Consider the following 171,311-nt stretch of genomic DNA (forward strand, 5'->3'; position numbering starts at 1 on the left):
ACCCGATGGGTTGGGCGCCTTTGATAATGGCGATGGTACATTCACGGTTTTGATGAACCATGAATTTGGAAATACAGCCGGCGTGGTAAGAGCGCACGGTTCAAAAGGCGCTTTTGTGTCGAAATGGATCGTAAAAAAATCGGACCTGTCGGTAGTAAGCGGTAGCGACCTCATGAAAACCGTGAAATTATGGAACGGTACATCGTATACTACTTATAATACGGCCAGTCCCATGCCCGCCGGGTTCGCCCGTTTTTGCTCGGCCGATCTGCCTGCTGTATCTGCTTTTTACAATGCAGCTACAGGTAAAGGCACTACCGAGCGCATTTTCATGAATGGGGAAGAAAATGGCAACGAAGGCCGGGCTATGGCGCATATTGTTACCGGCCCCAATGGCGGTACTTCTTATGAATTGCCTTATCTGGGAAAATTTTCTATGGAAAATTCAGTGGCCAATCCGGCAACGGGCGACAAAACCGTAGTGGCGGGTATGGACGATGCCACACCCGGTCAGGTTTATTTTTATATAGGAACCAAAACAACAACCGGAACAGAAATTGAAAAGGCTGGTTTAACCAATGGTAACCTGTATGCACCGGCGGTAAGCGGTATGTTGATAGAAACAAGCGCCGGCACACCTGCAGCCGGTACGCCTTTTACTATGATCAATCTGGGCGATGTTCATAATATGAGCGGAACCAATTTGAATACCGCCAGCAACAATGCAGGTGTAACCCAGTTCCTGCGTCCTGAAGATGGCGCCTGGGACCCATTGCATCCCGAAGATTTTTATTTTGCTACTACGAATGCATTTGGCAGCCCCAGCCGTTTATGGAAATTGCATTTCAGCAATATCAATGATCTTACACAGGGTGGTACTGTTGCTGCGGTGCTCGATGGCACTGAAGGACAACAAATGTTCGACAATATCACCATTGATCATTGGGGACATATTCTGTTGGTAGAAGATGTAGGTAACAATGCCCACCTGGGTAAAACCTGGCAATATACCATTGCCACCGACAAGCTGGAAATGATCGGTACACACGATGCTACCCGTTTTCTTAGCGGTGGTGCTAACTTCCTTACACAGGATGAAGAAGCTTCAGGTATCCTCGATGTACAGGAAATTTTAGGTGCCGGCATGTTCCTGCTGGTTGATCAGGCGCACTACGGCATTACCGGCGAAGCGGTGGAAGGCGGTCAGTTCCTCGCTTTATTTAACCCCGACACCTATGCAGCCTGCTCAAATTATACCGGTACTATTTCGGTAAACCCCTCGCCTGCTGTGGAAGGCCAAACGCCCAATACCATTTTCCTGGGTTATGGGCCGCAAAGCCTGCAATTAACGGCTTCAGTAGCTGCCGGCTTCCCTCCTTATACCTATTGGTGGTCAACCGGTGCTACCAGCAATATGATCAGTGTTAGTCCGGATACAACTACCACTTATACCGTAATTATTAAGAATGCCTTTGGCTGTGCCGATACGGTTAAACAAACTGTTTATGTAAAAGACATCCGCGATGGTCAAAAGAACAAAGTGTTCATTTGCCATAACGGACATACACAATCCGTTTCCGTAAATGCAGTTCCGGCCCATCTTGGACACAAAGATCTGTTAGGCGCCTGCCCCGATAATGCCCGCGTGAGCACAGTGAACAACGAACAACCCATTACTGCGGCCCTGTATCCCAACCCAACGCATACTAATGCAACTATTGCTTTGGAGTTGTTCCATGATGAAAAAGTGTCGATCACTGTTGTGAATATCGATGGCAAAGTGGTGTTGAAACAAATGGATAAGAATTTAAGGGCCGGCAAACAACAGATCAGTCTTTCTGTAGGCAGCCTGAAAGATGGCACTTACTTCGTACTGGTATCGCATGGCGCTACTACTTCGAGACTAAAAATGGTAGTTCTTCACTAGACGACGAACCGACAAAGTAAGAAAATTAAGAAGTAAGAAGTAAGAAGTAGGAAGTATGACGTAATTTCTGATTTTGAGATTTGGTGATTTGGGGATTTGCGCTGTCCTTGAATTTTTCGCCAATCTATAAATCTCTAAATCCAGCAATCTCAAAATTCCTACTTCCTGCTTCATTTCCGGAAGCCATGTCCTCACCGGTTAGAACGGAATTTTCAAAACTGTGCGATAAGGGCCGGGTGCTGTACGATCTCATTTGCGCCGGCTGTCATACTATTAAAAAAGGAAGGGGCCAGATCATCTCTGATTTTACGCCCGAACAATTAAAAAGATATGAATTACGGGTATCGAACGCCCGGCATAAAGCCAACATGCCCGATGAAAAAGTAACGGCGGAAGACTCAGTCTTATATCAACCTTTTTATTATATAAAAAGAAAAATTAATTCGGCTACCCATCATCTAAGTATTATAACTTATAAGTAAAAATTAAGCGAACGATTGTTTGCTTTTGACGGGATTATTGTTTAATCTTGCGTCGCCAAACCTTATTCTCCCCCAATAAGTTCGTGTAATTCTTCTGTAAGCAACGCTCTGTAGCCGAGAGATGCTCTCTTTCGGGTATCATTTTTTTATCCCTTGACCGGCCATTTTAAAATGTATACAAATGCACATCACGAACGATCTTCTTGCAAAGTTAAATAACAATGAACCGGCTGCGCATGCTGAATTATTCAAAGCAACCTATGCCGATCTGACTGTATTTGTCTTCCGCATGATCGAGAATGAAGATGAGTCGGAGGATATTGCCATTTCCGCTATTACAAGGCTGTTAGGAAAAAAGCTCACTTTTAGTGCAGTGGAGCAATTAAAAGCCTACCTCTATATTTCCGTCAGGAATGGTGCGCTCAATTATTTAAGGGCCGCGCAAAAAGAAGATCCTTTCCGCAAAAAATTACAGGAAGAGTTACCGCTTTCAGAAGAACCGGCAGTCAATAAAAAATATGAGATGGCCCATATGCGCCGGTTAATTGAGGCCGGACTAGGTAAGTTGGAAAAGCAATGTGCCGCCGTTATAAGACTTACCATGGAGAATAAGCAACCCGATGAAATAGCTAAAGCGTTGAATATTAGTCCGAACCAGGTATATACGCAAAAATCAAAAGGCATTGCCCGGTTAAAGGAATTTATTGAAGAAAACGGTGGAAAATACACTATACCTGTCCTGATCATCCTGTTAGCCCTGCTGTGCAAATTTTATTTTGGCTAACAATTAAAAAAATGTTCCCCTATTTCTTAATGTTTGAAAGGTGTTGGTTGTTATATAATAGTAAAGAAGAAAACACAGCTGGTTCAGGGGGTAGCTGTAAAATAAATAAACCTTATTACACACCTTACAATTGAACACCATGAACACAATACCTGGCAATATTACCCAAGTGGCATTTGGGAAAAGCGATGAGGCGCCCCTGACGAGCGTTGAGCAGGATATTTGTGATGAGTGGACGTCGGGCAAAGCAACGGAATATATGAAGGTAGAAGCAGAAGATCCCCGGCTTTTGGAATACGTTGGCATGTATGGGAAGCTGGAGGCAAAGCAGGACGAAATATGGGAAAGCATTCAGGCCACTTACGCCCTCACAATGCCCCAGGAAGTTCCCGTTATTCAACTGCAACCGGAAAGAAAGACCGGCAAACGTACCTGGATGCTCGCTGCAGCAGTATTGACAGGAAGTCTCATTGGCGTTTATGCCCTTTACCAGGTTATCAATAACAATAAGAACACACCGGACAACAATACTGTAACTGTTGAACAAAAGCCAATTGAACCAGGCAAAGGATGGGCAATACTTACGCTGGATGATAATAAACAAATAGACCTTGATACGCTTCCGGCCGGTATCGTCGCCTACCAGGACAATATGGAGATCAGCAAGCAAAAAGACAACCAGCTGATCTATAAAGTGGCTGACAACAATAAAACAGGTACCAAAATTGTGAATAATAAGCTCACCACCCCGTATGGTGGCGAATATAAGGTTACGTTAGCCGATGGCTCGAAAGTATGGTTAAATGCGGGTTCGTCTTTGCGCTACCCCACTGCATTCAATGGCAATGACCGTACGGTTGAAATTTCAGGAGAAGGATATTTTGAAGTGGCTGAAGATAAAACAAAACCCTTCCGGGTATTTACCCATGGTACCGAAGTAAAGGTATTAGGCACCAAATTCAATGTAAAAGCATACGATTCAGACAACCAGGTAACCACTACTCTGGTGAACGGATCAGTTGCAATTCAACATGGCAGTACGCTTAGGAACATAAAACCCAATCAGCAGGCAGTTGTAGCAGGCGATAGCATCAAAGTAAAGACCAAAAGCAAGGAAGAGATGGAGCAGGTGCTTGCCTGGAAACATGGATTCATTAACCTGGAAGGCGAATCGGTTCAATCTATTCTGCAGCAAATAAACCGCTGGTATAACGTTGAAACGCGAATAGAGCCGGGTACCCCTGAAACCACATTAATGGGTAACATTGAAAGAACCACGCCATTACCAAAAGTGCTGGAGTTGCTGAATACGAACGTAAGCGTACTGTTCACTTTGCAAGGCCATACTGTGGTGGCCAAAGAAAAAAAGAGTAATTAACCTTGATATACATGTTTAAACGTAGGCTGTACTTTACAAAGAGAAATACCATTAGATTCCATTAAACCTCCTTTGATCAATGCACCGATGGCTGAGTAGCGTAAAAAGCTACTCAGCATTGCTCTTAAAACCACACATAGCAACAGATTCCCACCCAATGGCTGTAAACGGCAGCCAATAGCAAAATTATTTCCAAACCTTATCGCCCGCCTTAATCTGGAAGCAATTCCGGTTTATGGCGGGCTTTGTTGATTACTTCATATGGAAAAAAATTACTTGTATGTGTACACGTATGCCCATTACTACTTACCGGCCATTTCGGAAAAAAGAAACTGTTAAAAACAATCATTTTTATAACTTCATTACTGATATCTAACCCAACCAGGTATCAGTTACACCTGCACGATCGGGTTATATGATTTTATTTATTGCGTATTTCCCTGATAGTGATGGCGGTAACCCTGATTTTTTAACAGAATACGAATACCAGAAATAAGTTACCTAAATGAAAAAGGTCCTTGGTTGTTTGGTTATGGTATGTAGTATCAGTATGGCGAAAGCCCAGGATGGGGATCCGGGCCAACAGGGACAGGCGCATTCATTGGAAAAAGTGATAAAGATCCTGAAATCGAAGGGCGTGATCAAAGATGCGGTGTATGATAAAAAGGTCATTAAGAATGCCGTACAGGTACGTGTACCTTTACACCCGGTAACCGATAGCTTACTGCAACAAATATTTGATGAGCAGCCATTTCTCAAATACAAAATTATTGTCAATACACTGGCTATTTACCCAAAGAGCGAAGCCGAAATAGCAGCAAGCCGGTCTCATTTTCAATTCAATATTCAGGGTGTTGTAAAGAACGATTCGGCCAGGCCACTGCCTGGTGCTTCGGTACAGTTGCGTTCGGGCAAAGGTGAACCTACCGATAGCCGCGGTGAATTCAGCCTCACCTGGAGTGCTGGTGACACACTCGATATTACTTACGTTAACTATAAACCGGTGGCCATTCCCTGGCACAGCAGCCATAAGCCTGTCGTAGTTCAAATGGAGCTACAGGACCCCAATATGGAAGTGGCTGTCGTTAAAGGTTATTCTTCAAAAGATAAAGGAAGCTCAGCCGGTGTTTCACAGGTACGGGTGGCCAGCATTCCCAATGGAGATGTGCTGAAGATCATCCAGGAAAATATTTCGGGTATTCTGGCCCCGCCATCAGGCGGTGTGCCCGGCGCCACCCATCGATTCCTGTTCAGGGGCCCCACTTCGTTAGGTCCTGTATCGGAATTGAATTACCGGCCATCGAGCGCGCCCCTGTTCGTGGTGAATGGTATTCCCTGGGCGCCCTCGCTGCGGCCAGTGAATCAACTGAGCACCATGGTGGGCGAACCACAGGCGCCGGGGATAGCCGCTTCGGGTTTCGATCCCTTCTATACCATCAATCCGCTCGACATTGAAACCATCACCGTATTGAAAGATGCGGAAGCCACAGCTATTTATGGGGCGCGTGGCGCTAATGGCGTTATATTGATAACTACGAAAAAAGGAACTTCGAAAGAACCGCAGTTGACCATTTCGGCATCATATGGAGGTGGCGAGGCCTTACCTACCATGGAACTGATGAACACCTCGCAATACCTGGCCATGCGCCGGGAGGCATTCAGTAATGATAACAGCATTCCAACAAAAGCTAACGCGCCCGACCTCCTGGTATGGGACAGCACCCGGTATTTTGATGCCACTAAATTTTTGTTGGGCAGTATGGCCCACAACATGAATGAGCATTTTTCTTTTTCACAGGGCGATTCGTTATTCCAGTTTTTATTGAATGGCGGCTTCAGCAGCCAAACGGCCACCCTGCCATCGAACATCTATGGCAAACGATGGTCGCTGTTAAGTGACTTTAGCTACCGGTCGAAGAACCATAAACTAAAAACGGGATTATCGGCCTACTATTCCGTGGCCGAAAATAAGTGGCTGATCGAAAACGTTATGTATGCTACCCTGCTGGCGCCCAATGTACCTGACCTCTATGATAGCGCCGGAAATTTATATTGGGGCGGTAAAGACGCTTCTTTCCGGAATCCCCTGAGCTATTTCATGAAGAACGATTTCATAACAACCGGCAATACTTCGTTGCAAGCGTTTTTGCAATATAAACTCTTTCGCAAGTTGCGTTTTGAAGCGGCGGTAGGCTATCAGCAGATCCATGTGAGGGAGGAAAACAGGATACCGGCCAGTGCACTTGACCCGGAATTTTCACCAACAGGTGAATATAGCCAGGCCAGTAACAAGTTCACCACCTGGATGATTGAACCGGGTTTACATTATACCGATTCCATTTTGCAACAGGTACAGGTGCAGGCGGTACTGGGCGCCTTCTGGTCATCGCAATTGAACGACCGGTGGTCGAATACATATTCCGGGTACACCAATGATGAATTGCTGGGTATTCCTGAAGCGGCTAAAGAATCAAAATATACATCAGACAAATCAAAGTACTTATTCCTATCAACCTTTGGCCGGGTTAAATTCAATTACAGGAACAAGTATTTTCTAAGTTTAACCGTTCGCCGTGACGGTTCTTCCCGTTTTGGCCCTGCCGACCGGTATGCTAATTTTGGCGCTATTGGCGCCAGCTACATTTTCTGGGAAAAGAATACCAATGGCCACAACAGCTATGCGAAGTTCAGGACCAGTTATGGCAGCACCGGTAACGACCAGATCGGTGATTATGCCTATTTAAATACCTGGAATACCGCTTCGCGTCCCTATCAGGGTTTGTATGGAATTTATCCCGCCGGTTTGGCCAATCCTTACTATCAATGGGAAGTTACCCGAAAACTGGAGGCCGGGATTGAATTTCGCCTTAACGATAATTTCAGCACCACCATAACCGGGTACCGCAACCGCAGCAGGAACCAGATTATTAACTATGTATTACCGGCACAGACAGGGTTTGGTGCGATAACTAAAAATTTTCCGGCCATTATTGAAAATACTGGTGTTGAAATAGATGCTGCTTTCAGCAAGAGTTGGGGCAATTTTAGCTGGTGCAGTAAATTGACCGGGGCTGTACCGCAGAATAAACTGGTGCGGTTCGACGACCTGGAAAGCTCAAGCTATAATAAAAAGCTGATGGTTGGCCAACCGCTAAATATCGTGATCGTTCACCATTTTACCGGCGTTGATGCCAATACCGGATTATTCACGGTTGCCGATTCAACGGAGAAAATTGCCAGTAAATTAGATCCCGTATTTTTTGGCGGCCTTCGCAACAGTTTCCGGTATAAACAGGTTGATTTAAGCATCTATTTTGAATTCCGCCAGCAGAATGCGCCCCATTTTTTATCAGACATTTATAATCCCAGTACCCAAAACACGTTACCGCCGGGCCAGGCAAATCTGGATTTTTACAGCAACCAACCGGCTGAACTGGAAAACCGCTGGCGCAAACAAGGCGATGAAGCGGCCTGGCAAAAGGTAAGCACACTTTCGGGCGGTCCTGTAAAAAATGCCATTAGCAATTGGGTAAATTCGGATGCGCGGTTGGTAAATGCATCGTATGTGCGGTTGAAACAGGTGCAACTGGGTTATACATTTGCCGATCAATTTTGCAGAAAAATACATCTTAAAAGAACAAGTGTATATGTAAGTGCAGAGAACCTGTTTACGATCACGCCATATAAAGGCGCTGATCCGGAATTACAAACACCATTCAGTTTGCCTTTACAAAGGAGCATGATAGTAGGCTTTCAAGTAACCTTATAAAAAGTAGCGTATGCATTGGTTCAGGATAATGTACAAATGGGCGGTTGCCATTCCATTTGTTACAGTATTGCCCCTGATCATGGGTTGTAATAAATTACTGGATGCCGGCACGCCCGACGGCAAGGTAGTAACCTCAGAAGTATATAAAAGCGATTCGCTGGCGCAGGCTGCGGTGATCGGTATTTATTTTAAAATGATGGAAAGTTTTGGTCCATTCAATGGATATATGAGCCGGTATCCCGGGCTTTCCTGCGATGATTTGGCTGCTGGCAACACGGTGGTAGCCACGGATCAGCCTTTTTTATCGAATACACTTCCTTCATCGAATAAGGAAGTTAGGTATATATGGGCTAATACTTATTTGTATATCTATCAATGTAATGATTTAATAGAAGGGCTTACCGGCAAAAATTCCATTACTCCAGCTTTGCATGACCAGTTGTTGGGCGAAGCCTATTTTTTGCGGGCCTTCAGTTATTTTTACCTGGTGAACCTTTATGGCGAGGTGCCGCTGGTTTTATCTACCGATTATACTAAAAGCGCCAACATGCCCAGGACAGCAGTAACTGACGTGTATAATCAAATAGTTGATGACCTCCAAAACGCCCAAAATTTATTAAAAGTTGCCTATGTAACCACCCCGGAATTCCCCAACGCACGGGTGCGGGTAAACAGGCTGGCAGTAAGAGCCCTGCAGGCAAGGATTTATTTATACCTGGGACAATGGGCCAATGCAGCGGCTGCCGCATCGGAAGTGATTCAGTCGGGCGTATATCAACTGGAAACCGATCTGTTGCAAACCTTCCGGTATAACAGTATGGAAACCATTTTACAGTTTATGCCCGTGTTGGAAACTTACAATACGGCTGAGGGCGGCTGGTTTGTACCTATTAATCCTAATGGACGACCAGCGCTTACGCTTTCAGATTCTTTATTAAAGTATATAGAACCGGGCGATAAACGGAAGACAAATTGGGTAAGAACCGTGACGGTTAGCAGCAAACAATACAACTCACCGTTTAAATATAAATTGAACACAGCTACTCCGCGGGAAGAATACAATATGGTGCTGCGGTTGGCAGAACAATATTGTATTCGTGCGGAGGCCCGGGCTATGCTTGATCAACTGCCAGATGCGGTCAATGATTTGAACACGATCCGGAAAAGAGCGGGGTTACCGGATCTGACCAATATAACCACACAAACCCAGGCAATGGCTGCGGTAGAACAGGAACGGCGCATGGAGCTCTTTGCTGAATGGGGACATCGCTGGTTCGACCTGAAACGCTGGCCGGCACGTTCAGCAACGCATCCCAATGACAAAAGGATTGATGAGATCATGAGCGCCTATCGACCTACTTACTGGAAAACCACGGCGGCTTTTTGGCCAATACCGAGTGATGAGATAACCCGTAATCCTGCATTAGTGCAAAATGAAGGATACAACTAAAGTGTCACCTATTACTGTGGCAGGTCACTGTAAATGGTAGCAAAATATAAAGGGGCGGAATAGCCGTATTCAAATTCGAGAAGCCCTCCATAATTGTAATTTGAAAATGAATAACCAGTGAAAACGCTACGCAGTCTATTCATTTCATACCAAATGTCGCAATAAGAACCGACCGGGTTAGTGAGGTCAATGTCAGTAAACCAAAGGTAGCTGGCGGTCAGCGCATAGGACTGACTAAATGGTTGAACAAATGCGTTTACATTAGATCTAGCTTTAATAGCATCGGCTTTAACAGTGGCAGAAAACGTGCATGCCAGTACGAAAATTAAGACCATCTTTTTCATAACTGATTCGGTTTTTATGGTGTTAAAAATAATAGACATAGTCCATAAAAAATAAACAAAGGCCTTCCGAACGGCATTGTGTGAACGCAGCTCAGGGTGTTGTTCCATTAAAAACAATTCTAATAAAAGGGCAACAGAATGCCTTTCGGGTTAGCAATAAACAGCCGGGGAGCCTTACGACAACGCGGTTTTACATAAACAGGAAATTGTATAAAAATGGGAAGTGCGGTATTTGCTACAAACTATCAGTATACAGGATTTAAACGTCAGGCCAACACACCATATTCAAGTAGCGAATAATTAACCCCCATACAGATAAAACGGATCCCCTTATTATATTAAACAACGCACTAATAAACTTGACAAAAGAAATTTGAAATTAGTGTTCCCACATGAAAAGAAGCTGTTACATAAAACATCCTGACTAATAGTTCATAATACATAAAGCTGTAAGGCATTCTTTTCTTTATCATATGTTAGTGTTATGTGTTTACACTTGTGATTGATTTTTTATATTTGAAATTTATAATAACTACCATGCAGCATATAATTCTTTTACATGGCGCGCTGGGCAGCAAAGATCAAATGAAACCACTGGCCGTGGAATTGGAGAATAAATTCCAGGTGCATTCATTTAATTTCAGTGGTCATGGCGGAAGGCCATTTGCTGATACCGCATTTTCCATACCATTATTTGCTGAACAGATCGCTCAATATATGCACGAGACAGGAATTGCGCAAGCGTATATTTTCGGCTATAGCATGGGTGGATATGCGGCCATGTATTTGGCCAAACACCATCCCGAAAAAGTAAATAAACTAATAACACTGGCCACCAAATTCCATTGGGATGAAAAAACGGCTGCGCAGGAAGTGAAAATGCTTAATGGAAAAACCATTCAGGAAAAAGTGCCGGCATTCGCCGCGCAATTGCAGCAACGCCATGCACCGAACGACTGGCTCAGCTTACTTCACAAAACCAGTGAACTATTGATTGATCTGGGCAAACAAAATGCATTGCAGCTGGAAGATTATACCACCATTACCACGCCCAGCCTGTTGCTCCTCGGCGATCGCGATAAAATGGTGACCCTCGATGAAACCATCGCGGTTTACAAACAATTACCCAAAGCACAATTGGGTGTTATACCTGGCACGCCGCATGCGTTGGAGCAGGCGAATGTGGCGTTATTGGCGCAGCTGATTAAAGGTTTTATAAATGAAAAAGCCTGATGTGTACTTGCACAATTTCGTTTGCCCAACAAAAAAGCCTCCACCGGCAACCGGCGAAGGCTAAAAAATCAAAAAATCTATAGATCCCGAAATCAGGAAATCAACTATCTCACGCCACTACCCTGCTCTCCTTGGGCACATGGATCTTTAACGTACAGCCCTGGCCCTTGGAGGAGATCACTTCCAGCTTGCCATCGAACAGCTCAATACGGCTAAGGATATTGCTTAGCCCCACGCCTTTCCTTCGCTCCCGGGGATCAAACCCCTGCCCATCGTCTTTTATGTTGAGGTCAATGCAATTGTTCTCACCCGATAGCTCAATAGATACATTGTGTGCCTGGGCGTGTTTTATTATATTATTGAACTGCTCCTGAACAATGCGATACAGGGCCAGCTGTTGTTGTGAACTTACACCGCGCAGCTGATCTTTTTCATAGCTGAAGTTGATGGCGAATGGATTCACCAGCCTGATATTTTCGATGAGGTCCTGTACCGAATCAATAAGTCCGTTCTTATCCATGACCGGCGGCACCAGTGATTTGGAGATCTTCCTGATCTCATTGATAGCAAGTTGCAGGTTTTTGATGCTGCGTTCGGCCAGCTCTTCCTGCATATCTTTTTCGTGCAGGGAGGCTTCAATATAGGCCTTTGTAACGGCCAGTATCTGGTTGATGTTATCGTGCAGTTCGCGCCCGATCTCGGCCCGTTCGCGCTCCTGGCTTTCAATAGAGGCCCGTACCAGCTTGCGTTGGTGTTCTACCCGCTCCCGCGCTATCTGCTCAGAGTATTTTGCCAGTTGTTGTTCTGCTTTCACTTTTTCGGTAATGTCCTGGCAGGTGCCAATAAAACTTATTCCGCCATCATTCCGGCGTTGTGAGCCACGGCCTTCGATAAATTTTTCTATCCCTGCCCGGCTGATGATGCGGAACTGCGTAGGCTCAGTAACCCCGGTTGTAAGTGCCTGCTGCTGCGCTTTCATAACATGGGAAATATCTTCAGGATGAACGAATTCAAGGAATATATCATACGACAAAGGCGTATTGCTGTCAATATCCAGTATGCGGTACAGTTCTTCCGAGCCCGCAATCAGCTCGCCTTTCTCCCCTATTTCCCAGCTGCCCATTTTGGAAATGCGTTGCGCTTCTGCCAGCTGACGCTCGCTGTTATTCCGGTTCCGTTCTGCCAAATCCTTCTCGCGCCGTTCCCCCGCTTCTTTTATTGCTCTTTTTATCTTAGGGATCACCGTAAACAATTTATCCTTTAAGGCATAATCGGTTACCCCGTTCTTGATGAGCTCCACGGCATTTTCTTCCCCAATAGTACCCGACACAATAATGAATGGCACATCAGGACAAACCTGTTGCTTAATATTAAATGCAGCCACGCCATTAAAGCCTGGTAGTGAATAGTCGGACAAAATAACCTCGGGGTAAAAATCAGTTAATGCATCGCTGAACTGTTCTTTTGTTGCAACGATCTTTGGAACAAAATCCAGTGCGCCTTTCTTTAATTCATACAACAACAATTCAAGGTCGTTTTCATCATGCTCGAGGATCAGCAATTTTATACTTTTCTCAGTTGCCATAACTTACATTTGACAGGTTTGATTTAATATTAACCAGTAAAGGCCCATGGTACTAATAGCCTTTACATAACCTTCGAAATCCACAGGTTTTACAATGTAGCTGTTCACCCCCAGCATATAGCTTTCACGGATATCTTTCTCTTCTTTTGAAGAAGTAAGCAATACCACAGGGATCATACAGGTACGGTTATCTGATTTCAGCTTTTTAAGCACCTCCAGGCCGTCGACCTTGGGCATCTTCAGGTCAAGGATAATAAGCCTGGGCTGGTTTGCTGCATTGCGGCCGGTATAGGTTCCGGTACAATTCAAATAATGCAACAGCTCTTCGCCGTCTTTTAAATGAACAAGGCTATTGGCAAGGCCTTGTTTTGAAAGAGCCCGGATGGTTAGCTCTGCTTCATCAGCGTTATCTTCACAAAGAACTATATCGACTTTACCATTGTTTAGATGTTCGCTCATATAGGAGGTTTATTTATTTTGGGTAATGAAAAATAAAAGGCAGCGCCTTCTCCGGGCTTTGCTTCGGCCCACACCTTTCCCCCATGTTTCACAATGATCCGCTGTACAATAGCCAGTCCCACGCCGGTTCCTTCAAATTCTTCATTACTGTGCAATCGTTGAAATACTCCAAATAATTTATGCGCATATTGCATGTCAAACCCGGCCCCGTTATCTTTTACGTAATAGATAATTTCATCTTCTTTTTCTTCAGCGCCTATTTCAATTTCAGGAGCCTCTTTTTTAGCGGAATATTTTATGGCATTGGAGATAAGGTTCATGTAAACCTGCGACAGCAAGGCAGGATCGCCCTGGGTATTGTGCAGGGCTTGCACGGTTATTTTTGTTTTGTGGGGCGTACTGTTTTTCAATTCTGTGATTATTGGTTCAACCAGTTTATTGAACTCAACCGGCACCCGGGTAATTTCCTTGCGGCCCATGCGCGAAAAGGCCAGCAGGTCGTCGATGAGCATCCCCATTTTCTGGGCGTTCTTGCTGATCACATTCAGCATGCGTTTGGCTTCGTCGTTGAATGCATGGGCATGATCTTCCTGTATCATTTGCGCATAGCCGTTTATGCTGCGTAAAGGCGCCCGCAGATCGTGCGACACAGAATAGGAAAATGCCTCCAGTTCTTTATTGGTGAGTTGCAACTGGGCCAAGTTCCTTTCGAGGTTCCTGTTGAGCTCCTTTATTTCAAAATCGGCTTTTTTCTGCCGGGTTATATCGCGGCCAATGGCAAACCACAGGTTTTGCTTATGCACTACGTTCCAGCTGAAAAACCGGGGCTCATTGTTTTTTGTATACATCAGGGCTTCGAATAAGAACTCAGGCTGATAAACGGCGGCCAGTTGTTTCACTCTGGCCTGTCCTTCTTCTGACAAATAATTCAACAACGAAGAACCTTTCATTTCCTGTACCGTATACCCCAACAGGGTATGAACCGCATCATTCACTTCTTCGAACAAAAAACTGCTGCCATGAATGATGCAAATAAGGTCGGCCGAATTATTGATGAGCAGGGCATAATTTTCCAGCGCCTGGTTCTTCTCCATCAGTTCCCGTTGCTGCCGGTGCAACTGCAGCAATACCGATACTTTCGCTTCGGTAATTTCCGGATTAAGTGGTTTATACAGGTAATCGATGGCGCCTTCTTCAAACCCCTTCATTACAAATTTGTGGTCTTTCAATTCGGCGGTCACAAAAATGATGGGCGTTTCGCTGGTGCGTTTGTTCGATTTCAGGATCTGCGCCACTTCAAACCCATCCATGCCGGGCATTTGTACATCGAGCAGAATGAGATCAATTTCCTGGTGCAGGGCAATTTTTAACGCCTCATTGCCATTGGTGACACTGATGAGGTTACGGCCCGGCTGGCGCAGGATCTCTTCCAGCACATAAATGTTGTTGATCTTGTCGTCTACAATCAAAATATGGTCTTCAGCCTGTTTTTCCATCATTTTTGTTTTCAGGGTGAAGTAAAAAATCGCCTATGGCATCAGGATCTAAAATATGCTGCACATAACCGGTATTGATGGCTGCCCGCGGCATCTCAGGATAATCGGCTGTTTCGGGTTGCTGGGCAATGGTGGCGCCCCCCAGCAGACTGATCTTTTTTATGCCACTCGCGCCATCGCTATTGGCGCCGGTTAAAATAATGCCCAGCAATCGCTGTTTAAATACTTCGGCCGCCGTTTCAAACAACACATCGATGGATGGGCGCGCATAATTCACAGGCGCATCAAAACTTAATGAAAAGGTTCCATTGCTTTCTATCAGCAAATGATAATCGGGCGGCGCAAAATATACAATGCCCGGTTGTATCGGTTCTTTTTCATCGGCCTGTTTAATGCGGATGTCGCATTTTTGCTGCAGTACTTCTTCCAACAGTGCCCGTTCATCTTTCGACCGGTGCTGAACGACGATCACCGGTACAGGATAATCAGCCGGCAGCTGTTGCAGAATATGCATTAAAGCATATAATCCACCAGCAGAAGTACCAATTACAATTGCATCGTACGCATTATTTATCTGCATGATCCGTTACCCGCCTATTTAACTTTCATAAATATTTTTTCCTTTTTATCTATTTCTTCAAAAGATCTCTGTTTTTCGGCAAACAACAGGGATTCTTTATTTCCTAACCCCAGAAAGCCGAACGGGCACAAACTTTCATAGAATAAAGTGATCACTTTGCTTTGCAGGCTCTGGTTGAAATAAATAAGCACATTGCGGCAAAGGATCAGCTGAAACTCATTGAACGATTTATCCATAGCCAGGTTATGCACCGAAAAAACAATATTCTGCCGCAACGATTTATCCCAGAGCACCGAATTATATTTCGCTTTATAGTAATCGGAAAATGAATTTTTGCCCCCTGCTTTCAAATAGTTCTCGGTATAATTCTTCATGCTTTGGATAGAACAAATTCCTTCCTTTGCTTTTTGCAACGCATCCTGGTTAATGTCGGTGGCATAGATCACGGTTCTGTCGAGCAGGCCTTCTTCCCTGAACAGGATGGCCAGGGAATACACTTCTTCGCCTGTAGAACATCCTGCTATCCATACTTTAATGAACGGGTATGTGGCCAGCCGGTTCACCACATTCTTTCGCAGGCTTTTGTAAAAGAGCGGATCACGGAACATTTCGGTCACATTCACCGTGATCTCCTGTATAAAGTGTTCAAAGGCCGTTTCATCTTTCAGCACCATTATGCCCAGGTCTTTTAAACTGCCCACCTTATTGCTTTCCATAAATGCCCGTATTCTGCGTACCACAGAAGCTTCTGCATACTCAGTAAAATCGTAACCATATACAAACCTGACAGATTCAAGGAACTGCCGGAACTCTTCATTGACAATCATCGCTTGTATTTTATTTATAGAGCCATACCCGCATCAGCGACAGCAATTGCTCTATATTCACCGGTTTCGAAACATAATCGCTCATGCCTGCTTCCAGGCATTTTTCCCGGTCGCCTTTCATGGCCTTTGCTGTAAGCGCAATAATGGGCAGCTTGCTAAAGCCTTCCATTTTCCGGATGTTCATGGTGGCTTCGAACCCGTCCATTTCAGGCATCATGATATCCATCAATACAATTTCGACATCGGGATGCTGGTTTAACATTTCAAGACACACCTTACCGTTCTCAGCTACAAAACATTTCATCCCCTCTTCTTCCAGTACATTGGTAAGGGAGTAAATGTTACGCATATCATCATCTACGATCAGCACTTTTTTATTCTTCAGCACTTCTTCGGTACGGTGCAGCTTGCGAATGATCTGCTGTTTTTCTTTTGGCAGGTTCGATTCAACCCGGTGCAGGAACAGGGCGGTTTCATCGAGTAGCCGTTCTTTGGAATTGGAGGTCTTTAGCACAACCGTATCGGCCAGTTTCTCCAGTTGCTTTGCCTCGTCCTTGTTCATGTCACGGCCGGTATATACGATGATCGGGATCTTGTTCAGTTCTTCGCTTTCCTTTATTTTTTCCATCAATTCAAAACCTGTCATATCGGGCAACCCCAGATCAATGATGATGCAATCGAATTTTTCATCCTCCAGCATTTTATAAGCTTCCTGACCGGTATACGCCGCAAAGGATTTGATGTCACCGTTACCAATAAGCTCGCGAATGGCTTTATTCTGTTGCGGGTTATCTTCCACCACCAGTAATTTCTTTAGCTTGCGGTTTACAAAATCCTCAATGCGGTCAAAGGCGCCCTTTACTGCATCGTGCGTAAGTGGTTTGCGCAGAAAATCAAACGCGCCCAGTTCCATCCCTTCCTTCCGAAGGTCGTACCCCGACATGATCTGTACGGGTATATGCCGCAATTCAGGGTCGTTCTTCAGTAACCGCAATACTTCAGCGCCATCGAGCACCGGCAGCTTCATATCGAGTATAATGGCATCGGGCCGGTAATACCGCGCCAGGCTTAAGCCGGTGTTACCCTGGTGGGCAATAATACCTTTATATCCCTTTTCACGCGCTATATCGAGTAACAATTTCGCAAACACTACATCGTCTTCAATGATCAGGATGGTTTTATCGTTATCCCGCAAATGATAGCGGTCGTCTTCGGCTTCCTTGTGCGGCACGGGTATATGCGCCGGGATCACCGGCAACTCTTTCCTGATCTCCGGCTTCCGGATTTCCACAGTTTTTTCGCCTTTGGTAACATGAGCTGCATCGAATTGCAACGGCAGGTAAAGGGTAAAGGTGCTGCCCTTTCCTTCTGCACTAACCAGGTGTATTTCACCGCCTAATGCACCGGCCAGCTCCCGGCTGATAGACAATCCCAAACCGGTTCCGCCAAATTTTCGCTTGGTTGAACCGTCGGCCTGCTGGAACGCTTCAAAAATGATACCCTGCTTGCTTTGGGGTATGCCAATACCCGAATCGGCCACTGAGAAAACGGCCACTTCGGAAAGGCCGCGCAGGTTGGCATTCCGCAGCGTAGGATCGGGCGGTTGCACATCCATGATCACCTCTATTTTTCCATCGCGATCGGTAAACTTGAATGCATTGGAAAGCAGGTTGCGCAATATTTGTTCAAGCCGTTGCCTGTCGGTATGTAATGGGGAGCGGAAATGTTCTTCATAACAGGTGATCCTGAAATCGATGTTCTTATTCTTTGCAAATTCAGCAAACAATTGTTTCAGGCTTTTGGTGATCTCACTAACCGGTACTTCCTCAATTTCGATCTCAATTTTGCCCGCCTCCACTTTCGACAGGTCGAGTATTTCATTGATGAGGTTCAACAGGTCGGTACCGGAGTTGTGAATATTCGAAGCAAACTCAATATCTTTCTGGGTAAGCGCGTTGCTTTTATTTTCGGTCAGTAGTTGCGACAAAATTAAAATACTGTTGAGCGGGGTGCGCAGTTCATGCGACATATTGGCCAGGAATTCCGATTTATATTTACTGGTGGTTTCCAGTTCCCGCGCCTTGTTTTCCACATCTATTTTGGCCAGCTCCAGCTTTTCTTTTTGTTCTTCGAGCAGGTTGGCTTTTTCTTCCAGCTCTTCATTGGTTTGCTGCAACTCTTCCTGCTGGGCCCGTAATTCGGCTTGTGATTTCTCCAGCATCTGGGTCTTTTCGCTCAGCTCTTCGTTTGTTTGTTTCAGTTCTTCCTGTTGTGCTTCCAGCTCTTCGGTGAGGCGTTGGGCTTCTTCGAGCAACTCCTGTTGTTTGTTCCTTGCCTGCGACGAATTAAAGGCGATGCCGATGCTTTCTGAAACTATTTTCAGGAACTGGAGGTCCAGGTCGGATATGTCGCGCATGGTGCCTATTTCTATAACCCCTTTCACATAGTTGTCGTACAGGAATGGGTATACCAGGATATTCCTTGGCGTTGCCTGTCCCAGCCCGGAGCTCACCTTCACATAATCTTCAGGTACATTGGCAAAAACAATGGGCTTTTTTTCCAGGGCCGACTGTCCTACCAGCCCTTCTCCCAGCTTTATTATATTTGTATTTCCTTTACGGTGAGAAAAGGCATAACTGCCAGACAGCATGAGTTGATTGTTTTCGACCAGGTAAATAGCGCCTACCTGGGCGTTGAGGTACGCTGTGAGCATGCTGATTATCTGCAGGGCCAGGTCCCCTACAACCTTTTCGCCCCGCAAAATATTATTCAGTTGACTGGCTCCCGTTAACATCCAGGTGCGGACCTCATTATCATTCGACAGTTTTTGCAGGTTCTGTTTCATGTTTTCCAGGGCCTTGCTCAGGAGATCGGCGTCACTGCGAATTCTTATTACGGGCGAATAATCACCCTGGCCAATGGCCTCTGCTATTTGCGCGTATTCCTTTGACACCAGTACCATTTGGTTAAAGGAGGCTACCAGGTTACCAATTTCGTCTTTGGAAGCCACCGGGACAATAAAATCGGTTTCGCCCCTACTAATGCGGTCGGCTGCGTTCCTGATCACCGACAGGGAACTTACAATAGAGCGGATGATCAATAACAACATGAGCAGGATGACCACGATCACGACAGTTACAATTACAATGCCTCTGATCAATGACCCGGAAATGGCAGCCAGTTTTTCTTCAGCCAGCTGCCGGGTTTCGCGGGTTGACAGGTCTTCCTGTTCTTTTAGCCCATTCAGGAAAGAAGAGATATTAACGTGCCAGGTATCCACCGGAATGGTTGCCACTGCGGCCGGGTTATGATATACCGTATCTATCAATGCTTTTGCCATTACAATGGCGGGGTCTTTCATCCGTAAACTGAAAGCGGCTGCCTGTTCAGGGCTTGCATTTTTATAATACCGGTCGAGTTTCAATTCATACTTGCCTTTAAGACTGGCAAACTCGGCGAATTCGTTTTTACGGAATTCTTTATGTAGAATAGCAATGTGCAGGCGCATACGCAGCTGGGACAGAAAACCTATTCCGTTCAGCAGGTAAAAATGTGATTCTGACATGTTCCTGATCTCCGGGTCCTGGGCATTGCGATAGTTCGCATTCACTTCGTCTAACAGGTGGGTGTTTATGGAAGCATATTCCCCGGCCATCGTATCAACGTCTATAGCTACCTGATTAACGGCATTACGGATATCGGCGATATTACCGAGAATACTTAATTTCTTTTCTTTTTTCTGTTCTTTCAGCAGTTGACCGAACAAGGCAATGGCCTTGTCTGTCTGCATCCGCTGGTTAAGCATGTCAAATTTTTCATCCCTGCCGCCACTGCTTACATAACTTATTGAATGACTGCGTTCCTCCTGCAGGCTATAGATAATGTCGCCTATCTTTTCAATTTCCATCACATAGTTATGGACACGGCGAATGTTCTGCTGTTTATCTATTTTATCCATTACATCGATGGCCAGAAAATACAATAAGGCTGCTAAGGGGATGAGGGAGACGAGTAATAGTTTGTTCCTGATTGACAGATTCTGAATAAATTTCATAGCAATATGCGATTAGGCAGCATTACGCCTGTAATTGCTGCGGGGTATAAAAATTGCTACGACAGAACCTTACCTGTTGTATTTATATGCCGGTATTATCCTAAAAATATCAGCATAAGCCAACTATCTAATCAGGAATCTTACAAACCGGGTTTACTAATCAGAATCAAATAAATGTAGCGATATGAGCCCTGTAACCTGTTGGGTTGATTGAAATTACAAAATTTATGTGAACTTAATCAATTAATAATTAGTTGATTTTGGTCAAGAGTAGCAGTAAATGGCCAATGGTGAATGGCCTCAATAAATTTCAGCTTTGCTATTGGTCTCGCACATCCGAAAATATTCACCATTCACCATAAAAAAGGCACCCCGCGTGGTGCGGGATGCCTCTCTATATTCCACAAATCCTAAATCCTACAATTCAAATATCAGTTTAATTGTTTCGCCTTTTTTCATAATAACGAGCAAGTTATCATCGCTCGTATATAAAGTTTTATTATTTTGATTTATTTGCACCTTTTTGGCCGCCACCGGCTTTTTTATAACAAATTTATTGGCGGTTGTAGCGGTGATGGTGGCTTCCTGTACCTGATTTGCCTTCCGAATGCCGGTGTGTCATGGCGCCAAGGCGGCCGTTCCCCAATGGAAGCGCTGCCTCCCATTGAGTGGCTGGTGAATTATACCAAAGTTGTAATGGATGTTGTTGAGCCAGTGAGGTAGCGGCGGGCAGGAACCATAAAAGCAATAATGGCAAAGCTCTGTACATGAAAAAAAATTTGGCACGGAAGGTAAGGAATGTAATGTCTGGAAACAAAACCGCCCCCGTATGTACCAGACGGTTGCAACCAGGCGGTTTGTTTTCAGAACAATGTGACCCTTAGTTTTTGAACCTCCAAAATGGACTTACCCGTATACTTAGTTTTGGGAGATGGTTAATTCCTTTTATTCAAATGGCGAAGCCAACTCCTTGTTTATTTTCTCATTTTATACCCGGTGCTATTCCGGGAAATACGACAATTACGTTTGTTGTTTTTACGAATATTCCCGAATACATCCGGAACAATCCGTTTTTGTTAGCGGCGTGAAATTAATAGGAGAAATCAATATCTATGGTACCGGATTGTCTAATTGAGGGTATCAAAATGTTAAGGGCAGGTCATATAATGTATAATTAAAAGGGGGGATTTGTCAATTACCCCCCTTTTTGGCGTTTGCCTGCCAGGCAGATGGTAATTTTCCGTATTCGGCTTTGAAGTATTTGGAGAAGTATTTGGGGTTATTGAACCCGGTTGCGTACGCAACTTCTGCAACCGACATCCTTGATTTTTCGAGTAACTGCGCAGCACGTTGCAGTCGAACCTGTCGTATAAATTCTATGGGTGTTTTACCGGTAAGTACAAACAAGCGTTTGTAAACAGCAGCCCGGCTTAATAAAAGAGCGCGGCTTAATTCTTCTACCGAAAATTCGGCATTGGAAATATTCTTTTCAACGATGGCCAATGCATCCTGTACAAATTTTTCATCGGGCGAAGCTATTTGAACATCGGTTGTTTTCACCGCCACCTGCCGGGTAAAGGTTTGCTTAAAGGATTGCTGCTGGCGCAACAGGTTCCTTATTTTGCTGACCAGTATATCAAAATTGAAGGGTTTGGTCATATAATCGGCGGCCCCGGTTTCAATACCATGTAACTGCTGCTCTTCACTGGTAAGTGCTGTTAATAAAACCACCGGAATGTGGCGGGTGCGCTGGTCCTGTTTTATTTTCTTACACAACTCAATGCCGTTCATTACCGGCATATTGATATCGCTTACGATAATATCAGGGTGTGCCGACAATGTTTTCTGCCAGCCTTCCCTGCCATTCACCGCTTCAACTATATTGAAGCATTCGCGCAGGTTCTCTTTCAGATAGAATAAAAAATCTTCATTGTCTTCAACCAGCAAAACCGTGTACTCTTTTTTTCCGGCAGGCTTTACGGCATCTGCGCATATTTCATTTGCTGTGCTCCCTTCTTCTTCCGCTATCACAGGCGGTACCAGGGTTGTTGCGATCTCTTTTACCGGCAGCAACACCGTAAAGGTGGATCCTTTTAATTCATCACTTTCTACAATGATGGTTCCGCCAAGCAGGTTTACAAATTCCCTGGTGATGGCCAGCCCTATACCACTCCCCTGGTTTACCAGGGTGCCCGGCACATCGTGTTGAAAGAAACGTTCGAATATTTTTTCATGCTGACTGGCCGGAATACCAATGCCGGTATCTTTTATTTTTATTTCAAGCAAGGTTTCTTCCTCGTTGCGGGTTGCATTTACTGTTACGCTAACCGAACCATTTGCCGGGGTGAACTTAAAAGCATTGGACAGCAGGTTGAAGATGATGCGTTCCAGTTTGTCGTGATCGAAAGGGGTTGACAAACTTTTCAACGCTGCAGTATAAGAAAACCGGATCTGTTTTTTTTCTGCTATATCGGTGAAAGAGCCGGCAGTTTCTTCAATGAACTGTATAACGTCGCCCTCGGTGGCATGCAGCTTTAACTCATGCACTTCCATCTTACGGAAATCGAGCAGTTGGTTAACCAGGTTCATCAGGCGCCGGGCGTTGCGATGGATCAACTGGTATTGCGACCGTTGCGCCGGTTCTTCCGTTGTTCTTATCATTCTTTCCAATGGGGTCAATATCAGCGACAGCGGGGTGCGGAACTCATGGCTTACATTGGTAAAGAAACGGATCTTCATCATATCCAGCTCGCGTATTCGACTGGCTTCCCTTCTTTCCTGTTCCAGTGCAAACCGCATTTTTGCCCGCTGTATAACCATGCGGCGCGCAAAGTATAAAATGGCCAGTGCAATCAAAACGTATATCACATACGCCAACGGTGTTAACCAGAATGGCGGCAATACAATTATGTCAACAGCAATGCCCTTGTCATTCCATTCACCCCGGTCGTTTGACGCTTTTACAAAGAAGGTATACCGGCCCGGATCAAGATTGGTGTAGGTAACTTTTCGCGAACTGCCATCGGTATACAACCAGTTCTTATTAAATCCCTGCAGGCGATAGGCGTATTTATTTTTCTGGGTATTGATAAAACCCAATGCGGCAAATTCTATGGAGAAAATATCTTCATCGTAACGCAAGGTTATCTTATCTGTTTCGGTAATCGATCGTTGCAGAATAACCTGATCATTGACCTTATCGCCGGCTTCAATATTCTTGTTAAACACCTGTAAACCGGTTAGTACAACTTGTGCCATAATGGTATTCACCTTCAGGTTGGCCGGGTTGAACAGGTTAAAACCATTGGCGCCGCCAAACAGCAGTTCACCCTGCCGCGTTTTCAGTGCGGCATTTTCGTTGAATTCTTTACCCTGCAAACCATCGGGCCGGTCGTAATTGACGCAATTGATGCTGATGCCGGCGGCAAAGGTTCCGGAATACCTGATGCGGCTGATGCCATTGGGCGTACTGATCCACAGTTCATGCGCATTATCTTCAATAATATTCAGAATGGCATTATCGGGCAACCCATCTTCCTTTCTGAAAACCTGGAATTTATTGGTTTGTGGATTGTATACATTCAAGCCATCGCGGGTGCCTACCCAGGTAAATCCCCGGCTGTCATTATAGATGCTGATGATATTCTCATTACTGAGTTTTGTATCGCGGCTGAGCAATTGCGTAAAGACGCCGGTGTTCTTGTTGCGCACATCGATGCCATAAGAAGTACCCACCCATAAATTGCCCTGTTTGTCTTCTGTTATGGTAGATATATACCCAATATGCACCGAGTTAGGCGCCATGGGTTTAAAATGAATGAACCGGTTGTTGGCCCGGTCATATTTTTCGAGACCCGATTCAAGGGTACCGATCCAGAGATCGTTGTTGTGGTCTTCATAAATTTCCCAAACGCGGTCGTCACTCAGGCTGGTGCTGTCTTTCACCGTATGACGATGATGGGTAAATGTGCGGCCATCATAACTATCGAGACCGCCGAAATAAGTGCCGATCCATAATGTGTTATTGTGATCGATGAACAAACTTACAATGACGTCGTTGGTGAGGCTGTTATCGCTGACCGGGTTGTGTTTGAATTGCTTAAATGTTTTATTGATGCGGTCAAAATAGATCAGTCCGCCCCCATTGGTGCCGATCCAGATATTGCCATGTGCATCTTCCACAAACCTGTTTACATCATTGTAGGGCAAACTGGCCTTATCGGTTGGTTCGTGGCGGTACAGGGGAAACCGGATGATGCCTTCATGATAATAATTGATGCCCTGCTTAAAGGTTCCCACCCAAATAATGCCCTTGTCGTCCTTATACAATCCCGTAAGACTGTTTTGCGCCAGGCTGTTGTTATCGCCCGGTTCGTTCAACAGCACCTGCACCTTCAGCGTGTTTTTATCGAGGATATTGAGCCCGCCATGATCGGTAGCGATCCACAGCAATCCTTTTTTATCCTGCACCATGCTCACAATGATATTGCTGCTGAGAATGTGCATTCCTTCACTATTGGCGAACTGCTGCAATGTTTGCTGCCGGGGATCCAGGCGGTAAACACCATTGATGATACCGTTGCCATACACCCACAGCTCGTTTTGCGCATCGATGAACAGGTGGTAGTAAAATTTGTTGACGCCCTGTTTTTGTTGCAGCATGGGGGTGCGGGCAATCGATTTTTTTGTGGTGGCATTGAGCTGTTCCAACAACCCATTGCAATAAACCACCCAGATGTTATTACTGGCGTCTGTTTTAACATCGGCAATGACATTCATTTCGCGGTTATCGAATTGCATTACCGGCAACACTGCTTTGTTCTCCTCAAAATAATAAATGCCCAGATCGCGGTAAACAAATAAAAACCCTTTGCCGCAGGGAACAATATCGTTGAGCCCATAGCCGGGCAGGCCCAGTTTCTGCAAATACCTGTCGACCCGCTGGTCGAACTTTTCAATGGATGGATCATAGGCATTGAAACCGGTGCGGGTTTCGATCCATAATTTATTATAAGGACCACTTACGATTTTCGAAATATAATCATCACTGATAGTGGTGCTATCTTTAATATCATGGCGGTAGGTTTTAAAGGTGTAACCATCGAAACGATTCAATCCGCTCATGGTGCCAAACCACATAAAACCTTTTTTGCTTTTAAAAATGCAATTGATCTGGTTATTGGAAAGTCCCTGGTTAAAGTCGAGATGGGCGAAATGGTAAGTGGTTGGCTGCTGCCCTAACAGCAGGCCGCAGAATACGATACAAACAGGCAGCGCAATCAGTTTCCTGAAAAAAGGTTTTAAATAGGGCAGCATAGAAAGGGCAATGATAATAAAAGTAGCCCGGCATTAAAAACTTTTCATGAGGTAATGTTATCAACAAGGGTAATTGGCCGGCAGCAGGGCATTCATCTTGTGCAAAATCGTTTCCAGGTTTAACAAATTGGGTTTTTACAATTGTGGGGATATTGCTATTATTGGCCCCAAAATACTGCCATGAAGAAAACCTTGTTCTTATTAATGGTAATTTTCACCTTTCTAGCCTGTAATTCGGGGGAGGAAGCGGAAGAGACCGCCGAACCGGCCCGAACTGTTACTCCGGCCATCAAATACAAGGAAAAAGATTACTTTCTGCACGACACTTCCCTGTTTACTGAAGGATTGGTAGTGCATGACGGGCAATTATACGAAAGCACCGGCTCGCCCTACGCGCAACGCAAATCGCTGATCGGCATAAACGACCTGAAAACAGGCAATTTTATTCAAAAAGTAGCGCTAAGCGATAAAAACCTGTTCGGGGAAGGCATAGTCTTTTTAAAAGACAAGCTGTACCAGCTTACTTATAAGAATCACGTGGGGTTTATTTACGATGCCAGCACCTTTAAGCAAACCGGTCAGTTTGCTATTCCCAAGGAAGGTTGGGGTTTAACCACGGATGGCGCCCAGGTTATTATGAGTGACGGAACCGACACGTTGAGCTTTCTGCGACCCGGTGACCTGAAGTTGGTAAAAAAATTAGCGATAACAGAGAACGGCCACCGGCGCGACAGCCTGAATGAGCTGGAATATATTAAAGGGTATATCTATGCGAATATCTGGGTAACGAACTACATCGTCAGGATCGATCCGGCCAATGGAAAAGTGGTTGGTAAATTAGACCTGAGTCCGCTCGCGTTCAAAGCCTCGTTAACAAGAGATGGCGGCGATGTACTGAATGGTATTGCCTATGATGCGGCAACAGATTTGGTATATGTAACCGGCAAATTATGGCCGCATGTGCATCAAATTCAAATTACACCTTAGTAATTTAACTCGGCTGGAATATTTACTTTATCGCCGAGGAATTTTGGTTTTGTGCCGAACCAATAGTCGACAAAGACCTTTACGCGGGCCAGTTTTTCGCGCAGCTGCACACGGAAGCCATAGCTGGCACTTACATCAGTTGCGTTGAAAGCAACGGCGCTAATGCCTTCTTTTTTGGCCATATACAGTGCACGTTCGTTATGGAATTGCTGGGAAATGATGGTCACCGAATCCTGGCTGAAGATCTCTTTTAATCGTACAATGGAATCAAAAGTCCTGAAGCCGGCGTAATCGAGAAAAATAACCGAAGAATCAATGCCGGCGGCCATGAGGTCGGCACGCATGTCTTCCGGTTCGCTGTATTCCTTGCGGCTGTTATCGCCACTGATGATGAGGTATTTAATTTTTCCTTCCTTTAACAGCCGGGTAGCTGCTTCAATGCGGTAATCGTAATACAGGTTGGCATAGCCCGAGTTAAGCCGTTTGGAAGTGCCCAGCAACAGGCCCACTTTGTTATAAGGGATGGTTTTAACATCGGTATAGAGCTTATCCTTTGCCGTGCTGCGGATAATATAGTTGCAAAGAAAAACGGTTATTAAACAAACAGGGATCAGGGCCAGCAGGCTATAGAGGACAATACGTTTCTTACGCATACGAGGTTTCGGGCATTATTTATAAAGCGCCAGAATAAGCGTCAAAATACCAATTACCGCGCACAAAGGCGAATAAAACCGGGTATCATTTTTTGCAAATCTTGTTTTTGTGATTTTTTTAAAGAATCCCACGTATTTGAGATCGCCGGTATATCACACTTTAAACTCCGGCACGGGGCAATATTTTTTTATTACCTGATGTATTTCTTCCAGCCTGAAGGGCTTTGAAATATAATCGTTCATGCCCGAGGCCAGGCACCGTTCCTTATCTTCCTGCATGGCATCTGCCGTTAAAGCCACGATGGGCACCTTTCTGTGATGGGCAGGCAACTTACGGATGAGCTCGGTGGCCATAAAACCATCCATCACCGGCATATTCACATCCATAAATATCAGGGAAGGATCGTGTTCCAATAACTGGTCAACAGCTTCACTGCCATTATCGGCAGTAACCACTTCTATCCCCATTTTCCGCAACACTTCTGTGATCAGCAACAGGTTCACCGGTTCATCCTCCACTACAAGCACCTTTGTAACGCCTTCAAATTGCTCAATAGCGGGTATTGTTTCTTTGTATTCGTTTTTAATGGCCTTATTAAAGATGCCAGATAAAATATTGTTCAGCTCGTGCAGTTTAACCGGTTTGGAAAGGAACTTATTGATACCGATATTTTCTGCTTCATGCTGGAACAGGTTTTTTTCGAGCGACGACAGCATCAGGATAAAAGGTTCGGTTCGGCCTTGCAGCAATTTCTTTATTTCCTTTGCCAGGGTAATGCCATCCATTACCGGCATCTGGTGGTCGGTTATTATGAGGTCGAACGGGGCATTATTTTGTATTGAGCGGGTGATCAATAGCAACGCTTCCGGCCCACTGGTGCATATTTTACAGGGAATATGCAGGTATTCGAAGATGCCCCGCATGAGCTTACAGTTAGTTTCATTGTCATCGATCACCAGCACTTCGCGCAGCAAAGGTTTTGACTCAAACGTGACCGGCGGCGCTACATTCACGACCTGCAGGGAAAGGTTGAACGAAAATGAGCTGCCCCTGCCCGGTTCGCTTTCCACCATCAATCGCCCACCCATTAATTCAACCAGGCTTTTTGAAATGGTAAGTCCCAACCCGGTTCCCCCGTATTTGCGGGTAGTTGAATTATCAACCTGCGTAAAGCTTTCAAAGATATCATTGAGCTTGTTTTGAGGAATACCGATACCTGTATCTTTTACCTGGATGTTGACATCAATAAAACCGGCCTCATTTTTTTCATATCGTACCCCCGACTCTATTTTCACAAACACTTCGCCATTTGCGGTAAATTTTACCGCATTGCCCATTAAATTGGTCAATACCTGTTTTATGCGAATGGGGTCGCCGATCAATTGCGAAGGCAATGCCGGGTCAATTGCGCAAACCAGCTCAAGGCCTTTTTCTTCGGCTTTTATAGAGATGAGGTCTACAGTATCTTCCACGAGTTCAGCAAGATTAAATGGCACTTCATCGATCAACAATTTTCCGGCTTCTATTTTGGAGAAATCAAGGATATCGTTGATGATGTTCAGCAGGCTGTAGGCCGATTTGCTTACGTTTTTCAGGTAATCGCGTTGAGCTTTTTGTAATTCGGTAGTGAGCACCAGATCGGTAAAGCCAATGATGCCGTTCATGGGGGTACGCAATTCATGGCTCATATTGGCCATAAATTCACTTTTGGCCTTGCTGGCAGCTTCGGCATTGTCTTTGGCCACAATCAGTTGCTGTTCCATTTGAAGGCGTTCAATGGCAGCACTCAGGGTTACAGCAAAAGATTTAAGAATGGAGAATTCGGTTTCCGTCCACACCCGTTCATAGCTGTTGCTTAAGGCAACAAAACCCCAGAAATGGCCCATGATAAATATGGGGAAGGCCGCAACCGATTTGATATTCCTTTTCTCGAATACAAACCGCAATGAATCATCTTCCACCTCACTGGTAAGCCGGGCAAACACTTCATCGCTACTGAGTGCCTTAATAGCATTGGGCATCACCTTTGTGTTGTAATAAACGGGCGATTTAAAATCTACCTCATCGGTTGCCTGCAACCAGCGCATATAGGAGTCGGCATACAACTGGCCATCATAGTCTTCATACCGCATGGTATAAATATTGATGCCATCGGCATTAATGCCCCGGCCCAATGAACGCATGGTATTTCCAATGGCCCTGTCCAGATCATTATTACTGATAAGCTCATGGGTTGCCTCGGCCACAGCCTGCAGCAACTGATCTTTTGTATGCAGGTGACCGGTGGCATCCTGTAATTCCCTGTCGCTTTTTTTAAGGTTATTGCGCATGGCAATAAGCGCTTTACCAAGGGTATCTTCCTTGCTTAGGGGATGGAATGGCATTTCGAAATTTCGTTTGCCTATTTCATGGGCAAACATGCTGGTGACCTGCAATTTTCTTGATAAATTGTTCACCGCCACCACCATCTCCCCTATTTCGTCGCGGGTAGTATGGTGTTCGAGCATGCTGGTAACTCCCCGGCCCAGGTCATTTATCATATGCCTGATGCGGGTAATGGGTTCAATGATCTTTTTGGAAAAATAAACCGATAACAAAAAGCCGATTATCAAAAATGCTACAGATAACACAATAATGAATACCCTAAGTTTGAACTGTCGTTGTCCCAGCCTGTTCCTTTCGGCTGCCATGAATTGATTGCCCAGCTTAAGTATATTATCGAGGGAAGAAACTATAGCAGCAGTTTGTGGAAGCACTTCATCTTCCACCTTCCGTTCTGCTTCCAGCTTTGTTACGGGATCATCATAATCTTCAAACTTTTGCAGCGAGTGCATGATCTCTTTTTCCACAGCAAGCAATTGCTCAAAATGGGTATATACCTGCTGCAGGCTGTCGGTAATACTTTTTTGAGCCCAGTCATCAGTATATGCGGTAAGCTTATCCTTTAAAGCATAATATTCCTTTTCGTGTATCTTTTTCAATTGTTCTTTATCTTCCTGGTTCCCCCGCAGGAACACCCAGTTGGTCGTGTACATTTTTGATTCAAGCAGCATGGTATTCAATTCATCGATCGCCTGCATGGAAGGCAAAACCACATTGGAGGTCCTTTCGGTAATTCTATGGTTCTTCAACAGGGTAAAAATGGTAATAGCTGCATTTATTAAAAACACGCTTCCTAAAAGGGAGAAGCTGAAAGCTATTCTTTTTTTGATACTGAATTTCATACTGCATCCTTTCATTTTACTGCAACTGATAACTTACACCGCCCATTAACATAAATGGCACTTTATCGGTATAGAAGAACTCGCGCGTTGTTTGGTTCAGCAGGTTTTTCCCGGCACAAAACACGGATCTCATGTTTTTTTAACTCCTTTAGTTTACAACAATTCCCAGGTTCAATAATTCAGATGCAATGTCGAGGCTCCGGCGTTCAATATTTGTTTTATTGATCTCCAGTTTAAGACGATCATCGATTATGATAAAGTTGATACAGGAACCTTTACGCGTTAAGCCTTCTGACTCAGTAACAAGTAGTGTTGACGTACCAGCAGTTGCGGCGGCTATACGTTTAACGCTTCCACTTTCATCTTCACCAATAAATAATATGTGGCAATTGTAGGCTGCAGCTTTGGGGGCGAATTTCTTAATAACAAATGGCTGCCCGGCTGCAGTTTTATTGGAGGTAAATATCTTAAGTTCATCAAATAAAGGAGTATCCCCCACTACACCGATCACAAAATCGCCTGTTTTTCTATCATCGGGCCAGTTGATATATTTGGTGAAGCGGTAAATAATATTGGCATGAACCGCATAGACATTCTGCGCCCAGGCCTGAAAAAGGGTGAACACCAGTACAGGAAGTAACAGCAGGGTTTTTAACCGCCAATTGAATACCCGTTTTAAGCTGTTTTTGCGACGGAAAAGGTAATTGCATTCATCACTGTTGTTCATAGTAATTGGATTCGCCGGTTTAATAGGATATTAATAACTGCCGGTTTTTAAAGCCGGGCTGCATTGGATTAATTTTAAAAACGTGTTGCAATAACGCTTAATAACATGTAAGTAATTGAACAGGAATTAACATACTTGAGATTATAAATAAAGACCATATAAGTGTTTAAAGTTAAACCCTTAGACGAAAGATGGAATAAATCGATGTTACCGATTGGATATTATTTGCCGGGGACCAGCCATTCCTGCATTTAAATTCGTATTATAGCGGAAAACACTTATTCGCAGGTAAATAACTTAAATTGTATGAAGTCGCAGCTCATCCTTCTGTTAATAATGCTATTAATTGTAAAAACCACCACGCAAGCCCAACAGGGGATGTGGAAGCCATTCAAGCTCGTTATTATTCAACCCGATACTGCCATAATAGATAAATCTTATTATAGCGCCTCGGATAGTTTAGTGATTAAACAGCAAAAACAATATTACCTGTTAGTAAAAAATCTGGAAGACCAGGTAAATTGTACCGGCTGTCCCGATAGTGCAGCTATAGAAGCATCGAAAAAGGATCTCCAATTGTTACGATCATATGAAAGCGAAATACAGCGATTTAAATACTATCATGTGTTGTCGAATTACTCAATCGCTGTTTATAAATTTTATTTTAATGAGTACGAGCCAAAATCAACTTTTGTTGAATTGCCCAATCAAAAAACGGATTCAGTAAGTTTGAAAATGCTGGCAGACACTTCAAAAGCTGATTACATTGTTTTTTATAGTAACATTCATTCGGGCGGCAAGCCCGGCATGCCGGTTTTAAAGCTAACTACCTGTTTGTATTCAACGAAGGACAATAAGGTTATCCTTAAAAAGGAAACCGAAGGTGGACCTACGAGCAATGGTGATATGTGGACGTGCAGCGGCGAACTCGAATGCTTATTTATTAATGGGGTAAGATCATCAACAGACCTGGTAACCGGCATTTTAACAAAGCGGCAAAGAAGGCAAAAATGATTGTTCCCCATTGACAGCTTAAACACAACAAACCGTGAAAATAATAACAACGTTCAGTCTCGCCACTCTCCTATTGTTCACAACAGCATTTTATACCCGCATTGCCAAAGAAAAGAAGGAAGATGAACTATTTATAACATACAAGGTTGATGTTAAAAAAAGCGACCTGAGGCTTTATTGGAAGAATGACAAAAATGAACCATTCAAAAGCATTGAAAACCTGAAGACCTGGGTTGAAAGCCAGCAAAAAACATTGGTGTTTGCCATGAATGGCGGCATGTACATGCAGGATAACAGTCCGCTGGGATTATTTATTGAAAATAAAAAGCAGCTCACTCCCTTAAACACCCGCAGCGGCGCCGGTAACTTTTATATGCAACCAAACGGCGTATTTTATATTACGACGGCCAATGTTCCGGCGATCTGTAAAACAGAAGATTTTGTAAATAAAGGCAATGTAAAATATGCGACACAATCGGGCACAGCGGCGCCGGTAACTTTTATATGCAACCAAACGGCGTGTTTTATATTACGACGGCCAATGTTCCGGCGATCTGTAAAACAGAAGATTTTGTAAATAAAGGCAATGTAAAATATGCGACACAATCGGGCCCGTTGCTGGTCATAAACGGAACAATAAACCCCGCATTTAAAGAAGGCTCAACGAATGTGAACATCCGGAACGGAGTGGGCATATTGCCCAATAATGAAGTGGTTTTTGCCATGTCGAAAGGCGAGGTTAACTTCTTTGATTTTGCCGGTTATTTCAAAAAAATGGGCTGCCGGTATGCGTTATATCTAGATGGGTTTGTATCGCGCACTTATTTGCCTGAAAAAGACTGGACGCAAACAGATGGCAATTTTGGGGTAATTATTGGGGTAACGGAGGTGAAAGGGAAAAAGTGAGCATGAATGATAGAACCGATCTGTTAAGAAATTAGCTTTGCAAATAAATTTAATTATACGAATGGCAACAGATAAAGTAACAATCCTTTACCGGCCGGTTGGCTTCAAAGAACTGGAATTAATTGAACAGTCGGGCTGGAAAAAATTTCCACCAAGACTGCCTGAACAACCCATTTTTTATCCGGTAATGAATGAAGAATATGCCATTCAAATTTCCAGGGACTGGAATGTACCAGCATACGGTGCAGGCTATGTTACAAAGTTTGCGGTGAACACAGACTATGTAAGCAAGTTTGAGGTCCAGAATGTTGGTGGCGAAATACATAATGAATTGTGGGTACCGGCAGAGGAGTTGGAAGAGTTTAACAGCAATATTGTTGGGCTGATTGAGGTGACGAAGGAGTTTAAATAATACCTGATCTGGGCTTAATATCTTGTACTGATCAATGTTAGGACAGTAGTTGTTCACTAAGCAGCATTTTGATTTAACTATATGACTTCCGTGACTTCAGATCGTTTTTAAAAAACAGCGTAATGAAGCGTCCACGACACATATTCCAGAAACATCTTGTGCAGATAACTATAAAACTTTAGAAGTTTGGAGCTTAAGTTACTTAGGAAATGACTTACCAGGCTTTGGATGCCGCATTTTGAAGTAACTATGCCGCATTTTGATTCAACTTTTTGTCCTCCAGGCTCACATTGGAGCATCCCTACCCAGGGTTTAGTCATACCTGAATGGATTTGCATCATACCTGGCTAAGTTTAAACAATATCTGCCAAACTTATCGCCAAATGTTATGCTGGGACGGCGTATTCTTTGCTACTGATATCACAAAGTTGCTTACTGACGTTCCATAATGAAATCTGGATACAATATAATGAGTGCTGGATACACTATAGTGATATCGGGATATTATATTGTTAGTACTGAAAATTGTATAACTACTTTTGGATGGTCCAAAATAACCAACTTACGAGACAGGTTACGAATCATAAATAAAGTTCAGAAAAATGTAAAAGTTCTAATCGTAGTGCCTTCTCACCTCATCAAAACCACTACCAACGCCACCAGCGCCGGCAAGCCCTGAATAACGAATATCTTTTTACTCGCAGTAACAGCGCCATAAATACCGGCTACGATCACGCAGGCTAAAAAGAAGATCGCTACGTTCGTGCTCCAGGTTTTTTCAGTAATAAAGAATGACCAAATGAGTCCGGCCGACAGGAAACCGTTATACAATCCCTGATTGGCAGCCAGCACCCTGGTGGGCGTGAATAGCTCTGGCTTTAATGTTTTAAAGACCTTTTTGCCCTTCGTTTCCCAGGCAAACATTTCGAGATACAAAATATACAGGTGCTCAAGGGCAACCAGGCCCACCAAAATGTTAGCCAATATTTCCATATTTAGAAGCTTTCGTCTACCAGTTCTTTGTTGATCACGGCGCCTGCAAAACCGCCTGATCCTATAGCCAGGGATACCGACCGCATCTGCACCGTATTATCCCCTGCCGCAAACACACCGGGAACAGTGGTCTTGTACATATTGTCAACTGTAATATATCCCTGCTCGTTCAATGCACAACCCAGTTTCACAGGTATATCGCAATGCTGCTCAAATGGCAGCTTCGAATATACGGCTTTCAACGACATGGTTGATCCATCTTTGAACAGCACCTGGTTTAAATACCCATTTGTGTGTTCGAATGCGGTGATCTCTGTTTCAATAACAGGTATATTATGTTGCCGCAGCTTTTCGGTTTGTTCCGGCGTCAGGGTCGATTTGCCGTTGGTGAACAGGGTCAGGTCCTTCGTCCAGTTATTGATCAGTTTACAGAATTCATAACCGATATCTCCATTGGAAATAATCCCGGTCTTTTCATGGCGCACTTCGTAGCCATGGCAATACGGACAATGAATTGCCGTAATGCCCCAACATGCTGCAAATCCTTCAATCGGCGGCATTTTGTCTTTTATACCGGTAGCAAATAATAGCTTCCGGGCCGTGAAGGTGTCGCCGGCTGCTGTTTTTATATCGAAACCCTTCTCATTTTTGGATGCAGAAACAGCAATTCCCTGCAGAAAAGTTACGGTATCATATTTCAACACCTGTTCTTTTGCCTGCATTGCGATCGCTTTTGGTGTATTGCCGTCGTGAGTTATGAAATTATGGGAATGCGGCGTTTGCCGGTTACAGGGTTCTCCCCCATCAATGATCAGCACTTTTCGTAAACTCCTGCCTAATGCCATTGCGCCGGACAAACCTGCGTAACTGCCACCAATAATGATTACATCGTAGTTTTTTTCGCCTGTCATATTGAATTGTTTTTCGTCTGAAGTGTGGGACAAATGTAAGGAAAGTTTTTGCATTTGCAACATCGCTGCAATTTGTTGGGGCAACTAATTTTCAAGCACTCAGACCTGGGGCGGTACCCTGTACCAGGGCGCGCCCTTCCTTCATAAAAGTGCTTTTGGTTGCACCGGTGGCGTTGCAACCAATCACGATGCTGTTCATCCGAACAATTGCAATTATTCATCATATTTCGCATACCCATGTTGTTACCGATACCGTAAATCAATTTCCTGATTGCGTAAGCGTTTTTTACAGCCAGCCCTTTTCTTTGCACCACGATTTCATTCTCCTTCCACATTGACAAATAAAATTTAATACCGGCGAAACCCGGTAGCTGTTATAACCTTTTCCAACTAATTACCTGTTTATCGTACCTGCGCTGTTACGGAAGGAGAACCAAATACAGTGTAGCGTATGCCTAAACAGGTTCTTTTTATTTTATAAAGCGGTTCTCCCCTGCCACAACCCGTTCACTTTATTTTAAACGACCATACGATAGATAGCAATTGGGATTTATTAAATGAAAAACAATGAAGATCATGCTCCGTTTTTCCCTTTTATTAATTTTTATTTCCGGTTTGAACTCAGCCCTGCTGGCACAGCAACATGGCACGCTGCAGGGAAAAGTGATTACCGCCGATGGTAAACCGGCTGAAAGTATTACGGTAGGAATTGCCAATAAAAGAATGGCCACCGCCACCAACCAACAGGGAGAATACAAACTGGCAGGTATAAAACCCGGCAGCTATACGATACAGGTAACCGCTGTTGGACTGAAAACAGTTGACAAAACCGTTACCCTGAATGACGGTGAAATACTGGTGACCGATTTTATATTGACCGAAAACCACGCAACCCTACAGGAAGTGGTGATCGCGGCCGCCAAAAACAAACCGCTGACCGATGGATACGAGACTGTGGCCAAAATGCCATTGGGCCGCCTGGAAAATCCACAGGTATATACTTCTATTTCCAAAGACATCATCAAAGAACAGCTCATTACCGATTTCGGAAATGTACTAAAGAATACACCAGGTTTATATAAAATACAGGGCAACCGTGGTATCAATTCCGATGGCGCCTCCTATTATTCACTTCGTGGTTTCCGTACTGAAGCTTCTATGATCGATGGCGTTCCGGCTCAAACAAACGGCGAAATGGATCCCGCAAACGTAGAAAAGATTGAAGTGCTTAAGGGGCCCTCCACTACATTATACGGCGGTTCGGTTACCTCTTTGGGTGGTTTGATCAATATTGTCACTAAGAAACCCATCGATACTTTCGGCGGTGAAATTTTGTACAGCACCGGCAGCTATAATTTGAACCGGGTAACGGCTGATATTTATGGGAAGGCCAATAAAGAAGGCAATGTTTTGTTCCGGCTGAACGCTGCTTACCAGAACCAGCAAAGCTGGCAGGATGCAGGGTTCAGAAAATCACTGTTCTTTGCACCGGCTGTTGAGATCCGCGCCAGCAATAACTTCAGGATTAACCTGAACGGGGAATTCTATAATGCAGAAATGACCAGTCCTTCGGTAGTTTTTTTGAACCGCACCCGCCTGTTTGTTGCACATACGCCTGATGAGTTAGGGTTTAACTGGAACCGGTCGTACACTACCAACGACCTTACCATGAAAACGCCTACGGTCAACATGCGCGCGATAGCAACCTATAAAATAAATAACGACTGGACCTCCCAAACCATTCTCAGCAACAACTCACGGAAGTCTGATGGTTATTATCAATATGAGTTCATCCGTAAAAACACCGACGACACCCTGGAACGCAACATTACCCTCCAAAACACCATCAGCACCACCCTCGACATTCAGCAGAACTTTACCGGCCGTTTTTCCACCGGCCGGGTAAAACACCGCCTGCTGGTTGGACTGGATTATGTTCGCACAAAAGTGAACAACGACAATTCTCCTTATATTGTTTTTGACTATATAAATGGTACTGATATCCTGGACAGGAATTATGGAAAAATTTCCCGTTATGCAGTTGATCAGAAAATTGCAGCTTCCATAGATGCCGGTACAAAGAACCACACCTATACCGACATGGTCAGCGCTTATGTTTCGGAAGTGGTGAACATCACCGATGAACTGATCGCCATGGTAAGCCTGCGGGTTGATGGTTTCGACAGCAAAGGCACCCGCAACCATTATGCCGATACCATTCTGGCCAATACCAACTATAATCAAACGACATTCTCGCACAAATACGGTCTGGTATACCAACTGGTAAAGAACAAGGTATCATTGTTTGCCAATTATATGAATGGTTTTATTTACCTGGCGCCTGTTACCCAGCCAACAACACCCATCGGCATTGCTTCAGGTGTAATGAAACCGCAACATGCCGGTCAGTTTGAAGGCGGCGTAAAACTCGATCTGTTGAACAATAAGCTCAATATCACCGCCAGCTATTATGACATTAAGGCAACCAACATGACCCGGGTAGAGCCCACTGTTATCCAAACCAAAACCTATAACATCACCGTTCAGGACGGCACCCAATTCAGTAAAGGATTTGAATTGGAAGTACAGGGCAGTCCGATTGATGGATTAAACATTTTGGCCGGTTACAGTTATAACGACAGCAAATTAACAAAGGCAACTGCCGCCCTCGATGGAAGACGGCCTGCATTTGCGGGTCCCCGCAACCTGGCCAATGCCTGGATCAGTTATACACTATTAAATGGTAAAGCAAAAGGATTGGGTGCTGGCATTGGTGGTAATTATGTCGATAAACACCTTACCGCCAATTCATCCGCTACCGGCGTATTCACCCTGCCTTCTTACACCTTATTAAATGGAACTATATTCTATGATGCCCGCTGGTATCGCCTCGGTGTTAAGGTCGACAATGCCACCAACGAATTATATTTTGTAGGTCAGGGCGTGTTAAGCGCGCAAATGCCGCGCAGCTTCACTGCCAATGTCACTATAAAATTCTAGCGTTTTTTATTCCATGTGATAACACATCAGAGAGCAACGTTCCATTTGCAACGGTCCCGGTTACACCAGGACCGTTTTTTTGTACCACATCATTACTGTATATAGCACATGCATTTGTTACGCCAATGTAATTTTTGGCATTGTGATAAAACTTTTCCTGTTCTCGTAACTATTCAATTGATTTAGTATTTAAATTGCGTACGCGTTTTACTTCTCCTTCCAATCACTAGCAAATGATTGCATACGCATTCATTTGAAAATAATCCGGTTTTATAGAATTCAGTTTCGTTATAGCATTGGCTCTGCCAATTCTATAACCGGCCATGGTTTTGCCAGTTTTAATTTTCACTGTTAAAATTTACTGTAGCAACTAAACGCTTTTCAGCGTGCAGGATACTTATGCTGTGAAATAGCCATCGCAGCGTACAGGGATGTTATTGCCCATAGGGAAACGAAGCAGGAGGCATGAAGTAAGAGGTACGAAATACAGGTCCTTCCTACTTCTTACCTCTTATTTCTGAAACATTATAAACAAGAATAAACATTCAACCATTAGACACAAATTAATAAACATGGAAATCATTGCCATTCCAACACCGGCGCCCCCCGACTTGTCGGGGCAGGGTATTACAGGTCCAGGCGTGTTGCCACCGCCTATGAGTCCAGTGATCATTGAAGTTTCACAAAAAGAAAGAACGGCCATTTCAAGCGTGGCTAATATGCTAATCAAAGCGTTTGGTCATTATGAAAACCCCGATTACATTTCTTCTTTACACCTGAACGCGTTCCAGCTATTGCCCGAACGCATTGCGATCATCCTAAGCCGTTTTGGCACTGATTTCTCAGGCAGTCAGTATGGCGCCCTGGTTTTCAGAGGCCTTACCGATGTAGATCATGATGCACTTGGCCCTACCCCGCCCTCCTGGAAAGAAACCGATTATAGCAGGCTGATAAAATATGGATTCATCTGTTCTTTACTGCATGGCGGTATTCCTTCAAAACCTGTTCAATATTATGCCCAGCGCAAAGGCGGCGGGCTGCTGCATGCCGTTATACCCGACGAGAAAATGAACTTTACACAAACCGGTTCCGGTTCGCGCACCGATCTGTTTGTGCATACCGAGGATGCCTTTTTATTTAACCAGGCCGATTTTCTGAGCTTCCTTTTCCTGCGTAATGAAGAACAGGTGCCTTCTACCCTGTATTCCATCCGTTCGCATGGCGATACCAATGAAATGATGGCGGAATTGTTCAGCCCTATTTACAAATGCCCCAAAGACGCCAACTACACCAGTGAAGAAAATGCGGGTGATGAAGTGACCACTTCTATATTATATGGCAACCGCAAGCGGCCCTTTATTCGCTTTGATGCGGCTGAACAGATCTATAATGAAAAGGCCAATCAAACACCTGAAGCCATGAATAATCTCATTCGTTTTTGGGAGGACGCCCGTCAACTCATTTACAACGATTTCATTCCCGACTCGGGCGATCTCATTTTTGTAAACAACCATTTGTGCGCGCATGGCCGCAACTCCTTTATTGCCGGTTATCGTAACGAGAACGGACAACTGGTGAAATGCGAACGCCGCCTCATGCTACGGATGATGAGCAAGACCAGTCTCATCAACATCAGCCCGGTTACGCATACCGATGATCCTTATTTCATCATGGAAGAACATTACGGCAAATTGTTTCCCAACGAATCTTTAAAATAGTAACCGCATCATCAATGGAAAAACAAACCCTGATCTCCATATACGCCACAGAGCTGCCCGAAAATGAAACAGACGATACCTCCTGCAACGATATTTTTTATGAAGACACCGAAACCGATTACCGCCTGGCCATCAGGGCGGCGGCAGAACAGGTCTCGGGCTTTTTAAAGAACAATAAAAAACCGTTCAGCGGTATAAAACCGGCTATGCTGCTGGCTGAATTTGAAAACGTCAATCTCGAAAACCCACTGCCCGACTACAAAAGCCTGTTTGAGGAAGTGAATGCGCTGTACATAAAACATGCTACTGCCTTTCATTTACCACAGTACATTGCGCATTTGAATTGTCCCGTGGTGATACCGGCGCTGGCGGCTGAAGTGATCATCAGCGCCATTAACTCATCGCAGGACACTTACGACCAAAGCGCGGGCGGTACATTTATTGAACGCCGCCTTATTGACTGGACGGGCCAACAGATCGGCTACAACAACCAGTGCGATGGGGTATTTACCGGTGGTGGTTCGCAAAGCAATATGATGGGCTTGTTACTGGCCCGGGATTATTATGCATTGACCTGGCTGAACCATAATATTAAATTACAGGGGCATCCTGCCAATGCAAACCGGTTCAGGATATTTGTGTCGGAAAAGGCGCATTTCAGCAACCAGAAAAATGCCTCGCTCATGGGCCTTGGCGAGCAGGCGATTATAAGGGTTGGAACCGATGAACGCTTCCGGATGGATGCCGCTCAGCTACAACAAGCCATTGTGCAGGAAATAGAACAGGGCAATATTCCCATTGCGATCGTAGCTACTGCGGGTACTACCGACTTTGGCAATATCGATCCGCTAACCGATATCTCGCGCATTGCCAAACAATTCAATATGTGGGTGCATGTAGATGCCGCTTATGGTTGTGGTTTGTTATTGTCTGAAAAATACCGGCACCTGTTGAACGGTATCGAGCAGGCAGATTCGGTAACGGTAGATTATCACAAATCGTTCTTTCAACCCATCAGCAGCAGTGCATTCCTGGTAAAGAATAAATTCCATCTCAACATCATTAAGCACCATGCAGACTACCTGAACCCCAAAGAGCAGGATTACGATGAGCTGCCGGCGCAGATCAATAAATCGATCACCCAAAGCACGCGCCGCTTTGATGCGCTGAAACTCTGGTTTACCCTGCGTTTAATGGGTAAACAAAAACTAGGGCGGTATACCGACAAGATCATCGACACCACCGAACAGGCGGCCTGCCTGCTCGACAACTCGCATCAATTCGAGCTATTGAGCCATTCAGATCTGGGCGTGCTGGTTTTCCGGTACATACCCCAACGTACCACGGGCATTGATATAGACGCCATGAACCTTTACATAAAACAAACAATGTTCTTCAACGGCGAAGTACTGGTGGCCAGCACAAAGGTGAACGGGCAATTCTTCCTAAAGTTCACCATCCTGAACCCGCTCACTGCCATTCAACATATTCAAAACATTTTAACCATTATAAAGAAGCATGGAAAAGATTATGAGCAACGCTGCCACACAACGGCAAACAGCTGAGCAAATCAATTACACCGCGCTCATCAACAGCTTTTGCCGCGAGTTCAGCAACTGGAGCCGGTATGCAGGCATTCCAAAATACGATGAGGTACTGGCCCATTGGTTTCAGCATACAGGCCATGCCTTACATCTCCGCATCGATTTTTCAACGATCGGTTCAGAAGTATATATTCCGGTTCAATATTATTCAGAAACCGGGATCCATAGTTTTTATTTTCCGGTAGCCGAAAAAGAGCTGGCCACAAATTGCATGAGCGAGATCGGGGCGTGCCGTTTTCTGGAGCTGGTGACCCAATATGCAAAGACCGCCTATGCAGATGCGGAAGCAACACGCACTGCATTTTTGATGCAGAACAGTATGGAGAACCTGACCATTTTCCTGGATACATTCGAAACCGGTCAACCCGATATTTTTAACCCACGGCAAAGTTTTATAGAAGCGGAACAATCCCTGTTATTAGGCCATCCCCTGCATCCGCTTACCAAAACAAGAGAGGGATTTACTACCGATGACCTGTTGCGGTATTCACCTGAAACACAGGCCCGTTTTCCGCTGTATTATTTCTTAATACACCCGGAGCATGTGCAGGAAAAAAGTACGGAAACTACCCTGCCCAGTGAATTACTTAAACAGGAATTGCTAAGCGCAGCATTAACACCAACAGTAAAAAACCTGCTCAGGGAATATTATGATTACAAAGTGGTGCCCACACATCCCTGGGAAGCGCAATATTTATTGCAACAACCCGCGGTTCAGGAAATGATGGCAAAAGGGATATTACACAGCCTTGGTGAAGCAGGTTTATTATATGCGGCCACCTCTTCGGTGCGCACCGTCTATAACGAACAAAGCGACTTTATGTACAAATTGTCGCTGCATGTAAAGATCACCAACTCTTATCGCGTAAATTACCCGCATGAACTGTACCGTGGCCATGACGCCGCCCGATTAATGAAAACCAGCTGGGGCCAGGCATTGCAGCAGCAGTATCCCGGTGTGGAATTCATTACTGATCCGGCTTATATCATTGTCACCTGGAATGGCGCCGTTATTGACGGATTCACCACCAGCATTCGCCGGAATGTTTTTAAAGGCACTAACGCAAAAAAGAATGTATCGCTGGTAGCTGCTTTGTGCCAGGACGGTATCGCCGGTAATACGCCGCGCCTGGTGAACATCATTCGCGAGGCAGCGATATTGCGTAACCATTCTGTCAAAGAAACGGCGCTCGACTGGTTCGCTCAATACCTGCAGATTTGCGTAAAACCGCTGATCGGTATTTTTAATGATTTTGGATTGGGCAGCGAATACCATCAACAGAATATTTTACTGGAAATGAATGAACACCTGTTCCCGGCCAAAATATACTTCCGCGATAACCAGGGTTTCTTTTTCCGTGAAGGAAAAATAGCTATGCTACAGCAGGCCATTCCTGATTTCGGGAAAGAAAGCCGTTCATTTATTCCCGAAGAACGCATGTACCGGTATTGGGACCACTACCTTATCAGCAATAACCTGTTTGGCGTAATAAATGCCCTGGGCAAAAATCAACTGGCCGACGAGCGCACGTTGTTGCGCATGCTTTATGAACTATTATTATCACTACGGGATGCAGACACAACCGGTTTGGTAAATCATTTTTTAACCAGCCCCAAACTGAACAACAAGGGCAACCTGCTTACCAGCATCAACAACATGGATGAAGCCAGCGCGCCACGTACCAATCCGGCCGTGTACCGCACCTGGTACAATCCCCTGCACAAATATTTCTTTAGTGATACCCTTATCAATCCCACGTCAAAAGAGATCTTCTACAGCCGGTATTTCCCAAAGGAAGAGGTGACCATCAGCTTGCGGCCCATCGATCTCGATCGCGATCTGGAAATGCTGCACGAATGGTTCCATCGCGAACATGCTATCAGGATCTGGAAGATGAACTGGCCCATTAGTGAGCTGGAGACTTATTACCGCACTTTGTTAGCCGGCGACCTGTTGTATGCCTATATAGGCGAAGCCAATGGCGAACCGGGTTTCTATTTTGAAGTGTATTGGGCCATCCGCGACCAGGTAGGCGAATACTATGATGTATTACCCACTGACTATGGTACGCATCAATACATAGCCCCGGTTGACCCTAAAAAGAAATACGTGTCCCCTTCTACCCAATGTATGGTTGATTATGTATTTGCGCAACCACAGGTAGGCAAAATGGTGGGTGAAGGATCGGTTGATTCGCTGGCCTCCCTTATGAACAAACTGCATGTAGGATTCAGGGTAGAAAAGGTGATAGAAATGCCCCACAAAAAGGCCAACCTGAATTTTTGTTACCGCGAATGGTACTGGGCCAAATTTCCACAGAACAAAAACATTACCATCAGCCCACTGGCTGAGCAATCACTCGCAAAAGAAATTTAAATGAACGCACAACAAACATATTCACTCATAGGCATCGGTATTGGGCCTTTCAATCTCGGTTTGGCGGCGCTGATAGAACCGGTTGCCAATACAAACTCGCTGTTCTTCGACCAGTCAGAATCGTTTGACTGGCATCCCGGACTCCTATTGCCAAACGCAACGCTGCAGGTGCCGTTTATGGCCGACCTGGTTACACTGGCCGACCCCACCAATAAATACAGTTTCCTGAATTACTGTAAACAAACCGGCCGGATCTATCCGTTTTACATCAGGGAGAACTTTAACATCCTGCGCAAGGAGTATAATTGTTATTGTCAATGGGTGGCCACCCAATTGAGCAATTGCCGCTTTGGTTATGAAGTAACGGGCATTGCTTATAATAATAATTTGTACGAAGTAACTGTACGGCGCACAAAAACAGGGAAAACGGAAACTTATTATGCCGAAAGGCTGGCATTGGGTACCGGCACCCAGCCTTACATTCCGGCCTTCATCGATCGCAATCAGTTACCGGGCGTTATTCATACTTCGCAATACCTGTTGCATAAAAACCAATTGCTCAACAGTGGTTCTGTGGCCCTGATAGGGTCAGGACAAAGCGCCGCTGAAATATTCCAGGACCTGTTACCGGCTACCCAACAGGGTTTGCAATTGAATTGGTTCACGCGCTCGCCCCGCTTCTACCCCATGGAATATTCAAAGCTTACGCTGGAACTGACATCGCCCGAGTATGTAGATTACTTCTACAACCTGTCCGAAGAAAGAAGGAAGAAATTACTGTCGAAACAAAATGCGTTGTACAAAGGCATCAATTACGACCTTATCAACGACATCTTTGACCAGTTGTATGAAATGAGCGTTGATGCTATTTCCCTGCCGGTAAATATCCGTTCAAACATGCGCCTTGAAAATATCTCGCCCACCAACACAGCCGGTTTGTATGAACTTTCTTTCACAGAGACCGAACAACAGGAAGCGTATCAATGTGCCGCCAATTATGTGGTGCTGGCAACCGGTTATAAATACAAAGAACCGGCTTTTCTGCAAGGCATCGCGGCCCGTATTAACCGGCAGCCCGATGGCTTATATGAGGTGCAGCGCGATTACACCATCGATGTAAATGGAGAGGAGATCTTTGTGCAAAATGCCGAGCTGCACACCCATGGTTTTGTAACGCCCGACCTGGGAATGGGCGCTTACCGCAATGCACATATCATTAATAAAGTTACCGGCCGCGAAGTGTATCCTATCGAAAAGCGGATTGCCTTCCAAACGTTTGGCACTGAAAAGGCAGACCCGTCGACTACGCTCAGGGCCACGGTACCAGCATACAGTAACACCATTCAAGCATAAATAATGAATAGTAAACCATTGGCGGGAACAGCACCGCTCGAAATAGCCATCTGGCAAAAAGTGAACAAACGCCTGCTGGCGAAAAGCATCACCGAGCTCATGCATGAACAGGTGGCGCAACCGGCGATAATTTCTGAAGAGGAAGATGGCAACACCCATTTTCTGTTATCAACCAACCAGCCGGACCTTTATTATACTTTTTCCGGCTATAAACGCCAGCTCGACCACTGGCATATTGCAGCTGACAGTATTCAACGGCACGAAAACAATCAGGTCATTGCAGCTACAGACACGCCCCGGTTCTTTATTGATATGCAGGATATATTTGGTATTAAGCCATTTACCATGGCGCATTACATAGAAGAGCTGTTGCATACCCTGTATGCAGATGCGTTTATACATGCCAGCCGCCGCCTCACCGCTGCGCAGCTTACCGAGGCCGGTTACCAGGCGGTTGAGCAGCAGATGGACGGCCATCCCTGGGTGATCGTAAACAAAAGCCGGCTGGGTTTTAATTATGAAGAGTATGCACAATATGCACCGGAAGCCGGTGAACCCATTCAGTTGTGCTGGATAGCCGCGCATAAAAGCCGCGCTACCTTCCGTAGCCTGGAGCATATACAGGAACAGTCGTTCCTTGAACAGGAACTGGGCCCCGAAACCATTGCATCATTTAAAGAGATCCTGAACGGACATGGTGTAAATGACAGTGAATATACTTTTATTCCGGTTCATCCCTGGCAATGGAATAACAAGCTACTGATGCAATATGCTACCGATATTGCCAACAAGTTGCTGATACCACTGGGAACCGGCGCCGACCATTATTTGCCCCAGCAAAGCATTCGCACTTTTTATAATCGCAGCCAGCCGCAAAAGCATTATGTAAAGACCGCCATTTCCATTTTAAGCACCGGCAATATCCGCGGGCTTTCGCCCAAACAAATGGCCATTGCGCCTCGCGTAACCCGCTGGGTGATGGATCTGCTGCAACACGATGCCTATTTGCAAAGCCTTGGGCTGGTGTTGTTGGGCGAAGTGGCTACGGTAAGCTATGTACATCCCTATTACCACGCTATTGTTGAGCCGCCATATCAATACCGCGAATTCCTTGGCGTATTATGGCGCGAAAGTGCGGCCCCATATTTACAACCAGGCGAGCGCATCATCACCATGGCTTCCCTGCTATACGTTGATGATGCGGGCAACTCCTTTGTTGGCGAACTGGCAAAACGTTCGGGTTTATCGATGGAAGCCTGGCTGCAGACTTACCTGGGCGCCTATTTAAATCCCTTGCTACAGATCTATTACCAACATGCTCTTTGTGTAACGCCGCATGGCGAGAACATTATCCTGGTGTTAAAAGACGATGTGCCCGTGCGCATCATCATCAAGGATTTTGTAGATGACATTGTGCTTACAGAAGAAGCCAAAGAAAAGCTGCCGAAGGAACTGGCAGAAGGCATGATCGCTTCTTCCAATAAAGACAATGTGCCGTTGTTTATTCTGCTGGGCGTTTTTGACGCATTTTTCCGGTACCTGGGCAATGTGCTGCACACCTATGCGGGGTACAACGAAAATGCCTTCTGGCAACAGGTATATGAGGTGATCCTCGAATACCAGGCAGCCCATCCGGCCCTGGCGCACAAATTCGAAAAATATAACCTGTTCGTTCCCGAGTTCAAACGGTTCTACATTAACAGCATGCGGTTACTGGGCAATGGGTATGAAGAGAAGACCAGCTTTGCCATTCCCCGTAAAGGCGGCACATTACAAAATCCGCTGGCTGCCATCAGACAGCAGGCGTTAAGCTTGTAACAATAAGGTTGGAATTATGAAATTATACAAACAAAAAATAAAAGCGGCAACTGCCTACAGCGTGTATTGCATCGACCTGTTAAAGCTGGCGATTGGCGGAAAGGAAAAACATTTCACTTCGGGCAGTATTAACCGGGCTATTGTTTTACTGGCAGTGCCCATGGTGTTGGAGCTGGTGATGGAATCGTTGTTCGTATGCGCCAACCTGTTCTTTGTAAGCCGGCTGGGCGCCCATGCCATCTCTATTGCCGGCACTACCGAATCGGTGATCAGTTTTGCCTATTCTGTTTCAATAGGATTAAGCGTTTCGGCCTCCGCCATCATTTCAAGAAGGATTGGGGAGAAAAAACCAAGAACAGCGGGTCTTACAGCTATGCAGGTGATCTATACGGCACTGGCCATTTCACTGGTGATAAGCATTGTTTCAGCCCTGTTCTACCGCCCAATATTGCAGTGGATGGGCCTTACAACGCAGCTTATTGATGAAGGCGCTTTGTTTAGCCGGATCCTGTTTGGCAGCACCCTGTTCATCATCCTGCGCATTGCGATCAATGGCATCTTCCGCGGATCGGGCGATGCAGCACTGGCCATGAGAACGCTTTGGTTGTCGAACGGCATCAATATCATGCTGTGCCCACTATTGATCTTTGGCTGGGGACCGCTGCCTGCATTGGGATTAACGGGTGCTGCGCTGGCTACCGCAATTGCGCGCATAGCTGGTGTCGGTTATCAGGCATGGTATCTGTTGCGGGGCAAAACGATCATCACTATTGGCAGGGCGCAATTAGTATTGGTTCCAACCATAATTAAAAAAATTGTAAAACAGGCCACGGGCGGCACGCTGCAATATATGATCCCGGCCTCCAGCTGGATGTTTATGATAAAGATCGTCGCCTATTTTGGACCCAATGCGCTGGCCGGTTATATCGTTGCGCAACGGGTGGCGTCCGTAGCCACCATGCCCGCCTGGGGCATCGGCAATGCGGCCGGGGTATTAACCGGGCAAAACCTTGGCGCCCGGCAACCGGAACGCGCCGTGCAAACGGTATGGAAAGCCGGCTCGGTAAATATGTGCTTCCTTACAGGGGTTGCCATATGCTGGTTGTTTGCCGCAAGGCCTGTTGTCAGCCTGTTCAGTGATATCCGGGAAGTGATCAGCTACAGCATGCTGTACATTCAGTTTATTTCCTTGGCCTATATCCTGCTGGGGTATACGATGGTGATCTCGCGTTCACTGAATGCCGCCGGTGACATAAAGCAGGTTTCGCTGCTGTACATCCTGATGTTTTACATTACGCAATTGCCGTTGGCCTGGCTGTTGGGTATTACGCTCAACTGGGGTCCAAAAGGCATTTTCATCGCTATTCTTGTTTCAGAACTGGTGCTGGCCATTGCCTGCATAACTGTTTTCAGAAAAGGAAAATGGAAACAGATAAAAGTATAAGGGTTACCAGTTACAGGTTCCCGGTTCCCGGGTAAAAAAAAAGGAAATCTCGAAAATTATCAGAATGATCGAAATTCAAGACCTGGTAACAGGAAACCGGCAACCGGTAACAACAAAATTCGGATTACAATAAACAAGATTCACAAATCAAAAAATATTATTAACAACAAATGAATAACATGCATTCACAACAAAATTTACAGGAAGTGATCGCCAAAGCATTTGGCATTACCCCAAACGACATAACCGACGAACTGGAATACCAGAGCATACCCGAATGGGATTCGGTATCGCACCTGGTACTGGTAACCGAACTGGAATCGGCCTATAGTATCACTATTGAAATGGAAGATGTGCTCACCATGGGCAGCGTGGCCAAAATAAAGGAACTGCTGAAAAAATACAACGTCGAAACCATGGCATGATCCTGAGCGTAGCCGAAGGGCGACACGCAGTTGAACTAATTACATCCATTAACCATGATCAAATGTTATTATACGATCTTATTCAAAAGAACCGAGAACTGAAATTTATTGACGCACAAACAGGAAACACGGTCCCCATACAAGCCTTTCACCAATCCCTGCGAATCGACAACCGGCAGGGACTGGTTTTTCTTTATAACGACAACCTTATAGGGTCGGTTGAAGTGTTGCTGAACTTCCTGAACAGCCGGTTCACCCTGGTGCTGTTAAGCGCACAGTTGCATCCATCGTTCAAACAAGACCTGGAAGAGCTGTATACGCCTTATTACATTTATGATGCCAGCCGTGCAGCCATCGATGCATACAACACGGCAACAGTTTCTGCCACCATTAAACTATTCAGAAGAGAAAAGCCCGTGGAATACCTTATTCATTCGAACATCAAAATGCTGCTGAGCACTTCGGGCACCACCGGTTCGCCCAAATTTGTGAAGCTGTCAGATGAGCACCTGGTACAGAATGCTTTGTCGATCCTTGATTACATGCCCATCAAAAACGATGATGTAGTGCCCTTGAATGTGCCCATCGTCTTTGTGTATGGCTTATCCATTTTCACCACCAATTGCATGGCAGCCGGCACCATCGTATGTACTGATAAAGACATTTTGCAACCCGCCTTCTGGACCGACTTCACCCAATACCATTGCAGCACTATCGGCGGCGTACCTTATGTGTATGAAATGCTGCACCGCATCGGCTTCTTTAAAAAAGAACACCCTTCCCTGCGGTACATGACCCAAACGGGCGGTATCCTTAACCAGGCATTGCGCAATGAAATTGTAAAGTATAGCGCTGCTTACAACAAACAGTTTTTTGCGCAGTACGGACAAACAGAAGCGGCAGGCCGTATGGCTTACCTGCCCCAGGAAGACCTGCTAACAAAAGCTGCCTCCATTGGCAAACCCATTAAAAATGGCCGCTTTGAAATTGATGCCGAAACCAGTGAGCTCATCTATTATGGCCCCAATGTATTTGGCGGTTATGCCAACAGCACGGCCAACCTGAGCACCTGGCATGCCACTGATACATTGTATACCGGTGATGTAGCCCAGCAGGATGAGGATGGGTATTATTATATAACAGGAAGAATCAAACGCATCATCAAACTGTTCGGCACCCGGCTGAACCTCGATGAAGTGGAGTTGATATTAAAGAATGCACTGGGTGGACAAACCGTTGTATGCACCGGCATAAATGACAAATACCTGCTGGTATCGCATGTGAACGATCAGCTGCAGGAAGATGCCGTAAAACAGGTACTTAAGGAAAAGCTGAACATCCATCCGGCTTCGGTGCAGGTAAAATACATTCCTTCCATGCCGCTTACGCCGAATGGAAAAATTGACTATTCAACCATTATGCAAACAGCTTAATGGTATTTTTTGAAGAAGGCATAAACAATTTAATAAAAAAACGGCAATAAAAGAGGAAGATTAATATCTTTTCCCATAAATATCAGTTATGCGTTAGTGTTGTGTATAATAAACAATGCCATTTTTTGAAATGCAATTTATATGGCCAGCCATGATCTATAGGGCTGGCCATTTATATTATCACTTATACGACAATTCATTAAGCCTTAAAAAGGTGCAAAACGACATTCTTTGTTTTGTGCAGCAATTAGTTGAAGTCGATTGTCTCCCTAGTATCTACTCCCCTTTCCTTTCGTACTTTTTGGAACCTCAGCCATGGAAAAACAGCCTGTTAGCTCAGAATTAGTCTAATCCATCCCTTTATCAAGACGCGGACAAAAGTGACAGCCATCATCTTTTTTGATCAGTACCCCCTATTTATTGACCATAACAAAAACTACCAGCATGCAAAACCTGAAACGATTGCAGTTATTATGCTGCCTGCTCGCTCCCCTATGGGTGTTTTCACAAATAAGCGTGTCGGGTACTGTGGTTGACAGTAAGAGCAACCCGGTGCCATTCGCTTCTGTAAAGGAGAAAAACTCCAATACGGGAACCAGTACAGATGCCAATGGAAAATTCAGCCTTATGCTGCCTGCTAAAGGCGGTGTTCTGGAAATTACTTACATAGGGTTTAAATCCCAATTAATCCCTGTAACCAGTAACCTAAACGACCTGGTTGTAAAAATGCAGGAAGACGTGGGCCACCTCGAAGAAGTGGTAGTAACCGGTTTGGCAACTTCTACCAAAAGGGCCAACGCAGCCCATGCGGTAGGCACCATTTCGGCCAAGCAATTGGTTGGCACCACACCCCAGGCTACGGTAGATGCTGCCTTGTACGGCAAGTTTCCCGGCGCCATTGTTTCGTCAAACTCCGGTGCACCCGGCGGTGGCATTTCCGTAAAACTGCGGGGAATAACGTCCCTGGTTGGGAATTCGCAACCGCTGTTTATAGTAGATGGCGTTTATTACGACAACTCATCCATTCAGGGCGGACTGAATTTTATTTCCAAAGCGGCCGGTCAGGGAAATACGAATTTTCAGGATAATCCCTCGAACCGGGTAGCCGACCTTGACCCTGAAGATATAGAGCGCATTGAAATACTGAAAGGTGCCTCCACTGCCGCTATTTATGGCGCCAGAGCGGCTGCCGGCGTGGTGATCATCACTACCAAAAAAGGAAAGTCGGGAAAGCCGAAAATTGAAGTAGGCCAATCCATTGGCTGGCAAATGCAATTGCGTAAGCTGGGCCAACGTACATGGGACACCACAAAAGTACGGGCTGCTTACGGTGCTAACGGCATTACCGTATACAACGCCAATGGCGGAAAGACCTACAATTACGAGGATGAACTATATGGCAATAAGGGTTTAATGACCAATACGCGGCTAAGTATAAGCGGCGGAAACGACAAAACCACCTATTTTGCCGGTGTTACTTACCTCGATAATGAAGGCATTGTAAAACATACCGGCTATCGCAAAACCTCTTTCCGGCTCAATCTCGATCAAAACCTTACCAAATTCCTTGATGTTTCCCTAAACGCCAATTACGTTGAATCAAGCGCCAACCGGGGCTTTTTCAATAATGACAATACCAGTACCACACTGGGCGTATCATTCGTTTCTACGCCATCCTGGGTTAACCTGTACCCCGATGCAAACGGGAACTATCCCAACAACCCGTTGGCGCCATCCAATTTCATTCAAACCCGCGACCTCATCACAAACAATGAATCGGTAAACCGCATCTTACTGGGCGGAAGGGCCACGTGGAAAGTATATAAATCAAGAATGCACGATGTTAAAGTCATCGTTCTGGGTGGTATCGATTATTACACGCTCAAAACAACAGCTATCTTTCCGGCAAAGCTTCAATTCCAGAAAGATGGCAATGGCACCAATGGCGCCCTGATATATGGAACCACCCTTAACCATAATGAAAATTATTCTGCTTTGGGCGTGTATGAATTCAGACCTGGTAACAACCTCACGTTTACCACACAGGCTGGTCTCAATGCCTTTAATGTAGACCTTAACACGGTCGTAAATACGGCTACACAACTGATAGGAACACAAACCAATATTGACCAGGCCGGCGCCATACAGGTTGAACAGAACAAGAATATCTCAAAAGACCGCGGCTTTTTTGTTCAGGAAGAATTCAACTATAATGACATTGCCATTGCTACCCTGGGGGTAAGAGGCGATAAATCGAGCCGTAACGGCGATGCGGATAAACTTTATTATTATCCCAAGGCCTCGCTGGCGTTTAATATTCTACCACTCACTTCCTGGAAGGTTATGAGCCTGCTGAAATTGCGCGCCGCTTATGGCGAATCGGGCAATTTTGCGCCTTTTGGCGCCATCTATACCTCGCTGGTGCCCATCAATTTTAATGGAACAACCGGATCGCTAGTTGATGTTACGCGCGGTGCAGCCGACCTGAAGCCGGAGCGGCAAAAAGAACTGGAACTGGGTTTTGATGCCGGTGTGTTGAATAACCGTGTTGGCCTTGAATTTACCTGGTATAAAAAAGATGTGGATGACCTGATCTTAAAAGTGCAAACTACCAGTTCATCGGGTTTTACCACTGCCTGGAAAAATGTGGCTGCCATTCAAAATAAAGGGGTTGAAATTGGCCTGAACGCCGTTCCGGTCATCACTAAAGAATGGCGTTGGAATGTGCAGGCGAACTGGTGGAAGAACAAAGCAGAAGTTACCCGGCTCGATGTACCGGCCTTTAATGTAGGCGCCTTTGGTTCTACCCTTGGTACCTACCGGATAGAAAAAGGTAAAAGTCCAACCCAGATAGTGGGCATTGGCGATGCAAGCACTGATAAAGTTGACCCCACCACCAAACTGGCTGTATTTGGTAATGGCGAACCCGATTTCAATTTTTCTTTTTCAAACAATGTTACCTGGAAGAATTTTGAATTATCGGTATTGATGCATTGGAAGAAAGGTGGCGACAATGTTAACCTTTCTACTTTGCTCAGTGATATTTTTGGCACTTCACCCGATTATGATAAAAAAACGTTAGACCCAACCGGTCAAAAAACAGATGGCGACTACCGGCTTTCTATTCTGGGGGTTACTGCAAGGCCATGGATACAGGATGCTACTTATTTCAGGGTGCGGGAAATAGGGTTAGCCTATACATTGCCCACGGAGTGGTTCAAAGATGTTGCAAAGGTAAAACTTGGTTTTTCGGGCCGGAACCTGATCAATGCATTTAAATACAAAAGTTACGATCCGGAAGTATCCAACTTTGGGATAGACGCTATTTCGAGCAATGTTGAAGTAACGCCCTTCCCTTCGGCCAAGAGTTATCATTTTAATGTAACAGTTACCTTTTAATCAGTCAACGCTTAAAAAATTTCATTTATGAACAATCAAAATAAACAATACCGGTTTGTTACCCTGGCGGTTTTGTTCATCATAGCCCTGGGCTGGTCGTCGTGCAAGGTAGATCCCATACTTGACCCTAATAATCCCAGCACAAGCGGCATTACGCAAAATGCGTCTTTAGGCGAGTTACAAAATCTGGTGGTTGGAACCGAAGCCGGTATGCGGAATAATTTGAACACCTACTTCGATGCGGTCAGCGTGATTGGGCGGGAAATTTACCGGTTCTCTACTTCCGATCCCCGCTTCACCAGTGACCTGTTAGGCAAAGGAAGTGCGGTACTCGACAATAATACATTTTATACCACCAATCCGTTCGGCGGCCGGTATCGCGATGTAAAAAATACAAACATTCTTATTGCAGCACTACAAAACACAAAGGCATCCCTCAGCGATCCGCAGCGAAAAGCGGCAATTGCCTATGCAAAGACGGTACAGGCTTACGAGTTGCTGATGGTCTTTAATCAACAATATGAAAATGGGATCAGGGTCGATGTATCTGATCCCGATAAATTAGGCCCTTTCCTTTCAAAAGATGAATCATTGAACGCCATTCAGAATTTATTGAATGATGCCAATCTTGATCTGAAGGGCAGTACGGTTGATCTTCCATTTACCACTACCCTGTACAACAGCAAAAAAGCCAGTGATTTTTCAAAATTCAACCGGGCGCTGGCAGCACGGGTAGCGGTGTATCGTAAAGACTGGGCCCTGGCCAATACTGCGCTTTCAGAATCGTTTTTCGATTTGAATGGCAGTCTTACCGATGGCTCTTATTATTTGTATTCAACCGGCGGTGGCGATCTTTTGAATCCATTGTTCTTTCCGCTCAATTCACCAGCTGCCGAAGACCGCGTGGTGCAACCTTCGTTTATCACTGATGCAGAAGCCGGTGATACCCGGTTAAGCAAGGCGCCGAAAAGAACAACCACGGCAGCGCAGGATGGCCTTTCCAGCGATTATGATTTCTGGGTATACAAAAGCAATGTGGCTTCTATTCCCATTATCCGGAATGAAGAATTGATACTGTTGTATGCAGAAGCGCAGGCCCAGGTAAACAATACGTCGAACGCAGTAACTGCAATTAATAAAATTCGCAATGCAGCTTCATTAAGCAATTATAGCGGCGCTACCGATCTCAACAGCCTTATTAATGAGATCCTGAAACAACGGCGTTATTCTTTGTTTGGCGAAGGGCACCGGTGGATTGATATGCGGCGGTACAACCGGTTGAACCAATTGCCCATTGACAGAACGGGCGATGATGTTTGGCAACAGTTTCCACGGCCACAAACTGAACTATAGGAACGACCACTTACTATCAGCCCCGATATTTATCGGGGTTTTTTGTGTATATGCGAAGTTGTTAACCCGAAACCAAAAAAAGAGTCCCGTTAGAAAACGGGACTCGCTATAACGAACGCATCACATGATCATATCCGGGCGTATCACTGTATTTCGAAATATTTTAGTGCCGTATCATAAACCGGATCGTTTGTTTTTTCCCATCATCCCCTACTCCATACAGCGTATACACACCGCTTGCCAAACCGCCCAGCGACACATCTATATCATTTACCCCAGCTGCTACTGAAGTAGTGAATTTCCTGAGCATTTTACCACTTGCATCCAGCACAGTCCAGTTGATGGTCATTGTTCTCGGACTGCTGATTGATAGTTTGGCGCTATTGCCTGTCACCAGCGTGGGCAACAACTTCACGGTGAACTCATAAACGGCCGCTTTCAACATGCCCTGGTTGGCGAGCACGATCGACCCTAACAGCGTAGTTGATAAGCCAACCGTTCTTGCAATAGCTGTTCCTGTTGGCATTACACCGCCAGTTGGTGAAATAAGCGCCCAGGTAACCCCATTGTAAGCACCCGCATCCATGGCGGCTGTTGGTATGCAACCTGAGTTTGCATCGGCATCTGCATATTGCAGCGTGAGGTTAACTGGTGAAGCCGGTGTGGTAGTGGTAGTAACCGTCCAGGTACGGTTGATGGCCTTGTTGTTATCGAGCACGGGGGCTATCAACCCATTCATAACCCGCACGGTGTACGTCATGCCCTGCCCATTACCAATAGTAACCGGGTTATAGCTGCTGGCAGTGCCGCCCACCGGAACGGTGACAGAAGTGTTTACATTAGCGACAATAACAGAACCTGTACTATTGGTTATTATATGACTGCCCGCGCTGCCGGTAGTTGAATTGTTGAGGTAAACATTATAAGAACCAGGGGTTATATTTCCATTGGTAAGCGTAAGCGTATTGTTTATGGTCATATTACCATTCAGTGTAACGCCGCCTGTGCCATTCATGATCACATTTCCAATCGACATTGCAGCAACGGTTTGATTGGTGGCGCCCTGGAAGGCAATAGTACCCGAAGTCGCATTAAGCGTACCGCTGTTTACAAAATTTCCATACAGATTTAAAGTGCCACCCGCATTAATAGTAACCGTAGCGCCACTGCCAATAATGATTGAATTAGCATTGGCCGTGCCGCTGATGACGGGGCTAAAACGCGTACCGGCATTGATAGTTACATCAGTCGTTGATACCGGTATGCCACCGCACCAGTTGGCAGCCGTGTTCCAGTCGCTGCTTACATCACCCACCCAGTTGTTCGATGACTTCACCGATAAGGTAGCTATTGTGGAAACGATAATACCGCATGGGTTGGTGATCACTACGTCATACTGACCGCCATCAGCCGCTACCGTATTAGCAATTGAATACGTATCGCTCGTAGCACCGGGAATATTCACTCCGTCTTTCCGCCATTGAAACGTTAAACCAGAACCGGTTGCACCGATGGTGAACGTAACGGCACTACCCATACATACACCCTGACCTACCGGTTGCGCCGTTACCACAATGCGGTCATTGACTGTAGCAACTACCGGTGTACGGGGACTTTGACAGCTACCTGCAACTGCCACTACATAATAGGTGGTGGTATCGGAAATAACGGGCGTGGTATAGGAAGTACCAATACCAACTGCTGAAGTTGAAACGGAATCTGTATACCAATACAGGGTGGCGCCTGCCGAACCGGTTGCCTGCAGGTTCACCATACCCGTGTTACAACGCATGGCTGGCGTAGTACTGATCACCTGCGGACTGCTGATCACCACTTTTATAGCCGGTGACCAGGCGGTATCGCTCACACACGCAGCAGCCAGGCGATAATACAGGGTTTGTGTGGCTGCCGGGGTGGTATAAGGTGAAGTAGTGGCATTGGTTATATTGCTGTAGGTAACTGAATCAGGGCTTTGCTGCCATTGAATACCCGAGTAGCCATTGCCGCCGGTAAGGGTTAATACAGGCGCACCGGTGAAACAATAACTTGTTTGTGAAGCGCTGATAGTACCCATTGCCAGTGCAATACGCGTACGGGTAACGGTTGACATGGCATCGTTTGAACCCTTTACATCACCAGCCACAATTGTTTTGGCATCAAAAATGTAGGTGCCGGCGTTGCGCATATCAATTGTATCTGTAGATTTTGACAAAGTAACATCCATGGTAGTACCGGGGGCCAGTGTACCGGTGTTCAGGATGGTACTGATGGTTGCGGTAGTTGCACCGGTCACATTCACGGTTACGGTTACAGGGTTCGCCGCAAAATCAATAGCTACCGAACTGTTGTTCCGCACTTTGATGGTAGCCACTTCTTTTCCATAACAACCTTTCCCGGTTGCCGGCGCCACCAGCGAAACGGCCTGCATATCGATACCGTTTGACTGCGTAAACTCATCGGCGCCCACATCGGGTGTCAGCGGGTCCCTGGCTTCGCCTTCAATATCATCTGTTACCAGGGCTAAAGGAACGGCTTTCTGATTGGCCGGTGAAAAAGCCGAGGTTGTTATATGCAGATCAACGGTGGCCGCCGAACCGGTAGCATCTACAAACAACGGGTCAGTTGCCTGGCTGGTGGTATCGCCACCAATATTCCAGCCACTGGTATACGTGGCGGCAAATGAAGTACCAGTACTATTGGTGGCCACAAAATTACCACCGGTTCCGCCATACCCATAAATATTATGCTCGAAAGTAAGATTGGCCAACCCATCAACCCATATGGTATTGTGCATACCACCGGTTGTTGTGTTCGACCGGTTATTTATAAAGATATTGTTCCGGATATCATCTGTTCCGGAAGTGGTTTCCTTACGAATGGCCGAGGTGTTCTTCGCTGTGGCGCCTACGCCGGTTCCACCAATATAAACGCTGTTGTAGTAGATACGGCTGTTCAGTGCCGACCCTTTCATGATACCATCGATGCGTACCGCATTGGTAAGCGGGGTACCATCGGGCCGTATACCCAGGCGCACCATATTGTTGTAAACATCCACCTTGCCCTGGTTCACCTCAATACCACGAATGTTGACATTCGTATTGGTTGTTGTAATATCAAAACTGTGCACCTTGTTCTTTGAGACCGTATTGGTGACGCTGGTTGAATTATTACCCCAGAAGAAGATACCTTCCATATATACAGTGGCGGTAGCAGCCCCGGAAACCAGGCTGTGCACGGTATTACCTGAAACTGTTACCGGATTGGCAGTAGAGGCGCCCATGTAAATACCCAATACAACTGAAGTACCGCTGCCTGCAGTATAGTTGGTTGCCGAATACAGATTACGGATCGTATTGCCGTTCACTGTTGTTACTACAGCAGTTGCTGATCCAATATTGATACCGGCTGTTTGCGCCCCCGAACTGGCCGAAGTAGAATTATTGGTAAGGTTGGCAATGGTATTGTTGTTGATCGCGAACGTACCGGCGCCGGAAGGAATATTGATACCCCTTATAAATATGCTGGTGGTGGTTGCATTGCTGGCAACGATGCTGTTGGCCGTGGTTAAGCTACCGATGAGGTTGCCTTCTATATTTACGGTTCCCGGTTGGTTATCATATATGCCAGAAAAATTATTACCGGCATTGGAAAGCGTAATACCACCGGCAATATTTTGTTTCAGGTTGATCACCGAATTGGCGCCGCCGCTATTTGAAATGAAATATGGTATCGTATGCGAACCGCTGCCTGCTGCAATAGTGATCGCATTGCTACCGGTAGCCGAGCCTACTGTATTACCGGTAACCGTACCGATATTCACATTTCCATTTGAACCGGTAACGGCAATACCATGAAACACATCATTGGCTGTAGTAACGGTACTGGTAATAGCCATATTGGTAATGGTATTTCCCTGTACCGAGCTGGGGCTTACCGGGAACCCATCTGCCACTTCCAACCTGATACCATCAAAGTAGTTGGCCTGGCCAGAAAGCGTATAGGGCGTGCCGGTACTTAATGGCGCCGAACCCCCAATATAGTTACCGGTAACCACAAAACCATTCCCTACACTACCGGTATTGCGGTTGGGGATGATCCAGATGCCGCGGTTGAATGCCGCCGCAGTATACGTGCGGATATCAGTCTGGAAAAAGCTGTTACCCGTAATAACCCAGCCGTTAACGCCCTGGTGCAGCATGATGCCGGTTGAATTTCCGTTCACCAGGAAGAAATCATAAATATTACAATTGGAAATGGTGTCGTTGTCATTGAAATTGGTATTCATGCCGGTGTTATTGGCGCCCACTGCCAATACGCCTATAGAAGGCAGGGATGCGCCTGTGCCGCTTGAGTGAATATTACAATGATCGATCGTATTGTTATCGTTCCCATTTACGCCATTGCCGCCAAAGTACACCACACCGGCAAATGTTGTTGAGGTAGTAGCGCTTACGGCATTCATACCCTGCAGATCGCAATACTTTACCTTATTGCGCGAAGCCTCGTTATCGAAACGGATGGCCGCGCCAATAGCGCTGGTGTTTATAATGTTCAAATTGGTTGTATTCAGGTTACCGGCCGCTGTTACCGGTATGGCAGAACCGATACCACCGGGTCTTCCGTCAATAGTAACGTACGTACCGCCGCTGAAATCAATAGTAGGCCCTGCAACCGAACTGGTGATCACCAGTCCGTTCGCATTGGCTGCCGGCCGAATGGTAACCGTATTGGCCGGACTGAAACAGGCGTTTGAGCCAATGGTAATGGGGAATGTTTCACCGGCGCTGGTATAATTGCTTTGCAGTTCCACGATCACCGGTCCACTGATACCACCCGATAAAGAAGCCAGAGCTGCTGTCAGAGTGGGGTAAGTACCGGTTGGCCCCACCGTGATCAATCCACCGGGACCGCTACAACCACTGGTGGTTTTGGTGCCTGTAAGGGCGGTGCTGTATTTAACAGCGCTTATACAGGCATTATTATAAGCGTATACATAATAATCGTACCCGGTATTGGCCAGCAAGCCGGTGTTGGCAAAGTTCACGGAAGTACCGGTGGCGATCACTGTTCCGGTGCCCAGCAAACTGCCTGCCGCATACGTTACGCCATCAACCGGCGCTACAGGCGTTGCACCTGCGGCATACCGCACGATCATATAGCCGTTAGCGGCCGGAACAGAAGCCGTGAATGAACCGTCGATCTCATTGGCTGAAATCGTGTTCAGCACCAGCGCGGTGGGCGCAGCCGGTGTGGTACAGGTTGCGGCTGCCGCTACAAAATTGCCGGCATCGGCGCCAATATCAACCGGGGTTAAACCGCTGCGCACCTCATTGTCGTAATCGTCTGTTATGGTCGCAATGTTCGTACCGTTGCCTTCGGCCACTGAGGTGCCGCTGGTATTAATATGCAGGTTAACGGCTTGCAGGCCTCCGTTCGCATTGATAAAATTCGGATCACCGGCTATACTGTTCACATCTCCGCTGATCCAGCCGGCAGTAGCCGTACCGCCATTCATATAATTAGTGATCTCTGCAGTTCCGCTATAGGCAAACCGGCCGCCGGTGCCACTGTACTGGTACACATTGTAGTTGACAGTTGCGCCGGTATTGGCGCCGGCAAAGTAAATGCTGTAATGTTTACCGCCACCGGTTGCATTGGAACGGGTGTTGGCAAAAATATTATCCCTGATATCGTAAGTGCCGGAGGTAGTTACGCGGGTAAATGCATAAGTATTGGCCGCGTTGGAACCCACGCCATTACCGCCGATATATATACTGTTATGAAAGAAATTATTAGTTGCAGTCGTATTGGCAACAATACCATTGATGGTCAAGGCCGTTGTAAGGGCAGAACCGTTTGGCCTGATCCCTAGCCGGATCATATTATTACTGAAAACGGAAGAACCGCCGTTGACCTGAATGCCGGTAAATATGGCGCTGATATTGGCCGCAGTTGCATCAAAACTATGGATGAAGTTTTTGGAAACTGAATTCGTAACGGTAGTAGTAGCACTGTAATACAGGCCGGTCACATTCACGGCCGCTGCAGTGGCCGTACCGGTCAATACCAGCGAATCGATGATATTACCTGTTATGTTACAGCCCGCGGCATTGGTACTGGCTGCACAAATACCAATGATGGCGCTGGAAGTACCGGAGGCTGTGCTTTGGGTGGCATTGGCCAGGTTGCGAATGATGTTGTTGGTGATACCACCACTTACCACGGCAGTAGTAGTGCTGATGTTGATACCAACTACCTGCGAGGCACTGGTGCCGGTGGTAGCATAGTTACAGGTAAGGTTTTGAATGGTATTGTTGGCAATGGTGAGCACCGGACTGCCGCCACTTATCTGTATCCCGTTCACATATTTGCTGGTAGTAGTACCCGCACTGGCAGCTGTAATATTGGTTATGGTATTATTACTGATATTGGCAGTAATGGCAGTGTTTGAAAAGATACCGGAGAAATTATTTCCGGCAGCTGTCAATAAAACATTGCCAATTGTATTGTTCTTAATTGTTGCCGTATAGGTACCACCGAAGAAGATCATGTGGCTCGAAGTAGCCCCCGTGGCATTGATGGTGATACCCCCATCGGTATAACCATTCACCCCGCTTGCCGAGCCAATGGTATTACCGGTTGAATTACCCACTTCCACATTGCCTTTACCGGCAACAATGGCAATGGCATGCATGGCATCGGCGGTAGTGCTGGTGGTAATATTGATGTTCGTGATCACATTTCCCTGCAGGGAAGTAGCAGCCTGCGGTGTAGCGGCATCGGCTGTTTCTACCCGTATGCCTTCAAAATATCCGGCCGAACCGCTGGCCATTGTATAGGGCGTGCCGCCGCAATTGGGCGCGGTTCCGCCAATAAAATTCGATACTACAATAAACCCATTGCCTATTTCACCTACAGAAGTGGTGCGGTATGGCGCCAGCCACATGGCGCGGTGAAACCCACCGCTGGTGGTAACTGTAATGGCTTCCGTTTCAAAAAAGCTGTTGGCGGCGATCGTCCAGCCGGTATTGCCCAAATTCAATTCCAAACCAACCGAATTGGCGGCATTGAAGTAATCGTAAATATTACAACCGGTAACTGCATTGTTATCGTTGAATTGCGGTACATATGCAGCGACTGCGCTTGAATTGTCGTACCCCAATGAATAGATCCCAATGGAAGGTTTGGTTGCGCCGCTACCAGTTGAATGGATGTTACAATGATCGAGCGTGTTATTATCATTTCCTGCTGAACCCTGATTACCGAAATAAACAACGCCGGCTACTATAGCGGGCTGGCTGGCAGCGACCGTACTTTGTCCCTGCAGGTCGCAATATTTGATCGTATTATTGGAAGCACCATTATCGAGCCTGATGGCAGCGCCCGCATTATTGGTGTTGATGATATTCAAATTAGTGGTATTCCTGTTACCGGCAGCTGTAGCCGTAATGGCAGAACCGGTTCCCCCGGGCCGTCCATCGATGGTTACATATTTAGCACCGGTAAGATCTATTGTTGGGCCGGCATTGGAACTGGTAATAGCCAATCCGTTGGCGCCGGCCTGGGGCCTGATGGTCAATGTACGTGTGGCATTGATACAGGCATTGGATGGAATGGTGATTGGAAATGTTTCACCGCCTGAAGTATAGGTGCTTTGCAGTTCAAGGATCACAGCACCACTCACGCCGCTGGCCAATGCGGTCAGCGCAGCAGTCAATGTAGGATACGTTCCTGTTGGGCCAACCGGTATAACACCGCTGGGCCCGCTACAGGCACTGGTTGATTGGGTTCCTGTTAACGGTGTAGTTGTATTATATACCGGACCAATACAATTGGTATTGTTATAACCATATACATAAAAATCATAGGCAGTACTACCGGTAAGACCGCTTGCAGTAAAGGAAGTAGCCGTTCCGGTTTGAACCACAACACCTGTGCCCAGCGAATTGCCGGCACTATAGGTTGTGCCATTAACAGGGGCTACCGGTGTGGCGCCGGCAGCATAGCGCACTACGATGTACGCATCCGCTGCAGGGGATGCAGGGGTAAAGGACCCGCTGATCTGGCTGGTAGCCGTTGCATTCAACACCAAGGCAGTAGGCTGGGCAACCGGGGCAACGCAGGCATTCATCATACTTACCGCCATAATTTGTGCCACACCGCCGGTGCTAGTACGGGTCACTGTTATAGAAGAAATGAGTTTGGTGTAATTAGGTCCACTCACAGGCAGGGACAATTGATAGATGCGGGGATTGCTTGTTCCGCCGGCATTGTCGAGTACCAGGCCGGTTCCATTAACGCGGCCAATGCCCTGAATGGCATATCCGGCACCGCTGTACCAGTCGGGAACGCTTAAACCCGTAACGGTTTGCGTAGTAGCATCAGTAAAGTTTAAAACAACTGTAATAGTAGCGGGGCCGCCACCCGATGTAGCCAGTAGGTACACCACACCGGCCGTTTGAGGCGTAGCCAGCGTCAATGTTCCGGAAGCATTGGTGGCAGCCAGCCGAAGCGAGTTTTTGGCCGAAGCATCTGCCAGCTGAAAACTAACCAGGCTGCTGGCGGCACTGGTAATGAGCCCTGAATTGGGCAGATAATAAGTAGGCGTACCAAATGCAGTAAAACTTTGATTAAGGAAGTAATATTGTGAGCCGTCTACATCGGCAGTCACAGAACCGGCGAAGGTAGTACCATTGGCTATCACATCTTCAGTAAACCCGGTTACGGTAACAGGGGTAACCGTTTGTGCTGTGCAAAATAAAGATGACAGCACCAATAACATACCCAGGAGACCGGATCTGCCTGTACAAATTTTAATATTTACCCCTTTTTGAAACTCCGCAGATACCTTCCGGCTCATTGACTCAAAATTTCTCATAAAACAGTGTTGTGAATAGTGTTTAGGATTTGCTGTCTACACTTGTAGTGCCGCTCCTGGCGGAACAGCTGTTTTTAAACAAGGGGCCGCCCCGGAAGAGGCAACCCGATTTACATTTTATGAAACAATCGGGAAGTTATTCCCGACTGTTACAGAAATGCAGGTTACCGGATACCGGTTACCAGGACAGAAATTCAGCGTGTCTGCCAAAATTTACGCAGTCCGTCTTTTCAGCCCCGGCAACTGGCAACAGGTAACCCTTTAGTCTTTCAACCCCAGATAATTCTTTACCTGCGAGTAGTCGTTCCAGTTCACTGCAGACCGTGCACTTACGCCACCGGGAATAATAACATACCGGTATTGCCAAACTTTTTCATTGGTCGATGAAGTGCGGGAGCTCACATTGTAATTGGAGTAGAGATAAATGGTACCCACTTTAACCAGCGGTGTAATTTGCAGGTCGGGCACACCAAACACCAGGCCGGCATCACTGTAAGGCAACGCTACTACAGTGGGGTTGCTGGCTGTATTTATATTCCAGTATACTTTCACTTCGCCTTTTTGAATAATACTATCCACGATTTTGGGAGCGGTAATAGAAGCAGCTAAAACGCCTGTGTCAACGGCGCTGAAGGTCAGATCCTGCCAACTGGAATAAATAACATTGGCAGTTCCGGTTTTACCGGTTGCACCGGTGGCGCCTGTAGCCCCCGTATCACCTTTATCACCTTTTTCGCCGGCCGGGCCGGTATCCCCTTTTTTACAGGCAGTAACTAATAGAACAGCAGATAATACCAAAACAGAAGTACACCGCAGGAACATGTGTTTCATAATTGAATTTTTGTGATTTTTATAAAAATGTTTGACTATACTATTTGAAATGGCGGCAATCGTTATTCGCTTAATGCAGCAGGTTTACCGACCCTTTACGGGTAACCTCATTTCCATCTGTGAGCCTGATTCGTATAACATAATAGTAAACGCCTATTGGCTGCATTTTGCCCTTATGGGTCCCATCCCACCCTGTGGTCATATCGTTGGTCTCATAGATCAATTCGCCCCATTGATTAAATACCTTCATCGTTAGGCCGGCAATCACATTGCCATAGGCTTTGAACCGGTCATTCTTTCCATCACCATTAGGAGTAAATGTGTTGGGTATATAAATTTCATCGGTCAGGGTTTTAGCTGTAGCCTTACCCGGCGTGCTGTTCTGGCATGATCTTGCACCCAATGCAATCACATTGATGGTAACGGTTGTCAGTGGTTGTAAACCGGAAACAGTATGTGTAACGCCCAGGCTTCCTGAAGAAGGACTTATATAAGCGCCGCCATTCACCGAAACCTGGTAGCCGGAAGCACCTGCAACCGGTTGCCATTGAAAGGTTACACTGTTGCCGGTGATGGTGGTAGCCACCACCAGTGGCGTCGCCAACGCAGTGAGGGCTGATATCACCACGGGGGTACGACTGCTATTACAGCTTACATATTGTATACCCGCATACCAGGTGACTGGCAAGGTAGTTGGCGTGAAGGTGACGGATGAGCCGGTCATTTGAGCTACACCGCCTGCAGCTGCGTTATACCAGTTATAAGTATAGGATGCATCGGGATTTTGTATTGATAAAGTAGCGGCTTCTCCCAAACAAATTGTGGCACCTGTTACAACCGGCGCCACAGGCGCCACCGGTGCAGCCACTGTTACACTCTTAATTACGGTGCAACCTCCATGTGTAAGGGTTAAGGTATAAGTACCTGCCGGTATGCCCGTTAACCCGGGCGTTGCATCACCGTTTGACCAGGTGTATGAATAGGGTGCATTACCGCCGGTAACTACTGTTGTAATACTGCCATTATTGGTATTGGTGCAAACAGGCGCTACGGTTGTAAAAGCTACCTGTAAAGAATCTGTAGCAAAAGTGAAATATTCGTTATTATTCAATGCCACTTCAGCATACAGTTTGCCATTGGCTGTTGAAAGCGCGTAAGCGGTAAAGCTGCTAAAGCCGCTATTGGCAGAAACAAGCAACTTTTTTGTATTGGCCGATAATACCCCGGTATCAACTGCAATAGTCACGGTAGAAATACCTGTACCGGTTTTTTGCACTTTCCAGGTCCTTGGCATGCGGCCCAGGTATCCATTGGCCGCACAGGCCGAATACGTATTGGCTAAGCCGTTATCCCCGATCAACAGATAAGAAAGATCGTTGCTGACAGAGGAACTATTCCCTGCATTGGAAGCAGGAAAATTGCCACCGGCAGCTGCATTATAAATGTATACCAACGCATTGTTATGGGCCGAGAGCGATTGCTTTTGCAGCAGGGCCGCATTATCATCGCGCCCAATACCGGTGATATTGAAAGAATAGCCTGCATTGGCAGCAGCGTTCCAGATCGCACTGCCATTTGATGCGGTATAATCGCGGGCGGTAGCCGATTGGTTGCGGGTCAATGTGATCCCGTATTTGACCGCCAGGTAACTCTCTATTTTGTTTTGATCTGCTTCAGATAAATAAGCATTATACGTAATTACCTCAGCCAGGCCACAACTCATATTCTGTGACCCAGTATTTGGGCCATCGCTTCCCATAAACAGTCCCGTAGGTACACTGGGGTTGTAATTGTACCCGTCAGCCGGCAGATCGTACCGGTGACTAAGCGAGATAGAATCCCCATTACGCCGCGCATCGAAAAAAATATCCGTGGCATTTTTGTCAACGCCTTTGCCCGATAAAATGATCCCGGCTGTTTGCGGGTAATTGGGAACGCCGGAAGGAAAAGGCGCCCAGTTATAAAAATCACCGGTGCCCCCGGCAATACCATCACCCGATTGTATCCTGAACGATGGTTTGAACTGATAACCATAGGTAGTGGCCTTATACGTTAAACCGGAGGGGTTGCCATCGGCTGTTCCATTATAGGTATTCACTACCATGAAAATGCTTCCATTATTACCTGCCAGATCGGGCGTAACAGCCGTGTTATATAATACAGTATTATTTGTTTTTGAAAATTGCAGAAAGGGATTGAAATTAAAGCTGCCAGTTGTAGTGGCCGTTGCATTGAATACAGGCTGCCGGCTTGCGGTAGCCTGGCTTACCTGGAAATTCCCCAGCTCGCTTTTCCAGTTGGCAACAGAAGCTGCCCCGGCAACAGTATCAACATTACCGGCAATGGAAGAATTGGCTTTAAACCAACTGGTGAGGCCCGCAGTTACGCCACCGGGCGATTGCGCATATATAACCGCATTACAAAACAGGCAGGTAAACACCGTAGCTATTACGGCCCGTTGCTTTTTTTGTATTATATATTTTCGATCGGTCTTCATTGCTTGTTCAGGGTTTAGGTTTATTGATAGTTACCTGATGATAGCCACCCACCCGTTGTAACTGCGGGTCACTGTTTTAATGACGTAGTAATAAGTAGCCACCGGAACAGGCTTTCCATTCCAGGTGCCATCCCAGGGTTCACCGTAGCCATGACTGTTATATACCTGCTGGCCCCAACGGTTGAAGATCTGCACCGTACAATCGGTAACACCGCGCAAACCGGCAATCTCCCATTTATCGTTTATGCCATCGCCATTAGGACTGAACACATTGGGTATTATCAATACTTTATCGGGTATTACCATCAGGAACTTCCGCACGGCAGTATCTTCACAACCGATGTCGTTAACAGCATGCAGAATGACCGTGTAATTGCCCGGGTATTGGTATTGATGCGAAACATTGGTAAGTGTTGAGGTATCGCCATCGCCAAATTCCCATTTATAAGAAGTAGCTGCAGATGTGCTGTTGGTAAAGGCAAAATTGGCAAGGTGCAATTCCACCGGTACATTCTCTACAGGGTTAACCGTAAAGGCAGCTTCCGGATATGATTTTACTTTTATTACATCGGTTCTAACCAGGGTATCGAAACACTTTCCCTGTGCCGAAGCAATGAGCGTTACGGTATAGGTACCGGTGTTATTATACGTATAGGATGGACTGCCTTCGGTAGAAGTTCCGCCATCGCCAAAGTTCCATTTCCAGGCATCCGTATTTTGCGATGCGTTGTTAAAGGTGACCGCAAACGGTACACAACCAGTAGCCGCATCTGGCGTAAATGCTGCCACCGGTGTTGGAATTACATTGATCAGTTTGGAACGGGCCACCGACACACAGGCGCCATCTTTTACTGTTAAACTGATGATGCCGCTTCTGTCGTATTTGATCGTATACGGCCCAAAACCACTGCCCGATTGTACGGTTCCCCCACTCCAGCCCCAGGTAGCGGTGGCATAACCTGCCCCGGTACCTGTATAGGTAGCGGTAATGGCTGAACCGGCACAGATCAATGAATCGCTGACGGTAAAGGAGGCCGATACCGGGGTGGAAATAATAACAGGGTTGGTTGTTATTGTTGACACGCAACCGTTATCAGTCACCTGCAATTGCAGGGTATAATTTCCGGCATTGTTAAATAATATCGAGTATGGCCCCTGCCCGCTGCCGCTTTGCACGGTGGCGCCGGCAAAACCATTCCAGTTGTACGTAGCTGTATTGGGTGCATTCCCTGTGTAGGTGACCGTTTGCGATGTACCTAAACAAACATTGGCCGGCGATACCGTAAAGGTGGAAGTAGGCACTGTTTTTACCGTTACCGGTACAGTAGCCGATACCGCACAACCATTGTTATCTGTTCCACTCACCGTATAAGTAGTGGTTGCAGCAGGAACAACAGAAATACTGCTGCCCGTAACGTTACCCGGATTCCAGGTATAGGCGGTTACGGTTCCCCCCGTTGCGCTTACTGATAAATTTACCGGGTCTCCTGCGCATACAGCCGCAGGGCTGGCAGTAGCAGTCAACACAGCAACAGGCGCCGAAGGAACGGTTCCTGCATACGAAACGGTACAATTGTCTGACTCAGTAACCGTACAGGTATAGCTACCCGCTAGCAGGTTAGTAGCGGTAGCTGTAGTTTGAACGGGTGTGGTGCTCCAGGCATAAGTAAATGGACCATTACCAGCTGCAACCGATAAAGCAATACTGCCATTGGCTTTGCCGCAGGTAGCCTGCGTAATGGCAGGCGTAATGGTGGGCGGCGTGTAGCCAACGCCCGACAAAGCAAGTACCACTGCTCTTCCGAAGGTGGTATTACCATTTAAATAACTTATAGTAAGTGATTGCAGCAATTTGTTTTTACCGGCGCAGGTTAATGGCAGGTTCAACTGGTAGAACCGGGGATCGCCGGTAGCCACACCAAATGTGGTATAAGGGCCTGTTGTTAACCGGGTTGTTCGGCCGTAGCCGGCATATACTGCGCCGGTGCCACCAAACCAGTCAAGAATGAAAAAATTGCCGGCATTATAGGTTGTACCATCGGTGAAATTCATCACTACATTGATATTGCCGTGGTCTTCTGTAGTGAACAGCAACAGGTTCACCGCCGAATACCGGGCAGGCGTTGTAAGCGTTAAAGTGCCCGCGGCCGCTGTATTGGGCTGCGCGCCGCCAGCTGAAAGGTATAATACATTATTACCGGTATAAGGTTGCAGCTGCCAGGTACGGGTACCCGATGTAATAACACCACTGGTTGGCAACCCGGCCAGTAAGCCATTGATGGCCGCAAAAGTGGTAGAGTACATAATGTAGCTCGAAAGGTCGAGCGCGGTAGAAGTTACCGCTGTTGCATCAGTACCCGACTCTGCAATACCATCCTGGTTAAAGCCGGTAATATTTATAGGAGAATAGGTTTGCGCCAGGGAACCGGTTGCAATAACCAACCCACCAAACAACAGTGCGATATATAATACGAGTTTAATCATTTGCTTTGTATTACAGATTTATTGCTCCCGGTTTAAGGTTTATGGTAGAAGGCTACTCTTAATGCAACAGGTTAACAGCCCCCTTCCTGATGCTTTCTGTGCCGTTGGTCAGTTTTATTCGCATTACATAGAAGTAAACGCCAATTGGTTGCAGCTTTCCCTTTTGCTTACCATCCCAGCCGGTGCTAACTTCACTGCCTTCATAAATGAGTTCGCCCCACTGGTTGAATATTTTCATATTGATACCGGCAATGGCATTGCCATAGGCCCTGAAGAATTCGTTCTTGCCATCGCCATTGGGTGTAAAGGAATTGGGAATAAATACCTGGTCGGTAAGTGTGGTGCCGGTTGCCTTGCCAATGGCACTGTTTTGACAGGCTTCCACCCCCAGCGCTATCACGCTGATGGTTATTTGTTCAACCGGTTGCAGGTTTACGATGCTGTGTGTGGTGCCCATGCTGCCCGATGTAGGCGTAATATAAGGGCTGCCATTTACCGACACTATATAACCCGTGGCGCCGGGAACAGGCTGCCAGCTAAATGAAATAGTGCTGCTGGTAACGGTAGCTACCGTAACAACCGGGGTTGCCAGCGGGGCGTTCACTGTTACCTGTTTTGTAGCTGAAGCCGTACACCCATTTTCAGTTACCTGTAATTTCAGGGTGTATGTTCCTCCATTGCTGAACTGAATACTGTATGGGCCCGCCCCACTGCCATATTGCACGGTGGCGCCGGCAAAACCATTCCAGTTGTAGGCAGCCGCTCCATTGGCATTACCCGTATAGGTAACCGTTTGCGGCGTGTTGGGGCAAACGGGATCGGGGTTCACCGTAAACGATGCCGTGGGCGATGGGTTCACGGTTATCAAAATAGTATCGGCCGATGTACAGCCATAGATATCTTCTGCATTTACAATATAGCTCGTAGTTGCAGTGGGCGAAACTACAACGGCAGAACCGGTTACACTGCCCGGGTTCCAGGTATAAGTACTGGGTGTTACATTTACGGTATCTGCATATATTGTCGTTGGTGAGCCTGCGCATACCTGCATGCTGCTTGCATTGGCAACAACAGGCGCCGGAGTTACCAATGCTACGGTGCCAGTATAGGTACGCACACAACCATTTGAATCGGTAATATTACAGGAATAGGTACCCGCCGGCAGTCCCGAAGCAAATGAAGTTGTTTGTGCCGGCGTCGTGTTCCAGGAATAGGTAAATGGTTTTACGCCGCCTGATACCGTCAATGAAATATATCCGTTGGTTGTATTGCCGCAACGCGCCGGTAATACAGTAGGTGTTAAACTGTAAGGCAGGATCTTTTCACCCGATAAGGCCATAACAATTGCCCGCGATCCGGTGGAGGTGCTGGTATCAGACACCGTGACCGATTGCACCTTCCTGTTCTGGTTACTGCAATTCACGATAAAATCAAAACCAAAAAAATGCGGCCAGGTGCCTACGCCGTCAACGGAAAAGGGGGCCGTAGTATCGCGCCCGATACGGCCGCTACCCGAATACATTACATTCGTATAACCAACATACCAGTCGGCCAACGTAGCGTTTGTGAGGGCGCGTTCTGTGGTACCATCGGTATAGTTGATGTTAACATTGATATTACTGGAGCCTTCGGTTGAAAAAGCCAGCAGGCTCAGGTGGGCATAATAATCAGGTGTTGTTAAAGTGAGCGTACCATCGTTCACCGTACTATCAACCTTGCCGGTGCGCGATAAATACAAGGCGTTCTTACCAATATATGGCGCCAGCTGATAGGTGCGTTTGCCATTTACTATGGTGCCATTGTCAACCATGCCACCCGTTAAACCATTGTTAGCGGCAAATGCGGCTGTATACAATACGTGACGCGCTACAAACGGGCTTCCATCGATCATGGTAGTAGTGGTAGCCAGTACACTTTTTCCGGTATCTGCCACTATATCGTGCTGATAACCGGTAACAGCTATGGGTGCATAGGTTGTTTGCGCGTAGCTGCCACTCTGCAGCAGCAGCAACCCCAATAACATACCGGCGAAAAGAAATCCTTTTATTTTATTACTGCAGCGTGTGTTCATCAGTCGAGGCTTTGCTTTTATAATATTTTTATTTCTTTTCATTTTCATGGTTTTGTTATCGTACCAACGCCACCCAGCCGTGGTAATCCCCGGTGGCCGTTTTTATGATATAGTAATATGTGGCAACCGGCAATGCATTTCCATTCAGCGTACCATCCCACGGTACCCCATAACCGGTACTGCTGTATATCAGTTGCCCCCATCGATTGAAGATTTCAACCTGACAATCTTTTGCCGTGCGTAATCCGGCTATTTCCCATTTATCGTTAATGCCATCGCCATTGGGGCTGAATGCATTGGGTATGATCAATACTTTGTCGGGTATTACCAGTAGAAATTGGCGGATGGCCGTATCGGCACAGCCCGCTCCATTGACAATCTGCAAGGTCACTGTGTAATTACCCGGTGCCTGGTATTGATGAGTAGGGTTAACGGCTGAAGCAGTACTGCCATCACCAAAATCCCACAGATATCCGGTTGCGTTTTGGGAAGCATTGGCAAAAGTGAAGCTGGCCAGGTGCAACTCAACCGGAATATTTTCTCCCGGCGTAACCGTGAAGGATGCTTCGGGGTAGGCACTTACCTGAATCACATTCTTTTGCTCCAGCGTATCAAAACATTTTCCCTGTGATGAAGCGATCAGGGTTACACTATAAACGCCGGGTTTGTTATAAGTATAAGAAGGGCTTACGCCGGTGGCTGTTCCACCATCGCCAAAGCTCCATTTCCAGGCGTCCGTATTTTGTGATTGGTTATTGAATGTTACAGTAAAGGGAAAACAACCTGTACTGTCATCGGGCGTAAAGGCAGCTTCAGGCGCCGGGATCACATTTATTAATTTAGAACGGGCTGCCAATGCACAGGAACCATCTTTTACCGTAAGCCCGAGAATGCCGCTTTTGTCGTATTTTATTGTATATGGGCCGAAGCCACTACCGCTTTGTACGGTTCCCCCACCCCAGCTCCAGTTGGCAGTTGCGGTATTGGGAGCGGTTCCGGTAAATGTGGCGGTAATAACCGTGCCCGCACAAACCAAAGAATCGCTCACCGTAAAGGATGCAGTTCCCTGGAAAGCGGGGGTAACTAATGTAACCGGGTACACCGCCGAACAACCCGACGCCGCTTTTACCGTTAACTGGTAATTGCCGCCGGTTAAACCGGTGGCATTGGCGGTTGTTTGCACCGGCGTGGTATTCCAGTTATAGGTATTGGGCGCAACACCGCCTGTAACCGTTGCAGTAACAGCACCTCCATTAATAGCGGCACAGGAAGGCTGGGTAACGGTCATCACTACTTTCAGCGAATCACTGGCAAACGTGAAATATTCGTTGCTGTTCAGGTTTACCGGCGCATATAATTTTCCGTTGGCCGTTGATAAGGGATAAATGGTTGTGCTGCTTTCGGGAAAAAGCGGATCGGTTGATACCAACAGGTTTTTAACCGCCACATGAACGGCAGTTGCATCCACTGCAAGGGTAACCGCACCAACAGTTCCGGTCTTTTGCACTTTCCAGGTCCGCTGCATGCGCGTGATCTTACCATTGTATATACAGGTGGTAAGATCCCTGCTTAGCCCATTATCGCCAAATAACAAAAAGCTGTTACCGGCCGCAAAAACCGTAGGGTTATTGACGTTCATGGCGGGAAATACGCCGCCGGTATTATCATTATACAGGTACACCAATGAACTATCGTGAACCGATCTTGATTGTTTCTGGATCAGCGCCGACGCATCATCACGGCCGATGCCGGTAATGCATTTCCCATAGCCCGTGTTGGCTGCGCCATTCCAGATAACTGTTCCATTGCCTGCCGTATAACTGGTTGGTCCGGCAGGTACGGTAAAGGTGTTGCTTTGGCTAAGCGTGATGCCATATTTCACGGCGAGATAAGATTCCACTTTATTTACATCGGCATCTGATAAATAAGTATTATAGGTGATCACTTCAGCAATGGCTGAAGAAGATGCTTCGCTGCCACCCGGTGAATTAAAACCAATACCCAATCCGGCACCAATGGCCGGGTTATAAATACTGCCTGAACCTAATACGGTGGTATCGGCATTTCGCCGGGCCCTGAACGTGGGGCCGGCAGAGCGGGAAGCCAATACAACAGCCGATGCTCGGGCATAAGTGATCGCTGGTATCCCGGCTGCATTTAAACCGGTAGCTGCCGGGTCAAGATCGGCGATATAACCAAAACCGGAAATGCCGGTCTGGATCCTGAAATCTGCTTTTGCCTGGTACCTGGCGCCCGTACCGCCTGAGTTGTACGAGAAACAGGTACTGGATGTAAAGCCGGTCTCGCGGTTTGTATTCAATACCAGGAAATAAGTTCCATTATTTCCCAGGATATCTGGCGCTGTAGCGGATGTATTCAGCAAACCCATTTTTTGTGAGGCAGCAAACTGCAAAGCGGGGTTAAAATTAAAATTGGCGGTAGTGGTATAGTTGGCCAAATACAAAGGCATGTTGGTTGCGGTGGCCTGGGTAACACTCATATTGCCCAGCTCACTTTTCCATTCATTTATTTGTGTAAGGTTATTGGTATTCGGCAGCACATTCCCCGCTCCGGCATTGGCCTTAAACCAGGAAGTAAGACTTACCGACACCCCGCCCGGGGTTTGCGCCGTGCCCTTTTCAGCCAAACACAATACCAACATACAGACAACAGCGATGTTGCTGAAGCGCTGCGCTCCGTAGCTGTTCCTGTATGTTGGTTTGTTTGTCAATGCCGGTTGTTTAGGATGGTTTAAGGGTGGTTTATTTTTTTATGATCTTTCGCGATACCGTGTGATCACTGTACACCAATTTTATTATATAAACTCCGCTGGCATAACTGCCCAGGTTGAAGGGGTACAGCGTAGCCGGCGTGTTACTGATAATTTTTTCTGCTATTTTCTGCCCGTTGCTGCTGAACAGGCTGATCCCTTTCAGGTTTACCGGTGTGGTCTTGAATTGTACAGTCACCGGTCCGTTCGATGGATTGGGCGTTATCAACCATCCTTCTTTTTCCAGATTGGGGTTAACCGATTTTTTGTACAGGTTAATATCGTCGACGTATACAATATTTTCATTGCCGGTTGAATTGGCAAAAGCGATCATCACCGGGCCTTTATTAATGTACGGCGTGAGGTTTACAGAATCTTTTCTCCACTCATTGGCCGCAGGTATAAATGACGTAGTGGTAATGCCGCTGCGGGTGGCCAGGGTTCCACCCCATTTTTTATACAGGCTGGTAAATGTGCTGCCGCAATCTGTGCTAACGAGCACCTGCAATGTATCCCAGCTATTCAACAGCGTACCGGCATTGGTTTGTATAGCCGCTGCTACCTGAAAGGTGAGGAACGCGGAATCAGCATCAGCAATAGCAAGCTGTGGCAACCGCAGGTAATCTGTTTGTCCGTTTTGGGTATAGGAGAAATTACGCACTACCATGGAAGCGGCGCCTGTTTTGGCAACACCGGTCACCCGTTCCCAGGTATAGGAATTATCGGCATTGATAATATCCCAGTTAGCCGGCGGAAATACATCGGCTTCAAATCCTTCCGTCAACGGGGGCGCAATAGCAACCGGATATACAAATGATTTGCTAAGCGTATCATTCACCCCGTTCATATCTGTGACACCATTGGGTGTGGCTACTTGTATTTTCACTGAATGCGAGCCCGTAGCGCCTGTTGTTACCGCATTCAATTGTACAGAAGCGGTTGCAAGGCTGGCCAGCGAGCCTGTCCAATGGGTTTGAACCGGCGTACCACCATCTACGCTGGCGTAGATGTCTACGGCGGTCAGCGGAAGCGAACCATAGTTACGCAACGTAATTACAGGTTGAAATTTTGTGTCGCACACGCGGTTAACCGGGTTATCGATACTCAACACCTGTGCGTCTACATCTTTCAGCGGCGATACCGCGCCATTGGAAGTTGTAAGTGAAATGCGGTAATTGTTCAGCGCGGTTTCCATCCGGTTCACCTGTAACAGCGTGAACAGGGCCATACAACCATCACTGCTGTAATCCATATAATTCTGGTACATGATACCCGGCGCCGTAGTGGTACAGGCATCGGTCACTACGCCTGTGTGGCAACCTGCTGATGCATCAGACTGGTTCGGCGTATCGTTTACCCCATCGCTGCCGGTGCAGGCGCCATCATCATCGCCCCAGATATGGTAAAGGAAAAAATAATGGCCGCTTTCGTGGGTAAGGGTACGACCATCGTTGTAGCCTGCCAGTGAGCCACCTGGCAGCGTTACACTGTATATCACAATACCCTGATCCGCTGCCGCAGCGCTGGTTGGGAAAGTAGAATAACCCAACACGCCATTTGACAGGGTGCAGATCCACACATTTAAATATTTTGATGAACCCCAGCTGTTGGCGCCACCGGTTGTTGCGTGTTTTACATTATGATTGGTGGCGCTGAAAGATGTTTGTGTGGTGACAGTGCGCTCAATACCAGTTGTTGGTAAATTATCAGGCGTACGTTTGGCCAGCACAAACTGGATCTTCGAATGGCCAAACAACGGTTTAAAAGCCGCAGGGATATTTACCGAATCAGCATTCAGTCCGGCAAAATCAGTATTCCATACTTTCATCTGGTCATCGATCATTTTATCGGTGACCTGGGTAGGATCGGGCAATACGATATGAAATACAACCGGTATGTATACAGGCGTTGCCATTTCACGCGCACCCGGGTTACTGGCCCGTTCAGCCGCCAGTTGTTGAATACGTAATAAGTCCTGCTCATATCTTTCCTTCAGCGCCTGGTCTTTCTCCAGGGAATTTTTCAGCAATTCCATGGTTGCGCAACGTTTAATGGGAAGATCCTGCGCCATAGAGCTCAGCACAATACCCTGCATCAGGATCAGCACCGCTATACAACCATATCTTTTTAAAAGCATTATAAAATATTTCAGTTTTAGCTAATGAATTTCAGTTGACTATTACCACACATTTCTGGGGCAACCATCGTCGTATTTGTTGCCGATGATAAAGCCCAATAAAAGTTCGTGGGTACCATGACTGTAGTTATTCAGGATCGTGGTGGAATAATCGTATGAGTATCCCACATGCACGGTGTTCGAGATATTCAGTCCCACCATGCCGGCAAAGCCATATTTCATGCGATAACTGGCGCCCAGCCACAGGAAATCGCGGTACTGTACTTTTCCATTGACATCGATCTGTGCAGGAAGCGGATTGATATACTTCACCAGTACAGAAGGAATAACGTTGAAATCTTCGTTTAATAAAAAACGGTAGCCAGCAGTTGCGAACACATGAGGTACAAGCCGGCCACCAGTTTGCTTCACAGTATTATCTACAAAATCAACTTTCTGGGGAATGATCTGCTGGGCCGATACCCCAACAAAATAATCAGCCGAATACAGGTATAAGCCCGCGCTTACATCAGGTTTCCATTTGCCAATGGTGCCGCTGGTGTACACCGCCGGATCAACCGGTACGGCGAATTGCAGTTTATCGGTCTGCAAACTTAATCTCGAGAAGCCGGCGCCAAAACCGGCAGCAATACTCGTGCGCGGGCTGAGACCAAGATGATAGGCATACGTAGCATAAGCGGAGAACATACCCAATGGCCCGGTTTTATCGTTGATGACCTGCAGCCCAATGCCATGGTGCGGTTCAGCCGCGGTATATTCTTCCCAGTACCGCTCCCCTCTCGGGTTTTCGCCGTTCATGGAAAATGAGGTGGGGGTTGTTTTATAATCTTTTTTTCCCAATGGCGTATGCACAGTAAAGTAAGTAGTAACCGGCGCGCCGTCGATACCAGTCCACTGTTGCCGGTGACTCAGCTTGATATCGGTATAGTTCTCAATTCCGGTAAGCGCCGGATTCAGGATATACTGATTCAAAATGTATTGTGTATAGTGTGGTTTTTGTTGGGCCATTGTTGGTATAATGGCGGCCATTACAAAAAAAACTATCATTAGCTTCTTCATGTGCCTGCGTTTGGTTAATGTTGCTGTTACCGGTTACCAGATTCCGGTTACCGGGTAAAAGATTCGGAAACCCCGGCTATGGGAAGAGCGATTAATATTCAAGGCCCGGCATCTGGTAACTGGAAACCGGTACCTAATAACCTATTTCCCCAATACCTTAAACTCAGTCCGTCTGTTTTGCTGTCTTCCTTCGGCATCATCACTGCCATCGGCCTTCTTATTCGGCGCCACCGGCATGGTTGCTCCATAACCCTTGCTTTGCAAACGGGCTTTATCAATTCCTTTGCTGATGAGGTAAGCCACTACCTTCTGCGCCCGGGCATCAGACAACAATTGATTGTATTTTTCATCGCCCATATTATCGGTATGCGCCCTGATCTCGATGATCATGGTGGGATATTCATTCAGCAACGAAACCAGTTTATCGAGGGTGGGAAATGATTCCTGCCGCAGGGACGACCTGTCGAAATCGTAGTATACATTGTCGAGTACGATCACGGTTTCTACCTTGGGTTCTTCTTTAACCAGGCTGATCTCCGGAGTTGGTACGCTGTCTTTTTTAGCGACCTCCACAGGAATACTCTTTTTCAGGGAGAACAATTCCAGGCAGCATTCGGCAGAACGGTCAGAGCTTAGCAGCACATCTTCCAGAATATTTTTGTCGTTACCGCGGCTGGTGAAATAGATGTCGTCTTTTATGGAGTTAACGGGGTAGCCAAAGTTCTCGGGTGTTGTCCATGCATCTAAATTGCCTTTACTGAAAAAGAAATCAAAACCACCCATGCCTGTACGGCCGTTGCAGGAGAACACCAGCGTGCCGGATGCAGCATGATAATAAGGCGCCTGTTCATCATTGACTGTATTGATGGTATTACCCAGGTTCACTGCCTTTTCGGGTTTGCCATTGGCATCGAGGATAGCATACCAAAGATCGAAACCACCGCTGCCACCGGGTTTATCGCTGGCGAACAATAAGGTCTTGCCATCGGCCAGCACAAATGGTTGCTGCGCGTTGTAACCGGGTGTATTTACAAGTGCATCCAGCAGCACCGGTTCGCCCCAGCCATTGTCTTGTTTTTTGCTGGTATAAATTGCGGAAGTCTTCTTGCCATTCACGATCGACCAGCGGGTAAGGAACAACGTATTGCCATCGGTCGATAAACAGGCAACGCCCTGGTGAATACCGGCGCCCTGTGGTATTTCGATCCTGTTAACCTGCGCGTCCCCATTGGTATATGCAGCTTCGTACATTCGATTTAGAAAAGGTTTATTTTTTGAACTGTCGTCGGTCCTGGTTGAAGTGAAGAGCAACGTGTTCTTATTCAACCATACCGGGGCATAGTTGGCACCGCCGGGATTGATAGCGGCGCCTTGTTTTTCTATTGTATATAATTGCAGATCGTTGCGCTGCAATTGTTCCCTGATAAAATGCAGGTTCAGTACTTCGCTTTTGGCGGAATTGGCATATGCATCATCTGTTTTATAAGTATCCAGGAACCCCTGAAATGCTTTTTCAGCTTCTTCATATTTGCCCAACGCCCGCAAGGTGCTGGCATAATAATACAGGGCCAGCGGGAGTTGATTATTGTTATAACTAAGCGCCTGTTCATAATACATTACGGCCTTTACCGGGTAATTCAACTGCCGGTAGCTTTCGGCCAGGTTGTATACGGCCAGCTGTGAAGAGGGAGTTGCACCCTTTACAGCAGCTGCTGCGGGCTTAACGTTATATGGATTATAATTATCCGGTTTTGTTTTTGGTCCTTTTGAATCCAGGTATTTTTCATAATACCGGGCGGCAGAATAGTAGTCGCCTTTTTTATAATAGGTATCCGCAGCCTTCAGATAATCAGCTACAAACTGGGCCCGCGCCCCCATAAAGCCGGGTACTACAACCAGTATGAGAAATATTTTTTTCATCGTAGTTTCTTTGGTGAATGGTGAATGGTCAATGAACGTCCTATTCTCTAAGCCTCGCTCGCATCCGCAAGCGCTACAACCTTGGACAAATAAAATTGGCTTCAGGTGTTTTGATCGTTCTTCTACCGGTAAAGGATAGTGAGATCTCAAAGCTGTTTGATCCATGCGCCATTTTGCCCAGCTCCGAAGTGTTCACATCATAGCTTATTCCCAATACCATATTCTTATGCGTAAGGCCAACAAATGGAGAAATGGCATCCTGTATGCGGTAGTTGGCGCCCAGCATTAGATCGGTGCCGGCAGCAGCATTTAACTGTACATAGGCGCCGGCCATTTTTTCTTCGGCCGTACCCTGTTTTGCATATAAAAAATTAGGTGTAACACTCAGCAGGTCCGATAAAGTGAGCCGCACACCTGCATGACCGGTATACCGCATTGGCAATTTGGCATTGCCGTCGCTGCTGAAATAATCGTTGGGTTTGGTGAGATGGGATACAGAAAAACCCGCATACACATTGGCTTTTTTGCCGGGCGTTGCATCAAAGTATAAAATACCGGCACCGGCATCGAAAGCGGAAGTCTTCGTTTTATTGAAAGCATCGGTAGAGGTCCCGGGATTAAAACCGGTAATGGGGTCCCACTGATCCCCAAACGTGAATTTGGAAGCATTGAAACCGCGCCAGATCATTCCGAGCTGCAGGCCCATTACAATGCGATGGTTTTCGGCAGCGCCAAAGCGAACCCCGGTATAAGCTAAATTGGCATATCCGGTTGTGTAATAATAGCCGCCATCCCCCGCGGTCTGGTTCAACAGGTTGATGCCCACATTCACATTGTTGTTGGTAACAAATTCACCGCCCAACCCGATCGTTGAAAAGGGTTTGCTGATATTACCCCATTGATTTCGGTAAATACCTGAAATTCGGTAATCACCATCAAATGAACCGGTGAGCGCCGGGTTTAACCACGAAGGATACACGTAATACTGCGTAAAATGCGGATCAACCTGCGCCTGCAGCCTGTTGCTGCCGGTAATAAGCAGCAACAGTGTCAACAATCTGTTCAATACTGGTAGTCTCATAGCAGTTCTTTATTTTTATATTAATGGCGGGGTGCGGACTTGTTTCAAAAAATTTATTTAATTCATAGGGCCTTTAATTGGGTGGTTTTTCACTAATTCGTTTATTATGGCAAGCAATCGATCGTATTTAAAAATGCCAGGTCACCCAGGCCTTTCCATCTTTTGCACTTACCATGTCATACGTGGTTGAATCGAGGCGCACGAGGTAATACCCGCTGGCATCGGTGAATTGCTGAGCCGTTTTGTATACTGCTACTGAATCGGCTGTTGGCACTGTGCCCAGGGTTCCCATATAGGTGAAGGCAACACGGCCATCTGTTGTGAAAGTTGGTGGCCGGTAAGCAATACCGTAGGGCAATGACAGCGCATTATTAACCAGTTTTACATTCCCGCATAGATCATAATCAATACCCTGATAGGTGCCATATTGCGGCCAGTACAACATGAAATAGAAATTGGTTGTCTTTGTAACACCGTAGGCATCATCAACTCCGTTTACATGGAATCCTTTTTCAGAGATCCAGTAGCCGCGCTGGTCAAGCGCATACTGCCACCAGCGCCGGGGTGCATCGAGATCGATCTTTATGGGCTCGCCTGAACCAATAATGGAAGAAGCGGTTCCATTCACTGTAAACGACAGCGTAGTGGTGTTGGCGTTCCAGGTGATATTATTTAAAGAGGAGATTGTGTTAGTGCCATCAGTAAATGCCGGTGACAGGGCAATTCCATCAGGAGTATAATAATAGCCGGTAGTAACGGAATGAATATTTCCTTTTTCGTCGACCCACGTAAACGTAATGGTGCGGGTAAGCGGGTTCACCTGTATCTCATATTGTGTGCTGCCAATAACCAGTCTTTTGAAATAAGTGATGTATTTGCTGATATTATCAAATACCCGGTTCGCATATTTTTTATCGTAATAATTCTGCGCTTCCTGCTGGGTGGCTTTTACCAGGAAGGCTTTACTGCCGTTAAAGCGGCCGGTGAGCTTAATGGTATCCTTGCGAATGCTGTCAATGGCAAATTCAAAATCAGAGATCAGTCCACTGCCATAGCTGCCACCGTTTACCGAGCCATCGGGATCGGCCAGCACATGCACATAGGAATAGGTATCGAACAGCAACGCCGGTTGCTGCAATGCCTTCAGGCGGTAACTGGCAGTCATGGGCGTAACGGCTGAAGTGGCATTAAAATCAGAGAACATTTCAACACGGTTACTGTCGTTGAATTTAAAATAGAATGCCACTACCCCACCTTTCAGTCCGGCAGGAAAAATGAATCCTTTCCAGCCATATTGCGAACCGGTCAATGCCTTCTGGTAAGCAGCCAGCGTATCATTGAGCCGCTCATCGGCCGATGAGGAGAAAGCGTTATCGTGTTTTTTGCTACAGCTATAAAAACCGATGGTTGCTGCGAGAATATATAGCGCTAATTTTTTCATTGTAATTTTTTTGAATCATGAAACAGTTACTGGTTACCGGCTTCCTGTTACCGGGGCCCGTGAACAGGGAGCCCGTAATGGTAACTACCTGATCAGCTTATCCACCTGTGTTCTTACTCTTGTTTGCAGACTGTAAAAATCAATGCCCCAGGTATCTTTGAAATAGGATACCACAATAGATTCTTTCATGCGCAAACGGGCTATGGCCTGTGCCTGCGTGGTGTTATTGTCGCTTGTGCCGGCTGGTATACTTTTAATGATCGCTTCAAAACCGGCCCTTCCTTCTGTCAGCATCACGCCGATCATTTCCACAAAATCTTCATCGGGCGCCGACTCGGCATAGGCGGTTACAAATCCATCTTTGTGCGCAGTGGCATCCGATACGTTGTTCCAGTTACTGGTATAAAAGCCCACCGAAATAGTTTTGAAATCCTGCGGATACATGACGGTTTGATGAAGGATATGTCCAAACTCATGTTCAATGGTGTGGAACATCTGTTTGATATTGAAAGAATCGGAAGGCACATAACCGGTCATGCCCTTTGTTCTGAAATTATTCAGCACATACAGCACCACTTTTCTTCCGCCCTCGGCAGTTCCCAGGGTAATGGTGCCATCGGTGTTCCAACTGGCGCTGCCGGCCAGGGCAAAGAATTTGGGAACATATTTTTTCATGAACATCGAATCGGTCTCTGCGATATAGGTATCTATCCACACTTTCTTTACGGCGCTTAAAACCGGGATGATCTTATCTTCTTTTGGCGGAACCAGTGTCTTGTTCAAACTCAGTTCATATTGGTCCCATTTATATTTTACCGCTATATTGAAGGGTACAGTTAAACTGTCATTGATCCAGGTATCGATCGGCGTGGCGGCCCAGGTATCGCCACCCAGCCCCGGAATATTCTCTACATTGTCAAGCGATTCCTTTTTACAGGAAGCCAGTGAAGCGAGGAGGCAGAAGAAGAACAGGCGTTTTTGCGTATTATTCACCAGGAAATTTTTTAAATGTTTAAGCTTGTCCAGCAGGGGAAGCAGCCAGGTGGGTACCCGCTTGTCAATGATCAGGTCATCGTACGAATGAAACCCATGTTTCCAGCCGCTGGCAAAGGTGATGGGTATCACTTTGGCTGTTGGTGGTTGTTCAATTGGTCGTTTATTCATCATTGCAGAAGGGTTTAACGTGGATTTAATTCAACACCCGACAACCTGGCCGATTCCGGTATCTGAAACACCCGGCGTTTATCGTCAGCTGGCAGTGTGAGGGCTTGGCCATCAGTTGTAGTATGCTTTACGGGAAGGTTATAGCGCTTCAGGTCGAACCAGCGCATCCCTTCCTGAACATATTCAGCCCTTTTGAAATCGAGCAGCGTGTACAGGGCCGCAATGCGGGCATCTGTAACGCCATAATAAGTCTGCATTTTGCTGGCCGTTACGGCATGAGCAGTGGCATCATAATTATAAATGCGGGTAGAAGCATAGTCGTTGAGGTCCTTCAAAGCCGCGGTAAGATTATTGAGATAAATATTGGCTTCTATCCGGTTAAACAATACTTCCTCGGTAGTGAATAAGGGTACCATTACATAAGGATAGCCAATGGTAGCGTTTACTGATAACCGCACAAAGTATTCATTGACTTTCGGCAGCATGTAATTATTAGTACCGGCTGTATACGTTTGGCGGGTGAATGCATACGTACCGCCGGTCACGTTCGAGTTCAGGATCTCTGTTCTTTTATCGGCATCCATGCCATAGCGTTCGCTGTAATAATTTCTTGCCCACAGGGAAGATGTTTCTACCAGCAACAGGTTGGCTGTTTCGGTTGACTTGGCGTAACGGGCCCACAATTCTTTATAGGTAAGGGTAAGGTAAGTGCTGTTCCAGGGTCGTAAACTGGCCGTAACATTGGAAGAAGTGAATACCGCATTGGAGTAACTGAGCGATTTCGCATAATCCTGTTTGTATAAAAAGAAGCGCGAAGCAAAGGCATTACCGGCGGCTTTTGTAAAGTGATACCGTGGCACAGTATAGCGCGTATCATCGAGCAATGGCAAACCGGCGAGCAGGTCCTTTTCGATCATGTCATATACATAGCTCACTGTTTTGCGTGTGTAATTCTGGAAGATCACTTTTTCGGGTGTGAGCACATAAGGAATACCCGGATCAGAAGCTGCTGTAGTTGGGTTATAAGCTTTTGAGAACAGGGTAACCAGCATGAAATGGGCATAGGCGCGGCATAACAGGGCCTCTCCTTTCTCGCTTGCATAGCTGGCGGTATCGGCCGCCTTGTTACAGGCTTCCAGCGCCTGGTTGGCAGCGGCAATAGCGGTATAACAGGCATTCCAATATCCTTCCGGTGAATCCTGCTGGTTTTCCGTTACATCTTTGAAAAAATAAGGTTGTATAACGGTCAAATCAAGGCCGCCGGTCCCTTTATCAGAAACATTGTCTGAAATAGACTCGCAGAAAGCCATGTAATTGGCCTGGGGGTAAGCAGTGCCCAGCAATTGCGCTACCTGGTCAGGGCTTTCGAGCGATGCCCGGTTGTCGGGGTTCTTTCCCAAAAACTTTTTACAGCCAGTGGTGGTAGTTCCCAACAGTGTTATAAATAATGTGTATGATAGTATCTTTTGCATGTTCGCTTATAGTTTCTGATTACGCTTATTATTTTACAATCCAACTTTCAATGCCAGGGTGATCTGCTTTTGTATCGGCTGCGCTACACCCCCTGAATTAAAGAACTCAGGGTCCTGTCCTCTTAGTTTTTCATCGCTATATATTAACCAGGGGTTGGTAGCTGCAGCAGTTACGGAAGCATTGTTCAAGCCAAATTTTTTCACACCGGGCAGCTGATATGAGAGTGATACAGTTTTCAATCGTATCAGATCGCCTTTGGCCACCCGTTGGGTTGAATAGTTGTAGTTATTGTAAGGGTATGCCCCACCTAATTGTGATTGGGCAAATGCATCCAGTATCGAAGGCACATTGGTATATTTTTCGTCACCGGGCATCGTCCAACGGTCGTAAAACTCTTTAGGCATGGCATCAAGGTCTGAATAGCTGGTCTTGAAAGCAGGATATAACCTGATGGTGTTGCCTGCCTGATAAGTAATGAATACATTCAGCGAAAAAGCTTTGTAATAAAAGGTATTTGAAAACCCACCGGTGATAGTTGGATCAACGGGGCCTTCATATTGCAGGTTACCTGTTGATTCAGATTGCATGTATACCGTTGAACTCGTTTTGCCGTCTTCATCTACAAACAAGGGGTACCCATTGAAAGGTTGCAGGCCTTTATATTTTATAGAGAACAGGCTGCGCACCGGATAGCCTTCTTTATTACCGCCTTCGGCGCTCACCAGGTTAAAGATGTTGGGGATGTTTTTCGCTCTGGTGATCTTGTTGGTATTATAACCGAATGTCAATGTTGTTTTCCAGCCCCAGTCTTTTCTCTTGAAAACTTCACCGCCTACGAGCAATTCCAGTCCCTTTGAATCCATATCGGCATTATTGGCTTGTTTATAAGCTTCACCACCAATGCCCGACGTTTTAACGGTGTTGATCAAATCAAAACTTCTGCGTTGAAACACATCCAGGCTCACATTCATTCGTTTATTTAAAAATCCGGCATCGATACCCAGGTTGGTGGTATATAATTTTTCCCAGGTAAGATCACTGTTCTCGAGGTTGGTGAGCTGTATCACCGACTCCACTTCGTTTGAATAGGGCCGGTTGGTGTTCACATTTTTCAGTACAATGCTTGAGTTGGTGGCCGGCCCCATACTGGCCGTTAACCCATACGTACCTCGCACAGTGAGATAATCAACAAACCTAATGTCCTGCATAAACCCTTCCCGGTCAACATTCCAGGAACCGGCTACACTCCAGGTTGGCAGCCAGCGGGCTGTGGGCGATTTTCCCATGCGGTTAGAACCATCGTACCGTACAGTAGCGGTGAAATTGTATTTAGAATCATAGGTATACTGACCAGAGGCATATAAGGCAACAAAGCGGTCATATTCCTTGCTCATTTCATAGTAAGGGAAATTGGTTTCAATCGTTTGCTTTAAAATGCGGTAGTCGATAAAGGGCACACCGCCGTTCTCATACTGGTATCCATAACCAGTATTGGAGAAATGCTGCCGGTCGGCATATTTTACCTGCTGACCAACCAATGCATTGATAAAGTGTTTGCCCGAAATGGTCTTGGTATAGTTCAAACTGTTGCGGATATCGAAATTTACCAGGGCATCTTCGGCACGGTTGTAAAAACCGCCATAGGGCAATACTACCACCGGTTGTGCTTCGGGATCATCGGGATTGGTGTACAGGAATTTATTGGCCGAACGGATGGTTGATGTTTGTGCAGCCCGGTAAGCATTGGCCATGTTCGATTTTTCGGTGATCTGGTGCTCACGCGTCGATTTCACATACCGCATGGCGCCCACAAATTCATAGCGGAAGTTTTTGGCAAACTTATATTCCAAATTGCCCTGTAACCTTAAGTCAATAATATTGAGATCGAGATAGTTGTTCTTTAACTCGGAAAGGATATTGAACGGGGCAAAATTCCTTCTGAAATATTCCAGGTTGCCTTTATCATCATAGGCCGTTAACGTACGGCTGGTATTCAGGGCATAGCTGAATGGATTGATATCAAAATCCCGGTCATATTTACCTTCCACCGGGTTACCGCTGCGGCTAAGCGATCCCGGGGCTTTTTGCTGACGTACTGAGCCTACTGTGGCAAATCCACCACTCAGCCTGTCATTGAATTTATAGTTATTACGATAGTTCAGGGTATAGCGGCTAACCTTATCGGCAACGGTCCAGCCGTTATCGCCGTAATAACTGGTAGAGAAATAGGATTGCGTTTTGTCGGTACCCGAAGAAATAGCCAAAGAATGTTCCTGCATGAAATTGTTGCGGAACAACAGATCGAACCAATCGGTATTGGCTTTTCCATAGCGCAACAGGAAAGCTCTTTTAGCAGCCGGTGTATTCTTCAGGGCAAAGCTACCATCAGGATTTACTGTGCTCAGTTCCTCGTACATTTTTCCATACACGCCAATGTCAGATCTGTCGAGCAGGTCAGTCGTCAGTATCCCTTTGCGCTCCAGTTCAGCCAGCACCGATAGCTGCTGGGCCGAATTCATGATATTATAATCGTTGTACGTTGGCTTGAACTGGGTGCTGTAATTACCGGTATAGTTAACGGCTGTTTTACCTACCCGTCCTTTCTTTGTAGTGATCACCACTACCCCATTCATGGCCCGGGCTCCGTATAAAGCAGTAGCCGCCGCATCTTTCAGAATGTCGAAGCTTTCAATATCGTTGGCATTCAAACCGGCTACGGCAGAACCTAATAAGGTGGTAGGGTCACCGCTCGATAACTGGTCGTTAGAAATGTTCACGATATCTTCCAGCACTACGCCATCTACAACCCATAAAGGTTTGTTATCACCGTTGATGGAAGTAGCACCCCGGATGCGTACTTTGGGCGCTGCGCCAAATACGCCGGAAACGTTTTGAACCGAAACACCGGCAGCGCGGCCTTCCAGCATGCGGCTTACATCGGTGGTGCCATCCATTTTTATGTCATCCATTTTCACGCGCACGGCAGAACCGGCAAATTTTTTCTTATCCACGTTCTGATAACCGGTCACCACCACCCCTTCCATATTGGTGGCTTCTTCCTTCAACTTTATTTGAATAAACCCATTTTTGTAATTGCTTACCCTGATCTCTTCTGTAGCATAGCCCGTAACGGTAAATACCAGCACCGCGTCGCTGCTGATATTTTTTAGTTCGAATTCCCCTTTTTCATTCGTGGCCACTCCGCGGGAGGTACCGCGGATGATAATCGAAACACCTGCCAGGGGCGCCCCCTTTTCGGAGGTCACCACTCCTTTTACGCTGATGTCATTGGTTGTTTGAGCCGGTTCACCGGGCGCAGCAAATACCTGCCGCACAGGCAGATTATTTTCAGGCCGCACAATGATGCGGTCATCCACTACAATAAAAGATAGTGCATAGGGCCCCAGTAATTTTTTCAGCACATCGCCAACAGTTTGCTTCTGTGCCGAGATGCTCACTTTGTTCCTGAGCAGGATCTCATTATTGGTATGAACAAAAAATACTTTTGCCGTGTTGCCGATCCTGTCCAACGCATCTTTCAGTACCACATTCTTTAATTCAATAGAGATGATCCTGTCAAGCACATTTTGCCGCTTTTTTGCATGCCTGCTGCCAGCCATCAACTGGGCAGAAGCACTCAGGAGTAATAGCAAGCACAAAATGGTCTTTATACTTTTTCCGCCAGGGCAATAAGATTTTTCTGGTACTTTTTTGTACATACCGTTGTTGGGTTGATTTTAAGTAATAAGCAGCCTTGTCGCCGGTTTATAACCGTACAACTATTTGCCGCCAAACAATAAATGGCAAGTATGCTTTACGAATTCAAAGCACGCTGAGCGAGATAAACGTCTGATTGGTTTTTCAGGGATCACCGGCAGGTGCCGCCGGTTATGAGATATCCTTTTTCGTTGCTTTTCTTTTTTACAGATGCATTCAGTGACAGGGCCACCAGGCTCAGGGCCCTGTCTACATCGTCATTCACCTGGAAGTAGCCATAGAACACACAGCCACCCATATTTCCTTCGAGCGTCACGGAAGTGTGATAATACCGCTCCATTTCCTGGATCACTTTTGTAACCGGCACGCCTGCATAACTGAATTTACCACTGCGCCGTTGCCGGTAAAAGACCGCCTCTTCAGGCACATTCCGCTTCTCTATTTCATTGATCGTGATATTGTATGCCACACTCTGGTTTGCATTGATGATCACGGCCTGCAGCTCATTGGAGGCGTTCACTGTTTGCACTTTCACCCGGCCCGTTGTTACCACTACCTTGGCAATGCCATTTAAATAAGCTTCCACATTAAAGGACGTACCCAATACGGTTGCGATCACATAGGGCGTATGAACTATAAATGGTTTTTCATGGTTCGGTTTTACTTCAAAGTAAGCCTCGCCGGTCAACTGCACATCCCGGGTATCGCCATTGAATTGTCCCGGAAAGCTCAGCTTGCTATTTGGTTCCAGCGTTATCAACGAACCATCAGGCAGCCTGACTGTTTTTCTTTTACCTGTAGTTACGATCTCCTTATTGGCCGGCACAAACAACACGCCTTTCTTCACACCTAAATAATCCGCCCCGGCAATTATAATGATCAGGGCTGCAATCGCCAGCTTTAACCGGTGCAGCCAGATCGTTTGTGAAAATGTACGGGCCGGAATGTACAGGCGATTGTGGATCTTTTCCAGTATTTCTTCTGACTGTTTTCTGTCAAGACTCTTCCCCATGTACGTGATATCCGTCTCAAAATCATCCGCCGCTATTTTTTGAATATCAGAAATATCCTGATCGTTCAGATAATTCAGCAACCATTCTTCTTCTTCACTGGTCAATTTCTTCTGGGCTAACAAGTATTTCAAATATTCCTGTCTGTCTTTCACCAGCTAGATTTTATATATTATAAACACGGTTTAATGATTATTTCGGGGGGACTATCCCGGGATATTTTTTCGTTTTATACAACGCACCCCATACCCGAAACCTTATTCGCATGCTGTCGTACATACTCACCCAAACTGGCCATGGCTGCCGACAAATATTCCTTCACCGTATGCCGCGAGATCTGTAGTTCTTTGGCCGCCTCTTCATAGGTCTTTCCTTCAAGCTTGCACAACTTTACGATCTTTTGTTTTTGGGGCGAGAGTTGATCGATGCCGCGTTTCAACAACTGGTAATATTCTTCATACACCGATGCATTTTGCAGTAAGGCATCGCTTTCGGCCAGCAGTTTCCGGTGCAGCTCCTGTTCCCTTAGTTTTTTGCGGGTATAATCAATGGACAGATTAAAACTTATTACAAAGATCCAGTTTACAACAGGCTGCTCGTAGTTGATATCCTGCCGCTTTTCCCAAAGCCTGATAAAGACTTCCTGCAAAATATCTTCCGACACCAATGGGTCTTTTGTGAGCTTCAGGATATTACGATAAACAACCTGGTAATATCGCCAATACAAACTGTCAAAGGCCGACACATCGCCTGCCCGCATTTTAACTACCAATTTAGAATCAGGGCTCTTCATAAAATGTACGTTTACGTTTTAGTTTTTAACTATGGAATAAGGTTTCGATCTTGTACTATTTCATATAGAGGCAAACAGGCTATCGCCTTATAACTTGATCATTTTCCTGACAAGCTTTTGCCCTTCTGAGCGAATAATTACCGTATACACACCCGCTGCAAACCGGCCACCGTCGACAGGGATCACATTCAATCCTGTTGACAGGGTGCGGTTCGTATTGAACAGCATGCGCCCCTGTATATCGAATACGGTAATGCTTGCCGTTTGTGAACGGGGCGCAGTGATCCGCACGTTTATTTCAGCATCAAATGGGTTCGGCCGTACATCAGCCACATAATCACTACTGGCAACCGGCGACAGGGTCACCTTGTTGCTGTATTTCCAGGAGCCGTCCTTATAAAACAGCTTCAACCGGTAATAGTAAAATGGCGCATGTACGGTTGGTTTATGTGTGGTGCTATAAGTAGATTTTGAGGAGGTAGTACCATTTGCCTTTATTTCGGCAATGGGTGACCAGGAAGTATCATTGATGGAATATTCAAGCGTAAAATGATCTGTATTCACTTCCTGCGAAGTCTCCCACGACAGCAAATTGGCGGTATCTTTCGCTTCACCCCGTAACAACAACTGATCTGCCGCCAGTGTATTGGCAACGCGGAAATACTGGGTGAACCCGCAACCAAAGTCGGGCGACAGGGTGGCCGGATACGCCGGTAAGCCATTGGTAAAGGGAATAACACTGCCATCCCGCTTTGTTGCATACAGGTAGCCCCTGCCGGCAGCCGAATTTGCCCACCAATACAACCCATCACAATTGGCATCCGTTACTACCAGGCGGTAACAGCCATCGGGCAATTGAACAGAGTCGGTGTAAATGGTTTGCGCTGCGGTTGGACTGCGTTGTATTATAACAGTGCCATTCAGGTCCTCTATCTTCCATTTTGTTTGCGTAGCGTAATTATTGCTTTTTATTATTATGGCAAACTGACCCGGAAAATCAGGCGCTGCTACAAAGGAAGATTGCATGCTGTTATTGATCGCATAGCCATCGGTGGTTCCATTTATCTGCTGTATGGTCACCAAAAAATTGTTTATTGTGCCGGCGTTTAAACTGGTAAGCGCCGACAGGTTGGGCAAACCGATGGTAGTATCTCTTGAAGGCGCCAGCGCCATGCCTGTTATGGTAACAGTTTGCGGTGTTTGTGCAACTACCCCATATTGCAGCGATACAGAATTGATGGTAGTGGCGCCGGTATTCTTTATAACAACCACCGGGTTCCCGCAAATGGGATTAGCGCGAAAATTCCCTTCATAATCATTGGGCGCTATAATATTTTCAACCGATGCATCCAGGTTTTGGTTCCAACCGCCGTAAAAGAACAAAGCCGATTCAATAATATAAGAGGCCGCCCCGTTCCCGGTATAGGTTTGAAAGTTCACATCTACATTCAGGTTGTTGCCTGCTGTTACCGCGCCCAGCTTGTGTACATTGGCATTCACCTGCTCGCCGGGACACCAACCGGCCCGGTTATACACCCAGGTGCCGGATTGCGGATATAAATTATTGCTGCCGCAATTATCTTTCCATACCGTTTTTGTTTCTGTTAAACTGCCATTCGCATATACCTGGTAGTATTTGCTGCAGAATTCTGAACACCCCGTATTATCGCTGCCATGACCGGTAACGGTGAAATTCATTTCTGCCTGCTGGGTATTGGCTGGAACCGTTGCATTGGTAGCCGGCAGATAATTCTCTATGGGATTGCCTGAATTACCAAAAGGAAAAGCGCCATGCCATAGTCTTTTGATACCGGTCACATTCCGTGGCGGCGTGCCCTCAATAAAAGCAAATTTGATGTTCCCGGTAAAGCCACCGGAATAATTATGATAGCTGAGCCGGATGGCCGCGGCATTTTTTAAAACCGGGTAATAATCGGTGACATCAAAATAATACCGTTGTTTCCAATTCCAGGATGTTCTGGGATAGGATGCATTGGCATAAGGTGTAATAAGCCGCGACAACTCGAACGTATCGGTAGGCGTCATCAAAAAATTCTGAACGGTGTAATCCCAGTCGCCGCAATACTGGGTGCCAGCCGGGCATTGATATTTGCCCAGGGTAAACACCATAATTATTTTTCTATAGGAAACGGAACCGGAAGGAAATGTTACAGGCGTGTCGAAGTCGTTATAATAATCAAGGTGCACATCGTTTTGTGCCTGCACCCAGGTTGTATCGCCGGGGTTGGCTAAAACTTTTGCAGTATTAGAACAAACTATGATCAGCAATAAAACAAATGCCCGTACAAAATATCTCATTTGTTGCAGTTAACTTGGTTGAATAACTTTTTAAATGCTTTTCAGCGGGTACGGTTATTGTAATATTATTATTACGTTAAGCCAATGAAAAAAGGGGGAGACAGGCGGGGCTCAATACCGGGACAACATCGGGACAAACGGGTTTATCCACAATATTCAATCCCCTTTTACGTGTATCCACTTAAAAAATCTCCTCCTGCAACATTGATATTTGTTGCTTCAAAATTTTGTTTGAATGGGCATGGCATTGCCCTGGTGTCCTGCACCATTCTGTATGCCTAATCGCTTTATAAGGCGGCTACCAGTTCTTCCAGTGCAACATCGTCCTGTACGTTGATCTTTTTGCGGATGCGCTGTCTTGTTTTTTTTATGGAATCCGGCGCTATCCCTAACATGCCGGCCATTTCCCGTTTCGACAGCTTTAACTTCATTAAGGCGAGTAAACGTTGTTCTGAAGGCGTTAAGTCGGGGAACTGTAATTTTAGTTTATCGAAAAATCCTGTTTGTACTTTTTCAAACAGGCTTCTGAATTCGTTCCAGTCATCTTCCGTTAAAATGGAATACTGCCGCAGCTTGGTGGCAATCTCTTCTTTTTCCTGCAACACGGTGTGTTGTTCGGGCAAAGCATGCAGGTGTTCAATTTCCCGTTTAAACTGGTCAATCAGCTGATTCTTCTCCCGTGCACTTTCAATATAATATTTCAATTGCATCGCGGCATTGTTCAGCAACGCTGCATCTTTCTTTTGTTTTAACTGCTGCCTGAAAATAAGCTGGGCCGCAATCACCAGCACCAGCAATATCACCACGATGATGAAATTGCGCAAAAGCTCACTTTTGCTTTTTTCGCTTTCCAGCAATTTTATTTCCGACAAATGCAATTCAACCGCCACCTTTTGCTCGGCCTGGCTGAATATCAGGGCATCACGATGCTGGTTCAGTTTATTTACCACCCGGCGGGCTGTATCGAGGTAGAAAAAGGCACTATCGAATCGTTTTATATATTTGAACAACCGGGCTCTTTGCAGGGCGTAATAAACAAAAGGACGTTGATCACCCTGTTTGTTTATGACATCGCGGGCCTCATCCAGTTTCGCCCTGGCGTCGCCCAGCTTATTATTGTTCAGGTCAAGACTGGCCAGCATACAAATGGTATTGGCCGCACTGGCCCACTCCTTGCTTTGCATACTCAACGTATAATCTGTTTTCAGTAAGGGAATGGCAGCCTCATATTTTTCTAAAAAATAATACACCGAGCCCAGGTTGCCGGAAAGAATTCCTGTCCAGGGAATATTATGTACCGCATGGGCAGTATCCAGGCCCATTTTGAAATACAGAATGGCGCTGTCATATTGTTTCAACTCCCTGTAAGCGAGGCCAAGGGTGTTCAGCGTGCGAATAGCATAGAGGCTATTGTTATAAGGATATTTTATGGCTTGCCGCAGATACCCTTTTGCTTTTTCATAATTGCCGAAATCACAATAGATATAACCCAGATCATATAAATAACGGCTTGCATTTGGATAATTTTCATATCCTGTTGTGCCAATAATATTATTGGCCTTTATCATATACTCGAAGGCCTGGGGAAATTTGTTCTGCCTGTAATACAGCCACCCCATATTATTATAGATCTCTGCTTCGGGCTCCTTCAGCTCGTTTTCCAAAGCCATTTCCAGGGCAGTGGTAAAGAATGCAAGGGCCTTATCGCCGGGCAAAGGAAAATATTCCTTATGATAATCACCCATAGCAATAACAGAGAATATTTTTAATGGAATGTCGTGAATGGCAGTGGCCCATTTGTTGATGCGGTTCAACGCAGTGAGGGCCTGGGCCGAATCGAGGTGAATGATCTGATCGTTGTAAATTTTTCGGGCAACAGCCAGCCGTTCTTTGGGCGCTGCCTTTTGCAACACGGCTAAATAATCGGATTGTCCGGGCCATGCAAAGCCCATCAAAGGTAGCAGTAAGCACAGCAGTGCAACAGTGGTTCTCATGTTCAGTTAGTTCAGAGGTTCAGGTTTAATCGTAATAGTCAAAAACAAAACAATGGTATGGAGGCTTAATGGCCAGGATAGTACTTACCTGGTCAAAAAAACAAAACCGCTTTTTTGGAAATAACATACTCCGGATGTCCGTCCCGATGGTTATCGGTAGGCAGGGAGGTTGCTGCAGCAATCATTACGGTTAATGGTTAATGCAGGCAAGAAATCAAAATATAACAACAATCATGCTGGCGGAGATATCAGGCTTGAAAAACAGTCAGTGAACTGCGATAATAAAAAATAATTCTCAATATAAAAAACAATTTTTCAAAATAGTACCATATAACCGTTTTTTCAGTCAATTGGTTGGTTTGCCGGTTAAGAATGGTAAACCAGACATTTTAACGGGATTAAGGGAACATATAGTTCAAATTATTAAGTGTCATAACCTTCTAATTATACGACTCATGATGAAACAATTATTGGTAGCTGGTTGTGCTTTTATAGTAGGCGCATCAACCCTCACCGCCCAGGATTCGCATGTTATCCTCATTAGCATCGATGGCCTGCGGCCCGAATTTTACCGGGATGCCGCCTGGAATATGGTAAACCTGAGGCAGGCCATGGAAGGCGGCGCTTATGCTGAAGGGGTAGACGGTGTGTTTCCTACTGTCACCTACCCTTCCCATACTACTATTATCTCAGGCGTAAAACCGTTGAAACATGGCGTTTATTATAATACGCCTTCAGAACCGCTGGGTGTAACCGGAAACTGGTTCTGGAAATATGAGAATATAAAGGTGCCTACCTTGTTCAGCGTCGCTAAGGAGAAAGGCCTGAAGACCGCTTCTGTTTTCTGGCCTGTATCTGTTGGTGGACCAGCCACCTATAATATTCCTGAAAACTGGTATCTGCCAAAGGAAAAAGGACAGGACCGTGTAATGTCAAAGGCATTGCAGGATAATGCCACTCCACCCGGATTGTACGAAGAATTGGAACAACAGGCCACCGGCAAAATGGAGGAGATCGATTTCAATGGCGACTACCTTACCATGGATGAGAATTTTGCCCGCATGAGCTGCTATCTTATTCAGCAATACAAACCCGCCTTACTGGCTGTGCACCTTGTTACTGTTGACCACTTTGAACATGAACAGGGCCGTGATGGCGATAAGGTAAGAGCTGCCATTGCCAATGTTGACAGGGCCATAAAAAGCATCAGGGAAGCCGTGCAAAAAGCAGGCATTGCCGATAAAACCACTTTCATTGTTACCGGCGATCATGGCTTTGTAGATATTCATGCCAACATTGCACCCAATGTACTGTTGGCGAAAGCCGGTTTGTACGATCCGCAAAAACCCGAAAACTGGAAGGCCTATTTTCATTCAGCCGGCGGCTCGGTATTTCTGCAATTGAAAGACAAAAACGACAAACAAACAAAAGAGAAAGTGTTGCAGTTGTTAAACAGTTTACCCCCACAACAACAAAGAACATTCATTATTAAAAACCGCGAAGAGCTGGATGCAGTTGGGGCCGATGGCACAGCTGCGTTCGCATTGGCGGCAAAACAGGGTTATGGTTTTACCGTAGCTGCCACCGGCGAATTCCTGCGTGCGGGTAAAGGCGGTAACCACGGCTTTTATCCTGATTTCAAAGAAATACAAACCGGTTTTGTAGCCTTTGGCTATGGTATTAAAAAAGGCGTGGTGATTCCGCAAATGGGGCTGGTTGATATTGCGCCGCTGATCAGTAAATTATTAAATCTCAATATGCCCGCTGGCGACGGTGTTTTGCTGGAAGGATTGTTGAAGTAAGATCATATTATGGAAAGGGCGGGTCTTCCGCCAACTGGCGGAAGGCCCGCCCTCTTTTTATAACGGGGAATTTCACGGAAGCAATTCCTTTAATTTAATTTGTTGAAACACCAGATCGCACTGGCTGCTTTCGTATACTATACCAATTGTATCGGCATCTATGCTGGTTAAACAGGAGTAGCCGCGGCTTTTCCATTCATCGAGCAGGATCTTATTGACGGCAGGCCAGGTGACACCGTCATCATAACTTACCCTGATGGTCATATGATGCCTGATAGTTTTTGAATCGGGGTTGGCAAATACCAATACCGACTTCTTTTGTCCCCGTCCGAACGCCAACCCGGCAGTATCGTTCTGGCGGGGATCATCCGGGCGGGCTTTTTCTACATAATCATGCCTGATGATACTGGCCATACAAACCGGTTCATGTAAAGCACCACGGCTGGCAGGATGTTCAGTCCAGTCCGCACCCAGGTTATGAGTGATGGCAATTACCCGGCCGTTGGTGTCACCAGTATCTGTTTTGTTTTTATTACAACGCATGTTGAGCATGAGGGTACCATCAGACAATTCAACCGCCATATTTTCGGTGGTAGATTCCTTCGAGGCGCGGTTGCTTGTATGCCAGGTGTTTCCACCGTCTTTGCTATAAGTGATATTTGAAAATGCTTTACCCGTTTTGTCGCGGCCCTGGGTCGGAAAAACAAGTGTTCCATCCCGTAATGTAATGCCCGCGCCGGGAGCAGGCGCCCACAACCACCAGTCTTCCTGTTTACACTGGCTGGTTATATTAACGGGTTTGCTCCAGGTTTTTCCATTGTCTTCACTTTTTACGATCAGGAACTGGGCAGTTTGCTTTACATCAAAACCCGGCTGCGAGCCTTTATTCCGCCACTGGTGATTCCAGTCCTTACTGGCTGAAGTGAGCCCTTCTATCCATTTTCCCTGTTCATCAAGCACGCCATGCATCCACAACCCGGCAATATAGATGGCGCCGGTATTTTTATCGACCAGGATATTTGCGTCAGAAACGCCATTGAATTTTTCGGGTAATCCGCCCCATTCATCCATATCGATAGCGATCTGCATAGGCAACCAGGTTTTGCCGCCATCCACACTGCGGCTTACCCCTATATCAATATCTCCCTGCAGATCGCGCGCGCTCTCCCGGCGTACATCATAGATGGCAAGCAGGGCGCCATCGTTGGCAGTGGCCAGCCCGGGAATACGATAGGTGTGAACGCTGTCCTGGTTATGCTGTCTTAACGCAATGCCTGTTCGCTGTTGCAGGGTCGACAAGCCTGCTATTTTTATTGACCGGCCATTCACGGTTGCCTGTATTGCATTGATGCTTATTACATGTAACAGGGAAACATCCTGCTTTAATTCAGCCGATAACCAGAAATAGTGATCACCTGCCTTTAATGATTGATCGCCTTTGATCACCAGCTTCTCCCCTGCTTTGGTTGATTCACCAAACAGGTGTAATTTACCGGGGTCCCACAGGTTGTACATTCCTGAATCAGCGCCAACATAAAAAAGCCTGAGCTGTTTTATATCTTTCCACGATGAACTGCCCGCCGTACTGAATACCATTTCAGCAAGCGATGCTTTATTGACAGCCTTATCAATATGCATATGAATACGCACAACCGGATTGTTTGTTTTCTGCAGTAATACAGGTACCTGGTAATGGGTTTGGGTAATAACGATATTCTGCGATGGCTTTGCAACCAACACAAAAGGCATCAAACAAAAAGCCAGACTATATAATACAACTCTTGAAATATTCATATTCGATCTGTCAAAATTATTCGTGAATCCAAAATGTTGCTGTTACCTGTTACCAGGTTCCGGTTACCGGGCATAAAATCCGGAGATCCCGACTATTGATAGCGTGATCTAAATACAAGTCCTGGCAACTGGTAACTGGCAACCGGCACCCCTAATATCCCGGCGCCTGCACCATTGTAAAATTCTTGTTCAATTCACTTTGCGGTACGGGAAAAATATAATATTTATCATCCCACATTCTGGTTGAAGTTCTGGTTTTTGTATAGAAAGCTGGATCCGACAAACCGGTTCCGGCAAAAACATTCATGCCGGTAAAATCGCCGCCCTGTTTGCCTTCCGCTGTATTGGCGATCTTCCAGCGGCGTACATCAAAAAAGCGGTAACCTTCATACGCCATTTCAATACACCGCTCCAGCTGGATCTGTTTGCGCATTTCTGCCTGCGACAAACCCGCACTCAATGCAGGTATACCGCCCCGGGTGCGAATGGCATTCAAATGTACAAGGACATCCGCATTGGTGGGATCGCTTTCATTCAATGCTTCTGCATAGTTCAGATACAGTTCCGCCAAACGAATGTACATTGCCGGGCGCACAACATTACCGGCGTTGTTTGATAAATTTCTCGATGGGTTGGTATGCTTGCGCACCAGGTAACCAGTCTTTGGAAATCTTACTTCACTGCCATTGCCATTTCCCGAATTACCATCGGGCCAGTATTGCACATAGGTTTGTCCGGTCTTTGCCACAAATGGAATAGTAGCCCCATTAAATGTAATGGTATTATAAAAACGTGGTTCGCGGTTTACATACATATTCGAAGTGCCGGCTACATAATAACCCGATTTTGCCGTAGTAGTAAAACCGCTTGCCGTATAGTTGCTGCCGGCTTCATTGATTGCTTTACCATTGATCATTCTGAACCGGTCAACCATTTCCTGGGGCACCGATAAAGCTGCAGTAGCAGCAGTTCCGTTAGCGGCGCGGGGTGCGGCATCATTCTCCCAGGTTTGATAGGCTGTAACAGCACGTGTCCATACGCCTTCAGTGCTCCAACCAGTTAAAAAAAGATCGCGGTACGAGTTGAACGCAGCAACAAACGGATCTGCATTAGTCACTTTAAAGATACTCTTCCCATTGTTTTTGGCATGTTCAATGGCCACTCTTGCCGCCTCGGCGGCTTTCGCCCATTTGCCGGCATCGTAACTGGTATTCATCAGTTGTTTGCCATCCCCATTTTTATAATTGGCGTAATCGGGGTTGCCATTATACAATGGGCTGGCGTCAAATAACAACACCTGCGATCTTACGGCATCGATCACCAGTTTATTCACCCGGCCGGTTTGCGTGGCGTCTTCTGTGCCGGTGGCTGTTATATATTTATCGGGTACCATGTTTTGCACCGCATCCATTTCGCTCAGGATATAATCAATACATTCCTTCCAGCTGTTGCGCGGTAGCTGGTAGTCATCGTTGTATTTGCCAACTTTATCACCCACCAGAATAACAGGTCCGTACAATTTCATCAGCGTCCAGTAATAATAGGCGCGCAAGAAACGGGCTTCGCCTTTATATTGCAGCATCAATTCTTTGCCATTGGGTTCATTCAGCAGATTGGTTTCACTGTTATCGACATTTGCCATAAAAATATTGGCCATCCTGATCGCCTGGTAATTGCTTGTCCAGATATTGATGGCATTTGCTCCACTGAGAAGACCACTGGCCTGTGCTGTAGCACTGGAAGGCTCCAACTCATCGGTATACCCGGCCCAGTAGCGGGCTGAATTGGTATTTGTTGACCAGGGATCGGGTAAATAGCTGTACACCGAAGCCAGCCAGTTCTCCGTTTCCGTTTTGTCTTTAAAAATAACATCGGTTGAAACAAGATCTTTAGGAATACTGTCAAAGTATCCTTTTTTGCAGGCTGCCAGGGTGATGAGCAGCAGTATGATGAGTTTATTTTTCATTCTTTATTTCTTTTAAAAAGTCACTCTCGCGCCAAAATTGTAAGCCTTGATATTCGGATAAAATCCACCCCGGGTAACAGTCGTGGAACTGGTGCCGGTATCGTTTAATTCAGGGTCCCAGTACTTCCAGCTTGATATCGTGTACAGGTTGGTACCATTGATAAATATCCGCAGGTTCTTTATCCGGTTCTTACGCAACATGCCGGCAGGCAGGGTATAACCCAGCTCGGCACTCTTTAACCGGATAAAATCTGCTTTATGCAACCACCAGTCGCTCACCAGGAAGTTGGAGGTTGGATCGAGGTTACTGCTCAGGCGTGGATAGAACGGATGCGATCGGGGATTATCAGCCGTCCAACGGTCTTTAACAGCCGCATACAGGTTCGGACTGTTAGCCCCATTATTATAAGGGAGGGTGCCATCACCTGATCCATACAACAGCCACACCCGGCCCGTTCCCTGTATAAATGCGCCGATATCGAAACCTTTGTAACCAAAAGCAATGTTCATACCGTACATCATTTTGGGTGTACCGTTGGCGTCTACCCGCGATACATCAAAACTGTTAATGACCCCATCGCCGTTCAGATCAGCATATTTGATGTCCCCTACCTGCGGCGTTCCGGTTTGTTTGGCCCATTTGTCAATTTCTTCCTGGCTTTGAAACAAGCCAACGGCTGTATACAACTCCTTGGCATCCACTTCATGGCCTTTCCATTCCATCCAGGGATAAGGTTGTGGCGCCAGTCCATCCTGCAGGTTCTTGTTCTTATTGTAAGTAAAGGTGCCGGTAAAAGTAAGCCAGGTGGTTTTTGAAAATGACCTGTTATACGACATCGTAATATCAACGCCTTTGTTCAACACCACACCAATATTGCGGATGGGGTTTACGCTGCCAAAACCGGAAATAGTGGGAATAGTGGCATCGGTACGTAAAATATCTTCTCTTCGTTCCCGGAATAATTCAACGATCAGTTTAAGATCATTGTGCAGGAAATTCATTTCAATACCGAGGTTATGCCGGTACGATGTTTCCCAACTGGCATCGGTTGCAATTTGTGATTGCGTATAACCACTGTAGTTTGGCGAAAGTGATGTTGGCGTACCGAACTGGTAAGCGCCTGAAGATTTGGTCAACAGATCGAGGTACAGGAAGCGGTTATTATTATAGCCACCGTTACCGGTAAGGCCGTAACTGTAGCGTAGTTTAAAATAAGACAACACCTCGCTCAGCGGCTTGAAGAAATTTTCACCCGAAACCACCCAGCCTATGCCAAATGAAGGGAAGAAACCGTAACGATGAGCGGGATTTAAATTCTCGGAACCGGTATAACCAAAATTGCCTTCCGCAAAATAACGGCTCTTGAACCCATAGGTGGCGCGGCCGGTCAACCCCCGGTTGCGGTAGGGCGTAGCCGTTGAAAAGGTGGTCGCATTGCCATCCACATATTCCGACTGGTTAAACAACAACAAACCGCCCACTTCATGTTTCCGGCAAAAATTTGCCTGGTAGTTCAGCGATGCTTCGGAATACATGCGCCGGTTGGTTGACCGGTCAGATGCATACGCCAACAGATCGTTGCTGGTATTTAACTGGCGGGTAATAAGATTGCCGTTGGCATCGCGCCCCTCTGCATAATACATGCGGGCTGCGCGCGTAGTGGCCACCGTGGTACCGGTATACACATCAAAAGAAAACACGCCTGAAATTGACAACCCTTTTATAAACATGCTGAGGTCCTGCTTTATCCTGATGTTCGGACGAATGGATGCAGAATCATCATAACCTGATCCAAAGCCAAAAGCAAAACGGGCCGGACTGCTTCGGCCATCGGGCGTACCGGGCCATTGCCCATTGGAATATTTCGCCGGAATAATATGCGGCGGCACTCTTAATGCCTGTTCAAACAGGTTGTTCGACACATTGGAAACGGCGCCATCGTAGGGTCCGTTCCGGCGGTAAACAATAGTAGCGATCCCCAGATCGAGTTTGGTGGTACCGGTTACATTTACCCCAATGTTGGCTGTAAAATTATACCGGCGAAAAAACGACTTTGTATCGTAGCTGTCATCGGAGTAAGGTTTTATTAAACCGGTTTCATTGTAATAACCGGCGGAGATATAGTAATTGGCTTTGTCGGCTCCCCCGCTTACATTGAAATTGGCGCGTTGTGTTAACCCGAAATCCCGGAAAAGCTCTTTATACCAGTTTGTATTGGGATACAGATCGGGATCAACGCCATCACGATGCAGGGCAATTCTGTCGTCGGTGTAAAACGCATCCCGGCCACGGGTTTGCAGCGATTCGTTGTACAATTCCATCCAGGTAGGCGCATCCAGTAGTTCGGGCAGCTGAACAAATTTTGTAATGCCCTGGTTCACCTCAACATTGATCTGCGGTTTGCCGGCGGTTCCGCGTTTGGTATTGATAAGAATTACGCCATTTGCGCCTCTTGTGCCATAAACCGCCGTTGAGGTAGCATCTTTCAGTACCGTGAAGGTTTGAATATCTTCGGGGTCAACATCGTTAAAACTTCTGTCGGGTATGCCATCGATGATGATCAGTGGCGTTCTGGTGCTGGTTCCAAATGTAGAAACACCGCGTACCAGTACACTCGCATTATCGGCACCGGGCCCGCCCCCTCTTGAAGTAGTTATGATACCGGAAATTCGTCCGGCCAGCATACTGGCAATATCCCTGGCTGGTAGCTTCAGGTCCTCCGGCGTTACAGTTGCCTGCGATCCTACAACGCTCACCTTTTTTTGCTGACCATAACCGATCACGGTCACTTCATCCATACTACCGGCAATGGGCGTCATTTTTACATTCAGATCAACGCGGTTCCTTACCGCCATTCGTTCAATACGGTAGCCGGTGTAGGTAAATTCCAGCGAATCGGCGGGATTTACGTTAATGGAATACCCGCCATTTTTGTTTGTGGCCGTAGCGATGGTCGTATGCGCAATCCGGATGCTTGCACCCGTTAGTGGTTTATCCATTTCATCGGTAATTTTTCCCGAAACGGTCAGTATGCGGTCCTGGGCATACGAGCCCGCAGCCAGGAGTAACAGCATAACAAATGGCATGAGCATACGCCACCCGCCCATGCGAAATGGTGATTTCCTTAAGATCATAAGAGTTAGTTTTTAAATGCTGGGTAATTATCTGGGTGTAGGGAAATAATGAATGCGGACAGGATAAGCCCCAATGGTGGTTTGGCTGCCACCAGGATTAGCAGTTCGGTTCATGACAAGCAGTTTTTAAAGCGTTAGTTTATTGATATGTTCTACATAACAAAAATGGAAAGAAATTCCGGATTTCCAAAAAAAATATGTGTTACCTTTTACTTACACCCTATAAATCGCTCATTTTTAGAGAGAAAACGACAAAAATGACGGGGTTGGCGGGAATTATTATGTAGGTCTTATTAGTTGATTACCGGTTACCAGGATTCCCGTTACCGGGACTACACTATTAGGCAGTCTGATTATTTGCGGGAATCTCGCGGTATTGGGCCTGGCAACCGGAAACCGGTAACTTGTAACAGTATATGAACAACTCACGGTTGCTACTTTTAATACCTGGGATTTACTAACTAAAAAAGGGCATCATTATTTCCTTCGAAATAACGATGCCCCTATATAAGATTGTTCGCTTATCTACTTCTTACAGGCCAGCTTCAATATCGAATTTGATAGTGGCTTTACCAGTCAACGTAGTGGTGGTGGCGCGGCGTGTTGTACCGCTCAATTTGTAATATAAAACAGTTGAACCGAAATAATCTTTCAGGTCAACATCTTTCACGGGAATGTCGAGCGTTGTTGCATATGTTTCGGGGTTTGAAGTTAACCCGGCAAAAACAACATAATCAGGTTTGTTATTGGAAGCAATGCTGGCTTCGCAGGCTGATAAAGCACCGAAATTATCAGCTTGTGTGGCATTCGATAAGGTAAGGGTGATGCTCTTTACTTTTACTTTTTTGATACTGCCAATACCGAGGCTTGAATTTTCTTTTTTCAAAACGCTGTCAACGTTGATGCCGAATTGAAAAGAACTGAGTGTTTGGGTACCTGCCGGTTGGGGGGCAATAGAAAAATCTACATCTGCAGTTTGCAGGGGAACATTGATCGTAACAAGGTCTTTTAATTTGTTACAGGAAGGCGCAATGGTAATAAGGGCTAAAAGGGCAACGAAACCAACAGATCTGGACAAAATTTTCATGAGTCTGATTTTGGGTTAAATTGAGGTAATAGAAACGCGCAAATATATAAAACGTGTATTATATATTATAACAATTTGGTGTGAATGTTACGTTTTTGTATGTGTATGAACGTTTGTTGTACGCGAACAATAAAATCCCGGTTAGAATTTAATTAAAAGCGCATGTATTACGCAGGTATAATTTGCCAATCTCAATTTTTTTATTAGGAAAAACAGAAAGGCTGCCTGCAAACAGTTGTTGCGGCAGCCTTTTATTAACCTTAATTTCAGACACTATACTATTTTTTTACCAACGGCAAATTAACGTATTGGATGAGAACGCTGTCACCAGTACCCAAACTGGATCTCAGGTCACCATTCTTGATATTTATAGCAGGGATCTCGCTCAAAGTTGCAGCACAGTCACTGGTCTTTACTGCATAAGTCAACAACGGCGCAATATAATTAGCTCCGTTTATGAGCAATGGAGTGGTTTTGCGATAGGTGCTGCAGTTGCCATCGGGGCAATCAGTATACGGATTGTATTCCGGAATCTTATTCAATAACACAGCACAGCTTGAACCTCCGGACGGCATAGGTGAGCTGGTGTATTCTGAGATCAGGATCGTTGAATCCTTATAACCCATGATCTGCATGTTTATGCCATTATATCGTACCCGGTTATCATTCAGGAAATCGAGCCTGGCATTGGATTCAGGAACCGGAATACTTGACACGCCCAGGTAAAAGCTGTTTTTTGCATCAGCACTTACATTACGGTCAATGAAACTCCGTATTACTTCAGGATTATTGATCATTGTATCCCTGGTATAAATAGCGAGCTCTACAACATCCATACTTGAACCGGGATAATACGATTCAAGAATGGTATCCGGTTTGGTGTCAACGATTGGTTTGTCATCGGTTTTAGAACACGCATTAAATAGTACACCAGACATTAACAAAGGGAGCAGGATTTTGTACTTCATCTCTTTAGTATTATAGTTTTAATAGATTACGTGATTAAACTGTCCGGCATGCACACACGCCGGCCATTACAGCTGCAGAACAGGCAGCTGTTTATTGTATCTTGGTTTGGTGCACACATACGCCGGCCAATACAGCCGCATAGGATGCGATCCATACACATTTTCCTGGGCTAAAGCTTCGCTAATGGTGAACAATAAAGGCTATGCACCTTCCATTGGGCTCACTGTAAGGGGTTAACAACCATACCCGGTTGTTTAAAATGGGCAACTCATCGTGTTGGCAATTGAGTTGACAAGCGTTTTTTTGGCAGCTAAAAATTCTGGTGGCAATCTGGCTTATTTATTCCTGCAATCGGAGGGGATTTTGATTATCAGGGATGGCAAGTGTTTATAATTGTCAAAATTACATTACTAAGTTAACATAAACAACAGTTGATTAAACAAATTCTATACAAAGAGGGCGCTTTTCATTGAAAGGTTGCATCACTTCTGTTGTAATCGTTTACATAAAATAGAAAAAGTTAGTCACTACCGGTAAGGGATAATTGCAACAGGACAGAGCAGGATTGTATAAAAGCAAAAACCCCTATATGGAAATACAGGAGTTCTGGATGATCATTTGTGCCCTGAATAAAAATTCATCGCTGTACGAAATATTTTTTATCACCATGCCACCAATTGACAGGTTACAGCGTCCGCAACGCAAATAAGAGATTGGGGAACCAATGGGCTAATGAAAGGAAGTTTTACCGGAGTATACCGGAGTATACTGGAGTATAGGGCAAATAACAGGCGTTCGTTTTTAGGCCGGTGCCGGTATCGTGAACGGTGACCAATAGATAGTAATAAGAATGGTAGCAGGAAAAATGTATGCATACAGCAATCGTTTTATTTAAGCGGAATGCCGAAGCCATGCGTGAAACCGGGAATGCGCTTACAGGCGGTACTGCAAACCTGGTAGCAACCGGCTGCTTTGAGGGCTGGATTTTGGTCTTTATGGTTCAAATTTTGAGCGGTATATAAAAAATTCACGTGCGGGAGGGGTTTGAATGGTGCTATGGGAGGTTTTGGCAGGAAGACAGCCCGGCCTAATCTCTTATCGGGAGGGGAAAAAGGTTTTAATCTGATTTTTCGGGCGATAGCATTAAAAAAAATAGCAGGGCGATAGATTGGTTTTTGGGCTCGATAATTACTTTTCGCCTGGTTATAATTACATATTTCCGGCTATAGCTACAAATTCATCGGTTATAACTACTTTTTGTAGGGAGATAGTTACATTTTCTCCTGTTATAGATTTTTATTTTGCTCACTAGCTTAAAATCGGGAAAAAATATTCTAATTGTTCCGAAAAAAATCTACAAATCATCATTTTTAAACGAATACCCGGGAAAATAAAGTTATTAAGCACCCATTTAAAGCTATTGCCGGGAAAAAAATCTATCACCTGCCGTTTTTAATCCATACCCGGGAAAAAGTAACTATCGGCCATTGATTTTAACCTAAAAAAATCTATAACCCGCCGTTTCTAATCTATACCTCGGAAAAAGTAATTATCTCCCATCGATTTTAACCTGGCGGGGAAGAAAGATCTATAGTCAGGGGTTCTAATCTATAAATCAGAAAAAGGTGCCTATCAGCACTGCATATAAATTCCAAGCAGGTAAAAATAATTATCACCCCCCATTTTAACTTATAGCTCGAAAAAAAATTGCAAAAAAGGGTATTTTCCCCGTTTTTATGGCTGCAACTAATATTGAATTTTGTACACCATGGTTGGTAACTACCTCTTATTCTATAAAACATCCATGGTACAAAAGTATGGAGCTACAAAAGAACAGCGATTTGGTTACAGTGGGAGTAGTCGATGACCAACAACTATTTTTAAGATCTATTTGCACCCTGATTAACTCGTTTTCCCAATTTAAAGTGCCAATGGACGCTTTAAGTGGCCAGGAAATGTACAAAAAGCTGGGAACCTGCGAACAGGCGCCAGACATAATGCTGCTAGATGTGAACATGGCCGATATGGATGGAATGCAAACAGCTAAAATGCTGGCCAACAAATATCCTGCAATGAAGCTGGTTGCCTTATCGACGAAGGACGATGATGTTAGCATTATCGGCATGATCAGGGCAGGTTGTTGTGCCTACCTTGTCAAAGACATTCATCCTGATGAACTGGAAATAGCATTGACAGAGATTTATGAAAATGGTTATTATAACAATGATGCGGTAAATCTTGAGCATCGCCGCAAAATTGCCCTCCATTATCTAGAAAAACAACCAAAATTCACAAACCGCGAACTCGAGTTCCTGAGGTTTGCTTGTAGTGACCTCACCTACAAGCAAATTGCCGGTGAAATGTGCCTGTCAGAAAGAACGATAGATGGCTACCGCGATTCCCTGTTCGAAAAAATGAAGGTGCAAAGCCGGGTAGGTATGGTGCTGGAAGCATTACGCACCGGATTAATCTCTCTTTAATTCTTTAACCATTAATATAATAAATCATGGAAAAGCAAAAAGGGCTTTTTATGCAGCTCGGAACTAAAAAGGGTGACTTTGAATACACTATTGACAAAGTGAAAATCTCAAAAGTAATTATCCAAAAGAGCGATGACGATGCCGAAGAAAGCAATACCTATTCTTTTTCAGTCAATTTTACGATTGGCAATGTAAAAAAACTGAGCACTCCTGAGGATATCGAAGTCATCAAGAACACCTGCATTAAGGAAGGCCTCACATTCTGGCCGCTGACCGATGATGAAACGGAGATTAAAAAACCAGAGGCGTTAGAGGTCCGGGTAATAGGCGATCCTGAAAAAACGAAAGCTACCGTAAACGTGAGTTTTGGTTTTGATCCCGGAAAAGTGAATAACTCGGCCGGGAAAGTGCTACTGGCTACAGACCCATACCTGAAAATATTTGCAGAGTGATCAAATCCCCAGTCTATCCTTAGCAAATTCGCGCACAAACCGGGTCCAGGGTTCCGATATTTTTATGGTATTGGAACCTGCCGGTTCTTTAAAAAACAACGCATACAGAGCTGTTTGGGGGTCGGTATTTACCGTACCTGGGAAAAAAGTAGCCAGGAATTGCGGATTTTGCGTACAGGGCTTGCATGCAGGATCTGGTTTACCCAACAAGGCCGATGTCAGGAATGCCAGGTTGCAATTCAGCCTGATCTGTTCAAGTTTAACCAAAACAGCATCCATTCTTTTATCACCTAGCTTATTAAATTCAATTTTTAAAAAGGAAATGACCAATAAGAGATCAATGATCCCTTTTCGCGAATCAACCATATCCAGGCAATTCATTCTGGCATTGTCAACAGCCGATTTGAAATCGGGATTTCTTTTAGTGTGGATGCTTAATAAAATGGTACCCAGTTCATCAATTACATCATTAATACCTCCAGTTCCATAGAAGTAAAGATCATTAGCACTGATGGCTATTTTTTCTTTTTCGTATACCAACGTTGAATCGAGCGCGAGCATCTTCTCCAGGTAGGGTTTTGTATATTTTTTATGAAAATTGAACACGACATTCCCGGCCAGTTCCCGCAGGTATTTCTTTACTGCCAGTGCATCATTTGCTGTAGGTTTATCAAGCAATCGCAGCTTGTTAAAAAAAGAAGTATAATTAAACCCGGATATGGGGATGGACGTTTCCGCTGCAACCAAAACCGACACACTGTCTTTTAAATAATAACCTATTTCAAAAACCTGGCAATAACAGGTTGAAGCAATAACAATCTCTGTTTTTTGTTCACCAAGCCCCGATAAAGCCTCATTTAACTGCTTTCCTGAAATTACTTTGAGTAAGTCTTTTAAGATCGCCGTTTCCTTAACTGCAAACACCTTCTCTGCAAAACGAACAGGCTTTGAAAGCGCCTGGGAAAAATCAGCCTCCAGTGATAAATTAGCCTGCAAATAATGTATCATCTCTATCGCTTGCTGCAGCCCGATCGCCTGGCGGCATTTTTCAGGATCCGTTACCGGTTCCGGATCGAAGATCTCGGAAAATAAATTCTGCTGGGCAATGCTGTTTGAAATATCCGGAAAATAGCCCAGGCCGGCTCCATGCCCCCAAAGGATCAACGTATGCCAGGTAGCCTTAACCGGCTTAACCCTGTCGCGGAAGAACCCCTTCAGCGTTTCCGGATCATACAGATCGCACGGCTCCTGTAGGGCTGGCTCGGTTATCGCAGGCATTCCGTTATAATATTCAACAACGGAACAAACGCCTTTCGAACCGGGGTTATCGTTAGTAAAATAGGTAAAAACAATAAATTTGAGCTTATCGCCGCTGATCCTGATCTGCTTTTTCACAGCCAGTATCAACTCATCATATTCCGGCTCCCATTTTTTATTATATTGTGCTATGATGGAGATCTTCCAGTCATAAACAGTTTCTTGCGCCATGCGGTTAGTTTTGTTTTATAAGATAACCATTTTAATAATATTATTTTCTTTTCTGGAAAGTAATGCACAACAAATCAGTTTCCTGCCGCTCACCAAACTGAACCGGAAAGACTTACTACCGAGCCTAAATGCCCGAAAAATAGTAAAAGACAACCTGGGCTTTATCTGGGTAGCTACGCAGGATGGACTTTACCGTTTTGACGGCCGACATTCCGTATATTTTACACACAATGAAAAAGACCCGCGTTTCGCCCTTGGCGGCACAGACATCTTCGACCTGGCTATTACTGAAGACGGCCGCTTTCTGTGGGCATTAAGCAATAATGGAACTATAACAAGAATAAATATTTTACAGGGCATCGTCGACCGCACCGTTACGTTAACCGCCGCTGCCATTTGGGCCAAATCATTATGTACGGCCGGTAACTACCTGTATGCCGGAACCGCCGAAGGGCTGGTTTACCGCATCGACAACCGGAATGGAGCTGTATCCCCCCCCTTGTCGCTCGGGAAAGTATTGGGCCATGGCGGTTCAGTAGATAATATTATAGCAGGCCCCGATCAACAAATTTACCTGCTGGTATCTGGTTTGGGCATTATTATAACTGATCAGGACCTCAGGCATATCCGCACATTGAACCCTGATCAGTTTTTCCCGGGCAGCAAAGTAGAATTTTTCGATTATGTCATTTATAATCATTCGGTTATTATATCCAGTAATGCAGGGTTATTGGTGTTGAACATGCCAGCGAATCAATTGAAACCGGCAGCGCAGGTGATGCCCCCGCAAGCCAGGAAAATGCTGCCCAAAAAGATCGACTGCATGACCGTATCGGGTGATATTGCCTATTTCGCAGGCGACCAGCATCTGATTGAAGTAAATTTACAATCTGGTAATTACCGGCAAATTATTTTCAGCAGAAATATGGAAGATCAGGATTGGTTGATATTTACCAGTTCACTGTATTTTGATGGCGTAAGCCTTTGGATCGGCAGCCAGTATGGTACCGGCTGGATCAAAGATGTACACACACCGTTTACCGCTTTTTATACCTCAAAAAATACCCCATCAGAAAAACTGGAGCATTGTATGACCCTGTTCCATACTGATACGGCAACCATCTATGCCTGTACAGACCATGGACTGTATAAACTTCAAACCCATACCGGCAATCTGCAGCGGGTTTCCGAAAGAAAGCAATACTATGCCGGTATCGACGTAAAAGGCAGAGGTATTATTGCCTCGGGCCCACATGGCACCGAAGCGTTTGACCACAACGGAAATAAAGCAGCGCTTCAACGAATGTTTCCTGAGCTGACAATATTAAAGAACGAAACGCTGGTTGCCATGGAAACCATCCGCGATTCATTGTATTTTTTTTCCGGTTTTAACCCGACGAGCTTGTTTTGCTGGGATCGGGTAAGGCGGCAGATCCACCGCCTTCCTTCATCCGGAATGGGCGGAAGCCGCAAGGGGTATTTCGTTAAAAAATTATACGCCAGTACAAAAGGCAAGCTGTGGATACTTTTTGATGCAAGTATAAGCATATACGACCCAGCTAACGGCAATGTGCAGGAGCTCACACTGTACCCGCCAGGTGAAACCAGTGCGCTGAGCATTTTAATGGACGTTTGTGAATCATCGAACCGATACTGGATAACCGTTTATGGGAAAGGCATTGCCCAGCTTATCCAAAATGGTAAGATCGAGCAGCTATATAGCATAGCGGAAGGAGTACATAACCTGTGCCTTTACAGTGTATTACCTCTTAACGACAGTATCATTATTGCCAGCAGCAATGAAGGTTTAACATCCGTAAACCTGCATACCAGGCAGGTTCGTAATTTTTTTGAAGAAGACGGTTTACATTCCAACTACTTTGAACAATTCAGTAGCGACCAGCAGAGCAACCATATTTTCTTTGGCGGATTGAAGGGGCTGACTATGATCGATAGAAAAAAATTCCATATTGACAATGGCAACTCACACCTGTATGCGAAATCGGTAAGCCTTCAAAATAGCAGCGGTTCACTCGATACCTTCAGTACTTTATTCAACCAGATGATCGTTCCTTCCACCACTATACAGGTAGCGTTTAATTTCTGTTCGGTCAACTTCAGCACGCCGGAAAAAGAAACCTTTTTTTATCGCATTACTGAGGTAGACAGCAGCTGGATCCCGATCGGTCATCAAAATTCCATTTCCCTTATCGGCTTATCACCGGGCGCCTATACCGTACAGGTAAAAAGCAGTGAAAGCAATAAAACCGCCGGGATGCATCCATTGCAGTTAAAACTGATCTGGTTGCCGCACTGGTATCAGACCTGGTGGTTTAAAGCCGCTATCCTTTTATTGATAATTGTCTTAACCTACCTGGTCTTTAGTTATCGCATCTACCAAATGAAGAAAGAACAGCAGATCAGGAAAGGTATTGCCAGCGATCTGCACGACGATATCGGCAGCACGCTCAACGCGCTGAAAGTATATTCGCACCTTGCCCGCCGGGAACCGGGAAAAGAAGAACATATGATCCAGATCGAAGAATCACTGGCCCAGGCATCCAGCGGTCTCCGCGATATGCTATGGACGCTGGATGACAATAATGACACTATGAGTGGCATTATGGAGCGGATAAAGAAATTTGCCATGCCACTGGCCATAGCCAATAATATCGAACTGCAATATGCGGTGAATGATGAACAGAACCAGCCCGTCAGCAAAACAGAAAAAAGGAACCTGCTGATGATCGCCAAAGAATCGATCAATAATGCAATTAAATATGCCCAGCCCAAAACAATCCTGATCAGGCTGGAATACAGGAACAACCTTAAAAGCCTCATTATCTCTGATGACGGCAAAGGATTTTCGATAAACATGTCAGGTGAAGGAAACGGGCTAAAAAACATTCGCTATCGCGCCGCACAAATTCACTTTGAAACAATGATAACCTCCACACCAGGCAAAGGCACTGCAATAAAAGTCTGGAAAAAATAACCCGAAAGCAATTCCTGTTGGGCGATCCGCTGCCATAATAATAAAAATAATTTATAAAAAAACAGGTCTTTTAACGGGTTGTCTCCCGCTCATGTGGTTGCTACTTTTGGGTGAACCAAACCCCCGAACCATGCCAGAAGATCAAATTCCATTAAGCGGCACCAATTTAGCCTACACAATCGCCACTATTTTATTTGCATTAAGTCTTATTTCGGAACGAATTGCCAATTTATATAAACTCTACTGGCGCAATTTGCGAAATAAACGCACAGCAATAGGAGAAGAAAAATTAAGGGAAAGAAAAGTAATGTGGACAGCATTGGTTTGTGGCTGGATCGTAGCTGTGATCGGTGGCGCGGATCTTTTTACGTTACTGAGCTCCGGGAAACTGATCGACATTTTTAATGCAGGCTTACCAGGCAAATTCAGGTCATATATTGGCTTTTTCCTGTCGGGCATATTCATTAGCCTGGGCTCAAAGTTCTGGCACGATATGCTGGATATTGTACTACAGTTCTCAAATTTGAAAAAATTTCAGGCCGACCAGCAACAACAGGAAACGCAGATCACGCAAACGCAAACGGCATCAAACAGGGCCAGATTTGAGAAGATCCTTATAGAGAAAACAGCAAATGTGCTTCCCCGGTTACAACAGTTGGAAGGCTTCTCAGGCTATGATGTGAATTCCGAAAATGGTCAAATGACTGTGCAGTTGAAGTTCCTTAACAAGCTCCCTGACGGGACCGATAAAGAATGGATATATAATTATTATGAACCAGACACTGTGATATTTGAAAACCTTAATAACAACGTATTTCTAAATGCAACTCAATCCCGGTGACCGCATTATCAATACCCGGAATGAATTGACGAACAATTACGGTACTGCTGGCGGGGTGGTAAAAGATGGTAATGGGAACCTGGTAATGTTAACCTGTTTTCATTGTGTTTTTACAAGCGGAATGTTCTGGACCGATAGGGACCCCAATGATACCGTATCGGCAGTCAGTTTTTCAATCGGCAATGGTTACACTTCCGCGGGCTTTGTAGAACAAACCCAGCTCGATGACCGGGTAGATATGGCATTGGTACGTCCCACAACAGGCCATATTTTAAACACAAACATTCCTAAAGTCGGCAAAACAAATGGCCTCCGCTTTCTTGGCGAAAATGATAAAGGAATAGTGCAGCTTAAGAAATATGGAGCAACTACCAATGAAACCACTGGGGTGTTCGATGGGTTCATTCCTCAGTTTGGAGCGATATACCCAGGTGAAACCAGTTTTCATTATCTCGACAAACTCATCAAGATCATCAGCCCAAACGGGAGAAAATTTGCGGATCAGGGAGATTCCGGGGCGCTCGTACTGGATGAAAAAAACCGGGTAGCCGGTGTGATCGTAATGGTTGGCGGCAACACCTCCTATGCCATTCAGGCTGGTATTATTGAAACACGTCTTAATGTAACATTTATATGAAAAAACTAACATTTCCCATTTTTCTTCTTCTGGCCAGCCTCCAAAGCATGGCGCAAAACAAAACAATTACATTGGATTACAGTAAACCATTAACCATCGACTCGCAAAAAGTAGATGTTACGAAACCACTTGTAATACATGCCACGAATTGTAAAAGCAGTATTACAAATCCGCTTAAAATTGAAATATTATACGGCAATGCCGACAAGCCATCACAAACCCTGGTATGTGATAAGGACATCGCTGTTGATATTCCTGCTATTTTTAAAACCGATGGCGCCAAACAGGAAATTACGGTATCTATCAGGGCCGACAAAACAAAAGCAGGAGATAATGAATTGACCGTTTCATTTAAAATAAAACCTGATGGCACACTAACTTCAGCCAGCCAGCAAACGCCCGATGGCAAACCAGGGACAGCGGGCACGCCCCTGCCTGAATCAACAGTGGACTTTGTTAACCCGGCTTATTTAACGGCTGTTTACAAAGCGCCGGACAATTGCCGAAAACCGGTCGTTACCTACAACCCCTGCTGTAATATATATGCAGTCAAAGACAATGAAACCACAGCAGACGAAAAGGAATACCTCAGATATTACAGCAGGCTCTCAAAAAACAAAGGGGTGGTGTTCCTGATCAAAAATTTCAACACGTTTAAATATGACATAACCCTGAGCAATACTTTCGACAATAACGTTACAGAAGAACCCGCATTGTTTAAAACCGTTTTTACCCTGATGTCGCCTTCAGCAGTAGCAGCAAAAACACCCGGCATGGAAGCTGAGCTAGTGAGACTCGTAAAACTGAATAAAGACCTGAAGAACTACCTTGATAAAAAAATGAATGATGGGGACTGCATCAGTTCAACTGATTTTGAAACGGAGAAAAAAGCCATTGTAGACAAAATCAAAACAGAATTCAAAACAGCCGGCGATGTACTTAATTTTGACGATCCTTACAACACGGCTAAAGACAAATTCATAACTACAGAGAGATTAAATAATCCAGCTTATTCTTCGGCCGATTTTAATAAACGGATGCAAACAGAATACAGCCTGCCTGTAACGCCCGACAGCATTGTGACGGAAACAAAAAAAATACTTCGCCTTCTTGTAAACACCAGTTTTGAATACCAGTACAATGTGCCGCAGCTGCAAAATGCAGATGCAATAACTTTTAACCTGAACATAAAACCAAAAGAAGGGATCAATGCACCGGTACATGTAACCGATCAGCCGATCACTATTCCCATCCGGTTTGGCTGGAAGGTAGACTTCACCACCGGTGTTTATTATTCTTCCATGCGGAATGAGAAGTATGCGCTTCGTGACGTTATCCAGGGCGACTCTGTGATTGGCAAAGACCTTGTAAAAGAAGGCGGGGATAACTTTGGAAAATCATCGGTTGGGATTAATGCGCTTATGCATATTTTTCCGAGGTTAGGCCATGTTCAGCCCGCATTGAGCCTTGGCGTAGGCACCTCACTAGACCTGAATTACTCATTGTTATTAGGTGCGAGCGTAATATTGGGCCGCCAAAACAGATTTGCGTTATCTGCAGGAGCAAACTGGAGCAGCATTAAAACATTATCAGCAAAGTATCTGGATGATAACGGCAAAATGGTGCGCCAGGTAAAAACCGTAACATCAATCGATATGCATAGCAAAGTTAAATCAGGCTTTTTTGTAAGTTTAACTTACTCACTGGGATTAACCAGTAAAACACAAAAAGTAGCCGGAACAGAAAACACTGCCAAGCCGGAAGCGGCGGATAAGAAAGATGAGAAAAAAGAGGAAAACAAATAATCGTATAACTAAAGAACAGGCCGGTACTTATAAATGAATTTTTATTTATCAAGCCATGCAATATGATTATTAATTTATCTGTAAAGACCTTCAACCGATCTATTTCCTCAATGCCTCCCTAAACGCTTTCTCTTTTGATGGATCATAAAACCGGTCATAAAGGCTCTTAACTATAAATCCATTCCATATCAAAGCCAAAATAGCTCCAATCCACTTAACACCTTCATATTGTTCTAAAGCTTTCCAGGCATTGGCGCCAAGCAGCCATTTCTTTATCCCAATAACCACCAACAAAGCAGTGAATACAGCACTAATGGCGCCTGTTATCACTGCTTTATTCTTCCATTGCTTTACTTTTTTATTCTCTGCATGCAGATCGTAACTTTTTGCCTGCGCGGGAGGTTGTTTATTAACCGGTTCTGTTATAGTTTGCGTATTGGTAACAACCGGATTGTTGGTGAACTGGGGGTTAATAGTGATCTGCGGGTTAACTTCCACTTTTATTTGTTCCTTTTCCATGATCTTCAAATTTTGATTAGGAGCTTCAAACAATTCCAATATCCGAAGCACATCGATATCTTTTAGTCCTGTTCTTGTGTCATATGGAATAACGGCAACGCCATTGCTTAATGCCTTCAGCATTTCATCATACTTTAAAAAAACCGTTTGTCCCTTATCTATATATTCTACCTCTTCATCTACCGGAAAATTATGGTACATATTGAATATTTCGCGGAAATCGTTCCGGATAACCTCCCACATCCCCCTGATATTCTCCCCTTTTATCCAGCAATCGATAACCTGTGAATACTGATTGGTATCTACCATGGCAAAGGTTGAGCTGCTGGCATGTTTGAAATATATACCGGAATTCCAGTAATCATCACTTACAATATTCAGGATGTTCTTTGCTATGAACCGGTGAATGATCAGCATTTCGAAAGGAGAACTGAATTTTAACCGGTAATGCCTTCCCCCATCAATATCATATACTTTATCAGGCTTTTCCCCAAAAGCGACCGGTATTAAATATTCATGCTTAACCAAAGGGTTTTCCTGGCATAACCAGTAATCAAGCATCAACTGCAGAATAAATTTAAACTGCGGCTCGTCGTATTTTATCCGGATGTTTTTATCGGAAAATATTTCCTTTTCAGAAGCAAAAATAGCTCGCAGGTCTTCCCACTTCAAATGTCCCTTTTTCTGCCGGGTAATATCAGCGGTAAGAATGGCGTAAGCCCCGGTGGATATCCATTCCGGATTCAACACCTGCAATTCATTTAATACAGGCTTGTCAAAAAACACAATGGAGCCTACTGAATCCAATATCCGTAATAAATTCCGCTGCTGTTCCGGATCATTATAATCTTCTTCTGCACACCAGGCCTCATACTGATCATATTTGACATAATGTTTTTCAATCGGGATCCTTGTTTCCAGTTTTTCTTTGATGTTAAACCAGGGTTCCGGATATTTTGTCTTCAACCCTTCATTTGCCAAAACAACATTCTTCAATGCAGTCTTAAAATCGTTCATGCCTTCACCAGTTCTACATGATAATACGATCGGCTCCGGCAGGTATTTATATGTTTTCTTTAATTCACGAAAATTTCTCAGGAAGTCTGCTTGAGTGTCTTCTTTATCTTTCCAATTGTATACAATGAGGATCTGTGAATTGGGCCCCAACTTATCTATCTGATCAAGCCAATAACCGGCTTTTTCATCATTCCGGGGATTCAGCACTAATACGTACACTACCCGTTCTGTAAAGAAGAACTGGTGAAGAGAATGCTGAATATGCTGTCCGCCAAAATCCCAGCAATTTACCTTTACGCGGGCACCCAGCTCGTTTTTAATTTCCTTCCAGGCAATTTTGTTTATTCCATGTGTAGTTCCTTCCTGTTCATTAAAATGGTCATTTACCAATCGCTTCATCAGGCTTGTTTTTCCTACAGCCCCATCACCTACGAAGATCAGTTTGCACTCATTCAATGGTCTTAGCTTCCCTTCCAGGTATTCAAGGATGGAATCACGACCGCTTTCCAGCACTTCACGCGGGACGTTTTTGATAGGATTACCATAAAGAAATACCTTTTGAGAAAGAGGCCCCATCGTTTTTACTTCTATTGACAGGCTGGTATTTTTAATAAATTCCAATGTAAGCGTTTCAATCTGGTTTTTTGAAAGCTGCAAAAGTTTGAGGTGCCTGGAGATAAATAATGGGATTTTTGTAATGTTATTATTTGACAGGTATAATCTAGATAATAAAGGAAGCCGGCTAATACATTCAGCCCCCTTATCGCTAATAAAATTACGGCTAAGCGCTAAAGAAGTAAGAGAATTAAGACAACTGATCCATTCTGCTCCCTGGTCTTCAATTGCATTGTCGGAAAGGGATAATGAATTGAGCGATGTAAGCTTGCTAATATATTCAGCCCCATAATTTCCTATTACATTGTTACCAAGGTTCAGGAACGTAAGGTTACGCAAATGACTAAGATATTCAGTGCCCTTATCTCCTATTTTATTATTATGAAGATCCAATGTGTTGAGATCAAGCAAATGACTGATATATTCAGCTCCTTTTTCTTTTATTTCATTGCCACTAATATCCAGCGACTTTAGTGTGGATATTTGACTGATATACTCAGCTCCTATATCTCCTATTTCATTATCTCTGATCTTTAACGAAACAAGTGCAGAAAGTTGACTTATATACTTTGCTCCATTATCTCCTATTTCATTATCACTAATATCCAAAGAGGTTAAGCCGGAAAGTTTTCCAATTTCAAAAGCACCTTTTTCTCCTATGTCATTATTACTAATATTGAGGAAAGTCAGGCCAGAAAGCTTACCAATTTCAATAGCGCCTTTTTCTCCTATGGCGTTTCTACTAATATCGAGGGAAGTAAGCCTGGAAAGCTTACCAATTTCAAAGGCGCCTTTTTCTCCAATAAAATTATAACTAATATCCAGATAACTTAGGCTGGAAAGCTTACCAATTTCAAAAGCACCTTTTTCTTTTATATCATTGTAACCAATATCCAATGAAGTCAGGGTAGCAATCTGACTAAGGTAAGCGGCACCTGCATTTCCAATTCCTGCTCTATTCAAATTCAATGAAACAAGGCAGGTAAGCTCTTTTAACAACAATATTGAAGACTCGTTATCAGTAAAAATATTACTTCCTGATCTTTTTTCATTGCCCCGCTTGTACACTCTGTGGGATAAATTAAGCCGCTCCAAAAAATCCTTCAACTTCAAAATTTCCTTCGGTATTTCCCGCAGCCCACAATTACCCAGATCAAGAAACGAAGACCTTTTCTCGTATGCTTCGTTTATCAGTTTTATAGCAAGCTCACTCATATAGCTTAAATCAGTTGAAATTCAGAAAGATAAAAACTCTAAATCGTTTTATCAAGCCGTTTTTACACTGTTTTTGCAATAAATAGAGGTCACTAATTTTAATTGATCTTGATCATTTTTCCCCTAACGGTCACTTAGAGATGAATTGTAAGCCCCCACACCAAACTTATAACCAGCGCACAACTACTTATAAATCCTCCCTGAATACTTTCACCCCCATAATTGGACAAATCACCACCCCCATTCTACCTATATACCGTGATACATTTGCATAAGTGAACAAGTGCTCCCCTATTTACGGGGGCAGAACGCGCATCATCAACCAATTGCCGTAAAACCTGTATTTACCAATCGCTATCCAATCTGGGGCATTTTAACGAAAGTGTCATGAAAACACTTAATTTCACATCGCCAAAACACGGGGCTGTCATTTACCTTACGAATGAAGAGGCCGCGAAACTGGCGGCGCATTGGGGACACCCCTACGATTCGGGTACAATTGTACCAACTCATTAAAAAGCATTAACGATATGTTTGCAGTTACAAGAATAGTTTTTTTATTGCTGATCGGGACGAGCATCGATAAAGCCCTGTTGGCAAATGAGCCTGATTCGGTTTACCTGTTTGCTTATACAACTATTAAAGACAAGGGTCGTAGTGGCTTACATTTTGCCTGGAGTGCCGATAGAAAAAAATGGAACCTGGTTGGCAATGAATACGGATATGTAAAATGCGATTATGGTCCCTGGGGCGAAGAAAAGCAAATGCATACCCCTTACCTGTTCCAGAACGCCAATGGGGAATGGCAATGTATCTGGAGCCTCGATGAAACCATTAACCAGTTTGCGTATGTGGCATCGGCCAACCTGGTAACCTGGAATAGCCAGCGTTACCCTTATTTAAAGAAAGAACTCACCTTCAGGCAGCCTGTAGTACAGTATGACAAAAGCAGCCGCCAATATACGATCACATTTATCTCGGGCGATAAGTATTATAAGATCAACACCATTGATTTTAAAACATATGACGAGGCGGTAGCCATTCCGGCTTCCGCGTATAAGGATGACCGCATTACCGTTACCCTGCCTGCAGGCGCCGTAACCGGGAATGTAAGCAAAGTTGCCTGGTCGGTGGTAAACAAACTAACTGAAACGGCTACGCTGAAAGGGTACGAATACAACCAAACCAGGGAATCGTTCCAGAACGACAGCATTAGGTTTGCCCCATTGAGATCAATTTCAGCAACCGTTACCCCTGATCCCGAAAAACGCAAACCCATCAGCGACCTGCTGATAGGCGTTTTCTTTGAAGATATCAACTATGCGGCCGACGGCGGTTTGTATGCAGAACTGCTGCAGAACCGCGATTTTGAATACACGCCTGCCGACAGAAAGAACCGCGACAGCAGCTGGAACAGCAAACATTCCTGGACAACCAGCGGTGCCAATCTCCACTTTACGATCGACAGCACCACACCGCTTCATATAAACAACGCGCATTATGCAGTACTGAACGTGCAACAACCAGGCAGTGCGTTGATCAATAGCGGCTATGATGGCATTCCGCTGAAAAAAGGCGACGCCTACGATTGCTCCCTCTTTGTAAAGAACAGCGATGGCAAAAGCAGGAACCTGCTGGTAAAACTGGTTAACGCCGATGGCAGCATTTTGGCACAGGCAACTATAAAAACCGGTTCGCAGCAATGGAAAAAATACACCACTTCACTGATTGCCGCAGCTGACGCAAAAGACGCGCGGTTCGAACTGCAACCGCTGTCAACCGGTTCTGTGTTGCTCGACATGATCTCGTTGTTTCCGGAAAAAACTTTTAAGAACAGGAAAAACGGGCTGCGGGCCGATCTGGCAGAAACCGTAGCAGCCATTCACCCACGGTTCATTCGCTTTCCGGGTGGCTGTTTAGCGCATGGTGATGGCGTGGATAATATTTATCGCTGGAAGAACACCATCGGCCCCATTGAAGCGCGCAAACCACAACCCAACATCTGGCGTTACCATCAAACGGTTGGTTTGGGCTACTTTGAATATTTTCAGTACTGTGAAGATATAGGCGCCACCCCATTACCGGTACTGGCAGCGGGTGTTCCCTGCCAGAACTCAGGCTTGGGCGCCAATGGCTTTGGTCAGCAGGGCGGTATACCCATGAATGAAATGGACCAGTATGTACAGGAAATCCTTGACCTGGTAGAATGGGCCAACGGACCCGTAACTTCCAAATGGGGCAAGCTGCGGGCCGAAGCAGGTCACCCCGCACCATTTAACCTTAAATACATTGGTGTGGGCAATGAAGACCTTATCACCGATCTGTTTTCTGAGCGTTTTACCCTTATCTATAATGCCCTTAAGCAACAACATCCTGAAATAACCGTGATAGGCACCGTAGGACCCTTTCACGATGGAAGCGATTATGAGCAGGGCTGGGCGTTGGCCAGCCAGTTAAAAGTGCCCATGGTCGATGAGCATTATTATGAAAGCCCGGGCTGGTTTATTAATAACCCTGATTTTTATGATAGTTACGACCGCAATAAACCAAAAGTATACCTGGGTGAATATGCTTCGCACGGCAATACCCTCTTCAATGCCCTTGCCGAAGCACTGTACCTCACCAATATAGAACGCAATGGCGATGTAGTGCATATGGCCTCCTATGCGCCGCTGCTCGCCAGGGAAAAACATACCCAATGGAATCCCGACCTTATTTATTTCAACAATACCGAAGTAAAACCAACAGTGAATTATGAAGTGCAAAAATTATTCGGCAACAATGCTGGTACCGAATACCTGCCTTCCGTGCTTACACTGTCGAAAGAAGATGAAGCCGTACGCAAGCGATTGGGCATCTCCATTGTACGCGATACCACCGATGGCAGCATAATCGTAAAGCTGGTGAACCTGTTGCCCGTTGCCACGTCCCTGAAATTGGACCTTACAAAGCTGGCGCCAGGCAGCAAGGCCGAAAGAACCCTGCTGAATGGAAAGCCGGCCGACAGGCAAAACCCGGTAACAGTTACAACAGTAGCAATAGGTAATGTACTGGAAGATACCCTGCTACCCTATTCATTTACAGTGTGGAAGATCCATAAATAGCTTTACTGGCACATTGAACTTTTTTTCCCTATTTTTAACCCCTAACGATATACAGAAAGGGGGGATCAATGTGCCATAAAGCCAGCCGCATTTTTATACTATTACTACTGCTCACCACGCGACTGCTCGCAGAAAATTATCCGGTCAAATACCTTGGTATTGACCAGGGCCTGTCGAATAATGTCGTAATTACAATTTATCAGGATTACAAGGGTTTTATGTGGTTTGGCACCTACGACGGGCTGAACCGCTATGATGGTTACGGTTTTCGCATTTTCAGAAATGTTATTGGCGACAGTACCTCCCTGAACAACAATACTATTTACACCATTGAAGGTGATAAGGAAAATAATATCTGGGTAGGCGGGCTCAAAGGCGCCTGCGTGTTTGACCCCGCTACTTCCAGTTTTTCAAGGCTGAAATTCAAACCATACAACCAGTATAAAGGACAGTATGTACAGGATAATGTGCACACGATCAAAGCCCTCGCCGATGGGTATATGCTCATCGGTTCCCAGCAAAGCGGCTTACTGGTATTTGAGAACAAACGAACTTCCGGCACGCAGCTCCCGGTATTGCACGACAACATGCTCGATACCCGTTACGATGTAACGGCCGTTGAACCCGATGCACAGCACAACACGGTATGGGTATTTATTCAACAGGTTGGGCTTTGCAAATACGATCATTCAAAAAGACAACTGGAGTTGGTGAGCACGGTGATTAAACAAGCCAACTGTTTAAAAGCCGATAAACAGGGCAACCTGTGGCTGGGGAATGAAAACGGTTTATACCGGTACAGCATTTCAACCAACAGCGTTTCAGCCAATTACCTGCCCTACCGCAGCAAGATCGTGAACCTGTATTTTGATAAACAATCGGTGCTGTGGATTGGCTCCGATGGCGATGGATTGTTGCAACTGCCCGCAGGCGCTACCCAGGCAAAGCCCTTTGTTTCATCAACCGGCCGGCCATTGGTGAACAGCAATGCCGTGTACTCAGTGTATGAAGATGCCGATGGCCGCAAATGGATCGGTACATTGCGCGGCGGCGTTAACATGATAGAATCCCGCACCAGTTCATTCACGCACATTACGTATAATACGCCGGATAACGACAACCCCATCAACAACTTTATTTTGTCGTTCTGTGAAGATGAAAAGAATAATTTATGGATCGGCACCGATGGTGCCGGTTTGCGGTACTGGGATAGAAAGAAAAACAGTTATACCCAATACACCAATAACAGCGCCGGCAATAACTCCATCAGCAGCAATTTCATCACCAACATTGTAAAGGATTACAACAACGATATCTGGGTGTCCACCTGGCTGGGGGCTGTCAATCGCTTCAACAAAGCGAACGGCACCTTTACCCGGTACGATTGTTACAACCCGGTAACGCATGAAAAAGAGAACAACGTGTGGTTGTTGTACCAGGATGCGCAAAACCGGCTTTGGGCCAGCGCTACCAATGAAGGCAGCCTGTATTTGTTCAACCGGCAAAGCAACCAGTTCGACCTGTTCGATAATACCATCAACAACCTGCAATGCATTGCCGAAGACCGGGAAGGCGGCTTTTGGGGCGGCAACTATTCTACCCTCATACAAATAGACCGTACTAATAAACAACACCGCCAGTTTAACATTGGTTATACGATCCGTTGTATCCATGAAGACAAAAAACAGAATTTCTGGGTAGGCACCCAGGAAGGCGGCCTGTTGTTATTCGATCGCAAAACCGGAAAACACAAACGCTTTACCACCAGCGATGGCTTGCCGGGCAATACCATTCTGCGCATGCTCGAAGATGCAAACGGCAATTTATGGTTAAGCACCTACAACGGGTTGTGCCGGTTCAACCCCCAAACAAAAGCCTGCCGCAATTTTTCTCATTCCGACGGATTGCAAAGCAACCAGTTCAGTTTTAATGCCGCGCTGATCTTATCATCGGGCGAATTCCTGTTTGGCGGCATCAAAGGATTTAATATTTTTTACCCCGATAGCATCCGGGACCACAAAGAACAACCCGCCCTCTTCTTGTCAGGACTTAAAATAAACAATACACCGGTTGAAGGAAATGAACAATATGTAACGGCCCGCAACCTCGATCGCATTGATGAGGTCACCATTCCATTTTCACAGGCGGTTTTGTCGCTCGATTTTCTGGCGCTGGAATATTCCGGGGCCGACAAGATCAATTACGCCTATTATTTACAGGGCTGGGATAAGGACTGGAATTATGTTGACCGCATAAGAACAGCTAACTATTCGCGCCTGCAGGAAGGGAAATACCTGTTCAAGGTAAAGATCATGAACCCCGATGGCACCTGGGGCCCCGAGACCAAACTGCTGCAGATCATTGTGCTGCCGCCCTGGTACCGCACCTGGTGGGCCTATTTATTTTATATAGTATGTTTTGGCGCCATTATATATTTATACATCCGCTATACCCGCACCCAGGAACGGTTAAAGTATGAGATAAAGCTGGCGCATGTTGAGAATGAAAAGGAAAAAGAGCTGATGGAAAGAAAGCTCACCTTCTTTACCAATATTTCGCATGAGTTCAGAACGCCGCTGTCATTAATTATAAATCCCGTACGCGAAGCGATCAATAACGACAAAAACGCCCCCCGCAACGACCTGAAGACGGCCTACCGCAATGCCCGTCGCCTGTTGAGCCTGGTTGACCAGTTGTTGCTTTTCAGAAAAGCAGACAGCGGTTCCGACACCTGTAAAATTTCCGCGATCGATATTATTCAATTGTGCGATGAAGTGTACCAGTGTTTTGTACACCAGGCCCGTACAAAAAACATCGATTACCAGTTTACGACCACTACGCCCTCGCTTACCATTTATGCCGATTATGAAAAGATAGAGATCGCCCTGTTCAACCTGCTTACCAATGCGTTCAAGTTCACGCCCGAAAACGGGGCCATCACGTTTAGCGTTCGGGAAACAGATAACACCGTGGAGCTCGACATTCGCGACACCGGTTGTGGAATTGAAGCGGCCGACAGCCAGCGTATTTTTGAAAAATTTCAGCAGGCCGGCCATGGCAAACGGCAATCGGGTTTTGGTATCGGGTTATTCCTGGTGAAGCAATTTATTGAAAGCCACAAAGGCACCGTTGTTTGCAACAGCGTCATCAACGAAGGCACCTCCTTTACCATTACTTTATTCAAGGGCATCTCGCACCTGCCTTCCAACTACGAATATGTAGCCACCGATACTACAGAAAAGAACAAGCTGTTGCAGGAGCTGGCTGCCGGCGTGGAGCAACAAACCGAAGAAGAAGCAGAAGAGGTGCCGGTAAAAAAAGACGGCAAACAGGCCGAAGAAGTGGTGACCCAAAAAAGATCGATCCTGCTTATTGACGATAACAAGGAGATCACCCATTACCTGCAACTGATCTTTGAGAACAATTACCTCATTTATTCGGCCGACAACGGCGACGACGGGTACAAGCTGGCCATGAAGCATGTTCCCGACCTGGTGATCAGCGACATCAACATGCAGGGCATGGATGGCGTTGAACTATGTACCAAATTGAAACAAAGCGAGCTGCTGGGCCATATTCCCGTTATTCTGTTGACCGGTTCTACCAACAACGATATGAAATTGAAAGGTATTGAAGGCGGAGCCGACGATTACATCACCAAGCCTTTTGATAAAACCCTTTTGCAGGCCCGGGTAGAAACCATTTTGCGGAACCGGAACCTGTTGCAGCGCTTCTTCTTCGACAGTATTACGTTGAAAGAAACGGAAACAAAAGTGCCGGCCGAATTCCAGGAATTTTTGCGAAAATGCATTTCGGTGATCGAACAGAATATAGATACCGAAGACTTCACCATAAAGAAGTTCTCGAAAGCGATGGGCATGAGCCACCCGGCCTTATATAATAAGGTAAAGTCAATTTCGGGGCAATCACTCAATGCGTTTATCCGCTCCATCCGGTTACGGCGGGCAGCCGTGCTGATGTTAACCGAGAACATGAACATCAGGCAGGCCGCCTTCCAGGTAGGCATCAATGACGTACGTTATTTCCGCGAACAGTTTGTGAAAGTTTTCCATATGACCCCGTCGGAATACATCAAGAAGTACCGGAATTCGTTTAATAGAGACCATAATGTGATAAAAAGTGACTTATGAGGATTTAGGAATATGAAGTAGGAAGTAAGAGGTAGGATGTAGGAAGATAATATTAAGGTGAGTTCGCTACTAATTGCGAAGCTCACCTTTTTGTTTTCCTGCAATTATTCAGGAGCCTTAAGTATGATTCTCTTCTTACTTCTTATTTCCTACATCCTACCTCAAAAATCTTACTCTCTGAAAACTATCATTTACCACCTTCAGATTCACCCAAAAACAATCACTCTCCTGTAAATTACCCCCCTTCTTTTAGTGATTTACCCCCTGTTTGCCCCCCACATGCAGCCTACTTTGCATATGTAAACAGCCGATTACAAAAGAGAACACCTCAAATCGACCGGTGACGGCTGCGGAAGATTATTTTTTTAACCTAACGAGCTTGTTCGTATGAGACAATTGCAACTGACAAACAGGGCAGTCTGTAAACCCTTTTACAGGTTCGCCCCACAGCTTCTTCTCCTTGGTTTCTTACATCTTATTACATTATCGCTTTTTGCCCAAACAACCGTTAAGGGCAGAGTGACATCGCCGGAAGGGCCTTTACCCGGTGTTACTGTGACAGTTAAAGGGACCCAAAGCTCCACCATTACAGATGCGAATGGAAAATTCGCCATTCAGGCGCCGGAAAAGTCAACCCTGGTATTTACCCATGTAAACTTCACCACCCAGGAAATGGCGGCCGGAAGCGACATGGAGATCACCTTATTAACTTCCAAGTTGGTCGACATGTCGGAAGTAGTGGTGGTAGGTTATAACACCCAAAAGAAGGCTACCCTCACCGGTTCTATTTCTGTAGTGAAAGGCAGCGACATTGTGAAAAGTCCGAACGTGAATGTTTCCAACTCACTGGCCGGCCGTTTTTCAGGGGTTATGATCAACAACCGCAGTGGTGAACCTGGTTATGATGGTTCATCAATAAGAATTCGCGGTTTGGCTACCATGGGGAGCAATGATGTTTTAATTGTGGTGGATGGCGTACCCGGACAGATCGGCGGGTTGGAAAGATTGAACCCGATGGATATTGATAATATTTCGGTATTAAAAGATGCATCGGCCGCCATTTACGGAAGCCGCGCGGCCAACGGCGTTATCCTGGTAACTACCAAACGGGGTAAAGTAGGAAAAACGACGCTGTCGTTAAGCTATGATCATGGCTTCTCCTCACCCACCCGGTTGCCAAAGATGGCTAATGCATCAACCTATGCCACCATCACCAATGAAATTGCTTATTACAATAACCCCTCGGGCGGTATGAACCAGCAATATTCCGCTGCGGAGATCCAGAAATTTGCCGATGGTTCCGATCCGCTGAACTATCCCAATACCAACTGGGCAAAGGCAACACTGAAAAATTCAGTAGGCCAGGATAATGCAAATATTGGCATCGCGGGTGGTTCAGACAATATAAGATACTACCTGGGTGCCGGCATGGTGAGCCAGGATGGCTTGTATAAGAACGGCGCTACCAAATACAAACAATACAACTTCAGGGCCAACATAGATGCGAATATCAACAAAGACTGGAAAGTGAGCACCTCTTTATCGGGCCGTGAAGAAGACCGGCAATACCCTACTACAGGCGCAGGCACTATTTTCCGCTCTATTTACCGGGCGTATCCAACCATTCCGGCCTTCTATCCCAATGGGCTGCCTTCAAACGGTATCGAAGGCATGAACCCGGCCATGATGGCAACCAGCATCGGCGGCCTAAACAAAAATCCCACACAGGTATTCAATGGTATTCTGAAAAGTACGTACAACATTTCGGTGGTACCCGGGCTATCGGCAGAAGGCTGGTTTGCTGTTGATAAATCATGGAGTTTCGGTAAGACCTTCTCTACCCCTTACGTATTATACTCGTACGACAAAACCGCCAATACGTACAATCCACGGATAGTAGGTGGCAACAACAATGCCGCTTCATTGAACGAAAGCCAGGCAAACCAGTCGCAGCTTACCTCACACATCCGCATGAATTACGTGAACAGCTTTGGCAAACATAACATCAATTCATTTGTGGGTTATGAGCAAAGCGAATTGCGCACAGAAACGTTTGGTGCTTCCCGTATAAATTACCCAACTACGCAAACACCCGAATTATCACAGGGCGGAACCGCAGCCACTGACCGGGATAATACTGGCGGCAGCTATCATTTCACCCGTAAAAGTTATTTGGGAAAAGTTTCGTATAACTATGATGAAAAATACCTGTTCGATGCACAGATGCGTATTGACGGGTCTACCACCTTCCCCCCCAGCAAACGCTACGGCTATTTTCCTTCATTTTCTGCCGGCTGGCGCATTTCGAACGAAGCGTTCATGCGGGATGTTACCTTCGTGAGCGATCTGAAACTGCGGGCATCCTGGGGTGAACTGGGTAACGATAATATTAACTCGTTCCAGTACTTCAACAACTATTCGTTCAACAGTCAGGTGGTATTGGGCTCTGGTATTGTACCGGGTATAGACCTTACCAAAATTGCCAATAAGGAAGTTCACTGGGAAACAGCCCGTAAAACAGACATTGCGCTGGAAGGTATTATCATGAAAAACCTCTTTTTTGAGTTGATCTACTTCCGCCAGAAAAGAGCCAACATCCTTACCACCCGCAATGCATCGATCCCCAACGTAAGCGGTATTGTGAGCCAGTATGGCAGCGACCCGCTTGTGCCTGATGAAAATATTGGTAAAGTGAACAGCAATGGATATGAAGTAAGCCTGGGGTATTACAACAAAAACGGAAAATTCCATTATGGCGGCGGCGGTAATTTCACCTTTGCCCGAAGCAAGGTCATTTTCATGGATGAAGCACCGACCGTAATTGACTATCAAAGAAAAACCGGCAAACCTTTAGGTACGCAGCTGTTATATAATTCTATGGGTATCTTCCGTACTGCCGATGAAATTGCCAAATACCCGCACCTCAGCGGCGCTCAACCCGGCGATCTCATATTGCAGGATTATAATAACGATGGCAAGATCACGGCCGATGATCAGGTACGCACCAAATATGGCAATATTCCCGAGATCACCTATGGCTTTATGTTGACCGCTGATTATAGTGCATGGGACATCTCCATTTTATTTGCCGGACAAGCACATGTAAGTCAGTTCGTATTACCCGAAGCCGGTACAGTGGGCAACTTCTACAGCAGCTGGGCCGATAACCGCTGGAGCCCCACCAACCCCAACGGTAGTTACCCACGTGTTGAAACCAGAACTTCATCAGGTGTGAACGGTGGCAATAACCCAAGCACTTTCTGGCTGAACAATGCTTCTTTCCTGCGGTTGAAAAACGTGCAATTGGGCTATAATGTTACCAACCCCATATTGTCAAGAATGAAGCTGCAGTCAATGCGCGTATACGTGAGCGCATTCAACCTGTTCACCATTACGAAAGTGAAAGATTACGATCCGGAAGGCGACAATTACAGCGGACAGTTCTATCCACAACAACGGATCGTGAACGTAGGTATCGGATTAAGATTCTAAACATTCAATTGCCATTACATGAAAACAACATTGTTTCGAAATATAATATACACAGCTGTTATTGCAACAGCGATCACCTCGTGCAAGAAAGATTTCCTGACTGTTCAGCCCACTGACCGCGTTGCATCAGACGCCATCCTGGCCGACTCGGGATTGTTTGAAGATTACGTATACGCCCGGTATGTAGGTATTCGCTTACAGGATAAAGAAGGCGACGGCACCAACCCCGGTTTTGGCCGTGGGTTCGAATATGCCATGTGGAGCTCACTCACCGATGAGTCGATCTATAACAATAATGATAACACCTGGCTGGTACAACAAGGTTTGCTGGCGCCCGAAAATACCGGTATTGCCGGAACCATTTGGGGCCGCAGCTATCGCGGCATTCGCGATTGTAACTTCGCCATCGGCAATATTGCCAAAGTAACCATGAGCGATGCGCATAAAAGCAGATTGCTGGGTGAGCTGAAATTCATCAGGGCATTCCGCTACCACGACATCATCAGGAATTATGGCGGCGCTATATTGATGGGCGATACCGTTTATACCCTGAACGACAACCTGCAAAATGATGCGTTGTTCAAAAGAGCTTCGATCAAAGAATCTATCGACTATGCCGTAGCGCAACTCGATGATGCAGCTGCTTTGTTGCCGGTTAATAATGATGGAACCTGGTTACTGGGCCGGGCCACCAAAGGCGCAGCGCTGGCTTTGAAGTCAAGACTGTTGTTATATGCAGCCAGCCCATTGTATAACGCAGGCACCTGGCAGGCAGCAGCAACCGCAGCCCAGGCCGTTATCAGCCTGAACAAATACGGTATTTATACCGGCGGCTATGGCAACCTGTTCCTCATAAATGACAACAACGAGGTCATTTTTGAAAGACTGTACACCAAGAACGCCAACCATACCCACCTCGAAATAGCAAATGGTCCTAACAGTTATGGCGGCTGGGGTGGCAACCTGCCTCTGCAGAACCTGGTTGATGATTATGAAATGGACAACGGTAAACCCATTACCGATGGTACTTCGGGTTACAATGCACAAAACCCCTACGTTAACCGGGACCCACGCTTTTATGCAACCATATTATACAATGGCGCCACTTACCGCGGCAGCACCATTGACACCTATACGCCCGGTGGTAAAGACAGCAAGGATGGTCCTGATAACTGGAACACCTCAAAGACCGGTTATTACCTGAAGAAATTTATGAACGATGCCTATCCGCTGCAAAACCCCTGGGGCAATGCAGGCTTTCAGCCCTGGATCTACATCCGCTACGCTGAAGTATTGTTGAACTTTGCCGAAGCTTCCAACGAAGCATATGGCCCCGATGTAGTACCTTCCGGTTCAACCTTATCGGCCCGCGCAGCTGTTAACCTGGTAAGGCAAAGAACGGGTGTGAACATGCCAGCGCTGGCAGCCGGTATGTCGCAGTCGGCCATGCGCGACGCTATCCGGTACGAACGCCGGGTTGAGCTGGCCTTTGAAGAACACCGGTTCTATGATGTAAGAAGATGGAAGATCGCCGACGTAACAGAAAACAAACCCGCAGGTGGTATCACCATCGGTAAAAGCGGCAGCACGTTTACGTATACAACCAAGGTGGCACTCGATGGCCGTAAGTTCGAGACCAAACATTACTGGCTGCCGATCCCCCGTGCAGAGATCCAGGCCAGCAATAACAAGATCACACAAAACACTGGATACTAATATTACAGCAGAACGCATTTCCTGTATGTAAAACCCGGAAAGAGGCTGTTGCCATACAGCCTCTTTCATTTAGGGCCCTGAGCCTGTAAAATCTTAACATTTGAGGATATGATCTGGATTCGAAATTATTTTAAGTTGTTGTGCCTGCTATTGCCGGTTTTTGGCATTGCCCAGGAAACCAGGCAGCAACAATTGTTCAATGCAGACTGGAAATTTCATAAAGGCGAAGTGGCCGGTGCAGAAAAGACCGCTTTTAATGATGCCAGCTGGCGCACACTGAACCTGCCACACGACTGGAGCATTGAAGGTCCCTTCAGCAATGAATGGGCAAGCGGTACCGGTTACCTGCCGGGCGGCATTGGCTGGTATCGTAAAACATTTACCCTTCCTGCCAACTATGCCGGCAAACAGGTATACGTTTATTTCGATGGCGTATACAAGAACAGTGAAGTATTTATCAATGGCCATTCCGTTGGCAAACGGCCCAATGGTTTCATTCCTTTTCAGTATGAGCTTACAAAGTTTTTGCAGCCGGGCAACAACACGATTGCCGTAAAAGTCGACCACACCACTTTTGCCGATTCAAGATGGTATACCGGTTCGGGCATTTATCGCAACGTATACCTGATAGCCGCCAACCCGGTGCATATTGCCCAGTGGGGCGTAGCATTCAGCACCCCGGATGTTTCGGCAACCAGCGCTACTGCCAATATTAAAGTGACCGTGGCGAATAGCGCAAAAGCTAACAAGCCAGTAACCGTGCAATGTACGTTATTAGATAAAGAAGGCAGATCAGTTGCCACTGCACAGAAAAATATTACAGTTGGAACCGGCAAGCCTACCCAGGCCGATTGCTCCTTTACGGTTGCCAACCCGGCCTTATGGTCAATTGACAATCCCAATTTGTATACCTTACAGGTAACGGTGACCGAAAGCGGTAAAAAAACAGATGAATGGACCGATAAGGTAGGCATTCGTTCTATCCGCTACGATGCCAACAAAGGATTTTTCCTCAATGAAGTAAGCACCAAATTACTCGGTGTTTGTATACACGACGATGCCGGTGTGCTGGGCGTAGCCGTTCCACAGGAAGTGTGGGTCCGGCGGTTCCGTACCCTGAAAGCAGCCGGTTGTAATGCAATCAGGCTGAGCCATAACCCGCACGCCGACTATTTGTACAAATTGTGCGATGAAATGGGTTTTGTGGTGATGGACGAAGCGTTTGACGAATGGGAAGTGGGCAAGAACAAATGGATCAAAGGCTGGAACAACGGCAAACCGGGCAACGATGGGTATCATACCTATTTTGCAGAATGGAGCGACAAAGACCTGCGCGATATGATCCTGCGCAACCGCAACCATCCTTCCATCATTATGTGGAGCATTGGCAATGAGATCGATTATCCCAATGACCCGTATACCCATGAGATCCTGAACACCGGCAACAATCCGCAGATCTATGGAAGAGGATACGATTCCTCCCATCCGGCGGCTGCCCGTTTAGGTGAAATTTCCAAACGCCTGGTACAGATTGCCAAACAATATGATACCACCCGCCCCATCACGGCCGCACTGGCCGGTGTGGTAATGTCGAACACCACCAGCTATCCCGGTAACCTCGATATTGTGGGGTATAATTACCAGGAATACCGCTATGAAGAAGACCACCAGCAATATCCCAACCGCGTAATATACGACAGTGAGAATGGCATGCGCCTCAGCGCCTGGAATGCCGTTGGCAACAATCCATACATTGCCGGACAATTCCTGTGGACGGGTATTGATTACCTCGGTGAAGCAGGCAACTGGCCCAACCGCAGCAACACCGCCGGTTTACTCGACCTCGGTGGTTTTGTAAAACCCGAATATTATTTCCGTCAAAGCATCTGGACGTCGAAACCCATGATCTATATGGGAACAGCGCCTATTCCGAAAACGGAAGACAATGGCATCTGGAGCCACAAACCAGCCGCGCCCAAATGGACGGGTACCGATGGCGATTCCATTCGGGTGAACTGTTTCACCAATTGCTCAGCAGCCGAGCTGTTCCTGAACGGGCAATCATTAGGCAAAAGATCAATGGCCGATGCAAAGAACCGCATCTTATGGTGGAACACGGTTTACCATCCCGGTGAGTTGGTGGTGAAAGGATACAACGCGGGTAAGGAAGTAGCGCAATATACCCTGAACACAACGGGCAAGGTAACAGCCATTGTAGCTACGCCATATAAAGATCCGTTGATAGATGCATCAACCGGTTTAAAACAAATTGAAGTTACCTTCACCGATGACAAGGGACGGCGGGTATACGATGCAGAAAATCCTGTTACCGTAAGTATCACCGGTGGCGCTACCCTGCTGGGTATTGAGAACGGCGATGCCAATGATACCGGCGATTATCATGCCGCTACCCGGAAGGCAAAGAACGGCGTACTGATCGTATATGTGCAACCAAATGCAAAAAACGAAGGGTATTCTATAAAGATCGAATCACCCGGTATGCAACCGGCATATCTCAAAACTTTCAGGGAAGATAGTGAAGTGATAAAAAAATTATCGCGTTAAAAATAGTGAGTTCATCCTCTCTTGAACACACCTTCAAAAAAAGGCCCCGGTAGTAATGCCGGGGCTCTTTTTTGAAGGTGGGCCGTTCGCCAGCTGGCGCACGACTCACCCTATTAGTTATTCTGCAATTTCAGGTAATCCGCTTTTCGTTCATCGAGTGTTTTATCATACATACTTCTATCGGCAAATACTTCCGGGTTATAGGCATCCCCATCTTTTCGCTTATTATGTAACCCGAACTGACTGGCGTGGGAAGCCACCCACAGATCGAATTGTACATTTTTCATCGCGTCCAGTGTATAGCCAAAATCCCTGTTAATATCGGGATAGCCCGGCATGCCGCTCATTTTTGAACCTGGTAAAATGGTGGGAATATTGGCAATAAGCACGGTATATGACTTTTTTTCATCTTTCACAGTCAGCAGGTAACTGCACGAACCCTTTGTATGCCCCGGGTGGTGCAACAGCTCCAGCTTCGTTCCACCCAAACTGATCGTATCGTGGTCTTTTAATAATTTGTCGGCTTTTACCGGCAGGTACAGGGCGCCTTTGCCACCAAAATAGTAATCTGAGTTACTGCCATCTTCCAGCGCTTTGGCGTCTTTTTCATCAATCCACATTTTGGCTTTAGTTAGTTTCTTTACCTCCGCCATGCCGGCTACGTGATCGAAATGCGCCTGCGTTGTAAGTAATATTTTAATATCCGAAAATTTGAACCCTAATTGTTCGATGTTCTTTTTGATCATGGGTACCGATTCGGCCAGGCCTGTATTGATAAGAATATGTCCTTTGGGCGTTGCGATCAGGTAACAACCCAGGTCGTAGGTGCCCACATAATACAGATTGCCGGCAATGCGGAATGGTTCGGTGGGGTCGCTCCATTCTTTGTTGTTCATGGGTAAGGGGGCTAATTTCTGCGCATGGATGTCGGTGTGGATTGTCAACAAGAGGAGTACGGGAATAACCAGTTTTTTTATCATTTGATTAGTGTTTAACCAGGTTTATCAGGAAAATTTTTCCGACAATAAAAGTAAATGTTCAAATGTAAAAAAGAATTGTAAAATTGAAGTAAGAAATAGGAAGTAAGAAGAGGCCTGTTTTTGGGACTTGCGATTATGGGCGAGGCCGGAAGTCAGGACCCTTCCTACGTTTTACCTCCTACTTCGTATCCCTATGTCCTCTGCATTAACAAATTATCCAGCTATCACTCCGGAACTCACATTCCATCGGCGCGCATCGCCCAAATCATTTTCACATGGCGGAAGGCGTTGGCTTCTGACCATTCATTATCGTAATTCAATCCATATGGCCAGAAGTGGCCGCCGCCGGTATTGATCACCGCGCTAGGTCCGTCGAAGGAGTGAATGGCATCCACTGCCGTGGTGCCCACAAATAAACCACCCGAAATATTGGCTGTCCAGCCTGAGGAAAGCCCTACCCCATACGTATGGCCGATCTCATGCATGGCAGTGCGCACAGCCTGGTAGCTGGCGGTAGGTCCAAACCGGATATTGCCTGTAGTACTTCCATCTGCAGTGGCCACACCGGTATTGTATTCAACCGTAAGGGTGCGGGCCGGCCAGTCGGCGAGTGCGTTGTAACGGGCACAGGCGTCGTTCATGGCATTGGTAATACGGGTTTGCACATCCGGGGGAACACCGGTGCTGGTGAGCGTCCAGGTTAGCTGTCCGCTATGGGTAACTTTTAACAGGCCCCATTGCTGGTTTTCGCCGCCCCAGTAAGTCCATTGCGCTACATTGGCGCCGGGTGATTCAGATTGTGCGGCCACATCAAGGTCCCTGCCGCTGTTGCGGTTAACAATGCGGTAATACCCATCGCTGGTGGCAATGAATTGCCATTGCTGGTTATCGGCGCCGGAATAATCCAAGATACTTACATTGTCGCCATCGGCTGTGCCACTCTGGTATACTTCCAGTGCGCGGCCGCTTTGTACGCCGATGATGGAATAATAACCGCCCGGAAGTTGGGTAAGCGTCCAACGTTGGTTGGTGCCGCCGGTTCCACCCCATTGTAATACGTTAGAGCCATTGGCTGTTGCGGCTGAGGCCACATCGAGCACCATACCGCTTTTGCGGTTCACAATAAGAAAGGTGCCATTGTCCAGGGTTTGTAAAGTTTCTGAAGCGGGCACTCTTGCAGTTACCAGGGGATCTGCTTTTGTAGTACCGGTAGTTTCCGTGGTTGGGTCTGTGGCAGGTTCTACATTTTTTTTACAACTGCCCAAAAACAATACGGGCGCAAGGAATAATAAGGCAAATATGCGTTGCACAAGCAATCTGTTTTTCATACAAGGTTTAATTTTAATAAGTGATTAGTTGTATGAAACGTCCATCCCGATGTAATCGGGATGGAAAGTTCCATCTGGCTAAAACAAACAATAAAAAATTTCCCGATGAAAATACAGAGCTGCAAAAACCCGCAATGGGGTGGATTTAATATAAAAAGGGGGGCTATTTAATTATTTTCTGATTTTGAGATTTAGAGATTTCGGTCCCGATTGCAATCGGGATCAAAATTCCGAAATCTCAAAATATCTAAAATGGCGCCGCAGTTTGGCTAACCCAACGGGGCGCCGCTTCATGTGTACCTTGCCGTAATAACAGGTTCAACTGTGCGGTATGATGTTGTACATGACGCATGTTGTATAAAAGCATTTCGAAAAGGCTGTAATCTTTGAATTCACTTATAAAACGTTTTGTTGACAGTTCACCGAACGTACACCTCGTAAGTTGATCACGTAATTTTCCGCGTACATACTGGCAATAGGCCAGCAACTCCTGTTTTTCGTATATCCGTTCGGGCATGCCGTCCTCCTCGAAATCGGTTTTTGTAAAAGGGGCCGGCGGCATAAAGTCTTTTTCCATGGGCGTTTCATCGCTCAGGTAATAATCTGTCCAGAACAGGGTATGAAATCCCAGATACCAAAAATTTGCGTCGTTCTGCCACAGGTTACCGGGGCAGGCGGTCAATGCATTTTCCAGCATGTCGATGGCTGCGCCGAATTGTTGCCACAACTGGAGATTTAATGATTCCATAAAACAAATATAATGTTGCCGCTAAAGGTTACAAACAGGCATATTGAAGTTATAAAAAAAACGCCGCTCATCACATAAATACAAAATCTACGAACATTTTCGTTAATCTTGTGCCGTATTATACCAACCAACCTTCAGCAATTAAACAGCCATGAAAAATTTGATCCTTTTGATCATTTTGCCCGTAACCCTTTGCATTATACCCGGGCGCCTGTTTGCACAAACTAACTTAAAGTTATCAGGATCCGTATCCGACAGCAGCAAACCCCTAACTTTCGCCACCATACGCCTTTTCAAAATAAATAATACGAAACCCCTGCAAACTGTTTTAACGAATGAGCAGGGACGGTTTGAACTCAACAAACCAGATACAGGTCAGTATGTGCTGTCTTTCACCCATACCGGCTATGCCGAAAAAAAGGTCAATATTACAGTTACAACAGCAACGGAAAATCTCCAGGTCGATCCGGTCCTTTTAACCAAATCATCAGGCACCCTGAAAGAAGTGGTGGTAACAGGCAAGCGCCCGTTGGTAGAACAGTCGGATGATAAAACCGTGTTGAACGTGGAAGATGATCCGGCCAACAAAACAGAGACCGCCATCGATATTCTGCGAAAGACGCCATTCATTACAATAGATGGAGACGATAATATTAAGGTGAACGGAAAAGAGAACTTCAAGGTATTGCTCAATGGCCGCGAAACTGCCATGTTCGCCCGTAATATCAAGGAAGCGCTGCGCGGATTTCCCGGCACGCTCATTTCAAAAATAGAAGTGATCACCACTCCTTCCGCCAAATACGACGGCGAGGGCATCGGCGGACTTATCAATATTATCACCAGGAAAAAGGTAGCCGGTTATAATGGTACCATTTCAACTTTTAACAGAACCAGTGACCACATAAATAATTACTCCATTAATGGTAACGCAAAGCTGGGCAAATTCGGGCTCAGCGTTTTTGGGAACGCAGGCTGGCAGGCCCCCACCTTACAGCACAATACCAATATTACCATTCCCACCTCGAAAAACATTTATACCAAAAGATCACTGGATGGCGCACAAAAGTACAGTGAGACCTGGAACTTTGGCAATGCCGAACTAAGTTATGAAATGGATAGCCTGAATACGATCAGCGCCTATCTGAATACAGATAGCTGGTCGAGCAAATCGATCAGCGACCAAACCATCACAACCGATTTTACGGCCGCCCCTTCCACCGTGAGCTATTACAACCTTGATAACAGAAGTAATAATCCCGGGTTGAATGTGGGCAGTGATTATATTAGAAAATTCAGGAATAATAAAGAAAGGGAATTCAGCCTGCGTTTCCTGGGCGAGTTCGGCAAACAGGATAACAAATTGAACAGCTTTCAGGATAATCCCGGTACCGACCGCTATCTGAACAATAACAGTTACGCCATCAACGACCAGTACACCATCCAGGCCGATAATATTATTCCACTTACAAAAACAACGAAGATCGAAGGCGGATTGAAAGCCATATTACGCCGTGCCAGCAGCGATTATGAAAGTCTTATTAAATATAATGCGGGGGAAGCATTTAAGCCCAATGCGGCCAACACCGATCATTTTAAATATGCCCAGGATGTACTTAGCGCTTACAGCATGTACAGCTTTAAATTTAAAAATTCCAGCTTCCGGATCGGCGCCCGGGTTGAATATACCAATGTGAAAGGCGATTTTATTGTTTCAAAGACATTTGTAAGGAACAACTACACTACCCTGCTGCCCAATGTTCAATACACCAACAAATTGAATAAACTCACCACCCTGGTGGTTTCCTATACAAAAAGATTGCAACGGCCTTATATCTGGGACCTCAACCCCTTTGTGAACAATAATGATTCCCTGAACATTACAACCGGTAATCCTGATCTGGGGCCGCAAACCCAGCACGCGGTTTCCACCCAATTACGGTATGGTAATGGCAATACCTTTGCCGGCATCAACCTCGAAGGAAGTTACAGCGGTAACAAGATCATGCGGTATTCCTCCTTCGATCAGCAAACCGGCATTACCACCACCACCAGCCTCAACATCGGGAAAGAATATCAATGGAGCGTGGGCTTTAACTTCAGCACGAAGATCACACCTAAATGGAATGTATACGCCAACGGATCGCTCCGGTACAACAAGGTTACCAATAAGGCCGATGCATCGCAAGCCAACAGCGGGCTGGGCAGCAATTTTAACTTCAACACCAGTTACAAATTCACCGATAAATTCACCGTAAGCACTTATTTTGGCTTTTTTCAGGAACCGCGTTCACTTCAAACTACCTACCCCTTCAACCCCTGGCACAATGTGGCATTTAACTACAAGATCTTTAATGACAAACTCCTGATCTCATTGCGGGCGGTGAACTATTATGAAAAAGACCGGGCCTTCAAAAACATCACCCAGGACGAAAACTTTTACAACACGAATTCCATAACACGGCCCCGGCGTGCCGGTGTATTGTCACTTACCTGGAATTTTGGTAAGCTCACCGAGAACGTTTCGAAAAAGAAAGGCGTGAATAACGATGATATCCTTAATAAACCGGCATCAGGAGCGGGTAATTAACCCGGGCTGAACAAATTAATAATTAATCTATAGATAACTTGAGCGGGTATAACTCACCAATTTCCCTGCTGAACGTTTTTAGCAATAGGATATATGCCCTTTTCATTGGTGATTAACAAGTGAATAACAAAACGATAACGCTTCCGAATTAAACGTCTCATGCATTGGATATGAATCAATTATAGTCGATTGTTACATAAGAGCTCGAGTTGGCACCATTTCGTTCCTCTTAAAGATTTATTAGTTTTGCAACCGAATGAGAGTAGTCGTTTTTTTCGTGTGCATTTGTTATCTGCTGCTTGGCGGGTACAACTACCTGTATACAGGTAGTCATCCTAATGCCTACCCGCCTGAGCTGCATTTCGAAAAAAGCGCTACCAAATTCACCGATAAAAAACAGGGTTATCCTGTTGTTAGGGAAACTTCGGCTGATGGCGCCGCCTACATCATTCCCGAAATTGAGGAGGATTATACCAATAATTTATCGGCCAGGAAATTTAAAGCGGCAAGTAATTTTTACGACTTTTCAGATTCATTTGTATTAATACATCATTACAGCCGCTTTAAGTCAACGCGGCCATATTATAAACTTTTAACCAGCAAATACATCACGCAAAGGGTTTTAAGGATTTGATCCGGAATTTTGCGCCGGTACCCTTAAGAGTTCCTTCTATTGCTAACCTGTTGGATGTATATTTTACAATTATCCCCTTCAGTTTGAAATTACCCAGATTGAACTCTGGATGCTGGTGACCTTTATCGAATACCCCCGGATCTTAAGCCTCCATTTGCACAACACCATTTATTAGTCATGAAGAGAGTTGTTTTGTCCACCAGCTTGCTGGCATTGTTATTCGCCACAAGTTGTAAATCCACCAAAGAAGAAAAAGAAGAAGAAACTGGTAAGTACATTGCTACCAGCCCTGTTAAAATGGATACGTCCTTTACCAAGGACTATGTTTCGCAGATCAGGTCTGTCAGGAACATCGAGATCAGGGCGCAGGAAAAAGGTTTCCTTCAAAACATTTATGTCGATGAAGGCCAGTTTGTAAAGGCCGGACAGTTGTTGTTCAAGATCATGCCCAAAATTTATGAAGCGGAATTGCTGAAGGCAGAAGCCGAAGCCAAGGCCGCTGAAATAGAATTGCAGAACACATCTGCTTTGGCCGAAAAAAATGTGGTCTCAAAAAATGAACAGGCCATTGCCCAGGCTAAGGTCGATCAGGCAAAAGCCGAAATGGCGCTGGCAAAATTGCACCTGTCGTTCACCGATATCAGGGCCCCGTTCGATGGCACCATCGACCGCATCCCCAAAAAACTGGGCAGCCTTATCGATGAAGGCGAACTGCTCACCAGCCTCTCAGACAACAGTGAGATGTTCGTTTACTTCAACGTTTCCGAACCCGAATACCTCGAGTATAAGGCTAATGGTAAAGGCACCGGCAACAAGGTGAATTTGTTACTGGCAAATGGCCAAAAGCTCAAATATTCCGGTGTAGTTGAAACAATTGAAAGTGAGTTCGATAACGAGACCGGCAATATTGCCTTCCGCGCAAAATTCCCCAACCCCGACCGGTTATTGAAACATGGCGAAACGGGTAAGGTGCTCATGACCGTTCCCGTTCACCAGGCATTGATCATTCCGCAGAAAGCCACTTACGAAATACAGGACAAGAAGTATGTTTTTGTAATAGATAAAAACAATGTTGTGAAATCAAGGAACATCACCATAACCGGTGAGTTGGCCGACCTGTATGTAGTGGCCAGTGGTTTGGCTGAAGATGATAAGATATTGTTGGAAGGTGTTCAGAAAGTAAAAGATGACGATAAGATCGCCTTCGAATTTGAGAAACCAGAAGAAGTAATTCATCACCTGCGGTTGAAAGCAGAATAGTTATTCAATATCTAAAGTGTAGTCAATGTTTAATAAGTTTATACAAAGACCGGTCCTATCTATAGTTATCTCCCTTATCATCGTTTTCCTGGGGGTACTGGCCATTACGGGCTTACCGGTAACACAATTCCCATCCATTTCACCACCAAAGGTTAACGTTATTGCAGAATATCCGGGCGCGAACGGTGATCTGATGATCAAATCGGTGATCATTCCGCTCGAAAGGGCCATCAATGGCGTTCCGGGCATGAAATACATAGCCTCCAATGCGGGTAACGATGGTGAAGCAGAAATAAACGTAGTATTTAACCTGGGTACCGACCCTAACCAGGCATCGTTAAACGTTCAAAACAGGGTTGCGTCGGTGGTGAATAAACTGCCGCCGCTGGTTGTGCGCGAAGGGGTAAAGATCTCCCGTCAGGAATCGAACATGCTTATGTACATCAACCTGTACAGCAACGATCCGAACGCAGACCAGAAATTCCTTTTCAACTTTGCCGATATCAACCTGCTGCCTGAATTAAAGCGGATTGACGGGGTTGGATTTGCCGACATTCTTGGTAACCGCGAATATGCCATGCGTATCTGGTTAAAGCCCGACCGCATGCTGGCGTACAAGATCTCGGCCGATGAAGTGATGAAAGCACTTGATGAGCAAAGCCTCGAAGCATCACCCGGTAAAACCGGTGAAAGTTCGGGTAAAAGGTCGCAATCATTTGAATATGTACTGAAGTATACCGGAAGGTTCCATACGAAAGAGCAATACGAAAATGTTATTTTAAGGTCCAGTGCCGATGGTGAGCTTCTTCGGCTGAAAGACGTGGCAGATGTGGAGTTCGGCAGCTCGATGTACGATATTTATTCTACCCTGAACGGAAAATCTTCAGCCGCCATCGTATTGAAACAGTCGTACGGCAGTAATGCCAGCCAGGTTATCGAGAACGTGAAGGCGAAGCTGAAAGAGATCAAGGCCAACCAATTCCCCAAAGGAATGGATTATGAGATCAGTTATGACGTTTCCAAATTCCTGGATGCCTCTATTGAAAAAGTAGTGCACACCCTGGTGGAGGCGTTCATCCTGGTAGGTATTGTGGTATTCCTGTTCCTGGGCGACTGGCGCTCCACCCTCATCCCGGCCATGGCCGTACCGGTTTCATTGATCGGAACATTCGTATTCATGCAGTTCTTCGGCATTACGCTGAACCTGATCACGCTGTTTGCCCTGGTAATGGCGATCGGTGTGGTGGTCGACGATGCCATTGTGGTAATTGAAGCGGTGCACGCCAAAATGGAAGAGGAACATCTCTCGGCCATGAAGGCAACGAAGAAAGCGATGCATGAGATCAGTGGCGCCATCATTGCCATCACCTTCCTGATGGCATCGGTATTTATTCCGGTGGCGTTCATGAGTGGCCCGGTGGGTATCTTTTACCGGCAGTTCTCCATCACCATGGCAACTGCGATCATTTTGTCGGGTGTGGTAGCGCTTACGCTTACACCGGCGCTGTGCGCCATGATCCTGAAGAATAATCATGGAAAGCCCAAAAAGAAAAACCCCGTAGATAAATTCCTGGCAGGCTTTAATAATACGTTCAACCGCGGTCAGGGCAAGTATATGCAAATACTGGGCGGTATCGTTAACAGAAGGCTGGTCACCTTTCTGGTACTGGGCGCTTTCTGTGCCGGAACCTGGTTCCTGAATAAAAGTGTTCCTTCGGGCTTTATCCCGAATGAAGACCAGGGTATGTTCTATGCCGTAATTCAAACCCCGCCGGGATCATCACTGGAAAGAACAAATGAAATTGCTGAAAGGCTGCAGAAGATTGCCGAAGGCATTGAAGGCGTATCGTCCGTTTCATCCATGGCGGGTTATGAGATCCTTACAGAAGGTACCGGATCCAATTCCGGATCGTGCCTCATCAACCTGAAAAGCTGGGAAGACCGGAAGCACTCTGTACAGGAGATCATAAAGGAGCTGGAAGAGAAATCAAAAGATATTTCGGGCGCTAACATTGAGTTCTTTCAGCCACCAGCGGTTCCCGGCTATGGCGCAGCAGGCGGTTTCGAATTACGCCTGCTCGACAGATCAGGAACAAATGGCAATAAAAAGATGGAAGAGGTAAGCAATGAATTTGTAAAAGAATTGAGTAAGCGTAAAGAGCTAACCTCGGTCTTCAGCTTTTTCAGCGCCAGCTTCCCTCAGTATATGTTGAGTGTTGACAATGACATTGCCCAGCAAAAAGGCATCACCATCGATAATGCCATGAACACGCTTTCTACCCTGGTAGGAAGTAACTATGAGATCAGCTTTATTGAATTTGGCCGTCAGTACAAGGTGATCATACAGGCAGCGCCGCAATACCGCGCCCTGCCCGAAGACATCCTGAAACTGTATGTGAAGAATAATAAAGATGAGATGGTGCCCTTCTCGGCATTCATGAAAATGGATAAAGTGTATGGCCTGTCGGAGAATAACAGGCATAACATGTACAATTGTTCGCAGATCAGCGGTTCGGCCGCACCCGGCTATAGTAGTGGTACAGCCATTAAGGTTATTACCGAGGTGGCGCAAAAAACCTTGCCCAGAGGATTTGGGATCGACTGGGCCGGTATTTCGAAAGACGAGGTGTCGCAGGGTAACCAGGCCATTTATATCTTCCTGATCTGTCTTGGCTTCGTTTACCTGATCCTCTCTGCCCAGTATGAAAGTTTTATTCTGCCGTTAGCGGTGATCCTGTCCCTGCCTCCTGGTATTTTCGGCGCCTTCTTTTTCATTAAGACACTGGGCCTCGAAAACAACATCTATGCACAGGTGGCAATGGTAATGTTGATCGGTTTGCTGGGTAAGAACGCGGTGTTGATCGTGGAGTTTGCCGTACAACGGCACAGCCAGGGCGCCAGTGTATTAAAAGCGGCCATGGAAGGCGCCAGGGTGCGGTTCCGCCCTATCCTCATGACCTCGTTCGCCTTTATTGCCGGTCTTATTCCGCTGTGTATAGCACATGGACCCGGTAAGGTGGGTAACAGAACGATCGGTACGGCAGCAGCCGGCGGTATGCTTTTCGGAACGGTCTTCGGGGTGCTTATAATCCCTGGTTTGTATTATATATTCGGAAAAATAGCAGAGAAAAAACAGTTCGTTAAAGACGAGGAAGAAAATCCATTAACAGAAGAAATTGACCATAATGTTTAAGCTCCCCATTCAACGAAGCATTGGACTGTTATACCTGCTACTGGCTATAGCAGGTTGTAAGGCGCCGGCCATTGTGCAGGTGAACGAAAACAGAACAACGCCCGTATCCTTTGGTAATGATCAGGTTACTGCCACTAATATGTCGAACCTCCCCTGGCAGCAATTTTTCACCGACAAAAACCTGGTGACGCTGATCGATACAGCGCTTAAGAACAACCAGGAGCTGATGATCACGTTGCAGGAAGTGGAAATAGCAAAGAATGATATCCGGTTCCGGCAGCAGCCCTTACTGCCAACGGTGGGCGCCAAAGCAGGCGTTGGCGTTGAGAAAGTGGGCCGGTATACCAGCCAGGGCGCCGGTGATGCCACAACAGAAATAAAACCGGGCAAAGAAATGCCCGACCCGTTGGGCGATTTCAGTGCATCGCTTTTTGCTACCTGGGAAATAGATATCTGGCACAAGCTGCACAATGCAAAAAAAGCGGCCGTTACCCGGTATCTGGCAACAGTAGAAGGTAAAAACTTTGTGCTCACCAATCTCGTTGCCGAGATCGCGAATTCTTATTATGAATTGCTGGCGCAGGATAACCAGCTGGCAATTGTGCGGCAAAACATTGAGCTGCAGAAGAACGCCCTTGGCATTGTAAAAATTCAAAAGGAAGCAGCGCGGGTAACCGAACTGGCGGTGCAGAAATTTGAAGCAGAGGTGTTGAAATCACAAAGCCTGGAGTTTGAGATCCTGCAGAAGATAAAGGAAACGGAGAACCGCATCAACTTTTTGCTGGGCCGGTTCCCGCAACCGATTGTGCGCGATCAGAGTAATTTCCTGGCATTGGTGCCGCCAACAGTAAGCACCGGCATACCATCGCAATTGCTGACCAACCGGCCCGATATAAAACAGGCTGAATTGGAGTTAGCAGCTGCGAAGCTGGATGTAAAAGTGGCGCGGGCCGAATTCTTCCCCTCATTAGGCATTTCAGCAGCGGTAGGCTTACAGGCGTTCAACCCAACGTATTTATTCCGGATGCCGGAGTCTATCCTGTATTCGCTGGCGGGTGACCTGGCGGGGCCGTTGATCAACCGGAATGCGATCAAGGCCGAGTTCAATAATGCCAATGCGCGGCAGTTGCAGGCGATGTATAATTATGAGCGTACTATCCTGAATGCCTACCTGGAAGTATCAACACAATTAGCGAATATCAGCAATTTGCAAAATAATTATGACCTGAAGACAAAGCAGGTAGATGCATTGACCCGGTCGATCGATATTTCGAATGATTTGTTCAAGAACGCAAGAGCCGATTATCTGGAAGTGCTGATGACGCAGCGGGATGCGTTAGAGGCAAAGCTCGAATTGATTGAAACCAAACAACAGCAGCTGGGCGCTGTGATCAATGTTTACAGAGGCCTTGGCGGCGGTTGGAAGTAAAATTAGACAACCCCATTTGAAAGGTCCCGTTCCGGCTTAGCCGGGATGGGACTTTTCTTTTACGGCCGGCAGGTGGCTGCCAGTAAACAATAGTTAATAATTTTGTTGTCTTGCTCCTGATTATGATCCTGGCCGTTTGTTAATTAGAGACAGGAATTGCAATAGAGGAGTATTGCTTCGTTTTTATGGCGCATTACTTTTTAACAATGACGAAAAGGTTGCCAATTACTCGATAGAAGTTGATTTTTTTATGACGTTAGTTCGCAACTTGTTCCCCAATGTTCGCAACTTTGACCCCAACGTTTTAAACTTTCCAGACTATCTTTGAAACTTTCCATTTAATCTTCGCAACTTTCCAGATGATCTTTTGAACTTTCCACAAGAAGTTGCGAACAAGCGCCCCATCGTTCGCAACTTGTGCCCCACTGTTTGCAACATGTGTCCCCATAGTTTACAACACGCGCCCCATCGTTCGTAACTTGTGCCCCACAGTCTGCAACATGTGTCCCCATAGTTTACAACAAGTTCCCCATCGTTCATTACTTATGCCCCATCGTTCGCAACATATGCGGCGTCCTTAGCAACTTTGGGGTGGCCCTTTCCAAAAAGGGCGACCTGTTGACCCGATTTTGTGTAAACCTGTCAACTCTTACGCTGAAAATTGTAAAGTATATAATTAAGGCGCATTCCCGAAGTGGAAAATGCGCCTTTTTACAAATTTCTATAGTCTTTTAATCCACTGGCGTTTCGCTTATTTTACACACCCCGTCAATTGCTTTTGATAGTACAGGGTGTTCCTTCCCTTCAGGAAGCCCGATAATGACTATAAATCCGCCGTTATAAATAAAAATTCCCGGCCACCAAACGGCAACCGGTTACCAGTTACCAGTTACCAGTTACCGGGCAAAAAACAAAGGCTGCCTGATAATAGGCGCACACTTCGAAATTCAAAACCTGGCAACTGGTAACAGGCAACTGGCACCTATTTAATACCCATCATTCTGATACATCGTCTCCGGGTTCAATTTGTATTCGCTTAAAGGAATGGGGAAATAATAATCCTTGGTAGTGATATTGGTCAATGGTGAATTATCGTAATCGGCCTGGTTCTTCTTATGGAAATAATCAACCAGCTCACTGGCTGTAAAGAACCTGGTTAAATCGTGCCAGCGATGGTGCTCAAATGCCAGCTCTATTCTTCTTTCATGCAAAATAGCCAGCTTAAGTGTTGGGTATTTTGCCGCATAGGAAGCATCGAGCATCATGGTGGCATAATCAGGACGCAGCGCCCGGGTGCGCACCATGTTCAGGTATTTGATGGCATTCACATTATCGTTCTGGTATAGGTAAACTTCTGCCAGGTTTAAGATAATATCTGCATAGCGCATCAATATCCAGTCGTTACCGCCATACCCATTGGTGCCGGCTGCATCGCTGGCATCGCGAAACTTGGTAATGAAATACCCGTTGGTGCCTGTAGCAAATTTTACAGAGAAACTGGTACGTACATCGCCTGTTTCAAATTCATTCAGCAGGTCTTTGGTAAACAAACCGCCGGCTGTTTGCGACTTGAATTTGGAATTAATGGTTTCACCCACCGCCTGGTTGGTGCGGGCCAGTGAGGATGAATACGTGGCATCGCCCTGTTTGTAAACGATCTGGAGAATAATTTCGGGGTTGGTCGATTTTTTGTTCACATCAAATACATCTGCAAAAGGAATATCGCTCAGGTTCGTAAACGTTCTCTTATTGTAACAGGCCAGCAGATAGGTTTTCGCATTGTTCAAATTATCTGCCTTGTTATCGGCCAGGGTGGTTGCCATGGTTAAATATACCTGTCCTAATAAGCCATTGGCGGCCTGTAACGATACCCGGCCTTTATTGGCCGTTGATTGCACCGCCGGTAAATTACTGCTCACTACATCCCTGAGGTCAGCCACGATTTGCTCATACACTTTTTCGCGCTTAACCCGGAAAGTGAGGGCATTTGTTTGTTCAACAGTCGTTAACTTTTCTGTTGACACGGGCACATCGCCAAACTCCCGCACCAGGTGAAAATACATCAGGGCCCTGATGAACTTCAGCTCGGCAATGAATTGGGTTTTGGTAGCACTGCTGGCAAAGGTCACCGTATCGATAGCCGCCAAAATAATATTCGCCCTGGCAATGGGCGTATACAGGGCTGTCCAGTGAGTGTATAGGTAACTGTTACCGGGCACCAGTGAAAAGGCGGAGAATTGAAAGGGTTCGCCATTGTTACTCTGGTTATCGGTGGTGTTCACATCATCGGCGCGGTCATCTGTCCACAATTGCGCGCCTTCGCCAATACAGTTGGCACTACGGAGCGACTGATACACGCCATTTAAACCGGTGGTGATATTGGCTTCTGTTGTATACCCAACATCAACCCGCACCGCATTGGGGTTTGTTTGCTCCAGGAAAGATTTTTTACAACTGGTGATCCCCGATAGCACCAGTGCACTTATTATTATAATCAGATTACGCATATATATCTTTTGATCTTTATTGTTTTAGAATTGAACCGAAATTCCGGTATTGAAAGAACGCACCAGCGGGTATTTACCATAATCAACTCCCGGCGTAAGGTTCGACCCATTGTTGAAATCAACTTCAGGATTATACCCCAGGTATTTAGTTACAGTGAACGCATTGTCGACCGATGCATACCAGCGCAGGCTGCCGAGACCGAGTTTTTTGGTAACGCCCAATGTATTCAGATTTACGCCAATGGTGATATTGGTGCACCGGAAAAAGGAACCATCCTGTAAATAGTAATCAGATAAACGGGTGCTGTTGCTTTGCGTACCACCGCGCGAACTGCGGTACTCATGGCCATTACCGGGTTGCGCTTCGCTGCGGTACCGTTGATCGATCACCGCATACTGGTTGCCCGAGCCTTCCATATTCCGGATATAGTAATCCTGTCCGTCTATAATATTGTTACCTTTTGAGCCATTGAAAGAGGCGCTGAGATCAATAAACTTATAGTTCATGGTGATATTAAAACCATAGGTAAATTTCGGGTACGGCGTACCAATAACGTCCTTATCTGCATCGGTGATCAATCCATCGCCATTTTTATCCCTGAAGTACAGATCGCCGGGATTCAAAGGGGTGGTTGAATAAGTAGAAACAGGGAATGCTTTTAATTTATACCCGTCGGGGAATTTATTGCCATTGGCTTTGTATACGGCCAGGTCGGCATTTACATTGTCCATATCGCTTTGGCGTACCATACCGCCTACTTTCAGTCCATAAAAAGAACCTACCGGGTCGCCCTCGCGGGTAACGTGGGTAATATAGCTTCTTTCAGCGCCATTGGTTTGTACTTCACTGGCGCCACCCAGACTGATCACTTTATTCCTGTTGGCCATTATGTTGCCACTCACACTCAGGTTGAAATCTTTTGTTTGAACCGCTTTATAATCTACCTGCAGATCGATACCGGTGTTACGGATGTTCGAGTTGCGCAGGTTGGTAAGCACATAGTTACCGCCTGAAATGGCCGATGTATTTCCATTATACAGCAGGTTGTACGATTTACTGAGGTAGTAGTTGGCAATAACCGACAACCGGTTATACAGGGTAGTTACATCAACCCCGAAATTATATTGCGAGGTAGACTCCCAGCCGAGTTTGGGATCAATGATGCCGCCACTCCAGGAACCATTGTATACCGTATTGCCATAAACAACACCGCCCGAACCGGTAACATCCTGTTCATACCGGTAATTAGGAATGTTATTGTTACCGGTGAGGCCCCAGCTGGCGCGCAGCCGCAGCGTAGATTGAGCACCCAGCCAGTTATCATAGAACTTCTCATTCGAAACCGCCCAGCCGGCCGATACCGAACCAAATTTACCCCAACGGTTCTGTGGTCCAAATCGCGAAGAGGCATCGGTACGGAATGAACCGGTTATGCTATACCGGGTGTCAAAACTGTATACCACCCGGGCTAAATAAGAAACCAGCGTGGTGGTGGTTTTACCGGTATTGCTTACAAAGCTCAGATTGGTAGCATTATTGGTTGAATTGGGTAATTGCAGGGCAAAATCACCGGGGGTGCTGCCTCCTGCGGTAATTTCAGGCACCAGGTCGTTGGTGAAATTCTTTGCCGTTACCGCTATAATATCAGTAGTGGTTTGCTGTGCCGTATACCCGCCCAATACATCGAAGCGGTGTTTACCCAATTGCTTATGATAATTCAGCGTGTACTCTGCCAGCCTGTCCTGGATATCTGTCGTTTGCGCTGCCGCATTCGCCGCCAGGATAGCCTGGGAAGAACCGGGCGGATTGATGCCACTACTTAAATTGGTGGGATAATAATATTCATATTTCTCCCGGTATGCCTGCCCGCCCAGGTTCAACTTAAAGGAAAGGTCTTTTATGATCTCATAGGTGGCGCTGGCTGTAGCCGTGGTGCGTACCCCCTTGCGGGTAATATTTACCCGTTGCGCCAGGGCCAACGGATTCTCGATACCCTGGAATGCATACGTATAGCCATCGAACTGGGCGCCGGCATTTGCATAGGACAGGGCCAAACTGCCATCTGGGTTATAAGCGGGGAATATGGGCATATACACCAATGCTCCTAAAATGGGCCCCTGGTTAAAACGGCCTTCCTGCACCTCGCGATTGTTGGTATTGGTTACAAATACGCTGGAAGAGATCTTTAATTTAGGCGACACTTCCGCATCAACATTCGTCCTGAAGTTGATCCGTTGCTGGAAGGTGCTGTTTAAAATTCCCGGTTGATCGAGGTAGCCGCCGCTTACGAGGTAACGCACTTTTTCATTGCCACCGGTGAAAGTAAGGTTGTGCCTGGTTACCGTGGCATTATCGTACAGTACATCCTGCCAGTCGGTATTGTATTTGGGCGCCAGTTTTGTTTGTGACGTAAAATCGTAAAGGTCTTTAATGATACAAACAGAACAGTTGGTAGCCGTTTGTCCTGATTTGGCCAGGCGGGTGGCATTGTCGTCACTATAAAAAGCATCATTCCAGGTAATGCCTTTGGCCACCAGAATGTCTTTGTAATTGGCATTACGGCCGTCAACAAACAGATCAACAAACTGGGTGCTGTTCAACAGCTTTACTTTTTTGGCCAGCTGCTGACTGCTCAACTGGAAATCGTAAGTAAGTTTTCCCTTGCCCGATTTTCCTCTTTTGGTGGTGATGAGCACTACCCCACCCGAGGCGCGCGAACCATAGATTGCTGCAGAAGCCGCGTCTTTCAAAATTTCTATTGATTCAATATCATCGGGATTAATAAAGACATCATTACCTGCTGTAGAGGGTGAATAGCCGTTGGTAGAATTGCCGCCATTACCCTGTCCGCTGCTAACGTTACCGCCTACGGGATAGCCGTCAATTACATATAATGGTTCAGAGCTGGCATTGATGGAACCTACTCCCCGCACCCTGATCCTGGCGCCGGAATAAGGCGCGCCGCTCACCTGCGATACCTGTACACCGGCCACTTTACCTACCAGCGCCTGGCTCAGCGTGGGTGTCGAGAGGTTCAGCTCGCCCGACTTTACACTGGCTACGGAGCCGGTAACATCGCTTTTTCTGAGTTTTTGATAACCCACAGAAACTTCTTCGAGGGTCTTTACATCTTCCTTTAACCGGATATCAACCGTTGTTTTACCCGACAACACCAATTCCTGCTTTGCAAAACCAGTATAGGTAATTACCAGCGTGCTGTTGGCGGGGACGTCAATACTAAACGAGCCGTTCTCGCCCGTAACCACTGTTTTGCCGCTCTTTTTATCCTGCACGCTTACTGCCGCCAGGGGTTGCCCTTTTTCATCGGTGACGGTACCGGTAACTTTGCCGCTTTGCGCCTGTACCGGTGCAGCTGCCACCATACAGAAAAGTAAAGTCCACCACCAAAGGTGCCTGAAGATACTTCTGTAAGCCGGTTTAAATTGCCTGTGTTGAGTTCGCTTTCCCATGGTTTTTATTTATGTAATGAATCTTTTTTGAGTGATTGAATATTCTCTGATATAAGAAAATGAAGTAAGAAGTAAGAGGTAAGAAGTAGGAAATACAGATTTGAGATCAATGGCGAGGCCATAATAATAAACCTCTTCTTACTTCTTACGTCTTACATCATACTTGGTGAACAGTCTTTTTAAACGGCAAGGGGCTGCATCCGCATTTTATAATGCCGTGGATTGTCAATGCAATTCAGGAATAAGGTTGCAATGGTTTCTGGTGTGGCAAGTGTTCGTAGCGGGTGTTGAGAGAGTTTTAGCGCAGGTTCAATTTTTCAATGATTGCAAAGTTGGTTGCTATAAATTTAGTATTGCTCAAAAAACCGTTATGCAATTATTAATTGTTTATAAAAAAACAAACCCGCCTTTTGAGCGGGTTCATTCGTTTTATACGCTTTGCTATTTCCTAGAAAATATAATCGGTACTCAAAAAATTAGACTCATGATCGCGCACAATAGTATTAAATAACTTTTTATTCGATTCTGTTTTTTTAGCAGCTACCAACGACCGTATAGAAAAAGAACGAAGCGCATCGAAGACTGAAAGCGTTCCTTCGGCGCTGTCTTTTCTTCCGGTGAACGGAAAAACATCCGGACTGCGCTGTGCCTGGCAGTTAATATTTACGCGGCTCACAAGATTTACAAAAGAGTCGATCAATTTTGCCACTTCGGTTGGGTCTTCACTAAAAATACTTACCTGCATGCCATGCGATGCATTTACCTGGTACGTTACCGGTTCATCTATAGTTTCAAATGGCACAACCGGAACGATAGGCCCGAATTGTTCTTCATGATACAATCTCATTTCGGTATTGACGGGGTATACCACTGCAGGAAATACAAAGGAAGCTTCCTGGTAACCCCCGTTCTCATTCATCACCCTGGCGCCTTTTGAAACAGCATCTTCTATGCACGCTTTCAAATAAGCTGGTTTATTATCCTCGGGCAGGGGCGTTATTTTTACCCCATTCTCCCAGGGTAAGCCGGGTTTCAATGCAGATACCGCAGCAGATAGTTTTTCAGTGAATTCAGCCGCCACTTCTTTTTGCACAAAGATCAGTTTCAAGGCGGTGCAACGTTGCCCATTAAAGGAAAGCGCGCCGAGAATACATTCGCTTACTGCTACATCAATATTGGCATTTTTGGTAACAATGGCAGCGTTCTTTGCATCAAGGCTCAGGATGGCGCGTAAACGATTTACTTTAGGGTGCAATTTTTTAAGTCCATTAGCCACTTTACTCGAACCAATGAACGCCAGCACATTTACCTTGCCACTTTCCATAATGGGCGAAATGATCTCAGCCCCTTTGCCATATAAAGTATTTACGGTGCCTTTTGGAAAAGCTTCTTTAAATGCATTCAGGAGGGGGTAGTGCGCCAGCACACCGTGTTTGGGTAACTTAAAAAGAATGGTATTACCCATTATAAGGGCTGGAATAAGCGTAGTGAATATTTCGTTCAACGGATAATTGAATGGTCCCATACTCAATACAACGCCCAGTGGCGCTCTTCTTATCTGGGCCATAGTGCCTTCAGCTTCCTGGAAACGGGATGACTCCCGGTCAAGGTCTTTCAAAGCGTCTATCGTAAAATTGATGTACTCCACGGTGCGGTCAAACTCCTTGGTGGCATCTGCCAGTGTTTTCCCAATTTCCCACATCAGCAATTTGATCACGAGCTCCCTTTGTTGTATCATTAAGTATACGAACTTTTGCATACAGTTGATGCGTGCTTCCACCGGCATGGTTGGCCATTCGCCCAGGCCGTTATCATAAGCCGCTACTGCGGCATCGAGTGCTGCCAGGGTTTCTTTGGGTGTTGTATTGGGTATACTGCCCAACAGTTTCTTTTCGGGGCCGTTTGGGGTAGGTATGCATACAGGCGAATAAATATTGGTGACATCGCCCTCCCAGGGCACCAGGGCTCCGTTCAACAAATACTCGCGTTGATGAATTTCTGTGATCCGGTAAGCTTCCGGTATGTTGATCTCTTCTTTGAATATACCAGATAAAGCGCCATTCGTAGACTGCTGTGGTTGCATAATTTGGTTGGTTTTATTCTTATGTATTACCAAAATTAACCACTTTAGTTTACTGCGGCATTACTTTAGTGTTACCGGGTACCAGCTGCCTGTTTCCGGTTACCAGGCCGTGAATTTTGAAATCTCCGCCAATTATCGGACTGCTTATGTTTTCAGTCCCGGTAACTGGAATCTGGTACCCGGTAACCGACACAAATTTGCAACCTGTGGCCGATACCGTTTTCAGAATTTGAAAGAAATAACGGCGCCAGGCTGGAACAAAACCCGGGTTATAATTAAATCCCCCGCAACAGCCCCGCATTAGCGGAACCAAAAAATAAAACCAAAATGACAAATTCCAAGCCCTAATGTTCAATAACGTGTTTTGAGCCTTGCGATACGGCTCCCGGGCTATATATTTATGTAACTGCTAAGGAGGGATCCATGTTCCTCCTAAGTTTTTTATTTTGAAACGATTCATTATTGAAAAACAGTGCACATGCGTTTTATGGCTGCCAGGACCTGCTTACCTGTACTTTTGTTTATATGTGTGACATTGGCTGGCCACAGCCAGGGAAAACAATTGAGGGAACGCATTTCTATTAACGATGGCTGGAAGTTTATGAAATACACTTCCAACCCTGATAATCTTATATACGACATCCGCCCCGAGATCACCGACCGCAACGACAATGTAGTGGCCGATTCAAAACCCACCGAAGCGGTAACGGTTGGCAATGTCAACAACGTTTTAAAGAACTGGATCCTTCCCACGGCCAATGATTTCATCAACGACGCCGCAAAAAAGCACCAGCGGCCCAATGGAAACCCCGGCAGCGATTTTCCCTTCGTACAAAAAAATTTCAATGATGCCGGCTGGGAATCCGTTACGCTGCCGCACGACTGGGCTATCAGGGGACCTTTTTATGAAGGCGAACCAGCCGCTGTAGGCGGTGGCATGGGCCGTTTGCCCAGCCCCGGCGTGGCCTGGTACCGCCGGAAGCTGAACATTCCGGCTACCGATAAGGATAAACGCATTTACCTCGACATCGATGGCGCCATGTCGTACGCCATGGTTTGGCTCAATGGCAACCTGGTGGGCGGCTGGCCCTATGGCTATAATTCTTTCCGCCTCGATCTTACGCCCTATATTACTCCCGGCGGCGATAATCAACTCGCCATCCGGCTCGATAACCCGGCCAATTCGGCCCGCTGGTATCCTGGTGGTGGTTTGTACCGCAATGTATGGTTGACAAAAGTAGCGCCGGTACATGTAGCGCAATGGGGCACCTTTATTCACATGCCAACAATTTCAACCGCCTCAGCAACGGTTGATCTCACACTTAATATAGAAAATACAGGGACAACGGAGCAACCGGTTGAAGTGATCACCGAAGTGTTTGCACTCAATGCCAGCCTTCAAAGAACAGGCAATAAGCTGGCTGGCTTTCCGCATGCCACATTGCGGGTAAAACCAGGAATAAAACAACCCATTACCAGTTCAGTTACTATAAAGAACCCCTTATTGTGGGGACCACCGCCTGCACAAAAACCCTATATGTATGTGGCCGTTACCCGTTTGTATATAAAGGGGCAACTTATTGATGAATACGAAACCCGTTTCGGCATCCGCTCCCTGCAATTTGATGCGGAGAAAGGGTTACAGGTAAATGGCAAGCCTATACGTATTCAGGGTGTTAACCAGCACCACGACCTCGGCGCATTGGGCGCCGCCTTTAATACCCGGGCTGCAGAACGGCAACTGGAAATGTTGCGCGAGCTGGGTTGTAATGCCATTCGCCTGTCGCACAACCCGCCGGCGCCTGAATTACTGGCGCTTACCGACAGCATGGGCTTCCTGGTGATCGATGAAATATTCGATAGCTGGGAAAGAAAAAAAACACCGCACGATTTTCACCTGATCTTTAAAGACTGGTACGAAGCCGATACCCGCTCCTTTATGCGGCGCGACCGCAATCATCCTTCCATCATTGCCTGGAGTTTTGGCAATGAAGTGGGTGAACAATATACCGGCGATACCGGCGCTGCCGTTGCCAAAAAACTGATTGCTATTGTGCATGAAGAAGACAGCACCCGCCCGGCCACTGCATCCATGAATTACGCCAAACCCGACATGCCATTTCCGGCAGTAATGGATGTGCTGAGCCTGAATTATCAGGGTGAAGGGATACGGGATGCACCAGCCTATGCACCCCTCAAAGGCATCAGAACATCACCCCTGTACCCGGCCTTTCATGCCAAATTCCCCAATAAACTCATTGTGAGCAGCGAAACCGCTTCGGCGCTGAGTTCGCGTGGCACTTATATCTTCCCGGTATACAATGGCATCAGCGCACCGGTCAGCGACAGCACCGGCGGTGATCCCCAAAACAAATATGTTAGCGCCTATGAACTGTACACGGCTGCGTTTGGCGCTTCGCCCGATAAAGTATTCCTGTCGCAGGATAAACATCCTTATGTAGCGGGTGAATTTGTGTGGTCGGGTTGGGATTACCTGGGCGAACCAACCCCTTACTATTCAGCACGCAGCTCTTATTCGGGCATTATAGACCTGGCCGGTTTTAAAAAAGACCGTTTCTTTCTGTATCAGTCCCGCTGGCGACCCGAATTACCCTTGGCGCATTTGCTGCCTCATTGGACCTGGCCCGGGCGTACCGGCAAAATAACACCGGTACATGTATTCACTTCGGGTGATGAAGCCGAACTGTTTTTGAATGAGCGGTCATTGGGCCGGAAAAAGAAAGGCCCCTACGAATACCGGATCAAATGGGACAGTGTTTTGTACGAACCCGGTGTATTGCGAGTAGTTACTTACAGGAACGGCCAACGCTGGGCCGCAGATACGGTAAGGACCGCAGGCGCCGCAGCCAGACTGCAATTAACGGCCGATAGAAAACTCATCAAAGCCAATGGCAACGATCTGTCGTTTGTTACCGTAAAAGTGTTGGATGCCAATGGCACTTTAGTGCCTGAAGCCGCTGATGTAATTACCTTTGACATTACCGGCCCCGGCGAAATTGTAGCAACGGATAACGGTGATGCAGCCAGCCTGGTATCGTTTGCTTCAAAAGAACGAAAAGCGTTCAGCGGACTGGCCCTGGCGATCGTTCGTACCAAAGTGGGGCAACGAGGCACTATCATTATAAAAGCAACTGCGAATGGATTAACACCGGCTCAGCTTACTATCATATCAAAATAAACAACCATAACGAAAAAGAACATATGAAATGAGCAATAAAAATTTTCGAGTAACTTACTGTCAACAGCGATGAAAATTTTATTACGAATTCCATAGCCTGTCCCGAAAGCTTTCGGGATGGCCAAAAAGAAAATAAAAAATATCACATGAAACGAAATGTTATTTTATTGGCGACGGCCATAGCTGCCATCGGCAGTTGTAATGAAGCCGATACCAGCAAAACACCACCCACCAACGATTCAAGCCAGGTAAAAACCAGTACTGCCGATAACAAATATGTAAACCAGCCGCTGGTTACACATATTTATACAGCCGATCCATCGGCCCATGTTTTTAACGGGCGCATTTACGTTTATCCTTCGCACGATACTGCAACCGGTACGCCAGAGAACGACAATGGCGACCATTTTAACATGATGGATTACCATATCCTTTCCATGGATTCGGTTGGCGGTAAAGTAACCGATCATGGCGTGGCATTGCATATAAAAGATATTCCCTGGGCCGGCCGTCAGTTATGGGCGCCCGATGCGGCATTTGCCAATGGCACTTATTACCTGTATTTTCCGGTGAAAGATAAAAAAGACGTGTTCCATATAGGCGTTGCCACTTCCAAAACACCGGAAGGCCCGTTCAAGGCAGAAAAAGAACCGATCAAAGGCAGCTACAGCATCGACCCCTGTGTTTTTAAAGATGACAATGGTTCTTATTATATGTATTTCGGCGGCATCTGGGGCGGTCAGTTGCAAAGATGGAACAACAACAAATACGACAGTGCCGCACAATTGCGCAAACCAGCTGAGCTGGCCATTCTGCCACGGGTTGCCAAACTGAGCGCAGATATGAAAAGCTTTGCAGAACCGGTAAAGGAAATAAAGATCATTGACAGCACCGGAAAGCTGTATAAAGAAAAAGACAATGACAAACGTTTTTTCGAAGCATCGTGGATGCACAAATACAATGGCAAATACTATTTCTCGTATTCAACCGGCGATACCCATAATATAAATTACGCTATAGGCGATAGTCCGTACGGACCATTTACCTACAAAGGACTGTTACTGGCGCCTGTAGAAGGCTGGACCAACCACCATTCCATTATTGAAAAAGATGGCAAGTGGTATTTGTTCTATCACGATATTCAGCTATCGGGCAAAACACATTTACGCAATGTAAAGGTGACTGAGCTGAAATATAATGCTGACGGAAGTATACAAACCGTTCATTCACAGAAATAGAAGATCGTTGTTGAGATCCACACCATTAAAAAGGCGCTGTTAAAACGGCGCCTTTTTGCTTTTGCCGGTAAATTCAAATGTAAAATAGACGACTTGCAGGTTGATCTGGACAAACTAATACTGTAACTTTAGGCAAAATTGAAAGCATGATGCAGGTGATCATCGTTGTTCCGAATGAATACGTAAACCTGAGCAGCGTAGCAGGTTCCTATGAGATCCTTACCCGGGCCAATGCCTACTGGCAAAGGATCGGCAACAGATCGAAGATGGAAGTGCAGGTAGCAGGGTTTGAACCGGAGCTCAACCTCGACGCCGGACTTTTTTCGATCCATCCTGCACCGCTTGGTCAAATAAAAAAAGCCGATCTCGTGCTCATCCCTTCCCTGGCCAATACCGGGTTCGACAGCATACTGGCCAAAAACAAACCACTTATTGACTGGATCAGCGATCAATACAGGAACGGTGCTGAAATTGCGAGCATTTGTTCAGGCGCTTTTTTAATAGCCGCAACCGGCCTGCTCGAAGGCAAAACCTGTTCAACCCATTGGAGCGTTGCCAGCGATTTCAAACGGTTATTTCCCAATATTGAACTGCATATCGACAAACTGATCTCATCTGAACCGGGCATTTATACCAATGGGGGCGCCTTCTCCTTTTTAAACCTGGTGCTGTTCCTGGTTGAAAAATATTTTGACCGCGCAACGGCTATTTACTGTTCCAAAATATTTCAGATAGATATTGAAAGGTCATCGCAATCGCCATTCCTGATCTTTCAGATCCAGAAAAATCATGGCGACGACCTCATTAACCAGGCGCAAACCTTTATTGAACAAAATCTGGGTGAAAAGGTCTCGTTTGAAGAGCTGGCTTCCAAACTGGCCATCAGCAGACGTAATTTCGACCGGCGCTTTATAAAAGCCACCGGCAATACGCCTGTTGAATATTTACAACGGGTAAAAGTAGAAGCCGCCAAAAGAGCGTTGGAAGGTGGCCGCAAAACAGTTTTTGAGGTCATGAATGATGTAGGCTATTCAGACGATAAAGCATTCCGCGAAGTATTTAAAAAGATCACCGGTTTATCGCCCCTCGATTATAAAGCAAAATATTCCACACAGCTTAATTAAGTCCGGGAACGTTTGCGTAAATAAAAAGACTACCTCTATCACGCAAACGAAAAAACGAAAGTATATTTATATACCCGGAAATTACCACTAAAATACCTCATACGTAAGCAGCTATTCTAAAAGGATACCTGACTACGTTAGTATTTCTACCATGCTCCGCCTGAAAGTAAGTTCAACACATTCATTTGTGCCATTACATTTTGTTTTTGACTCCTGCCCTATACAATACGGGTCTTTTATTGATGTTTAGAGCGCTCTGACATAAACGATTACATTCACTTTAAAACAAATGCCATCATGAAAAAAACAATCATGCCTTCCCGCGCATTAATTGTATGCGCCAAACTTTCTATTAGTTTATTGCTTACACACTGTAACAAGCACGACACACTAAGCGATCCATCCAGCAACGGTGATGGAGAAAGAATTGCCACCACTGAATTCACCGTAGCAACCGCAAACGGTTTTGCGGCCGGCACCACCGGCGGCGCTGGCGGTACCGCCACCACCGTTACTACAGCGGCGGCCTTCAAGTCAGCTGCAGAATCCAGTTCCTCCATGGTCATTACGGTTTCGGGTAATCTCAATTTAGGTTCCGGCCAAATCAATGTGAAGTCGAACAAAACCATTATTGGCGCCAATTCAAGCGCAGGTGTTATCGGTTGTTTGCGGCTTTCAGGCGTAAGCAATGTAATTATTCAAAACCTTACTATCACCAATCCTTCAGGTGTGGGTACCGGTGATGGTATTGAGGTTTCGGGAAGCACCAAAGTGTTTATTCACAAATGTACGTTCACCGATTGTGCAGATGGGGAATGTGATATTGTTCGGGCTGCCGACAATGTAACTGTATCCTGGTGCCGTTTCAGGTATGCCAGCCAAAGCTCGCATAAATTTGTAAACCTCATCGGGAATGGGGATGATGTAACTACCGATCGCGGTAAGTTACATGTAACCATGCACCATAACTGGTACGATGCCGGTTGTGTGGAAAGAATGCCACGCGTTCGTTTTGGCCAGGTGCATTGCTACAATAATTATTATGCAGCATCGGGCAGCAATTATTGCGTTGGTGTTGGTAATGAAAGCCAGATCAAAGTTGAGAACTGTTATTTCCTGAACCAAAGCCAGGCCTGGGCCAATTACAGCTCAAGCAGTGCACAGGGTAAAATAAACTGGAATAGCGGTAATGTATTTTCCGGCACCAGTGTACCCACCTGGGCGCCCAATTCATCGGTATTTACGCCCTCCTATTCCTACTCGCTTACTGCAGGCAGCAGTGTACCTAGTAGTGTAAGTGGTGGTGCGGGAAATAGATAGCAGGATGAAGGTTAACATGTGTAACCTTTGAGCACGTAAAGGCTGAAGTAGGAAGCAGGAAGAGATTGCTGATTTTTAGATTTTGAGATTTTGGGATTTGTACCAGATTGAATTTTCCGATAAATCTCTAAATCCCGAAATCTCTAAATCTCTAAATTTCTTTCTTCCTACTTCCCTACTTTTTATATAGAACAATTATAACTGCACAATCTGCCATTGCTGATTTCTGCCGCCATTATACGGCCATTGGATCACCGATGCGCCGTTGGTGGTAGAGGCGCTATTTACGTCAAGCGACTGGCCGCTGTTGCGGTTGGTTATCTGGAAATAGCCAAAGCCCTGATCAACGATGCGCCATTGCTGGTTGTTACCACCGCTATAATCCCATTGAATAATACCGGTGCCGGCGGTAGTAGAACTGCCGTTCACATCCAATGCTTTATTGCTGTTGCGGTTGATGATGCTGAAATAGCCATTGCCCAGGCTGGTGATCTTCCATTGCTGGTTGTTACCACCCCAGTAATCCCATTGTATAATGGTGCCACCATTGGCCGTGGAAGAACCGTTTACATCCAGTGCCTTATTGCTGTTGCGGCAAACGATGCTGTACCAGGCCGAGCTGTTAAAGCTTCCCAACGGAAAACTTATCGAAGCGCTGCCCCAGGCATATTGCAAACGCGACAGACCCGATGCATTGTTGGTGGTCATGCTGCTGCCGTTCCACGTTGTCAGGCTATAGCTATCGCCATCACGTAAGCCCGGCCAGTAAATACATCCCATATTGCGGGCCAGTATGCCTTCGGTCATTCCCTGGAAGTAGGCAATCTCGCGATCGCTGCCCGGTGCACCGAGATAATTCTTACCGGTGGTCATGGGAATACCAAATTCAGTTACAATGGTGCGGTCGGGATAAGCGATAGATTGAATGGCCGCCACCCAGTCGCCGGTTGTTGTTTTATTATTATCGAACCAGGTATAATTATGGTACGATAGCAAACAGCTGCTCAACCGGCTGTCGGCGCCCACCACATTTACATTTTGCGCATAGCCCTGTCCATCAAGGATAATGCGGCCACGCGGCACCGAAGGGTAATTACTCAACCAGGTCGCATACAGGTTGTTGAGATCGGTGGAGCTGTACCCATGCGGTTCGTTCATGGGTTCAAAATACACGTGACTGTTGCTGCCATACTTGTTTACAATGGTTTGCCACATGCTGTAGAACTGGGAGGTATTATCAACCAACCCGTCCTGTGAGCTGCTGCCTTCCCAATAGGCCAGCACCACGTTCATGCCCCGGCTGGCCGCCAGGTCGATGGCGCCGGTATAGGCGTTCCACCAGCTTTGCGATACCGTGGCTGGGTTCACCGGCATGCGCACTGTATTGGCGCCCCGGTTTTGAAAACCGGTAAGAATATTACCCGATTTTGTTTGAACAGTAGCATAGCTGTCAGAGGAAGACAGGCCGCTGATGACCACCAGTCCGTCTTTGAAATTATCTGCCGGGTCGGCCCAGTTCACACCTTTGAAATTGTTGGTGGCGTTTACCGTTACAGTAGTGGTGTTTGGATCTGCCTGCGTTTCATTCAGTGCTGTTTGCTTTTTGGAGCAGGCTGCCAATAAGAAAATAAGCAAACAGGGAAACAGTTTTTGCATTGCAATCGTTTTTAGATGAGGTTTAATGAAAGTGCTTTTAAAATTAGCACCCGGCACTACCCGGCAGAGGGGATAAATTCCTAAAAGAAGGGGGGCAAATTGGACTGGGATGGGTGGGATATGAGGATGGATGGGCGGTTTATTCCGTTTGGGACGTTTTATGTAGAATATAAAATATTGAGGCGAACGGGGAGTTAAATTTTATTCCCGGTTCAAATCCCTTTTTGCCACCCACGACATGAAAGAGATATCAGCTCCTCCCACTTCAATTATTCTATCCTTATGAGTCATGAAGCCTAGTCCATGTTCGTCATCCCATGTACAACCAAACTGGTAACCAACATAGGCAGTGTCATCTTTACTTATATTTAAAATGTGAATGGTGGAAAGCCCAATCAGGTTTGTGAATTGAGACACATTATCGACTTCAGGCATCAATTCATCATCTTCGGCATATCCGTAATGCTCCTGTATATTTTTGTATTCCTTAAGTAGCCCCTGAAGGAGGGCTGCTTTTATTTTCTCCTGATGCTGCGTTAAATAGTTATATGCATTTACATGATCCCCCGTTACTTTCGGGTCATCATCCCCCATATCGGCGCCAATGTTAAGTTTCACCGTCCCGTCTGATTCCTGATTACCATCGTTAGAACCATAGTCACCCTGCCTGCTTTGAAAACCCTTCCACGATTCCAAAACGACAAATCCTTCAATTGTTAAAAACTCGTAATTGCCCGACTCATACTTTTTCAATGAAAGATTGGGGATCTTGTCAGCGGGATTTTCCATTTGCATATTTAATTTGATTTTATAGAATATTTGAATTCGGCTTTTTATTTCAATTGACTGTTCCTGATCAACAGCAAAATACGAATTCCATTGGTTTATGGTCTTACTATTCTGTTATGTTTGGGGGCAAATAACGATAAACGCAGATCATAAAATACTCCGTACCTTACATAAATGATTTTCCATGAATTTCCCGATCTTGGCTGGCTGAAAAGCCAGATAGCCCAGGGCTTTGGCAACCGGTTGGGATGGGGCAATCTTCAACTTGATAGCGAAGGTTTTCCCAGTGTCATCATTCATACGAAGGTCAATGAATGTTACCGGCCTGATATCAAAGGACCATTTTCATTCTTTCTGAATATAAAAGGAAATAGCCTCTGCAGTGTTGACCGCAATACTACCCGCATTGACGAGGACAATTATTTTGTAAGCAATCGCTCCCAGTTGTATACCCTGCAGGTTGAAGAAGATTCCCATGCTACCGAAACTTTCAACATCCATTTCGGGGAATTCTTCAGCGAATCTGTTCTTAATTCCCTGGTAACGCCAGCACACAGAATTCTGGACGCGGGTGCCGGAAAACAATTGTCGCCGGTTTCGTTCTTTAACCAGTTACACCGTCGCGATGCAACCTTCAATGCCCTGATACGGTCGATACTTATTTCACAAAAAGAAGGATTTAATAAACTCCGGTTCGAAGAACAGCTCACAGCCCTGTTAACCTATCATTTGCAGCAACACCATCACATTGCTGAAATGGTAAATAACCTGCCACCGGTGAAAAAGACCACCCGGGTAGAACTCTACAAACGCCTTTCCCGCGCCATGGATGTACTTCGTTCCGGTTTTTGCGGCGAAATAAGCCTTGACCAGCTTGCAGCGGAAGCCTGTTTGAGCAAATATCATTTCTTACGATTGTTCAGGACAGCGTATGGCCTGTCGCCTTATCAATATATGCAGCAGCTGCGCATCGAAAAAGCCAGGACTTTACTCGCTGACTCCGGCAAACCTGTAGCTGACATTGCCATGTTGTTGGGGTTCGATAATAGCCAGTCATTCAGCCGGTTGTTTTTCCAGAAGATGGGCCTCTACCCCACTCAATACAGGCTGCAGACAAAATAGCAATTTTGGTTATGGGGTAATTCACCGCACTTTGGAACTTTGTATCCTCAATCTTTCAATTATGTCCAGATCTGTTTTTCGCACCACCGCCCTCCTGCTCACCGGCTGGATCATACTGCTCGGCATCCTGTCGAGCCGTGGTTTCTTCAGCGATTTTACGCGCCTGCCACCCCGGCTGATCATCGCCCTGCTGGTACCATTACCCGCGGTGCTGCTCTTTACGCGCTCAAAGGCGGGCAAACAGTTGTTGCAGCATATTCAACCCCAATGGTTGCTCTACCTGCAATCATTTCGCATCCTGGTTGAAGTGGCATTATGGATGCTCGTGCGCAATGGAGCGCTGCCGGTGCAAATGAGTTTTGAAGGCCGCAATTTCGATGTGCTCAGTGGCCTGCTTGCCATCCCTGTAGGCTACTATTGTTTTGTAAAGAAGAGCTGGCCACCGGTTATAGTGCTGTTATACAATATTGCCGGTCTTGCGCTGCTCCTGAATATTGTCACTATTTCCTCCTTGTCACTGCCTACTCCCCTACGTGCTTTTCATAACCAGCCCGATAGTTCGCTGGTGACAACATTTCCTTTTATTTATCTGCCCGGTGTGCTCGTGCCGTTGGCCTATACGCTTCATATCTTTTCGCTCAGGCAATGGAGTTTGGTTCGCGGTTCTGCCACAAACCCAGTGAAAAAAAGGGACGTTCTAAACAACCGTTCGGAACGTTTTACTTAAATGATAAACTATTGCGGCAGCTTTGTGCCAGCCAGCACAAAAAAACCTCTCCGAAGAGAGGTTTGCGCACCTTGTTCCAATATTTGCAATTACCTGAAATTATATTTTAGATTTAATCCGCCAAACAGCACCGGCTTCAGCGGCGCCGGGATATAGGCATCGGGTAGCTGATTTACAAAGATCATTAACGGGTATTGCACTTTCCCGATATTGTTCAACCCCAACGAGGCATCTACCTCAAATCGCCGGGCAATGTTTTGGTGAAAACCCATTTTACCATTAAGCAGGTTGTATGAAGAACTCTTGTTTACGCCATCCGATGTAATAAAAACATCGCTTCTGTAAGAATAGCTCATACTTACATACAGGCCGGGCTTTGTGGTAACGTCTATTCCAACATTTGTGGAGATCTTTGGCACGCCGGCCACTGTTTTCCCACTATAATCTGCTGTGCTGATATTATTCGTGGTACTGCCTGTTTGAAATATAAAATTATTGCCATAATTAAAATCCGACCAGGTGAGGTTAGCAAAAGGGGCCACACCGGTCAACAAGCCATGACCATCTTTCACTACAAACCATTTTAACCAGGTTTCCATTCCGTTATGCACCTGGTCTCCACCATTCACTACGTAACTATAGGCTGTTGTGGTGTTATTCAGTTGCATGGCAACAGTCGTCATCTTATTGCCGAATTTCGTATGGAACAGGGAGAGCTGATAAGCCAGCCTGTTTTTAAACAAAGCGCCTTTTGTTCCTATTTCAAACTGATCCCCTACCTCCGGTTTCAGTGCACTGTTTATTCTGCCCGTTGCCGGGGTAGCCGGTGAGGTTACAACCGGTGTGGTGATAAAAAAGTAAGCGCTTGCCGGCGCCTTATATCCCCTGCTGTAGGCAGCATACACAGACAAAGCCTCATTAAATACTTTATTGATGGCAATGTGTGGCGATACCATTTGCTTATACGATGTATCGTAGTGCGAAGGCCTGGCAGCCGTTTCGGGGTTGAAACGATCATCCAACGAAATTCGCTGGCGGCTAAGGCCCACGCCTGCAGTCAAAGAAAACTGGTATGGCAAAGCCAGTGTCCATTCTGTAAATAAATTGGAAGTACCCGTTACCGTGAACATGTTCGATGTAGTGGCGTTAACCACCCAGTAAGGTTTTCCCATAATCCACGGGGTGGTGGTAGTATCGCCGGGGTTTTGTTTCATACTGTAGCCAACGGTCTGCGCCACCTGGCCCTGCATTTCAATACCGGCGATGCCGCTTAATGTAATGGCATCATTCAACAGCACTTTTGCACCGAATGAAGAACGAAAACCATAATTCAGCGCTGTCTTGTCCGTCCACCCGCCGGCAGAGCTGGCATCGCTTCTGTACCCCGAGCCAAATACAGCTGTGGTATTGTATAATTTTTCATTGAAATTAATTGTATGCGCCATTCCGCCCCTGAAGCTGTTAATATGGCTATGCCCATTTCTTTTTATGTATTCAATATTGCCTGAATAATCTTTGGCTGCATATTGATCGAGGGTGAGTTCGCCGAGGCGTTCGTCATAACTGTTGGTATAGCTGAAAAAAGTGCTTAACTCCTGTAGGGGATTCAGGTCAAAGGCAGTAAGCAGGTTTACGAAATCTTTATTTGAGTTGTTATGTATGGAAAAGCCAGCTGATCTTTGTTTGGCGTAGCTCAATGACAGGGCTGCCCGGTCGGTTGCCGTTTGCAAGCGGGTCGTGTACCGCTGAAGGCCATAATTGCCCAGCATAACATCCTGCTGCATAGTTGTTCTCCCTTTTTCGGGTTGTATCATTTTCATATTTACTACACCGGCAATCGCCTGTCCGTACAAGGTGCCCGCAGGTCCTTTAATGATCTCTACATTGCCTAATGAACCATAATCTATATCATCAAGCAGGGTAATGCCTTCTGCGTCGGTTACCGGAATGCCATTGAGATACACTTTGTAACCCTGCCCGTCGAAATTGCTGCTGATGCCGCGCGCGCCGCGCGTGCCATTCCCATAGCCGCGAATATTAAATTGCTGCCCGCCCGATACACTTCTGCGTTGCATGGATACACCGGGCACATTGCTATTAATGGCGTCATCGAGAAAAATGCCCTGCCCACGTTTTAACTCTGTTGTTTTCAGAGTGGCGATGGATGCAGGTTGGTACAGCAAAGATTTGTTCTGGCCCGCTGTGGCTGTTACCTCCACCTCATCGAGCAGCCTGACAGATGCTGCGGCTACCTGCTTGTTGACCGGTGTATCAACGACCTTTCCTTTTATTATGGTTGGGTTGTTGGTTTGACTGTAACACAAATGACCTGTAATAAATAACAGCAAGTACAAAAATGGTTTCTTCATAAATATTAGTATAGAGATAAATTTCGAAAGCCGCAAAGACACGATTTTTTTTATTCCAGCCGGATCGTAATAGTTGGATAAAAGCTGGACATGGCATTCGGCGCCACCTGGGGCAATGAGACGCTGAATATTCCTGATTTTACCTGTAGTAATAGTTGTATGGTAGAAATTAAACTATATGTAAAAAATATTTATTTGATTTTACTTTGCCCGCTTAAAACCAGTTCCAAACTAATTTCATTTTTACCCAACCCATGAGAAAATCAATTATTGGTACCCTATTGCTTTTATTGACAGCAACCGGTACCCTGTATGCACAAACAGGGACGGGCAGTAGAAGAAGCGCCATTTTCAACCTTCCGCCTTCTGTGCCTGTTCCCTGTTGGGTCACACTTTGTGATTGGGAGCATCCCAACATTCATAAAATTGATTCCACCATTGAAGCATGCGAAAAAAACGAGGTTCATGCAAAAACAGGGGAAGAAGAAGAGAACGATGAAGAACCCTATCGCGTGGCTTATACCCGGTGGCGAAAGAAAATAGCGCCTTTCATCCGGGCAAACGGCGCTGTAGTGGAAGAACCAGGTTATTACAACCGGTTACTCGGCGCCGCTATCAATGCGCAGGGGAACAAAAATGCCAGGGTAGCTGCAACAACAGCGAACGGCAACTGGGCGATACTGGGTCCCATTGAAACTTATGATGCAAGCAAAAACAAAGATCCCCACCAGGCTAATATTTATACCCTGGCTATTGCCCCTTCCAATCCTGCCATAATATACGCGGGAGCCGAAACAGGCGCCATCTACCGGTCAACAGATAAAGGCCTTCATTGGGCAAGCATCAGTGATAATTTGCCGCCATTTACTGCTACTTCCATCGCGGTCGATCCCGCCAATGCCAATACTGTTTATGCCATTTCGTATGACGGGCAGCTTATTAAATCTATCAATGCCGGGGCTTCCTGGACGTTCCTTACCGCTTACCAGGGCGGCACATCCGAAAAGATCACCATCAACAAAACTACCGGCGCCATTTTAGTGGCCGGCCAAACAGGGGTGTTTTTCAGTAATAACGGCGGTTCCTCGTGGCAACCGGCCAACGGCATCAGTGCAGACCGGGTGTATGATGTGGAGATCAACGCCCTTAACCCAAACATAGTATATGCGGTAAGCGCCCAGCCGAATGGTACCAATTCGCTCACTATTTTCCGGTCTGTGAACGGGGGCGTCAGCTTTACCGCTGTTAACTCCGCAGCGTTGAATAATATTCATTGCCATGGAGCCAGGTTTGGCGTTACCCCGGCTAACGGCAATACGGTCTATTGCATCAATCTCGATGATGACCTTCCTGAACTGTTCAAAAGCACCGATGGAGGAATAAGCTGGAACATTACCGCAACCGGCAAATCAACCGCCCTTGATATGGACAACAACCAGGGTTTCTACGACCTCGATATCATGGTTTCCCCTAACAACGAGAACCAGTTGATAACGGGCTCCTACTATGCGTTAAAGTCTGTTGATGGCGGTTTCAACTTTACCAGGTTAAGCGACATACCTTTTCGCCTGCATGCCGATATCCAATGCATGCGGAGCAACGGTAACGATGCCTGGATCACCACTGACGGCGGCGTTAATTATTCAACCGATTTTTTTACCAGTGTCAGCAACTGGTCGGTGCGCAATAACGGACTCACCAGTTCCGAGTTCTGGGGTTTTGGGCAGGGATGGGACCAGGATATTGTAGTAGGAGGCCGCTATCATAACGGCGATGTTGCCCTGTTTGAAAACTATGGCGCAGGCAATTCTTTGTACATGGGCGGGGCGGAAGCGGCTACCGGGCATGTTTTTCATGGCCAGAAAAACATGGTAGGCTTCAATGACGAGGGAACCAAACAAATGCCATCCTCCCTTCCGGGAAGCATGATCTATGCCGAATATGCTAATACCTTATGGCCGCAGGATGACTGGTATGGCACCCTTTCAAGCAAACTGATGATCGATCCGCGCTACAGCAATACCTTCTATGTAGGCAGGGATAATATTCTGTGGAAATCAATTAACCGGGGCGTTTCATACAGTGCGTTGCACGACTTTGGCGGCAGGGTGTGGCGGTTTGATATTGCCCGAAGCAATTCAAATGTCATGTACCTGTGTGCGGAGAACGGCGTGTATAAAACGACTGATGGCGGCGCCTCGTGGACAACCTTATCGCTTCCATCGGGTGTAACATATAGTTTTTACAATGCCGATATTGCTGTTGACCAGTTAAATGAGAATACGGTCTTTTTATGCATGGCCCAGGGCGACGCTGGCAACAAAGTCTTCAAATCCATCAATGGCGGTGCAGACTGGACCAATTATACCGGTAGCCTTACCAACGCGCCCATTGCCTTTATAACGCCCCAGGCAGGCACCAACGGCGGGGTTTACGCGTTTTCCAATAATGCGCCGGCAAAAGTCTATTACCGGGATAATACGATGGCTGACTGGGTTGACTACAGCAACGGGTTGCCGCTGAATTTTGCCTGCAACCAGGGCGGAATTATTTTTTACCGCGATAGCAAGTTGCGCATTGCAGGCAACAGGGGCGTATGGGAATCGCCGTTATTCGGCGCCGGAACG

The 171,311-nt window shown here is 46.0% G+C and carries 97 protein-coding genes and 1 pseudogene (1 of these 98 cut by a window edge); 49 read left to right on the top strand and 49 right to left on the bottom strand.

Annotated features, from left to right (window positions below; all coding sequences use genetic code 11):
• From A3860_RS35580 to A3860_RS35605, 6 genes are all read left to right on the top strand, one after another.
• On the top strand, positions 1 to 1,927 hold the 3' portion of the coding sequence (locus A3860_RS35580; protein WP_081155360.1) for a T9SS type A sorting domain-containing protein. 191 nt of this gene lie to the left of the window's left edge; 1,927 of the gene's 2,118 nt are visible here — the last part of the coding sequence; its start codon lies off the left edge, out of view; its stop codon occupies positions 1,925 to 1,927.
• Between the two features lie 185 nt (positions 1,928 to 2,112).
• The gene (locus A3860_RS35585; protein WP_081155361.1) at positions 2,113 to 2,409 is read left to right on the top strand and encodes a hypothetical protein; all 297 of its coding nucleotides are present in this window, start codon (positions 2,113 to 2,115) and stop codon (positions 2,407 to 2,409) included.
• Between the two features lie 181 nt (positions 2,410 to 2,590).
• Positions 2,591 to 3,193, top strand: a complete 603-nt coding sequence (locus A3860_RS35590; RefSeq protein ID WP_081155362.1) for an RNA polymerase sigma factor — start codon at positions 2,591 to 2,593, stop codon at positions 3,191 to 3,193.
• A 139-nt stretch (positions 3,194 to 3,332) separates the two neighbouring features.
• Positions 3,333 to 4,571, top strand: coding sequence for a FecR family protein (locus A3860_RS35595; RefSeq protein ID WP_081155363.1), 1,239 nt, complete (start codon positions 3,333 to 3,335; stop codon positions 4,569 to 4,571).
• A gap of 505 nt (positions 4,572 to 5,076) precedes the next feature.
• Positions 5,077 to 8,340, top strand: a complete 3,264-nt coding sequence (locus tag A3860_RS35600; protein ID WP_081155364.1) for a SusC/RagA family TonB-linked outer membrane protein — start codon at positions 5,077 to 5,079, stop codon at positions 8,338 to 8,340.
• Between the two features lie 10 nt (positions 8,341 to 8,350).
• Positions 8,351 to 9,790: a RagB/SusD family nutrient uptake outer membrane protein gene (locus A3860_RS35605; RefSeq protein ID WP_081155365.1), complete on the top strand. Its 1,440-nt coding sequence runs from the start codon at positions 8,351 to 8,353 to the stop codon at positions 9,788 to 9,790.
• Positions 9,791 to 9,801: 11 nt separating this feature from the next.
• Here A3860_RS35605 and A3860_RS35610 read toward each other — a convergent pair whose 3' ends face one another.
• A complete protein-coding gene (locus A3860_RS35610) occupies positions 9,802 to 10,134 on the bottom strand; it encodes a hypothetical protein (protein ID WP_143774426.1) in 333 nt (110 codons plus the stop codon).
• Positions 10,135 to 10,671: 537 nt separating this feature from the next.
• Here A3860_RS35610 and A3860_RS35615 point away from each other — a divergent pair.
• The gene (locus A3860_RS35615; protein WP_081155367.1) at positions 10,672 to 11,367 is read left to right on the top strand and encodes an alpha/beta fold hydrolase; all 696 of its coding nucleotides are present in this window, start codon (positions 10,672 to 10,674) and stop codon (positions 11,365 to 11,367) included.
• 109 nt (positions 11,368 to 11,476) lie between these two features.
• Here A3860_RS35615 and A3860_RS35620 read toward each other — a convergent pair whose 3' ends face one another.
• The 8 genes from A3860_RS35620 to A3860_RS35660 all read right to left on the bottom strand — a co-directional run bounded on the left by A3860_RS35620 (position 11,477) and on the right by A3860_RS35660 (position 25,684).
• Positions 11,477 to 12,952, bottom strand: a complete 1,476-nt coding sequence (locus A3860_RS35620; RefSeq protein ID WP_081155368.1) for a hybrid sensor histidine kinase/response regulator — start codon at positions 12,950 to 12,952, stop codon at positions 11,477 to 11,479.
• Positions 12,953 to 12,955: 3 nt separating this feature from the next.
• Positions 12,956 to 13,411: a response regulator gene (locus tag A3860_RS35625; protein ID WP_081155369.1), complete on the bottom strand. Its 456-nt coding sequence runs from the start codon at positions 13,409 to 13,411 to the stop codon at positions 12,956 to 12,958.
• Positions 13,408 to 14,907: a sensor histidine kinase gene (locus tag A3860_RS35630; protein WP_081155370.1), complete on the bottom strand. Its 1,500-nt coding sequence runs from the start codon at positions 14,905 to 14,907 to the stop codon at positions 13,408 to 13,410. The genes A3860_RS35625 and A3860_RS35630 overlap by 4 nt, the downstream gene beginning before the upstream one ends.
• On the bottom strand, positions 14,891 to 15,487 hold the full coding sequence (locus A3860_RS35635) for a chemotaxis protein CheB (RefSeq protein ID WP_081155371.1): 597 nt from the start codon (positions 15,485 to 15,487) through the stop codon (positions 14,891 to 14,893). Before A3860_RS35635 ends, A3860_RS35630 begins: the two co-directional genes overlap by 17 nt.
• A gap of 14 nt (positions 15,488 to 15,501) precedes the next feature.
• Positions 15,502 to 16,314 (bottom strand): CheR family methyltransferase, encoded by an 813-nt coding sequence (locus tag A3860_RS35640; protein WP_081155372.1) that lies wholly within the window; start codon positions 16,312 to 16,314, stop codon positions 15,502 to 15,504.
• A gap of 10 nt (positions 16,315 to 16,324) precedes the next feature.
• Positions 16,325 to 20,368 carry a response regulator gene (locus A3860_RS35645; RefSeq protein WP_081155373.1) on the bottom strand — a complete coding sequence of 1,348 codons (4,044 nt, stop codon included), beginning with the start codon at positions 20,366 to 20,368 and terminating at the stop codon, positions 16,325 to 16,327.
• 553 nt (positions 20,369 to 20,921) lie between these two features.
• Positions 20,922 to 21,137, bottom strand: a complete 216-nt coding sequence (locus A3860_RS35650) for a glycoside hydrolase N-terminal domain-containing protein (protein ID WP_081155374.1) — start codon at positions 21,135 to 21,137, stop codon at positions 20,922 to 20,924.
• Between the two features lie 422 nt (positions 21,138 to 21,559).
• Complete coding sequence (locus A3860_RS35660) at positions 21,560 to 25,684, bottom strand: hybrid sensor histidine kinase/response regulator transcription factor (protein ID WP_081155376.1); 4,125 nt, start codon at positions 25,682 to 25,684, stop codon at positions 21,560 to 21,562.
• A 180-nt stretch (positions 25,685 to 25,864) separates the two neighbouring features.
• Between A3860_RS35660 and A3860_RS35665 the strand changes: the two genes are divergently transcribed.
• Entirely contained in the window at positions 25,865 to 26,671 is an 807-nt protein-coding gene (locus A3860_RS35665; RefSeq protein ID WP_081155377.1) for a glutaminyl-peptide cyclotransferase, read from the top strand.
• Here the strand turns inward: A3860_RS35665 and A3860_RS35670 are convergent.
• From A3860_RS35670 to A3860_RS35685, 4 genes and pseudogenes are all read right to left on the bottom strand, one after another.
• On the bottom strand, positions 26,668 to 27,324 hold the full coding sequence (locus A3860_RS35670; RefSeq protein WP_081155378.1) for a SanA/YdcF family protein: 657 nt from the start codon (positions 27,322 to 27,324) through the stop codon (positions 26,668 to 26,670). The genes A3860_RS35665 and A3860_RS35670 overlap by 4 nt on opposite strands.
• A 15-nt stretch (positions 27,325 to 27,339) precedes the next feature.
• Positions 27,340 to 27,459 (bottom strand): annotated as a pseudogene (locus A3860_RS42410) (DUF3995 domain-containing protein); the annotation flags it as partial.
• An 18-nt stretch (positions 27,460 to 27,477) separates the two neighbouring features.
• Positions 27,478 to 30,549: a hybrid sensor histidine kinase/response regulator gene (locus tag A3860_RS35680; protein WP_158085467.1), complete on the bottom strand. Its 3,072-nt coding sequence runs from the start codon at positions 30,547 to 30,549 to the stop codon at positions 27,478 to 27,480.
• 148 nt (positions 30,550 to 30,697) lie between these two features.
• Complete coding sequence (locus A3860_RS35685; protein WP_081155381.1) at positions 30,698 to 31,276, bottom strand: YfiR family protein; 579 nt, start codon at positions 31,274 to 31,276, stop codon at positions 30,698 to 30,700.
• 306 nt (positions 31,277 to 31,582) lie between these two features.
• On the opposite strand from A3860_RS35685, the gene A3860_RS35690 reads away from it, so the two are divergent.
• The 4 genes from A3860_RS35690 to A3860_RS35705 all read left to right on the top strand — a co-directional run bounded on the left by A3860_RS35690 (position 31,583) and on the right by A3860_RS35705 (position 33,608).
• A complete protein-coding gene (locus A3860_RS35690; protein ID WP_081155382.1) occupies positions 31,583 to 32,290 on the top strand; it encodes a hypothetical protein in 708 nt (235 codons plus the stop codon).
• Between the two features lie 34 nt (positions 32,291 to 32,324).
• Positions 32,325 to 32,867: a phosphodiester glycosidase family protein gene (locus A3860_RS35695; RefSeq protein ID WP_216823585.1), complete on the top strand. Its 543-nt coding sequence runs from the start codon at positions 32,325 to 32,327 to the stop codon at positions 32,865 to 32,867.
• On the top strand, positions 32,810 to 33,196 hold the full coding sequence (locus tag A3860_RS35700; RefSeq protein ID WP_245843697.1) for a phosphodiester glycosidase family protein: 387 nt from the start codon (positions 32,810 to 32,812) through the stop codon (positions 33,194 to 33,196). The genes A3860_RS35695 and A3860_RS35700 overlap by 58 nt, the downstream gene beginning before the upstream one ends.
• 61 nt (positions 33,197 to 33,257) lie before the next feature.
• A complete protein-coding gene (locus A3860_RS35705) occupies positions 33,258 to 33,608 on the top strand; it encodes a hypothetical protein (protein ID WP_081155385.1) in 351 nt (116 codons plus the stop codon).
• A gap of 630 nt (positions 33,609 to 34,238) precedes the next feature.
• Here A3860_RS35705 and A3860_RS35715 read toward each other — a convergent pair.
• Both A3860_RS35715 and A3860_RS35720 read right to left on the bottom strand, forming a co-directional pair.
• Positions 34,239 to 34,601 (bottom strand): DUF1304 domain-containing protein, encoded by a 363-nt coding sequence (locus A3860_RS35715; protein ID WP_081155387.1) that lies wholly within the window; start codon positions 34,599 to 34,601, stop codon positions 34,239 to 34,241.
• Between the two features lie 2 nt (positions 34,602 to 34,603).
• Complete coding sequence (locus A3860_RS35720) at positions 34,604 to 35,512, bottom strand: NAD(P)/FAD-dependent oxidoreductase (RefSeq protein WP_081155461.1); 909 nt, start codon at positions 35,510 to 35,512, stop codon at positions 34,604 to 34,606.
• 567 nt (positions 35,513 to 36,079) lie between these two features.
• Between A3860_RS35720 and A3860_RS35725 the strand changes: the two genes are divergently transcribed.
• The 11 genes from A3860_RS35725 to A3860_RS35780 all read left to right on the top strand — a co-directional run bounded on the left by A3860_RS35725 (position 36,080) and on the right by A3860_RS35780 (position 55,436).
• Positions 36,080 to 38,512 carry a TonB-dependent receptor gene (locus A3860_RS35725; RefSeq protein WP_081155388.1) on the top strand — a complete coding sequence of 811 codons (2,433 nt, stop codon included), beginning with the start codon at positions 36,080 to 36,082 and terminating at the stop codon, positions 38,510 to 38,512.
• Positions 38,513 to 39,084: 572 nt separating this feature from the next.
• Positions 39,085 to 40,230, top strand: a complete 1,146-nt coding sequence (locus A3860_RS35730) for a Fe(II)-2OG oxygenase family protein (protein WP_081155389.1) — start codon at positions 39,085 to 39,087, stop codon at positions 40,228 to 40,230.
• Between the two features lie 14 nt (positions 40,231 to 40,244).
• Positions 40,245 to 41,795, top strand: a complete 1,551-nt coding sequence (locus A3860_RS35735; protein ID WP_081155390.1) for a pyridoxal phosphate-dependent decarboxylase family protein — start codon at positions 40,245 to 40,247, stop codon at positions 41,793 to 41,795.
• Complete coding sequence (locus A3860_RS35740) at positions 41,749 to 44,211, top strand: GNAT family N-acetyltransferase (RefSeq protein ID WP_081155391.1); 2,463 nt, start codon at positions 41,749 to 41,751, stop codon at positions 44,209 to 44,211. Before A3860_RS35735 ends, A3860_RS35740 begins: the two co-directional genes overlap by 47 nt.
• Positions 44,212 to 45,564: a lysine N(6)-hydroxylase/L-ornithine N(5)-oxygenase family protein gene (locus tag A3860_RS35745; protein ID WP_081155392.1), complete on the top strand. Its 1,353-nt coding sequence runs from the start codon at positions 44,212 to 44,214 to the stop codon at positions 45,562 to 45,564.
• Between the two features lie 3 nt (positions 45,565 to 45,567).
• Complete coding sequence (locus A3860_RS35750; RefSeq protein ID WP_081155393.1) at positions 45,568 to 47,382, top strand: IucA/IucC family protein; 1,815 nt, start codon at positions 45,568 to 45,570, stop codon at positions 47,380 to 47,382.
• A 16-nt stretch (positions 47,383 to 47,398) separates the two neighbouring features.
• Complete coding sequence (locus A3860_RS35755; RefSeq protein WP_081155394.1) at positions 47,399 to 48,826, top strand: MATE family efflux transporter; 1,428 nt, start codon at positions 47,399 to 47,401, stop codon at positions 48,824 to 48,826.
• A gap of 179 nt (positions 48,827 to 49,005) precedes the next feature.
• A complete protein-coding gene (locus A3860_RS35760) occupies positions 49,006 to 49,251 on the top strand; it encodes an acyl carrier protein (RefSeq protein ID WP_081155462.1) in 246 nt (81 codons plus the stop codon).
• Positions 49,252 to 49,313: 62 nt separating this feature from the next.
• Positions 49,314 to 50,684, top strand: coding sequence for an AMP-binding protein (locus tag A3860_RS35765; RefSeq protein ID WP_081155463.1), 1,371 nt, complete (start codon positions 49,314 to 49,316; stop codon positions 50,682 to 50,684).
• 444 nt (positions 50,685 to 51,128) lie between these two features.
• Entirely contained in the window at positions 51,129 to 54,083 is a 2,955-nt protein-coding gene (locus A3860_RS35775) for a SusC/RagA family TonB-linked outer membrane protein (RefSeq protein WP_081155464.1), read from the top strand.
• 27 nt (positions 54,084 to 54,110) lie between these two features.
• Entirely contained in the window at positions 54,111 to 55,436 is a 1,326-nt protein-coding gene (locus tag A3860_RS35780) for a RagB/SusD family nutrient uptake outer membrane protein (protein ID WP_081155396.1), read from the top strand.
• Between the two features lie 163 nt (positions 55,437 to 55,599).
• On the opposite strand, the gene A3860_RS35785 is transcribed toward A3860_RS35780, so the two are convergent.
• The 18 genes from A3860_RS35785 to A3860_RS35870 form a co-directional block, all read right to left on the bottom strand.
• Positions 55,600 to 64,296, bottom strand: a complete 8,697-nt coding sequence (locus A3860_RS35785; RefSeq protein WP_081155397.1) for an Ig-like domain-containing protein — start codon at positions 64,294 to 64,296, stop codon at positions 55,600 to 55,602.
• A gap of 279 nt (positions 64,297 to 64,575) precedes the next feature.
• The gene (locus A3860_RS35790) at positions 64,576 to 65,145 is read right to left on the bottom strand and encodes a hypothetical protein (RefSeq protein ID WP_081155398.1); all 570 of its coding nucleotides are present in this window, start codon (positions 65,143 to 65,145) and stop codon (positions 64,576 to 64,578) included.
• Between the two features lie 70 nt (positions 65,146 to 65,215).
• Complete coding sequence (locus tag A3860_RS35795) at positions 65,216 to 67,642, bottom strand: T9SS type B sorting domain-containing protein (RefSeq protein WP_081155399.1); 2,427 nt, start codon at positions 67,640 to 67,642, stop codon at positions 65,216 to 65,218.
• A 30-nt stretch (positions 67,643 to 67,672) separates the two neighbouring features.
• Positions 67,673 to 70,126, bottom strand: a complete 2,454-nt coding sequence (locus tag A3860_RS35800; protein WP_081155400.1) for a PKD domain-containing protein — start codon at positions 70,124 to 70,126, stop codon at positions 67,673 to 67,675.
• A gap of 58 nt (positions 70,127 to 70,184) precedes the next feature.
• On the bottom strand, positions 70,185 to 72,239 hold the full coding sequence (locus A3860_RS35805) for a T9SS type B sorting domain-containing protein (protein WP_158085468.1): 2,055 nt from the start codon (positions 72,237 to 72,239) through the stop codon (positions 70,185 to 70,187).
• 13 nt (positions 72,240 to 72,252) lie between these two features.
• Positions 72,253 to 74,928, bottom strand: a complete 2,676-nt coding sequence (locus A3860_RS35810) for a PKD domain-containing protein (protein ID WP_143774427.1) — start codon at positions 74,926 to 74,928, stop codon at positions 72,253 to 72,255.
• A 31-nt stretch (positions 74,929 to 74,959) separates the two neighbouring features.
• On the bottom strand, positions 74,960 to 77,104 hold the full coding sequence (locus A3860_RS35815) for a M43 family zinc metalloprotease (protein WP_081155403.1): 2,145 nt from the start codon (positions 77,102 to 77,104) through the stop codon (positions 74,960 to 74,962).
• A gap of 42 nt (positions 77,105 to 77,146) precedes the next feature.
• The gene (locus A3860_RS35820) at positions 77,147 to 78,163 is read right to left on the bottom strand and encodes a PorP/SprF family type IX secretion system membrane protein (RefSeq protein WP_081155404.1); all 1,017 of its coding nucleotides are present in this window, start codon (positions 78,161 to 78,163) and stop codon (positions 77,147 to 77,149) included.
• A 141-nt stretch (positions 78,164 to 78,304) separates the two neighbouring features.
• Positions 78,305 to 80,083: an OmpA family protein gene (locus A3860_RS35825; protein ID WP_081155405.1), complete on the bottom strand. Its 1,779-nt coding sequence runs from the start codon at positions 80,081 to 80,083 to the stop codon at positions 78,305 to 78,307.
• A gap of 73 nt (positions 80,084 to 80,156) precedes the next feature.
• A complete protein-coding gene (locus A3860_RS35830) occupies positions 80,157 to 81,164 on the bottom strand; it encodes a PorP/SprF family type IX secretion system membrane protein (protein ID WP_081155406.1) in 1,008 nt (335 codons plus the stop codon).
• Positions 81,165 to 81,291: 127 nt separating this feature from the next.
• Entirely contained in the window at positions 81,292 to 82,605 is a 1,314-nt protein-coding gene (locus tag A3860_RS35835) for a DUF4302 domain-containing protein (RefSeq protein ID WP_081155407.1), read from the bottom strand.
• An 84-nt stretch (positions 82,606 to 82,689) separates the two neighbouring features.
• On the bottom strand, positions 82,690 to 83,772 hold the full coding sequence (locus A3860_RS35840; RefSeq protein WP_245843698.1) for a zinc-binding metallopeptidase: 1,083 nt from the start codon (positions 83,770 to 83,772) through the stop codon (positions 82,690 to 82,692).
• An 11-nt stretch (positions 83,773 to 83,783) separates the two neighbouring features.
• Complete coding sequence (locus A3860_RS35845; RefSeq protein ID WP_081155408.1) at positions 83,784 to 85,241, bottom strand: RagB/SusD family nutrient uptake outer membrane protein; 1,458 nt, start codon at positions 85,239 to 85,241, stop codon at positions 83,784 to 83,786.
• A 33-nt stretch (positions 85,242 to 85,274) separates the two neighbouring features.
• The gene (locus tag A3860_RS35850; RefSeq protein ID WP_081155409.1) at positions 85,275 to 88,961 is read right to left on the bottom strand and encodes a SusC/RagA family TonB-linked outer membrane protein; all 3,687 of its coding nucleotides are present in this window, start codon (positions 88,959 to 88,961) and stop codon (positions 85,275 to 85,277) included.
• Positions 88,962 to 89,110: 149 nt separating this feature from the next.
• Positions 89,111 to 90,124, bottom strand: a complete 1,014-nt coding sequence (locus tag A3860_RS35855) for a FecR domain-containing protein (RefSeq protein WP_081155410.1) — start codon at positions 90,122 to 90,124, stop codon at positions 89,111 to 89,113.
• 74 nt (positions 90,125 to 90,198) lie between these two features.
• Complete coding sequence (locus A3860_RS35860; RefSeq protein ID WP_081155411.1) at positions 90,199 to 90,762, bottom strand: RNA polymerase sigma factor; 564 nt, start codon at positions 90,760 to 90,762, stop codon at positions 90,199 to 90,201.
• A gap of 87 nt (positions 90,763 to 90,849) precedes the next feature.
• Positions 90,850 to 93,081, bottom strand: coding sequence for a peptide-N-glycosidase F-related protein (locus A3860_RS35865; protein WP_081155412.1), 2,232 nt, complete (start codon positions 93,079 to 93,081; stop codon positions 90,850 to 90,852).
• Positions 93,082 to 93,368: 287 nt separating this feature from the next.
• Positions 93,369 to 95,075: a tetratricopeptide repeat protein gene (locus A3860_RS35870; RefSeq protein ID WP_081155413.1), complete on the bottom strand. Its 1,707-nt coding sequence runs from the start codon at positions 95,073 to 95,075 to the stop codon at positions 93,369 to 93,371.
• Between the two features lie 455 nt (positions 95,076 to 95,530).
• On the opposite strand from A3860_RS35870, the gene A3860_RS35875 reads away from it, so the two are divergent.
• Positions 95,531 to 96,877 carry an alkaline phosphatase family protein gene (locus tag A3860_RS35875; RefSeq protein WP_081155414.1) on the top strand — a complete coding sequence of 449 codons (1,347 nt, stop codon included), beginning with the start codon at positions 95,531 to 95,533 and terminating at the stop codon, positions 96,875 to 96,877.
• A 72-nt stretch (positions 96,878 to 96,949) separates the two neighbouring features.
• Here A3860_RS35875 and A3860_RS35880 read toward each other — a convergent pair whose 3' ends face one another.
• From A3860_RS35880 to A3860_RS35900, 5 genes are all read right to left on the bottom strand, one after another.
• Positions 96,950 to 98,671, bottom strand: a complete 1,722-nt coding sequence (locus tag A3860_RS35880; protein WP_081155415.1) for a sialidase family protein — start codon at positions 98,669 to 98,671, stop codon at positions 96,950 to 96,952.
• Positions 98,672 to 98,822: 151 nt separating this feature from the next.
• A complete protein-coding gene (locus tag A3860_RS35885) occupies positions 98,823 to 100,637 on the bottom strand; it encodes a RagB/SusD family nutrient uptake outer membrane protein (protein WP_081155416.1) in 1,815 nt (604 codons plus the stop codon).
• Positions 100,638 to 100,649: 12 nt separating this feature from the next.
• Positions 100,650 to 103,772: a SusC/RagA family TonB-linked outer membrane protein gene (locus A3860_RS35890; RefSeq protein WP_081155417.1), complete on the bottom strand. Its 3,123-nt coding sequence runs from the start codon at positions 103,770 to 103,772 to the stop codon at positions 100,650 to 100,652.
• 532 nt (positions 103,773 to 104,304) lie between these two features.
• The gene (locus A3860_RS35895; protein ID WP_081155418.1) at positions 104,305 to 104,859 is read right to left on the bottom strand and encodes a hypothetical protein; all 555 of its coding nucleotides are present in this window, start codon (positions 104,857 to 104,859) and stop codon (positions 104,305 to 104,307) included.
• A 278-nt stretch (positions 104,860 to 105,137) separates the two neighbouring features.
• Positions 105,138 to 105,827: a hypothetical protein gene (locus A3860_RS35900; protein ID WP_081155419.1), complete on the bottom strand. Its 690-nt coding sequence runs from the start codon at positions 105,825 to 105,827 to the stop codon at positions 105,138 to 105,140.
• Between the two features lie 870 nt (positions 105,828 to 106,697).
• Here A3860_RS35900 and A3860_RS41785 point away from each other — a divergent pair.
• The 3 genes from A3860_RS41785 (at position 106,698) to A3860_RS35910 (ending at position 108,760) form a co-directional block, all read left to right on the top strand.
• On the top strand, positions 106,698 to 106,850 hold the full coding sequence (locus A3860_RS41785; RefSeq protein ID WP_216823586.1) for a hypothetical protein: 153 nt from the start codon (positions 106,698 to 106,700) through the stop codon (positions 106,848 to 106,850).
• Positions 106,851 to 107,645: 795 nt separating this feature from the next.
• Positions 107,646 to 108,308 (top strand): response regulator transcription factor, encoded by a 663-nt coding sequence (locus A3860_RS35905; protein ID WP_081155466.1) that lies wholly within the window; start codon positions 107,646 to 107,648, stop codon positions 108,306 to 108,308.
• 26 nt (positions 108,309 to 108,334) lie between these two features.
• Positions 108,335 to 108,760 (top strand): hypothetical protein, encoded by a 426-nt coding sequence (locus A3860_RS35910; RefSeq protein ID WP_081155420.1) that lies wholly within the window; start codon positions 108,335 to 108,337, stop codon positions 108,758 to 108,760.
• On the opposite strand, the gene A3860_RS35915 is transcribed toward A3860_RS35910, so the two are convergent.
• Positions 108,761 to 110,248, bottom strand: a complete 1,488-nt coding sequence (locus tag A3860_RS35915; protein WP_081155421.1) for a clostripain-related cysteine peptidase — start codon at positions 110,246 to 110,248, stop codon at positions 108,761 to 108,763.
• On the opposite strand from A3860_RS35915, the gene A3860_RS35920 reads away from it, so the two are divergent.
• From A3860_RS35920 to A3860_RS35935, 4 genes are all read left to right on the top strand, one after another.
• Positions 110,247 to 113,243: a sensor histidine kinase gene (locus A3860_RS35920; RefSeq protein WP_081155422.1), complete on the top strand. Its 2,997-nt coding sequence runs from the start codon at positions 110,247 to 110,249 to the stop codon at positions 113,241 to 113,243. The two genes, A3860_RS35915 and A3860_RS35920, sit on opposite strands and share 2 nt — an antisense overlap.
• A 130-nt stretch (positions 113,244 to 113,373) precedes the next feature.
• A complete protein-coding gene (locus A3860_RS35925; protein WP_143774428.1) occupies positions 113,374 to 114,084 on the top strand; it encodes a hypothetical protein in 711 nt (236 codons plus the stop codon).
• Positions 114,065 to 114,721, top strand: coding sequence for a hypothetical protein (locus A3860_RS35930; RefSeq protein WP_081155424.1), 657 nt, complete (start codon positions 114,065 to 114,067; stop codon positions 114,719 to 114,721). The genes A3860_RS35925 and A3860_RS35930 overlap by 20 nt, the downstream gene beginning before the upstream one ends.
• On the top strand, positions 114,718 to 116,526 hold the full coding sequence (locus tag A3860_RS35935) for a hypothetical protein (RefSeq protein WP_081155425.1): 1,809 nt from the start codon (positions 114,718 to 114,720) through the stop codon (positions 116,524 to 116,526). The genes A3860_RS35930 and A3860_RS35935 overlap by 4 nt, the downstream gene beginning before the upstream one ends.
• A 99-nt stretch (positions 116,527 to 116,625) precedes the next feature.
• On the opposite strand, the gene A3860_RS35940 is transcribed toward A3860_RS35935, so the two are convergent.
• Positions 116,626 to 119,892 (bottom strand): COR domain-containing protein, encoded by a 3,267-nt coding sequence (locus A3860_RS35940; RefSeq protein ID WP_081155426.1) that lies wholly within the window; start codon positions 119,890 to 119,892, stop codon positions 116,626 to 116,628.
• Between the two features lie 387 nt (positions 119,893 to 120,279).
• Here A3860_RS35940 and A3860_RS42180 point away from each other — a divergent pair, with 387 nt between their 5' ends.
• The 6 genes from A3860_RS42180 to A3860_RS35965 all read left to right on the top strand — a co-directional run bounded on the left by A3860_RS42180 (position 120,280) and on the right by A3860_RS35965 (position 134,920).
• Complete coding sequence (locus A3860_RS42180) at positions 120,280 to 120,408, top strand: hypothetical protein (protein ID WP_262497356.1); 129 nt, start codon at positions 120,280 to 120,282, stop codon at positions 120,406 to 120,408.
• A gap of 14 nt (positions 120,409 to 120,422) precedes the next feature.
• Positions 120,423 to 122,996 carry an alpha-L-arabinofuranosidase C-terminal domain-containing protein gene (locus tag A3860_RS35945; protein WP_081155427.1) on the top strand — a complete coding sequence of 858 codons (2,574 nt, stop codon included), beginning with the start codon at positions 120,423 to 120,425 and terminating at the stop codon, positions 122,994 to 122,996.
• A gap of 68 nt (positions 122,997 to 123,064) precedes the next feature.
• Positions 123,065 to 127,147: a two-component regulator propeller domain-containing protein gene (locus A3860_RS35950; RefSeq protein ID WP_081155428.1), complete on the top strand. Its 4,083-nt coding sequence runs from the start codon at positions 123,065 to 123,067 to the stop codon at positions 127,145 to 127,147.
• Between the two features lie 387 nt (positions 127,148 to 127,534).
• Positions 127,535 to 130,639: a SusC/RagA family TonB-linked outer membrane protein gene (locus A3860_RS35955; protein WP_081155429.1), complete on the top strand. Its 3,105-nt coding sequence runs from the start codon at positions 127,535 to 127,537 to the stop codon at positions 130,637 to 130,639.
• Between the two features lie 18 nt (positions 130,640 to 130,657).
• A complete protein-coding gene (locus A3860_RS35960; protein ID WP_081155430.1) occupies positions 130,658 to 132,355 on the top strand; it encodes a RagB/SusD family nutrient uptake outer membrane protein in 1,698 nt (565 codons plus the stop codon).
• A 108-nt stretch (positions 132,356 to 132,463) separates the two neighbouring features.
• Positions 132,464 to 134,920 carry a sugar-binding domain-containing protein gene (locus A3860_RS35965; protein ID WP_081155431.1) on the top strand — a complete coding sequence of 819 codons (2,457 nt, stop codon included), beginning with the start codon at positions 132,464 to 132,466 and terminating at the stop codon, positions 134,918 to 134,920.
• A gap of 113 nt (positions 134,921 to 135,033) precedes the next feature.
• Here the strand turns inward: A3860_RS35965 and bla are convergent, their stop codons facing one another.
• The 3 genes from bla to A3860_RS35980 all read right to left on the bottom strand — a co-directional run bounded on the left by bla (position 135,034) and on the right by A3860_RS35980 (position 137,976).
• The gene (gene bla, locus A3860_RS35970; protein WP_394334803.1) at positions 135,034 to 135,897 is read right to left on the bottom strand and encodes a subclass B3 metallo-beta-lactamase; all 864 of its coding nucleotides are present in this window, start codon (positions 135,895 to 135,897) and stop codon (positions 135,034 to 135,036) included.
• 239 nt (positions 135,898 to 136,136) lie between these two features.
• Positions 136,137 to 137,228 (bottom strand): RICIN domain-containing protein, encoded by a 1,092-nt coding sequence (locus A3860_RS35975; RefSeq protein WP_081155433.1) that lies wholly within the window; start codon positions 137,226 to 137,228, stop codon positions 136,137 to 136,139.
• A gap of 247 nt (positions 137,229 to 137,475) precedes the next feature.
• Positions 137,476 to 137,976, bottom strand: coding sequence for a DinB family protein (locus A3860_RS35980; protein WP_081155434.1), 501 nt, complete (start codon positions 137,974 to 137,976; stop codon positions 137,476 to 137,478).
• Positions 137,977 to 138,127: 151 nt separating this feature from the next.
• Between A3860_RS35980 and A3860_RS35985 the strand changes: the two genes are divergently transcribed.
• From A3860_RS35985 to A3860_RS36005, 5 genes are all read left to right on the top strand, one after another.
• Entirely contained in the window at positions 138,128 to 140,563 is a 2,436-nt protein-coding gene (locus tag A3860_RS35985; RefSeq protein WP_081155435.1) for an outer membrane beta-barrel protein, read from the top strand.
• Positions 140,564 to 140,819: 256 nt separating this feature from the next.
• Complete coding sequence (locus A3860_RS35990; RefSeq protein ID WP_143774429.1) at positions 140,820 to 141,197, top strand: hypothetical protein; 378 nt, start codon at positions 140,820 to 140,822, stop codon at positions 141,195 to 141,197.
• Between the two features lie 177 nt (positions 141,198 to 141,374).
• Positions 141,375 to 142,457 (top strand): efflux RND transporter periplasmic adaptor subunit, encoded by a 1,083-nt coding sequence (locus A3860_RS35995; protein ID WP_081155437.1) that lies wholly within the window; start codon positions 141,375 to 141,377, stop codon positions 142,455 to 142,457.
• Between the two features lie 25 nt (positions 142,458 to 142,482).
• Positions 142,483 to 145,650, top strand: coding sequence for an efflux RND transporter permease subunit (locus tag A3860_RS36000; RefSeq protein WP_081155438.1), 3,168 nt, complete (start codon positions 142,483 to 142,485; stop codon positions 145,648 to 145,650).
• Positions 145,643 to 147,079: a TolC family protein gene (locus A3860_RS36005; RefSeq protein ID WP_081155439.1), complete on the top strand. Its 1,437-nt coding sequence runs from the start codon at positions 145,643 to 145,645 to the stop codon at positions 147,077 to 147,079. The genes A3860_RS36000 and A3860_RS36005 overlap by 8 nt, the downstream gene beginning before the upstream one ends.
• A 986-nt stretch (positions 147,080 to 148,065) precedes the next feature.
• Here A3860_RS36005 and A3860_RS36010 read toward each other — a convergent pair.
• The 3 genes from A3860_RS36010 to A3860_RS36020 all read right to left on the bottom strand — a co-directional run bounded on the left by A3860_RS36010 (position 148,066) and on the right by A3860_RS36020 (position 155,140).
• Positions 148,066 to 149,586 carry a RagB/SusD family nutrient uptake outer membrane protein gene (locus A3860_RS36010; protein WP_081155440.1) on the bottom strand — a complete coding sequence of 507 codons (1,521 nt, stop codon included), beginning with the start codon at positions 149,584 to 149,586 and terminating at the stop codon, positions 148,066 to 148,068.
• A gap of 24 nt (positions 149,587 to 149,610) precedes the next feature.
• A complete protein-coding gene (locus A3860_RS36015; RefSeq protein ID WP_081155441.1) occupies positions 149,611 to 153,057 on the bottom strand; it encodes a SusC/RagA family TonB-linked outer membrane protein in 3,447 nt (1,148 codons plus the stop codon).
• Positions 153,058 to 153,505: 448 nt separating this feature from the next.
• A complete protein-coding gene (locus tag A3860_RS36020; protein WP_081155442.1) occupies positions 153,506 to 155,140 on the bottom strand; it encodes an NADP-dependent glyceraldehyde-3-phosphate dehydrogenase in 1,635 nt (544 codons plus the stop codon).
• A 478-nt stretch (positions 155,141 to 155,618) separates the two neighbouring features.
• On the opposite strand from A3860_RS36020, the gene galB reads away from it, so the two are divergent.
• The 4 genes from galB (at position 155,619) to A3860_RS36045 (ending at position 162,021) form a co-directional block, all read left to right on the top strand.
• The gene (galB, locus tag A3860_RS36030; RefSeq protein WP_081155444.1) at positions 155,619 to 158,339 is read left to right on the top strand and encodes a beta-galactosidase GalB; all 2,721 of its coding nucleotides are present in this window, start codon (positions 155,619 to 155,621) and stop codon (positions 158,337 to 158,339) included.
• Between the two features lie 146 nt (positions 158,340 to 158,485).
• Positions 158,486 to 159,577, top strand: coding sequence for a glycoside hydrolase family 43 protein (locus A3860_RS36035; RefSeq protein ID WP_081155445.1), 1,092 nt, complete (start codon positions 158,486 to 158,488; stop codon positions 159,575 to 159,577).
• Between the two features lie 146 nt (positions 159,578 to 159,723).
• On the top strand, positions 159,724 to 160,701 hold the full coding sequence (locus A3860_RS36040; protein ID WP_081155446.1) for a GlxA family transcriptional regulator: 978 nt from the start codon (positions 159,724 to 159,726) through the stop codon (positions 160,699 to 160,701).
• A 297-nt stretch (positions 160,702 to 160,998) separates the two neighbouring features.
• A complete protein-coding gene (locus tag A3860_RS36045; protein WP_081155447.1) occupies positions 160,999 to 162,021 on the top strand; it encodes a pectate lyase family protein in 1,023 nt (340 codons plus the stop codon).
• Positions 162,022 to 162,216: 195 nt separating this feature from the next.
• On the opposite strand, the gene A3860_RS36050 is transcribed toward A3860_RS36045, so the two are convergent.
• Both A3860_RS36050 and A3860_RS36055 read right to left on the bottom strand, forming a co-directional pair.
• Positions 162,217 to 163,677: an RICIN domain-containing protein gene (locus A3860_RS36050; protein ID WP_081155448.1), complete on the bottom strand. Its 1,461-nt coding sequence runs from the start codon at positions 163,675 to 163,677 to the stop codon at positions 162,217 to 162,219.
• Between the two features lie 201 nt (positions 163,678 to 163,878).
• On the bottom strand, positions 163,879 to 164,466 hold the full coding sequence (locus A3860_RS36055) for a DUF6985 domain-containing protein (protein WP_143774430.1): 588 nt from the start codon (positions 164,464 to 164,466) through the stop codon (positions 163,879 to 163,881).
• 174 nt (positions 164,467 to 164,640) lie between these two features.
• Between A3860_RS36055 and A3860_RS36060 the strand changes: the two genes are divergently transcribed.
• Together A3860_RS36060 and A3860_RS36065 are read left to right on the top strand one after the other, a co-directional pair.
• Entirely contained in the window at positions 164,641 to 165,588 is a 948-nt protein-coding gene (locus A3860_RS36060) for a helix-turn-helix domain-containing protein (protein WP_081155450.1), read from the top strand.
• Between the two features lie 61 nt (positions 165,589 to 165,649).
• Positions 165,650 to 166,315: a hypothetical protein gene (locus tag A3860_RS36065; protein ID WP_081155451.1), complete on the top strand. Its 666-nt coding sequence runs from the start codon at positions 165,650 to 165,652 to the stop codon at positions 166,313 to 166,315.
• Between the two features lie 89 nt (positions 166,316 to 166,404).
• Here the strand turns inward: A3860_RS36065 and A3860_RS36070 are convergent, their stop codons facing one another.
• Positions 166,405 to 168,684 carry a TonB-dependent receptor gene (locus A3860_RS36070; RefSeq protein ID WP_081155452.1) on the bottom strand — a complete coding sequence of 760 codons (2,280 nt, stop codon included), beginning with the start codon at positions 168,682 to 168,684 and terminating at the stop codon, positions 166,405 to 166,407.
• Between the two features lie 254 nt (positions 168,685 to 168,938).
• On the opposite strand from A3860_RS36070, the gene A3860_RS36075 reads away from it, so the two are divergent.
• Positions 168,939 to 171,311: WD40/YVTN/BNR-like repeat-containing protein (locus A3860_RS36075; RefSeq protein ID WP_081155453.1), on the top strand; the 2,373-nt coding region annotated here is incomplete at its 3' end.

Source organism: Niastella vici (genome assembly GCF_002077945.1).
In the GTDB taxonomy this organism is placed as follows: domain Bacteria; phylum Bacteroidota; class Bacteroidia; order Chitinophagales; family Chitinophagaceae; genus Niastella; species Niastella vici.

Bases quoted from the DNA above. Each gene is read 5' to 3' on its own strand.
- A3860_RS35780 (WP_081155396.1), top strand. From the start codon at position 54,111: ATGAACAATCAAAATAAACAATACCGGTTTGTTACCCTGGCGGTTTTG.
- A3860_RS35975 (WP_081155433.1), bottom strand. From the start codon at position 137,228: ATGAAAAACAGATTGCTTGTGCAACGCATATTTGCCTTATTATTCCTT.
- A3860_RS36070 (WP_081155452.1), bottom strand. From the start codon at position 168,684: ATGAAGAAACCATTTTTGTACTTGCTGTTATTTATTACAGGTCATTTG.
- galB (WP_081155444.1), top strand. From the start codon at position 155,619: ATGCGTTTTATGGCTGCCAGGACCTGCTTACCTGTACTTTTGTTTATA.
- A3860_RS35635 (WP_081155371.1), bottom strand. From the start codon at position 15,487: ATGCAGATAAATAATGCGTACGATGCAATTGTAATTGGTACTTCTGCT.
- A3860_RS35705 (WP_081155385.1), top strand. From the start codon at position 33,258: ATGGCAACAGATAAAGTAACAATCCTTTACCGGCCGGTTGGCTTCAAA.
- A3860_RS35890 (WP_081155417.1), bottom strand. From the start codon at position 103,772: ATGATCTTAAGGAAATCACCATTTCGCATGGGCGGGTGGCGTATGCTC.
- A3860_RS35645 (WP_081155373.1), bottom strand. From the start codon at position 20,368: ATGAAATTTATTCAGAATCTGTCAATCAGGAACAAACTATTACTCGTC.
- A3860_RS35935 (WP_081155425.1), top strand. From the start codon at position 114,718: ATGAAAAAACTAACATTTCCCATTTTTCTTCTTCTGGCCAGCCTCCAA.
- A3860_RS35715 (WP_081155387.1), bottom strand. From the start codon at position 34,601: ATGGAAATATTGGCTAACATTTTGGTGGGCCTGGTTGCCCTTGAGCAC.
- A3860_RS35925 (WP_143774428.1), top strand. From the start codon at position 113,374: ATGCCAGAAGATCAAATTCCATTAAGCGGCACCAATTTAGCCTACACA.
- A3860_RS35680 (WP_158085467.1), bottom strand. From the start codon at position 30,549: ATGAAATTCAGTATCAAAAAAAGAATAGCTTTCAGCTTCTCCCTTTTA.
- A3860_RS35665 (WP_081155377.1), top strand. From the start codon at position 25,865: ATGAAGAAAACCTTGTTCTTATTAATGGTAATTTTCACCTTTCTAGCC.
- A3860_RS35830 (WP_081155406.1), bottom strand. From the start codon at position 81,164: ATGAGACTACCAGTATTGAACAGATTGTTGACACTGTTGCTGCTTATT.
- A3860_RS36040 (WP_081155446.1), top strand. From the start codon at position 159,724: ATGATGCAGGTGATCATCGTTGTTCCGAATGAATACGTAAACCTGAGC.
- A3860_RS35965 (WP_081155431.1), top strand. From the start codon at position 132,464: ATGATCTGGATTCGAAATTATTTTAAGTTGTTGTGCCTGCTATTGCCG.
- A3860_RS36035 (WP_081155445.1), top strand. From the start codon at position 158,486: ATGAAACGAAATGTTATTTTATTGGCGACGGCCATAGCTGCCATCGGC.
- A3860_RS35670 (WP_081155378.1), bottom strand. From the start codon at position 27,324: ATGCGTAAGAAACGTATTGTCCTCTATAGCCTGCTGGCCCTGATCCCT.
- A3860_RS41785 (WP_216823586.1), top strand. From the start codon at position 106,698: ATGCATACAGCAATCGTTTTATTTAAGCGGAATGCCGAAGCCATGCGT.
- A3860_RS35910 (WP_081155420.1), top strand. From the start codon at position 108,335: ATGGAAAAGCAAAAAGGGCTTTTTATGCAGCTCGGAACTAAAAAGGGT.
- A3860_RS35805 (WP_158085468.1), bottom strand. From the start codon at position 72,239: ATGAAAAGAAATAAAAATATTATAAAAGCAAAGCCTCGACTGATGAAC.
- A3860_RS35660 (WP_081155376.1), bottom strand. From the start codon at position 25,684: ATGCTGCCCTATTTAAAACCTTTTTTCAGGAAACTGATTGCGCTGCCT.
- A3860_RS35980 (WP_081155434.1), bottom strand. From the start codon at position 137,976: ATGGAATCATTAAATCTCCAGTTGTGGCAACAATTCGGCGCAGCCATC.
- A3860_RS35895 (WP_081155418.1), bottom strand. From the start codon at position 104,859: ATGAAAATTTTGTCCAGATCTGTTGGTTTCGTTGCCCTTTTAGCCCTT.
- A3860_RS35870 (WP_081155413.1), bottom strand. From the start codon at position 95,075: ATGAGAACCACTGTTGCACTGCTGTGCTTACTGCTACCTTTGATGGGC.
- A3860_RS35630 (WP_081155370.1), bottom strand. From the start codon at position 14,907: ATGGAAAAACAGGCTGAAGACCATATTTTGATTGTAGACGACAAGATC.
- A3860_RS35650 (WP_081155374.1), bottom strand. From the start codon at position 21,137: ATGTACAGAGCTTTGCCATTATTGCTTTTATGGTTCCTGCCCGCCGCT.
- A3860_RS35940 (WP_081155426.1), bottom strand. From the start codon at position 119,892: ATGAGTGAGCTTGCTATAAAACTGATAAACGAAGCATACGAGAAAAGG.
- A3860_RS35835 (WP_081155407.1), bottom strand. From the start codon at position 82,605: ATGAAAAAATTAGCGCTATATATTCTCGCAGCAACCATCGGTTTTTAT.
- A3860_RS35985 (WP_081155435.1), top strand. From the start codon at position 138,128: ATGAAAAATTTGATCCTTTTGATCATTTTGCCCGTAACCCTTTGCATT.
- A3860_RS36010 (WP_081155440.1), bottom strand. From the start codon at position 149,586: ATGCGTAATCTGATTATAATAATAAGTGCACTGGTGCTATCGGGGATC.
- A3860_RS36005 (WP_081155439.1), top strand. From the start codon at position 145,643: ATGTTTAAGCTCCCCATTCAACGAAGCATTGGACTGTTATACCTGCTA.
- A3860_RS35945 (WP_081155427.1), top strand. From the start codon at position 120,423: ATGTTTGCAGTTACAAGAATAGTTTTTTTATTGCTGATCGGGACGAGC.
- A3860_RS35590 (WP_081155362.1), top strand. From the start codon at position 2,591: ATGCACATCACGAACGATCTTCTTGCAAAGTTAAATAACAATGAACCG.
- A3860_RS35765 (WP_081155463.1), top strand. From the start codon at position 49,314: ATGTTATTATACGATCTTATTCAAAAGAACCGAGAACTGAAATTTATT.
- A3860_RS35740 (WP_081155391.1), top strand. From the start codon at position 41,749: ATGGAAAAGATTATGAGCAACGCTGCCACACAACGGCAAACAGCTGAG.
- A3860_RS35880 (WP_081155415.1), bottom strand. From the start codon at position 98,671: ATGAATATTTCAAGAGTTGTATTATATAGTCTGGCTTTTTGTTTGATG.
- A3860_RS35750 (WP_081155393.1), top strand. From the start codon at position 45,568: ATGAATAGTAAACCATTGGCGGGAACAGCACCGCTCGAAATAGCCATC.
- A3860_RS35610 (WP_143774426.1), bottom strand. From the start codon at position 10,134: ATGAAAAAGATGGTCTTAATTTTCGTACTGGCATGCACGTTTTCTGCC.
- A3860_RS35800 (WP_081155400.1), bottom strand. From the start codon at position 70,126: ATGATTAAACTCGTATTATATATCGCACTGTTGTTTGGTGGGTTGGTT.
- A3860_RS36050 (WP_081155448.1), bottom strand. From the start codon at position 163,677: ATGCAAAAACTGTTTCCCTGTTTGCTTATTTTCTTATTGGCAGCCTGC.
- A3860_RS35815 (WP_081155403.1), bottom strand. From the start codon at position 77,104: ATGCTTTTAAAAAGATATGGTTGTATAGCGGTGCTGATCCTGATGCAG.
- A3860_RS35860 (WP_081155411.1), bottom strand. From the start codon at position 90,762: ATGAAGAGCCCTGATTCTAAATTGGTAGTTAAAATGCGGGCAGGCGAT.
- A3860_RS35585 (WP_081155361.1), top strand. From the start codon at position 2,113: ATGTCCTCACCGGTTAGAACGGAATTTTCAAAACTGTGCGATAAGGGC.
- A3860_RS35920 (WP_081155422.1), top strand. From the start codon at position 110,247: ATGCGGTTAGTTTTGTTTTATAAGATAACCATTTTAATAATATTATTT.
- A3860_RS35735 (WP_081155390.1), top strand. From the start codon at position 40,245: ATGGAAAAACAAACCCTGATCTCCATATACGCCACAGAGCTGCCCGAA.
- A3860_RS36015 (WP_081155441.1), bottom strand. From the start codon at position 153,057: ATGGGAAAGCGAACTCAACACAGGCAATTTAAACCGGCTTACAGAAGT.
- A3860_RS35900 (WP_081155419.1), bottom strand. From the start codon at position 105,827: ATGAAGTACAAAATCCTGCTCCCTTTGTTAATGTCTGGTGTACTATTT.
- A3860_RS35785 (WP_081155397.1), bottom strand. From the start codon at position 64,296: ATGAGCCGGAAGGTATCTGCGGAGTTTCAAAAAGGGGTAAATATTAAA.
- A3860_RS35795 (WP_081155399.1), bottom strand. From the start codon at position 67,642: ATGAAGACCGATCGAAAATATATAATACAAAAAAAGCAACGGGCCGTA.
- A3860_RS35755 (WP_081155394.1), top strand. From the start codon at position 47,399: ATGAAATTATACAAACAAAAAATAAAAGCGGCAACTGCCTACAGCGTG.
- A3860_RS35720 (WP_081155461.1), bottom strand. From the start codon at position 35,512: ATGACAGGCGAAAAAAACTACGATGTAATCATTATTGGTGGCAGTTAC.
- A3860_RS35885 (WP_081155416.1), bottom strand. From the start codon at position 100,637: ATGAAAAATAAACTCATCATACTGCTGCTCATCACCCTGGCAGCCTGC.
- A3860_RS35595 (WP_081155363.1), top strand. From the start codon at position 3,333: ATGAACACAATACCTGGCAATATTACCCAAGTGGCATTTGGGAAAAGC.
- A3860_RS35685 (WP_081155381.1), bottom strand. From the start codon at position 31,276: ATGAACAACAGTGATGAATGCAATTACCTTTTCCGTCGCAAAAACAGC.
- A3860_RS35600 (WP_081155364.1), top strand. From the start codon at position 5,077: ATGAAAAAGGTCCTTGGTTGTTTGGTTATGGTATGTAGTATCAGTATG.
- A3860_RS35790 (WP_081155398.1), bottom strand. From the start codon at position 65,145: ATGAAACACATGTTCCTGCGGTGTACTTCTGTTTTGGTATTATCTGCT.
- A3860_RS35955 (WP_081155429.1), top strand. From the start codon at position 127,535: ATGAGACAATTGCAACTGACAAACAGGGCAGTCTGTAAACCCTTTTAC.
- A3860_RS35995 (WP_081155437.1), top strand. From the start codon at position 141,375: ATGAAGAGAGTTGTTTTGTCCACCAGCTTGCTGGCATTGTTATTCGCC.
- A3860_RS35775 (WP_081155464.1), top strand. From the start codon at position 51,129: ATGCAAAACCTGAAACGATTGCAGTTATTATGCTGCCTGCTCGCTCCC.
- A3860_RS35820 (WP_081155404.1), bottom strand. From the start codon at position 78,163: ATGAAGAAGCTAATGATAGTTTTTTTTGTAATGGCCGCCATTATACCA.
- A3860_RS36000 (WP_081155438.1), top strand. From the start codon at position 142,483: ATGTTTAATAAGTTTATACAAAGACCGGTCCTATCTATAGTTATCTCC.
- A3860_RS35865 (WP_081155412.1), bottom strand. From the start codon at position 93,081: ATGAGATATTTTGTACGGGCATTTGTTTTATTGCTGATCATAGTTTGT.
- A3860_RS36055 (WP_143774430.1), bottom strand. From the start codon at position 164,466: ATGGAAAATCCCGCTGACAAGATCCCCAATCTTTCATTGAAAAAGTAT.
- A3860_RS35960 (WP_081155430.1), top strand. From the start codon at position 130,658: ATGAAAACAACATTGTTTCGAAATATAATATACACAGCTGTTATTGCA.
- A3860_RS35875 (WP_081155414.1), top strand. From the start codon at position 95,531: ATGATGAAACAATTATTGGTAGCTGGTTGTGCTTTTATAGTAGGCGCA.
- A3860_RS35845 (WP_081155408.1), bottom strand. From the start codon at position 85,241: ATGCAAAAGATACTATCATACACATTATTTATAACACTGTTGGGAACT.
- A3860_RS35950 (WP_081155428.1), top strand. From the start codon at position 123,065: ATGTGCCATAAAGCCAGCCGCATTTTTATACTATTACTACTGCTCACC.
- A3860_RS35690 (WP_081155382.1), top strand. From the start codon at position 31,583: ATGAAGTCGCAGCTCATCCTTCTGTTAATAATGCTATTAATTGTAAAA.
- A3860_RS36065 (WP_081155451.1), top strand. From the start codon at position 165,650: ATGTCCAGATCTGTTTTTCGCACCACCGCCCTCCTGCTCACCGGCTGG.
- A3860_RS35825 (WP_081155405.1), bottom strand. From the start codon at position 80,083: ATGAAAAAAATATTTCTCATACTGGTTGTAGTACCCGGCTTTATGGGG.
- A3860_RS35625 (WP_081155369.1), bottom strand. From the start codon at position 13,411: ATGAGCGAACATCTAAACAATGGTAAAGTCGATATAGTTCTTTGTGAA.
- A3860_RS35620 (WP_081155368.1), bottom strand. From the start codon at position 12,952: ATGGCAACTGAGAAAAGTATAAAATTGCTGATCCTCGAGCATGATGAA.
- A3860_RS35725 (WP_081155388.1), top strand. From the start codon at position 36,080: ATGAAGATCATGCTCCGTTTTTCCCTTTTATTAATTTTTATTTCCGGT.
- A3860_RS36045 (WP_081155447.1), top strand. From the start codon at position 160,999: ATGAAAAAAACAATCATGCCTTCCCGCGCATTAATTGTATGCGCCAAA.
- A3860_RS35730 (WP_081155389.1), top strand. From the start codon at position 39,085: ATGGAAATCATTGCCATTCCAACACCGGCGCCCCCCGACTTGTCGGGG.
- A3860_RS35605 (WP_081155365.1), top strand. From the start codon at position 8,351: ATGCATTGGTTCAGGATAATGTACAAATGGGCGGTTGCCATTCCATTT.
- A3860_RS35840 (WP_245843698.1), bottom strand. From the start codon at position 83,772: ATGATGAATAAACGACCAATTGAACAACCACCAACAGCCAAAGTGATA.
- A3860_RS35905 (WP_081155466.1), top strand. From the start codon at position 107,646: ATGGAGCTACAAAAGAACAGCGATTTGGTTACAGTGGGAGTAGTCGAT.
- A3860_RS35745 (WP_081155392.1), top strand. From the start codon at position 44,212: ATGAACGCACAACAAACATATTCACTCATAGGCATCGGTATTGGGCCT.
- A3860_RS42180 (WP_262497356.1), top strand. From the start codon at position 120,280: ATGAAAACACTTAATTTCACATCGCCAAAACACGGGGCTGTCATTTAC.
- A3860_RS35850 (WP_081155409.1), bottom strand. From the start codon at position 88,961: ATGTACAAAAAAGTACCAGAAAAATCTTATTGCCCTGGCGGAAAAAGT.
- A3860_RS35615 (WP_081155367.1), top strand. From the start codon at position 10,672: ATGCAGCATATAATTCTTTTACATGGCGCGCTGGGCAGCAAAGATCAA.
- A3860_RS36060 (WP_081155450.1), top strand. From the start codon at position 164,641: ATGATTTTCCATGAATTTCCCGATCTTGGCTGGCTGAAAAGCCAGATA.
- A3860_RS35990 (WP_143774429.1), top strand. From the start codon at position 140,820: ATGAGAGTAGTCGTTTTTTTCGTGTGCATTTGTTATCTGCTGCTTGGC.
- A3860_RS36020 (WP_081155442.1), bottom strand. From the start codon at position 155,140: ATGCAACCACAGCAGTCTACGAATGGCGCTTTATCTGGTATATTCAAA.
- A3860_RS35930 (WP_081155424.1), top strand. From the start codon at position 114,065: ATGCAACTCAATCCCGGTGACCGCATTATCAATACCCGGAATGAATTG.
- A3860_RS35640 (WP_081155372.1), bottom strand. From the start codon at position 16,314: ATGATTGTCAATGAAGAGTTCCGGCAGTTCCTTGAATCTGTCAGGTTT.
- A3860_RS35915 (WP_081155421.1), bottom strand. From the start codon at position 110,248: ATGGCGCAAGAAACTGTTTATGACTGGAAGATCTCCATCATAGCACAA.
- A3860_RS35760 (WP_081155462.1), top strand. From the start codon at position 49,006: ATGCATTCACAACAAAATTTACAGGAAGTGATCGCCAAAGCATTTGGC.